The organism is Arthrobacter sp. 18067 (genome assembly GCF_902706295.1).
Lineage (GTDB): Bacteria > Actinomycetota > Actinomycetes > Actinomycetales > Micrococcaceae > Arthrobacter.
Map to the genome: position 1 here is coordinate 1 of NZ_CACSJJ010000003.1, position 230073 is coordinate 230073.

At 62.5% G+C, this 230073-nt stretch carries 221 protein-coding genes, 4 tRNA genes and 5 pseudogenes (1 of these 230 only partly in view); 126 read left to right on the forward strand and 104 right to left on the reverse strand.

The window, feature by feature from the left end; all coding sequences use genetic code 11:
- Positions 1-346: 346 nt before the first annotated feature.
- From GVL04_RS04055 to dacB, 16 genes are all read right to left on the reverse strand, one after another.
- Positions 347-1834 (reverse strand): DHA2 family efflux MFS transporter permease subunit, encoded by a 1488-nt coding sequence (locus GVL04_RS04055; RefSeq protein ID WP_159699972.1) that lies wholly within the window; start codon positions 1832-1834, stop codon positions 347-349.
- Between the two features lie 105 nt (positions 1835-1939).
- Entirely contained in the window at positions 1940-2842 is a 903-nt protein-coding gene (panC, locus tag GVL04_RS04060; protein WP_159699975.1) for a pantoate--beta-alanine ligase, read from the reverse strand.
- Positions 2843-2847: 5 nt separating this feature from the next.
- The gene (locus tag GVL04_RS04065) at positions 2848-3756 is read right to left on the reverse strand and encodes a Rossmann-like and DUF2520 domain-containing protein (protein ID WP_159699978.1); all 909 of its coding nucleotides are present in this window, start codon (positions 3754-3756) and stop codon (positions 2848-2850) included.
- Positions 3749-5350 (reverse strand): PH domain-containing protein, encoded by a 1602-nt coding sequence (locus tag GVL04_RS04070; protein WP_159699981.1) that lies wholly within the window; start codon positions 5348-5350, stop codon positions 3749-3751. The genes GVL04_RS04065 and GVL04_RS04070 overlap by 8 nt, the downstream gene beginning before the upstream one ends.
- Positions 5347-5859 carry a PH domain-containing protein gene (locus GVL04_RS04075; RefSeq protein WP_159699984.1) on the reverse strand — a complete coding sequence of 171 codons (513 nt, stop codon included), beginning with the start codon at positions 5857-5859 and terminating at the stop codon, positions 5347-5349. The genes GVL04_RS04070 and GVL04_RS04075 overlap by 4 nt, the downstream gene beginning before the upstream one ends.
- Entirely contained in the window at positions 5840-6361 is a 522-nt protein-coding gene (locus GVL04_RS04080; protein WP_159699987.1) for a DUF3180 domain-containing protein, read from the reverse strand. The genes GVL04_RS04075 and GVL04_RS04080 overlap by 20 nt, the downstream gene beginning before the upstream one ends.
- Before the next feature lie 2 nt (positions 6362-6363).
- On the reverse strand, positions 6364-6903 hold the full coding sequence (gene folK / locus GVL04_RS04085; protein WP_159699990.1) for a 2-amino-4-hydroxy-6-hydroxymethyldihydropteridine diphosphokinase: 540 nt from the start codon (positions 6901-6903) through the stop codon (positions 6364-6366).
- The gene (folB, locus tag GVL04_RS04090; RefSeq protein WP_159699993.1) at positions 6900-7259 is read right to left on the reverse strand and encodes a dihydroneopterin aldolase; all 360 of its coding nucleotides are present in this window, start codon (positions 7257-7259) and stop codon (positions 6900-6902) included. Before folB ends, folK begins: the two co-directional genes overlap by 4 nt.
- Positions 7260-7270: 11 nt before the next feature.
- Positions 7271-8176, reverse strand: a complete 906-nt coding sequence (gene folP, locus GVL04_RS04095) for a dihydropteroate synthase (protein WP_159699996.1) — start codon at positions 8174-8176, stop codon at positions 7271-7273.
- A gap of 6 nt (positions 8177-8182) precedes the next feature.
- The gene (gene folE, locus GVL04_RS04100) at positions 8183-8818 is read right to left on the reverse strand and encodes a GTP cyclohydrolase I FolE (protein WP_026005412.1); all 636 of its coding nucleotides are present in this window, start codon (positions 8816-8818) and stop codon (positions 8183-8185) included.
- A gap of 10 nt (positions 8819-8828) precedes the next feature.
- A complete protein-coding gene (gene ftsH, locus GVL04_RS04105) occupies positions 8829-10898 on the reverse strand; it encodes an ATP-dependent zinc metalloprotease FtsH (RefSeq protein WP_159699999.1) in 2070 nt (689 codons plus the stop codon).
- A 196-nt stretch (positions 10899-11094) separates the two neighbouring features.
- Entirely contained in the window at positions 11095-11907 is an 813-nt protein-coding gene (locus tag GVL04_RS04110) for a hypothetical protein (RefSeq protein WP_159700002.1), read from the reverse strand.
- A 132-nt stretch (positions 11908-12039) separates the two neighbouring features.
- Entirely contained in the window at positions 12040-12591 is a 552-nt protein-coding gene (gene hpt, locus GVL04_RS04115) for a hypoxanthine phosphoribosyltransferase (protein WP_026540856.1), read from the reverse strand.
- A 31-nt stretch (positions 12592-12622) separates the two neighbouring features.
- Entirely contained in the window at positions 12623-13693 is a 1071-nt protein-coding gene (gene tilS / locus GVL04_RS04120; protein ID WP_159700602.1) for a tRNA lysidine(34) synthetase TilS, read from the reverse strand.
- Between the two features lie 92 nt (positions 13694-13785).
- On the reverse strand, positions 13786-14907 hold the full coding sequence (locus GVL04_RS04125; RefSeq protein ID WP_159700605.1) for a zinc-dependent metalloprotease: 1122 nt from the start codon (positions 14905-14907) through the stop codon (positions 13786-13788).
- Positions 14908-14968: 61 nt separating this feature from the next.
- Positions 14969-16417, reverse strand: a complete 1449-nt coding sequence (gene dacB, locus GVL04_RS04130) for a D-alanyl-D-alanine carboxypeptidase/D-alanyl-D-alanine-endopeptidase (RefSeq protein ID WP_159700005.1) — start codon at positions 16415-16417, stop codon at positions 14969-14971.
- A 208-nt stretch (positions 16418-16625) separates the two neighbouring features.
- Between dacB and GVL04_RS04135 the strand changes: the two genes are divergently transcribed.
- From GVL04_RS04135 to GVL04_RS04165, 7 genes are all read left to right on the forward strand, one after another.
- Positions 16626-17114, forward strand: a complete 489-nt coding sequence (locus GVL04_RS04135) for an inorganic diphosphatase (RefSeq protein WP_024818962.1) — start codon at positions 16626-16628, stop codon at positions 17112-17114.
- 211 nt (positions 17115-17325) lie between these two features.
- Positions 17326-18306 (forward strand): hypothetical protein, encoded by a 981-nt coding sequence (locus GVL04_RS04140; protein WP_159700008.1) that lies wholly within the window; start codon positions 17326-17328, stop codon positions 18304-18306.
- The gene (locus GVL04_RS04145; protein WP_159700011.1) at positions 18303-19079 is read left to right on the forward strand and encodes a hypothetical protein; all 777 of its coding nucleotides are present in this window, start codon (positions 18303-18305) and stop codon (positions 19077-19079) included. The genes GVL04_RS04140 and GVL04_RS04145 overlap by 4 nt, the downstream gene beginning before the upstream one ends.
- A gap of 46 nt (positions 19080-19125) precedes the next feature.
- On the forward strand, positions 19126-19761 hold the full coding sequence (locus GVL04_RS04150; protein WP_159700014.1) for an RDD family protein: 636 nt from the start codon (positions 19126-19128) through the stop codon (positions 19759-19761).
- Positions 19748-20383: a hypothetical protein gene (locus GVL04_RS04155; protein ID WP_159700017.1), complete on the forward strand. Its 636-nt coding sequence runs from the start codon at positions 19748-19750 to the stop codon at positions 20381-20383. Before GVL04_RS04150 ends, GVL04_RS04155 begins: the two co-directional genes overlap by 14 nt.
- Before the next feature lie 71 nt (positions 20384-20454).
- A complete protein-coding gene (locus GVL04_RS04160; RefSeq protein WP_159700020.1) occupies positions 20455-21054 on the forward strand; it encodes a hypothetical protein in 600 nt (199 codons plus the stop codon).
- A 39-nt stretch (positions 21055-21093) separates the two neighbouring features.
- A complete protein-coding gene (locus GVL04_RS04165) occupies positions 21094-21564 on the forward strand; it encodes a phage tail protein (RefSeq protein ID WP_159700023.1) in 471 nt (156 codons plus the stop codon).
- A 66-nt stretch (positions 21565-21630) separates the two neighbouring features.
- Here the strand turns inward: GVL04_RS04165 and GVL04_RS04170 are convergent, their stop codons facing one another.
- The 3 genes from GVL04_RS04170 to GVL04_RS04180 are packed head-to-tail and all read right to left on the reverse strand — an operon-like array spanning position 21631 to position 23566.
- Positions 21631-22227 (reverse strand): DUF3618 domain-containing protein, encoded by a 597-nt coding sequence (locus GVL04_RS04170; RefSeq protein WP_159700026.1) that lies wholly within the window; start codon positions 22225-22227, stop codon positions 21631-21633.
- Positions 22224-22655: a phage holin family protein gene (locus tag GVL04_RS04175; RefSeq protein WP_159700029.1), complete on the reverse strand. Its 432-nt coding sequence runs from the start codon at positions 22653-22655 to the stop codon at positions 22224-22226. Before GVL04_RS04175 ends, GVL04_RS04170 begins: the two co-directional genes overlap by 4 nt.
- Entirely contained in the window at positions 22652-23566 is a 915-nt protein-coding gene (locus GVL04_RS04180; protein WP_200846741.1) for a hypothetical protein, read from the reverse strand. Before GVL04_RS04180 ends, GVL04_RS04175 begins: the two co-directional genes overlap by 4 nt.
- A 184-nt stretch (positions 23567-23750) precedes the next feature.
- Between GVL04_RS04180 and GVL04_RS04185 the strand changes: the two genes are divergently transcribed.
- A complete protein-coding gene (locus tag GVL04_RS04185) occupies positions 23751-24833 on the forward strand; it encodes an aromatic acid exporter family protein (protein WP_235036151.1) in 1083 nt (360 codons plus the stop codon).
- Between the two features lie 5 nt (positions 24834-24838).
- On the opposite strand, the gene GVL04_RS04190 is transcribed toward GVL04_RS04185, so the two are convergent.
- The gene (locus GVL04_RS04190; RefSeq protein ID WP_159700035.1) at positions 24839-25633 is read right to left on the reverse strand and encodes a sigma-70 family RNA polymerase sigma factor; all 795 of its coding nucleotides are present in this window, start codon (positions 25631-25633) and stop codon (positions 24839-24841) included.
- A 136-nt stretch (positions 25634-25769) separates the two neighbouring features.
- On the opposite strand from GVL04_RS04190, the gene GVL04_RS04195 reads away from it, so the two are divergent.
- Positions 25770-26510 carry a GAF and ANTAR domain-containing protein gene (locus GVL04_RS04195; RefSeq protein WP_159700038.1) on the forward strand — a complete coding sequence of 247 codons (741 nt, stop codon included), beginning with the start codon at positions 25770-25772 and terminating at the stop codon, positions 26508-26510.
- 16 nt (positions 26511-26526) lie between these two features.
- Here GVL04_RS04195 and GVL04_RS04200 read toward each other — a convergent pair whose 3' ends face one another.
- The 4 genes from GVL04_RS04200 to helR all read right to left on the reverse strand — a co-directional run bounded on the left by GVL04_RS04200 (position 26527) and on the right by helR (position 31049).
- Positions 26527-26922 (reverse strand): DUF1761 domain-containing protein, encoded by a 396-nt coding sequence (locus GVL04_RS04200; RefSeq protein ID WP_159700041.1) that lies wholly within the window; start codon positions 26920-26922, stop codon positions 26527-26529.
- Positions 26923-27002: 80 nt separating this feature from the next.
- Positions 27003-27860 (reverse strand): AraC family transcriptional regulator, encoded by an 858-nt coding sequence (locus tag GVL04_RS04205; protein WP_159700044.1) that lies wholly within the window; start codon positions 27858-27860, stop codon positions 27003-27005.
- A 50-nt stretch (positions 27861-27910) separates the two neighbouring features.
- Positions 27911-28756 (reverse strand): HAD family hydrolase, encoded by an 846-nt coding sequence (locus GVL04_RS04210; protein ID WP_159700047.1) that lies wholly within the window; start codon positions 28754-28756, stop codon positions 27911-27913.
- A 79-nt stretch (positions 28757-28835) separates the two neighbouring features.
- Entirely contained in the window at positions 28836-31049 is a 2214-nt protein-coding gene (gene helR / locus GVL04_RS04215; RefSeq protein ID WP_159700050.1) for an RNA polymerase recycling motor ATPase HelR, read from the reverse strand.
- 196 nt (positions 31050-31245) lie between these two features.
- On the opposite strand from helR, the gene GVL04_RS04220 reads away from it, so the two are divergent.
- On the forward strand, positions 31246-31974 hold the full coding sequence (locus GVL04_RS04220; protein WP_235036152.1) for a class I SAM-dependent methyltransferase: 729 nt from the start codon (positions 31246-31248) through the stop codon (positions 31972-31974).
- On the opposite strand, the gene serS is transcribed toward GVL04_RS04220, so the two are convergent.
- Positions 31971-33251, reverse strand: coding sequence for a serine--tRNA ligase (serS, locus tag GVL04_RS04225; protein ID WP_159700056.1), 1281 nt, complete (start codon positions 33249-33251; stop codon positions 31971-31973). The two genes, GVL04_RS04220 and serS, sit on opposite strands and share 4 nt — an antisense overlap.
- 112 nt (positions 33252-33363) lie before the next feature.
- On the opposite strand from serS, the gene GVL04_RS04230 reads away from it, so the two are divergent.
- Positions 33364-34425, forward strand: coding sequence for a diacylglycerol kinase family protein (locus GVL04_RS04230; protein ID WP_159700059.1), 1062 nt, complete (start codon positions 33364-33366; stop codon positions 34423-34425).
- Here GVL04_RS04230 and GVL04_RS04235 read toward each other — a convergent pair.
- From GVL04_RS04235 to GVL04_RS04245, 3 genes are all read right to left on the reverse strand, one after another.
- Entirely contained in the window at positions 34422-34652 is a 231-nt protein-coding gene (locus GVL04_RS04235; protein WP_159700062.1) for a hypothetical protein, read from the reverse strand. The two genes, GVL04_RS04230 and GVL04_RS04235, sit on opposite strands and share 4 nt — an antisense overlap.
- A gap of 104 nt (positions 34653-34756) precedes the next feature.
- On the reverse strand, positions 34757-35689 hold the full coding sequence (gene pheA / locus GVL04_RS04240) for a prephenate dehydratase (protein WP_159700065.1): 933 nt from the start codon (positions 35687-35689) through the stop codon (positions 34757-34759).
- A gap of 30 nt (positions 35690-35719) precedes the next feature.
- Positions 35720-36046, reverse strand: coding sequence for a rhodanese-like domain-containing protein (locus GVL04_RS04245; RefSeq protein WP_159700068.1), 327 nt, complete (start codon positions 36044-36046; stop codon positions 35720-35722).
- Positions 36047-36188: 142 nt separating this feature from the next.
- Between GVL04_RS04245 and GVL04_RS04250 the strand changes: the two genes are divergently transcribed.
- From GVL04_RS04250 to GVL04_RS04260, 3 genes are read left to right on the forward strand one after another with little or no spacing between them, the layout of a single operon-like run.
- Positions 36189-36932, forward strand: a complete 744-nt coding sequence (locus GVL04_RS04250; RefSeq protein ID WP_159700071.1) for a peptidase E — start codon at positions 36189-36191, stop codon at positions 36930-36932.
- Complete coding sequence (locus tag GVL04_RS04255) at positions 36925-38361, forward strand: amidase (protein WP_159700074.1); 1437 nt, start codon at positions 36925-36927, stop codon at positions 38359-38361. Before GVL04_RS04250 ends, GVL04_RS04255 begins: the two co-directional genes overlap by 8 nt.
- Positions 38362-38415: 54 nt before the next feature.
- Positions 38416-39915: a peptide MFS transporter gene (locus GVL04_RS04260; RefSeq protein WP_159700077.1), complete on the forward strand. Its 1500-nt coding sequence runs from the start codon at positions 38416-38418 to the stop codon at positions 39913-39915.
- Positions 39916-40022: 107 nt separating this feature from the next.
- On the opposite strand, the gene GVL04_RS04265 is transcribed toward GVL04_RS04260, so the two are convergent.
- Positions 40023-40691 (reverse strand): DUF4190 domain-containing protein, encoded by a 669-nt coding sequence (locus GVL04_RS04265; protein ID WP_159700080.1) that lies wholly within the window; start codon positions 40689-40691, stop codon positions 40023-40025.
- 218 nt (positions 40692-40909) lie between these two features.
- On the opposite strand from GVL04_RS04265, the gene GVL04_RS04270 reads away from it, so the two are divergent.
- Complete coding sequence (locus GVL04_RS04270) at positions 40910-41665, forward strand: SDR family NAD(P)-dependent oxidoreductase (protein ID WP_159700083.1); 756 nt, start codon at positions 40910-40912, stop codon at positions 41663-41665.
- A 202-nt stretch (positions 41666-41867) separates the two neighbouring features.
- On the forward strand, positions 41868-43541 hold the full coding sequence (pgm, locus tag GVL04_RS04275; protein WP_235036153.1) for a phosphoglucomutase (alpha-D-glucose-1,6-bisphosphate-dependent): 1674 nt from the start codon (positions 41868-41870) through the stop codon (positions 43539-43541).
- Positions 43542-43546: 5 nt separating this feature from the next.
- Here pgm and GVL04_RS04280 read toward each other — a convergent pair whose 3' ends face one another.
- Both GVL04_RS04280 and GVL04_RS04285 read right to left on the reverse strand, forming a co-directional pair.
- On the reverse strand, positions 43547-44047 hold the full coding sequence (locus GVL04_RS04280; RefSeq protein WP_159700611.1) for a 2'-5' RNA ligase family protein: 501 nt from the start codon (positions 44045-44047) through the stop codon (positions 43547-43549).
- A 405-nt stretch (positions 44048-44452) separates the two neighbouring features.
- The gene (locus tag GVL04_RS04285) at positions 44453-45109 is read right to left on the reverse strand and encodes a TetR/AcrR family transcriptional regulator (RefSeq protein ID WP_200846742.1); all 657 of its coding nucleotides are present in this window, start codon (positions 45107-45109) and stop codon (positions 44453-44455) included.
- 105 nt (positions 45110-45214) lie between these two features.
- Between GVL04_RS04285 and GVL04_RS04290 the strand changes: the two genes are divergently transcribed.
- On the forward strand, positions 45215-46687 hold the full coding sequence (locus GVL04_RS04290) for an MFS transporter (protein ID WP_159700089.1): 1473 nt from the start codon (positions 45215-45217) through the stop codon (positions 46685-46687).
- A 58-nt stretch (positions 46688-46745) separates the two neighbouring features.
- On the opposite strand, the gene GVL04_RS04295 is transcribed toward GVL04_RS04290, so the two are convergent.
- Positions 46746-47351, reverse strand: a complete 606-nt coding sequence (locus tag GVL04_RS04295) for a malonic semialdehyde reductase (protein ID WP_159700092.1) — start codon at positions 47349-47351, stop codon at positions 46746-46748.
- A 255-nt stretch (positions 47352-47606) separates the two neighbouring features.
- On the opposite strand from GVL04_RS04295, the gene GVL04_RS04300 reads away from it, so the two are divergent.
- Positions 47607-48962 carry a uracil-xanthine permease family protein gene (locus GVL04_RS04300; protein ID WP_159700095.1) on the forward strand — a complete coding sequence of 452 codons (1356 nt, stop codon included), beginning with the start codon at positions 47607-47609 and terminating at the stop codon, positions 48960-48962.
- Positions 48963-48971: 9 nt separating this feature from the next.
- Positions 48972-49280 (forward strand): hypothetical protein, encoded by a 309-nt coding sequence (locus GVL04_RS04305; RefSeq protein WP_159700098.1) that lies wholly within the window; start codon positions 48972-48974, stop codon positions 49278-49280.
- A 20-nt stretch (positions 49281-49300) separates the two neighbouring features.
- Here the strand turns inward: GVL04_RS04305 and GVL04_RS04310 are convergent, their stop codons facing one another.
- Positions 49301-49888 carry a recombinase family protein gene (locus tag GVL04_RS04310; RefSeq protein WP_327785611.1) on the reverse strand — a complete coding sequence of 196 codons (588 nt, stop codon included), beginning with the start codon at positions 49886-49888 and terminating at the stop codon, positions 49301-49303.
- Positions 49889-50189: 301 nt separating this feature from the next.
- Between GVL04_RS04310 and GVL04_RS04315 the strand changes: the two genes are divergently transcribed.
- The 10 genes from GVL04_RS04315 (at position 50190) to GVL04_RS04360 (ending at position 58826) form a co-directional block, all read left to right on the forward strand.
- Positions 50190-50321, forward strand: coding sequence for a lasso RiPP family leader peptide-containing protein (locus GVL04_RS04315; RefSeq protein ID WP_235036171.1), 132 nt, complete (start codon positions 50190-50192; stop codon positions 50319-50321).
- 102 nt (positions 50322-50423) lie between these two features.
- Entirely contained in the window at positions 50424-52088 is a 1665-nt protein-coding gene (locus GVL04_RS04320; RefSeq protein ID WP_159700101.1) for an asparagine synthase-related protein, read from the forward strand.
- Positions 52085-52387, forward strand: a complete 303-nt coding sequence (locus GVL04_RS04325) for a PqqD family protein (RefSeq protein WP_159700104.1) — start codon at positions 52085-52087, stop codon at positions 52385-52387. The genes GVL04_RS04320 and GVL04_RS04325 overlap by 4 nt, the downstream gene beginning before the upstream one ends.
- A gap of 29 nt (positions 52388-52416) precedes the next feature.
- Entirely contained in the window at positions 52417-52815 is a 399-nt protein-coding gene (locus GVL04_RS24920) for a lasso peptide biosynthesis B2 protein (RefSeq protein ID WP_369122335.1), read from the forward strand.
- A complete protein-coding gene (locus GVL04_RS04335; RefSeq protein ID WP_159700110.1) occupies positions 52812-54632 on the forward strand; it encodes an ABC transporter ATP-binding protein in 1821 nt (606 codons plus the stop codon). The genes GVL04_RS24920 and GVL04_RS04335 overlap by 4 nt, the downstream gene beginning before the upstream one ends.
- Entirely contained in the window at positions 54595-55749 is a 1155-nt protein-coding gene (locus GVL04_RS04340; protein ID WP_159700113.1) for a sensor histidine kinase, read from the forward strand. The genes GVL04_RS04335 and GVL04_RS04340 overlap by 38 nt, the downstream gene beginning before the upstream one ends.
- Entirely contained in the window at positions 55746-56399 is a 654-nt protein-coding gene (locus GVL04_RS04345; protein ID WP_159700116.1) for a response regulator transcription factor, read from the forward strand. Before GVL04_RS04340 ends, GVL04_RS04345 begins: the two co-directional genes overlap by 4 nt.
- A 65-nt stretch (positions 56400-56464) precedes the next feature.
- Positions 56465-57286 carry a hypothetical protein gene (locus tag GVL04_RS04350; protein ID WP_159700119.1) on the forward strand — a complete coding sequence of 274 codons (822 nt, stop codon included), beginning with the start codon at positions 56465-56467 and terminating at the stop codon, positions 57284-57286.
- A gap of 29 nt (positions 57287-57315) precedes the next feature.
- Positions 57316-58032, forward strand: a complete 717-nt coding sequence (locus GVL04_RS04355) for an ABC transporter ATP-binding protein (RefSeq protein ID WP_159700122.1) — start codon at positions 57316-57318, stop codon at positions 58030-58032.
- Positions 58029-58826 (forward strand): hypothetical protein, encoded by a 798-nt coding sequence (locus GVL04_RS04360; protein WP_159700125.1) that lies wholly within the window; start codon positions 58029-58031, stop codon positions 58824-58826. Before GVL04_RS04355 ends, GVL04_RS04360 begins: the two co-directional genes overlap by 4 nt.
- A 166-nt stretch (positions 58827-58992) precedes the next feature.
- Here the strand turns inward: GVL04_RS04360 and GVL04_RS04365 are convergent, their stop codons facing one another.
- The 7 genes and pseudogenes from GVL04_RS04365 to GVL04_RS04390 form a co-directional block, all read right to left on the reverse strand.
- Complete coding sequence (locus GVL04_RS04365) at positions 58993-59151, reverse strand: hypothetical protein (RefSeq protein ID WP_159700128.1); 159 nt, start codon at positions 59149-59151, stop codon at positions 58993-58995.
- A gap of 62 nt (positions 59152-59213) precedes the next feature.
- A complete protein-coding gene (locus tag GVL04_RS04370) occupies positions 59214-59588 on the reverse strand; it encodes a hypothetical protein (RefSeq protein WP_159700131.1) in 375 nt (124 codons plus the stop codon).
- Positions 59588-60199, reverse strand: coding sequence for a nucleotidyltransferase domain-containing protein (locus GVL04_RS04375; RefSeq protein WP_159700133.1), 612 nt, complete (start codon positions 60197-60199; stop codon positions 59588-59590). The genes GVL04_RS04370 and GVL04_RS04375 overlap by 1 nt, the downstream gene beginning before the upstream one ends.
- Before the next feature lie 83 nt (positions 60200-60282).
- Positions 60283-60855, reverse strand: a pseudogene (locus GVL04_RS24615) (lysozyme); the annotation flags it as partial.
- A gap of 78 nt (positions 60856-60933) precedes the next feature.
- Positions 60934-61761: pseudogene (locus tag GVL04_RS24620) on the reverse strand (lysozyme); the annotation flags it as partial.
- Positions 61762-61774: 13 nt separating this feature from the next.
- Entirely contained in the window at positions 61775-61987 is a 213-nt protein-coding gene (locus tag GVL04_RS04385) for a helix-turn-helix transcriptional regulator (protein WP_159700136.1), read from the reverse strand.
- Positions 61987-62478 (reverse strand): DUF2975 domain-containing protein, encoded by a 492-nt coding sequence (locus tag GVL04_RS04390; protein WP_159700139.1) that lies wholly within the window; start codon positions 62476-62478, stop codon positions 61987-61989. The genes GVL04_RS04385 and GVL04_RS04390 overlap by 1 nt, the downstream gene beginning before the upstream one ends.
- 193 nt (positions 62479-62671) lie before the next feature.
- Between GVL04_RS04390 and GVL04_RS04395 the strand changes: the two genes are divergently transcribed.
- The 8 genes from GVL04_RS04395 to GVL04_RS04430 all read left to right on the forward strand — a co-directional run bounded on the left by GVL04_RS04395 (position 62672) and on the right by GVL04_RS04430 (position 70966).
- Entirely contained in the window at positions 62672-63238 is a 567-nt protein-coding gene (locus tag GVL04_RS04395; RefSeq protein ID WP_159700142.1) for a type 1 glutamine amidotransferase domain-containing protein, read from the forward strand.
- A 153-nt stretch (positions 63239-63391) separates the two neighbouring features.
- Positions 63392-63712, forward strand: a complete 321-nt coding sequence (locus tag GVL04_RS04400; RefSeq protein WP_159700145.1) for a hypothetical protein — start codon at positions 63392-63394, stop codon at positions 63710-63712.
- A gap of 11 nt (positions 63713-63723) precedes the next feature.
- A complete protein-coding gene (locus tag GVL04_RS04405) occupies positions 63724-64275 on the forward strand; it encodes a dihydrofolate reductase family protein (RefSeq protein ID WP_159700148.1) in 552 nt (183 codons plus the stop codon).
- Positions 64276-64639: 364 nt separating this feature from the next.
- On the forward strand, positions 64640-65089 hold the full coding sequence (locus tag GVL04_RS04410; protein WP_159700151.1) for a VanZ family protein: 450 nt from the start codon (positions 64640-64642) through the stop codon (positions 65087-65089).
- Positions 65090-65268: 179 nt separating this feature from the next.
- Positions 65269-66612 (forward strand): cytosine permease, encoded by a 1344-nt coding sequence (locus GVL04_RS04415; RefSeq protein WP_159700154.1) that lies wholly within the window; start codon positions 65269-65271, stop codon positions 66610-66612.
- A 5-nt stretch (positions 66613-66617) separates the two neighbouring features.
- Positions 66618-68165, forward strand: a complete 1548-nt coding sequence (locus tag GVL04_RS04420) for a hydantoinase/oxoprolinase N-terminal domain-containing protein (RefSeq protein ID WP_159700620.1) — start codon at positions 66618-66620, stop codon at positions 68163-68165.
- A gap of 1 nt (position 68166) precedes the next feature.
- Positions 68167-69309 (forward strand): DUF917 domain-containing protein, encoded by a 1143-nt coding sequence (locus GVL04_RS04425; protein ID WP_159700157.1) that lies wholly within the window; start codon positions 68167-68169, stop codon positions 69307-69309.
- A 103-nt stretch (positions 69310-69412) separates the two neighbouring features.
- The gene (locus GVL04_RS04430) at positions 69413-70966 is read left to right on the forward strand and encodes a CdaR family transcriptional regulator (RefSeq protein ID WP_159700160.1); all 1554 of its coding nucleotides are present in this window, start codon (positions 69413-69415) and stop codon (positions 70964-70966) included.
- Positions 70967-70983: 17 nt separating this feature from the next.
- Here the strand turns inward: GVL04_RS04430 and GVL04_RS04435 are convergent, their stop codons facing one another.
- Positions 70984-71427: a YdeI/OmpD-associated family protein gene (locus tag GVL04_RS04435; RefSeq protein WP_159700163.1), complete on the reverse strand. Its 444-nt coding sequence runs from the start codon at positions 71425-71427 to the stop codon at positions 70984-70986.
- A gap of 91 nt (positions 71428-71518) precedes the next feature.
- Between GVL04_RS04435 and GVL04_RS04440 the strand changes: the two genes are divergently transcribed.
- The gene (locus GVL04_RS04440; protein WP_159700165.1) at positions 71519-71755 is read left to right on the forward strand and encodes a DUF2630 family protein; all 237 of its coding nucleotides are present in this window, start codon (positions 71519-71521) and stop codon (positions 71753-71755) included.
- On the opposite strand, the gene GVL04_RS04445 is transcribed toward GVL04_RS04440, so the two are convergent.
- Positions 71756-72898, reverse strand: a complete 1143-nt coding sequence (locus GVL04_RS04445; protein ID WP_159700168.1) for a glycerate kinase — start codon at positions 72896-72898, stop codon at positions 71756-71758. It lies immediately after the preceding gene.
- Positions 72899-72958: 60 nt separating this feature from the next.
- On the reverse strand, positions 72959-73921 hold the full coding sequence (locus tag GVL04_RS04450; RefSeq protein ID WP_235036156.1) for a D-2-hydroxyacid dehydrogenase family protein: 963 nt from the start codon (positions 73919-73921) through the stop codon (positions 72959-72961).
- A gap of 74 nt (positions 73922-73995) precedes the next feature.
- Between GVL04_RS04450 and GVL04_RS04455 the strand changes: the two genes are divergently transcribed.
- A complete protein-coding gene (locus tag GVL04_RS04455) occupies positions 73996-75822 on the forward strand; it encodes a glycoside hydrolase family 2 protein (protein ID WP_159700623.1) in 1827 nt (608 codons plus the stop codon).
- 49 nt (positions 75823-75871) lie between these two features.
- On the opposite strand, the gene GVL04_RS04460 is transcribed toward GVL04_RS04455, so the two are convergent.
- Both GVL04_RS04460 and GVL04_RS04465 read right to left on the reverse strand, forming a co-directional pair.
- Positions 75872-76669 (reverse strand): glycerophosphodiester phosphodiesterase, encoded by a 798-nt coding sequence (locus GVL04_RS04460; RefSeq protein ID WP_159700174.1) that lies wholly within the window; start codon positions 76667-76669, stop codon positions 75872-75874.
- Positions 76670-76682: 13 nt separating this feature from the next.
- Positions 76683-76952, reverse strand: coding sequence for a hypothetical protein (locus tag GVL04_RS04465; protein WP_159700177.1), 270 nt, complete (start codon positions 76950-76952; stop codon positions 76683-76685).
- A gap of 86 nt (positions 76953-77038) precedes the next feature.
- Here GVL04_RS04465 and GVL04_RS04470 point away from each other — a divergent pair, with 86 nt between their 5' ends.
- Entirely contained in the window at positions 77039-77953 is a 915-nt protein-coding gene (locus GVL04_RS04470) for an NAD-dependent epimerase/dehydratase family protein (RefSeq protein WP_159700626.1), read from the forward strand.
- Positions 77954-78021: 68 nt separating this feature from the next.
- On the forward strand, positions 78022-78873 hold the full coding sequence (locus tag GVL04_RS04475; protein WP_159700180.1) for an isoprenylcysteine carboxylmethyltransferase family protein: 852 nt from the start codon (positions 78022-78024) through the stop codon (positions 78871-78873).
- Positions 78874-78906: 33 nt separating this feature from the next.
- On the opposite strand, the gene GVL04_RS04480 is transcribed toward GVL04_RS04475, so the two are convergent.
- Together GVL04_RS04480 and GVL04_RS04485 are read right to left on the reverse strand one after the other, a co-directional pair.
- Positions 78907-79776: an isocitrate lyase/phosphoenolpyruvate mutase family protein gene (locus GVL04_RS04480; RefSeq protein ID WP_235036158.1), complete on the reverse strand. Its 870-nt coding sequence runs from the start codon at positions 79774-79776 to the stop codon at positions 78907-78909.
- 8 nt (positions 79777-79784) lie between these two features.
- A complete protein-coding gene (locus tag GVL04_RS04485) occupies positions 79785-80594 on the reverse strand; it encodes an HAD family hydrolase (protein ID WP_200846753.1) in 810 nt (269 codons plus the stop codon).
- A gap of 97 nt (positions 80595-80691) precedes the next feature.
- On the opposite strand from GVL04_RS04485, the gene GVL04_RS04490 reads away from it, so the two are divergent.
- The gene (locus GVL04_RS04490; RefSeq protein WP_159700185.1) at positions 80692-81750 is read left to right on the forward strand and encodes a glutathione S-transferase family protein; all 1059 of its coding nucleotides are present in this window, start codon (positions 80692-80694) and stop codon (positions 81748-81750) included.
- A gap of 10 nt (positions 81751-81760) precedes the next feature.
- Here the strand turns inward: GVL04_RS04490 and GVL04_RS04495 are convergent, their stop codons facing one another.
- Complete coding sequence (locus GVL04_RS04495) at positions 81761-82696, reverse strand: carbohydrate kinase (RefSeq protein WP_159700187.1); 936 nt, start codon at positions 82694-82696, stop codon at positions 81761-81763.
- 39 nt (positions 82697-82735) lie between these two features.
- Positions 82736-83557 carry an alpha/beta hydrolase gene (locus tag GVL04_RS04500; RefSeq protein WP_159700190.1) on the reverse strand — a complete coding sequence of 274 codons (822 nt, stop codon included), beginning with the start codon at positions 83555-83557 and terminating at the stop codon, positions 82736-82738.
- 110 nt (positions 83558-83667) lie between these two features.
- Here GVL04_RS04500 and GVL04_RS04505 point away from each other — a divergent pair, with 110 nt between their 5' ends.
- The 3 genes from GVL04_RS04505 (at position 83668) to GVL04_RS04515 (ending at position 87434) form a co-directional block, all read left to right on the forward strand.
- The gene (locus GVL04_RS04505) at positions 83668-84774 is read left to right on the forward strand and encodes a GTP pyrophosphokinase family protein (protein WP_159700193.1); all 1107 of its coding nucleotides are present in this window, start codon (positions 83668-83670) and stop codon (positions 84772-84774) included.
- Between the two features lie 6 nt (positions 84775-84780).
- A complete protein-coding gene (locus GVL04_RS04510) occupies positions 84781-86277 on the forward strand; it encodes a SulP family inorganic anion transporter (protein WP_159700196.1) in 1497 nt (498 codons plus the stop codon).
- 161 nt (positions 86278-86438) lie between these two features.
- A complete protein-coding gene (locus GVL04_RS04515; protein ID WP_159700199.1) occupies positions 86439-87434 on the forward strand; it encodes a bile acid:sodium symporter family protein in 996 nt (331 codons plus the stop codon).
- A 3-nt stretch (positions 87435-87437) separates the two neighbouring features.
- Here GVL04_RS04515 and GVL04_RS04520 read toward each other — a convergent pair whose 3' ends face one another.
- Entirely contained in the window at positions 87438-88442 is a 1005-nt protein-coding gene (locus GVL04_RS04520) for a LacI family DNA-binding transcriptional regulator (RefSeq protein ID WP_159700202.1), read from the reverse strand.
- Between the two features lie 129 nt (positions 88443-88571).
- Here GVL04_RS04520 and GVL04_RS04525 point away from each other — a divergent pair, with 129 nt between their 5' ends.
- Positions 88572-89819 (forward strand): D-arabinono-1,4-lactone oxidase, encoded by a 1248-nt coding sequence (locus GVL04_RS04525; RefSeq protein ID WP_159700205.1) that lies wholly within the window; start codon positions 88572-88574, stop codon positions 89817-89819.
- A gap of 3 nt (positions 89820-89822) precedes the next feature.
- Here the strand turns inward: GVL04_RS04525 and GVL04_RS04530 are convergent, their stop codons facing one another.
- The 4 genes from GVL04_RS04530 to GVL04_RS04545 are packed head-to-tail and all read right to left on the reverse strand — an operon-like array spanning position 89823 to position 95414.
- Positions 89823-91580 (reverse strand): biotin carboxylase N-terminal domain-containing protein, encoded by a 1758-nt coding sequence (locus tag GVL04_RS04530; RefSeq protein WP_159700208.1) that lies wholly within the window; start codon positions 91578-91580, stop codon positions 89823-89825.
- A 7-nt stretch (positions 91581-91587) separates the two neighbouring features.
- Positions 91588-93252 (reverse strand): 5-oxoprolinase/urea amidolyase family protein, encoded by a 1665-nt coding sequence (locus GVL04_RS04535; RefSeq protein ID WP_159700211.1) that lies wholly within the window; start codon positions 93250-93252, stop codon positions 91588-91590.
- A gap of 6 nt (positions 93253-93258) precedes the next feature.
- On the reverse strand, positions 93259-94608 hold the full coding sequence (locus tag GVL04_RS04540; RefSeq protein ID WP_159700214.1) for an MFS transporter: 1350 nt from the start codon (positions 94606-94608) through the stop codon (positions 93259-93261).
- A gap of 47 nt (positions 94609-94655) precedes the next feature.
- Positions 94656-95414: a LamB/YcsF family protein gene (locus tag GVL04_RS04545; protein ID WP_159700217.1), complete on the reverse strand. Its 759-nt coding sequence runs from the start codon at positions 95412-95414 to the stop codon at positions 94656-94658.
- A gap of 109 nt (positions 95415-95523) precedes the next feature.
- On the opposite strand from GVL04_RS04545, the gene GVL04_RS04550 reads away from it, so the two are divergent.
- Complete coding sequence (locus tag GVL04_RS04550) at positions 95524-96222, forward strand: GntR family transcriptional regulator (RefSeq protein WP_159700220.1); 699 nt, start codon at positions 95524-95526, stop codon at positions 96220-96222.
- 14 nt (positions 96223-96236) lie between these two features.
- On the opposite strand, the gene GVL04_RS04555 is transcribed toward GVL04_RS04550, so the two are convergent.
- A complete protein-coding gene (locus tag GVL04_RS04555) occupies positions 96237-96851 on the reverse strand; it encodes a LysR family transcriptional regulator substrate-binding protein (RefSeq protein WP_235036159.1) in 615 nt (204 codons plus the stop codon).
- 144 nt (positions 96852-96995) lie between these two features.
- Between GVL04_RS04555 and GVL04_RS04560 the strand changes: the two genes are divergently transcribed.
- Positions 96996-97445 carry a DUF5997 family protein gene (locus GVL04_RS04560; protein ID WP_159700226.1) on the forward strand — a complete coding sequence of 150 codons (450 nt, stop codon included), beginning with the start codon at positions 96996-96998 and terminating at the stop codon, positions 97443-97445.
- Positions 97446-97494: 49 nt separating this feature from the next.
- On the opposite strand, the gene GVL04_RS04565 is transcribed toward GVL04_RS04560, so the two are convergent.
- Positions 97495-97878 (reverse strand): VOC family protein, encoded by a 384-nt coding sequence (locus tag GVL04_RS04565; protein ID WP_159700229.1) that lies wholly within the window; start codon positions 97876-97878, stop codon positions 97495-97497.
- A gap of 106 nt (positions 97879-97984) precedes the next feature.
- On the opposite strand from GVL04_RS04565, the gene GVL04_RS04570 reads away from it, so the two are divergent.
- On the forward strand, positions 97985-98539 hold the full coding sequence (locus GVL04_RS04570; protein WP_159700232.1) for a hypothetical protein: 555 nt from the start codon (positions 97985-97987) through the stop codon (positions 98537-98539).
- A 65-nt stretch (positions 98540-98604) separates the two neighbouring features.
- Here GVL04_RS04570 and GVL04_RS04575 read toward each other — a convergent pair whose 3' ends face one another.
- From GVL04_RS04575 to GVL04_RS04585, 3 genes are all read right to left on the reverse strand, one after another.
- Positions 98605-100116, reverse strand: coding sequence for an APC family permease (locus tag GVL04_RS04575; RefSeq protein WP_159700235.1), 1512 nt, complete (start codon positions 100114-100116; stop codon positions 98605-98607).
- A gap of 22 nt (positions 100117-100138) precedes the next feature.
- Positions 100139-101017: a universal stress protein gene (locus GVL04_RS04580; RefSeq protein ID WP_159700238.1), complete on the reverse strand. Its 879-nt coding sequence runs from the start codon at positions 101015-101017 to the stop codon at positions 100139-100141.
- A 106-nt stretch (positions 101018-101123) separates the two neighbouring features.
- Positions 101124-102542 carry an NAD(P)/FAD-dependent oxidoreductase gene (locus GVL04_RS04585; RefSeq protein WP_268825361.1) on the reverse strand — a complete coding sequence of 473 codons (1419 nt, stop codon included), beginning with the start codon at positions 102540-102542 and terminating at the stop codon, positions 101124-101126.
- A 64-nt stretch (positions 102543-102606) separates the two neighbouring features.
- On the opposite strand from GVL04_RS04585, the gene GVL04_RS04590 reads away from it, so the two are divergent.
- The 13 genes from GVL04_RS04590 to GVL04_RS04650 all read left to right on the forward strand — a co-directional run bounded on the left by GVL04_RS04590 (position 102607) and on the right by GVL04_RS04650 (position 117702).
- Positions 102607-103323, forward strand: a complete 717-nt coding sequence (locus GVL04_RS04590) for a TetR/AcrR family transcriptional regulator (protein ID WP_159700244.1) — start codon at positions 102607-102609, stop codon at positions 103321-103323.
- A 64-nt stretch (positions 103324-103387) separates the two neighbouring features.
- Positions 103388-104239, forward strand: a complete 852-nt coding sequence (locus GVL04_RS04595; RefSeq protein WP_200846743.1) for an AraC family transcriptional regulator — start codon at positions 103388-103390, stop codon at positions 104237-104239.
- Positions 104240-104362: 123 nt separating this feature from the next.
- Positions 104363-105433: an ABC transporter substrate-binding protein gene (locus tag GVL04_RS04600; RefSeq protein ID WP_159700247.1), complete on the forward strand. Its 1071-nt coding sequence runs from the start codon at positions 104363-104365 to the stop codon at positions 105431-105433.
- A gap of 24 nt (positions 105434-105457) precedes the next feature.
- Positions 105458-106531, forward strand: a complete 1074-nt coding sequence (locus tag GVL04_RS04605) for an iron chelate uptake ABC transporter family permease subunit (protein ID WP_235036160.1) — start codon at positions 105458-105460, stop codon at positions 106529-106531.
- A complete protein-coding gene (locus GVL04_RS04610; RefSeq protein WP_200846744.1) occupies positions 106528-107604 on the forward strand; it encodes an iron chelate uptake ABC transporter family permease subunit in 1077 nt (358 codons plus the stop codon). Before GVL04_RS04605 ends, GVL04_RS04610 begins: the two co-directional genes overlap by 4 nt.
- Positions 107605-107673: 69 nt before the next feature.
- Positions 107674-108801, forward strand: a complete 1128-nt coding sequence (locus tag GVL04_RS04615; protein WP_159700250.1) for a mandelate racemase/muconate lactonizing enzyme family protein — start codon at positions 107674-107676, stop codon at positions 108799-108801.
- Between the two features lie 10 nt (positions 108802-108811).
- Entirely contained in the window at positions 108812-109510 is a 699-nt protein-coding gene (locus GVL04_RS04620; RefSeq protein ID WP_159700253.1) for a FadR/GntR family transcriptional regulator, read from the forward strand.
- A 347-nt stretch (positions 109511-109857) separates the two neighbouring features.
- On the forward strand, positions 109858-111267 hold the full coding sequence (locus tag GVL04_RS04625) for an FAD-binding oxidoreductase (RefSeq protein ID WP_159700256.1): 1410 nt from the start codon (positions 109858-109860) through the stop codon (positions 111265-111267).
- A 65-nt stretch (positions 111268-111332) separates the two neighbouring features.
- Positions 111333-112985, forward strand: a complete 1653-nt coding sequence (locus GVL04_RS04630) for an ABC transporter substrate-binding protein (protein ID WP_159700259.1) — start codon at positions 111333-111335, stop codon at positions 112983-112985.
- Positions 112982-113950 carry an ABC transporter permease gene (locus tag GVL04_RS04635; RefSeq protein ID WP_159700262.1) on the forward strand — a complete coding sequence of 323 codons (969 nt, stop codon included), beginning with the start codon at positions 112982-112984 and terminating at the stop codon, positions 113948-113950. Before GVL04_RS04630 ends, GVL04_RS04635 begins: the two co-directional genes overlap by 4 nt.
- A complete protein-coding gene (locus GVL04_RS04640; protein ID WP_159700265.1) occupies positions 113947-114801 on the forward strand; it encodes an ABC transporter permease in 855 nt (284 codons plus the stop codon). The genes GVL04_RS04635 and GVL04_RS04640 overlap by 4 nt, the downstream gene beginning before the upstream one ends.
- Position 114802: 1 nt before the next feature.
- Complete coding sequence (locus GVL04_RS04645) at positions 114803-116506, forward strand: ABC transporter ATP-binding protein (protein ID WP_159700268.1); 1704 nt, start codon at positions 114803-114805, stop codon at positions 116504-116506.
- Positions 116503-117702: a PLP-dependent aminotransferase family protein gene (locus GVL04_RS04650; protein ID WP_159700271.1), complete on the forward strand. Its 1200-nt coding sequence runs from the start codon at positions 116503-116505 to the stop codon at positions 117700-117702. The genes GVL04_RS04645 and GVL04_RS04650 overlap by 4 nt, the downstream gene beginning before the upstream one ends.
- A 130-nt stretch (positions 117703-117832) precedes the next feature.
- Here GVL04_RS04650 and GVL04_RS04655 read toward each other — a convergent pair.
- Positions 117833-117915 (reverse strand) — tRNA-Leu (locus GVL04_RS04655).
- A gap of 385 nt (positions 117916-118300) precedes the next feature.
- Between GVL04_RS04655 and GVL04_RS04660 the strand changes: the two genes are divergently transcribed.
- Genes GVL04_RS04660 through pknB form a run of 7 tightly spaced genes read left to right on the forward strand, consistent with a single transcriptional unit; the run spans position 118301 to position 127849 of the window.
- Positions 118301-119050 (forward strand): DUF3662 and FHA domain-containing protein, encoded by a 750-nt coding sequence (locus GVL04_RS04660; protein ID WP_159700274.1) that lies wholly within the window; start codon positions 118301-118303, stop codon positions 119048-119050.
- Between the two features lie 5 nt (positions 119051-119055).
- Positions 119056-119535, forward strand: coding sequence for an FHA domain-containing protein (locus GVL04_RS04665; RefSeq protein WP_090822625.1), 480 nt, complete (start codon positions 119056-119058; stop codon positions 119533-119535).
- A 3-nt stretch (positions 119536-119538) separates the two neighbouring features.
- Entirely contained in the window at positions 119539-121230 is a 1692-nt protein-coding gene (locus tag GVL04_RS04670; RefSeq protein WP_159700277.1) for a PP2C family serine/threonine-protein phosphatase, read from the forward strand.
- Positions 121227-122657 carry an FtsW/RodA/SpoVE family cell cycle protein gene (locus tag GVL04_RS04675; protein WP_159700280.1) on the forward strand — a complete coding sequence of 477 codons (1431 nt, stop codon included), beginning with the start codon at positions 121227-121229 and terminating at the stop codon, positions 122655-122657. The genes GVL04_RS04670 and GVL04_RS04675 overlap by 4 nt, the downstream gene beginning before the upstream one ends.
- Complete coding sequence (locus tag GVL04_RS04680) at positions 122654-124111, forward strand: penicillin-binding transpeptidase domain-containing protein (protein WP_159700283.1); 1458 nt, start codon at positions 122654-122656, stop codon at positions 124109-124111. The genes GVL04_RS04675 and GVL04_RS04680 overlap by 4 nt, the downstream gene beginning before the upstream one ends.
- The gene (locus tag GVL04_RS04685) at positions 124108-125943 is read left to right on the forward strand and encodes a protein kinase (RefSeq protein ID WP_159700286.1); all 1836 of its coding nucleotides are present in this window, start codon (positions 124108-124110) and stop codon (positions 125941-125943) included. Before GVL04_RS04680 ends, GVL04_RS04685 begins: the two co-directional genes overlap by 4 nt.
- 10 nt (positions 125944-125953) lie before the next feature.
- Positions 125954-127849, forward strand: coding sequence for a Stk1 family PASTA domain-containing Ser/Thr kinase (gene pknB, locus GVL04_RS04690; protein WP_159700289.1), 1896 nt, complete (start codon positions 125954-125956; stop codon positions 127847-127849).
- Positions 127850-127873: 24 nt separating this feature from the next.
- On the opposite strand, the gene GVL04_RS04695 is transcribed toward pknB, so the two are convergent.
- Positions 127874-128515 carry an aminodeoxychorismate/anthranilate synthase component II gene (locus GVL04_RS04695; protein ID WP_159700292.1) on the reverse strand — a complete coding sequence of 214 codons (642 nt, stop codon included), beginning with the start codon at positions 128513-128515 and terminating at the stop codon, positions 127874-127876.
- 170 nt (positions 128516-128685) lie between these two features.
- The gene (locus GVL04_RS04700; RefSeq protein WP_159700641.1) at positions 128686-129513 is read right to left on the reverse strand and encodes a class E sortase; all 828 of its coding nucleotides are present in this window, start codon (positions 129511-129513) and stop codon (positions 128686-128688) included.
- 158 nt (positions 129514-129671) lie between these two features.
- Here GVL04_RS04700 and GVL04_RS04705 point away from each other — a divergent pair, with 158 nt between their 5' ends.
- From GVL04_RS04705 to GVL04_RS04735, 7 genes are all read left to right on the forward strand, one after another.
- Positions 129672-129926: a cell division protein CrgA gene (locus tag GVL04_RS04705; protein WP_159700295.1), complete on the forward strand. Its 255-nt coding sequence runs from the start codon at positions 129672-129674 to the stop codon at positions 129924-129926.
- Positions 129927-129970: 44 nt separating this feature from the next.
- On the forward strand, positions 129971-130480 hold the full coding sequence (locus tag GVL04_RS04710) for a methylated-DNA--[protein]-cysteine S-methyltransferase (RefSeq protein WP_159700298.1): 510 nt from the start codon (positions 129971-129973) through the stop codon (positions 130478-130480).
- Positions 130480-131010, forward strand: coding sequence for an RNA polymerase sigma factor (locus GVL04_RS04715; protein WP_159700301.1), 531 nt, complete (start codon positions 130480-130482; stop codon positions 131008-131010). The genes GVL04_RS04710 and GVL04_RS04715 overlap by 1 nt, the downstream gene beginning before the upstream one ends.
- Positions 131007-131636, forward strand: a complete 630-nt coding sequence (locus GVL04_RS04720) for a methylated-DNA--[protein]-cysteine S-methyltransferase (RefSeq protein WP_159700304.1) — start codon at positions 131007-131009, stop codon at positions 131634-131636. The genes GVL04_RS04715 and GVL04_RS04720 overlap by 4 nt, the downstream gene beginning before the upstream one ends.
- Positions 131633-132349 carry an alpha-ketoglutarate-dependent dioxygenase AlkB gene (locus GVL04_RS04725; protein WP_159700307.1) on the forward strand — a complete coding sequence of 239 codons (717 nt, stop codon included), beginning with the start codon at positions 131633-131635 and terminating at the stop codon, positions 132347-132349. Before GVL04_RS04720 ends, GVL04_RS04725 begins: the two co-directional genes overlap by 4 nt.
- Positions 132350-132485: 136 nt before the next feature.
- Positions 132486-133085 (forward strand): DNA-3-methyladenine glycosylase I, encoded by a 600-nt coding sequence (locus tag GVL04_RS04730; RefSeq protein WP_159700309.1) that lies wholly within the window; start codon positions 132486-132488, stop codon positions 133083-133085.
- 810 nt (positions 133086-133895) lie between these two features.
- Positions 133896-134513 carry a GyrI-like domain-containing protein gene (locus GVL04_RS04735; protein WP_159700312.1) on the forward strand — a complete coding sequence of 206 codons (618 nt, stop codon included), beginning with the start codon at positions 133896-133898 and terminating at the stop codon, positions 134511-134513.
- Positions 134514-134559: 46 nt separating this feature from the next.
- Here GVL04_RS04735 and GVL04_RS04740 read toward each other — a convergent pair whose 3' ends face one another.
- Together GVL04_RS04740 and GVL04_RS04745 are read right to left on the reverse strand one after the other, a co-directional pair.
- Positions 134560-135414, reverse strand: coding sequence for a rhomboid family intramembrane serine protease (locus tag GVL04_RS04740; protein ID WP_159700315.1), 855 nt, complete (start codon positions 135412-135414; stop codon positions 134560-134562).
- A gap of 21 nt (positions 135415-135435) precedes the next feature.
- On the reverse strand, positions 135436-135978 hold the full coding sequence (locus GVL04_RS04745) for a peptidylprolyl isomerase (RefSeq protein WP_159700318.1): 543 nt from the start codon (positions 135976-135978) through the stop codon (positions 135436-135438).
- A gap of 153 nt (positions 135979-136131) precedes the next feature.
- On the opposite strand from GVL04_RS04745, the gene GVL04_RS04750 reads away from it, so the two are divergent.
- Both GVL04_RS04750 and GVL04_RS04755 read left to right on the forward strand, forming a co-directional pair.
- Entirely contained in the window at positions 136132-137076 is a 945-nt protein-coding gene (locus GVL04_RS04750; RefSeq protein ID WP_159700321.1) for a hypothetical protein, read from the forward strand.
- A 140-nt stretch (positions 137077-137216) separates the two neighbouring features.
- A complete protein-coding gene (locus tag GVL04_RS04755) occupies positions 137217-138092 on the forward strand; it encodes a glycosyltransferase family 2 protein (RefSeq protein ID WP_159700324.1) in 876 nt (291 codons plus the stop codon).
- A 39-nt stretch (positions 138093-138131) separates the two neighbouring features.
- Here GVL04_RS04755 and GVL04_RS04760 read toward each other — a convergent pair whose 3' ends face one another.
- A complete protein-coding gene (locus GVL04_RS04760) occupies positions 138132-139040 on the reverse strand; it encodes a DMT family transporter (protein WP_159700327.1) in 909 nt (302 codons plus the stop codon).
- A gap of 118 nt (positions 139041-139158) precedes the next feature.
- On the opposite strand from GVL04_RS04760, the gene GVL04_RS04765 reads away from it, so the two are divergent.
- Entirely contained in the window at positions 139159-141153 is a 1995-nt protein-coding gene (locus tag GVL04_RS04765; RefSeq protein WP_159700330.1) for a beta-N-acetylglucosaminidase domain-containing protein, read from the forward strand.
- Between the two features lie 156 nt (positions 141154-141309).
- Here the strand turns inward: GVL04_RS04765 and GVL04_RS04770 are convergent.
- From GVL04_RS04770 to dnaA, 11 genes and pseudogenes are all read right to left on the reverse strand, one after another.
- Positions 141310-141385, reverse strand: a tRNA-Ala gene (locus tag GVL04_RS04770).
- A 70-nt stretch (positions 141386-141455) separates the two neighbouring features.
- Positions 141456-141575, reverse strand: a complete 120-nt coding sequence (locus tag GVL04_RS24625) for a DLW-39 family protein (protein WP_235036161.1) — start codon at positions 141573-141575, stop codon at positions 141456-141458.
- A gap of 47 nt (positions 141576-141622) precedes the next feature.
- A tRNA-Ile gene (locus tag GVL04_RS04775) sits at positions 141623-141696 on the reverse strand.
- 113 nt (positions 141697-141809) lie between these two features.
- Positions 141810-142514, reverse strand: a complete 705-nt coding sequence (locus GVL04_RS04780; RefSeq protein WP_159700333.1) for a DUF3566 domain-containing protein — start codon at positions 142512-142514, stop codon at positions 141810-141812.
- Positions 142511-145180, reverse strand: coding sequence for a DNA gyrase subunit A (gene gyrA, locus GVL04_RS04785; RefSeq protein WP_159700336.1), 2670 nt, complete (start codon positions 145178-145180; stop codon positions 142511-142513). The genes GVL04_RS04780 and gyrA overlap by 4 nt, the downstream gene beginning before the upstream one ends.
- Before the next feature lie 63 nt (positions 145181-145243).
- Positions 145244-147322 (reverse strand): DNA topoisomerase (ATP-hydrolyzing) subunit B, encoded by a 2079-nt coding sequence (gene gyrB / locus GVL04_RS04790; RefSeq protein WP_159700339.1) that lies wholly within the window; start codon positions 147320-147322, stop codon positions 145244-145246.
- 338 nt (positions 147323-147660) lie between these two features.
- Complete coding sequence (locus tag GVL04_RS04795; protein ID WP_159700342.1) at positions 147661-148215, reverse strand: DUF721 domain-containing protein; 555 nt, start codon at positions 148213-148215, stop codon at positions 147661-147663.
- Positions 148202-149395: a DNA replication/repair protein RecF gene (recF, locus tag GVL04_RS04800; protein WP_159700345.1), complete on the reverse strand. Its 1194-nt coding sequence runs from the start codon at positions 149393-149395 to the stop codon at positions 148202-148204. Before recF ends, GVL04_RS04795 begins: the two co-directional genes overlap by 14 nt.
- Before the next feature lie 23 nt (positions 149396-149418).
- Positions 149419-150333: pseudogene (gene gnd / locus GVL04_RS04805) on the reverse strand (phosphogluconate dehydrogenase (NAD(+)-dependent, decarboxylating)); the annotation flags it as partial.
- Between the two features lie 11 nt (positions 150334-150344).
- Positions 150345-151469 (reverse strand): DNA polymerase III subunit beta, encoded by a 1125-nt coding sequence (gene dnaN, locus GVL04_RS04810; RefSeq protein WP_159700351.1) that lies wholly within the window; start codon positions 151467-151469, stop codon positions 150345-150347.
- Between the two features lie 574 nt (positions 151470-152043).
- On the reverse strand, positions 152044-153462 hold the full coding sequence (gene dnaA, locus GVL04_RS04815) for a chromosomal replication initiator protein DnaA (RefSeq protein WP_026541014.1): 1419 nt from the start codon (positions 153460-153462) through the stop codon (positions 152044-152046).
- Between the two features lie 464 nt (positions 153463-153926).
- On the opposite strand from dnaA, the gene rpmH reads away from it, so the two are divergent.
- The 8 genes from rpmH to GVL04_RS04855 all read left to right on the forward strand — a co-directional run bounded on the left by rpmH (position 153927) and on the right by GVL04_RS04855 (position 159570).
- A complete protein-coding gene (gene rpmH, locus GVL04_RS04820) occupies positions 153927-154064 on the forward strand; it encodes a 50S ribosomal protein L34 (RefSeq protein ID WP_011776797.1) in 138 nt (45 codons plus the stop codon).
- Positions 154065-154105: 41 nt separating this feature from the next.
- Positions 154106-154516, forward strand: a complete 411-nt coding sequence (gene rnpA / locus GVL04_RS04825; RefSeq protein ID WP_159700354.1) for a ribonuclease P protein component — start codon at positions 154106-154108, stop codon at positions 154514-154516.
- A gap of 61 nt (positions 154517-154577) precedes the next feature.
- Positions 154578-154931 carry a membrane protein insertion efficiency factor YidD gene (gene yidD, locus GVL04_RS04830; protein WP_235036173.1) on the forward strand — a complete coding sequence of 118 codons (354 nt, stop codon included), beginning with the start codon at positions 154578-154580 and terminating at the stop codon, positions 154929-154931.
- Between the two features lie 16 nt (positions 154932-154947).
- Positions 154948-155925, forward strand: coding sequence for a membrane protein insertase YidC (yidC, locus tag GVL04_RS04835; protein WP_159700360.1), 978 nt, complete (start codon positions 154948-154950; stop codon positions 155923-155925).
- Positions 155925-156476 carry a R3H domain-containing nucleic acid-binding protein gene (locus GVL04_RS04840; RefSeq protein ID WP_159700363.1) on the forward strand — a complete coding sequence of 184 codons (552 nt, stop codon included), beginning with the start codon at positions 155925-155927 and terminating at the stop codon, positions 156474-156476. The genes yidC and GVL04_RS04840 overlap by 1 nt, the downstream gene beginning before the upstream one ends.
- A 6-nt stretch (positions 156477-156482) precedes the next feature.
- Positions 156483-157133: a 16S rRNA (guanine(527)-N(7))-methyltransferase RsmG gene (gene rsmG / locus GVL04_RS04845; protein ID WP_159700366.1), complete on the forward strand. Its 651-nt coding sequence runs from the start codon at positions 156483-156485 to the stop codon at positions 157131-157133.
- A gap of 87 nt (positions 157134-157220) precedes the next feature.
- Positions 157221-158276 carry a ParA family protein gene (locus GVL04_RS04850; protein WP_235036162.1) on the forward strand — a complete coding sequence of 352 codons (1056 nt, stop codon included), beginning with the start codon at positions 157221-157223 and terminating at the stop codon, positions 158274-158276.
- A gap of 67 nt (positions 158277-158343) precedes the next feature.
- Positions 158344-159570, forward strand: coding sequence for a ParB/RepB/Spo0J family partition protein (locus GVL04_RS04855; RefSeq protein ID WP_159700372.1), 1227 nt, complete (start codon positions 158344-158346; stop codon positions 159568-159570).
- 6183 nt (positions 159571-165753) lie between these two features.
- Here the strand turns inward: GVL04_RS04855 and trxA are convergent.
- The 5 genes from trxA to GVL04_RS04880 all read right to left on the reverse strand — a co-directional run bounded on the left by trxA (position 165754) and on the right by GVL04_RS04880 (position 171648).
- The gene (gene trxA, locus GVL04_RS04860; RefSeq protein ID WP_159700375.1) at positions 165754-166080 is read right to left on the reverse strand and encodes a thioredoxin; all 327 of its coding nucleotides are present in this window, start codon (positions 166078-166080) and stop codon (positions 165754-165756) included.
- A gap of 34 nt (positions 166081-166114) precedes the next feature.
- Entirely contained in the window at positions 166115-167071 is a 957-nt protein-coding gene (gene trxB / locus GVL04_RS04865; protein ID WP_159700378.1) for a thioredoxin-disulfide reductase, read from the reverse strand.
- A gap of 201 nt (positions 167072-167272) precedes the next feature.
- A complete protein-coding gene (locus tag GVL04_RS04870) occupies positions 167273-168964 on the reverse strand; it encodes an ABC transporter substrate-binding protein (RefSeq protein WP_159700381.1) in 1692 nt (563 codons plus the stop codon).
- A 141-nt stretch (positions 168965-169105) separates the two neighbouring features.
- Positions 169106-171118, reverse strand: a complete 2013-nt coding sequence (gene murJ / locus GVL04_RS04875; protein ID WP_159700384.1) for a murein biosynthesis integral membrane protein MurJ — start codon at positions 171116-171118, stop codon at positions 169106-169108.
- Between the two features lie 26 nt (positions 171119-171144).
- Positions 171145-171648, reverse strand: a complete 504-nt coding sequence (locus GVL04_RS04880) for an NUDIX hydrolase (protein WP_026541026.1) — start codon at positions 171646-171648, stop codon at positions 171145-171147.
- Between the two features lie 196 nt (positions 171649-171844).
- On the opposite strand from GVL04_RS04880, the gene GVL04_RS04885 reads away from it, so the two are divergent.
- The 5 genes from GVL04_RS04885 to GVL04_RS04900 all read left to right on the forward strand — a co-directional run bounded on the left by GVL04_RS04885 (position 171845) and on the right by GVL04_RS04900 (position 177788).
- Positions 171845-173314: a CCA tRNA nucleotidyltransferase gene (locus GVL04_RS04885; RefSeq protein WP_159700387.1), complete on the forward strand. Its 1470-nt coding sequence runs from the start codon at positions 171845-171847 to the stop codon at positions 173312-173314.
- A complete protein-coding gene (locus GVL04_RS04890; protein WP_159700390.1) occupies positions 173311-173892 on the forward strand; it encodes a histidine phosphatase family protein in 582 nt (193 codons plus the stop codon). Before GVL04_RS04885 ends, GVL04_RS04890 begins: the two co-directional genes overlap by 4 nt.
- Before the next feature lie 613 nt (positions 173893-174505).
- Complete coding sequence (locus tag GVL04_RS24475; protein ID WP_200846745.1) at positions 174506-174646, forward strand: hypothetical protein; 141 nt, start codon at positions 174506-174508, stop codon at positions 174644-174646.
- A gap of 187 nt (positions 174647-174833) precedes the next feature.
- Complete coding sequence (locus GVL04_RS04895; RefSeq protein WP_159700393.1) at positions 174834-176336, forward strand: glycosyltransferase family 87 protein; 1503 nt, start codon at positions 174834-174836, stop codon at positions 176334-176336.
- A gap of 6 nt (positions 176337-176342) precedes the next feature.
- A complete protein-coding gene (locus GVL04_RS04900; protein WP_159700396.1) occupies positions 176343-177788 on the forward strand; it encodes an NAD(P)/FAD-dependent oxidoreductase in 1446 nt (481 codons plus the stop codon).
- Between the two features lie 6 nt (positions 177789-177794).
- On the opposite strand, the gene GVL04_RS04905 is transcribed toward GVL04_RS04900, so the two are convergent.
- Complete coding sequence (locus GVL04_RS04905; RefSeq protein WP_159700399.1) at positions 177795-178400, reverse strand: NAD(P)-dependent oxidoreductase; 606 nt, start codon at positions 178398-178400, stop codon at positions 177795-177797.
- A 94-nt stretch (positions 178401-178494) separates the two neighbouring features.
- Between GVL04_RS04905 and GVL04_RS04910 the strand changes: the two genes are divergently transcribed.
- Positions 178495-178893 (forward strand): helix-turn-helix domain-containing protein, encoded by a 399-nt coding sequence (locus GVL04_RS04910; RefSeq protein WP_159700402.1) that lies wholly within the window; start codon positions 178495-178497, stop codon positions 178891-178893.
- On the opposite strand, the gene GVL04_RS04915 is transcribed toward GVL04_RS04910, so the two are convergent.
- The gene (locus GVL04_RS04915; protein WP_159700405.1) at positions 178890-179642 is read right to left on the reverse strand and encodes an ABC transporter ATP-binding protein; all 753 of its coding nucleotides are present in this window, start codon (positions 179640-179642) and stop codon (positions 178890-178892) included. The genes GVL04_RS04910 and GVL04_RS04915 overlap by 4 nt on opposite strands.
- A gap of 24 nt (positions 179643-179666) precedes the next feature.
- A complete protein-coding gene (locus tag GVL04_RS04920) occupies positions 179667-180746 on the reverse strand; it encodes an ABC transporter permease (RefSeq protein WP_200846746.1) in 1080 nt (359 codons plus the stop codon).
- Positions 180747-180941: 195 nt separating this feature from the next.
- Here GVL04_RS04920 and GVL04_RS04925 point away from each other — a divergent pair, with 195 nt between their 5' ends.
- From GVL04_RS04925 to GVL04_RS04960, 8 genes are all read left to right on the forward strand, one after another.
- Positions 180942-182219 carry a sensor histidine kinase gene (locus GVL04_RS04925; RefSeq protein ID WP_159700411.1) on the forward strand — a complete coding sequence of 426 codons (1278 nt, stop codon included), beginning with the start codon at positions 180942-180944 and terminating at the stop codon, positions 182217-182219.
- On the forward strand, positions 182216-182872 hold the full coding sequence (locus tag GVL04_RS04930) for a response regulator transcription factor (RefSeq protein ID WP_159700414.1): 657 nt from the start codon (positions 182216-182218) through the stop codon (positions 182870-182872). The genes GVL04_RS04925 and GVL04_RS04930 overlap by 4 nt, the downstream gene beginning before the upstream one ends.
- 203 nt (positions 182873-183075) lie before the next feature.
- The gene (locus GVL04_RS04935; RefSeq protein WP_159700417.1) at positions 183076-186924 is read left to right on the forward strand and encodes an NPCBM/NEW2 domain-containing protein; all 3849 of its coding nucleotides are present in this window, start codon (positions 183076-183078) and stop codon (positions 186922-186924) included.
- A gap of 129 nt (positions 186925-187053) precedes the next feature.
- Positions 187054-189018, forward strand: a complete 1965-nt coding sequence (locus GVL04_RS04940) for a penicillin-binding transpeptidase domain-containing protein (protein ID WP_235036163.1) — start codon at positions 187054-187056, stop codon at positions 189016-189018.
- Between the two features lie 14 nt (positions 189019-189032).
- A complete protein-coding gene (locus GVL04_RS04945) occupies positions 189033-190289 on the forward strand; it encodes an FAD-dependent oxidoreductase (protein WP_159700421.1) in 1257 nt (418 codons plus the stop codon).
- A gap of 49 nt (positions 190290-190338) precedes the next feature.
- Positions 190339-192021 (forward strand): ABC-F family ATP-binding cassette domain-containing protein, encoded by a 1683-nt coding sequence (locus GVL04_RS04950; protein ID WP_159700423.1) that lies wholly within the window; start codon positions 190339-190341, stop codon positions 192019-192021.
- A 155-nt stretch (positions 192022-192176) separates the two neighbouring features.
- Positions 192177-192944: a DeoR/GlpR family DNA-binding transcription regulator gene (locus GVL04_RS04955; RefSeq protein ID WP_159700425.1), complete on the forward strand. Its 768-nt coding sequence runs from the start codon at positions 192177-192179 to the stop codon at positions 192942-192944.
- Positions 192941-194128, forward strand: coding sequence for an MFS transporter (locus GVL04_RS04960; protein WP_159700427.1), 1188 nt, complete (start codon positions 192941-192943; stop codon positions 194126-194128). Before GVL04_RS04955 ends, GVL04_RS04960 begins: the two co-directional genes overlap by 4 nt.
- Here the strand turns inward: GVL04_RS04960 and GVL04_RS04965 are convergent.
- Positions 194073-194768 carry a phosphatase PAP2 family protein gene (locus GVL04_RS04965; RefSeq protein ID WP_159700429.1) on the reverse strand — a complete coding sequence of 232 codons (696 nt, stop codon included), beginning with the start codon at positions 194766-194768 and terminating at the stop codon, positions 194073-194075. The genes GVL04_RS04960 and GVL04_RS04965 overlap by 56 nt on opposite strands.
- Positions 194769-194859: 91 nt before the next feature.
- Between GVL04_RS04965 and GVL04_RS04970 the strand changes: the two genes are divergently transcribed.
- The 8 genes from GVL04_RS04970 to GVL04_RS05005 all read left to right on the forward strand — a co-directional run bounded on the left by GVL04_RS04970 (position 194860) and on the right by GVL04_RS05005 (position 204307).
- Positions 194860-196362 carry a bifunctional phosphatase PAP2/diacylglycerol kinase family protein gene (locus tag GVL04_RS04970; protein ID WP_159700431.1) on the forward strand — a complete coding sequence of 501 codons (1503 nt, stop codon included), beginning with the start codon at positions 194860-194862 and terminating at the stop codon, positions 196360-196362.
- 157 nt (positions 196363-196519) lie between these two features.
- On the forward strand, positions 196520-197464 hold the full coding sequence (locus tag GVL04_RS04975; RefSeq protein WP_159700433.1) for an ABC transporter ATP-binding protein: 945 nt from the start codon (positions 196520-196522) through the stop codon (positions 197462-197464).
- 2 nt (positions 197465-197466) lie between these two features.
- Positions 197467-198318 (forward strand): ABC transporter permease, encoded by an 852-nt coding sequence (locus tag GVL04_RS04980; protein WP_159700435.1) that lies wholly within the window; start codon positions 197467-197469, stop codon positions 198316-198318.
- Between the two features lie 26 nt (positions 198319-198344).
- Entirely contained in the window at positions 198345-199634 is a 1290-nt protein-coding gene (locus GVL04_RS04985) for a sensor histidine kinase (RefSeq protein WP_159700437.1), read from the forward strand.
- Positions 199631-200323: a response regulator transcription factor gene (locus GVL04_RS04990; RefSeq protein ID WP_159700439.1), complete on the forward strand. Its 693-nt coding sequence runs from the start codon at positions 199631-199633 to the stop codon at positions 200321-200323. Before GVL04_RS04985 ends, GVL04_RS04990 begins: the two co-directional genes overlap by 4 nt.
- Positions 200324-200408: 85 nt before the next feature.
- Entirely contained in the window at positions 200409-201332 is a 924-nt protein-coding gene (locus tag GVL04_RS04995) for an intradiol ring-cleavage dioxygenase (RefSeq protein WP_159700441.1), read from the forward strand.
- Positions 201333-201359: 27 nt separating this feature from the next.
- Positions 201360-202667: a M18 family aminopeptidase gene (locus GVL04_RS05000; RefSeq protein ID WP_159700443.1), complete on the forward strand. Its 1308-nt coding sequence runs from the start codon at positions 201360-201362 to the stop codon at positions 202665-202667.
- 224 nt (positions 202668-202891) lie between these two features.
- Complete coding sequence (locus GVL04_RS05005) at positions 202892-204307, forward strand: amino acid permease (RefSeq protein ID WP_159700445.1); 1416 nt, start codon at positions 202892-202894, stop codon at positions 204305-204307.
- 78 nt (positions 204308-204385) lie between these two features.
- Here the strand turns inward: GVL04_RS05005 and GVL04_RS05010 are convergent, their stop codons facing one another.
- Positions 204386-205045, reverse strand: coding sequence for a DUF1345 domain-containing protein (locus GVL04_RS05010; protein WP_235036164.1), 660 nt, complete (start codon positions 205043-205045; stop codon positions 204386-204388).
- 9 nt (positions 205046-205054) lie between these two features.
- Positions 205055-205216, reverse strand: a complete 162-nt coding sequence (locus GVL04_RS24480) for a hypothetical protein (protein WP_200846748.1) — start codon at positions 205214-205216, stop codon at positions 205055-205057.
- A gap of 119 nt (positions 205217-205335) precedes the next feature.
- Between GVL04_RS24480 and GVL04_RS05015 the strand changes: the two genes are divergently transcribed.
- Positions 205336-205418: transfer RNA gene (locus GVL04_RS05015), tRNA-Leu, on the forward strand.
- Between the two features lie 69 nt (positions 205419-205487).
- Here GVL04_RS05015 and GVL04_RS05020 read toward each other — a convergent pair.
- Positions 205488-205826, reverse strand: a complete 339-nt coding sequence (locus GVL04_RS05020; RefSeq protein ID WP_159700447.1) for a YnfA family protein — start codon at positions 205824-205826, stop codon at positions 205488-205490.
- Positions 205827-206057: 231 nt separating this feature from the next.
- Here GVL04_RS05020 and rpsF point away from each other — a divergent pair, with 231 nt between their 5' ends.
- The 4 genes from rpsF (at position 206058) to rplI (ending at position 207834) form a co-directional block, all read left to right on the forward strand.
- Positions 206058-206363, forward strand: coding sequence for a 30S ribosomal protein S6 (gene rpsF / locus GVL04_RS05025; protein ID WP_011776755.1), 306 nt, complete (start codon positions 206058-206060; stop codon positions 206361-206363).
- Between the two features lie 50 nt (positions 206364-206413).
- Positions 206414-206995, forward strand: a complete 582-nt coding sequence (locus tag GVL04_RS05030; protein ID WP_011776754.1) for a single-stranded DNA-binding protein — start codon at positions 206414-206416, stop codon at positions 206993-206995.
- Between the two features lie 128 nt (positions 206996-207123).
- On the forward strand, positions 207124-207363 hold the full coding sequence (gene rpsR / locus GVL04_RS05035) for a 30S ribosomal protein S18 (protein ID WP_003800144.1): 240 nt from the start codon (positions 207124-207126) through the stop codon (positions 207361-207363).
- Positions 207364-207381: 18 nt separating this feature from the next.
- The gene (gene rplI / locus GVL04_RS05040) at positions 207382-207834 is read left to right on the forward strand and encodes a 50S ribosomal protein L9 (protein ID WP_011776753.1); all 453 of its coding nucleotides are present in this window, start codon (positions 207382-207384) and stop codon (positions 207832-207834) included.
- Positions 207835-207903: 69 nt separating this feature from the next.
- Here the strand turns inward: rplI and GVL04_RS05045 are convergent, their stop codons facing one another.
- Positions 207904-208326 carry a DUF1801 domain-containing protein gene (locus GVL04_RS05045; RefSeq protein WP_159700449.1) on the reverse strand — a complete coding sequence of 141 codons (423 nt, stop codon included), beginning with the start codon at positions 208324-208326 and terminating at the stop codon, positions 207904-207906.
- A 58-nt stretch (positions 208327-208384) separates the two neighbouring features.
- Here GVL04_RS05045 and GVL04_RS05050 point away from each other — a divergent pair, with 58 nt between their 5' ends.
- Positions 208385-209236 carry a PhzF family phenazine biosynthesis protein gene (locus tag GVL04_RS05050; RefSeq protein WP_159700452.1) on the forward strand — a complete coding sequence of 284 codons (852 nt, stop codon included), beginning with the start codon at positions 208385-208387 and terminating at the stop codon, positions 209234-209236.
- A gap of 5 nt (positions 209237-209241) precedes the next feature.
- On the opposite strand, the gene GVL04_RS05055 is transcribed toward GVL04_RS05050, so the two are convergent.
- A complete protein-coding gene (locus tag GVL04_RS05055; RefSeq protein ID WP_159700455.1) occupies positions 209242-210789 on the reverse strand; it encodes a DUF6297 family protein in 1548 nt (515 codons plus the stop codon).
- On the reverse strand, positions 210776-211453 hold the full coding sequence (locus GVL04_RS05060; protein ID WP_159700458.1) for an ABC transporter ATP-binding protein: 678 nt from the start codon (positions 211451-211453) through the stop codon (positions 210776-210778). Before GVL04_RS05060 ends, GVL04_RS05055 begins: the two co-directional genes overlap by 14 nt.
- A gap of 58 nt (positions 211454-211511) precedes the next feature.
- On the opposite strand from GVL04_RS05060, the gene GVL04_RS05065 reads away from it, so the two are divergent.
- Together GVL04_RS05065 and GVL04_RS05070 are read left to right on the forward strand one after the other, a co-directional pair.
- Positions 211512-212303, forward strand: a complete 792-nt coding sequence (locus tag GVL04_RS05065) for an IclR family transcriptional regulator (protein WP_159700461.1) — start codon at positions 211512-211514, stop codon at positions 212301-212303.
- 20 nt (positions 212304-212323) lie between these two features.
- Entirely contained in the window at positions 212324-213073 is a 750-nt protein-coding gene (locus GVL04_RS05070) for a class I SAM-dependent methyltransferase (RefSeq protein WP_159700464.1), read from the forward strand.
- 25 nt (positions 213074-213098) lie between these two features.
- Here the strand turns inward: GVL04_RS05070 and GVL04_RS05075 are convergent, their stop codons facing one another.
- Positions 213099-213308, reverse strand: coding sequence for a hypothetical protein (locus tag GVL04_RS05075; RefSeq protein WP_159700467.1), 210 nt, complete (start codon positions 213306-213308; stop codon positions 213099-213101).
- Positions 213309-213502: 194 nt separating this feature from the next.
- Here GVL04_RS05075 and GVL04_RS05080 point away from each other — a divergent pair, with 194 nt between their 5' ends.
- The gene (locus GVL04_RS05080) at positions 213503-214402 is read left to right on the forward strand and encodes a diacylglycerol kinase family protein (protein ID WP_159700647.1); all 900 of its coding nucleotides are present in this window, start codon (positions 213503-213505) and stop codon (positions 214400-214402) included.
- A gap of 6 nt (positions 214403-214408) precedes the next feature.
- Here GVL04_RS05080 and GVL04_RS05085 read toward each other — a convergent pair whose 3' ends face one another.
- Together GVL04_RS05085 and GVL04_RS05090 are read right to left on the reverse strand one after the other, a co-directional pair.
- Complete coding sequence (locus tag GVL04_RS05085; RefSeq protein ID WP_235036174.1) at positions 214409-215239, reverse strand: hypothetical protein; 831 nt, start codon at positions 215237-215239, stop codon at positions 214409-214411.
- A 138-nt stretch (positions 215240-215377) separates the two neighbouring features.
- Entirely contained in the window at positions 215378-215779 is a 402-nt protein-coding gene (locus GVL04_RS05090) for a hypothetical protein (RefSeq protein WP_235036166.1), read from the reverse strand.
- Between the two features lie 118 nt (positions 215780-215897).
- Between GVL04_RS05090 and GVL04_RS05095 the strand changes: the two genes are divergently transcribed.
- Together GVL04_RS05095 and GVL04_RS05100 are read left to right on the forward strand one after the other, a co-directional pair.
- Positions 215898-216191, forward strand: a complete 294-nt coding sequence (locus GVL04_RS05095; protein ID WP_159700470.1) for a DUF4287 domain-containing protein — start codon at positions 215898-215900, stop codon at positions 216189-216191.
- 85 nt (positions 216192-216276) lie between these two features.
- Positions 216277-216723, forward strand: a complete 447-nt coding sequence (locus GVL04_RS05100) for an SRPBCC family protein (RefSeq protein ID WP_159700473.1) — start codon at positions 216277-216279, stop codon at positions 216721-216723.
- On the opposite strand, the gene GVL04_RS05105 is transcribed toward GVL04_RS05100, so the two are convergent.
- From GVL04_RS05105 to GVL04_RS05125, 5 genes are read right to left on the reverse strand one after another with little or no spacing between them, the layout of a single operon-like run.
- On the reverse strand, positions 216720-217691 hold the full coding sequence (locus GVL04_RS05105; RefSeq protein WP_159700476.1) for a glycerate kinase: 972 nt from the start codon (positions 217689-217691) through the stop codon (positions 216720-216722). The genes GVL04_RS05100 and GVL04_RS05105 overlap by 4 nt on opposite strands.
- Positions 217688-218677 carry a D-glycerate dehydrogenase gene (locus tag GVL04_RS05110; protein ID WP_159700479.1) on the reverse strand — a complete coding sequence of 330 codons (990 nt, stop codon included), beginning with the start codon at positions 218675-218677 and terminating at the stop codon, positions 217688-217690. Before GVL04_RS05110 ends, GVL04_RS05105 begins: the two co-directional genes overlap by 4 nt.
- A 2-nt stretch (positions 218678-218679) precedes the next feature.
- Entirely contained in the window at positions 218680-219663 is a 984-nt protein-coding gene (locus tag GVL04_RS05115; protein ID WP_159700482.1) for a hydroxymethylglutaryl-CoA lyase, read from the reverse strand.
- On the reverse strand, positions 219660-220910 hold the full coding sequence (locus tag GVL04_RS05120) for a CaiB/BaiF CoA-transferase family protein (protein ID WP_159700485.1): 1251 nt from the start codon (positions 220908-220910) through the stop codon (positions 219660-219662). The genes GVL04_RS05115 and GVL04_RS05120 overlap by 4 nt, the downstream gene beginning before the upstream one ends.
- A 43-nt stretch (positions 220911-220953) precedes the next feature.
- Complete coding sequence (locus GVL04_RS05125) at positions 220954-222396, reverse strand: GntP family permease (RefSeq protein WP_159700488.1); 1443 nt, start codon at positions 222394-222396, stop codon at positions 220954-220956.
- 135 nt (positions 222397-222531) lie between these two features.
- On the opposite strand from GVL04_RS05125, the gene GVL04_RS05130 reads away from it, so the two are divergent.
- The 4 genes from GVL04_RS05130 (at position 222532) to GVL04_RS05145 (ending at position 225928) form a co-directional block, all read left to right on the forward strand.
- Positions 222532-223044 (forward strand): GNAT family N-acetyltransferase, encoded by a 513-nt coding sequence (locus GVL04_RS05130; protein ID WP_159700491.1) that lies wholly within the window; start codon positions 222532-222534, stop codon positions 223042-223044.
- A gap of 66 nt (positions 223045-223110) precedes the next feature.
- Positions 223111-224193 carry an alpha/beta hydrolase gene (locus GVL04_RS05135; protein ID WP_159700494.1) on the forward strand — a complete coding sequence of 361 codons (1083 nt, stop codon included), beginning with the start codon at positions 223111-223113 and terminating at the stop codon, positions 224191-224193.
- Positions 224194-224253: 60 nt separating this feature from the next.
- On the forward strand, positions 224254-225210 hold the full coding sequence (locus tag GVL04_RS05140) for an alpha/beta hydrolase (RefSeq protein WP_159700497.1): 957 nt from the start codon (positions 224254-224256) through the stop codon (positions 225208-225210).
- A 91-nt stretch (positions 225211-225301) separates the two neighbouring features.
- The gene (locus GVL04_RS05145; RefSeq protein WP_159700656.1) at positions 225302-225928 is read left to right on the forward strand and encodes an FMN reductase; all 627 of its coding nucleotides are present in this window, start codon (positions 225302-225304) and stop codon (positions 225926-225928) included.
- Here GVL04_RS05145 and GVL04_RS05150 read toward each other — a convergent pair.
- On the reverse strand, positions 225914-226483 hold the full coding sequence (locus GVL04_RS05150; protein WP_159700500.1) for a MepB family protein: 570 nt from the start codon (positions 226481-226483) through the stop codon (positions 225914-225916). The genes GVL04_RS05145 and GVL04_RS05150 overlap by 15 nt on opposite strands.
- Positions 226484-226493: 10 nt before the next feature.
- Here GVL04_RS05150 and GVL04_RS05155 point away from each other — a divergent pair, with 10 nt between their 5' ends.
- A complete protein-coding gene (locus GVL04_RS05155; RefSeq protein ID WP_231341474.1) occupies positions 226494-226850 on the forward strand; it encodes a zf-TFIIB domain-containing protein in 357 nt (118 codons plus the stop codon).
- A gap of 6 nt (positions 226851-226856) precedes the next feature.
- On the opposite strand, the gene GVL04_RS05160 is transcribed toward GVL04_RS05155, so the two are convergent.
- Positions 226857-227432, reverse strand: coding sequence for a hypothetical protein (locus GVL04_RS05160; RefSeq protein WP_159700506.1), 576 nt, complete (start codon positions 227430-227432; stop codon positions 226857-226859).
- Positions 227433-227439: 7 nt separating this feature from the next.
- The gene (locus GVL04_RS05165) at positions 227440-227913 is read right to left on the reverse strand and encodes a hypothetical protein (protein WP_159700659.1); all 474 of its coding nucleotides are present in this window, start codon (positions 227911-227913) and stop codon (positions 227440-227442) included.
- A gap of 596 nt (positions 227914-228509) precedes the next feature.
- Here GVL04_RS05165 and dnaB point away from each other — a divergent pair.
- Positions 228510-229898: a replicative DNA helicase gene (dnaB, locus tag GVL04_RS05170; protein WP_026541078.1), complete on the forward strand. Its 1389-nt coding sequence runs from the start codon at positions 228510-228512 to the stop codon at positions 229896-229898.
- Here the strand turns inward: dnaB and GVL04_RS24485 are convergent.
- Positions 229895-230008 (reverse strand): annotated as a pseudogene (locus GVL04_RS24485) (D-erythrulose-4-phosphate isomerase 1); the annotation flags it as partial. The gene dnaB and the pseudogene GVL04_RS24485 overlap by 4 nt on opposite strands.
- Positions 230003-230073: pseudogene (locus tag GVL04_RS05175) on the reverse strand (dihydroxyacetone kinase subunit DhaK) (its annotated part continues 142 nt past the right edge of the window); the annotation flags it as partial. The pseudogenes GVL04_RS05175 and GVL04_RS24485, both read right to left, overlap by 6 nt.

Here is a 230073-nt window from a genome sequence, read left to right on the forward strand (position 1 = left end):
ACACCAAATCCACCCCAACACCACCCCAAAACCCCGCAAACACACGGAAAACACGCCCAAAAAGGCATCAACCACCCCAAAACGCGCCAAGTGAAGCCCATCACACCTGCGAACCCCGGCCAACGCCCCCAAATCCAAGCCCAACCCCAAACGCCAACCACCGCCGTCGAGCCCTCAACCGAACTATGCAGCCGACACTCAACCCTTAAAAGCAACAACGCTCCCCCAGCAAAGTGAGAGAGCGTTGTTCAAATCCAGCGGATAGGCGAGAGAGCGAGGCCCGAAAACGACGAAAAGATGAGAGAGCGTCGGCAGGAGGAGGCGGGGGCTCCACCCAAACAGAAGGTCAGTGACCCCCGTGGCCTCCGGCGCCTTCGGTCTTGCGCATCATGGCGCCAAGGACTACCGCAGCAACGGCAATGACAGTCGCGGCCAGAAATGCTGCCTGCATGCCGGCCACCAGGCCGGACGAAGCAGAGACTACTGCGTAGATGGACACGAGCAGCGCGGTGCCGGCTGCGCCTGAAACCTGCTGCGCGGTGCTGATGATCGCCGATCCATGGGAGTAGAGGTGCGGCGGCAGCGGGTTCAGGCCCGTTGTGAAGGCGGGGGTAAACAGCAGTGCCAGTCCGAGGCTCAGAGTGACGTGAAGTGCAATTACCCAGCCGAGCGCGCTGCCCTCGTCAAGCCGGGAGAACTGCCAGAGGGTCAGGACCATCAGCACCGAGCCGGACACGGTCAGCGGCAAGGGACCCACCTTGTCGAAGATCCTGCCGATAACCGGACCCAACAGACCCATGGCCAAGCCACCGGGCAGCAACGCCAATCCGGTCTCCAAAGGCTCCAGGTGCAATGTGTTCTGCAGGTACAGCGGCAGCAGGATCACGCCGCCGAACAAAGCCATCATGGCGACGACCATCAGCAGCGTGGAGACCGTGAACATTCGGAACTTGAAGGCGCGCAGGTCCAGCAGCGGGGAGTCGGACTTCTGGAGCTTGAGCTGCCGGAAGACAAACAGGGCCAGGCAAAGGACCCCAACAATCAGGGCGATGACCGGAACAACTCCGGCGTCGGCCCCACCGATCTGGCTCAGGCCGTAAACCAAGCCACCGAAGGCCGGCACGGTGAGGATCACGGATGCGACGTCAAGGGTGGTCTTCTCGCGCTCCCCCACGTTGGTCAGGTACTTCGCACCAATCGCGAAGGCCGCCAAGGCTACCGGGAGGACGAACACGAACATGAAGCGCCATGAGAAGTTGTCCAGGATGATGCCGGAAACGGTGGGTCCCATGGCAGGTGCAACGGAAATTGCAATGCTGACGTTGCCCATGACGGCACCGCGCTTGGACATCGGCACCAACGTGAGGATGGTGGTCATCAGCAGTGGCAGCATGATGGCCGTACCACCAGCTTGGACGATGCGTGCCAGCAGCAGCACCAGGAACCCTGGCGCCAGTGCGGCCAGCAACGTTCCTCCGCTGAAAAGTCCCATGGCAAGCATGAATGCCCCGCGCGTGCTCATCCTCTGCAGGATGAAACCGGTGGTGGGGATGACGACGGCCATGGTCAGCATGAATCCGGTGGCCAACCACTGAACAGTGGAAGCACTCACCTGAAGATCCGTCATGAGGCGCTGCAGGGCGACGTTCATGATGGTCTCGTTAAGGATCACCACGAACGTAGCCACCAGCAACGTGACAATGACAGTCACGGATTCGCGTGACATTTTCCCCGACACCGGCGCCTGCGAGTGCGCTGTCTCTACGGAGGTAACGGCACCGGAAGCGCCGGATTCGGGCTTGCCGTTGGCGTCGGACGTGACGTCGGTAGACATGAGGGTTCCCCAAGGTTTGGTTTTGGTGTCCGGCGATCGATGCCGGTGAAGACTAGAACAGTCTAAGCGCCTATCCAATTCCCGTCAGCAGGAAAATTCCAAACGTTAGGAGAACAACGGAACGTTGTCGATGAGGCGCACGGGACCCACCTTGGCTGCGATGATCGCCAGGCCTTCGCCGCGGAACGGCGTCTCCTTGCAGTTTTCTGCGAGAGGCTCCAGGGTGAGGGGATCCACGACGTCGAAATAGTCCAGTTCCACCAGCGGCTGGGATTCGACCAGCGCGACGGCGGAATCAAGGTCGAGCGGTTCGTTCGCGTTTGCACGGTCCTCAAGAAGGCGCAAAGCCCGCGACAGCACCAACGCGGCTTCGCGCTCCCCATCTGAAAGGAACCGGTTGCGGCTCGAGAGCGCCAAGCCGTCCTCACTGCGAACGATGGGCACGGGAACAATCTCCACGGGGAAGTTCAGGTCCGCGACCATCCGCTTCACCAAGGCCAACTGCTGCGCATCCTTCTGGCCAAAGTAGGCCCGGTAGGCCGCCGTCGTGCCGTCCGCTGCAGCACCTCCGGGGAGTCCGTAGTGCAGCAGCTTGGCCACTACGGTGAGGGCGCCGTCGAAGTGCCCAGGACGCGAGGCGCCTTCCCACTTCTCCCCCAGCGGGCCGGATGTCACCCGCACCAAGGGCTGGCCGCCGGGATATACCTCTTCCACGGACGGGGCGAAGACCAAGTCAACACCTTCGGCATCAAGCAAGGCCATGTCCGCGTCGAGTGTTCGCGGGTAGCGGTCGAGGTCCACGGCTTCGCCGAACTGCAGCGGGTTCACGAAGATGGTGGCCACAACGACGTCGTTCTCCGCCACAGCGGTGCGCGCCAACGCAGCGTGGCCCGAGTGCAAAGCACCCATCGTGGGCACCAGCCCCTGTGAGTTTCCGCCCTTGGCAGCGAGGAGTCGGGCACTCTCGGCGCGCAGTTCCGCCGTAGTGGTCACGAGTTTGATGGCCATGCTGTTCAGTTTCCTTCCGGCGCCTTGGGTTCGGCGCCCAAAGCCTCGTCAATCTCATTCAGTTGTTCCGGGCGCAGCAGTCCGCGGTTCACTGCCCGGCGGGCGGTAGCCTGCGCCATAGCCTGGTAGGCCGCGAGGACGTCGCCGCCTGCACCGCCGTCGTATTCCTTCAGCGCTTGCGCGTGCGCCGAAACGGTACCCACATCCCCGCGCGCAACGGGACCAGTCAGCGCCGCCTCGCCGGAGGCGAGGGCGTTTTCAAGCGTCGCGCGAAGCAGCGGACCGAGCATGGACTCCGGGGCTTCGACGCCGATCTCCCGCAGCATCTGCGACGCCTGCGCCACCAAGGTCACCATGTGGTTCGAGCTGTGCGCGAGGGACGCGTGATAAAGCGTGCGGTCGGCTTCGGCAATAGCCACCGGTTCGGCACCCATCTCCACAACCAACGCTTGGGCGATCGGCAGCATGGCCGCATCCGCGGTGACACCGAAGGTGCAGTCCATGAGCCGGGTCAGGTCCAGGCTCATGCCGGTGAAAGTCATGGCCGGGTGCAGTGCCAGCGGGATCGCCCCGGCCGCGCGGACCGGATTGAGGATTCCGACGCCGAACCGTCCTGACGTATGCGCCACCAATTGGCCGGGCTGCCAGGCGCCCAGCTTGGCCAGTCCCGCCACGAGCTCGCCAAGAGCGTCGTCAGGAACTGCCAAGAGCACCAGTTCCGACCGCTCCACGATGTCCTGGATTTCAAGGATGGGAACACCAGGCAGCAGGGTCTCGGCCCGCTCGCGGCTCGCCTCGGACACGGCAGAAACCCCGACGACGGCGTGCTCGGCCGCGCGCAATGCGGCACCCAGCACGGCACCCACCTTGCCGGCGCCGATGATCCCGACTCCGAGTCGTCCTGGCCTAGCCATCGTGGCGGTCCTCCTGTTGCGGTGAAGTTTGGGGTTGTTCCGGCCGTTCCAGCGGGGCCGGTTCTTCCGGCAGGGACCCGTCTTTGGGCCTGGCCGCGGCCGCGACTTCCGGCGCCTGCGGGGCTACCTGTGCCAGCCATTGCTCGCTGGTCTGCCGCTTCCTTGCCTCCCGGGCACGGGCTGCCTGCTGGTCGAAGAGCTCCACTGCCTGCTCCACTCCCGCCTGGAACACCCGGGGCGAAACCGGTCCGGCCGTGGTGTGAAGGACCAGATCAGCCACGCCGAAACGCCGGGCCAACGGGCCCTGATGGAGTGCCATTGATTGCGTCCGCTGGTGTGGAACGAGGACCAGGGTATGCCACCACCGACCGGATCGGATCAGCAAAGCAGTGCGGGTGGCGAAGAATCCGTTGCGCCGCCGGCCAAGCGGCGCCAGAAGGCGTGCCCGGCGCGGGGTGGTGATGAAACCATCGTTCGGGGCGGATTCAGGCCCGGCCGGCGCCAACCCGTCCAGCCCCGCCGTGAATACCCGTTCCGGATCCTCAATTCCCGGATCGGGCAGCACCAATGACATCATCCGCATGACATCAGACTTCAATCCAACAGGGAGAAGCATGGTGCGGGCAGCACCCTCAGAGCTGGCAGAAACCCCGTAGCCTGCGACGTTGACGTGCATCCGGTACCAGCCGAAGATCCTCCAAATGGGCGGCTGGGTGACCATGAGCGCCTGGATACGTCCCGGCGGCACCGTCTGGGCCTGGGTATCCAGGAGGCCATAGCGAAGGCGGATGCCATCCGGAGAGATTGCAGCGGTGAAGTTGTAGCCCTTGTTGAACGAACTCCAATAAGCGGCACCTATACCCAGGATGCCGGGAATCAGGGCCAGGAAGATGGCATTGTTTTCGAAGATGACCGAGGTGGCGATGACTACTGCAGCACCGATCAGAATTCCGATGGTTTGCTCGCTCAGCAGCAGCGAACCGATGAGCCGCGCCGGAGGCACGGACAGCACCACATGCTCGGGAGCCTCGGGAATTTCTTCCGTCGTCCCGGACTCGATGACCACGCCGGCAGCCCGCGCCAGGATGGTGGCCCGCAACTGCTTGGCTTGGTCGAGCGGGAGGTAAGCCAACCGCACTGCCGACTCGCCGGCGTCGGCCACTTCAAACTTGAGTTCAGCAAGCCCGAAAATCCGGGCCAAAAGCGGCTGCACAATGTCGATGGCCTGAACGCGGTCCAAGCGTGCCTGCCGTTGCTGCTTGAACAGGAAGCCGGTGTTGACCCGGACATACCCCCCAGCAACCTGGTAGCGAGTGAAGTACCAGCTGAGGATGAACCCGCCAACCGTCAGCAGCAGCACCACGGCGCCGCCGGCCAAAAGCCACGGCACCCGGCCGTTAAGGTTGGGGTCCAGGAAATCCCTGCCCTGCAGCATCCGCTCGAAGGCGTCGCGGCCAAAGAAGAATCCGACGGCGGCAAGCGCCACCCAGCCGCGAACGAACGGTGACGCTGGATGGACACGCTTCCAGTCGTTTTCGACCGTTGCTTCGGGTTTGTCCGGGAGGCTCACGGCCGCACTGTCCGCCGGGCTCACAGCCCGGCCAGCCTGGCTTCTCCACGGGCCGAAAGCTGTTCGCGCAACCGTGCGCCTTCCTCGGCGGGGAGTCCAGGCAGGTGCGCGTTGGTTCCGGCGGACGCCGTGTGCAGCTTCAAGGTGCAAAGTCCCAGTCCACGCTCAACGGGCCCAACAGCAACGTCCACGTACTGCATGCGGCCGTACGGAACCACCATGGTGCGCTGGAAGAAGATGCCGCGGCGGATGAGGAGGTCGTCGTTGCGTTCCGCGTATCCGATGGCGCGTACCTGCCGCGGGATCAGCACCAGCCGCCACAACGCCAGCACCAGCATCACGGCGGGAACTGTGATGGCAAGCCACAACGGCGGCCAACGCCACCAGCCCAGAAGCACGAAAATGAGCGGCAAACTGAGAACCGCCAGCATCAAGACGTTGCCGATTGCCCACTCCACCAAGCGAACCGTGACGTACTTCGGGGAAACCCGCAGCCACTGAACGCCGGGAGGATCAATCGCCTCGGTACGCATATTCGCCTTCACCTTTAGTTTCGCCACGGCGGGTTTCCGGTCCGGCGGTGCCACCTTCAAGATCTTCGGGAGGGATCCGGCAGAAGCGTTCCACCACGAGCCCGACGACCACCATCACCACGCCACCGCCGCCCATCAGCACGGCATTCCACAGGATTCCTTCGCCACCGCGCAAACCCCCGATCCGGAGAAGATCCACCGCGATCCCCGCATGCCAGCCGAGGAGCAGCGTCCCCGCATAGGCGCAGGCCTGGGCCAGGATCAGTGTCCTGGCTGCCAGAATCGGGTTGAGCATGTTCTTCTTCTTGCCGTTGCGCCAGCGCAGGACACGGACGCCCATAATGAGCGTCAGCCCGACGATGACGCCCATGGTCACCAGTGCAGACACCGGCAGAACAGGCGTGGGCATGCTGAAGCGGTTGGTGGTGGCAGTGGCCAACCACCCGATGACGGCAGCGATGACTGCGATGAGCACCAGAACCACGGGGCGCATTGCTTTCATGGCTACTCCACCGCTCCCGTCGCGGGCACTCCGGCGACGTCGCCATAGCCATCGAAACGCCGGATGTCCGGCATATCAGCGGCGACGGCAGCCAGATCGGCAACGCTCTGCCCGTTCAACTGCGCGTGGGGTTCCAGCAGGGACCACGGGTAAAGCACAAAAGCGCGCTCAGCAGCCCGGGGGTGCGGAATAGTGAGGATGGGGTCGTCACTGACGGTGTCGCCAAACACAATAATGTCAACGTCCAGCGTCCTCGGCCCCCAGCGCACCTCACGGGTGCGGTGGTGCTGCTGCTCAACCTCGTGGCAGTGCTTCAAGAGCTCCAACGGCGACAACGTGGTTTCGATGGCCATAATCATGTTCAGGAAGTCCGGCTGTCCTTCCGGACCGCCGACTGCCTTGGTCTGCACCACAGGAGAAACGCCCAGGAGCCGTACCTCGGGAGGGTCCACCAGGGCCGCCACAGCCGTGGAAAGGGTGTCGTTGCGTTCGCCCAGGTTGCTGCCAAGCGCCAGGATGGCCTTGGTATAGCCGGACGTCATGATCGCTCCCGATGGACGCTGACCGTGACGTCGCCGAAGGGCACCTCGATGGGAGCCTTGGGCTTATGGATGGTGACATCGACGGCGGCCACGCTGTAGTTTGCCAGGATGCCCTCAGCAATCCTGACAGCCAAGGCCTCGATCAGGTTCAGGGGCTCACCCTCGATGTGCTTGGTGATCAGTTCAGCAACTTCGCCGTAATGGGCTGTGTACTGCAGGTCATCAGTCTCGGCAGCCTTGGTGAAGTCAGTGTGCAGCACGGCGTCCACAACAAAAGGCTGGCCGTCACGGCGCTCGAAATCGAACACTCCGTGATAACCGACGGCGGTGACGCCGGTCAGCGTGATCCTGTCCACAGCGTTTCCTATCAGCGGGCGATACGGGCGGCGACCTTGACGGCGTCAAGGCTGGGGCCGACGTCGTGGACGCGGACAGCCCAGGCGCCCTTGGTGGCGCTCAGAGTGGTGATGGCTGCAGTAGCGGCATCGCGTTCCAAAGGCGCGGCCGACTTCCCGGACACAGTCAGGAGCGAGCCGAGGAACCGCTTGCGGGAAGCAGCCACCATCACCTTGTGGCCCAGCGTGAAAAGCCGGTCCAGGTTCTTGAGGATCTCCCAGTTCTGGTCCTCGTTCTTGGAGAACCCTACGCCGGGATCGATGATGATCTGCTCAGGGGCCACGCCCGCTGCGTAGAGCTTGTCGCGGACTCCACTGAGCTCAGCCACGACATCCTCGGTGACGTTGTTGTAGTCCGTGAGGCTGTCCATGGTCAGGGCGTCCCCGCGGCGGTGCGTGAGGATGTACGGAACCTTGGTGCGGGCTACGAGCTCGGGCATGTCCGGCTCGATGGTCAGGCCGGACACATCATTGATGATGGCGGCTCCGGCCTCTACCGCTGCGGCGGCAGTGGACGTGTGCATCGTGTCGATGCTGACCAGCGCACCGGCTTTGACCAATGCCTGGATCACCGGAATGACCCGGCGCTGTTCTTCCTCGGGGGAAACCGGTTCTGCGCCTGAGCGCGTGGATTCGCCTCCGACGTCGATGATGTCCGCGCCGGCGTAGAACATACGCAGGCCAAGAGCGATGGCTGTGTCCGGCGTCCGGTGGGTGCCGCCGTCGCTGAAGGAATCCGGGGTGACGTTGAGGATTCCCATGACCAGCGTGCGGTCCGTTGGCAGGTCCTCGAACCTGGCCGCGGGCCGCGGCTTGCGGAGAACCGGCAGCGGGCTTGTGGCCGGGCCGGTTCCGGGTGCTGCAGCGAGGGAGTCCATAAATGCTTACCTTCCGAGTATGAGGCTCATGGCCTCGGCGCGGGTGGCCGGGTCATGGAGTTGACCGCGCACCGCACTGGTGACGGTCTTCGCGCCGGGCTTGCGGATGCCACGCATGGACATACACATGTGTTCGCATTCGACGACGACAATCGCACCACGCGGGTTGAGGTGCTTCACGAGCGCCTCCACGATCTGGGTAGTGAGGCGTTCCTGCACCTGGGGCCGCCGCGCATAGATGTCCACCAACCTGGCCAGCTTGCTGAGCCCGGTCACCTTGCCGTCATGTGACGGAATATAACCGACATGCGCGACGCCGTGGAACGGAACCAAATGGTGTTCGCACGTTGAGTAGAAGGGGATGTCCTTCACAAGGACAAGCTCTTCATGATCGAGGTCAAACGTAGTGGACAGGACATCTGCCGGGTGCTGGTGGAGCCCGGCAAAAACTTCGGCGTAGGCCTTGGCCACGCGCTTGGGCGTGTCCAGGAGGCCGCCGCGGTCAGGGTCTTCACCAATGGCAAGAAGAATCTCGCGGACAGCCGCTTCAATTCGCGGGCGGTCTACTTTATGGCCGTGCTTGGAGCCCGCGGCGGAACCGTGGGCGGCGGCGAGGTCGTCGTCGTCGTCGAAATGAGTCACGGCAGATAGCTTAGCCGTGATGCGTGGAGTCGTTGCCGCCGTCGGGTCGCGGGGCCTGGAACGAATCCTGGCTGCTTACTCCTTGGGCATGCGGAGCAACGACGTCCAGCGGCTCGTCCAAGCGGGCCTTCTTGGCCTCCTCCTGGGCTTGGCGCTCAGCCTTTTCGGCGCGGCTTTCCACCGGCGGGATCGACTGGACCGGACGCGATTCCTTGGACAGCCAGATCTCGCGGAAATCGCGCTTCCGGATGTCGTGGAAGATTTCCGCGATCTCCTGCTGGTTCAGGGTTTCCCGTTCCAGCAGTTCCAGTGCCAGACGGTCCAAAACGTCCCGGTTCTCGGTGAGGATGGCGTACGCCTCATCGTGAGCCTGGTCAATCAGACGACGCACTTCCTCGTCCACGACGTACGCGATCTGGTCCGAAAAGTTGCGCTCCTGCGCGGCGTCGCGGCCGAGGAACGGCTCGCCGCCACCCTGGCCCAGCTTCACAGCGCCGACGCGTTCGCTCATGCCGTACTGCGTGACCATCTTCCGGGCTGTGGAAGTGGCTTTTTCGATGTCGTTGGAGGCTCCCGTAGAGGGATCGTGGAACACGATTTCCTCCGCAACGCGCCCGCCCATGGCGTAGGCCATCTGGTCCAGCAGTTCGTTGCGGGTGATCGAGTACTTGTCATCCTCAGGGATCACCATGGTGTAGCCGAGAGCACGCCCGCGGGGAAGGATGGTGATCTTGGTGACCGGGGCGGAGTTACGCAGTGCGGCAGCAACGAGTGCGTGGCCGCCTTCGTGGTACGCGGTGATCTTGCGCTCAAGTTCCTTCATGACGCGGCTGCGCTTCTGCGGGCCGGCCATGACGCGGTCGATTGCCTCGTCCAGCGCGCGGTCGTCAATAAGGTTGGCGTTGGAACGCGCGGTCAGCAGTGCGGCCTCATTCAGGACGTTGGCCAGGTCAGCACCGGTGTAGCCGGGGGTCTTCTTGGCTACGGCCTTGAGGTCGATGCCCTGAGCCATGGGCTTGCCCTTGGCGTGGACGTTGAGGATTTGTTCGCGGCCGATCATGTCCGGGGCTTCCACGGTGATCTGGCGGTCGAAACGTCCCGGGCGCAGCAATGCGGGATCCAGGACGTCCGGGCGGTTGGTTGCGGCGATGAGGATGACGTTGGTCTTGACGTCGAAGCCATCCATCTCCACGAGGAGCTGGTTCAAAGTCTGCTCGCGCTCATCGTTACCGCCGCCGATACCGGCGCCACGGTGACGGCCCACGGCGTCGATTTCGTCCACGAAGATGATGGCCGGGGAACTTGCCTTGGCCTGTTCGAAAAGGTCGCGGACACGGGAAGCACCAACACCGACGAACATTTCAACGAAGTCCGAGCCGGAAATGGAGAAGAAGGGAACTCCGGCTTCGCCGGCAACGGCACGGGCAAGCAGCGTCTTACCGGTACCTGGAGGGCCATAAAGGAGCACGCCCTTGGGGATCTTGGCGCCCACGGCTTGGAACTTTGCGGGTTCCTGGAGGAATTCCTTGATTTCCTGGAGTTCCTCTACAGCTTCGTCCGCACCTGCGACATCAGAGAAGGTCACCTGCGGCATGTCCTTATTGACCAGCTTGGCCTTGGACTTGCCGAACTGCATCACCTTGGAACCGCCGCCCTGCATGCGGGAAAGCAGGAACCAGAACAGGACACCGAGCAGCAGCACTGGGATGAGAAGCGAGAACAGGCCGGAGAACCAGTTGTTCTCGACCGGCTGGTCAGTGAAGCCCTTGTCCGGGTTGGAGTTGGTGACAGCTTTCACCACATCCGGACCGCGGTCCGTGACGTAGAAGAACTGAACGTTCTTGCCTTTGTCCTGGCCGTCCAGGTTCAGGTTGTCCTTGAGCACCAAGTCAACGCGATTCTCGGCGTCGAAAATCTTGGCCTGCTCAACCTTCCCGCTTTGGGAAAGGAGTTCGAGGCCATCTTTGGTGTCAATGCGCGTGGAACCGCCCGGAGCCAGTGTTGCGAATGCCACCAGGAGCAAGCCAACGACGACAACAATCCAGATGCCCGGGCCCTTGAAGAAACTCTTAGCTTTCATCTGATCGGGGTTTTGCCCCGTCCCTCCTGGTAGTGCTGCAAGGCGCAACTTCTGCGCGCGAGTGGTGCTGCTTCAGTTTCAAGCTATACACCGTTCCCAGTAATTCACGCACCGGAAAGTCCAAAAGTTCCCTCTGGGCGTACACAGGATACTCGCGTCGGGAGCGCTGGAACAGGGTTTTTGCTGTTGCGATGCGTCAGGCCGCCACTGGGAGCACCAGGAGATAGCCCGTAGGCAGGTCGGTGCTCCAGCGCCGCGGCTCACGGACCACGAACTGTGTAGCCAACTGCTCCGGGGTGAGGAGGCTGTTGGGCGCCGGGGATGGACCCCATTGTCCGCTGCCGTAGGGGTAGAGCGGATCAAGAACGTGGACTCCGGTGACTTGGAATTCGGGGAACAGGGCGGGATCACCCATCGACTCAAAGCCGCTCATGACCCAGGCATGGCGGCCACTCCACATGACCAGCCCCACCGGCCGGCCGGTCTCGGCCAGAGCGCGCGCCGCAGTCTGCAGCGTGTCCTCGTAGCTGGCGATACTGACTACCGTGTAGGGGCCCATACCCACTTCGATCAACACCTGGGCCCAACCGCGGGGGTTTGCACCGTTGAAGGCGTTGGACGATCGCGCCCGGGCCATGTCCCACAGCTCGCCCTGTTGCGCCGACCCGGCCCAGGAAGCGCCTCCTGTGTCGTCGACGAGATTGTGTGCCATCTGGATGCTTGCTGCCACGCACCAGTCGAAGGTGTACTGCGGCACGAAGTCGCCCTCTTGATAAAGGTTGAGCGTATATGCCTCGGGCACAGGCGGTGGCGCCGGTGCTGGAGGCGGTGGCGCAGCCTCGGCGGTTTGCGAGGGAGCCAGCGACGGGGCCGCGGTTGGCAGGGTGGTAGAAACCGCGCTCGGTTGGCCGGTAGCAGTCTGGCTGGGATCGGCCACAGGTGTGCAGGCCGTGAGGAGGCTCGCCAAGACGGCGAAACCCGCCAGTAGACGGGCAGGGGCACCGGTCATGGTTCAGTCTAGCTCCGGGCCCTTCGGCAGGGCACCCCTTAAAACGCCAACGCCGCACCCGTTCCCGACACCGCACCAGGGGCTTACAGGTACGGACGGCGAAAAGTATGCGGCGTAGAAGCGGAAGGGCGCTTACTCGTAGACGTGCGGGGCCAGGGTGCCCACGAAGTCCAGGTTGCGGTACTTCTCGGCGTAGTCGAGGCCGTAGCCAACCACGAATTCGTTGGGGATGTCATAACCGACGTACTTGACGTCGATTTCCACCTTGGCAGCGGTCGGCTTGCGGAAAGCCGTGCAGATCTCGACGCTGGCCGTGCCGCGGGACTCGAGGTTGGACTTCAGCCAGGAAAGGGTCAGCCCGGAATCGATGATGTCCTCAACAATGAGCACATCTTTGCCCATGAGGTCGGTATCGAGGTCCTTGAGGATCCGGACAACGCCGGAGGACTGGGTGCCCGAGCCGTAGGACGAGACAGCCATCCAGTCCATGCTCACGTGGCTGTGCAGCGCACGGGCAAGGTCCGCCATGACCATGACGGCGCCCTTGAGGACGCCGACGACCAAGATATCGCGGCCCTCGTAGTCCTTGTCGATCTGCGCCGCGAGTTCCGCGATACGCGTTTGGATCTGCTCTTTGGTGTAAAGAACGTGCTTGAGATCTGCCTGGACGTCGTTTGAATCCACCAATGGCTCCTGTTTTGATGCTCGGGTGCGGCTACTGTTGGGACGGTTTCTGATGCCGGAATACTAGCTTCCCACAGCGCGCGGCTTCGCGGGGACCGGCGTCGGCAGGGTCACCCGCTGCACCGGTGGTCGAAGCACGTGTGGGAACAGCCCGTTCCTGCTCCAAATCGCTAAGGGACAAACGGTACACACTGACGTGACCGGGAAGCTCCACGGGTCCGGCCGAACCCTGGCGGCGGAGCAACGCTTCCGCGGCTTGGAGGCGCCCGTAGCCGGGTTGTTGACCCCCGACGTCGGCCGCTGCCTTCGCGATCACGCGAAACCTGAGCGCTGCAGGCAACTCACGGACGGCATCTTCCGGGAGCCAGGCATCGCCGTCTTCCCTCTGGACAAGTGAGAGATAGGTCTCGTTGGCCAGGTCCTCAAGGAAATCGGCGTCCTGTTGCAGGATTGCGGCGGTTCGGGCGAGCGACTCAGCCACACCCGGGCCGAGTTTATCTTCCAGGACGGGCATGACTTCCACTCGGGTCCGGGATCTCGCGAAGACAGGATCGGCGTTGCTGGGGTCGTGCCAAGGATCCAGCTCCTCCACCTCGCAGATTTCGAGGGTCTCGTCGCGGCGCAGGCCCAGGAAAGGGCGGAGCAGGCGTCCGCGGGCGGGCCTCATTCCAGCCAGGGACCGTGTTCCGGAGCCGCGGGCCAGGCCCAGGAGGACCTGTTCGGCCTGATCGTCCAAGGTGTGTCCCAGCAGGATCGCCTCACATTCGAGGTCATCTGCAGCGGACTCCAATGCGGAATGACGGGCGTCCCTTGCAGCGGCTTCGGGACCAAACCCTGTGGCCGCAACCTCCACGGCGCGCACTTCGACCGGCGACAGTCCGAGCTCACGCAAAACAGCGGCAGTCCCGGATGCTACCTCTGCGGAGCCGGGCTGCAGCTGGTGATCCACCACCACGCCGGCAACGGCTACTGGATGTCCATCAACGTGCCCGCGCCTGCCAAAGTAGGCGGCTATGGCTGCGAGCGCCAAGGAATCCGGCCCCCCACTGCAGGCTACAAGCACACGCTGTGGGTAGCCCGCGGAGGCCAGGGCGTTCTGCAACTGCTTCCGTGCCTTGCCTACGACGGGAGCCAAACGCCCGGGCCGGCGTCGACCCTTACCGGTGGACCCGACGGCGGAACCGGAGGGAACGCTCAAAGCCCCATCCGCTCAAGCCACAGCTTGGAGTTGTGGATCTCTTCTTCGGTGGGGAGGTATTCGGCGGCTTCCCAGACCTTGTTGAAGCCCTCCATGCCCGCTACGGCAACCACTTCGCGCACGAACTTGGCGCCATCGGTGTACTGGCGCATCTTGGCATCCAGGCCCAGGAGGTTGCGGATGAACTTCTCCACCACACCGCGGTCCTTGCCGCGCTCATTGAAGCGCTGGCGGATGGTCTTCACAGACGGAACGATGCTCGAATCCACGGCGTCCATCACCACGTTGGCATGCCCCTCAAGCAGGCTCATGACGGCCGTGATGTGGGAGAGGGACGCTTTCTCCTCGGGGTTCTGCAAGAGATCCAGGATGGCGCCGCGGCCCGGGGCTTTCTCGGAGGGGTTGCGGTCGCGCAGGGACTTGGCCACCGCGCCGGCGCGTTCCACCAAGGAATCCATATTGCCCAGGAGGTTGCCGCTGAGCTTCTCGATTTCGTCCAGCATGTGGTGCCTGAGCCAGGGCGCGGCCGCGAACTGCACCCGGTGCGTTTGCTCATGCAGGCAGACCCAGAGGCGGAAGTCGTCCGGGTGGACATTGAGCTCGCGTTCCACGGAAATGATGTTCGGGGCCACGAGCAGCAGCCTGCCGCCCGGTGGAACGTTGGAGTCAGGGGCCAGGGCAGCAAAGGGGTCGTACTGGCCAAGGACTTTGCTGGAAAGGAACGCGAGAACGGCACCGAGCTGGGTACCTGTGATGGCACCGCTGGCAGCAGCTGCCGCGGGGGTCATGGCCACGCCGCTGCGGCTTTCCAGCATTTTCTTCAGCGCGGGTTGGAGCATCACGGAGAAACTCTGCGTATTTGCCTTGGACCACGAGGCACGGTCCACCACCAGGACATGCGAATCCCTCAGGTCCCGGGCAGCATCCAGTCCGGTGATGTCGTGGACGTGCGGGACGGAGATATCTGCGTTGAAGCGCAGGTTCTCCACCGCCTTGCCGATCTCCCCGGCGCTAAGCTCCGGACCGGGAGGGGCAAGCCGGGCAGCCGTAGAGGCGGCCAAGTCCCAATTGATCAGGGACGGGGCCCCTGCTGACGAATCGCGGGCAGATGACACCATACGGTCCATCACACCACACCAGACTGGCAGTGGGCCCTTAAGTTCGCTCCACGCGGAGCACCTAGCCCCGGCATCCGCATGAGGCGAGCACCGACGCTGAACGGTCCATTGCCACCTTGTTTGCGGCGGCACCGGGTTCAAGGCCGTTGCCGATGAAGGAGAACACCAGCAGCCGTCCGTCGGCGTCCACAACGTAGCCACTCAATGCGATCACCGTATTGAGCGTCCCGGTCTTGGCACGGACCAGTCCGGCGCCCTCGGCGGTACTGGCGTCCATGTACCTGTCATCCAGGGTGCCGGTCAGCCCGGCTACCGGGAAGCCATCGAGGGCCGTCCGAAGCGCCAGGTCAGGACCGCTGGTGATGGCACGGACCACCTCGGCAAACTGGCGGGCGCTGACCTGGTTTTCCAAGGCCAGCCCGGAGACGTCAGCCAACTGCATCGAATCCGTGGTGATCCCCAACTCTCCCAGCTTCTGCCGCACGGCCGCAGTAGCGCCGTCGTACGTGGCTTTTTGACCGGAAGCCAGTGCGGTCATGCGCCCCAGCGCTTCGGCCAGGAAGTTGTCCGAGGACTCCAGCATGAGGTCCACTTGTTCGCTGACGGTGGCGGACTCAGCAGCTGCCAGCACCTTGGCGGGCGCGCCCTTGCCGCGTTCGACGCCGGGACTCACCGTTACGCCGGCCGCCGCCAACTGCTCGGCGAAGGCCTGCGCCGTAGTGACGCCGGAATCCTGCGGCCTCGGCCCCGTCAGGACGTCGGCGGAATAGCGCCCGGAGTTCAACGCAAGGGAGAACAAAGGAGTGGTCTCGCCGGCGGCGACGTCATCCAGGCTCCACGCCGGGTTGAGGGGCGCACCGGTGAAGAGTGAGTCGTCCACTTGGACGGTAACAGGGCCCTTGACCCCGGCGTCAGCCAAGGCGGCGGCGGTATCGGCGGCCAGGGAAGCCAATCCGGCGCGGCCCATGACTGCAGACGGATCGGACGCGGAAGCGCCCAGCAGGACATCCCCTCCCCCGGTCAGCACCACTGTGGAGGGATTGTCGCCTGCGAGTACCCGGGTGGTGAAGCGGGACTCCGGCCCGAGTGCCTTCAAAGCAGCGACCGCGGTCAGCAACTTCATGTTGGAGGCCGGAATCCGGTTGGCGTTGGCGTCGCGGTCAAAAAGGACCTGGCCGGTGGAAGCGTCCATCACGACACCGCTGATGCTGCCGCCGCCAGCCGGTTGCAGAGTGGCGTCAAGCAACCGGGCAACTTCAGCGGGTACCGGAACAGGGGCGTCGGCGTTCAAGGGAAGCACTCCGCTGGCGTCGGTCAGGCGGTCAGGCTCCTGCTGCCAGGCTGGGACCGAAGGTGAGGGCTTCGGCACGCTGAGCAGGCCCGGCACCATGCCAACCACCACCACTGCACCGAGGCACAGCAGGATCGTGGCCAACAGCACCGGCCATTTCAAGCGCCCCCACGCCGCGGATCCCCTCCAGCGGGCATCCCCGTTTTTAACGCCCTTCATGCAGTCGCTTGGTCCTGTCAGTCCTGAAATGTCCCCGCCGGTTCAAGAAACCCGGGCCTCTCGCTATATCCTCAATAGTAGTCGGCGGCACCGGCTGTCCTTTTGCCTGCCGCCAGCCCCGGGCTTAGCAGCCTGCCTGAGGCACCGTCATCCGTGACGGCCGCTTCGGCGGAGCGACGCCCCACCCACACCCGTCAAGGAGCATTCCATGAAGCACGACGTGACCATCGAGATCCCCAAGGGATCGCGCGTCAAGTACGAAGTTGACCACGAAACCGGCCGTGTCCGCCTGGACCGCGTCCTGTTCACCTCCATGCAGTACCCCACGCACTACGGTTTCTTCGAGAACACCCTGGGCGAAGACGGCGACCCGCTGGACGCACTGGTGCTCCTGCAGGACTTCGATCTGCACCCGGGCGTCATCGTTGAATCCCGCCCCATCGGCGTTTTCAACATGACCGATGACGGCGGCGGAGATGCAAAGGTCCTCTGCGTCCCGGTTGATGCACGTTTCGACCACATCCAGGAAGTCAGCGACGTCAGCGAATTCCTGATCAAGGAAATCGAGCACTTCTTCACTCGCTACAAGGACCTGGAACCGGGCAAGTGGGTCAAGGCTGAAGGCTGGGGCGACCGCGCCGCCGCCGAAGCAGAGCTGGAAGCTTCCATCAAGCGCTACGTTCCGGCAGCACACTAGGGCTTTGCCGTTCGCGTGGGCGCTTTGCGTCGCGCGTCCTGCGCCTGACGCTCGACGGCGGTTGGTGCGGTTCACTACGAACTGCACCGGCCGCCGTCGTACTTTAACGTCCTGATTTTGTGCACATGGGCATGTCTCCCCATCGCGGCGGCTTCCAGCTCCGCCTAGGCTGGGACGAGACTTTTCGACGCATGTACACAGGGGGTTCCACATGGCTGGGTTCTACGGCGCGGACATCGCGCAGCTTCGCAGTCTGGCCGGCGTGATGGGCAAGGCTGCCGACGCCATCAATCTGGAGAGCTCGCAACTGTCCAACGCCATTAATTCCACAACGGCGTGGCAAGGCCGGGACGCCACCGTGTTCAAGGGCGATTGGAATTCACAGCACCGGCAAAGCCTGGTGAAGGCCGCCAACATGCTGCGCGAAAACGCGAGTCAGCTGAAGAAGCACGCCAACCAGCAGGAGTTCGCCAGCCACAATGACGGCTCGGGGACTTCGGTGGGCGTCCTGAAGGATGTCTACGACACCGGAATGGGCGTCAAGGAACTGGGCGCCCAGCTATGGACCGCCTACAAGTACGGCAAGTTGGGCCACGCGGAATGGGTCAAAACCCGCGAAGTGCTGACCAACTGGCGCGCCGGGGGCACAGTGGTCCGCGATGCTCTGACTGCGCTCCGCAACGGCGAGAAGGTCACAGATGTCATCACTGACCTCAAGGCCAACATTCCTTACAGCCAGGCGTTCCAGGATGCCAGCAAGTTCTCCAAGGGACTGCGCATTGCCGGAGCCGTGGCCGCTCCTTTGAACATTGTTGGCGGCATCAGCGACATGATCAACCCCGAGCACGATGGCTGGCGCGGCACCGGCGACCGCGTTGCAGGTGGGCTGTCCGTTGTGGGTGGCGTGGGCAGCATCATGCTCATGACAGCCGGTGGAGCCGCGCTGCTTGGACCCATTGGCGCACCGATCGTGATCGGTGCCGGACTGGTTGCCGGGGCTTGGGCCTTGGGTAACCTTGTGGCCGATAACTGGGACTCCATCAGCAACTTCGCCCGCAATCCGGGCAGCTACATCGCGGACGGGGCCAAGGAAGTGGCAGGGTTCGCCAAGGACGTAGGCAGTAAGGTGGCAGACGGGGTCGGTAATGCCGCCAAGTCAGTAGGAAACTTTGTCGGAGGGATATTCGGATGACCACCAGCACTATGAAATGGACCCAGCGGGACATTGAGGCCGCGGCCAAGGTCCTGGCCTCAGCCGGCACAACGGGAGCCTCGCTGCCCACGCTGACGGACGAAGAAGTAGTGGCCTTGGACGGCGTCCAGCACGAACAGTTGGTGGCCCTGCCCTGGCTTTCGGCCCAGGATGCCAGCAAGGAACTGATGTGCGCCATCGCCTTGCGCGGACTACTCGCTAAAGAACTGGTGTATCCGGTGGTTTTCGAGGGTGAAACTGAACCGTCCAGACTGCACGCCACCGAAGAAATCACCGGTGCCCTCACCCTGCGTCGCAGCGGAAGCAGCGTTGTTTCCGTGGAACGCACCGTCTCCACCGGCAAGCGCTGGCTTTACGGCTACGTCCACGATGACGGTGTTCTGTTGGAGGAAGTGGATGAAGGCGGCCTGCACGGCTTCACCGTTGTGACCCGGGATCAGCTGGTTCCGCGCCTGGCCGACTTCGTAGATCCTGAGAAGGCTGCCGCCAAGGACACCGACCCTGCCGTGTACACAGAGGCCCAGTTCGAGGCACACGCCGCCACCGCGTTGGCCGATACCCAGGCAGCCAGCAACGTTGTGGCCTTCAATTCCGATACCGATGAATTTCCCACGGTCACCGTTTACACCGGCCCTTCCGGTGTTAACGTGCTGACCCCCAAAGTAGCTGGCGAATCCGTTTCGTTTGAGCTGCAGGAAACCTCCGCAGCTTCCCTGGCCCGGATTCTGGGCGGCCTGGCCGGGCTGGCCTGACCTCCCGATCCCAAGCCGCCCACCGCAGTCAAGCTGAAAGCCCCTCATGAGCACTTCTAAATCCACAACCTCCACCGGCTTGGTCGATCCGCTCACCGGACGCGCCGTTCGCCGCCATACGGACACCGGAGCGTACTTCGTCAAGGCGTCCGGAACCGCCCACTTCTGGGGCCGCGTATTGGACGCAGTGGTGTTCCTGGTGGGTTACGTGATCCTGGTTGCGATCGCCGCAGTGGTGCGTGAATCGATGATGACCAACGGATCTCTCCTGGGATACAACGACGGATTCTGGCTGACTCTCTACGTTGTCCTGTGGTTCGTGGGCCTCCTGGTGTACGGCATGATCTGGGGCACCGCCGGCAGCGTTGGAGACGCGGCCGCGGGCATGCGCTCCGTACGGATAAAGGACGGCACGACGGCGGGAGCCTGGCTGGGCGGGTGGCGCGCCATCTGCTGGTCCTTCTTCCCGTTCTTCGTGGTGATGGTCATCGCTTCGGCGCTCAGCGGCGGGGGCGACGACACCTGGGACCCGAAGTTCGCTGCCATTGATCGTCGCTCAGGCATTGCCCGCGGCCAGCAGCCGGTTCCCGACCCCAAGGTTGTGGCAGCTGAACACGCCGCGGCCGAGGAGCGTCAGAACCTGCCCAACCTCTATGGCCGGCGTCCGGATGCGCGGCCGTAATTGGCTGGTTCGGCGCGTTGAGCGCGAATTGGGGCCGGAGCTGGGTCAGCTCCGCTACATAGCATCTTCCCGGCGCATCTCCTGGAACGTCCTGGTCCCCTGCTTGCTGGTCGGTTTCGTCTTCGGGACTATCGCTGAGTTCGTCAGCCCCATCCGTTCCACCAGGGAAGCCGGGCACTTCAACGATCCCGCTTTCTTTGTGGTCACCAGCATGCTCACGGGCTTGGTGCTGTGGTCCATGACCTTTCTGGGCAGCTTCCGGAAGCTCTTGGTCCTCGACGGCGGGATCGTGGCCAAGTACTCGCAGAAACACACCCGCCTGGTGATCCCCTGGGCCGAGATTGTCCCCGGGACCATCAAAGCCGTGACTACTGCCGACGGAACCGATCCCGAGCGCCGGCTGGTGGCACGTCGAAAGGTTTCTTTGGGTGCCGGAGGCAGGAGTGCCGTGGTTTTCCAAGCCCGCGACACGTTCTGGATATTCGCTTCGAACCAGGATCCCGGCCCTTTGGTCACAGCCATGCATGGAGCAATGAACGACGCCGGAACACCAGGCGCCGCACGGGCAGCGGCAGGTGCGCTGCCCGCCGTCGTACTGACCGGGCGAATGACGCTCGACTGAACAGCTTTATCCAACATAGGGCAAATTTGGCCCTTGCAGACCGTCTACCAGCCGGTAGCATGTGATCCACTATGTTCACTCTCACCATCAACCAACGCGACAGTCGCCGCGACGGCGATCTTGTGCCGCAGCTGCTCAAGGACCTGCGGCACATTCCTGCCCGGCTCGACTTTGACCGCTCCGTTGAGGATGAGGTGCAGGGAATCGTGGAGTCCGGCCACCAGGCCGTGGAGACTGCGTTGATCGCCCTCCGGTCCAGCCAGTGGTACGTGGGCATCGGCGTGGGACCCATCAATGAGCCGCTGCCCAACCTGGTCAAGGATGCCTCGGGCCACGGCTTGGTGTATGCGCGAAGGGCTGTTGACCGGTTGCGGAACGGAAAAGAGCGTATCCCCGTAGCAGTGGACGGACCCCTCACGGCTTTGGCGTCCGAAGCAGAGGCTGTGCTGCGCCTCCTAGGGCACATCGTGCAGCACCGCAGCGCGGCGGAATGGCGCGTACTCGACCTGCTCACACCCGGTGTCCGGGGCCAGCAAAAGACGGTGGCGCAGGAGCTCGGCATCACCACCCAAGCCGTCAGCAAGGCGTTGGCACGTGCGCAGTGGGCGGAGGAACACGCCGCCCGTCCGGCCGCAGCGCGTCTCCTGCAGTTGATCCTCGAAGTGCGCTGAATCATTTCCGCGCCTGACCGCACCCCACCAGGAGGGCTTATGCCGTACACCGTTGACTTCGAAACCGTCTCGACCGTCGGATTGGAATCGTCCCCCGTGGCCGAGGCTGCCGCAGGACTGCGCGCCAACGAAGCCCGCTATTTCCGGAACAAGTACAAGCACGTCTTCACGGTGAGCCCGGCAGAAGAAGTCCCCGCGGTGGTGGAGCGAGTGAGCCGGATCCTTCGGGAAGAACGCGACATCGTGATTGAGTCCCGTCCACTGGAAGCCACCGCCTTCCAGGTTGACGACCTGCACATGGCTTACGTGTTCTACGAATCAGGGCTGTCCATCAACGTGATGTACAGCCTCGACGACGGGAAAAGAGCTGTCGGCTTGAAGCTGGCCGACGGAATGGATGTCCCCGCTGAGCTGGAAGCTAAGTTCAAGTTTGCCCGGCAGAAATCCAAGCTGGCCGGGGTAATCCGCGGCTCCTTCTTCCTGATAAAGGGCGAGTACCCGCCCAACTGAGTCGCAGTTAACGCCGTTTTGAGGGCTCAAAAGGGCATCTGCTGCGACTCAGTTGGGTCAGCGGGACTACTGGTTGCTGACGTTGTCCTTGGCCGTCTGCGCGCGGTCCTGGACATCGGCGGCTGCTGACTGGCCCTCGTCCTTGACGTTGGCTGCCGCTTCCGTGGCGCTGTCCTTGACGTTCTGCATCGCATCCTGCGCGGGCTCGCGCAGGTGCTCGGCAACTTCCTGGGCAGCGTGGCTCAGCTCATCAGTCAGCGGCTGCGCTGCTTCCTTAACTGCTTGGGCAGCTTCCCGTTCCTTCTCTGAGGCCGGGAACAGGGAGGCCACCAGCAACCCTGCGCCAAAGGCGATGAGACCTGCGGCAACCGGGCTGCCCTGGGCCTTGCGGGTCAACACCGGGGGTGCATCGCCAAGATCCGAAACGGCGCCTGAAACATTGCCCGCGACGCCGGAAACGGCCTCACCAGCCCTGTGCGCGGCGTTACCAGCAGCATCGCTGGCGCCATCGCGGGCGCCGAAGACCGCAGTCTTGACCTTGTCCACACGGCGGTTGACGATGTGCGACGGAGTGACCTTGTCAGCCACCGCATCAACATTGGTGCTCAGCCGCCGGCGTGTTTCTTCGATGTCGGCGCGCAGGGCGTCCGGGTTCTGCGTCATCGTGACTCCTCAGTGTTCGGTTTCAAAGCCGGGGGTATTTCCTTGACCGTCTCAGCGGTCCGGGGCATGCCCTTGATGGTGTTCAGTTCCTTGCGGCCCAGCGTGGCCAGGACCGCAGCGATGATTCCCCAGATGACCGCAACAATGACGGCGGACCACCCAAGGCCAACAAGCTGGCCCAAGGCCCACCAAAGGGCGATGGACAGGAACAACACCGTGATGTGGCCGGCGTAAGCCGCTCCGCCCAGCATTCCTGCGCCCTTGCCTGCTTTGGTGGCGGACTCCTTGAGTTCCACCTTGGCCAGCTCCACTTCCTGGCGCATCAACGTTGAAACGTCCCGCGTCAGGTCGCCCAACAGCTCGCCGAGGGGAAGGGTTTCCGCCTTCACATGGGCCTCTGTGGGTGGCAGATTGGCGTGACTGCTCATCGGTGCGCTCCGTACTGGGGGTCGTCCGGATCAAGCGGTCCTGTTAGCGGGTCGCCCTGGGCTTTCATTCCACCGGCCCCGGCATCCCGGTAAGGGAGCGTGGATCCTTCGTAGCCGCCGGTCGTGCCGGCATCGTATCCGGTGGTGGCGGCCGCACCGTATCCGGCAGTGGTGACCGCCGGTCCCGGGAGGTCCACGGCCGGAGGAGTTACCGCGCCTCCGGCGCTGGGGTTGTAGGTGGTGTGAGGCGTCCGTGCGGTATCAGCTGAACCTGCGGATCCGGCATCGGATGCGTTCCCTGCCATGCCCCGCCCCAGACGTCCTGCAAGGACACCGGCACCGGCAGCGAGCAACAGGAATGTTCCCGGCTTGCGGCGGGCGAAGCCCTTGACTTCGTCCAGCAGCGAGCCGGGATCCCGGCCCTCAAGCCACTGGGCAACCGATGAAGAACGCTGGGCGGCCTGCTGGACCAAGTCCGTTGCGACGCCGCCGTCCTCCGTTGAGTTGGCCATCGTGGACAGCTCGTCAGAGATTGACCGCAAACCCTCGGCAACCCTTTGCTGCTGGGCTTGGGCTTGATCGGACAGCTCGCCTTTGGTTTGAGTGAGCAGCTGGCGGGCGTTCACCTTGACCTCGTGGGCCACGTGACCAGCCTCAGACCTGGCAGTGTCCACGACACCGCTGGCGGCGTCGCCAACGGCACCGGCAACTCCTGCGGCTTCTTGCTTGGCGGTCTCGACGGTTTCGGAATCAGCAGGACCGGTCGCTGCGCCGGTGGTGGTAATTCCCGACGTTTCAGTTTCAACGTCCGGCGAGTCCAGGTAGCTTCCGGTGAAGGGTTGGGTCCCGGTGTGGGCCCCACCCCTTGGCGTTGCGAAGCTTCCGTCCTGCGGAGATTGGCTCTCAGTCATTGTCGCTCTCTTTCCACAGTTGGCAGGCTGCGGACAGCAGCCGCGATAGTAAGTATCGTTACTATCAATGGGTGTGTACCCGCTTGCCGGGGATCTAATCACCCAGGCGAGCTAAATGATGTCCCCGCTCACGTTCAGGCCCATTCGCTCGACAGCCGGGCCCATACCTGCGAACGTTGGGGTGATGAGCCAACTGCCCAACAGGCGACGGCTGATCCCCGCGCTTCGAAAAACCGTCACCCGCCACCGCCTCCTCTTCGCGGCCAAAACAGCCGTTGCAGCCGGACTCGCCTGGTACCTCGCACCCTTCATGCCAGGGTCCGCGGCCGCCTATCCGTACTACGCCCCGCTGGGAGCCTTGGTCAGCATGCACCCCACCGTGGCGGACTCCGCCAAGCATGGGCTGCAAAGCCTGGTGGGACTGGTCCTGGGCATCGGCATGGCTTTTGCCATCACCACTGTGGCAGCACCAACGGCCCTGGCTGTTGCTTTGGTGGTGGGACTTGGCGTGCTGATCGGTGGTCTTCCCCGGCTGGGCACTGCGTCCGAATGGATTCCCATGGCAGCCCTGTTCGTGCTGGTGTTGGGAGACTCAAACGCCGAAGGCTTCTCCTTTGCGTACGTCCTCCAGATGGCACTGGGCGTTGCCGTGGGCTTCGCCGTGAACTGGCTGGTTTTCCCGCCTTTGCACCTCGACGACATCGACCCCGCAATCGCCGGCCACCAAGGCGCGTTGTCCCGCCAACTCAAGGACATGGCCAAGGCAATGCAGGAGTCGTGGCCGCCCAACCACGAGGCATGGGCCAGCCGAAGCGACGAGCTGTCCCTCACGGCCGCAGCCGTGCGGACTGCGGTGCACCAGGCTGAGCTGAGCGCCAAAGCGAACCCCAGGTCCCGCCGTCGAGCCACCCGCCTTCCGGGCGATTTGGCTGAACTACGGACGCTTGAACGGCTCACGTTCCACGTCCAGGACATCACCGACGTCCTTGCGAGCGCCATCTGGGAGGAAGGCGCCGGGACAGTCGTCCCCGATGCCGTGGTGGGCAATCTGGCCGAGTCCCTGAGTGCTGTTGCGGCCGTCATTGATCACTGGCGGGATGCGGAATCCGGCGAATTGGCCAGCCGCTTGGCAGAGGCCAAGGACGGCATCACCGCCCTCAGCGATGCCGTGGCCGAGGCCGCTGCAAATCAGTCCCCTGTCAACGCACCTGCGTCAGTGGCCATGAGCCTGCGCCGGATCCTTACGGTTGTCTTGTCCGTGGACTAACGCCGTCACCGAGGTTCGAGCGCCGGGGAGGAATCCCGGCCCTCTCCGGCACCCATCCCGTCCAGCAACCGGGCCTGGAGATCCTCGAGGATTCTCGAGAGCCTGCGTGAGACCTGCATTTGCGACATCCCGAGGGCTCCCGCGATGGTGGACTGCGTTTCCTCGCGATAGTAGCGCCGATAGAGCAGGTGCCTGTCCTCTGCGCTCAATTCCCGGATGGAATTTCGTAGTGCCAACACATCCTCAAGCCGGTCAGTTGGGCACCCAAGGGTCGAAAGAGTGCCCTGAAGGCCATCACGCCCCTCGGATGCCGGGGCGTCGAGGGAGTCGGGCCGCTTGCTGGTTCCAGCCATCAGGGCTTCACGAACCTGGCCGGGATCCAGCCGCAAGTCTGCCGCAACTTCGTCCGGCGTCGGAGTCCGCTGGAGAGTCTGCGTCAGCTCTTCGGTCCGCGCCAGCACTTGGCGCCTAACGTCCTGGATGGTCCGTGGCGGGCGTACTACCCAGCAGTGATCACGAAGGTATCTTTTGACCTCACCTGCGATAGTGGGCGCCGCGTAAGCAGGGAAACTGGCACCCTTTGACTCGTCGTAGCCGCGGGAGGCCTTAATGAGCCCCATGTACGCAACCTGCCTGACGTCGTCGAGGTCGTGCGTATGGGCGGAATACCGGGCGGCGATCGACTTCGCGAGATTAAGGTGCTCCAGAATCAGGCTGTCCTGGGAGCTATGGCGAATGTAGGCGCCGGGCACTACGGCGGAGGGCCGTGGTGGGGCGTCAAAGGACGGGATTTGTCGCATGGGGCTTCAATCCTCGGACCAGCTGGAAAGGGTGAGCCCACGGCAAGACTCCATCAAAAGGAAAGCACACTTACTATTGGCATACAACCGGGTTAGGCTCAAAAGGTAGCCACGTCCACCCGGATCGGAGATCCCTATGGAAGACCCTCAGCTCGCAGAGCCGACTACGGTGCTGTCCGATATTCAGGACCTGCTGCTCAGCACTCCGGATGTCGAAGCGTTTCTTGAAGAGCTGGCCCGCCACTCCGCCACCATGTTCAGCAGCCCTGACTCAGAGGTTTATTGCGGAATCACGCTGATGCGCCACCGCACAGCCGGCACCGTCGCGAGCAGCAGCGAACGTGCACGGCAATTGGACGAGGTCCAATACGCCTACCCGGACGGCCCTTGCCTCCATGCCTGCCGCGAAGGCACCCAGGTCCACATCCCCGACTTTGAAAAAGACAACACGTGGCCGGACTACAACGAGGCCATCACAGGCCATGGGCTCCGTACCGTGTTGGCTGTTCCTTTCCCGCTCCCGGACAACGCATCCATGGCTGGCCTCAATCTGTATTCAGACCGCCCCAATACCTTCGACCAAGCCGCCGTGCAGCGGGCCAACGATTACGTTGAACAGGCGTCCAAGGGTATGCGCCTGGCGGTCCTGATTGCCCAGCACAGCCAAACCGCCGCCAATCTGCGGGCTGCTATGGAATCACGGACCGTGATCGACGTTGCCACCGGAATCATCATCGCCCAGAACCGCTGCACCCAGGAGGAGGCCATCGAACTTATCAAAAGGGCCTCCAGCAACCGCAACGTCAAGCTGCGGGTGGTGGCTCAGGCCATCGTTGAGTCGGCCGGCGGAGGGCCGATCCAGACAGTGTTCAAGTAGGTGATGCTGCGGGGCTTTAGCCCTGCATCGCGCCGATGATGGCGCCCATCGCCGTGAAAGTGACCACGTTGTAGCTGCCATTGATGGCAAACAGCGTCAAGCTGCGGCGCTCGAACAGGTAGTTCACACCCAGGGCTGTTGCCACCCACCCCAGCCCGGCGGCAAGACCGGCGAAGGTCCCGAACGCGAAACCCGTGCGTCCTATGAACGCTGCCAGGAAAATGGCCATCACCACTGCAAGAAGGAACGAAACCACAAAGACCCTGGCCGTTCCCGACTTCAGCTGCTCATCCGTCACCCCGGCCGCCTTCTGCCAGGGTTTGGCGAACAGCAGTGAATACCAGAGCCCGCCCACTACGAACGTCGCCAACGCGGCCAACAGCACCGCCAGCCAATTGATCTGGATGTCCATGGGTGTCCTCTCAGTACCTGGCAGTTCCTGACTGGACAGTACGCCCGGATACGGCCGTGGTCTTGTAAAAACCCCGCAGGTTATCCGGCCACTTCCTCCAGGGGAACGAAGGTGGCGTACTCCGCACCATAACTCTGCACAACCTGCAGGTACTCGGACGGCGTGAAACCACTGAAGCGGCGGAACGACCTGATCAAATGCGGCTGGTCGTAGAAATCGGCCAAGTGCAGGAGTTCACTGCCCGGTACCGCGCCTGTGGGCAGCGCGGCCGCCTGGCTTACCAACCTGTTGAACCGGCACACGTCCGAGTAAGCCTTGGCCGTGGTCCCGCAGTCCCGCATCATGATTCGCTCCACAGTGGAGGTGCTGATGCCCAGTCCTGCCGCCAGCACGCTGATTTCGACGTCCTGCTTGGCAAGAGTTTCCACGACTTGCACCGTCCTGGGATCTGCCCGGTAACCCGGGCGGAGCCGCTCCTGCAGGAAGGCTCCCAGGGCGGCGAATGCCTGCCTTGGGTCGGCGCTGATGAGTTGCGAGCGGAGTTCCGAAAAGCCGGGGAAGATGCTTTCGGCGTCCACCACCCGGTTCTGGAAGTCCGACGGCGGCTGGCTGGTGAACGCTGCGAGGCCGTAGGGAGTAAGGCGGGCACCCACGTTGAAGATCTGGTCAGGGTTCTCACTGATGACGTAGCTGCGTTGCAGACCCGCGTAGAAGCCGGTGGAGACTTCTGTTGCGTTGGATCCGGGCGGCGTGATTCCTGATGTGCCGTTTTCCGGCGGGCTGATCAGGCGATACGGACCCGACAGGTTCAGAATCAGATGTGCCGATGGCCCAGGGAGGATCTTCTCGTAACGGGCCTGCGGCTGTGCGCGGACGAACCACAGCTGGGTGACGAACGGCTGCAGCCCGGGCGGTGCCGGACACTCTTCGTAGAACACAGCCCCAGTCTAGGTAGCTCCGCGACAAATCCCGCTGAGGCCAGCGACTGTTACAGCAGGCTGCGCAAGACCTGCGCCGCGCCGTCGTCGAGCACTGACGCGGTGACCTCATCCGCAACGGCGAGTACCTCGTCCGGAGCTTGGCCCATGGCGACACCGCGGCCCGCCCACGTGAGCATCTCGATGTCATTGCGGCCATCGCCTACTGCCACCGTGTTGGCGCGTTCCGTGCCAAGCTTCCGGCGCAGGGCCTCCAGGGCGCTGGCCTTGGTGACTCCCTCAGCGGCAATGTCCAGCCATGCCGTCCAGCCCACCGAGTAGGTCACGCCGGACAGGCCGATGTGCTTGATGGCCTCATTGAATTCATCCGAGGTGTTCTCGCTGCTGAAGACGACCACGCGGACGGCGGTAGCATCCAACATGGTCTGGAAATCGACACCGATGGACTCCACACCAAAGCTGGCGTCCTGGAAGCGCTCGGTGGAGAGGAAGTTTCCGTCCTCGTCCTCCAGCGCGTACTTGGCATTGGGCAGCCGCTCGCGCAAGGCCCGCAGGGCTGGAGCGGGATCGAAAGTGGCCTTGTGGATGATCTCGTACCCGGTCTCCAATGCGGGATCCAGGCGAAGAGTCACACCGCCATTGCAGCAGACTGCGTAGCCTCGCTCAAGGCCGATCTGCTCGATGATCGGGAGCGTCGCATTGAGTGAACGGCCGGTAGCGATCATGACGTCGTGTCCGCTGGCAACCACCGCCTGGGCAGCGGAGCGAACGCCCGGTGACATGTGGCCGTCGTGGTCAACAAGCGTGCCGTCAACATCCAAGGCGATCATGAGGTTGTTGTTGTTATTTGGCTGGTCATCGATGCCAGCAACTGGAGTATCAGTCAAAATAGTCATGCTTACAGTAGAGCAGACACCTCCGACGCTGAACTAGGACCGGCGCCACAGCGGGGGATTAACTGACGGTGAACAGTCGTCATGTGGATGGTTGCCCGCCGCTCCGGAGAATGACAAGTTGCTGGGTGGCCCGGGTCATGGCGACATAGCGGTCCACGGCGCCTTCCATACCGGCACCTTCGAAGCCATCCCCGAATTCCTCAGGGTCCAGCAGGACCACGAGGTCGAACTCCAGGCCCTTGGACAACTCCGGGGTGAGCCAGCTGACGCGGTCCAATGTCGCCTTGGTTGCCATGGCGTCCCGCCGGCTGATGACACAGGCCGTGCCCTCCGGGCTTTTAGCGAGCCAGGTCTCCAGGATGGAGCTGAGCTCCTGCGTTGTTCCGTGGACCACAGGAATGCCGCTGCTGCGGACCGACGTGGGTACGTTGGCGTCCGGGAGGGCTGCCCTGATGACCGGCTCCGCTTCCGCCATGACCTCTGCGGGCGTGCGGTAGTTGATGCCCAGGCTGGCCAGCGTCACGTTGCCCAAACCCACGCGTTCCAGGCGTTCCTCCCATGACTCGCTGAAACCGTGCCTGGCCTGGGCGCGGTCGCCCACCACCGTGAAGCTTCGCGACGGGCAGCGAAGGAGCAGCATCCGCCACTCGGCGTCCGTCAGTTCCTGTGCCTCATCCACAACGATGTGCGCGAACGGTCCTGCCAGGACATCTGGATCCGGTGTGGGCAGGGCGTCAAGGTCCACCAGCTTCTCCCGCATGTCATCGCCACGCAGCATGTACATCTCCATGTTTTCGGAGTCGTCAGCGGCTATCAAGTCATCCACCACCCGATCCATGAGCTCCCGTTCAGCCGCCAGCGTTGCCTCCTGGCTTCTCCTTCGCTGCGAGGCTTCCGGGTCGCCGAGCCGTTGCCGGGCTGCGTCCAGGAGCGGCAGGTCCTCCGCCGTCCATGCCTCGGGGTATTCACGCTGAAGCGTGGCTGTTTCATCAGGCTGCAGCCATGGTGCACACAGGCGCAGGTACGCCGGCACACGCCACAGGTCGGCCACCAGCCCTTTATAATCGAGCAGCGGCCACGCCCGGTTGAAATTCGTGTGCAGCTCAGCGTTGTGCGTGAACGCCTTGCGGAGCAAGCTCTCCGGAACATCCTGTCCTGCCAGCTTGTCCATGAGGATTTCCAGCAGCGCCTCCCACACGTCATCGCGGGCTTCGTTGTGCGGGGTTCCTGGTTCTGCTGCGTCGAAGGCCTCCGCCCAGTCCTCGCTGCTGAGCCAGACCTCGGCGTAGGGGGTCTCGACCTCCATACCCTTGGCGGGCACCTCCTCGTAGAACTTCACGGCACGCTCAATCGCTTTGACCATGTCCACGGACGACTTGAGCCGTGCCACGTCGGGATTACTTTCGACGCCGGCCGTGGCGCCTTCGGGGACAAGGTCACTCAATGTGCAGGTCTGCACACCCTCCACCCCAAGGCTGGGAAGAACATCCGCGACGTAGGCGAGGTAGGGCTGGTGCGGGCCGACGAACAGGACGTCGCTCTTTCGGTGGCTGCCCCGATGGCTCAGGCGGGGGTCCGAGTAGAGCAGGTAGGCGGGCCGGTGCAAGGCGACGACAGTCTTTCCCGTACCCGGGCCGCCGTCGACCACCAAAGCACCCCGTGAGCCCGCCCGGATGATCCGGTCCTGGTCCGCTTGAATGGTCCCGAGCACATCCCGCATTCGAGCCGAGCGGCTGCTGCCAAGGCTGGCGATGAACGCAGACTGGTCATCCAGCGCAGCGTTGTTTTGCAACCCGTCGGCGGTGAACACTTCGTCCCAATAGTCGCTGATCCGGCCCCGGGTCCAGCGGTACCGGCGACGACTCGCCAGACCCATCGGGTTCGCGTGGGTTGCTCCAAAGAAGGGCTCGGCGGCAGGTGAACGCCAGTCGACCAGGAGCCTTCGCCCTTGGCTGTCATTGAGCCCCAGCCGGCCAACGTACACGGGATCCGGACTGTCCGCGCCAACCATCCGCCCCAAGCAAAGGTCCAGGCCGAAGCGGCGGAGAGCCCGCAGACGCGCCGTGATTCGGTGGATCTCCTGGTCCCGATCCAAGGCCGCCTGACCCCGGCCGCCCGGCTGCTTTCGAGTGGCATCAAGACGGTTGGACAACTCCGCGATTGATTCGGCGAGACTCGCGGCGATGGCTTCGAAGTGCTGCTCATCGCTGCCGATCAGCTTCGGCTCCGCTTTGCGGGCAAGGTGCTCCGGCAGAGCGAATGCGCTGGTTTTCAGCGGGCTGGTTTCGGGCATGGCGCGACTCCCTTTTCCGTGGGCGATGGGGTTCGTGGATCAATTGTTCGGCATGCAGGGGGCCTTGCCGCAAGCCCCCTGTGCGTTATAAATTGAATATGGAAGGGATAATTCCCTTCCTTTTTTGTGCCCATTTCCCGCAGAATTTCCCGCTGAACGCTGCCCGGAACTGTAGGGTAATCGGGTGCCCTCACGAATGACTGGATCCCAGCTGGCAGCGCTCTATGACGCCGGGAATCAATGGTCCGCGGATGACGACTTTTTCCTCGCGTTCGTCAATGAGCGGCCGTCCAGTCGCGTGCTGGATCTGGGCTGCGGCACGGGTCGAATGACCATTGCGGTTGCCGCTGATGGTCACACCGTTGTTGGCATCGACCCAAACGCCCCCTCCCTTGCGGCCGCTCGTGGGAAGCACGGTGCTGTGGACGTGACGTGGATCGACGGTACGTCAGCGGCGATCCCGCAAGAGATCAAATTCGACGTGGCCATCATGACGGCACATGTGGCTCAAGCAATAAACGACGACGGCGACTGGCACCGAACGCTTGCCGACGTCAACCGCGCGCTGGCACCCGGCGGGCGATTGGCGTTCGATACCCGCGACCCGGCCGCCAGGGCATGGGAAAGCTGGAATCCGGCGACGACGCGACGCACGCACACTCTTTCCGACGGATCCACCGTGGAAACCTGGCTCGAAAGCACTCCGGAAATCGACGGGCTGGTTACCTTGACCGAGCACCGTGTCTTTAACGGGAGCAGCGGTGAAAAAGGGATCTCGGTCCTGGCGTTCCGCACCGAAGACCAACTGCGCCACGACCTGAACCTCGCGGGCTTCGAGGTGGACCACATTCTGGGCGGCTGGGCCGGCGAGGACGTGGGCAGCGGGCAAGGCGAACTGATCGCCCTTGCCCGCAAGCCACGCTAGATAACCGGCAGAACCTCAAGCCCGCCAAGGTACTTCTGAAGCGCCTTGGGAACGTTGACGGAGCCGTCCGGGTTCTGGTGGTGCTCAAGGATGGCAACGATCCAGCGCGTGGTGGCCAGGGTGCCGTTCAGAGTCGCAACAGCACGCGTGCCCTTGGCAACGCCTTCCTCATTGATCACCCGTTCGCGGATGTTGAGGCGGCGCGCCTGGAACGTGGTGCAGTTGGACGTCGAAGTGAGCTCGCGGTACGCGTTCTGCGTGGGGACCCAGGCTTCGCAGTCGAACTTGCGGGCCGCGGACATGCCGAGGTCTCCTGCTGCGGTGTCGATTACGCGGTAGGGAAGCTCGCACTTGGCCAGCATTTCCTCTTCCCAGGCCAGCAGTCGCTCGTGTTCGGCAGCGGCCTCTTCAACGGTGGTGTAAATGAACATCTCCACCTTGTTGAACTGGTGCACGCGGATGATGCCACGGGTGTCCTTGCCGTGCGAACCGGCCTCGCGGCGGTAGCAGGAGCTCTGGCCGGCGTACCGGATGGGGCCCGCGGAGAGGTCCAGGATCTCATCTGCGTGGTAGCCGGCGAGGGCCACCTCCGAGGTTCCCACAAGGTAAAGGTCGTCTTCAGCGAGACGGTAGATCTCGGCGTCGTGCTTTACGTCAAAACCGGTGCCCTGCATGGTCTCGGGACGAACCAAAGTGGGGGTGATCATCGGGACGAAACCGGCATCGATGGCTTGCTCCATAGCCATCTGCAGCAGCGCCATTTCCAAGCGGGCACCAACGCCGCGAAGGAAATAGAAGCGCGAGCCGGAAACCTTGGCACCGCGCTCCATGTCGATCGCGCCGATCAATTCGCCGATTTCCAGGTGGTCTTTCGGTTCGAAATCGTTGAATTCCCGGGGGGTACCCACGGTCTTGACCACAACGAAGTCGTCCTCGCCGCCCTCAGGGACACCATCCACAACGAGGTTGGGGATGACGCGGAGCAGTTCCTCCTGCTTCGCTTGAGCGACAGAGGCTTCAGCAGCGGCGGCCTTGACCGAGTTGGCCAGTTCCTTGACCTCGGCCAAAAGGGCCTGCTTTTCCTCGCCCTTTGCCTGCGCCACCTTCTTGCCGAAAGCGTTCTGCTCTGCGCGGAGGGTTTCATGGCGGATCAGCGCGGCGCGGCGATCGGAGTCAGCGGAGATGATCGCGTCCACAACGGACTCGTCGGCGCCACGGGCGCGCTGGCTGGCACGGAACTTGTCCGGATTTTCGCTGAGGTCTTTTACGTCGATCACCAGACAAGAGTATCGAATCTGCCGCGGATTTCCGGCCCGTGGCGGGCGAAGGCCGGCCGTCCCGGGAGCGAGGCAAAGAGAGGAGTGCCCAGGAGGATAGTGTTGGAGCACCATGAGCGACTGGATCCTGTACGTGATTCTCGCTGGGGGCGTGGCGTTTGCCGTCTCCAGTTGGTGGGGTGTGCGCCGATTGAAAGCCCGGCACACCAGGAGCGCGGTTCGGGAGGACGCCCACAAGCCCGGCCCCGGGGACCAACGTGTTGCCGTCATCCTTAATCCCGTAAAGAACAACGCGGCCGTAGCCCGTGAGGCCATTATCGACGCCTGTGACCTCGCCGGATGGGACGCACCCAAATTCTTTGAAACCACCCCCGAGGACCCCGGTTACGGGCAGTCGCGCCAGGCGCTGGCCTACGGAGCCGACGTCATTCTGGCGTGCGGTGGCGACGGTACCGTGCGCGTAGTGGCTGAGTCGCTGGCGCACAAGAATGTGGCTATGGGCCTCATTCCTTTGGGCACCGGAAACCTGCTGGCACGAAACGTGGACCTGGACGTCACGGACCTCAGTGGCTGCATCCAGACCGCCCTGTTCGGCCATCAGCGCTTCATCGATACCGCCACCATGGGGATCGACAACGAAATTACCGGTGAGTCCGCCGAACATACCTTCCTGGTTATCGCCGGCATGGGCTTGGATGCCGAGGTTGTTGGCGACACCAAGGACAACCTCAAAAAGAGCGTCGGCTGGCTCGCGTATACCGAGGCCGGCGTCCGCCACCTGCCTGGCCGCCGCAAACGGGTCACCATCACCATGGATGACCAGCCCGAACAGGCGCGTAAAATCCGCAGCGTACTTTTTGCCAACTGTGGATTGATACCCGGCGGTATTGACTTCATCCCGCAGGCCATGATCGACGACGGCATGCTGGACATCGTGGTGATGAGCCCGCGCAGCGCCTTCGGCTGGCTGGCCATGTACACAAAGGTCCTGTTCAAGCACAACGCGAACCTGCCGATGATGAGCTTCTACCGTTCCGGGAAAGTCACTATCCGCAGTCAGGAACCGATGGCAACACAGCTCGACGGCGACCCCTCGGGCGAAGCGACAACGGTCACCGTCCAGGTGGCACCAGGGTCCTTGCTGGTGCGCGTGCCGAAAGCCAAGACCGTTTAGACGGCGCCCTTTTCGGGCTGGGCTGTGTTTCTTTCGGCCTCTTCAGCCGCGGCCTTGGCAGCAGCCCGCGCCTCGGACTGCTCCTTGATCATGGCTTGCTCTTCTTCAAAACGCAGACGATCCGCCCTATCAGCATCGTCGCCGTCCCAGTCATCTTTGTTATCGGTAGACGGCTTGGGATTGACGATCATGCCCTGGCCGTCTTTGTCATCGCTGTGGACAGTCATGACCGCTCCCTTCGTTTGGCATTCATCCATCGTTTATGGATCAGGCAAGCATACGCACAGAAGTATGACTGCGAAAGGGGAATGGTATGCCCTGTGGACAGCGACTAGGAGCCCGCCAGGAGCGAATCAACCCACGCGTGCGCCGAGGCAAAAGCAGCGTCCGAAGTATGGGGGGCCACCACGGCCGGCTGCTTGTCAGCCCGTGCGTAGGAGCCCAGGAACCGGGTTGCCGGGCTGATCCGATGGAGGCCGGCAAGGGCATCGGCCACCCGTGAATCGGTGGCGTGGCCATCGGCGTCGATGCTGAAGAAATAGTGGCCCAGGTACTGTCCGGTGGGGCGTGATTCGATGCGGCTCAGGTTCACTCCGCGGGAGGCGAACTGATCCAGGATCTCCATCAGCGCACCGGGGTGGTCCTCAGGCAGCGGGACTACCACGGTGGTTTTGTCGGCACCTGTGCGCTCCGGCAAGGGTCCGGGCCGGCTCACCAGGATGAACCGCGTAACGGCGTCCGGGTTGTCGCCAATATTCTCGGCCAGTATGTTGAGGCCGGGTTGCTCGGAAGCGATCAGCGGCGCACAAATGGCCGCTTCATAAGGAGCATCCTCCTCGAGCAGGCCCATGGCGGAGGCAGCCGTGGAGGACCCGGGAACGTAGTCCGCGTCCGGAAGGTGTTCATCCACCCAGAGGCGGCATTGCGCCCACGCGTGGCCGTGGGTCGAGATCCGCTTGATGTCGGAAAGTTCGACGCCGGGCCTCGCCACGAGCACGAAGGTAATGGGAACAAGGGCCTCACGGATAATCCGAAGCTCCTGGCCTGTGGCGATTGCGTCCAGCGTCGCAGTAACCCCGCCCTCCACCGAATTCTCGATGGGAACCATGGCAGCATCAGCGTCGCCGGTCCGGACGCGGTCCAGGGCGGAATTGACGTTGGTGCAGGGAATTCGCTTGGCGTCAGCAGCACCCGGAACCTGCATGAGGGCGGCCTCGGTGAAGGTACCCTCAGGGCCCAGGAACGTGTAGGTGAGCGCTGACATCGAATATTCCTTGCTGGTTATATGCGCGGGTTAGAGAACTACCGGCTTGAGGCCGTTGTCCGAGACCATCGGCTTCCCGGCCTCGAACCACATGTCCATGCCACCCGCCACATTCACTGCCGAGTACCCCTGACCAACCAGCCACTGAACCACACGGAAGGAACGGCCACCGGTACGGCAGATGACAAAGAGGTCGTCGTCGGGATCCAGCTCGTCCAGGCGTGCCGGCAGCTGGTCCATGGGGATGTGCCTTGCACCTTCTGCGTGCCCGGCCACCCATTCGTAGTCTTCGCGGACGTCCAGGATGCTGGCGTCGGCCGGCATATCGCCCACAGGCACGGTATCGAAGTCGCTCATAGCGGTCCCTTCCCATCGATTAGTCCAGCATCCAGCCTAGTCGCCGCGGCGTGCGGCTGAAACGTTCGCTTGCATCACGAGGTCCGGGCGCTAAGACTGGGACCCAAGCCCTCCCCGAATATTGGCCCGTTAGGAGTACCCAATGGCTGCTGGGCAACCCACCATTTTGGCGACATCCGGTGGCTACAAACCGGGCGAACGCACCAGGATCGAGTTCAACCACCTGATGCACTACGCCGTGGAACTCTCCGGGGTGAGCGGCCGCGCGCCCCGCGTAACCCATATCGGCACGGCATCCGGTGACCAGCGATGGTGGGCAGCGGAAATGGACCAGGCCGCGCGCATTGCGGGGTTCGACGTCAGCCACCTCACCCTCTTCCCCATGCCCAACCTTGAGGACCCCGAAGCCCACCTCCTGGAGCAGGATGTGGTGTGGGTCAACGGTGGTTCGGTGGTGAACCTCCTGGCCGTGTGGCGTGCGCACGGGCTGGACCGGATCCTGCGCAAGGCATGGGAGGGCGGAGTGGTGCTTGCCGGCGTCTCAGCCGGTTCCATCTGCTGGTACCAAGGCGGCGTCACCGATTCGTTCGGCCCCGAGCTCAAGCCCGTCACCAACGCGCTCGGCTTCCTTCCCTACGCCAGCGGCGTCCACTATGACTCCGAACCCCGCCGCGCACCCGCGATCCACAAGCTGGTCGCCAACGGGACGCTCGGCGAGACGCACTGCACGGACGACGGCGTGGGGCTGGTTTACCGGGGAACGGAACTTGTGGAGGTGGTGTCCGAAGTGAAGAACAAGGCCGCCTTCCGGGTCACCGCCGGCGCCGGCGAAAGTGTGGATGCCGTAGCTGTGGAGGAACGGTTGGAGTCGCGTTTCCTTGGTTGATCCTTCGTTGCACGACCTTTCACGACTGACCGCTGTTGAGCTCCGTAATGCCCTGGCTTCCGGTGACCTCTCCGCACGGGAGGCAACCGCCCACTTTCTCTCGGCGATCGAATCCCGGAACAAGCAACTGGGTGCGTTTGTCACAGTCACTGCGGATCGCGCCATGGCCGAGGCGCACAACGCTGATCAGCTTCACGCCCGACGGGTGCGCGATGGCCGTCGCGATGAGCTGCCCCTCCTGCACGGCATGCCCACGGCCTTCAAGGACCTCACCGACGTCTCCGGGGTACAGACGACCCACGGCAGCGCTGCCTTGGAGCACAAACCCGCGCCCGAGGACGGCGCCCTCGCAGCAACCCTGAAGGGTCAAGGCGTCATCTCGCTGGGCAAGACGCAGGTTCCAGAATTCGGACTGACGGCGTACAGCGAAAACCGCATCGCACCGCCGTCGCGCAACCCGCATGCCTTGGGGCGAAGCTCGGGCGGCTCGTCAGGCGGCAGCGCGGCAGCCGTGGCAGCTGGCCTGGTTCCATTCGCGCCGGGAACCGACGGAGGCGGGTCCATTCGGATTCCCGCCGGCGCCTGCGGACTGGTGGGCTTGAAGCCTGGGCGCGGCGTGGTGCCGTCAGGTGCGAGCGCCGGCGATTCTGCCAAGTTGGTGGTCGCCGGACCCCTCGCCCGGACCGCTGCGGACGCGGCACTGCTGATGGACGCGCTGGTCCCCGTGGGTGAAGCGCCCGACGGCGGTTATCTTGCCCATGTTGGCCGGGGGCCGGAGCCCCTCAAGATCGGCGTGAGCCTGGACAGCCCGTGGGCAGGTGTCTATCCGTTTGAGATCGAGCAGGAAGCCATGGACGCGTTGGCCCGTGGCACTGAACTGCTCGAGAAGGCTGGCCACAGCGTTGCTGAAGCCGAAATCCGCTTCGACAACCGCTATCCCGAAGCTTTCACCACGGCCTGGACTGCCGGCGTCGGGAGTGCCCGGATAGCACCCCAGCGCGAAGCGCTGCTGACCCCGCTGACCCGGACATTCCGGCGTCGGGCCCAACAACGCAGCGCCTTCAAGGTGAACGAGGCACTCGGTTTCCTGCGGCAATTCGAGCACGACACCATCGCGCAATACGCGGAATGGGATGTCATCCTCATGCCAACTCTCGCGCAGACACCGCGTCCGATCGGCTGGTTCACGGGCGGCGGACATAGCGGTGAGCCATGGCCAAGCGAGTGGGCCGGCGACGCCGATGAGGACTACAAAAGGCAGTGCGAATACGCGCCGTGGTCCTCCATGGTGAACGTGTGCGGACTTCCGGCGATCAGTATTCCGGTGCACGCAACTGCCACTGGCCTGCCGATGGGGATTCAGCTCATTGGCCGCATGGGATCTGAGTTGTTGCTTCTCCAGCTCGCAGCCGCCCTCGAGGCCCGGTAACAGACGCGTCTAACATATGGAAAGTGGTTGCCCAGGGCATATATCGATGTGACAATGCCCGCAGTCAGTGCCAGCATTGAGAAAATGAGCACACCTCAAACCATGGCTGAGTCCGCAAAGCCAGCGGGCGATACGTCATTCTTCGGCCACCCAAAGATGTTGGCCAGCCTCTTCTCCGTGGAAATGTGGGAGCGATTCTCCTTCTACGGCATGCAGGGAATTCTGCTCTACTACATGTACTTCACCGCTGAGCAGGGCGGTCTTTCCATTGACCAGGGCCTCGCCGCTGGTTTGGTGGGTGCATACGGTGGTGGCGTTTACCTGTCGACGATCCTCGGCGCCTGGCTCGCCGACCGTCTCTTCGGCTCCGAAAAGGTCCTGTTCGGCTCGGCCATCATGATCATGGCCGGCCACATCGCGCTGGCCCTTATTCCGGGAATCCCGGGCCTGATCGCCGGTTTGGTATTGGTAGGTATCGGCTCCGGCGGCCTTAAAGCCAACGCCACCGCCCTGGTGGGAACTCTGTACGGCGAGAAGGACGAACGCCGCGACGCAGGCTTCTCCATCTTCTACATGGGCATCAACATCGGCGGACTCATCGGCCCGCTGGTCACAGGCTGGCTGCAGACAAGCTACGGATTCCACATCGGCTTCGGTGCCGCGGCCGTGGGCATGGCGATCGGTTTGGTCATCTACTCGCTGGGCCGCAAGAGGCTCCCCGAGGAAGCGCACCGCGTACCGAACCCGCTGCCGGCGAAGGACCGCACCCGCTACGGCCTGATCTTCCTGGGCATCCTGATTGTCATTGGCGTACTGCTCGGCACGGGCTTCGTCAATGCCAACAACCTGGCCCGCAGCATGGCCTACGCCGCCATCGCCGCCTCCGTGATCTACCTGTTCCTGATCTTCCGCAGCCCCCTCGTCACAGGTGTTGAGCGTAAGCGCGTGGTTGCCTTCATCCCGCTGTACATTGCGTCGGCTGCGTTCTGGGCACTGTTCCAGCAGCAGTTCACGTTCATCGCCGTGTACTCGCAGGAGAAGCTGGACCGCAACCTGTTTGGCTGGGAAATGCCGGCCGCCTGGGTCCAGTCCATCAACCCCGTGTTCATCATCATTTTCGCCGGCGTTATGGCTGCCCTCTGGACCAAGCTCGGTTCCAAGCAGCCGAGTTCGCCGCTGAAGTTCTCGGCCGGCCTGTTCATCATGGGCCTGGCATTCCTGGCGTTCATCCCGCTGGCCGGCGACGGCAAGACCCCGCTGCTGGCGCTGGTGGGCATCCTGTTCATGTTCACCCTGGCTGAACTGTTCCTGTCCCCCATCGGCCTGTCGGTGAGCACCAAGCTTGCCCCGCAGGCCTTCCACACACAGATGGTGGCGTTGTTCTTCCTGTCGGTCTCGCTCGGTACGACCTTGGCGGGCATCCTTGCCGGTCTGTACAACCCCGAGGACGAGCTCCCGTACTTCCTGGGCATCGGCGGCGTGGCTATGGTGCTGGCTATTGGCCTTGCAGCTGCTTCACCCGCGATCAAGAAGCTGATGGGTGGCGTTCGCTAGCTCGGCTGACGCGGCGCACAGCGCCTGACACCACGCAAACAACGACGGCGACCCTTGCGTTCGGTGGGATTCCCACCTGACGCAAGGGTCGCCGTCGTGCGTGTTGCTTAGTAGTTGAACCTCGTGGACGAGGCCCCGATGGCTGCGAAGAAGATGATGCCGAAGATCACCGTCAGCGCAACGCCGATGTATCCCATCACGAGGCCGGCGATCGCCATGCCCTTGCCCGCGGGCTCCCGCTTGAGGGCGAGGTGTCCGAGGATCACGGCAGCGATCTGCGGAAGGATGAAGAACCCGAAGCCAACAAAGATGGCGATACCGCAGCACATGCTGGCGATGCTCAGGCCCTTGGGCTCGGCCTGCATGGCGTAGTACGCGGGCTGGCCATAAGGGTTGGGCTGACCGTACGGCTGCTGGCCATAGGGCTGCTGACCGAGGGTCTGCTGCTGCTGGTACGGGCTGGGCGGCTGTCCATACGGCGACGGCGGCTGCTGGCTGTAGTCGCCCGGGGTGTACGCACTCTGGCTGCTGGGCGGCTGAGGCTGGGTGTAAGCGTCTTGGCCGTACGCGCTCTGCTCGTACGGCGGGAGCGGCTGCGTTGGGTTGGCACCCTGCTCGAACGGCGGCGGCACGGGGGCGCCGGGCTCGGGCGCCCCGGGCTCAGGGGCACTCTGCGCGGCCGACTCGGGTGCGCTGAACTGTGCGGGCGGGACGTACTGCGGCGGTTCGTAGCCCGCGGGTTTGTCCTCGTTGCCCTTGGCTGGCTGATCTGACATGGAAATCCCCCTGAAATTGGTCTTTGATCCCAACACTACCGCCGTCCGGGGTGCCACATAAGGTTGCGCGCGGCTGAAGACATGGGCACAAGGACCCATCCGGAAAGATTCATGCATAAGCATGGAATTTTTCCGAGTCTGACTCGGTTTATGTGAATAGCGACTTAAGCAGCGCTCACCACAGAAATCAGCGGGATCCGTCCCGCGAAGGAGGAAACATGGGTAACTTCGAAGGCAAGACCGCGCTCGTCACCGGCGGCGGTTCAGGGCTCGGGGAAGCGATCAGCAAGGACCTCGCAAAGAACGGCGCCAACGTCGTGGTTGCTGACATCAACCTCGACGCCGCCACCCGCGTCGCCAATGAAATCACGGCCGACGGCGGGACGGCAGTTCCGTTCCAGGGCAACACAGCTGTGGCCGAGGACAGCAGGAAGGCCGTCGACTTCGCCGTGGAGACCTATGGCGCCCTCAACTACGCCGTGAACAACGCGGGCATCGGCGGGGCCAGCGCACCTGTGGGCGACGTCGACATCGAGGACTGGGACCGGGTTATCGCCATCAACTTGAGCGGCGTCCTCTACGGCATGCGCTATCAGATCCCGGCCATCCTTGCCGCCGGTGCTTCCGAAGGTGCCATTGTGAACATGGCCTCGATCCATGGAGCTGTCGCCGCCCCCGGCAACGCCGCCTACACGGCTGCCAAGCACGGCGTGGTGGGCCTGACAAAGAACGCGGCGGCCGAATATGGCGCGCAAGGGCTCCGCGTCAACGCGGTTGGACCCGGCTACATCGATACTCCCCTGCTGGCAGCTGCACCGAAGGAAGTCATCAACGGTCTTGAGGCCAAGCACTCGCTGGGCCGGCTGGGCAAGGCGGAGGAGATCGCGAACGTCACCACGTTCCTCCTCTCCGACAAAGCCAGCTTCGTGACGGGCTCGTACGTCCTGGTCGACGGCGGGTACACCGCCGTTTAGCTTTGGCACCGTTCGTAGTGAATTTCGCTCCGACCCGGTTTTCGACAACCGGGTCGGAGCGTTCTTTTCGCTAGCACCCGTTCCTGAACGTGACGTGAAGCTTTGCCCGTTCATGCCTTGCCCTGCCGCCTTCCAACGTCACAGGGGCCAGATCCCGGACATTTCCTGTCAGCAGGCCGTGTGGTCTGGCATGCTGGATCCCATGGCTAGCCGAGCGGGCACAGTTGCCCTTCCCCAGGACCTTGTTGACATCACAGCCCTGCTGGACGCGTATTTCGACGTAGCTCCGGATTTAGGCGATCCCGCGCAGCGCGTGGCGTTTGGAACGTCGGGACACCGCGGATCCAGCTTGAAAGCGTCGTTCAACGAGCCGCACATCCTTGCGATCACGCAGGCAATTGTTGAATACCGCGGACGCCAGGGCATCACCGGGCCGCTGTTCATCGGACGCGACACCCACGCCCTCAGCGAGCCTGCGCAGAACTCCGCTTTGGAGGTGCTGGCTGCCAACGGCGTGACCGTCCTGGTGGATGCACGCCACGGCTATACCCCGACACCGGCACTGAGCCACGCCATTCTCAAGTACAACCGCGAAGCCGCGCCCGGCACTCCCCAGGCCGACGGCATTGTGGTCACTCCCAGCCACAACCCGCCAGGCGACGGTGGCTTCAAGTACAACCCTCCTCACGGTGGACCGGCCGATACCGATGCCACAGGGTGGATCGCCGACCGCGCCAACCAGCTGCTCGAAAACGGGCTCCGTGGCGTCAAGCGCATCCCTTTGAACGATGCTCTCGCCGCCGACACCACGGGCAAGTTCGACTTCCTCAGCAGCTACGTGGACGACCTCCCATCCGTTCTCAACCTGGACGCGATCCGCAACGCCGGTGTCCGCATCGGCGCCGACCCCATGGGCGGGGCCTCCGTGGACTACTGGGGCGAGATCGGCGAGCGCCACCAGCTCAACCTCACGGTCGTGAACCCCACCGTTGATCCGCAGTGGGCCTTCATGACCCTCGACTGGGACGAGAAGATCCGCATGGATTGCTCGTCGCCGTCGGCAATGGCCTCGCTGATCAAGCGGATGGCCGCGGGCGCCGATGGCACCACTGCTTATGACGTCGCCACGGGCAACGACGCCGACGCCGACCGGCACGGCATCGTGACACCTCTTGTTAATGGGGTGGGTGGGCTGATGAACCCGAACCACTACCTCGCCGTCGCCATCGACTACCTGTACCGGAACCGCAGTGGCTGGAACCCGGAGTCCGTGGTGGGCAAGACCCTGGTTTCCTCCTCCATCATCGACCGCGTTGCCGGCGGCCTGGGCCGGAAGCTGGTTGAGGTTCCCGTTGGCTTCAAGTGGTTCGTGCCCGGGCTGTTGTCCGGCGAGGGCGCATTCGGCGGCGAAGAGTCTGCCGGCGCATCCTTCAACAAGCTGGACGGCAGCGTGTGGACTACGGACAAGGACGGCATCCTGCTGGCACTGCTGGCTTCGGAGATCACCGCCGTCACGGGTCAGTCTCCATCGCAGCTCTACAAGGGCCTGACCGACCAGTTCGGCGCACCCGTTTACGCCCGCATCGACGCCGCCGCCACCCGCGAGCAGAAGTCCAAGCTGGGCAAGCTCTCTGCTGCCGACGTCACCGCTACGTCCTTGGCAGGCGAAGAGATCACGGCCAAGCTCACGGAGGCTCCGGGCAACGGAGCCTCGATCGGTGGCCTGAAGGTTGTCACCGAGAACGCCTGGTTCGCAGCCCGCCCCTCCGGCACCGAGGACGTGTACAAGATCTATGCCGAGTCCTTCAAGGGCGCGGACCACTTGAAGCAGGTGCAGGAAGAGGCCAAGGCGCTGGTAGACGGAGTTATCGCGTAGGTTCCTCAGTGGCTCTGGGCGTGCTGCGTCCAGAGCTTGAGGATGCGCCGGATGGTGTGGTCGCCCTCCGGCGCCATGTCCACCAGCGCTATGTAGTCAAGAACGACGGCGTCTCCGGACTTGGGCCTCTTGCCGTCGTGGTGTGAGATATGTGGCCGATAGTGGTCAAGGATGTAGTTCGGTGTAGCGATCCTTGCTCCGACACCAACCGCCGCCTCCACGATTTCCTCGTGCAGTCCCTGCAATAGCGGATTGTGGTCGATGAGGCTCACCGGGATCGACCCCATATGCCCAAAGCCCGCCTCTTCGCCCACGGTTAATTGCGTTCCGAGGGCTCCCTTGACGGGCGCTTCGGCCAGATCCGCCAAGACACCGGCGACGTCGGCACTCACCTCAGTGCCGACGTCGAACCTTAACAGCGTGATGTGCAACGGCCAGTCGCTGCGCGGAAAAACCAGCCCCGGCGAGACGGGCTCCGTGAACGCCACCCAGATGAGGTTCCGCATAGGCATAGTTTGCCACCCCGGCTTCATCGCTCTCTCACCTCCCGGCCCCAATTCCCGGATCCTCTCCCACCTCCCGCGGCAATATCCCAAACCCTCTCTCACTTCCCTATAGGGTCGGGGCAAGCGCAATCTGAATCTGGGGGGGAAATGATGAGGCTTGAAGGTTGGCACGTCCTGGTAATTCTCGGCCTGCTTGTGGCCGTGGTCGTCGCGATCGCAGTGATCCTGATAGTTGGCCTGGTTATGCGAACTATTGCCAGCCGAAACGACGATCAAGATCCAGGCGCATTCCGCCAATAGGTTTGGCCCTCATGCTTCCGCCCGCATTCACACGCCGGAAGTGATCGAGCGTTTCCGGAAAGGCGCCGATAGGTGAGAGAGCGTCGGGAAAGCACGGATGCTCTCTCACTTACCTCGGGAGTCGAGCAGGACTCGGAGTACTTGCTCGAGGGGCTCCGTGAGTTGGTCGGCGGAGGCTGACGCGAGGGGCTGCACCTCCGTGGCCGTCCGCAGCATTACCAACCCCAGCATCAGTGCAATGGCCATTTGGGCCCGAAGGAGAAGCGGTTGCGAGGCGGGATCATCAGCACTCCAACCTGCTGCTGCGGCGAGTTGTTCCGTGAAGCGCTCCAAGGTTCTGCGCCGGATCGCGTCGGCGTTCTCGTCACCGGATGAACGCAGCAGGAGCAGGAGCTGCAGGGGGTCGTCGGCGTTGGGGGCTTCGACGACGTGCGCCAGGAGCCGGGCGATCACCTCGTCGACGCTGGCCGCGCGAGCCCGGGTTTGGGGATCCAGCTCATCCACCGTCCGGTTCATACACGCTTCGAAGAGGCCCTCTTTGGAGCCGAAATACCGGTTGATGAGGGCTACGTTGACGCCCGCATCCGCTGCGATATGGCGAACAGTGGTGGCGCGATAGCCCTCGGTTGCGAAGCGCCTGCGGGCGGCGCGAACCAGCGCCCGCCGCGTGACGTCCGCGTCCCGACCCGAACGAATCAATTCGTCGTCCGCCAACGCTGCCCCGCCGTCGAGATCTTTTGGTTCCTGTACTTCGTTGCCCACTCCCCCACTCTAGCCCGGCAAACCTGCAAGTAAACGATTGTTGACATAGGTAACTAAATTGACTTACGCTCTAAGTAATCAATCGTTTACATGCCGAGGAGAACCATGTCCAGCACCATTGAGCGCCCGACAAGCGCACCGGCACCGGGTACGGAGGCTCACCGCAAACGCGGCACGGCGATCATCGCCTATCTCTCCCTCGGCGGCCTTTCATTCGCGGTCCTGCAGTCCTTGGTCGCACCCGCCCTGGGCACCATCGGGAAGGACCTTGGCGTAGCAACAAGCGACGCAAGCTGGGTGCTGACGGCTTACCTGCTCTCCGCTTCGGTGCTGACTCCGATCCTTGGGCGCCTCGGCGACATGGTGGGCAAGCGCAAGGTCCTGATCGTCGTGCTCTCCCTTCTTCTGGTCGGCGCGGTACTCGCGGCCATTGCACCCAACCTGACGGTCCTGATCATTGGCCGCGTGCTTCAAGGCGCGGCGGGTGCAGTTATGCCGCTATCCATCGGCATCGTTCGCGATGAACTCCCGAAGGAACGCGTCAGCGTCACCATCGGCCTGCTGTCCGCGATCTTCGGCATCGGCGCCGGTGTTGGAATTGTCGCTGCTGGTCCGATTGTTGAGGCCCTGTCCTGGCACTGGCTGTTCTGGTTACCGGCCGGGCTCGTACTGATCGCCCTCCTCGGAGCTATCTTCGGAATGCCCGAATCTCCCGTCAAAACCCCCGGCAAGCTCGATCTCCTGGGCACCGGCATTCTTTCCGTCGGCCTTGTAGCCGTATTGCTCGCCATCAGCGAAGGCCAGACCTGGGGATGGGGCGACGGCAAGACCATCAGCCTGCTCATCGGCGGCGGCATCGCCCTGATTGTGTTCGTGTTCGTGGAATTGCGCGTGGCAGAACCGCTGATTGACGTGCGACTGTTCCGTAACCGTGGCGTGTGGACCGCGCACATCGTGGCACTGGCCTTTGGCTTCGCAATGTTTGGAACCTTCGTCCTGGTTCCCACAATTCTCCAGCTACCCACCGTCCTTGGCTACGGATTCGGCAAGACCGTCAGCGAAGCCGGTATCTACCTGCTGCCGACCGTCGTCGCAATGGTGATCTCCGGCGTCATTGCCGGCGCCCTCATCCGCAAGGTGGGGCCCAAGATTCCGATGATCCTCGGAGCTGTGGCCGTCACCATCGCCTTCGTGATTCCGGCATTGGGACACGGTGAAGAGTGGCAGATCGTGGTCTCGGGCATCCTCACCGGCATCGGCATAGGCATGGCACTGGCCGCGACATCCAACGCGATTGTCGAGAGTGTTCCTGCGACCCAGACCGGCGAGGCCATCAGTGCCAACACCGTGCTGCGCACCATCGGCAGCAGCATTGGTACGGCTGTCATTGCCGCGCTCATCTCCTCAAACATCACCCCGCAGGGCGCGCCTTCGGACGATGCGTTCACCATCGGCTTCTGGGTATCCGCCGGGGTTGGCGTGCTGGCGCTCCTTGCTGCGCTCGTTGTTCCGTCCCGTGTGCAACGGCGCCGGAATGCGGAAGCTGCGGGGATCGACGACTTCGACGAAGCTGCCTGACCTCGAGAACGCAAAACGCCCGCTCACATACGTGTGAGCGGGCGTTTTTTGTCAGGTCTTAGACGGTGCGAACGACGTCGTCGTAAGCGAACTTCGGCTTTGCTTCACCCCAGGCATCGGGGCCAGGCTGGCCGATGTTGACCACCAGGAAGCTCTTCTGGTCACCGGCAGGGAAGAACTCCGCGTCGATGGCGGAGAAGTCAGCGCCGGTCATCGGGCCAGCAGCGAAACCGAGTGAACGCACCGCAAGGATGAAGTAGCCGGCCTGAAGGTGGGCGTTGTTGTTGCCCGTAGCAGCGGCGAAAGCGGGATCGGCGTCGTACATTGCCTTCGGTGCGCCGTAGGCGGGCAGGAACTTGTCCCACTGACCCTGCCAGTCAGTGTCGTAAGAGAGGACGGCGACCAGCGGCGCGGAGGCGGTCTTGGCCTTATTGCCGTTGGAGAGAGTGTCCACCAGCTTGGCGCGGGCATCGTCCGAGCGGACGTAGGTCACGCGGAGCGGCTGGGAGTTGAAGGCGGTGGGGCCGAACTTGGTGAGCTCGTAGATGGCGCGGGCCTGCTCGTCGGTGACCTCACCGGCGAAGCTGTTGGCGGTACGGGCTTCGGCAAAAATGGCGTCGACTGCTGCGGCGTCAATGACTGCTTCTTCGTGGGCGATCGTCATTCGTAAACCTTTCGCTGGGCCCTGGCCTTACGGGCGGCCGGGCACTTCTGCTTTCCATGGTTGCAACTTCAACTTCCGTTGTCCTCTTCCCGTGACGGCCCGTGACGTTGGGCACACAGGGTGACTCCGCGTGTCGTTTCCTTGCGTTGTGAGGCCCGTTTTGCGCTGAATTCAGCGCGCGAGGCGCGTAGAGCGGGCCTCGCAATGGCGGTAATGTTGCACCGAATCCCAACACTTTTCTGAGGAAGGCCCGCCATGAGCATGCTCGGCATGAAATGGAAGCTCCACGGCAACGGCAAGTCCATTCGCCCCGGCCACGTGGTGGCACCCGACGAGCGGCTCGCCTGGCCTTTGACCATCGGCATCGGCATGCAGCACGTGGTGGCCATGTTCGGCGCCACCTTCCTGGTCCCCATCATCACGGGCATGCCGCCGGCCACCACCCTCCTCTTCTCTGGCATCGGCACCCTGCTGTTCCTCGTCATCACCAAGGGCCGCGTGCCCAGCTACCTGGGGTCGAGCTTCGCGTTCATCGCCCCGATCATGGCCTCCCAGCAGCAGTACGGCGTCAGTGGCGCCTTGGGCGGCGTGGTGCTTGCCGGCGTCGTACTGGCGCTTATTGGTGCGGTGGTCCAGAAGTTTGGCGCCGAATGGATCAACCGGCTCATGCCGCCGATTGTCACCGGTGCCATCGTGGCACTGATCGGCCTGAACCTGGCGCCGGCTGCCAAGTCGAACTTCGATGCCGCTCCCGTCACCGCGCTGATCACGCTGGTCACGATCATTCTGGTCTCTGTTCTGTTCAGGGGGATCCTGGGACGCTTGAGCATTCTGGTGGGTGTTGTGGTGGGGTACCTCGTGGCGATGATGCGTGGCGAGGTTTCTTACGAAAAGATGGACGCCGCCGCGTGGGTTGGCCTGCCGCTCTTCCAGACGCCCGAGTTCCATATCGGCGTGGTGGGATTGTTCGTGCCGGTGGTGCTGGTGCTCGTCGCTGAGAACGTGGGGCACGTGAAGTCTGTGGCCGCGATGACCGGCCAGAACCTCGACGGCGTCTCCGGCCGCGCGCTGATGGCCGACGGCGCCGCGACGGTACTTGCCGGGTTCGGCGGCGGTTCCGGAACCACGACCTACGCGGAAAACATCGGCGTCATGGCCGCCACCAAGGTCTACTCGACGGCGGCCTACTGGGTGGCCGGTATTTTCGCCATTTTGCTGAGCTTCTCGCCGAAATTCGGCGAACTGATCGCGACCGTCCCGCCCGGCGTCCTGGGCGGTGCCGCGACCATGCTCTACGGCATGATCGGCGTGCTCGGCGTGAAAATCTGGGTGCAGAACAAGGTCAACTTCTCCAACCCGATCAACCTGACGACGGCCGCTGTGGCTCTGATTATCGGCATCGCGGACTACACGTGGACCATTGGCGAGCTGAAGTTCACGGGCATTGCACTCGGTTCCGCTGCTGCCCTGGTGATCTACCACGGCATGAAGGGTCTGGCGCGCTGGCGCGGGACCGTCGCTGAGCCGGAGACCGAGACGGCGGGGCTGCCGCCTGCGGTGAAGTCGGCGATGAATGCTGCGGCTAAGCGGGGCGGCAAGAAGGGGAAGTAGGGGGATTATTTGCTCCAGCTTAGGAGCCAGGGCGTCGTGGTGGTCTTCGCTCCGGGGCGAGTAACTGTCGACGTCGAAGTCGTCCTCAAGCACGCCCGCTCAGTAGGTGCGTCCACAGTTCCACTGACGGACGAGCCGGATTCGGATGCCCACGATCTCTCCGACGCCGTCACTCTCGCCCCACACACGCCAACGGGCAGGACCACGGAAGCGCTGCCATCGATCGTGCTGAGCCACGTTCTGGTCTCCGTGGATCACGAGCAGGCAGTGGAGTCGTCGCACCAACTCACGTCGTTGCGCGAGCAACTGGGGTACTAAGCCTGCCAATCCGCAGCGGCCTAGAGGGGACCGCTCAGTGCTCTTGCGACTGTGGACGTACTGACTCCCAAGGTGTCAGCAATCTCGCTGAGAGTCATCTTCTTGCTCCTGAGGTTCCGCGCCGCTTCCAGTTTGTGGGGGGTCATCGCCGGTGGCCGCCCGCCAAGGCGCCCACGGGCCCGGGCTGCCGCGAGCCCCACCGTGGTTCGCTCGGACAACCTGCTGCGTTCATACTTCGCTATGGATTCGAACAACCCAAGGATCACACGACCGTGCTGGCCTCCGGTATCCAACCACGGTTCCGCCACTACCCGGAAGCTCACGCTCCGCTCGGCCAGCAGCGCAATGATGCCCACCAAGTCCGAGGTACTGCGCCCCAGCCGCGTCAAGTCACTCACGAGCAGCGAGTCCCCCGGCTTGAGCGCCTCGAAGCAGGCCTCCCACTGCCCCCTGAGTTCAGTGGCCCCGGTTGCACGCTCCTCATAGACATCCACTGCTCCGGCTGCCTTGAGCACTTGGACCTGATCAGCAAGGGACGGCCCAAACGTGCTTTCCCTGGCGTAACCAATAGAAATATTGAGTCTATCCAATTTCCCAAAAACCCCCATTTTTGAGTTGAAATTATTTGAATACCGTATTGAGTTTTGACGCATAACTATCTGCAAATAGGCTCAGCAGGTATACAGCGTTCACAAGTGCCAGATAATGACTTTTGGGAAGCGCATCAGCAATCTTGCCATGGCTGGGACCACAGCATCCGCCCCGCCAGTATGACATAACAGAATTAGAAACTAAAACAACTTTAAGAAAGCTTTTGATGGCTCTTGTCACGTTCTCGACCAGAAGTGATACTCGAGTTACAACCGGCAAAGTAGCCGTGTAATTATCACCTAGGGAGGAGGGATGATGATGAAAAGCAACTATTCTGCTCCGCGTGTAGCGCGGGTGGGTTCGTTCCGTGAAGTGACAAACGGTGTTTGGTTCGGGCGCTGGCGCGACATCTTCGGCGGTCGGGCATTCGTTAAGGTCGACATCGGCTGATAGCAGCACAGAGGTACGAGCGGGAGCCTCGTCATCGTGACGAGGCTCCCGCTCTGCATCAGGCTTTCATTCGCTCCATCACACGTCAGGTGCCAGGACTCAATGCCACAACTTTTCTTAGCCAACAGGGGCAGTGCCTCGGGATTGGTCGACGGATCAACGGCGTTGCCGTCCAGCGCCGATGTCACCATCCTCGATTCCAGGCTCAGTGAACGTCAAGTGAGCGATTCCGCTGTCTCCAACCATCATTTCCGTGATGACCATGGCGCAAGCCCGGGCTACGCACGCGCGACCACCGGATCAATCTCAACTGCAGAGGCGCTGTACTGGACCGACGTCAGCGGAGTGCCGATTGCCTCGACGTCCCAGGGAGCACTGCGGCAGATTGCCCACAGCAAGCTCGATGACAGCAGGGTCCGCCTGGCACTCTGCACAAATTTGCCTGGCTTCCTGCGCCACCTTCCGTTCTGGGAAGGAATCAATGCAGTGAAACCAGGCTCCACGCTGACCTATGACAATGGGCGTCCCAAGGTGCTGGATCAGGCAGTTGCGGCGGACCACCCCCACCTGGATATATCCGAGGCGGCTAAACTGCTGCTGGCTGAGCTGACGCGGTCCATGGAACGCCGAATCCAGTCCTACGGGAATCTGAGCGCTGATGTATCCGGCGGCATGGATTCCACCAGCCTGGCCTACATTCTGGATTCACTTCAGGAAGAAAGCATCTACTACCATGCGGGCACGGACGATCCCCATAACCGGGATAGCCAGTTCGCGCGTCGAGCAGCATCGGAATTACGCGGGCAATTCACCGAACTGGAGTCACTGACCGCCACGTCGGGCGCGTTCAGCGAATTCGATCAGAACATCCAGGGCCTCGATGACGGTCCACTGGCATGGGCCGGGAATTCCAAGCACCTTGGATTACTGCTCACTGACGCCTCCCGACGTGGGGTCAAGGCTCACCTGACGGGCGTTGGCGGCGACGAATTGTTTGATCCACTTCCCGCCACAGCCCTCGATCTCCTCAGGGGTTCATCGTGGAAAGCCGGTCTCCGGATAATTCGCCGCTTAGGCAAAATGCAGCGGTGGTCGACGCTGGCCGTAGCCCGAGCGGTCGGATCCAACGCCAACTTTGAAACCGAGATGCTACGGCGTATTGACACCCCAGCGGGGAACATCGTGGGGCCCGCGGAGGCCTTCTCCTGGGCTCCCGGATTCGGCCTCTCCAAATTTGCCACAGCAGAAACCCGGGAGGTAGTCGTGCAGAAAGTGAAGGATGCTCTCAAACAGGGAGTCCGGCCACACCATAAGGACCGCTTCAGGCATCAGATGACCGAGGCAATCATGTTTCAAGGCGAAGTTGTGCGGCAAGTGGGCCATGCCTACGAACACCTCGGCGTCGCTTGGGAGGCGCCCTACTTGGATGATGCGGTAGTCCGTCTCATTCTGAGTCTGCCTACAGACATCCTCATTGGAACCCGCGACAACAAACCACTCCTGGCGCGGGCGACGGAGCCTGTTGTCCCCCGATGGTTGTTTACCCGCGAAGACAAGGGTGAATACAGTTCCGACCTGTTCACCGAGTACAAGAAGCGTCGACACGACCTGTCCCGCCTTTTCGACGAAAGCTATTTGGTCGACATGGGTCATATCAACGCAGACGCTGTGCGCGACGCCTTGAGCATGCCGGCAGTCAGCACGGACGAACTCTTTGAAATCGAACAACTCGCCGGTGTCGAGAGATGGGTAAGGGCCATTCAATGAGGAAGAAGACAACCCGCACCATCGAAGCTACAGACATATTCCAACCTTCACGGAAAATTACCTTCAACGTTGATGATGACGGAGTAACAGTCTTCGACGCCCGTGGCGGCGCTTACTGGCGTGGAAACGCCACAGCAGCCGACGTCATGGCCGCAATCGAGCAAAAACTCGATGTGGGTGACGTCGTTGACAAAATCTCTGAATCCTACGGAGTTGACCACCACCGTGTGCGTCAGGACGTCCACGCATTGATTGGTGAGCTACAGAAGTCCGGAATTATCCGGAGAGTCAGCCCATGAGCCTCCCCATTAGTCCACAGCCGACCGTTATGCCACAGGGGCTGTTTCGGTTGCGGACACACGCGGTAGTCGGCGTCGCCTGGGTCATGACCTTGCTGCCGCCGACGCTTCTTCAGTCAGTTCTCCAGGGCATCGCACATTCACATCGTTCCACCAGGGCCCATCAAGCGCGCCTTATGAGGGCAGCCGTATGCGCCGTTAGCGCCCGCTGCGCCGGCGAGGGGTGCCTGCAGCGGTCGATCGCAGCCTTCATGCTGTGCCGGATGGAAGGTCACTCTCCGGGATGGAAAACGGGATACCAACTTGAGCCATTCGCTGCCCATGCATGGATTGAAGTGGACGGGGTGCCGATCGACGAGCCCCATCGCATCCGCAGCTACGTCCCCGTCCTCACCGTGGCTCAGCCCGGAGAAGCGAGTAACAAATGAAGACCACAGCCAATACCTCTCGACGCGCCGGGCTTACTGAACTGTTCCGCCACGTAGCCTTTCAACGCCGACTCGTTGTCCTCATCGTGCTCCTCAGCCTTCTGGGATCTGCGCTTTCCTTGGCACAACCTTTGCTGGTCCGTGAAGTGATCGACCGAGTCAGCGCTTCCAAGCCCTTGGAACTCCTGCCGTGGCTTGTTGGCGGGCTCATCCTTGTGGGGGGAGTTCTTGGTGGCATCAGGCAGTACCTGATCCAGCGCACCGCCGAGACGGCCATTAGGATGTCACGCCACAACCTCATCGACCACATTCTTCACCTTCCGGTTCCCACATTGGACCAGCGCCGCGTAGGCGATCTCGTCGCACGTGTCACGACAGACACCACAGTGATCCGCAACATGCTCAGCCAAGGCTTTGTGGAATCCTTCGCAGGTGTTTTCACCATCATCGGCGCCCTCGTGGCAATGCTCTTCCTGGACCCCGTTCTGGTGATCATTGCCCTTGGAGCCGCCCTGGCCTCGGTCGCAGCAGTCGTTTGGGTCACCTCCTACATCGAACGCGCCAGCCTCGGCGTACAAACTGCCCTGGGGAAACTCTCATCCTCCATGGACCGCGCCATCCGAGCGACACGAACTGTGCGAGCAGCCAACGCAAGTACACGTGAATCCCAACGCGTTAAGGAAGACGCGAACGGCGTCTGGACCATAGGATTACGCGTTGCGGCCATCACAGCCTTGGTTTCCCCGATTTCCTCCATCGCTATGCAAGTGACCTTCCTCGCCGTTATCGGAGTCGGCGGGCTCAGAGTGGCATCGGGCGAATTGACTGTGGCGGACCTCGTTTCGTTCATTCTCTTCCTGTTCCTCCTTATCATGCCCCTCGGACAACTGTTCGGAACCGTGAGTGCGATAGGGGAAGCTCTCGGAGGCGTGGCGCGCATTAACGAGATCCTGCAGCTCCCCACCGAACAAGACGCACCTGTCGTTGTGGGCAACGTGGTCCCCACCATCAGAGATTCCAGTCTGGTTTTCCGTGGTGTGAGCTTTGAGTACGACCATCCTTCCGAGGAGACAGAAGGGTCAAGTCGGCGGTCAACGTTGAGCGATGTCTCATTCCAGATCAAATCCCGACAGCGGGTTGCAATCGTCGGCCCATCCGGGGCAGGCAAGAGCACCATCCTGAATCTTATCGCCCGCTTTTACGATGCTTCCGATGGGCAAATCCTGTTTGGCGGAACCGACGTTGACCAAGTAGCCAGGTCGGCGGTCCGGGCCAACATCGCCTATGTCGAGCAGGACGCACCCGCTGTTGCCGGGACCCTCCGGGACAACCTGAACATAGGGAGTCCGGATGCCTCCGACGAGGACATGATGGCCATTCTTGAACGGCTGAATCTCACAGCTGTCCTTCAGAGGTCAGAACTTGGCCTCGACGCGGAAGTCGGTGAAGGAGCTGTGCTCCTCTCCGGAGGAGAACGGCAGCGAATTGCTGTGGCCCGAGCCCTGCTCGCAAACCCTTCAATGCTTCTTCTGGACGAATCAACCTCCAACCTGGACGGGGTCAGTGAGGAAAAGGTGAGGGAGCTCATCGCCGACGTAACCTCGGGGTGCACTTTGGTCATCGTTGCCCACCGCCTCGCCACCGTGCAAAGCTCGGACTTGATCCTGGTGCTCGATGAAGGCAAGGTCGTGGCAAGCGGTACCCACACAGAATTGATGCAGACCTCGTCTCTTTATCGGGAACTCGCTCAGAACCAATTCCTGACAAATGAGATGGCCTATGAAGCAACGACACCCGAGCACGACGCAAAGCGCTGATCCAGAAAACGTTCGCCCCTCCGTGGTCCGCGAATCGCTCATTCCCGTTCTGCTGAACGGTCTGGTCGGCCTCATCGTGGTTGCGGGGCTTTGGATCACCGTGGTTCCACCGGAATCACCAGGCAGGCTGTTCCAACTGGCTCTGGGGGGCCTCGTTGTCCTCGGACTCTGCCTTCGGTCAAGGTTTCCCTCGCTTGCTGCCGCGTGGACCGGAGTTGTGACGGCGGTGGGCTGGAGCTTGGGAATGACAGAGGATCCTTTCCTGGTGACAGGGCTCTGCCTCTATGTTGCCGCAGAGCGATTCGGGACGCGCCTCTTTCCTGCATGGCTGATCGGGCTGGAAATTCTTCTGTTCACGTCCTTGCTTCTGGTCTCCGCCGAGGGTGCCGAAGCCCGCATCCGGGGAATCATCCTGGGCGCTGTCATCATCGGGGCAGCGTGGGTCCTGGGCATCCGCACCCAACGCATGCGCTATGAAACCGAGCGCAATGCCCGGGCGCAGGAAAGGCTTCGCCTCGCCCGGGACGTCCACGACGTTCTGTCCCACACCCTGGGAGGTATTGGCGTGAGGGCCGGCGTCGTCGCCCATGTAAAGTCGTCCACCACCGACGATCTTCGATCTGCGCTGCAGGGCATCGAGTCAGACGCTCGTGATGCCTTGGGCCAACTGCAGGTCTTGATGCGCGAGGAACGTAGTGAAACGGCTGATGACGCTCCTCCGGGAAGCCTTCCGGAACTGGTGCAGGAGCTGTCACAGTCGGCCATACGGGCCGGCATATCTGTCGTGATCGACGCCGACGAAAGTGCCCACGACCTTCCGGCCGCGCAACGAACCACCGCGTATCGAATCATTCAGGAAGCCCTGACAAACGTGATCCGTCATTCCGGAGCAGGAATCTGCCAGATCACCATCAGGACTGAGGGCGGCGGCCTGAAAATCAGCGTCCTCGACGACGGTCCAGGGGCGGCTTTGGCTTCCAAAAACGGTCACGGACTCACAGGAATGCGTGAACGGGCTCAGCTTTTGGGCGGAACCCTTGAGGCAGGACGGGATACCCGTGGATACCGCGTGGCTGTGTCACTGCCGGGAACTGCAGGGAGGGTGCAGACCCGATGAATGAGATCAGTGTCCTCATCGCAGACGACGATGCTCACATCAGGACATCGCTGCGCCTCTTGATCGACGATGAGCCGGACATGGCGGTGTCTGCCGTGGCTGTGGACGGCGCAGATGCCGTGGAGTCCATACTGGAGCACCAACCCGATGTGGCGCTCATGGATGTTCGAATGCCACGAATGACGGGCCTTGAAGCTGCAGGCATTCTGGCCTCCCGAAAGTCCCGCACCCGGCTGGTCATGCTGACCACCTTCGATATGGACGACTACGTCTACCAAGCACTCCGCCAGGGCGCCTCCGGCTTTCTCCTCAAGAATGCGCCGCTGCCCGACATCCTCAAGGCAATCCGTACCGCCCATGAAGGAAACGCCCTCCTCGCCCCGGAGATCACCCGCCGCCTCATAGACCGCTTCACCCTTCGCCCGGCCGTACACGACCGCATCAGCGAACTGACCGTCCGCGAACGCGAGACCTTGACGCTCATCGGACAAGGCGCCTCCAACAACGAGATAGCAGCCGCCCTGTTTCTCACGCGAACCACTGTGCGGACTTACGTGAGTCGAATACTTACGAAACTGGACGCACGGGACAGAGCCCAGCTCGTTGTCATCGCGTACGAAGGCGGCCTGGTGGGCCTTTCGACGATCTAAGCGGGTGCCACGACTGTCGACACCTGCAGACAGACAAGCGGTGCTGGGCCGGATTGACTTGAGTCATGCCAGTATCTTCCAAAGCGACCTTCGACGTGCACCCGGGATCGCGAACCACCATGATCCGCGCCGTCAGGGCCGAAACAACCAAGCTGCTGACACTGCGTCTTTGCCTCAACACCATGGCAGGAACGGTGCTGCTCACGGTGCTTCTTTCCTGGATACTGACCAACCTGATCGACGCTGCCCATAAGGCAGGGAGACCGGAAGAGGCAGCTGGCCTTGAGGGAGGCACCGCCTTTCTGGTCATCCTTCACTATGGGCAAATAGGGGTAATCCTTCTTGCGGCATGGTCGATGCACCAGGAATCGGACAGCGGGTCCCTTCGGAGCACCTTGATCAGCCTCCCGCAGCGAACTGTCGTGTTGGCGGCCAAAGCAATCGTGATCGTCGCTGCCGTTTTCATCACGGCTGTTCTGAGTGTGTTTGGGTCGGCTGGGATGCGTTGCGTAGTCATCGACTGCACTGCCGAAAGCAGCCAGATAGCAGCGACTCCGCAAGCGGCATCAGGAATCCTTTGGGGCGTGGTCCTTTACTGGATACTCATCGCCCTGTTCACCTACGCCTTGTCGGTGGTACTGCGCAGCGGATTGGCGGCCATGGGCACGGTCTTGGCGATGGCCCTCATTGTCTCCACCTACTTGGTGAACATCACCCCCCTCGCCAGGTTTCTGCCGGATCAGGCGGGCGCCCAGCTCTATCAACTGCCACCTCCTACGCCAGGCGACTTGGGACCTGCCACGGGCGGATTGGTCGTCGCGGTTTGGGTGGTCGCGGCGCTGATCGCTGCTCATATTCTGTTTCGTCGCCAACCAGTTCGCCGCTAAGTGACATCGACTACCAAGGAGATCAGGCAATGATCGAGATCAAGAATTTGAGCAAGAAATACGGGCAGTCGGACGGAATCATCGACGTCTCGCTGACAGCCGAGCCCGGGAAGGTCACCGCCTTCCTCGGTCCGAACGGCGCCGGCAAGTCAACAACTTTTCGGCTGCTTCTAGGCCTCGATCGGGCGGACAGGGGTTCCGCTCTCATCGAAGGAAAACCCTACCGGGACCTCACCGCCCCTCTCTGGACGGTGGGAGCTCAGTTCGATGGCTCTGGAGCCCACAAGGGCCGGACGGGCAAGGCCCATCTCACTTGGATGGCTCAATCCAACGGCATTCCGCACTCGAGGATCGGTGAAGTTCTGGAGCTCGTCGGACTTTCGGACGCCGCCCGGAAGCGCGTGGGAGCATACTCCCTGGGTATGGGTCAGAGACTCGGAATTGCCGCGGCACTCCTGGGCGATCCGCGCATTATTGTTCTCGATGAGCCGACCAACGGATTGGATCCCGAAGGTATCCGCTGGATCCGAGGGCTCCTGAGGACCCTCGCCGCCAACGGCAAGACTGTCCTTATTTCCAGCCATCTCATCAATGAGGTCCAGCACGTCGCTGACCACATCGTCGTCATTTCCGGTGGCCGCATTGTTCAGTCCGGAAACGTCAATGAGCTGGTTGCCGGTCACGATGACCTCGAGGCCGCCTATTTCGATTGGACCGGCAACGCGGCTAAAGGAAACGCCGCATGAGCTCACTCGTGGCCACCGCCAGTAAAGCCAGCCTGTTCCGTGCCGAACTCACGAAACTCATCACTCTAAGATCCCTGTGGATCACCGGGGCCCTGACGTGGCTCATCGTGGTTCTCGTCGGGTGGTCCCAGGCGAGGCCGGTTGGGGATGCGCTCCGAACCAATGACCCCGGGCTTGCCCCTGGCGCGAGTCCGGAGACGGTCGGCTTCGACTGGGTTGCCCTGGGGCTGATTGGAATTATTGTTATTGGCGTCATTTCCGCGTCGAGCGAGTACGTGTCGGGCCAACTGCGGACCAGCCTGGTGGCCGTGCCGAACCGCGAGCGCCTGTACCTGGCGAAGTGCACTGCCTTGACAGTGTTCGTCACGCTGCTGGGAGTCGTGACCATCCCGCTGTTGAGCCTGCTTTCCCAATCTGGTCTCGACGAACTTTCCGTCATCAACGGGACCGTTCCGGCAAGCCTTATTCTCCGCTGGGTTGGTGCCATAGCTTTCTGGGATGCCATAGCCCTCATAGGGTTCGCACTGGGTATCTTGCTCAAGCAGACGCTGATACCTCTGTTTGCGCTCATTGTGGTGTCACAACTGTCGTTGATGTTGCTCCTGCTGACTCCGGTTTTTGCCTATCTACCCACCGTGGCCGGGGTCCTGCTGTTCGACCCAGGCTTGGTTACGGGGTCCTACCCGGACGCGGACCTGGGTACTCTCTCCGCTGCGATAGTAACTTTCACCTGGACAGCTGGCCTTGTCGCCTTTGCGGGATTCAGGTTCAGCACCCGGGACGCCCGGGGCTAGCTGAACCACGACGCCGGTCCTCACCTCAGATCCAGTCGAGGACCGCCGTCGGGCTTCCTCAGCGACGTGCCTCTGCGTCGGCCGCCATGAGGCCTTGCCGAATCTTGTCCTGACCCCCCTCGTCCCAGCCGCCCGAACCAGCGAGGGGGACTTCGGTGATGTACTTTCACTCTTCCTTCGGAATCCGGGCAGCAACGAGACCGGGCGTGGACGCAGCAGCGGAGTACAGGTTAGGGCCGGATGGTGGGAGAAGCCACTCCATGACCTGCAGGTCACCTCCCCGCCCACCGGCGACGAGCATGGAGGAAATGCTCAACGTGTCCATGGTTGGGTCGCTGACCGAGGGAGTTCAGGCTGGGGTTTTCATCACGTCAGCCTGAGTCACGGCTACATGTATTTGGCTTCAGCAGCCGACACTAACTTCGAAGCCCACTCGATGCACTTAGTCGACTTGGCCCGCGTAAGGCTCGAAACGTTGTATCCAGCCTTCGTCTTCTCTCCAAGGAGGCGTGCCAGGATGGCATTGTCACCCCCAGCCTCCTTCAAGGTCTTCACGGCGTCCGCGTGGTTTTCAGACTTTGAGTGCCGGCCCAGCTCAAGCATGCAGAACGCATCGGAAGCAGCAATTCCTGCATGGACGGCCAAGGTTGCAATGACATCCGCATAAGGCTCTTCGGCGTTGAGCGTGTTGATCGTTTCTGCCGCTTCGAGGAAGACTCTGGCATCTTCAAGCCTGGCATGCGCATCCGTGCGCGCTGTCACTAGGCTGCTTCCAAACTACGAAGATGGCGCGAAAGCCAGCTACGGTCCCCGGCGACGTGATTCCCTTCGCTCGTGATGGAATCAAAAATTGGGGCGCTCCGAACTTCGGAAGCTTCGTAGATCATCGGCCGAACGTCGTTACCCGTGAGACTGTAAGCGTCAACGGCCAAGTCGCCGATTAATTCGTAGAGCTCGTCGCTGGCTCCGTCAGGGATGACGAATAGCAAGTCGATATCCGAGTCGCTGCGCATCTCCCGCCGGGCGGCTGAACCGAAGAGTGTTACCTGCAGGGGCTGCTCGGGCCAGTCGGATATTGCACGTAACAGGAATTCTATGAATCGTTCAGTCCCTCGAGACGCTTCGGCGACAACTGCGGCAAGCATATGGCGCGGGTTCAGAGCGTACTCGGTCCGGTTGCCCACCCGCAGTGCTATAACAATCCCGTTCGCCTCCAGACGCTCCAAGCAACGCCGGGCACCTGAAACCGAGGCCTGAATCCCCCGCTCACGGATCAATTGGCCAGGCGTGGTCCGCTGACCATCTACCAACGCCATGAGGACATCGGCCTCGAGAGTCGGGCAGATCGCTCTCAAGGGGTTGTGAAGTTGCATGGAAGACCTCCCAATCGCTTCTTATTGTACGCGATTTGGAATCCTTGGGATGGGCGGCGATGACTCCGCCGCCTGGGCCCTCGCTAGCTCCCGAACTTGGTGTCGAAACGGCTCATAAACGCGGCCATCGCATCACGGGCAACCGGCTCAAGCGACCGATACGTCTTGGTCCCATTCGCCTCGGTCCAACCAGTGCTGATGCCGCTGCTCGCAAGCCACGTGATCTGCTTGTAGAAGGGGTTATTCGTGGCAACATCCGCAAACGGCGACTTCGCAGGTGCGGTGAAAGCGGGCGAACCGGCAAGCCGATACATAAACGCGGCCATGGCATCACGGGCTACCGGCTCAAGCGGCCGGTACGTCTTGGTCCCATTGGCCTCGGTCCACCCGGTACTGATGCCCTTGCTCGCGAGCCAGGTGATCTGCTTGTAGAACGGGTTATCCGTGGCAACATCGGCAAACGGCGACTTTGCGGGAGGGGTGAAGGCGGGCGAACCGGCCAAACGGTACATGAACGCGGCCATGGCATCACGAGCAACAGGGGCCAAGGGCCGGTAAGTCCTGGCCCCGTTGGCCTCGGTCCATCCAGTGGAAATGCCACGGGACCCGAGCCAGTTGACTTCGGCAGTGAATTGGCCGCCGGAGATATCAGAGAAGATGGGCCCCGGATTCTTGGCGAAGGCGGTCAACTCGGTGAGCGAGCCCCTGAAGACATTCTGGTCCCCCGGGAACACGCCCGACTCGGCGTGCTGCCACAAGGTGTAGTTTTTCCAACCGGCCGGCAGCGCTCCGGGCGTCGATGCCCACCTCGCGATGTGCAGTGAATGGTTCCCGAAGCCATCGGCCTTACCTGTGCACGCGTTCCACCAGTCGGTGGTGGTGTAGATGGCAGGCAGGCGTCCGGTTCGGGACAGGATGGTGGTGGCGAAGTCGGAAATCCACGAAATCATCTGCCCCGGGGTCATTCCATAGCAGGCGCCGTCGCCCTAGGGGCTGTATTCCAGGTCCAGCAGGGCAGGCAGTGTTTTCCCATCCGGTGTCCACGCTGCGCCACTCTGGAGGAAGTAGTTGGCTTGGGCTGCACCGGACGACGCATTGGGGAGGGCGAAATGATAGGCGCCGTGCAGCATGCCGGCAGAAGCGGCCCCCGAGTATTGCGCCTGGAAATAGGGATTGCGGTAGGCGGTCCCCTCGCTGGCCTTCACGTACGCAAATTTGGCGCCGCTAGCCGCTGCCTTGGTCCAATCCACCACGCCCTGATGGCTGCTGACGTCCATGCCGCGAACGCCGGCCGGCACTGCTAGAGCGGACTCTGTGGACTGAATGGAGAACACCTTCTGGTCTGCGCTTTCATGATCACGAAGTGTCGATCCCATGGCGTGGTCGTTCTGCGCTGCGGGCGGTTCGTCGGACGCGGTGGCCGACACTGCCCCCGACGCGGTGAGAACGATGGTAGCAAGCAGTACAGCTGTGGCCTGAAGTCGCCCTGAGCAGCTGGACATGGAGAATTTCATTCGACGATTCCTTCGGAAATGCGGGAGGAACCGGCGCCCCCACGTCATTCAGCACAGCCTACTATTCCCCTTGAGCCTCCCAGCGCAGCAGGTCGCCGGGTTGGCACTCAAGCACCTCGCACAGCGCTTCCAAGGTAGTAAATCTCACCGCCTTCGCCCGCCCATTCTTAAGCACAGCCAAGTTGGCCGGAGTGATCCCCACGCGTTCGGCAAGCACACCCACGGGCATCTTGCGCTTGGCCAACATGACGTCGATGTCCACGATGATTGGCATCAGATCACCTCGTCGAGCTCGGCCCTGAGACCCGCAGCCTCAACATCGCGCGCTACAGCCTGGGCGAGCAGCGTTCGCAGAACCAGCACAAGCAGCGCCACGCCTCCGATCATCAACGCCGCTCCGCAAACCAGCAGGACAACACCCGGAGCAATGTCACCCGGAGCCAGCAGCGCCGCAATCGCGAACATCAGCATTGCAGCCGCAGATACGGCGCCGAAGATGATGTCCACAAACCGGAACGCCCCATGCGAGAACACAGTCCCGCGCCGCACCATCGTCAGCAAGCGCCAGACGCAGACTGCAACCACCTGTACGCACAGGATCCCCAGAACGATGATCACCAGCAGCGCAATCCGCGGGCCGTCGGGCGCGCCGGCCTCAACAAGATCAGTAGAAAGCAGCGGCACCATCCACACCTGGACGAATAGTGACCCGGCCAGCACCATCGAGATCACAACCCGCAATGCGAGGATCGTCAGTTTACCCATCGGAACTCCTTTATCGAACAACAACCTGATTCTATCGATATTCGATCGTTAAGCAATCGATCCAACGCAGGAGAGAAAATAGTCAGCTTGCTTACTAAAGCGCTCTTACCTAGGCTTGGACAGGTCAGACAAACAACTCTCACAGCGGCGGTTCACGCCCACAAGGCACCCCGCTGCCCAACGAGGAGGAACAATGTCAGAACACAACATCGCAGGCAAGAAGGTCGCATTTCTGCTGACGGACGGCGTGGAGCAAGTTGAGCTGACCAGCCCCTGGCACGCCGTCAAGGAAGCTGGCGGTGAGCCAACACTCGTGGCTCCGTCCAAGGGCAAAGTCCAGGGGTTCAACGGCGTGGAAAAGGGTGACACCTTCGACGTCGACCTCGCGGTCGCCGACGCCAGCGCGTCCGATTTCGACGCACTGGTTCTCCCTGGCGGCGTCGTGAACGCGGACAACCTCCGCGTGGACAAGGACGCGCAGGACTTCACGCGCGCCTTCTTCGAACAACACAAACCCGTGGCCTCAATCTGCCACGGACCGTGGATCTTCATCGATTCCGGCGTGATCAAGGGCCGCAACGTCACCTCGTATCACACGCTCCAATCGGACCTGAAGAACGCAGGAGCCAACTGGACCGACGAGGAAGTAGTGTGCGACCAGGGGCTGGTCACCAGCCGAAACCCGGACGACCTGCCCGCCTTCAACAGCAAGCTCGTGGAGGAAATCTCCGAGGGCCAGCACGCAGGCCAGACCGCTTAGCGGCCACCGCAGCGTCGCGCGAAAAGTCGAGTGCCGCCGTCGTACTTCACATGAAGCACGACGGCGGCACTCGCCTCAGTCACATCGTCGCAATGTTGCGTAGGTCACATCAGGCACATACGCTGGGGGACGCTGCAGCGTGGCAGCAACCTGATGAAAGGCAACACATTGCCCAGCGACAAGCTCTCCGTAGTTGTTCGCGTCGACGTAGACGGCGAACAGATCCAGATCGCAGCGACCGGTCGCGTGACCGCAACGAGCCTTCAAGGCCTCTACCCGGTGGTCCAGAGAACCAAGGGCTTGGGCGGCGGCCTGGACGTCCAGATGGATCTGACGGAAGCGACAGTTGATGCGGATGCACTTCAAGAACTCCAAGTGTTCGCCGAGCTTTACGAAGTACCCGTCCGCCTCGGCACCAATAACGTGACCGCACTGCCGTCCCGCGATCTCCAAACAACCAGTCGCGCCGCCTAACAGGAGAACCCATGCGCAAAGTCACCGCCGGCCTGTTCCACTCCGTTGATGGCGTGGTCCAAGACCCGTTCAAGTTCCAGTTCGACAGCTTCGACGACGACCTCGGTAAGGGACTCACCAAGATGATCACCACCGTAGACACCGTGGTTTTGGGTCGTGTCAGCTATCAGGAGTGGGCCGGGTATTGGCCGAATGCTTCACAGGATGATGACTTTGCGGCCTTCATCAATCCCGTGGAGAAGTTCGTCGCATCCCGCACTTTGACCGAGCCGCTTGAATGGGAGAACTCGCACCTGATCAAGGGTGACGTGGAGCAATTCGTCACCGAGCTGAAGAACCGCGACGGCGGCGAGATCGCCGTCTGCGGCAGCATCTCCCTGGTCCGGCAACTGCTGTTCGCGGGCGTGCTCGATGAGCTGACCCTCATGACGCACCCTGTGGTGGCCGGCAGCGGTCGGCGGCTCTTCGAGGACGGCGACCCGCAGAATCGGCTCGTGTTGGAGGACCAGTACGCCACCAGCAAGGGCAACGTGGTGAGCACGTACAGCGTGCGAAAAGACTAAACGCACGACGGCGGGACGCGCCTAGTTCGGCTGCCTCACCTTCGTAGGACGCGTCGAATCCAATCCACCAGCGTGGACCGGCTGGCTGGCCCGGAATGTTCGTCCAAGACCGAGCACTCCGGGCATGGCCCATCAGGGAACTCACCCAGTTGCTTCCAGATCCACCCCTCCAGGCAGTGCTCGTTTCGGCACGGCAGGTGTGTCATTGGCTGTCCCCCTAGGCCACGTTTCTCTCCTTAACAAGGTGTCTGCCAGCGCTGAATCATTACGCGAGGTTCCACCCCAGGTAGCAGCACTCCGCGAGCAACATCACCACGCGGACGGAGGAATTGAATCACCCATCCTGAAACCATGGAGAGAACGAGTGAAAGGGAATCATGGGGAATGGGCTTTGGTGGCATACACGCTGCTTCCACTTCCCGACCCCAGTCTGTTGAAGTGCGGTCCCGGCGGAAGCACGTTCCAAGCCATTCCGTTCCAGTTCCTCGACGACATCCAACGTGAAACGTCAGGCCTCGGGGTCACCGGAACGCTGACGAGCCGCGCCACGCTGCAGGTTGTGTTCAACGTGGTGCTGTTCATTCCGTGGGGCATCTACGACTGCGCCTACCGCCTGGCCGACGTCGACGATCTCATCACCAACACCCTCGGCGCCTTGATCGGCGCACTCATCGCACCCCTCGTCCACTCGTTCATGCCGCAACGACGCGAACTCCGCGCAGCCCGCGACCAGAGCCGCCCCGTCCTTCGTGGCGGTCCCGCTCACCAAGTCGCGCGGACTTTCCGGGGTTCTGACTGGTGCGCAGATGGTTGACTCACGCGAAAGCGCACGACGGCGGGTGGCCGGTTCGGCGGCCGAGGCGGACTAGAAGCCGAGCAACCGGCCTCTGTGCACTTCGCATACCCAGAGCCACCCAGCACTGCACATTGCCCAATGACCCTCGAGTGATCCACAGATACTGTGAAGTGAATCACCCGAAAGGAATGTATGTCATGTCCACCTCCGACACAGGGCACGATGACTACCCCATCACCAGGGTTCCCGCAACGAAGCGGAAGCACTGGTTCGGCATCGCAGTCCAACGCTTTGGCCAGACTTCTGACCTGAGCCAGTTTCTTCTCGGGGCAACCTTTGGCTTCGGAATGACCTTCTGGGACGCCTTCTGGGCATTCACAGTAGGCGCATTGATCGTCGAAGCACTCATGATTTTCGTCGGCATCGCCGGCATGCGCCAAGGTCTCACAACATCCATGCTTGCCCGCTGGACCGGCTTCGGCCGCGGCGGAGCATCGGTCCTCGGATTGGCCATCTGCGTCAGCCTCATCGGCTGGTTCGGCATCCAGTCAGGGATTTCAGGGGCTGGCCTGAACCAAATCGTCCCCGAAATTCCCACATGGGCTTGGTCGCTGGTCTTTGGACTTGTGGTCACTCTGATCGTGGTCCGGGGCTTTGAATCAATGCAGTGGTTGGCCAACATCACGGTGCCGCTGTTCATGATCCTGATTGCTTGGGCGGCCTGGGCCGAGCTGAGTAACCACTCCATCAGCCAACTCATCAACGATGCTCCTCCGGGCCCGCACCTTGATTTCGTTACCGCTACCACCATCGTTGCTGGAAGCGCCGTGCTCGGAGCAGTCATTACGCCCGACATGACCAGGTACAACAGGAGCGCCGGCGACGTCGTCAAGCAGACCGTCGTCGGAATGACCCTCGGCAACTACAGCATCGGCATGATCGGCGTCCTGCTGGCCCACGCCGTCAAAACGGCAGACGTCACCCAGATCATCTTCTCCTCCGTGGGCTGGGTGGGCATCTTGATCATTGTCCTGGGCACATCCAAGATCAACGACTGGAACCTCTACAGCGCTGGGCTCGGCGTCGTGTCGTTCTTCAACAGCGCCATGAACAAACGCCTGAACCGTGGGCACGTCACGCTGCTGCTCGGCGTTTTCGGAAGTGTCCTCGCTGCGATCGGCATCCTGGACAAGTTCATCGACATCCTCATGGTGCTGGGCGTCGTCTTCCCGCCGGTAGCCGGCATCATCATGGCCGAGTATTTCGTGGTCAAGAAGTGGCGGCCCCTGTTGGAGGCAAGCCGCGATTCAGGACTCCCACCAGCCAAATCACCCAACTGGATCCCGGCCACGTTCGTCATCTGGGCGATCTCTGCGGCACTGGGATACTTCGTCACCTTCGGACTCCCGGCGTTCACCTCGCTCGCCGCGGCATTCATCCTCTACATCGTCGCCGGCAAGCTGAACCTCCTGAGGTCCTACGGCGACAACCAACCCACAAGCGAAACCACCACAAAGGAAGAATCGGTAACCGCACCATGAGTAGCCTGAGAATCGGCATTGACGTCGGCGGCACCAACACAGACGCCGTGCTGCTGGATGGCGCGCAGGTGCTCGCCTCCACGAAGGTCCCCACCACCAGGGACGTCACCAGCGGCATCACCCAAGTACTCACCGCACTCAAGGAACTGAACGGCTTCAGCCCGGACGATATCCGCGGCGTGATGATCGGGACCACGCACTTCATCAACGCCCTCATTGAAGCTCGGGACCTCTGCCCAACGGCCGCCATCCGACTTGGACTTCCCGCCACCGCTTCCCTGCCACCGTTCACGGATTGGCCAGACACCCTCACCAACGCCGTCAGTGGCCGCGCGTACATGGCCCACGGTGGCCACGAATTCGACGGCCGCCCCATCAGCCCCTTCGACCCGGACGAAATAAGGCGCCACGCGGCCGATATTGCCGCACACGGCATCCGATCAGTGGCGGTGTCCAGCGTCTTCTCGCCCGTCAACGACGAATTCGAGCAGCGCACCCTAGCCATCCTCCGCGAAGAACTGGGCCCGGAGTTTCCCGTATCCCTGTCCCACGAGATCGGCAGGGTGGGCCTCCTTGAACGGGAGAACGCAACCATCGTCAACGCTTCCCTCGCCGAAATGGCGAACCGGATTGTTGATGGCCTCGCCAAGGCTGTGCTGGAGCAGGGCATCACAGCACCGCTGTACGTCAGCCAGAACGACGGCACGCTCATGGACATTGAATACACGCGGCGCTACCCCGTAGCCACGTTCGCTTCAGGTCCCACCAACTCCATGCGTGGGGCGGCTGCGCTCTCCGGATACTCCGACTGCCTGATCGTGGACATCGGCGGCACCACCACCGACGTCGGCGTCCTTGTGAACGGTTTCCCCCGCGAGTCCAGTACCCACGTCCGGCTCGCAGGGCTCCGCACCAACTTCCGGATGCCGGACGTCCTCTCCGCAGGCCTCGGAGGTGGGTCCCGGGTGCGGACCGATCAGGGAACCGTGGGCCCGGACTCGGTGGGCTACCGACTCACCGATGAGTCGCTCGTCTTTGGCGGGTCTGTCCTGACGGCAACGGACATCGCCGTCCGCAGCGGAAGGGCCGACGTCGGAGACGCGTCTTTGGTCCGCCACATCAGTGACGCCGTGGTCCGGTCAGCCCTGGAACAGATCGACAGGACCATCGCGGATATTGCCGACCGGATCCGGACCTCGTCCGCTGAACTTCCGGTGGTCGCCGTCGGGGGTGGATCCATCCTGCTGGCAGACAAACTGGACGGCCTGGGCACCATCCACCGCCCCGGCAATTTCGATGTCGCCAACGCGTACGGAGCCGCCATCGCCCAGATCAGCGGGGAGGTTGACCGCGTGTCCTCCATTGCGGACGGGGATCAGAAGCGCGCCATGGAATCCGCGCGGCAGGAGGCCGTTGACCGCGCCGTTGCCGCCGGTGCCAACCCGGACACAGTGTCGATAGTTGAGCAGGAAGCCATTCCCATCCCCTACCTTCCCGGAAACGCCATGCGCGTTCGGGTCAAGGCAGCCGGCAACCTCACGTTAGGAAAATGAGATGACCCTGGAAGTGACACACAGCCGCAAGCTGAAGAAGATCACCGTGGACGATATTGATTCCCTGGCGCGCGGGGCAGCCATCCTTGGCACGGGCGGCGGCGGTGATCCCTATATTGGGGCCCTCCTGGCGAAACAGGCCATCGAGGAGTTCGGCCCCGTGGAACTCGTTTCCGTTGAGGACCTGGCAGACGATGCCTTCATCGTTCCCATTGCGGCGATCGGCGCCCCCACAGTAGCCGTGGAGAAGCTCGACACCGTGGAAAACCTGCACCTGACCATCCAGAAGCTGGCGGCGTCCTTGAACCGGACCGCCACCCACACCGCATGCCTGGAGATCGGCGGTTCAAACTCCCTGCTGCCAATCGTGGCGGCAGCGCAGCTGGGGATTCCCCTGATCGATGGTGACCTGATCGGACGGGCCTTCCCTGAAATACAAATGGGAATGGCGCCGCTGTACGGCATCCATGCCACTCCCATGGCCCTGGCTGATGAGAAGGGCAACACGCTCGTCATCGAGGCGATCGACTCGTTCTGGGCTGAGCGCTTTGCCCGGCAGGCTTCCATCGAAATGGGATGCAACGCCTTCAACAGCACCTATGCCATGACCGGCGAACAGGCCCGTGAGAGCTTCGTGGCCGGCTCCATGTCCTTCGCCATCGCCATCGGAGACGCCGTTGCCAACGCCCAACACAACAACCTCAACCCCTGCGATGTGTTGGCGGAAACGCTGAGGGGGCGCATTGTTCATCTGGGCAAGGTCACGGACCTGCAGCGTCAGACGACCGGCGGGTTCGCCAAGGGCCAGGCCATGATCGAGGGCATGGGCGCGGACACCGGCTCCGTTCTCTCGCTGCATTTCCAGAACGAACACTTGCTCGCCACCAAGGACGGAACCGTGGTGACAACGACGCCGGACCTCATCATCGTGGTGGACGCAGAATCCGCCGAACCGGTGACAACAGAGAACCTGCGCTATGGGCAGCGGTTGTGCATCCTGACTGCGCCCAGCGACCCTCGCTGGCACACCACCGAGGGCCTGGCATTGGCCGGACCGGAGTACTTCGGGTACGGCGTCCCTTCCCACAGATGGGACGGGACGCGCGAAGAGCACACCGAGTCCATCGAGCGTTATCGCAGCTGACCGCCGTCGAACGTTCGCCCCGCCGCCGCGTCCCCAACGACAGTTGGCGGCGCGGCGGTGGCATTATGGGAAGGTAACCAACGAGGAGAACCGGAGAAGCTGAATGACCCCTCCGATCCCCCTGTGGTCCGTCACGAATCACCTCCCGGCCGGCGTGATGGAGAGCATCGGGGAACCTGGTATCGCAACTGTTTCGTCGCTGGTGGCCTTGACGGGGACCCTGGCCGAGGTCAATCGCCAGGTCCGCGAACAGCGGAACCTCGACGGCGACCCCCTCACCCTCCGCGGCTGCATCCTGTTACCCCTTGAGCCGTTGCCGTCGGGTGTCTCTTGGGACGTGGAGGCGCTGTTGGCACTGGCGTCCGCGGCCGGCGTCGTGGCCCTTGCGGTAAAACTGCAGAACGACGACGGCGCGTTGCCGCCCAACGTGACAAGGCTCGCCAAACGCTTGGGGCTGGTGGTGTTGGCCGTCCACAACACCTGGCAGTTCGGGATGGCTGCACAGGAGTTGCTGTCCGGCGCCGCACATCGTCAGGGGCAGCTGATCTCCCGCGTGGCGGCTGAGTGTCGGCTCCCGTTCGGATCTCTGGGCCATTTGCTGCAGCGACTCGGAGTGGCGATCGGGCATGAGGTGACCCTGGTGGATCCGTCCGGGAAGCTGATTTCCGCTGAGTCGCCGGGCCCTGGGCCTGCACCGGAGCCTACTGAACCACTGATTGCGTCGGTGGAAATCCTGGCGTCGGTCCACAGGGAGCAGGAGAACAGTCCACGGCTCAGGGTCCTCCCCGGCCCCTCACTGGATCAGGAGCGGTCCGCCATCCTCGCAGCCTTGGAAGTAGCGGCGATCGCCGTTTCAGAGCTGCTGTCCCGTCAACGCCTGGAGAGGGAGCGCGACGCCCGACACCGTATTGCCCTCCTGGGTCAGCTCATCGACAACGCCGGAGATGTCACCCCGTCTTTCAGGGCGCGGGCGTTGGAGTTGGGATGGACTCTGGACGGCTTTCACATAGCTTTCCGGGTGATCACCCGCCAGCCGGTGGACCTGGTAGCCCGAAAGCCGGATCTGGACCGCGCCTTGTTGCGCGAAAAGATCGAGGCTTCAACGGTTGAACAGTCAGACGGCTGGTCCGGGTGGATCAGCTACCCGTCCAAGCCAGGGCCAGCGGAAGTCAGCAGCGTCAGCAGCGCGCTGCGCCGCGCCCAGCGGGAGCTCGCAGCTACGATAGCCACCCAATTCGGCGTAGGCCGCCTGCAAGCGCAGCCGGAAGGGATCGTCAGCTCGCTGGAGGAAGCCAACGACGCCGCCCGCATCGCCGGGGCAAGGGAGAACTCCGGCTACTTTGTCCATGTGGACCGATTGGATATGGCCCAGCTGCTGCTGATCTGGACCCGCACCGACACGTTCCGTCCCGCCGCCCGGGAGCTCCTGGCACCACTCCTCAAAGCCGGGCCAGAACTCCTGCAGACCCTCACCACGTTCCTGGACTGTGAGTCTTCGCTGACCGAAACCGCTGCGATCCTCAATGTGCACCGCAACACGGTCAGTGATCGAATCAGGCGAATTCAGTCGCTCATTGCCATCAATCTGGAGGATCCGGAAGCGCGGCTGGCGTTGCAGCTTGCGTGCCGGAGTGTGCTGACGGATAAACCTGAGTAGGGCTTCCTTGCAGGATTCTATTTCTTGCCCGCTTTCAGGTCGGCAACCACTTTCGCGATCCGCCGGGCACGCGTTTCCTCCGTCTTGGCGTCCGCGATCGGCTCCACGTACCGCCGCTGGCTGCTGTAGTTCAGGGTCCCGTAGAAGGCCTTTGCCTCAGGTTCGGCATCCAGCGCGGCGGCCAAGTCCTCGGGCACCTCAATAACGCGCGGCTGGGTGTCCACTTCAAGCCCCACCTCGACGGTGTCGCCTGCAGCAGCGCCCGTAAGTTCGCGGTTGGCCGAGCTGACGCCCACCATGTACTTGCCGCCCATGACGGCGATGCTGCTGCGGTAGCTCTGACCGTTGATGGTCACCACCACAGGGGGCCGTTTGCCGGCTCCAAGCCCGTCAACGATCTCGTCGGGAACTTCGATGCCGGCCTTGTTGCCATCGCCAACGATGGTGGTTGTAAATTTCATGTCCCAAGTATGCCGTTGGCCATTGGTAGACGCACTGCACCGACAGGACTACTTTCGAAATAACCGCAATCCCCCACCAAAGGAGACACCCATGGACAACCAGGATCTCTTGGAACGCATCCAATCGCTGGTCGAAGAGGAGCACCGCTTGCGCGACTCCGCCAACTCAGGAACGGGGGATGACACAGGACGCCTGGCCCAACTGGAAGCCCAGCTCGACCAATGCTGGGACCTGCTGCGCCAACGCCGTGCCAAGAAGGACGCCGGCGGGAACCCGGACGACGCCTCAGCCCGAAGCGTCAACGAAGTTGAGGGCTACCGGCAGTAACTACGCCCCCTCAAGCACCTGACTCGTCGCCCACGCAAGGTATTTGGCGGCGTTCGCGACGGCGTCGGACACGTCCGGGACGCCATCCTTGCGCTGAGCAACGTCCAGCAACTGGGCAGCAGCGACAATGCCGTGCTTCGCGAGGTCTTCAGGGGTCACCGTGATGCGTCCAGCGACAGCGATCACGGGAATTCCGTGCAAGCTCGCGGCATCAGCCAGGGCGATCGGCGCCTTGCCAGTAAGTGACTGCTCGTCCATGGAGCCCTCGCCGGTGATCACCAGATCTGCCTCACCCAGGTGCTGAGCCAGGCCTGTGAGTCCGGCCACCAGCGCGAAGCCACCTTCCAGCGCAGCGTCGGTGAAAGCCAGGAACGACGCCGGGAACCCGCCTGCCGCCCCAGCCCCCGGAACGTTCACATCCCGGCCCGTGGCTTCCCGAAGGAGCGAAGCCCAGTTGCGGAGAGCGGCGTCGAGCTTCTCAACGGCGTCCTCATCGGCACCCTTTTGCGGACCGAAAACATGCGCGGCACCCTCCGGACCGTACAGCGGGTTCTGGACGTCGACGGCGATCCGGAACTTCACGGACGACAGCCGCGGATCCAGCTCGGAGACATCCAACGCGACGACATCGGTGAGGGAACCTCCACCGAGCGGCACCACATTTCCGGTCGCATCAAGGGGCTTGAGCCCGAGGGCACGCAAGGCGCCGCTACCGGCGTCGGACATTGCCGAGCCACCCAAGCCGAGCACAATCTCGGTGGCCCCGGCATCGAGGGCGGCGGCGATCAGCTGGCCGCAGCCGTAGCTGTGGGCGCGGAGGGAATTCTCGGGGGTGGGTTCCATGTGGGCAAGGCCGGAAGCCATGGCCGTCTCAATGACGGCGCTGGCTCCACCAAAGGCATCTTTGCGGATCGCCCAGGAGGCTCCGACAGGCTTGAGGATCGGGCCGACAACGGCGTTGTTCCGCTCTTCGTAACCCGCGGCGATCGCGGCATCCAGGGTTCCTTCGCCACCGTCGGCAACCGGGAACTGGGTGGTCACTGCATCCGGGTAGACACGGAGGGCGCCTTCGGCCATGGCTGACGCGGCTTCGGCGGCGGTCAGGGATCCCTTGAACTTGTCAGGGGCGATGAGGATACGCATGGACCCATCTTGCCAGCTTCGCTCGGAAAGCGCTTGCCCGAACGTAATGTAGCGGTTGGTTTACGTGCTGAGCACCCGAACAGGAGCCCCGCCCAGCCACTCCTTCACGTCCTCGAACGCTCCACCATAGAACTGCCGGTAACTCTCATGCGTCACGTACCCGATATGCGGCGAGAGCGCTGTCCTCGAAGAATGCAGCAACGCGTGCCCGGCCGGTAGGGGTTCGTCGTCGAACACATCCAGCGCGGCGCCGCGGATCCATCCCTCTTCCAAAGCCTGGATCAGCGCGGCCTCGTCCACCAAAGGTCCACGTGCGGTGTTGACCAGCACGCCCTCCGGGCCCAGAAGACGCAACTCTTTTGCACCGACGATCCCCTCCGTCCGCTCGGACAAGCGGAGGTGCAGGGTCACGACGTCGGACTCACGGAACAACTCCTCTTTGCTGACCTTCCGGACGCCGGCTGCCTTGGCGTCGTCGGCAGTGAGATTTTGGCTCCAGGCCAGGACGTCCATACCGAAAGCCTTGGCATAGCCCGCGATTCGCTTGCCGATCTTGCCCAGGCCAACGATTCCCAGTGTCTTGCCTTCCAGTTCAAACCCGACGCCGGTCTGCCAGTCGCCCGCTCGAAGCGAGTTCTCCTCCACAACCAGATTCCTTGCGAACGCCAGCAGGAGCGCCCACGTCAGCTCCGGTGCCGCAGCCGGCGAACCACTGGTCCCGCACACCACAATCCCCCGCTCGGAGGCGGCCTCAAGGTCAATGGCTGCGTTGGCCATGCCGGTGGTCACCAACAACTTCAGGTTGGGCAACGACTCAAGGACGTCCTGTGGAAAACGCGTGCGTTCGCGCATCGCCACGATGATGTCGAACGGCTCCAAGGCGGCCACCGCTTGCTCTTCCGAAACGAAAGCCGCGCTGAAAACGCTCACTTTCACGCCGTCGTCGAGCAATGAATCCCACGGCGCGTAGTCGCCGGAGACCTGCTGGTAATCGTCCAGGATGGCTAAACGGAATCGGGTCACGTCCCCTATCCTCGCGCGGCGGCTGGTGGTACTCAACCCCATCTCACGTTAGGTTTTTGAGTGTGAGCCAAAATGTGACCTCCGCCATGCCCAAGCCCGAGCACCCCCGCCCACAACTGATCCGCGAGAAGTGGATGAACCTCAACGGAACCTGGGGATTTGAGATCGACGCCGGTGATTCCGGTGTGGAGCGCGGCCTCACCACCCGCGAACTCACCGGCGAGATTCTGGTTCCGTTCGCGCCGGAATCGACGCTTTCCGGGATTGAACACGTGGATTTCATGGAAGCCGTTTGGTATCGCCGAACCTTGAGCATTCCCCAGGAATGGGCGGGCAACAGCGTCCTGCTGCACTTCGGCGCCGTGGACCACGACGCCACGGTGTGGGTAAACGGGGTTGAAGTTGCCCGGCACCGGGGTGGGTTCACGCCATTTACCGCGGACTTGGGCGGTGTGGTGGAGGCCGGTGCCGACGCGGTGATCGTGGTGCGTGCCCGGGATTCCCGGCACGAGATGCAGGCCCGCGGCAAGCAGGCCACCTGGTACAACAACACCCACTGCCAGTACACCCGGACTACTGGAATTTGGCAGACGGTGTGGCTGGAGGCCGTGCCCGAGGTCTACATCAAACGACTCCGCATGACTCCCAACCTGGCGGACTCAAGCATCACTGTGGAGGTGCCTATCAGCCGGAACCGGACGGGACACACGGTTTCTGCGGTGCTCACTGACTGCTCGGGGACTCGAATTGAGGCGTCTGCGCGGGCAGATCTGGACCTCACCCCCTCACTTCGGCTGAGCATCCCTGTCGAGGCCCTGCGCCCCTGGTCCATTGAGGATCCGTTCCTTTACGACCTTGAAGTCAGCGTGCGGGACGGGTCCGGCGGGATAGTTGATCAGGTCAGCAGCTATGCGGCAGTCCGGTCCATTGCCTTGGACCGCAGAGTGGTCCGCATCAACGGCAAGCCGGTTTTCCAGCGGCTGGTCCTGGACCAGGGCTACTGGCCGGAATCGCTCATGACCTCCCCGGACGAATCAGCACTGATCAAGGACATCGAACTGTCCATGGCTGCGGGATTCAACGGTGCCCGTCTGCATCAGAAGGTGTTCGAGGAGCGCTTCCTCTATCACGCAGACCGGCTCGGGTACTTAGTGTGGGGCGAGTTCGGCGACTGGGGCGTCTCCGGCGGCGGCACCATCGGCCACAACCAGAAGCCGACCGCGAGCTTCGTAGCCCAGTGGCTCGAAGTGCTCAAGCGCGACTTCAACCACCCATCCATCATCGGCTGGTGCCCCCTCAACGAGACACACCAGATTCTGCACGATCGCCTGACGGTCTTGGACGACGTCACGGAGGCCATGTTCCTCGCCACCAAACTTGCCGATCCAACCCGGCCAGTCATCGATGCTTCCGGCTACGCGCACCGGATCCGGGAGACGGACATCTACGATTCCCATTCCTACGAGCAGGACCCGGACCGCTTCGCCATCGAGCAGCAAGGCCTGGCCGACGGGAAGCCTTACATCAACCGCAAGGCAGATGGCGAGGAATACTCGGTCCCTTACGCAGGCCAGCCCTACTTCGTCTCGGAGTTCGGCGGCATCTGGTGGAACGAGGCCGAAGCCCGTCAGGCCGTGGAAGGGACCGACGTCGCCTCCTCGTGGGGCTATGGCCAGCGCGTCAGTTCGGAGGAAGAGTTCTACACCCGCTTCGACGGGCTCTGCTCAGTCCTGCTGGATAACCCGGACATGTTCGGCTACTGCTACACCCAACTGACGGACGTCTTCCAAGAGAAGAACGGCATCTTCACCTTTGAACGCGGCACAAAGTTTGACCTCGACAGGATCCGCGCGAGCCAAGTCCGTCCGGCAGCCATCGAGACCCGCCGAGATGGCAGTTAATCCCAATGTTGCAGCCTGGGACTGTCATTAAATGGCATGTCGGCGGGGTTTAGACCCACTGGCCCCGGCGGACCAGGACTTCCTTGAGGAGGTCCACGCGGTCCGACACGACTCCGTCGATGCCGAGGTCCAGCAGCCGGTCCATCTCTGCGGGATCGTTGATGGTCCACACATGCACCTGCCTGCCCAAGCGATGAGCGCGGCGGATGAATCCCGGCGTCACCACCGGCAGCCGGCCGTAACGGACCGGAACCTGGAAAACGTCGACGCCGGCAAGCAGCTTGCGTGCCAAACGTGCCGGCAGCACGGGGCCAAGGAGGACGAAGATCGCCGTCAGTGAGCTTCCGGCTGAGGAAGCAACGCGGCGGGAGAGTCGCGACAGGACCGCCCGGCGTCGCCTGTCCGAGAAGCTCGTGACCAAGACGAGATCATGGATTCCGTGTTTCTCGATGGCCTCCGCCATGGGGCCCACGGAGTTCCAATCCTTGACGTCCAGGTTCAGCCGGGCACCGGGCAGCGCTGAAACCAGTTCATCAAACGTTGGCACCGGCTCCACGCCGCCAATCCGCGCCAGTGCGACTTCCGAGGCAGTCAAAGATGCGATATCTCCCACCGAATCAGTGACTCGGTCCAGCGATGAATCGTGGAAGACCAGGAGCACGCCATCCGAGGTGGTGTGGACATCCGTTTCAAGGTGCACGGTCCCGAGTTCAACTGCAGCTTTGAACGCGGCCATGGAATTCTCCAGCCCATCCAGGGAGAAACCCCTGTGGGCGAAGGGCAAAGGGCCTACTGAACCGTCCTTGCGGAGGAAATACGGCAGCGTCACACCCGTAGCGTAGCCCATTGCCAAGGTGCGGCTAGGACTCCTGCGGGAGGGCCGCCGTCGGCTGTGGAACGACCGCCACGCCGTCACTGACGTGCACCAGCGTTCGGCCGCGACCGCCGTCGAGCTCCACCCAAACCGCGGTGGCATCGCCGGTAACGGCGTCCACCACACCGGCCGATTCGTAGCCCGGCGTCAACGTGACGTTGACGCGATCGCCCTGGCGAAGTGAACGCCAGTGGTGATCCGGCTCAATCCGCCGCAATGGCGCGGTATTGACGTTGTTGATCCTGCGCTTGGCCATATTTCCCCCTGCAAATCCGACTGGTAGACACGATGCGAACGGGTCCTTGGCTGGAAGCCTACGGTCGCAACGTGAACGCCGGTTGTATGGAGGCTGGGAAGTCGGTGACAGCCTGGTACTGCGAGACTAGGGACATGACTGTGTTGATTGCCGGGTGCGGCGACCTTGGAACAGAAGCCGGGCTCCGCTTCGCAGCAGCTGGCCACGAAGTTGTGGGCCTGCGTCGGTCCCCCGGGAAGCTGCCTCCGAAGATCCGCGGGATCTACGCGGACCTCTCCACTGAGCTGCCGGAACTGCCCGCAGACGTGGACATCGTCGTGGTGGCTGTTGCGGCCGATTCCTCCACCGAAGAGGCCTATCGCGCTGCGTACGTGAACGGCGTGAAGAACGTCGTGGACGCATTGGAACGCCAGTCCATCGAGCCGCGGCGGATACTGTTCGTCTCCTCAACGGCCGTATACAAGGATTCCGGCGGAGCCGTGGTGGACGAGTCGACGCCCACGGAACCCACGCGCTTCAGCGGCCAGGTCCTGGTGGAGGCAGAGGATTTGCTGTTCGCACGAACGCGCGGAACCGGGACCCAGCCCATTTCGCTGCGGCTCGGCGGGATCTACGGGCCGGGCCGTACCCGACTGATCGACCAAGTCCGTAGCGGCCAGGCGGTCATTCCTGCCCACCCCCGGCACACGAATCGCGTCCACAGGGACGACGCCGCGGCCATGATCGTCCACCTCACCACCATGGTCCAGGACCCGGATCCCGTCTACGTCGGCGTTGATGACCACGCGGCGGAAATGGGTGAAGTCCTACGGTTCCTAGCGGCGGAACTTGAGTGCCCGGAACCCCCGACGGCGGCACCTGGCGGCGCGTCCGACGCCGGCCCCGGCGACAAGCGCTGCTCCAACGCACGCCTCCGAGCGACGGGATTCGAGCCCAGCTATCCCACGTTCAAGGAAGGCTATCGGGCGCTGTTGGCCGGCGAGGGTGTTCGGCACCCGTGAAACTGGCGGCTTCTCCTGTCAGAACCAACCTGCAGAGGTGGGGACGGGCCTACTTCGCGGTGCAGGCTATGGCTGGGGTCGCGTGGTGGATTGCGGTTTTCCTTTCACCCGCCGTGCGCACAGCCACCCTCGGAAGCTTGGACCCCATCGCCGTGGCAGTCTTCGACGTTCCCCTGTTCGTCGTCGGCTCGGCCGTCGCCGCATTTGGCGTCAGGGCAGCAGCCCTCGTGACGGCCGGCTGGACTGGAGTCGTTGCCGTGGCCTTGGCCGGCTACGCAACAATCACTACCGAGGCAGGCTGGGGTGTCCTGATCATGCTTGCCGCCACAGCCTGTTCGGGCGTAGCGGTCTGCTTAGTCATGCTGGGACGTGTCCCTACCGAGTTGATCGTGAGGGGACCGTTCGCGTTCCGTCCGGCATCGGCTCGCCGCACCACTGCAGCTCATGTAGGTGCAACATTGGGTCAGATGGCGCTCTTTTGGGGCTTCTTCCTTGGACTGCTTCCCCTTGCCCTGGTTTGGCTCGAACAGCGCTGGGGGGTTTCCTTGGCGTTCCCCTCTATGGCTGTGCCTGCTGGCCTCACCATTCTGCTGCTTGCCAGCGCTCTTGGGGTCGCTTCCGCCGTAACCATGTCATCCCGCGGGAGTGGCACGCCGCTGCCGTCTGCAATGCCCAACCGCCTTGTCATCGCCGGCCCGTATCGCTGGGTCCGCAATCCGATGGCGGTCGCCGGCATATCTCAAGGGGTCGCCGTGGGCTTGCTGCTGGGGTCATGGCTCGTCGTCGCCTACGCGGTTCTCGGCTCGCTCCTGTGGAATTACGCAGTCCGGCCGCTGGAGGAAGCGGACCTGGAAGACCGGTTTGGTGCCGAATTCCGGCAGTACCGCGATGCAGTGCGCTGCTGGATTCCACGCTGGTGAGGGACCTCCTCGACGGCCGGAGGCCCCTCAGGTTCAGTTCGAGGTGGCGAACAGCCCGTTGAGGGAGCCGTAGTCGATGGCTTCACTCACGGCGTCGTACGTGCCGGCGGTGTTCAGCTCTTCAGCGGCGCGATGGGCCACGGCATAGGCGGCTTGGGCAATGCTGGAGCCGAGGCTGACCCTGGAGACGCCGAGCCTTCCGAGGTCGCTGACGCTGAGCGAGCCCGGACCCACCATGATGTTGACCGGAACAGCTATCCCAGCGGTCAAAGCGGCAACGGTGTCTGCGTCGGATGCTCCCGGAACGAAAATCCCGTCGGCGCCCGCTTCCACGTACTTTTCCGCCCGCGCAAGAACCTCAGCGATTTGCTGATCCAACGTTCCAACGCCGGCCAGGAACACATCGGTGCGTGCGTTGATGAACAAGTCCCGGCCCGCATTGCCGGCGGCTTGCCGCGCAGCTGAGATCCGTGCGCAGAAGTCCGCGGGTTCACGGGAGCCATCTTCCATGTTGATCCCGACAGCACCGGCCTCAAGAACTTCGACGACTGTCTTGGCAATTCCATCCAACGTCTCCGAGTAACCACCCTCTATGTCAGCCGTCACGGGCACGTTGACCGCGTTAACGATGCTGGCGATGACGGCCACGGCACGCTCCCTGTCCAGCCGATCCCCGTCGGGAAGACCCAGCGACCAGGCAACTCCTGCGCTCGTGGTGGCTACAGCGGGTGCGCCTGCCGCCTCCGTGATGACGGCGCTGGCGACGTCCCAGGCGTTGCTGAGCGCCAGGGGCTTTTGGCTGGTGTGGAGGGACCTGAAGTGGGCTGCGGTTCGGTTCTGTTCCGGGTTCATGGAGTCCATTCCACCAGCCACCGTGGTGGATGTCTGGCAGAAATCGGACATGACCGAAACTAGACCCGCTGCTCCGTCAGCTTTGCCTCGAGAATCTGGGCCACGCCGTCGTCGTCGAAGTGCGGTGCCTGCTGGCCGGCCGCCAGAATGGCCTCCGGGTGACCGCTGGCCATCGCATATCCATGTCCTGCCCAGCGGAGCATCTCGATGTCGTTCGGCATGTCCCCGAACGCCACAACATCAGCGGCGTCGATCCCCAGCGACCCGGCGTACTTAGCGAGCGTGACGGCCTTGTTGATGCCCGGAACGGACATTTCCAGCATCGCAGTCCGGGGTGCTGAGTGCGTTGTGGACACGAGGTGGGCGACGGCCGGCTGCACTTCGGCCAGGAATTCGTCCGGCGTACCTTTGCGGGTAATCGCCAGGAACTTAACGACGGCGTCATCCGCCGTGAGCGTGTCCGCCAGCGGTGCGGGGGTGAACTCGGCGAGAAGCTCGCTGGTTTCGTTCTCGATGAAGCCCGGTTCAAGCTGGAAACCCGTGAGGGTCTCAACAGCGAAAAGGGCGTCAGGCCTGAGCGATTTGATGATCCGACGGGCTTCAAAGACGGACTCAGCGTCCAGGACACACGAGGAAACGGCCTTCTCGGTCTCGAGATCCCACACCACAGCCCCGTTGGAACAGATCACGATTCCGCTGTGTCCCAACTGCTCCTGCAGCGGGTACAGCCAGCGCGGCGGGCGTCCCGTGACGAAGACGAGTTCGACTCCTGCGTCGCGGCACGCTTGGAATGCCTTGATGGTCCGGTCACTGATTTTGCCGTCGTGACCGAGGATGGTGCCGTCAATATCGCTTGCTACGAGCCGCATCATGACAGTCTACGTGGGCGCGTCGAGGCGCATTCCCTTTTGATCGAGCGCGATTGAAACCCCATGAAACGCCACCCCCGGAGCATAGGCTGAAGAAATGAGTGAGAAGGCCACAGGAGAAGAACACAGCACACGCGGCGCGTACGTCACCGGCGGCGAGTTCACCCGGGACACGAATTACATCGAGGACCGCATCACCCGTCATGGCACTCCTGGACCCAACGGTGAACCAGGCTGGCCCGTGGAGCCCGGGCGGTACCGGCTGATAGCGGCTCGGGCTTGCCCGTGGGCAAACCGAACTGTCATCGTCCGCAGGCTGCTCGGACTGGAGGACGTCATCAGCCTCGGTCAACCCGGTCCCACGCACGACGCCCGGTCCTGGAGCTTTGATCTGGACCCGGATGGCAAAGACCCCATACTGGGCATCGAACGGCTGCAGGAAGCATTCTTCCAACGATTTCCGAAGTACCCGCGCGGCATCACGGTTCCGGCCCTCGTGGACGTCCGCAGCGGCGAAGTGGTGACCAACAACTTCCCCCAGATCACGCTGGACTTCTCCACGGAATGGACGGAGTTCCACCGTCCGGGTGCGCCTCAGCTGTATCCGGAGCACCTGCGTGAGGAGATCGACCTCGTCAACAAACGCGTGTTCACCGAGGTCAACAACGGCGTCTACAGGTGCGGCTTCGCTGGATCGCAGGAAGCCTATGATGCCGCCTATACCCGGCTCTGGAACGCGTTGGACTGGCTCGAGGAGCGGCTGACCGGGCAGAGATACCTCGTGGGTGACTCCATCACCGAGGCTGACGTCCGGCTCTTCACCACCTTGGCGCGCTTTGACGCCGTCTACCACGGGCACTTCAAGTGCAACCGGAACAAGCTCAGCGAAATGCCGGCACTATGGGCCTACGCCCGGGACTTGTTCCAGACGCCCGGCTTCGGGGACACCATCGACTTCGTGCAGATCAAACAGCACTACTACATCGTCCACGAGGACATCAATCCCACGCAGATCGTCCCGGCAGGGCCGGATCTTTCCGGGTGGCTGACGGCCCATGGACGGGAATCCCTCGGCGGAAGTCCGTTTGGAAACGGCACTCCGCCAGGGCCGGTGAAGGCAGGCGAGGAAGTGGCCGCTGGTCACGGGGCCTCCTAGCCGACTCCGCTCAAGCTGCCCCGTGGTTGATCTCGGCCCGCGTGGGCGGGTTTGCTCCCGCCCGCGAGACCGTGACAGCGGCCGCACGGGCAGCGTGATCCATGATCGACGCCAGGGTTTCCGCCGGCATGGCCCTCAGGGCGCCGCGGTTCTGTGCTCCATCCAGCCCATGGTCCACAATTGCGGACAACAGCCCTGCCATAAACGAATCTCCCGCACCTACCGTGTCCACGACGTTCACCGAAGGCGCCGGAATCTGTGTTTCGCCTGCCCTCGTGACGCCCCACGGACCATGTGAACCGCGGGTCACCACCACCACTGCAGGGCCTTCTTCGCCACCCAAGGAGAGCCAACGACGCGCAGACTCCGTCGGATCAACATCGGGATACAGCCATTCAAGATCCTCATCGGAGGCCTTCACGACGTCGGACAGCACCACGAAGCGCTCGGCCTGCGCCCGCGCGTACTCAACGTCCGTGATGATGCTGGGACGGCAGTTGGGATCGAAGCTGATGGTGCTGCTCGGGTGGGCGTGCTCGACGGCGGCAAGCACGTCTGCGGCGCCCGGCTCCAAAGCGGTGGCAATGGAACCTGTGTGAAGCAAAGTGGCGCCCTGCAGCATCAGCGGCAAACGTGCGGCGAGGTCGGGCAGTTCCCAGGCGAGGTCGAACACGTAGGTGGCGGCGCCGTCGTCGTCGATCTGCGCGGTGGCCACACTGGTGGGCTTCTCGTCCGGCGGAAGCGGCACCATCACTGAGCTTGAGCGCAGGTGGGCGGCCACGGAATCACCGTAGGCGTCGCGGCCATAGCGACCGATGAACTGCACCGGGTGGTCCAACCGCGCCAATCCGACGGCAACGTTGAGCGGGCTCCCACCAACGTGCGCCTCGATTCCCGAAGGGCGTTGAACGACGTCGACCAGGGCCTCACCAATGACTGTCAGCATGGGACAACTCTGCCAGAGCCGGCCCTCGCGAACCACAGATTACGAGAGCAGTCGCTGCACCAGTTCGCGGCACTTCTTGTAAGCGACGGCCTTGGGATCGATCAGGTCAAAATGGTCCCCAGGGACACGCAAGAGCTGGGCAGCACTTCCGGCCGCCGTAGCCGCGGCTACGTATGCCTCCGACTGGCTGGCGGGGACGTCTTCGTCGTCCGTGGCGTGGACGGCATATATCGGGACGTCGAGCGGCAGGGAACTCATGGGGTCCGCATATTTATGCCGTTTGGGGAATCTATGGGAATCCCCGCCCATGAGGTTGCAGACGGCGCCGTTGCTCAGGTTCAGCTTCTCCGCAGCGGCGAGATTCAGGAGGCCGGACTGGCTGACAACGCCGGTCAGGTGCACGGCGTTATCCTCCGGGCTGCGTTGGAGCTGGCGGTCGGCGTCGGGCGTTCCAATATCCGATAGCCTTTGCCGGCCCGCGGCCCAGACAGCCAGGTGGCCGCCGGCTGAGTGACCCAGGGCTACGACTTTGCCGAGCTGGAGATCGTGATCGCCGGCAATGGTGGACAAATGGTCGATTCCGGCCAGGATGTCCTCGAAAGTATGCGGCCAACCACCCCCGTTGCCGGCCCGCCGGTACTCGAGGTTCCAGGCGGTAATGCCGTGGGCTGCGAGGTCCCGCGCAAGAGGCTCGCCGAGCTCCGCGCCGTACTGTGAGCGCCAGTAGCCGCCATGGATCACAACAGCGATTCCACCGGCCAGCGCAGACGCGCCGCGATGGTTTCCGTTGGACGGTTCAGGTATGAAGAGTTCGCCCCATTGGCTGGGGTGTTCGCCGTAGCTGTACTTGTGCCGCAACATTGCGCCCTCCTTTGTACTGAGCCTATCGTGACGATTCGGAAGTTTGGCTAGAGGCACCCCGACGGCGAGTGGCTCGGTTCAGTGTCGGACCCGCCCCGTAAGCTGGGGGCATGGCAAGCAATTGGGACAGCCTGGACCAGGATCAGCGCGACGCAGTAGACGCGAACGTGGCGCTCTATGAGCGTGTCCGCCCTGCCCTGAAGCGGGTCACGCGTGATGTCCTGCTGACCTTGAGGGACATGCTGAATGACGCCGAGGTCACTCCCTTGTTCGTCACGGGACGGACCAAAACGGTGGAGTCTTTCCGGGAAAAGATTTCCCGCACTGATGATCCGCTGGAGCCCGGCGGTCCCCGGGTACTGAAGTTCCCGGACCCCTTCCGCACGTTGAACGACATGGTGGGCATCCGCGTCATCACCAAACTCCCGGCGGAAAACGCGGCCGTTGCCAACATCATCAAGCGCCAGCGCCAGCTCTTCGATTGCCGTGGCGACCGCGAGAAGGACATTGGCTCCATCGAGTCGGGCACGTACGGGTACTCCAGCCGGCATCTCATTCTGCGCACTATCCAAAACGAGGCTGTCAAGGAATACCAGCAGGCGTTCAACCCGGACATGCCTGCCAACGGCAGTTACTTCTTCGAATGCCAGATCCGTACTGTATTTGCCCACGCCTGGAGCGAGATCGAGCACGACATCCGCTTCAAGGCCGAAGATCCTCGTGCTTGGACGCCGCACTTTGACCGCCAGTTCACTGCAACAGCGGCCATGCTGGAGACCGTGGAGAGCGCTTTCGCCGACCTTCACGAGCGGTACGAGGAAGTCCGCAGCTATTGGGACCTGGAGGGCGAGGGCGGCTCACCGCTGACGCCCAACCGGGTTCGTGACGTCTGGCGTACGCTGCTGCCGCACGTTGACCGTAAAGTTGATGACGACTGGGGATGGGCTGCCGAGCTGCTCGCCGCCCACGGACTCACCAAGACCGTGGAGCTTGCCGGGTTGCTCAGCGCCAACCGGATCACCGAGGTCCGCAAGGCCCTGGACCACCGATACTCCCCCGGTCCCGACCGCCTCCTGGATGACCTCCTGCTGTGGCAGTACGGAACCGAACACGTTGATCTCACCGCTGAGGCGCCCGACGTCGTTCCGCACCCGCGGCGCGACAGCCTCCAGCGGCGTCTTAAGCAGATTGAGCGATACCGCCAGACTGCACTCTAAGGACCCATGACTCCCGAGCAACTCATGTCACTGCGGGCGACTTTCCGCTCACCCCGCCGCCTTCTGACGGAATCCCTCGCGGGACTAGTAGTGGCTTTGGCGCTCATCCCGGAGGCCATCGCATTCTCGGTGATTGCCGGGGTGGACCCGCGGATAGGCCTCTTCGCTTCCTTCACCATGGGAGTAGTCACTGCCTTGGTTGGCGGCCGGCCAGCCATGATCTCCGCGGCCACGGGTGCTGTCGCGTTGGTGATCGCTCCCGTGATGAAAGAGCACGGACTCGACTACCTGATCGCCACGATCATCCTGGCGGGCGTCTTCCAGATCATCCTGGCCGTCCTTGGCGTCACCAAACTGATGCGGTTTATCCCGCGGTCCGTGATGATCGGCTTCGTGAACGCGCTGGCCATCCTGGTGTTCATGTCCCAGATGCCCGAGCTCTTCAACGTGCCGTGGATGGTGTATCCGATTGTCATTGTTGGTCTTGTCATCGTTTTCGGGCTGCCCCGTCTGACCACCGCCATCCCCGCACCCTTGGTGGCGATCGTGGCCATCACGTTGGTGACTGCGCTGGGTGGCATCGACGTTCCGACCGTCAGCGACAAGGGTGAACTCCCGGACAGCCTGCCCGGCTTCTTCCTGCCAAACGTTCCCCTGAACCTGGAGACGTTCCAGATCATCGCGCCCTTCGCGTTGTCGATGGCGCTGGTGGGCCTGCTGGAGTCCCTCATGACCGCCAAACTGGTGGACGACATCACGGATACCCGTTCCAACAAGACGCGCGTGTCCTGGGGCCAAGGTGCTGCCAACATCGTCACCGGTTTCCTGGGCGGTTTGGGTGGTTGCGCGGTAATTGGTCAAACCATGATCAACGTGAAGGGCTCAGGTGCGCGGAGCCGGCTCTCGACGTTCCTTGCCGGGGTGTTCCTGCTCATCCTGGTGGTGGTTCTGGGAGACGTTGTGGGCATGATCCCCATGGCCGCCCTGGTAGCCGTGATGATCTTCGTTTCCCTGATCACCTTTGACTGGCACTCCATCCGGCCTTCCACGCTCAAGCGCCTGCCGAAGTCTGAGACGGCTGTCATGCTGATTACTGTCGCCGCAGTGGTGGCAACGCACAATCTGGCGGTGGGTGTCGGCGTCGGCGTCGTGACCGCTATGGTGCTGTTTGCGCGCCGGGTGGCGCACTTCGCGACCGTCGAGCGGACAGAGCTGGAACTCAATGGACAGAACGTGGCCACGTACACCGTTGACGGTGAACTCTTCTTTGCTTCGTCCAACGACCTCTATACCCAGTTCGACTATGCGAAGGATTCCTCAGAAGGCATAGATCGGGTGATCATCGACCTGCACGGCTCCCATATCTGGGACGCATCCACTGTCGCCGTACTCGATTCAGTCACGGAGAAGTACCGGAATCACGGGCGCGAAGTGGAGTTCATCGGGCTCAACGAAGCCAGCGTCCGAATGCGCGAGCGACTGGCCGGCAAGCTCAACTCCTGACCTCGCCCTACCCAACTGAGTCGCAGTTAACGTCGTTCTGAGCGCTCAAGACGGCGTTAACTGCGACTCAGTTGGGTGCCAAACAGCGGTCATCTGACATATACGCTCCCCTGCAAGTAAAGAATTCGTTCGCGTCGCGGGCGAGGTGTGAGCATGGATGAATGCTTGAGGCAACCAATACACCGTCGAAAACCGAAGAATCTGCTGCGCCAGTGAATGCCGCGCTTGCCGCTGAAGCCAAGATTGCGCGCATTGCCGTCACGGTCTTCCCGCTTCTGGTGGTTGCTGCCGGCGTCCTGGGATTCCTGGTTCCGGATCTGTTCAAACCGATGGGCGTTGCAGTCCCGTACCTGCTCGGCATCATCATGTTCTGCATGGGCCTTACGCTCACCCCGCCTGACTTCGCCTCGGTGGCCCGCCGCCCGTGGGCCGTAGCTCTGGGCATCGTGGCTCACTACGTCATCATGCCCGGCGCAGGGTGGCTCATTGCCGTACTCCTGCAGTTGCCTCCGGAACTGGCTGTCGGGCTCATCCTTGTGGGTTGCGCACCGTCCGGCACTGCATCGAACGTGATGGCATTCCTGGCCAAGGGCGACGTAGCCCTGTCCGTTGCCGTTGCCTCGGTTTCCACGCTGATCGCACCCATCGTGACCCCCGCATTGACACTCTTCCTGGCTGGTTCCTTCCTGCACATCGATGCCGGCGCCATGGTGATGGACATCGTGAAGACAGTGTTGCTTCCGGTGATCGCCGGCTTGCTGGCGCGGCTGTTCCTTTCGAAACTCGTCGCGAAGGTTCTTCCGGCACTTCCGTGGGCATCCGCCGTCGTAATTTCGCTGATCGTGGCCATTGTTGTGGCCGGCAGCGCCAGCAAGATCGTGGCCGCTGGTGCCATCGTGTTCCTGGCAGTGGTCCTCCACAACGGCTTCGGCCTGGGCCTGGGCTACCTGGCCGGCAAACTCGGCCGCCTGGACGACAAGGCGCGCCGTGCCCTCGCGTTCGAAGTTGGCATGCAGAACTCCGGTCTCGCTGCGACGCTGGCCACGGCGCACTTCAGTCCCCTGGCAGCCCTGCCGTCCGCCGTGTTCTCGTTGTGGCACAACATCTCGGGTGCCATCGTTGCGGCCTGGCTTGCTCGCCGCCCGCTCAAGGACTAACGCCTAGCGCTGCGTGGTTCCCCGGTGGTGCAACTTCCACGGCGATGCAATCCGGATGCCCTCCGTCGGAGTGGTCCCCGCCAGGCGATCGAGCAGCATACGGACTACCTGCTCAAAGATCGGGACCGGGCCCACTGTTGTCAGCGCAGGATCGTAGTCCTGGCCCTCGGTAGAGTTCCCGACGCCGACAATCTGGACGTCCTCGGGTACACGAAGGCCCAGGCGATAGGCCGCGCGAATGGCCTGCAACGCCTCCATGTCGTCCGTGCAAAGGATGGCTGTGGGCCGGTCCGGTAGCTGGAGCAACTCCATCGCTGACTGATAGGCGGTGGCCGGTCGGTGCTCCGACGTTCTGACCAATGACTCATCGAGCGGGATGCCTGCCTTCTGCAGGCCGGCTGCGTAGGCGGCGAAGCGGCTCTTGGGACGGCCGGCCGGGTCTGCCCTCCGGATGCAGGCGATCCTGCGATGGGACGCGGTGAGGAAGTCCATGCACTCCTTGAGCCCGGCGTCAGCCTCCGGCGCCAGTACATCGAAGCCAGCAGGCTTCATGGTTCCCGAGATCACCACTTGGGCAACGCCGCGGCGGGCGAGCTCCGTGACGGTTTCATCCTCGGACTTTGCCTCCGGGAAGTAGCCGATTATGACGCCGTCGGCGCCCCCGGACATCATGAACGTCCGCCAGTCATCACCAAGCAGGATCACCGGCTGATACCCGTGCTCAGGGAGGATCCGGGCCGCCGCAGTGGCGAGGGCCCTGTCCCATGGCCAGTCGAGGTTTCCGATGGCAACGGCCACCACGTCCGTCTTGCCCCGGCGCATCCCCCGGGCCGCCTGATTGGGTACATAGCCCAGTTCCTTCACCGCAGCCAGGACGCGGTCCTGCGTGGGCTGGCTGATCCGAGTGGTTCCACCGTGCCGACCGGAAAGCACGTAGGAGACGGTGGTCAGCGAGACCTCAGCCGCCTTCGCTACGTCCCGGATGGTGGGCTTGGATCCCTTGCTCACGTGGCACTCCTGATAGACAGCGGGTTTCTTGAACTCTAGCCGCAATGGCGTGGACACCCCTTGACGGAATTAGTTGTGAACCTTAACAATTACGGGAGCCACTAAGTATCCGAGCGGGAAGATCATTCGATGAAGAACTGGGCAGGAAACCTTGAGTACTCGTCCGCGGAAGTCCACCGCCCAACGTCGGTAGCGGAGTTGCAGGAGCTGGTAGCAAGCGCAACGCGGGTCAAGGCGCTCGGTTCCCGGCACTCCTTCAACACTGTGGCCGACACCGATGGCATCCACATCCTCCTCGACGCCCTGCCGCAGTCGCTTGTAGTGGACGCCGCTAAGGGCACAGTCAAGGTCAGCGGCGGCATCAGTTACGGAGCCCTGGGCCGCGCCCTCGATGAACAGGGCTTCGCCATCCACAACCTCGCTTCACTCCCCCACATCTCAGTCGCTGGTGCCATTCAAACCGGCACGCACGGCAGTGGAGTCAACAATCCCTCCTTGGCAGCCGCCGTCGTGGGTATTGACCTGGTGCGCGCCTCCGGCGAGCTGGTGACGCTCACAGCGGACGACGACGAATTCCTCGCCAGCGTGGTGGGCGTGGGAGCCCTGGGCATCGTGACGGGGCTGGAGCTGGCGGTCCGGCCGAGCTTCGAGGTCCGGCAGCGCGTGCTCACGGGTTTGTCGTGGGAGAGTGCTTTGACGAACTTCCAGGGCATCGCTTCCAGTGCTTACAGCGTCAGCTTCTTCACCGACTACACTGGCGACACCATCCCGCAGGTCTGGCTCAAGGCACTGGATACCGAGGCTCCCTTGCCGGACCTTTTTGGGGCGACAGCTGCGACGACTGCGATGCACCCCTTGCCGGATATGTCTGCAGAGAACTGCACCGAGCAGCTGGACGTCGCTGGAAAGTGGCTGGACCGTTTGCCGCACTTCCGCCACGAATTTACGCCGAGCAACGGCGAGGAGCTGCAGAGCGAGTTCCTCTTGCCCCTGGATCAGGCGCCCGCAGCATTGCAGGCAGTTCGCGGACTCTCCGAGAAGCTGGCGCCGCTGCTGTTCATCTCCGAAATCCGCACGATAGCCGCCGACGAATTCTGGCTCAGCCCTTTCTACGAGCAGCAAAGTGTCGCCCTCCACTTCACGTGGAAACCGTTGCAGCCTGAGGTTGAAGCGGTACTCCCCGAACTTGAGGAAGCCCTGCGGCCGTTCGGAGCCCGCCCGCACTGGGGAAAGCTCTTCACACCCGGCCAGTATGACTTCGCCGCGCTCTACCCACGATTCGAGGACTTCCGGGCGCTGGTCCAGGCCAACGACCCCTCGGGTAAGTTCCGCAACAGCTTGTTGGACAGCGTGCTGGGCGTTGCCGTTACGTCGTAGCGGCTACTCGATGTGAGCCAGCACGGCGCCGGCCGTGACAACCCCGCCCGGCGCCGACAGGACCTCGGAGAGCGTTCCGGTACGGTGCGCTGACACTTGGGTTTCCATCTTCATGGCTTCCAGGACCACCAAAGGATCCCCGGCGGCCACGTCAGTGCCAGGTTCGACGAGCCACTTGACCACGGTGCCGGACATGCTCGAGACGAGTGCCGATTCTGCGGGAGAGTCGCCCGTACCGGAGTCCGGCAGGCCCGTCACGTCGGAGGCAGCGGGGATGCCCTGCCCGGAGCGTGCCCAGCCGTCCAGCAGGTCTGCTGGAAGGCCAACAGCCAGCCGTTTGCCGTCGACGTCGATGGTGATGGTTCGCCGTTCTCCCTCCGGGGCCACCACGTTGTACTCGGGGTCCACAGGGATCTGGTCGGCGAAGTCGGTTTCGATCCATCGCGTGTGAACGTTCAGGCCGGCAACGGAGGTGAAATCCTCGGACTCCAGGACCGCCCGGTGGAATGGCAAGACTGTGGGCAAACCCGTGATGTTGATTTCGGCGAGGGCACGGCGCGCACGGCGGAGTGCCTGCTGTCGGTCCGCTCCAGTGACGATGAGCTTGGCCAGCAGGGAGTCGAACTGCGGGGCGACGAACGAACCCGAACGCACGCCGGTGTCCAAGCGGATGCCCGGACCGGTGGGTGATTCGAAGGAAGCCACGGTTCCCGGTGAGGGCAGGAATCCGCGGCCTACGTCTTCGGCGTTGATACGGAATTCGAAGGAGTGCCCACGTGGGGTGGGATCCTCGGTGATGCTCAGCGGCAACCCGGCCGCGATCCGGAACTGCTCCTGCACAAGGTCGATTCCGGCGGTTTCCTCCGTGATGGGGTGCTCAACCTGGAGGCGTGTGTTGACCTCCAGGAAGGCCACGGCGCCATCCGCTGAGACCAGGAACTCCACCGTTCCAGCGCCGTAGTATCCGGCTTCGCGGACGATTGCCTTGGAGCCGTCATAGACCTGCTGGCGCTGGGAGTCGCTCAGGAAGGGCGCGGGAGCCTCTTCTACGAGTTTTTGGTGTCGACGCTGCAGGGAACAGTCACGCGTTCCCACTACAACCACGTTGCCATGGACATCCGCGATGATCTGGGCTTCTACGTGCCGGGGCCGGTCCAGGTACTGTTCGACGAAGCACTCGCCTCGACCGAATGCGGCCACAGCCTCACGAACTGCCGAGTCGAAAGCTTCCTCTACCTCGGCGAGTTCGCGGACCACCTTCAGACCGCGACCACCACCGCCGAAGGCAGCCTTGATGGCCATGGGGAGGCCGTGTTCCTCGGCAAAGGCCCGTGCTTCTGCGGCCGAGGAAACAGGTCCGTCGCTACCGGCAACGAGAGGCGCTCCGGCGCGGACGGCGATCTCGCGGGCGGTGATCTTGTTTCCCAACTGACGGATCGACTCCGGCGAGGGACCGATCCACTCAAGTCCGGCGTCGAGCACTGCCTGCGCGAACTCGGCATTCTCCGACAGGAAGCCGTATCCGGGGTGGACGGCGTCCGCACCGGACTGCGCAGCAACGGCGAGCAGCTTCCCGATGTTCAAGTACGTGTCAGCGGGCGAGTTTCCGTCCAGGCTGTAGGCTTCGTCGGCAGCGCCAACATGCATGGCATCGGCGTCAATGTCGGCGTAAACGGCCACCGAGGCAATGCCGGCGTCGTCGCAGGCTCGGGCGACGCGGACTGCGATTTCGCCGCGGTTCGCGATCAGGACCTTGCGCATCAAATACTCACTTCTCTGGGGTCTTGGTGAAGGGTGTGGTGACGTCCGGTGAATCCGGTACGAACCGGAAGCGGATACGCCCGCCAATGGGGACTTGGGCGGCACGGTCCAGGTGTTCATCGCGAACCACTCCGATTACCGGATAGCCGCCAGTGATGGGGTGGTCCGCAAGGAACAACACGGGCAGCCCCGCCGGCGGGATCTGGAGTGCACCGGCCATGGTCCCTTCGCTGGGGAGCTCACCTTCGCGGGTTCTATGAAGCGGTGCGCCGTCCAAGCGCATGCCCACCCTGTTCGACTGCGGCGTGACCAACCATTCCTGGCTGCACAACGAATCCAGGGCTTCCTGGTCGAACCAGTCGGCACGTGGCCCTGGAACTACGTCCAATACCGTGACTCCGGCGCCGGGGAAATCCGGTTGCAGTTCGGGGCTGCCAACTGCGGTGGATACCGTGGCCTCGCCGATAGGGAGCTCCTGCCCGAGGGCAAGTGGAGCCGGTCCAATCCCTGACATCGTGTCCGCCGAGCGGCTGCCCAGAACCTCAGGAACGTCCACTCCGCCACGGACTGCCACGTAGTTTCGGAATCCGGACTCGGGAGCACCCAAGGTGAGCACTTCTCCGTCGAGCAGCGCGAAAGCTGTAGCCATCGGAACGGTCCGCTGCGCGCCCGGCTTGGAGTCGTCGTCGGACTCTTCGGACTCAGTCAACGACGGCGACTGCACGGTCAGGGTGGTCGGCGCACCTGCCACGGCAATCACCTGGTCGCCGATGGCCTCAACCGTGAGCCCGCCATTGACGGTCTCAATGGCGGCCACCGAGGAGTTATTGCCAACCAACCGGTTTGCCCGTCGCAGCGACGCCCGGTCCAGGGCACCAGCGGCAGAGACACCCAACGGACCAAAGCCTCGACGGCCGAGGTCCTGGATGAGGCTCTGTGCACCCGGGTTGAGAATCCTCAGTCCGGACTCAGGGTGGTGCTCCGTTTCGGGTTCGCGCGCCACCGAGGCTCCAGTGGTCACAACGTCGCGGACGGCCCGGTACTGAACCCGGTCGCCGGGGCGAACCAAGGCTGGCTGCGCGCGGTCCAGATCCCACATCCGTGCGCCCGTTCGGCCTATCAGCTGCCAACCGCCCGGTGAACGGCGAGGGTAAACGGCTGAGTACTGACCACCTAGAGCAACGGATCCGGCGGGAACGGCTGTGCGCGGGGAAGAACGGCGAGGAACTGTGAGGGCTTCGTTTTCGCCCACCATGTAGCCGAAACCGGGCGCGAAGCCAGCGAAAGCAACGGTCCAGATCTGGCCCGTGTGCGCGGCGACTACGCCGTCCACGCCCAGTCCGGTCAGCTCCGCGACATCGGCGAGGTCGTCGCCGTCGTACACGGTGTCGATGACCACCAAACCGGAGTCGGTGACTTCCGGGGCAATGAGCTCCAGCTCCAGGAGCCGCAAACCTATGGCCCGGGTCGCGGCGGCGGATTCACCCACCACCATGACCGTTTCCGCGGCGGCGAGAACATCAACCTGGCCGGGAAGCGGGGACTTGTAGAGCATGTCCTGCAGGGCGAGCACGTCCTGCAGGCCGTCCAACTCAGCCAGAACGGCACGGGTTCCGACGGGCCGAACGGAGCGAACCCTGTTAGCGGTGGAGGTCTGCATCACGGTTTCCATCTTCAGCTACGCCGCCGGCTGAGCGTGCGTTCCCTGCATCAACCGGATGTCTTCCTCCGGCTCGGGGTCGCGGCCGAGGAGCATGCCGACGATCGTGACAACAGCCGCGACGAGGATATACACGGCGATCAGGTACCAGCCACCGCCAGCGGCGCCGTAGAGGGCCGTGAAGATGATGGGGGCAACGGCACCACCGATCACACCGGCCAGGGTGTAGGCCAGGGAGCTGCCCGCGTAGCGGAGCCGGGCCGGGAACTGCTCGGTGATAAAGGCTGCCTGAGGGCCGTACATGAAGGCGTGGAGTGCCAGGCCGATCACGGTGCCGATGGTCAGCATGGCAACGGACTTGCCCTGGATCATCAGGAAGAACAACGGGATGTACGCGGCAGTAGCGGCTGCGGCGATGCCGTAGACCCAGCGACGGTTGAAACGGTCAGTAAGGGCACCGGCCAGCGGGATCAGGAACAGCTGGAACGCTGAGCCGATCAGGATGGCGGACAAGACATTGCCCGTGGTCATGCCCAGTTGCTTGGTGGCATAAACGGCTACGAACACGGTGAACAGTGCGTAGAGGATGTCGGGGCAAACGCGGGAGAGAGCGGCGGCCACCAACGCCTTGGGTTGCGTGGTGAAGACTTCCTTGATGGGAGCCTTGGGACGATCGCCCTTGGCCTGGATGGCCTTGAACACCGGGGTTTCTTCCAGCCTCAGGCGGATGACCAGGCCGAAGACCACCAGGAGAGCGGAAGCGAGGAAGGCTACGCGCCAGCCCCAGGAGAGGAATGCTTCGTCGCTGAGGGAAGCGGCAAGAATGGCAAGGACGCCGTTAGCCATGAGGTTGCCCGCCGGCGGGCCGATCTGGGCCGCCGAGGACCAGAAGCCGCGCTTGTTGGGGTCACCGAATTCGCTGGACAGCAAGACTGCACCGCCCCATTCGCCGCCAACACCGATCCCCTGCGCCAGCCGCAGCAGGACAAGAATGGTGGGTGCCGCGACACCGATCACGGAGTAGTCGGGCAATGCACCGATGAGCACCGTTGCCACACCGATGAGGACAAGAGTGAAGACCAGGACGTACTTGCGGCCGATCTTGTCACCCAGGCGACCAAAGATGACGCCACCGATCGGACGGGCAAGGTAGCCAACCGCGAAAGCTGAGAACGAAAGAAGCAGTGCAACGAATTCGTCATTGCCCGGGAAGAAGATCTTGGGGAACACGAGGGCCGAGGCCACCGAGTAGATGGCGAAGTCGTAGTATTCCAGCGAGGTGCCGGTGAGGCTTGCGACGTACGCCTTGAGCGCGCCGGGCGGTGGCTTCCTTGTCACTGCCTTGGCTGCTTTGTTGGTGCTGGTCATGATGTCCTCCGGGGGGATGAGGGATGGTGCGGGGCGCCCAGGGTGGGCTAGAGGAACGAGCCGACAGTTACGCCGGCAGCGCCCAGAGCGGACTGCACTGCGGTAGCCATCGCAACGGCTCCGGGCGAGTCACCATGCACGCAGATGCTTTCCGCGTGGATATTCAGGATGGAACCGTCAATGGTCCTGACGGACTGTTCGGTGGCCATCCGCAGGACGTGCTCCGCCACTTCAGCAGGATCGTGAAGCACGGCACCTGGTTGTGAGCGGGAGACAAGCGTTCCATCAGGGTTGTAGGCGCGGTCAGCGAATGCTTCGGCAACGCCCCTAAGACCGGCTTCTTCAGCGAGACGCAGGACTTCGGAACCCGGGAGGCCGAGGATCGGAAGGCTGGGGTCAACCGATTTCACAGCATCGACGACGGCACGGGCCTGTGCGGTGTGCTTGACGATCGCGTTGTAGAGGCCGCCGTGGGGCTTCACGTACTGGACGCGGGCTCCTGTGGTGGCCGCCAGCGCCTGCAGCGCACCAATCTGGTACACGACATCGTCAGCCAGTTCTGTCGGATCGATATCCATGAAGCGGCGGCCGAATCCCGCGAGATCGCGGTAACCAACATGGGCACCAATCACGACGCCGGCCTGAACCGCCTTTTCGCAGGTGCTGCGGATGACGCTGGGATCGCCGGCGTGGAATCCACACGCAACGTTTGCGCTGGAGACTGACTCAAACATGGCAGCGTCATCGCCGAGCGTCCAGCGTCCGAATGACTCTCCGACGTCGCTGTTCAAATCGATGATTGCCATGATGTGATCCCTGCCTCGTGATGTGCGTTACATCCAGCATGCACTATTTCGCTGGATTGTTCAACGATCCAGCGATCCCAGTTTCCGGCAATCGTGTACTTTTGGTGTCATGGCCAGTGCAGATCAGGAAAAAAGCGAACACCCTGGCTTTGATGGCGCAAGGGCACGGGTCCGCCTGAGAGTCCCTTCGGTTGCCGAGAGGGTTGCCGAGGAACTGCGCTACCAACTGGCCGAGGGATTCCTGGTTCCCGGCGCCAAACTGACCGAGGCCACCATCGCCGAGGATCTGGGCGTCTCCCGGAACACCGTCCGGGAGGCCTTCGCAGAGCTGGCCGGAGAACGGCTCCTCATCCGTCAGCCCAACAAGGGTGTCTACGTGGCCACCCTTGAAGCCGGCGACATCCACGACGTCTACACAGTCCGCCGGGCAATAGAGGTCAGTTCCATCCGCGCAGGAGGTTCACCCGAGCGCATCGCCGCCGTCAGGGCCGCCGTCGAAGAGGGGAAACGCGCAGCAGCCGCCGACGACAACGAAGGACTGGGCAGCGCCAACCAGCATTTCCACGGAGCAATCGTTGCCCTGGCCGAGAGCAACAGGCTGGACACGATCATGGCGCAGGTCCTGGCCGAGATGCGGCTGTACTTCCACAAGGCCACCATGAACGCGCACTTTTACAGCGACTGGCTCACGGAAAACGAGCAGATCTGCTCAGCGCTGGAAGCCGGCAAACTTGAACGCGCCGGGGACCTGCTCCTGGCCTACCTCAACCGTTCCGAGCAGCAGCAGACCGCCATCCACGGCGCGTAAGCCTGGACCAGCGGCTAACGCTTGCCCTTCTTGCGAGAGCCCTTCCCGCGGCCCTTGTCCGGGTTCGGGGCGTAGCGCTGCGCGACTGCAGGCTTCTTGGGGCCACCGCCGCGACGATCAGGCTTGGGTTCCTTCTTGGGCTTCTCCTGCTGGGCTGAGGGCTGACGCGAACTCTGCGCCGTCCTCCCCCGCACAATCCCGATGAATTCTTCGACCACCGCACTGTCCGTGCCAACGAGCCACGCAAGGCCGATCTGAGTCGTAGGAGCGCCGGTCAGGCGCCGCATGACGGTGTCTTTGGCATTCAGGTGCCGCGCGACGGACATAGGCAGAATCGCCAAGCCGGCACCGGAGGCGACCACTTGCAGGGCCATGTCCGGCCCGCCCATTTCGTCGATGTCGAGGAAGTTTTCTTCGGACAGATCCTCCAGGGCCACCTCTTCAAACACCGAGATCTCATGGCCCTTGGGAGCAACCACCACGGGCTGCTCTTCGTAGAGGGGGATGACGTTCAAGCCTTCGCGGTCCACGGGCAACCGAACAAAGCTGAGGTCAGCGGTACCGTCACGCAACACCGTAAGCTGCGCATCGTCGTCGGACATGAACGCGTGTAACGGATAGTCGGGCATCCGCTCTTCCCACCGCCGGATCCATTTCCCAGGAGTCACACCCGCAACATAGGCGAAGCGGAGGCCGGGTAAGGGCTCTGTTGTTTCGGTGGATTCTTCAGCGGCTGGCACACACTCACAGTACCGGCCAGATACCCTTGAAGCATGACGTCCTCGAACTCCCAGTCCATGAAGCCGGCAACAGTTGCCAAGAAACTCGGCATCTACCTGCCCGCGACACCCCAGGAGTTCCAGGATTCGTCCATCTCCCGCGACGAATTCGCCGAACTCCAGGCCAACCCGCCGGAGTGGCTCGCCGAACTGCGCCGCAACGGCCCTCACCCCCGCCCCGTGGTCGCACAGAAACTCAACGTCTCCATCAGCGGCCTCGCCCGCGGCGGAGTTGAGGAAGCGCTCACGACGGCGGAAATCACCGAGCTGCTGCAGGCTCCCCCGCAGTGGTTGGTCACCGAGCGCGCCACGCACGCAGCCGTCCGCTCCGAAGCCCAGCGCGTCAAGGACGAAGCCGCCAAGAAGGCCGCCACCAAGGAAGCCAAGGACAACGCAGCTGCCAAGCGCGACGCTCCTAAGATCTCCAAGCGCGACCACGCGTAGCTTTCACTGAGCTGTGGCCCGGACCTTCGTCCCGGCCACAGCTGTTTAACTAGTCCTGGTGGAGCTGGATGAAGTTGCCGCAACCGTCGTCGAAGACTGCGCTGACGCCGGAGGGATCCTCGGAGGGTTCACCTTGGAACGTCACACCGGCGGCAAGCAAGCGCTCATATTCGGCCTGCACATCAGGTACGCCGAAGGTGATGGCTGCCAGGCCGGACTCATGCAGCGCGTTCATGTAGTTCGAGGCTATGGGGTTGTCGCTGGGTTCCAGCAACAGCCCTGGCGAAGTGCTGTTGTCCGCCCCGGGATCCTTGATGATGAACAAGTTGTACTCAGGCATGGCCATCAGGGTCTCGAAACCAAGGGTCTCCGTGTAGAAGATGTGGGCGGCCGCGGGGTCCTTAACGTGGATGCTGCACATTTTCAGTCTCATGATGCCTAGGCTACGCCCGGGGTGTGACAGGCTGACCCCTCGCGCGCACGCAGGCACTGGCGCATACTGAATTCAAAGCAGCGTGATGTCGCCTGGAGGTGGTCCGATGCCCGCCATGATGCTCCTGTGGGGTGTAGCTCTGGTTCTCGCAACCGCAGCTACTACGTATGTCCTGCACAGGAAAATGACCTACGGCCGCGGCCCCGAGCCGGACGGCGTCTTCTGGGATTTGTTCGGCGGTTTGGTGGTGATTGCGCCCGCCATCTTGGTCCCAACAGTGCAATGGCCTCCGGCCGGGCTCATCATGGTTTTCGTGGGCATCGCTACCGCGGCAGGAACCTTGGCAAGTATCCGCAAAGTGGAGCGGATCCACGCAGCCGAGCCCCGACGTCGTGCAGGTTTTGCGGACGATGCTGCCCGCCACGAAAGTGTCCTGGAACAATGGCGTCGCTACGAACTGGATCCGGCGCAGACCATCGACTTCCCTGCCATGACCGACGTCAGGTCGGCGGAGACAGCTGCACTCACCCGGGCCATGCGTGAGGCCGAATACTGCAAGGTGACAGCCGGAACCGACTACCGTGCCGCCGTCGAGCGCCTTGCCCATGCCCTGACGGACGCCGAGCGCGCAGCGGGAGTCCCCACATCCGCCCCGAGATGACACTTAATACCAATCCCAGCCAACAACATTGTCATCAAGTGCCACCTCGGCGGAGGCGGCACTGGCTACGCCCGGGTCAGCACCTTGCCCTTGAAGAACTCCGGGCGCACCCGGTACATCACCAGCATGACCACCACACCCAGCAGGATCACGCCCATGCCCAGGACGAACACCAGGCCCACACCACCCACGGATGAGCCCGAGCCGTACTCCGGGTCCATGGAATCAAGAGCTGTCTTCACGAACATGACCAGCAGGATCACGCCGCCCACCAGGGGTGCAAGGAACTTGAAGAAGAACGCCCGAGCACCGCGGAATGCCTCGGCCCGGAAGAACCAGACACAGGCCAGCGCTGTGATGCCGTAGTAGAAGCAGATCATCATGCCCAGGGCGGTGATGGTGTCCCACAGCGCATTCTCGGAGACGGTCCGGGTGATCACATAGAAGGCGGCCGCAGCAATCGCGGCGGCGATCGTGGCGAAGCTGGGCGACTTGTAGGTAGGGCTGATCTTGCCGAATTTGGGCGAGATGGCGCGGTAGTGGCCCATTGCCAGCATGGTGCGGGCCGGGGAAACGAACGTCGACTGCAACGATGCAGCCGAGCTGCTGAGGATGGCCAGCGACATGAGAATCGCGAACGGGCCCATCACCGGACCTGCCAGCACGGCGAAGATACTGGACTGGTTCTCCGGGTTGCCGGCACCCAATCCGGTCTCCCCAACGCCTGCGAAGGATAGGGTGGCCAGCGCAACGGTCATGTAGATGGTCACGATGACCAGCACGGTGATGGTCGCAGCCCGGCCCGGGGTCTTCTCGGGATTCTTGGTTTCCTCGTTCATGGTCAGGGTGACGTCCCAGCCCCAGTAAATGAAGATCGAGAGCGAAACACCTGCGGCGAATTGTGAGAACGAATCCACCGCGAAGGGGTTGAACCAGTCGGGCGAGATGGCGGTGGCATCGAATGCCGTGCCATTTGCCACGTGCGCGAACGCGGAGACCGCGAACCAGCCCAGGACCAGCAGTTGGAAGGCCACCAGCACGTACTGGACGCCCTTGGTTGTTTCCATGCCGCGGTACGAAATCCAACAGGCCAGGGCGATGAACACCAGCGTGGTGGCGATGTTCAACGGCAGGATCTTACTGAGCTCACCCAACTCCGGGTTGCTGAAAATCTGGGCGAGCATCAGGTAGAAGAAGTCCACCGCCACGGCCGCCAGGTTGGAGAGCACAATGATCGTGGCCGCGATCAGCCCCCAGCCACCCATCCAACCGATCCACGGACCAAAGGCGCGCGTCGCCCACGTGAAGGAGGTACCGGCGTCGGGCATTGCGTTGTTCAGTTCGCGGTAGCCAAGCGCCACCAGCAACATCGGGATGAAACCCACCAGGAAGATGGCGGGCAAGTGCACGCCAACCTCGGACACGGTGGGGCCAAGGGCCGCGGTAAGGGTATAGGCGGGTGCGATGCAGGAAACGCCGATCACGACGGCGCCGATCAGGCCCACCGATCCAGCTTTCAGTCCCTTTTCACTTAGGGACGATTCTTTCGACTGGACCGTCTTTGGTGCAGTTGACATGGTTTTGCCTCTCAGGCGATTGCTAGGAGCTTTGTCGCGTGTAGTCGCGGGGGACCACGATCATGGGAACGGGAAGGGCACGCAGGATCCGGTTGGCGGTGGTGCCCAGGAAGGTGGCCCGCTGTTGGGCCAAACGGCTGGAACCGATCAGCAGGATTTCGCCGTCTTCCCAGTCGAGTCGGTCAACGGCTTCTTCGATGGTGCGGCCCTGCGCGACGACAATCTCCGGCTCAGGCACACCGGCAGCGGAGTCGTCCGCCTCAACGGAACTTCCGACGGCGGCAAGCCGGTCGGCGGCATGCACCCAGGCGGCGTCGGCCAACCCAGGCGAGTTGCCGCCGTCGAGCGCCAACAGGGAGACGAGCCGCAGCGGGAGGGCCCGGTCGCGGGCGGACTCGACCGCGACGTCGAGCAGTTCGTCAGCGCCCGGGCGCGTCCCGAAACCGCAGCTCAAGCGGGTGATCGGCTCGGTGCGGTGGTAGCCCTGGGGCGCCAAAGCGACCGGAACGGGCGACGAATGGAGCAGCGAACCCGCCACGGAACCGATCGTGAAGCGCTTGAACAGGCCGCTGTTGGTGGCGCCGATGACCAGGGCCGCAGCGTCGAATTCCACGGCGGCATCGATCAAGGTCTGCGCCTCGGAATCACCGCGGCGGATGTGCGCGCGTGCGGTGACGTCGTCCGGAACCAGGGCTAGGCCTTCGTCCAGCCAACGCTGTGCTTGCTCGTTGAGGATGTCGTTGTAGCCAGCCTCAGGCGGGTACACGGCGTTGAATGGGGAGTCTTCCGGGATCACCAGGACCAAGTCCAGGCTGACATCGTGGTTCCGGGCCAGCGCGACGGCAAGGTGAACGGCGTCGTGCCCCCTCGCGTTGGCGGTGTAGCCCACTACGTAGCGCATGGTGGTCCTTTCCTGGTGGTGCTGAAACCGGCTTGGTGCTTAAACAGTGGAGCCGGCAGGCCGGGGTTGGAGCTCCCCCGGCCTGCCGGTTTTGGTGCGAAATGCCTTAGGCGACGGGCAATGCGCTCAGCTTGTTGGCCTCAACAATGCGGGCGGCGGTTGCCTGGCCCATACGGACCGCGCCATCCACGTGCTGGTAGCCCTCGGCTGCGAGGTCGGACGAGGACCAGTAGATCGGTCCGACGTTCGCGTGCTGGTCCTTGCCGTATCGGTGCAGTCCGCCGAGGTCGTAGCTGGATGCGTAGGCGCCGCGGGTCCATTCTTCGGAGCCCCAGTCGGACTCGTAGTAGACCTCGGGCGTGAGGGCCTTGTCACCCAGGAAGCCGGCGATGGACTCGAGGATGGCCTTTTTGCGGTCTTCGGCGCTGAGCTCGAACACGGCGTCGGCCTTTTCGTCGGACACGAAGCCCACCAAGGTGCCGCGGGAATCGCCGTGGTTGGTGTTGTCGTAGACCTCCTGGACCAGCGCACCTGCGCTGAAGCCCGTGCCGGAGAGGCCATCTTCGCGCCAGAACGGCGTGTCGTAAACAGCATGGACCTTGATGACCAAGCCCAGGGACTGGTGCTGGTGCATCTGGTGCTGGCGGCGCGGCAGCGGCGGTTCGAAGGAGACGCGGGAGTACAGGTTCGGCGGGACGGCCATGATCACGAAGCGCGCGTTGACGGTTGCCTGCTCGGACACGACAGTCACGTTGTTGTCGTCCCATTTGATGGTGCGGACCGGGCTGTTAAGGACGACGTCGTCGCCCAGCTCAGCTGCCTGAAGCAATGAAACCTGCTGCATACCGCCGATGACGCGCTTGTCCAGGATGAAATCTTCGTCGGTCAGGTGGCTGAAGGATCCAGCCGAAGCGGCCATGAGCACTGCCTGCAGTGCGGAGAAGGCATGCGCAGGCTTGGTGAGCATGCCACCGGCGATGAAGAGGCCAATGTTGTTGCAGGCTTCCTCGTCGTTGGAGTTCTGGCGGAGCCAGTGGTGGAAGGAGATGGTGTCCAGCTCCCGGGCCTTGGGGTGTGCCCAGGGCTCGGTGGGTCCGATCTCTGCGGCGAGGCCGTCCAGGATGGCGACGAGCTTGTCCATCTCGGCTTTGGTGGTCTCGTTCACCGGGAAAGTGTCACCGGTGTACTGCGTGCGCTTGCCGTCTTCTCCGATGTAGACGGATTCACCGTCGCGGTAGCGCGAGTACATTTTCAGTCCGAGCTCGTCCAGCAGCTCCATGAGGACCGTCTGGTCCGGAGAAACCCACTGGCCGCCGATTTCCAGCATTGCACCGTCGATGGTGTCGGTCCAGGTGCGGCCGCCCACGCGGTCACGTGCTTCGAGCACTGCAATGCTGAGTCCGGCCTTTTTCAATTCACGTGCCGCCGTCAACCCTGACGGCCCGGCACCGACGATCACAACGTCGCGATCAAGATTCTGCATGATGTCCTCTCCGTGGCCGTCCGTGGTGGCTGACCAGTAAATGAATGGCGTTCATTTATATCCATACTAGCGTTGGAGTCGGCCGGTGTGAAGGCCCGGTGGAATAATGCTGGGGACACAGGCAGCAGAAAGGCCTCCGATGCCCGCACCGACCCCCGCCCCTTCGGCCACCTCCGCCGGCCCGGTACGCCGCCGCGCCGGCAGGCCGACAGCGGCGATTCTTGACCAGGACGGCATCACGACGGCGGCGCTTGAGTTGATCAGCAGCAAGGGTTACGACGGACTCACCATGGCCGCCCTGGCCCGCTCCCTCGGCGTCGCGCCTTCCGCCCTTTACAACCATGTGGCCTCCAAGGATGACGTCCTGCTGCTGGTGGAGGACCACTTGGCAGCAATGGTGGATGTGACTGCTTTCGGGGTGGAGCCGTGGGATGCCGCTGTACGTCGCTGGGCTTGGTCCTACCGCGACGTTTTCTCGGAGCATACGCCGCTCATCCCCGTCATTGCAGTACTTCCAGTGGCAAATGCGCCCAAGACTTTGGCGATGTACGAGGCTGTGACTGCCGGCTTCCGCGACGCCGGGTTCCCGGAAGAGAAAATCATCTCGGCAATCGTCGCTTTGGAGGCATTTGTTTTCGGGGCGGCCTACGACGTCACCGCGCCGGATGACATCTTCGACGCCGGCAGCCTGGCCGATCGGGTCCCCAACTTCACGGCCGCCGTGGACAGGCTGGCTCTGGAGCGGCATGCGCGCCCGACTGACGTCGCGTTCAGCTTGGGACTTGAGGCGCTGATTACGGGGTTCGGGGCGCTGCGGGGGTAGGGTTTCCGCGGCCAACGCTGCGTGAAGTAAGGTAACCCTAACAAGACTCTTGGAAGGTTGTGCCGTGGCATCCCTGCTAGCACCCGCCGCTGCGCCACGGGAGGTGCACCCGCCGGCCAAAAACATCACATCCGCGGCACGCTCACCCCGGACTGTCCCAGATTCATTCCTGCTCACAACAGGAATGATCGAACAGGACGAGTCCTATCAATGGCCACCCCACAGCCATGAAGAACACGAACTGATCTGGGCCGCCCGCGGCGTGGTGACGATTTTCGTGGACGGTCGGATGTGGACCGTTCTCCCAGGAGCCGGCCTCTGGATACCCAGCGGCGTGGTGCACGAAGGGCGCGTGGCAGGCGGAGTCGCCTTCCGGGTGACACTCTTCGCTCCGGAGGCGTGGTCCCGAAGCTGGAACCAGACCATGGCAGTGAGGGTCAACGAGGCGGCACAACAGTTGCTGGTCCATCTTGCCCAAACGGGAATGCCCAGTGAGGAACGGCTGCGGGCACAGCAGGTGTGCATCGACATGCTGGAAGCTCTCGAGCCCAGCAACATCACCGTGCCAATCCCCCGCGATCCAAGGATCGGGGAATTAGTTAACGGCGTACTGAAGGACCCGGCTGATGACCGTTCACTTGAGCAGTGGGCACGAAGGCTAAACCTCAGCTCGCGCACCATCACGCGGACATTCAAGGCAGAGGTGGCCATGAGCTTTGCGCAGTGGCGCCGACTTGTCCGAATGCGTTCGGCACACATACTGCTTGTGGACGGCCTGAGCGTCACAGCAGTCGGGCGAAAGGTAGGGTACGGCACCACCAGTGCATTCGTGGCCGCCTTCCGGAAGGTCGTTGGGCGCACTCCGGGCGAACTGTTGGCAGACGAACAGGACGCCCCGAGGGTGCGCCCATTCTGAGTCCGAAATGCGATACTCGCTGTCCGCATAGTGACGGAGCCGCACTTTAAGCTTGGTTGTTAGGTTAGCCTTCCCTATGGTGCGGCTACTCCAACACAGCCAAACTTCGAACACAGGATCTTCATGTCCAGCACTTCCGCATCCGCTGCGGCCAAATCAACCCGAAAAAGGGGCCTGGCCGCCTTCGCTCTCATCGCCGTTCTCGCGCTCAGCGCCTGCTCCCAAGGTGGTACCGATTCCGGCACAGCGGCACCTGCCGGCCAAGCCGAGGCCGCCGCTTTCCCCGTCTCCGTAAAGCACGCGTTGGGAGAGGTGACCATCGAAAAGGAGCCGCAACGCATCGCTGTCATCGGATGGACGACTCCCGATATCGTGGCTGCCTTGGGACGGGTTCCCGTTGCTGTCGGGAAGAACAGCTACGGTGCCGATGATGCCGGGTACTTCCCATGGTTCCGTGAGGAGGTCCAGAAACTCGGCGGTCAGTTGCCACTCGCACTCCCGAGCCTCGAACGAGGCGAGATCGACTTCGAAGAACTCTTGGCCACGGATCCCGATCTGATTCTTGCGACCTACTCCGGCATTACAGCGGAGGACTACACCCGGCTCACCTCGATCGCTCCAACCGTCGCGTATCCGGAAAAAGCATGGGCGACTCCGCTCGAGGACAACATCGACATCGTCGGCAAGGCGCTGGGCGTTCCGGAACGCGCTGAGAAACTGCAGGCATCCCTCAACGAGACAATCAATTCTGCGGCGAAGGAACATCCCGAGTTCAAGGGCGTGACCTTTGCCTACGGAACGGTGCCCTCAGATGACGGAACGGTACTGTTCAACGGACCTTCCGACACCCGGGTGCAACTTCTGGAGCAACTAGGTCTGGTTCTTGCCCCCGGGGTCTCCGAACTTTCCGCGGCCAACGGAGACTCGTCCAGTTTCAACGTGAGCCTGGAAGAAATGTCGGACCTCACGCCGGAGCTATTCGTGACGAACGTCGAGGACGATGCTGAATGGCAGCAGGCACTGAGTACAAGCAGCATCTTTGCCAAGTGGGGTCCCATTGATCGTGGAGCCACGGTGGTAACCACCGATCATGCACAGACCATGTCCTTGTCCTCACCGAGCCCACTCAGCATTCCGTGGGGTCTGTCCAACTTCGTCGGGCCGCTCTCGGATGCCGTTGGCAAACTCAAGTAGTCAACAATAGGACCGGTTCAAGCGGTGAACAGTACAACTCAGCTGATCGGTGAGGGCCCGCCGCCCCAGCCACGCACGCCAGTGCGCCACGGGGCGGCACCCACCCGCACCCTGCGAACGTTCGGGTTGCTGGTGTCCGTCGGTGTGCTGATGGTGGTCACGCTTGCGAGCATCATGGTGGGCGCCCGCGACCTGACTGTAGGCAGCGTCCTCGCCGCCCTGTTCAATCCGGACGGTTCCGCCGAGGCGCTGATCATCTGGGAACTGCGCGTTCCCCGAACCGTGGTGGGCCTGGTGGTTGGCCCGGCGCTCGGACTTGCCGGCGCCCTCATTCAGGCCTTCACCCGGAACCCCCTGGCCGACCCTGGCATTCTGGGCGTCAACGCCGGCGCCGGCTTTTTTGTTACCCTCGCCGTCGGAGTCCTGGGATTCACCGATCCCCGCGGCTACGTATGGTTCGCCCTGCTGGGCGCCGGGGTGGTGACGGTGTTGGTATACCTGATCGGATCGATCGGCATGGGGGCTGCAAACCCCGTGCAGATGACGCTCGCCGGCGTCGCCCTCAGCGCCGTCCTGGGAGGAATTGCCTCGGGCATCAGCCTGAAGAACCCCCAAGCGTTCGACACCTTGCGGTTTTGGGGCGCCGGAACCATAGGCGGCCGGTCCTTGGACATCATTGCGGCGATCGCGCCGCTCATTTTCGTCGGAGTCGTACTGGCCCTTCTCGTGGCGAGGCCGCTCAACGCCTTGGCCATGGGTGACGACGTTGGAAAATCCCTTGGCGTCAGCGTTGCAGGCACACGAATCGTTGTGGTTGCTGCCGTCACGGTGCTGGCTGGCGGGGCCACGGCCCTGGCCGGTCCCATCGGATTTGTCGGATTAATGGTGCCGCACATGGTCCGCTGGCTCGTGGGCCCGGACCAACGGTGGATCCTGGCGTACACGTTGGTGGTCTCGCCGATTCTCTTGCTCGTCGCCGACATTCTGGCGCGGGTCATCCTGCCCAGCGGTGAGTTGCGCGTGGGGTTGGTGACCGCCGTCGTTGGTGCGCCCATCCTGATCCTGCTGGCCCGACGCAAGAAGGTGAGTGGCCTGTGACGCGCGGACAAACCGTACCCACTCTGGGGGCACCGCAGGGGGACGGCCGCCCACAGTGGCTGCTGCGTTCGTCTCGACCGCAAATATCCCTGAAGTTCGATCGCCGGGCATTCGTGGTCGGCTTGATTATTATTGCGCTGGTCCTCGTGATCGGCGCGTATACGTTGACCGCAGGCGCTTCGCGTACATCGCTGACTGATGTCGCCTCGGCCTTTCTGGGGCAGGCGAACCGGCGCACAGAGATGCTGGTCATGGAGTGGCGGCTACCGCGTCTATTGTTCGCAATCTTCTGTGGCGTGGCGCTGGGGATGAGTGGCGCGCTATTTCAGTCGCTGACCCGCAACCCTCTCGGCAGCCCAGACGTTATTGGTTTCGCAGCTGGTTCCTACACCGGGGCGCTGCTGGTGATGCTCGTGGCGGGCAGTACCGGCTACTACGTCGTTGCTGCGGGGTCACTCATCGGTGGGATTGCGACGGCGGCTCTGGTCTATCTGTTGGCTTACCGCCGTGGCGTGGAAGGATTCCGCCTCATCATCATGGGCATCGGGGTCAGCGCGGTCCTCGGTTCGGTCAATTCCTATCTGATGTTGCAGGCCGATTTGGAGGACGCAATGTCCGCAGCAGCCTGGGGTTCAGGTTCGCTGAACGGGCTCGGCTTCGACCAGTTCTGGCCCATGATCGTTCTTCTGGTGGTGCTGGTCCCCATCACCCTTGCTCTCGGCCCGGGCATGCGCCAACTGGAGATGGGGGACGACGCCGCCAAGGCCTTGGGCTTGCGCACTGAGAGGCTTCGCCTGGGCGTCGTCGTGGTCGGAGTCGCCTTGACCGCGCTGGTGACTGCGGCCGCAGGGCCAATCTCCTTCATTGCACTCGCCGCGCCGCAGATCGCACGCCGGCTCACCGGCGCCTCCGGGATCGGAATGATCCCCGCGGCGTTGGTTGGTGCACTGTTGCTGACTGGAGCCGACGTCGTTGCAAATTCCATCCAGCTTCCGGTCGGCATCATCACCGTCTCCATTGGCGGTACCTACCTGGTGTGGCTTCTGGTGCGTGAATATCGGCGGAGAAGATAGCCTTGTAGTACAAGTTTAAAACTTGTATCCTAAGTGGCAGGCAAGGATGCCGCACCCACAAGGAGAACCATGAGCACCGTAGATCTCATTCGCCACGTCAAGCTGTCCACGGCACGTTTGCCCCTCACCGTACCCATCAGCGATGCGAAAGTCTTCACGGGCAGGCAGAAGCCCATGACCGAAGTGGTGTTCCTGTTCGCCGAGATCACCACCGAACAGGGCCACAGCGGCATCGGCTTCAGCTACTCCAAGCGCGCTGGCGGCCCCGCACAGTATGCCCACGCCAAGGAGGTCGCGGAGGGCATCATCGGCGAGGACCCCAACGACATCGGCAAGATCTACACCAAACTCCTCTGGGCCGGCGCCTCCGTGGGCCGCTCAGGAGTGGCAACTCAGGCCCTGGCGGCCATCGACATCGCGCTCTACGACCTCAAAGCCAAGCGCGCCGGATTGCCCCTGGCCAAGCTGCTGGGCTCCTACCGCGACTCGGTCCAGACATACAACACCTCCGGCGGCTTCCTCAACGCCACCCTGGATGAGGTCAAGGAACGCGCCACGCAATCCATCAACGATGGCATCGGCGGCGTCAAGATCAAGGTTGGCCTGCCCGACTCCAAGGAGGACCTGCGCCGCGTGGCCGGAGTCCGCGAGCACATCGGTTGGGACGTCCCCCTCATGGTGGACGCCAACCAGCAGTGGGACCGGGCCACCGCGCTGCGCATGGGCCGCCAACTGGAGGAATTCAACCTCATCTGGATAGAAGAGCCGTTGGATGCCTACGACTTCGAGGGCCACGCGCACTTGGCCCAAGTCCTGGATACACCCATCGCCACCGGTGAGATGCTCGCCTCCGTTGCGGAACACAAGGGCCTCATCAACGCCAACAGCTGCGACATTATCCAGCCAGATGCTCCGCGCGTTGGCGGCATCACCCAGTTCCTGCGGCTCGCGGCGTTGGCGGATGAACGTGGCCTCGGCCTGGCACCGCACTTCGCCATGGAAATCCACCTCCACTTGGCTGCCGCTTACCCGCGTGAGCCCTGGGTGGAGCACTTCGACTGGCTGGACCCGCTGTTCGAGGAGCGCCTGGAGACCAAGAACGGCCGCATGATCGTTCCGGACCGCCCCGGACTGGGCGTCACCCTCAGCGGGCAGGCCCGCGCCTGGACCACCGAATCCGTGGAGTTCGGCGCGTAATCTTGAACCCATGAGCCGAAACCTGACCGCGGATCTCGCCGCCGACCTTCGCAACCGCATCGTCGACGGCGCCATCCAACCAGGTGAGAAGCTCCCCAGCGAAAACACCCTCATCAGCGAGTTCGGGGTGAGCCGGACGGTAGTCCGCTCCGCCCTGACCCGTTTGCAAGCGGAGGGATTGGTTGAAACCGAACGTGGGCGGGGCAGCTTCGCGCTGACGCCGCCCGCGGAAGGTCCCGCCGCAGCGCCCGGAACCCGCCCCGTTTCCAGCATGGAAGACCGGCTGCAGATGCTCGATTTCAGGATCGGCGTCGAGACCGAAGCCGCCGCTTTGGCCGCGCGCAACCACACCGAACACCAACTCAAGGCAGTGCATGGCGCGCTGGAGCAGTTCACAGCGAGTTCAGGCCACCCCGCCCACTCCATGAAAGCGGACTTCGAGTTCCACCGGGCCGTTGCTGCGGCGTCCGGCAACCCCTTCTATACGGACTGCATCTCCGCCCTGGGCCAAACCATGATCACCATGCCCCGCCCACGCCTCGTCGCCAGCGAAGACCAGGACTCCCCCGAGCGCTTTGCGCAGGTGGTCCACGAACACTCCTCTATATACGCAGCAATCGCGGAGGGCGACCAAGTGGCTGCCGCGGCAGCGATGCGCCTGCACCTGAGCAACTCACGACGCCGGTTCACGGGTTCTGCGCGCGGCTGACGGTCGCGTACGCCCATCTAAGTCGCAGTTGGGGCCGTTCCCAGCGCTCAGAACGCGCTCAGCTGCGACCTAGTTGGGCCGGCCGAGCAGGCGGTTCGACACGTTACGTCGCGGCGCTTTTTACTGGGACATAATTCGTCTCTCAGCGACCCCCTTTAACGAAATCGGAATCCCCACGACGCCCCATTGAGAACTATTGATCGACATTTCAGAAAACTGGCGCGTAAATTCCGAGTCCCGCTAACTTTTGAAGAACCCGTCATTTTGTGACCGGGAAATCCATCAAAAGCCTTTGGGTGCTTCACGCAGGAATGCCTTGTCATGCACCCGGACAGAGAGACGCCGGCATGACAACACAGCTCACCGAAGAACACATCTCAATCCAGGGCTACGTCCGTGAACTCACGCGCCGGGTTGAAGGCATCGAGATCCTTGAGCCCAGTGCCGGGACCACCCGCTACAGCCACGACGCAGCCACGGCCAAGACCGCAGCCGCCAACGGAAAGCCGGGACCCGCCGTCGTGCTTCCAACAACGGCAGCCGAGGTTCAGGCGGCGGTGAAGCTGGCCACGGAGCTTGGCGTGACGGTGGTGCCACGTGGCGCCGGAACCGGCCTATCGGGTGGCGCAACCGCACAACCAGATCAGGTGGTCATATCCACGGAAAAACTGACCGCCATTATCGAGGTTTCCCCTCTGGATGAGGTGGCGGTGGTAGAACCCGGTGTCATCAATGCAGATCTGAATAAGCACCTCGAACCATTCGGGCTTTTCTACGCGCCAGATCCGGCAAGCTTCGACATTTCATCAATTGGTGGAAATATCGCCACAAATGCGGGCGGTCTCCGTTGCGCCAAGTATGGGGTAACGCGGGAGTCCGTCCTGTCGCTGGACGTCGTCCTGGCTGACGGCAGCCTGATCACAGTGGGCCACCGCTCCATCAAGGGCGTCACGGGGCTGGATCTGACCTCGTTGTTTGTTGGCTCAGAAGGCATCCTGGGCATCGTCACCAGAGCCACGGTCCGTCTCCGCCCCATCCCCGTGGCCCGCAAGACGGTCAGCGCGTTCTTTAACAGCACCGCCGAGGGCACCAACGGGCTGGCGGCCATCACCCTGTCGCCCGTCCGGCCCGCAGCGATCGAGTTCTTCGACACTCCAAGCCTGGCCAACATCGACGCCCATTCCGGAACCGCACTGCGGGAAAGGGGTGCCGCGCTGATCCTCATCGAGATCGACGGCTACGGCATCGGAGACCAGGCCGCCGACCTCGCCACCGCGCTCAGTGCCGTTGGTGGCCGTGTCACGGTGGAGTCCGACGACGACGGCGTGAGGCTGTGGGAACTGCGCCGCAGCGGCCGCGGCCTCCCGCAGGACAAGTGGTACATCGGCGAGGACATCGCCGTTCCCAAGTCCCAGCTACCCAAGGTTTACGCCGCTTTCCCTGCCCTGGAGGCGCGCTTCGGCGTGGATATCTCGGCGGTATCGCACGCGGGCGACGGGAACCTTCACCCGCTCATCACCAAGGACAAGACGCCCGACGACGGCGCGAACCCGCCTGCCTCCCTCCTGGAAGCTGCCACTGAACTGGTGAAGGTGGCGCTTTCGCTCGGCGGGACCGTCACCGGCGAGCACGGTGTGGGAACCATCAAGCGCGAATGGGCCGCATTGGAACTCTCGGAGCGGAGCCGCGAGGTGCAGCACGCCATCAAGGCGGCCATCGACCCCCAACAGACCCTCAATCCCGGCAAGGCAATCTAAGCGCCCTGCCCGCAGCACCACCCCCAACGCAATCCCGCAACACACACGTCTCCAGGAGCAACCCCATGATTACCTTCAACACCCCCGAATTCCGCAGAAGGGCCTTCCTTACGGGCCTGGGCGCACTCTCCACCGCTGCCCTCGTCACCGCTTGCGGCGGCACAACGGCCACCACCGGTGCCGGCTCCACAACTCCGGTGGACGGCGGCAACATCACCTTCCTGATCCAGGGCTACGACACCGGCTGGGTCTCCAGTAAAACGTCCATCTCCAGCTACGAGGGCAACCTTTGGGGCCAGATCACGGACAAGCTGGTGTACGTCAATGAGAAGGGCGAGCTGAGCCCGTGGGTCGCTGAAAGCTGGGAAGAACTCAACGGCGCCAAGGACTTCGTCATCCACCTGAAGAAGGGCGTGACGTTCTCCGACGGAACCCCGTTGGACGCGGCGGCTGTCGTGGCAAACCTCAATGCCTGGGCCAAGGGGGACTCCACCCGCGGTGTCAGCAAGGTGGGTCTCTTCCCATCCAGCAACTTCGTGTCAGCAGAAGCCACCGACGCGGAAACCGTGAAGGTGTCCTTCTCGTCCCCCGCTCTGGGCTTCATCGCAACACTCGCTTACCACGGCTGCATTCTGCTCTCCCCGAAGACCTTGGCTTTGCCGGTGGAAGCCCAGGCCGACCTCAGCCAGGAAATCGGCAGCGGCCCGTTCGTGGTCAAGTCCTGGAAGCAGGGCGACAGCTACGTCCTGGAGAAGCGGAAGGACTACAACTGGGGTCCGGCAGCGCTCGGGCACACGGGTCCTGCCCGCCTGGACACCATCACGTACAAAGTCATCAAGGACACCTCGGTGCGGACCTCCACGGTTGTTTCCGGCCAGGCCGATGTTGCCTTCAACGTTGAGCCCCAGGAAATCGAGTCGCTCAAAGCCCAGGGCTTCACGGTGGGTACGCCCCGCTACCTGGGCTTCGTGGACGGATTCCAGGTCAACACGCAGGCCTTCCCCACCAACGATCCCGCCGTCCGGAAGGCTATCCAGCACGGCATCGACCGCGAAGAGATCCTCAAGACCGTCTACACAAGCGACTGGAACGCCGCCACCACATTCATCCAGGGCAACGTCCCGGAAGCAGGCGAGTTCAGCGACTCCTTCGCGTTCGACGCCGACAAAGCCAACAAGCTCCTGGACGACGCCGGTTGGACCAAGGGTTCTGACGAGTACCGCACCAAGGACGGCAAGACCCTCGAGTTCACCCTGACGCCAAACCCCTACGTACCGTCCACCAAGGCCGAGGACGAGCTCATCGCCCAGCAGCTCAAGAAGGTGGGCATCAAGGTCAACCTCAAGGTAGTGGACGTGGCCGGCTACGCGGCTGTCCAGGCAAGCAAGCCGCCGCTGTTCCAGACCTCACGCAGCTTCGTCGACGTCGGAACGGTCGCCGGAGTCCTGACCAGCCAGAACAAGGGCGAAGACTGGTTCAGCCTGGGCACCAGCGACCAGAAGCTCAACGACCTCTCCACAGCGATAGCCACTGCCTCGGACCGGGAATCCCGCGGGAAGGTTGCCGACGAACTCCAGCAGTACGTCCTGGAGCAGGGCTACTTCATCCCTCTTAACCAGCTCGTCCAGCGCCTGTACCTGATCAACCCGAAGATCAAGGATGTCCAGTACAACGGCTTGGCCTACGCCAACTTCTACACCGCCTGGATCTCGCAGTGACCAGCGATTACAAACGCTTTGCCCTGACCCGCGCCGGGCAGGCGATCGTCGTCGTTCTTCTCGCCTATGTCCTGACGTTCCTGGTAATCAGCGTCCTCCCGGGTGACGCCATCACCAACACGCTCCGGGATCCGCAGCACGGACTGAGCGAGGAGGACATTCAGCGGATCGTGGCCTTCTATGGCCTGGACCAGCCCGTGATCGTGCAATTGCTGCTCTCCTTGGGGCGGTTCCTGACGGGTGAACTGGGTTTTTCCCTCCAGTCCAACCTGCCTGTATCCCAGATTGTGGGAGACGCTTTGCCGTCCACGCTCACCCTGGCCACCAGCGCGCTGCTCATCGCCATTGTTTTCGCCGTGGTCATCGCGTACGGCGCCCAGTATTTGCCGGGCAGGTGGGCGGCAATTGTCCGCTCCATTCCATCGTTCTTCCTGTCGGTGCCCAACTTCGTGATTGGCCTGGTACTGATCGAGCTGTTTGCCTTCCGCCTCCACTCGTTCACCACCACGGATCCCAACAGCGCGGCAGCAACACTGTTCGCAGCCATCACCTTGGCCATTCCGGTATCAGCGCCGCTGGCTGAGGTACTGATTGCCGGCCTGGACCACGAATCCCGGCAGGAGTACGCCCTTGTGGCCCGCTCGCGCGGCCTTACCGAGGCCAAGCTCTTCGCCAAGCACCTGGTGAAACCGTCGGCCCTGCCGTCCGTGGCCATGGTGGCGCTCATCGTGGGCGAACTTCTGGGTGGCTCCGTTATTACGGAGACGATCTTCGGCCGTGACGGCATCGGCACCGTCGTCCAAAAAGCCGTGACGGGAGAAGACCAACCCGTGCTCCAAGCGGTGGTGTCCCTCTCAGCCGTGGTGTTCGTGGCCGTCAATCTGGTGGCCGACCTCGCGTCGCCTCTGCTCGATCCCCGCGTCAAACTGCGGGAGTCCAAACTCCGGGAGAAGGTGGGTCCATGACTGCCACACTTGGCTACACCCAACTGCGTAATGTTGGCACGGCATCCAGGAAGCTCACCTCAGGCTTGCCTCCAGTCACGGTCATCCTGTCCTTCGCTGTGGTGCTCTTGGTCATCCTCTGGTCCCTTGTTCCAAGTCTCTTCACATCGTTCAGTCCTGTCACGGGAGACACCGCGAGCAAGCTTGCGGCCCCGAGCGCCGCACACTGGTTCGGCACGGATTACCTCGGCCGCGATCAATACGCACGTGTTGTGTACGGCACGGCGTCGTCGGTTACCAGCGCCTTGGTGGCTGTGCTCATCGGATTGGTGGTGGGCAGCATCATCGGCCTCGCCAGTGGATTCCGCGGCGGCTGGCTCGATTCCGTCCTGGGCCGTTTTGTGGACGTTCTCCTTGCCATCCCAGGGTTCCTCCTGGCCGTGGTCATTGTGAGCTCGCTGGGTTTCCAAACCATCAACGCGGCCATCGCCACCGGAGTGTCCGCCGTCGCGGTCTTTGCCCGGTTGATGCGCGCGGAGGTGATGCGGGTCCGCAGCGCCACCTACGTGGAGGCGTCGTACCTGCAAGGCGGCAACCGGCTCCACGCACTACTCGGCCATATCCTTCCCAACGCCTACAGGTCCGTTCTGGTACTGGCGGTGCTCCAGTTCGGCACGTCCATCCTGGTCATCGCCTCGCTGGCCTTCCTGGGCTACGGCGATCCACCCCCGGCCTCCGACTGGGGTCTCCTGGTGGCCTCGGGCAAGACCTACGTGACGGCCCCATGGCTGGTGTACGCGCCGGCCTTGGTCATCGTGGGCACCGTCCTGTCCGTCAACCGCATCAGCCGCTGGCTGCGAAAGGCCAAGTGACATGACCCTGAATCCCAAGGACACCGCCGTGTCCGCAGACCTATTAACAGTGCAAGGCTTGTCGATCGCGTATGGTCCCACGGCGGTCGTCCATGACGTCGCGTTTTCGGTAGCCAAAGGCGAGAGCCTGGCGCTCATTGGCGAGTCCGGTTCGGGCAAGTCGACCATCGCCAAGGCCATCCTGCGTTTGCTTCCCCACAGTGAAGCAACGGCCACCGGACGCGTGGCGCTCAATGGTCGGGACGTCCTGACGCTGCCGGAGAAGCAGTTCCGGCCCCTGCGCGGCCGGGAGTTGGGCTTCATCCCCCAGGACCCGGCGTCGGCCTTGAACCCCGTGCGGACCATCGGCGCCCAGGCTCACGAGGCCGCGGCGTTGCTCGGCGAAACCGATCCCGCCGTCCGCCGCGCGAAGATCCTGGACATGCTGGAGCAAGTGGGTCTGCCGGACCCGCTCCGGGTGTACGACTCCTACCCGCACCAACTTTCGGGCGGCATGCTCCAACGAGTGTTGATCGCCCTCACGGTGCTGCCACGTCCGTCGTTGATCGTTGCTGATGAGCCCACCTCCGCCTTGGACGTGACGGTTCAGAAGCTGATCCTGGACATGCTGACCGATCTTCGCCGCGAACTGGACATCAGCCTGCTCCTGATCACCCACGACCTCGCGATCGCAGCCGAGCGTGCCGATTCCCTGGTGGTCTTAAAGGACGGTGCTGTTCAGGAAAGCGGAGCGTCCCGGGACGTCTTTGCTTCGCCCGCAACCGACTACGCGCGGAGCCTGCAGGCCGACGTTCCCGCTTTGCACCCGGACCGGTACCGGAGCCAGCGCGTCCCGTTTAAGGGAGCGCACGACGGCGACTCCCGCACTCGGGCCGGCGCCTCGCCAACTGCTGGATTTCAGATTGATGTTCGGGGCGTCACCAAACGCTTCCCGGCCGGCGGAAAGGACGTCCTTGCCTGCGACGGAGTGTCCTTCTCCGTGGAACGCGGGCGAACACACGCACTCGTTGGCGAGTCCGGGTCCGGCAAGACCACCGCGGTGCGGTTGCTCCTGGGTCTTGAACAGCCGGACGGTGGGGACATTGAGGTAGCCGGCCAATCGACGTCGGGCCGTTCCCGGGCCGACGTACGGGAGATCCGACGCCACCTTCAACTGGTCTACCAGAACCCGTTCACGTCCCTCGATCCAACGTGGCGGGTGGGCAGGCTTGTCCGTGAGCCACTGGACCAGTTCGGCGTGGGTACCAAGGCGGAGCGTGCCCAGAGTGTGCGTGAAGCCTTGGAAGCTGTTGGGCTGCCCTCCGATGTCGCGTCCAGGCGGGCTGCGCATCTGTCCGGTGGCCAGCGGCAACGCGTGGCGATCGCCCGCGCCTTGGTGGTGAGGCCCGACGTCGTGGTTTTGGACGAACCTACGTCAGCGCTGGACGTAAGTGTCCAGGCGGGAATCCTCGAGCTGCTGTCCAAACTCCAACGCGAACTGGGCTTGACGTATTTGTTCGTCTCGCACGACCTGGCGCTGGTGAGGCAAGTAGCCGACACCGTTTCCGTATTGCGGCGCGGCCAGGTGGTGGAAGACGGGCCTGTCGAGGAGATCTTCCATAGGCCGCAGCATCCATACACCCGCGCCCTCCTTGAGGCGATTCCGCTGGCAACTGTGCCCGCCGGGGATCAGGCCAGCAAACAACTAGCGAAGGCAACAGCATGACCGTGAACGTGATTTCCACCCGACGGCCCGCCCTTATTGAGGCCTTTACCGCGCCGAAGGGCTTTGGCGACCAGACGCTTCGCGACCGGCGAGCCGATGCCATCGAGCTTCTTGGTGGCATCCCGGACCCCAGCGTCCTCCCCACGGAAGAACTGGCCGCCGCCACTGCACGTGTGCTGGCCAAGCCCGGCGTCCCTGCGCTCCAATATTCACGGACAGAGGGCATTTCGCCGCTGCGGGAGTGGATCGCAGAACGCGAAGGAGTCCCGGTGGACCGGATCCTGATCACCAACGGCGGCTTCCATGGCCTGTCGTTGGCGATCCAGTCCGTGGTGGAACGCGGCGACCTGGTGGCTGTGGACAACCCGATCTTCCCGCTGTTCCTCCGGGGGCTGCAGTTGTCCGACGCCAGGACACTGCCCATCTTTGTGGGACCGCAAGGCCTCGATGTTGATCATCTATCCGACCAGCTCCGCGCAGGCGCCCGTCCGTCCGCCCTATATACAGTGCCCGACTTCCACAATCCGTCCCAGGGCACCCTGTCCGGGGACGCCCGGAAAGAACTGGTACGGCTGGCGGAACACTACGGATTCGTGGTTCTTGCGGACAACCCATACCGCGAACTCCGTTTTACCGGTGAGCAAGAGAGCGTGGAGGAATTCAACACCTCGGATCACGTCCTCCACATCAACACGTTCACCAAAACGCTGGGTCCCGGGCTTCGCCTCGGCTGGACCGTTGCACCGGAACGGTTGGCCCGTGATCTGGTGGCGTTGCGCAGTCGCCAGGATTCGCACAGTTCCACGCTGGTCCAGGCAATCATCGGGGAATTGGTGACATCCGACCCCGGGATCTTCGACGCAACCCTTGACCGGGCCCGCGCCCTGTACCGAAACCGGGCCGAAACCCTGGTTTCTGCTTTGCACCGGGAAGCTCCGGGAGCTTTTGAGACTGTTCTTCCCGACGGCGGACTGTTCCTCTGGCCCAAACTGGCAGACGACTCCGTCGACCCGGATCAGCTGGCCGCCGATGCCAGTGCCGAGGGCGTGGAGTACCAGCGCGGTTCGTTCTTCCCATCAGGACCGGGAACGGATGCTGACCGACACCTGCGCCTGGCCTACGGGGATGTCCCTGCGTCCAAGCTGGAAGAGGCGGCCGCCCGGCTGGGGCGTGCGCTGAAGCGGCAAGCTCCGTAGCCCCTCACCCGACCAGGTAACAGCAACTGCTCTTGTGAAGCGTCAGTGGAGCGGTAGCTGTCACCTGGTTGGGATCCCGTAGGAAAAACAAAAGAGCCCCGATCCTAAGACCGGGGCTCTTTCGATTGCGTGCGCGAGGGGGGATTTGAACCCCCACACCCTTTCGGATACTGGCACCTGAAGCCAGCGCGTCTGCCGTTCCGCCACTCGCGCGCAACTTCTTTTTCTGGACTTCTGCCGGTTTCCCAGCTTCGTTTCCTTCAAAAGCAGCGAGATCAAGCATAACGGACATTCCCGGCAAAACACCAATCGGGAGGACCGGGCACCATCCGACACGCGACGGAGTCCCCAAAAAGTCGCCCAACAACGGCCGAACTCCACGAAAATTTCATGCCCCGACTCCCGCGCCAGCAAGGGCCGGGAGCGAACTTTTCCGGGTCGCAAGGCGTTGTGGATTAAGGCCATTCCCAGTCAGTCCCAGTAGTATCGGGAAGTGGAAGGGCCGTCAGGCGCGTACTTCGCTGTGTGCGCAGACGGACCAAACGATGGACTATCGGACCAGGCGCAACGGGTGCCGCGGCAAGGAAAGGAGAAGGACATGGGTTTGCTGGACAAAGTCGAGCGCGGCATTGAAAAAGCCGTTCGCAACGTCTTCTCCACGGGGTCGCGGGCACGTGTAGAGCCGGTGGAGATTGCAAGCAAGCTGAGGCGCGAGTTGGACAACAAGTCCATCACCATCGCTGCCGGCCGCACGCTCGCTCCCAATGTTTTCGATGTCCTGCTTAGCGACGAGGATTTCGCCAGGGCCCAGGAATGGGGAACGCCCCTTGCCGAGGAACTGTGCGACGTCGTCATCCAGCACGTCCGCAGCCAGGGCTACACCCTTCAGGGCGCGGTCCGGATCTCGTTCCGTCGGAATGACGAAGAACGGGCAGGGCACTTTGAGATCACGTCCCGGACCGAGAAATCTTCCGACGACGCTGCCGCCGCTCCCCAAGCCCCGCGGGCTCATGTTCCGGCAGCCCCGGTACGGCAGCCCACCCGCCTCCAGCCCGTTCTGGACATCGGCGGCCAACGATATTCCCTCAACGCCCGTTCCGTAGTGCTGGGCCGCTCCTCGGAAGCCGACATCCTTGTGGATGACACCGGTGTCTCCCGGAAGCACCTTGAAGTACGCACGGAGAACGGCAGCACGTGGGCTGTTGACCTTGGCTCCACCAACGGAAGCTACGTCAACGGCCATAAAGTGAACGGCAGCGTGGAGCTCACAGACGGCTCAACCATCACGATGGGACGTACCAAGATCATTTTCCGCCTCCTCCCCCAAAACCAGGGTGGCAACGCGTGAACGACATCAGCGAACTGACCATCACAGCGCTTCGCTTCGGTTTCCTCCTGCTGCTGTGGGTCCTGATCTTCAGCATTGTCACCACCATGCGCCGTGATCTCCAGATCGGCCGCAAGGCCGTCACCGGAGCGCCCACGGCCCGCGAAGTGCGCAAGCATCCGGAACTGGCCGCGTCACCGCCGCCAGCCATCCAGCATGCGCGCACGCTGGTGGTCACAGAGGGCCCCCTCAAGGGCACCACGGTCCCCCTCGCTGCCAGCCCCATCCTGCTTGGCCGTGCCCAGGAAGCCACCCTTGTCCTGGAGGACGATTACGCTTCCGGCCGGCACGCCCGGCTGTTCCCGCAAGGCAGCCGTTGGTTCATCGAGGACCTCGGCTCCACCAACGGCACCTACTTGGCCGATCAACAGCTCACCCGCGCATTGCCGGTTGAGCTTGGCGTCCCCGTGAGAATCGGCAAGACGGTCATTGAATTGAGGCCATAGTCCATGGCCTCCCCCGAGACCCCCGAAGGCAAGGAGAAGCCCGCGGAGCGCCCACTCATCATGCGCTACGCGGCCCGCTCCGACGTCGGACGGATCCGCTCCAAGAATGACGACTCCGCATATGTGGGCCGCCATCTTGCAGTCGTGGCCGACGGCATGGGCGGTCACGCCGGCGGCGATGTCGCCTCAGCATCAACGGTGCTGGACATGATCCACCTGGACCATGACGACTATCCGGACGGCGCGGAGACAGTCCTTGCGGACGAGATCCAGACCGCCAACTCCCTTCTTTCCGAGCTTGTGCACCAGAACCCAAAGCTTTCCGGCATGGGTACCACGGTGACCGCCCTTCTCCTTGAAGACCGCAAGCTCCACTTCGCGCACATCGGCGACTCCCGTGCCTACCGGCTGCGTAACAAGAAGTTCGAGCAAATCAGCATCGACCACACGTTCGTGCAGCGGCTCATTGACGAGGGACGCCTCCGTCCCGAGGAAGCCGAAACGCATCCCCACAAGAACGTCCTGATGCGTGTCCTCGGAGACGTTGATGCCAGTCCCGAGCTGGATCTGGACATCCTGGACGTCGAACCCGGCGAACGCTGGCTGCTCTGCTCCGACGGCCTCAACTACGTTGCGGGACACGTCGTTGAGCGCATGGTGCGCGAGACCAAGGACCTGCGCGAATGTGCGGAAATACTGGTGGATCTCACGCTGGAAGCCGGCGCACCGGACAACGTCACCGTGGTGATGCTGGAGATTGCGGAAGAGACCGACGACGACGTCAACACGGCCGCCGTCGACGTCGTTCCGGCCGCAGCGCTTGCCGCGTTGGACGAACCTGAAGCAGTCACGGCATCCAAGTCGCCCGAGGGTCCTTCCGCGACCAAACCTGCTGAGGATGCTAAGTCCGGGTCCAAGGCAAAAGCCGCACTGGAGGCTGACGCGGGATCGTCGTTCAGCGCAGGTGACCCGACCAGTGACGCGGACGAATCCGTTGAGGCGTCCAAATCCCCGGACGAGTCCAAGGAACCGCCCACCACCACCGACCCGCACCTCGGCGAGCACCTCTCCGCAGAGGTTCTGCGCGAAGAATTGGCCAGCCGTCCCCACGAACTGGTTGGCGCAGCGGCCACGGCTGCCGAGACGGGATCCATACCAACTGTTGCCGGCAGGACAGTCGCCCGCAGGGCTGCCACTGTCCTCACTCACAAGGCCGAGCAGGACCGGCTGGATGTCGAGGAACCCGCCCGGCGCCGCATCCGCTGGTTGATGCCCGCCGTCGCAGCTGTTGTTGTGGTTGGCGTCGTGGTTGGACTGTGGCTTGGCTACGCCTGGACCCAGACTCGCTATTACGTGGGCGAATACGATCAGCGCGTTGCCATCTTCAACGGAATTTCGCAGCGGCTCGGCCCCATTCAGCTTTCCCGGCTTGAAGCCGTAACCGATATCAGGGTGGATTCATTGCCGGAATACGGCCAGCAGAGCGTACGCCAGACAGTTCCGGCGGGTGACCTCGACGATGCCCAGAGCATTGTGGAGAACCTGAAGAACACCGGCAGCGCTTCAGCCAACTGCCCCACAACTTCGGCGACATCGACGCCGACACCATCGCCAACCACCACCGTGCCCGTACCGAGTACCGCGGCAGTTGCCACGCCTTCCCCCGTCCCGACTCCCTGTGAGGCGGCCAAGTGATCCAGACTGATACTTCTCCCAAACCGCGCCGGAACGTTGAGCTTGTCCTCATCGTGCTGGCCCTTGCCGTCGGCGTCGGCGCGAGTGCCCTGGTGAGCATCAACTCCGATGTCGGGCTGGACAGGGACTTCTGGTTCCAGTCGAGCTTGCTCGCAGTTGCCGCCTTCGCCTTCCACATGGTCCTCAGGCTCCGTGCCAAATATGCCGATCCGGTAATACTTCCTATCGTCGTCGCGTTGAACGGCTTGGGTTTGGCGCTGATCCACAGAATGGACGGCCCCGGCGACGATACCGGCAACAACCAGCTCCGGTGGACGCTGATCGCCATGGCAGTTTCCATCGCCGTAATCTGGTTCCTCAAAGACCACCGGATCCTTCGCCGCTTCACCTACATTTCCTTGGCCGTCAGTGCGTTCCTGCTGCTCCTGCCCTTGATTCCTGGCATTTCGGCCGGCGAAATCCTCGGTGCCCGCGTGTGGATCCGAGTGGGACCCATGACGTTCCAACCCGGTGAAATCGCCAAAATCACGCTGGCAATATTCTTCGCCGGGTACCTTTCCTCCAACCGGGATCTCATCCTCCTGGCCGGGCGGAAGATCGGCCCCATGCAGTTCCCGCGGTTCAAGGACCTCGGGCCCATGATCACTGCCTGGCTGGTGAGCATCGGCGTCCTGGTCTTCCAGCGCGACCTCGGATCCTCCATCCTCTTCTTCGGCCTGTTCATCGTGATGATCTACGTTGCCACCAGCCGTATCTCCTGGGTTGTCATTGGCCTGCTGCTGATTCTTGGTGGCGGCTTCATCGCCTCGCAGATCTTCTCCCACGTAGCGTTCCGAATCGACAGCTGGATCAACGCGTTCACACCGGAGGTCTTCGGAAGGTCACCCGGTGGCAGCGGACAGATCGTCGAGGGCTTGTTCGGAATGGCCGACGGCGGGCTGGTAGGCACCGGCTTGGGCCAGGGCCGGCCGGACCTGGTTCCCTTCGCCAACAGCGACATGATCGTGGCCCTCATCGGCGAGGAGCTCGGCCTGATCGGCCTCTTTGCCGTCGTGATGCTCTACTTGCTTCTGTTTACCCGCGGCTTCCGCGCTGCCTTGGGAACCCGCGACGCCTTCGGCAAGCTGCTGGCTTGCGGCTTGTCCTTTGCGATTGCCCTGCAGTGCTTCGTGGTCATCGGCGGCGTCACCCGGCTCATACCGCTGACGGGCCTGACTACACCGTTCCTGGCGGCCGGCGGCTCGTCGCTCCTGGCCAACTGGATAATCGTCGGCCTGCTGCTCATGATCTCCAACACGGCCCGCGGGCCCGTGGACACAACACCCATGGTCGGCAAACCTCCGGCCAGCAGCAGCACGCCCGGTACTCGAAAACCGGCCACAGGACAGACACCAAGCGCACCAACAGAGGCGGTGAAGCAACAATGAACCAGGCTATTCGCAGCTCCTGGATGGCCGCAGTGGCCCTGTTTGCGTTGATCTTCGGCGCCATCAGCTACGTCCAGGTCATTGGCGCTGACGACCTCAACGACAACCCCTGGAACCAACGGGCCGTCCTGGCGTCGTTCTGCAACGAGCGCGGCTCAATCATCGTGGGCGGTAAACCAGTCGCGGAGTCCGTCCCCGGAACCGAGTCCTGCGCCTTCCAGCGCAAGTACAACCAACCCGAGCTGTACGCGGGCGTCACCGGCTATTTCTCCAAGTTCTTTGGGTCGACAGGTTTGGAACAGTCCATGGGAGAGACCCTTGCGGGCAACTCCGACCAGCTCTTCCTGGATCGAATGAGCCAGATGTTCCTGGGCAATGAGCCCAAGGGTGCTTCGGTGGAACTGACCCTGGATCCGGAAATCCAGAAGTTGGCGTTCGACCTCATCCCGGATGGCCAGCGTGGCTCCATCGTGGTCACGAATCCCAGGACCGGCGCTATTCTGGCAATGGTCTCCAAGCCCTCCTACGATCCCAATCTGATCGCCACCCATGACCGTGCCGCCGCAGATGCCAACTACAACGAACTGAACCAGGTTCCGGGCATCAACCTGAACCAGAACGTCAGCGGCCCAACAGGCAACCTGCTGTCGCCTGGCTCGGTCTTCAAGCTCATCGACACCGCTGCCGCACTGAATTCAGGCAAGTACAACAAGGACAGTGAGTTGCCGAATCCCAGCAGCCTGCCGTTGCCCGGATCCAGTGCCAGCCTGCCAAACTACGCCGGCGGCAATTGCAACGTCCGTGAAACGGCAACCTTCGTCTTTGCCCTGGAGCAGTCGTGCAACACTCCGTTCGCCAGCATTGCACTGGACCTTGGACAGGATGCCATCCGTGATCAGGCACAGAAGTTCGGCTTCGGCGAGACCTTCGGCGATCAGCTCAAGCTCCAGCAGGCAAAAAGCATCTTCCCCGAGGACCTGGACCAGGCCCAGTTGGCCCAGTCTTCCGTAGGTCAGCGGGACGTCAAGGCCACTCCGCTGCAGATCAACATGATGACGGCGGCCATTGCCAACGGCGGTGTGCAGATGAAGCCGAATTTGGTGGAGACCGTCCGTGCTCCTGACCTCCGCGTCATCAGCGAGCTCAGGCCCGAAGCCCTCCGCACCAGCACCACCCAGCCCATCGCAGCGCAAATCACCGAGTGGATGACCAGCGCCGTGGACAACGGCATTGCCAAGGGCGCAGCCGTTTCCGGCGTCAAGGTGGCAGGCAAGACCGGTACAGCGGAACTCGGCGATTCAGGTTTGAACAACTCATGGTTTACCGGGTTCGCCCCGGCAAACGACCCGCAAGTAGCCGTCACCATCGTCATGGAAGGTGTGGATGTGCTCAGCGGTGCCCAGCTAACCAGTCCGAACGCAAAGAAGATTTTTGAGGCGGTGTTGAATAAGTGAGGCCTACTTCGGGAATCACACTCGGCGGCAGGTTCCAGCTGACCAGTCGCATTGCGATTGGCGGCATGGGCGAGGTCTGGAAGGCCAAGGACCAGATCCTCGGCCGGATCGTTGCCATCAAGGTGCTCAAGGAGGAATACACGGGGGACCCCGGCTTCCTCCAGAGGTTCCGTGCCGAGGCACGGCACACCGCCCTCCTCAACCACGTGGGCATCGCCAACGTCTTCGATTACGGCGAGGAAGCCGGCTCGGCATACTTGGTCATGGAGCTCGTTCCGGGACACCCATTGAGCGGAATCCTTGAGCGCGAGCAGGTGCTGTCCCCGGACATGACGCTTTCGATCATCGCGCAGACTGCCCGGGCCCTTGCCGTGGCACACGCACAGGGCCTGGTCCACCGCGACATCAAGCCGGGCAACCTGCTGATCACGCCGGACAACCGCGTCAAGGTCACCGACTTCGGCATCGCCCGTTTGGCGGACCAGGTTCCGCTGACACAGACAGGCCAGGTCATGGGCACCGCCCAGTACTTGGCTCCTGAGCAGGCGACCGGCCAGACGGCCACTGGTTCCTCGGACATCTACTCGCTGGGTGTCATCGGCTACGAGTGCCTCACCGGCCACCGTCCCTTCTCCGGTGAATCGCAGATTGCCATCGCCCTGGCGCAGGTCAATGACGCACCGCCGCCCTTGCCGGAAACCCTTCCCACACCCGTGCGTGCCCTCTTGATGTCCATGCTGGCCAAGGACCCCAAGAACCGTCCTGCCAACGCCATCAAGCTGGCCGAAGCCGCCGATGCCATTCGCAACGGAGACATCGCCACGGCCCACGCCGCCGTACCCGGCATGTTGCTGTTCGAATCCACTACCGGCCCCATCACGGCACCGGTGGACACCGCAACGGCACCCACCGGCGTCGTCACCTCGCCTTACGGAAAAGAGCAGTCGTCGACGGCGACCTCCGCACTTCCGGTGCTGGGTGCCGGTGCAGCCGGGGCTGCTGTTGGAGCGGCTGCAGCCGCGTCCGACAACCCCTTGTCGCGCGCGAATGCCCTGGAAGCAGAGCGCCAGCTGAACGACGAAGAGGAAGTTGCCTACAGCGACGACGAGAACTTTGACGATCGCGAGCCGGAACGCAAGAAGCGCAGCCCCTGGACTTGGCCGATGGTTGCCTTGATCCTGTTGGTGCTGTTCGCACTGGTTGGTTTCCTGATCACCCAGTCCGGCTTCTTCTCGCCGAGCCCCAGCCCGAGCCAGTCCACCACTGCCAGCACCAGCCGCTCGGCAAGCCCGACATCCACCTCGGCCACGCCAACGCCATCGCAGACTTCTGAGGCGCCGTCCCCGACGCCGACGCAGTCAACGCCGCAGAAGATCAACGTGATCCCCGAGCAGTACCTGGGTCAGCAGTTCGAGGCCGTGAGTGCTGAACTCCGCGCTTTGGGTCTTGGTGTTGACGGCCAGGAAGTCTTCAACTCAGCGGTTCCCGGAACAGTGGTGAACCTTAACCCCACTGGACCTGTTGATCCGGGACAAACCATCACGGTTCAGTACTCCAAGGGACCTGAAGCCGTCGCCGTACCCACTATCGGTGTCGGAGCCAATGAAGCACAGGTTCGTGCGGCCATTGAAGGCGCCGGACTGCGGTGGGTAGCCGGGGATCCCGTGAACGGAGCCGTAGGCCAGCAGGCCGGCACGTTCGTGAGGTCTTCGCCTGCCGCTGGAGCCGAGGTTCCCGCAGGTTCTACAGTGACCTACTTCCTTTCCAGGGCCGTTGTACCCACCAACCCCGGTTCCTCGAGCGCCAGCCCCAGCGGCAGCCCGAGTAACTAACTGATCCGCCATGTCTACGCCACGCCACGGTCCCGCGCATCGAGAGGAGAGCACACCTGTGTCTTCACAGCGCATCCTCAACGCCCGCTACGAGCTCGGTGAGCTGATCGGTCGTGGCGGCATGGCGGACGTATACCGCGGAACGGATACTTTGCTGGGGCGGACCATCGCTGTCAAGGTCCTGCGTGCGGACCTTGCCCGCGATCCCCAGTTCCAGGCCCGGTTCAAACGTGAGGCCCAAGCCGTTGCGGCGTTGAACCATCCGTCCATCGTGGCGATCTTCGATACCGGCGAATACTCCGTACCCGGGGGTCCCGGTGAGGATGTCCGCGTGCCGTACATCGTCATGGAATACGTCGCCGGCCGTACCCTGCGGGACATGATCAAGGCGAACGAACTGGGTGTGGAGAATTCCATCGGCTTCACCCTGGGTGTCCTTGCCGCACTGGAGTACAGTCACCGGGCAGGTATTGTCCACCGCGATATCAAGCCGGCCAACGTCATGGTTTGCGCCGACACCGGGGACGTTAAAGTCATGGACTTTGGCATCGCACGTGCCATGGCCGATTCCGCTGCCACCATGACCCAAACACAGGCCGTCGTAGGCACAGCACAGTACCTTTCACCGGAGCAGGCCCGCGGCGAAACCGTGGATGCGCGCAGCGATCTCTACTCGGCCGGTTGCCTCCTTTATGAACTGCTGACCAGCCGGCCGCCCTTTGTGGGAGACAGCCCGGTCTCGGTGGCCTACCAGCACGTCCGCGAAATTCCGGACATGCCCAGCGCCCACAACCCCGATGTTTCCGAAGCCCTCGATTCTGTCCTTGCCAAAGCCCTGCAGAAGAGCCGGACAGACCGTTTCCAGGACGCTGCGTCCTTCCGACGCGCACTGCGCGCGGCAAGCAACGGGATTCCTGTCCCCGCAATGCCCGCCAGCGAGGCACCCACCGATCCGAACGACCTCGTGGACCAGGATGACCCGGCCACCCAGCTCCTGAGCTCTACGGCCGTGGGATTCCTGGCCGCCGATCAGTTCCGGGACGACGCTGACCAGCCCCAGGAAGAACCCCTTCCCTTGGGCCTCCCACCGGAACGCGAGCGGACCGCAGGCCAGAACAAACGCCGTCGTACGTGGATAGCAACCTTGGTGATCTTCACGCTGATCGTGCTGGCCGGTGGCGGGTTCTGGCTCTACAGCCTCATGAACCTGCAGCCACCGCCCCCCGCAAAGATCGCCGTGCCAGTGGTGGCCAACATGTCCGAATCCCAGGCCATCCAGGAACTGTATTCGGCCAAGCTGGTGCCCAAATCCGTGCGCGAGGCCAGCGATACTGTGGCCAAGGACATGACCATCGGCACCTCTCCGACCGCTGGCTCCATGCTGGATCAAGACGCCGAGGTGGTCCTGAAAATCTCCAGCGGGCCCAACTCGGTGACCATTCCTGCCGACATCGTAGGCCGGACGGAAGCGGACGCGAGGGACGCCTTACGCAGGCTGGGCATCACCGGCGACATCGTGACCGTCCGGACCCACAGCGCTACCGTTCCCATCGGCCTTGTGATCAACACTGGACCGGTCCCGGGCGGCGCAATCGCCATCAGCACCAAAGTTGAGCTGCAGGTCTCCTCGGGCAAGGTTCTCATGCCCCAGCTGATCGGGCTGCCCCTTGCGGAGGCCGAGGCCTCACTGAAGACCAACGGCTTGCCCATGGTGGTTGTGGAGCAGGAAAACTCGGAGGTCGCCGCAGGCACCGTGACGGCCCAGAGCGAGACGTTCAACACCGAAGTGGATCAGGGCAAGTCGGTCACCATCACGGTGGCAAAAGCCCCCGCGGTTCCTACGCCCACTCCCACGCCCACGGAGACGGACAAACCGACTCCGAAGCCGACGGCCACCAAGAAGTAACTTCCGGGCTGCCGGCCCCCGCACCTACTGCTTGATCAGCGGGCTCAGCTTGGATGCGCGTTCGGCCGCTCCGGTCATGCCCAGGGACTCCAACCAGTTGCCGAGCATCTGGTAGCCGCCCTCAGTGAGGACGGATTCCGGGTGGAACTGGACCCCGCAGAGAGGTGCGGTCTTGTGCTGCAGGCCCATCACCACGCCGTTGGTGGTCTCGGCGGTGATCTCCAGGACGTCCGGGATGGACTCACGAACCGCTGCGAGTGAGTGGTAGCGGGTGGCAGTGACAGGCGAAGGGAGGCCGGCGAAGACGCTCTTGCCTTCGTGCCGGACAGGGGACGTCTTGCCGTGCATGAGTTCGGGCGCATGGGTGACCACGCCGCCGTACGCCTCAGCGAGGGCCTGGTGCCCCAGGCAGACGCCGAACATGGGTTTGCTGTTGTCGCCGCACCACTTGATGAGCTCAATGCACACGCCGGCTTCAGCAGGGGTTCCAGGGCCGGGCGAAACGAGGACCCCGTCGCGGGTCGCTGCGAGCTCGGTAGCCTCGGCAAGAGTCACGTCGTCGTTGCGGACCACGGTTGTTTCGGCGCCGAGTTCCTGGAGGTATCCCACCAAGGTGTAAACGAAGCTGTCGTAGTTATCTACTACAAGAATTTTTGTTGTGCTCATGGCTGCTGCACTAAACCAATCGTTGAGTCAGTCAAAGTGGTGAATTGGGAGAACCAAGGAAAGAGGAACTGGACCATCAGTACCAGTGCCACCGCTACCAGCACCAAACACGTCAGGATACGAACCCACACAGGTCCCGGCAGGTTCCGGAAAATCCACGAGTACATCCGCTACCCCTTTCCTTGTGCCTTGGCTACTTGGGCGGCGATTTCCGACGGCGGTCCGGCTGAGGCTGGTTGCCAGCTTTCCATCACGGAGTAGGCAATGATCCGTTCCTGGGACCCGAACCGAGGGTTGCAACTTGTCATGGTCAGAATGCTTTCCTTCGGGACGATGCCCGGTTGTGTGGGCACTGGCATGAGCACGTCGGTGCGGTTGGGAAGCACTATTTGGTTGTTACGGAAGACGTAGGTGTAATAGCCGTCCGCTGTCTGAACATAGATTTTGTCCCCGGGAACCAGCGTGTGGATGCTGTCCAGGACCGCTCCGTGCGTCTGCCTGTGGCCCGCAACGGCAAAGTTACCGGTGGCTCCGGGCATGCTGGTGCTCCCGTAGTGGCCAAGACCCAGAGTGTCCAGTACATCCGCGCCGGTGCCCTCGATGATGGGCCGTGTGTAGTCTGCACCGAAGCGGGGGATGTACATGATCCCGATCGTTTCCCCGTTTGCAGGGGCCGTTCCAACCACCGGAGGTCCATAGTCCGTTTGGTTTCCCGGCGCTGCCGGGGTGACCGGCCCGGTGAGATCCTGTGCAAAGCTCTGGACTGCCTCAGTCTGCTTGGCGTTGGCTTCAACGTTGGTCCACCACAGTTCCCAGCCCACAAAGAGCAATAGGACAATCCCTGCGGTAATGAGGAGTTCGCCCAGGATCTGGCTGATCTTGCGGATGACGTCGGAGGCGCGAAGGCGCCTGCGCGGTTCCTGCTCCTGCCCTGGGCGGCCGGACGGCACGGCGGAAGCCGCTGTCGTCTGCTGGTGCGCCACAGGGTCTCCTCGAATCGGGCGCGGGCGCGGGCGGGCGGACCCCGAGTTGCGGCTAGACTTGACAGCTAGAACCAACCCGGAACGCCGCGTGGCCGTTAACCGCTGGAAATTTCCTTCCTGCAGGATACCAAGGCTGGCCGGAACCGGTATTAACCTACAGCCAAGGAGGCTCCGTGCCCGAGTCCAAGCCCCGCAAGCGGCCTGCCCGCCAGGCCCAGCAGACTTCCGCCGCGCAACAGTACAAGCCCAACCCGGTTTGGTACAAGGCTGTCATGTTCGGCCTGATGATCCTCGGCCTGATCTGGATCATCACGTTCTACATCACCGAAGGCCAGTTCCCGGTCCGCGACTGGGCCTCTTGGAACATCGTTGCAGGCTTTGGCATCGCGATTGTCGGCTTCCTGATGACCACCCGCTGGCGCTCCTAGGAACCCACACCTCACATTTCCGTGCCCGTGAACGTCTACAGGATATGAGCATCCGGCACACCACCATGGATTCCCCGTTGGGGCAGTTGACGCTGACTGCCAACGGGGAATTTTTGACGGGCATCTTCTATGAAGGCCACTGGCACATGCCTCCACCCGACTACTTCGGGGTCCCTGCAGGGATCGAGGATCCGGTATTCGCACTGACCAGGGTCGAGCTCGATCAGTATCTGGGCGGACACCGCACCGTTTTCGATGTTCCTTTTGAAGCACGTGGAAATACCTTCCAGGAGAAGGTCTGGTCGCGTCTGCAAGATATTCCATTTGGAGAGACCGTCAGTTACGGCGAATTGGCCGCCGAACTGGGCGATCCGCATCTTGCCCAGGCCGTTGGGTCGGCCGTGGGGCGCAACCCCATCAGCATCATCATCCCGTGCCACCGCGTGGTGGGACGCAAGGGTCAACTGACCGGATACGCCGGCGGGCTTCGGAACAAGCGGTTCCTCTTGGAGCTGGAAGAACCAGCGGCTGTGAGAGAGGGCAAACTTTTCTGATGAAGGCCAGGCAGTCGATCACCAAAAAGCCGTTCGAAGCTGTGGTCCAGGAACATGGCGCCACCGTGCTTCGAGTGTGCCGTGCAGTCCTCGGCGTGCACGATGCCGACGACGCCTGGTCCGATACCTTCCTCGCGGCCCTTCAGTCCTACCCCGACCTCCCTCCGGAGGCCAACGTGCAAGCTTGGCTGGTCACCATCGCACACCGTAAATGCATCGACCATGTGCGTGCCGGAGGTCGTCGTGCCCTCCCCGTGGACTCGCCGCCCGAGCAACCCTCCCGGCTGGGCATTCCCGGTGAGGGGCATGCCGAACTCGTGGACGCCGTAGCGCACCTTCCACCGAAACAAAGACAGGCCGTTGCGTACCACTACTTTGCGGGGCTTCCCTATGTGGACGTGGCTGCGATTCTGGGAGGAACCCCCGAGGCCGCCCGACGAGCCGGATCAGACGGCGTCAAGGCCCTCCGCAGTGCTCTGGTTGAGCTTCCAGCTCTGACACATTCATCTTCGAAAGGAGAGATCCGTTGACCATCGAACACAGCCTGGACCACAGGGACGTTACGTCGCTCCTGGAACCCCTCGATGCTGGACTTGAACTAGCCCTCGCCAGCCTTCGCGCACGTCTGGCCAGCGACGCGCAACTGACCCACACTTTGGACGTTGCATATCGTGTGGTGGACTCACCGGTGGGGAGTCTCCTTCTGGCCGCCACGGACCGTGGAATAGTCCGCGTCGCCTTTGAAGTGGAAGACCACGCCGACGTACTGCAGTTTCTTGCCAACACCATCAGCCCCCGCATCCTCCAGGCACCTGCGCGTTTGGATGATGCTGCGCGACAACTTGACGAGTATTTCAACGGCACCCGGACGGAATTCGATCTCATCCTGGATTTCCGGTTGTCCCGCGGCTTCCGGCTGAATGTCCTGCAGCATTTGCCCCGCATCGCCTATGGCCACACCGAGAGTTATGCGGAGGTCGCCTTGGCTGCCGGCAGTCCCAACGCGGTCCGCGCCGTCGGAAGCGCCTGCGCCACCAACCCACTGCCCGTCATCGTCCCATGCCACCGAGTAGTGAAGTCGGACGGCAGCTTTGGCGGCTACCTCGGCGGAGCGGATGCAAAACGAGCGCTGCTGACCCTGGAGGCAGCTGCTTGAGCGATGACGCACTGTTTCCGCTGCTGTTGGTTCAGCCGGAAAAACACGACGCCGGTCCTCGCCTGATTGCTCCCGGCGCGGTTCACGTGCCCGGCTGGCTGAGCCTGGAGCAGCAACGGTGGATAGTGGAACGGTTTAGCGAGTGGACACACGGACCCGTGCCGCTCCGCGCAGCGACACTTCCCGGTGGGCACAAGATGTCGGTTCGCACGGTGTGCCTCGGCTGGCACTGGCAGCCTTACAAGTACACCCGGGAAGCCACAGACGTCAACGATCGGCCTGTGCTCGATTTCCCTGACTGGATGGTCCGTCTGGGACGCAAGGCCGTTGCGGCAGCCTTTCCGTCCGGAGTCGAATCAGAGGGCGGCTTGGCCCTCTCCGCCAATGACTACACGCCCGACGCCGCCTTGGTGAACTTCTACGACGACGGCGCGGCCATGGGTATGCACCAGGACAAGGATGAGCGCTCCAGCGCCCCAGTAGTGTCCCTCAGCATCGGCGAGACGTGCGTTTTCCGTTTCGGTAACACCAAGACCCGAACCAAGCCGTACACAGATGTTGAACTCCGCTCCGGAGATCTTTTCGTTTTCGGTGGGCCGTCCCGGTTCGCCTATCACGGCATACCCAAGGTCCTCCCGGGAACGGCTCCGGAGGAAAGCGGACTGTCTCACGGACGGATCAACATCACCATGCGGGTCACCGGATTGTCTTGAGTCGGTATGTCCGAGGCCCTAAGCGTCGGAACACCCAGCACCAGAGACATTGAATGTCAGAGGCACCCGGCAGAATATCCCCGGAAGCCAAACAACTGGCCGGAGCCCCTGGAGATCCGGCCGCGGAGGAGCATGAATGACCCCGGACAACGGCACCATCATCGGTGACGACGGCCTTGCCCGTCCCCTGTGGGCTGCTTCGGACCCGCTCATGCAGGCCTACTACGATCACGAATGGGGCATGCCTGTCCGCGATGAGCAGGGCATGTACGAACGCATCAGCCTTGAGGCGTTCCAAGCGGGTCTTTCGTGGGCCACCATCCTCCGGAAACGGGAGGCTTTCAGGAAAGCGTTCCTGGACTTCCACCCGGAAAGCGTTGCCGCCTTCACCGATGACGACGTTGAACGGCTCATGCTCGATGCCGGGATCGTCCGCAACCGCCTCAAAATCCGCGCCGCTATCACCAACGCCAAAGCCACCATCGCCCTGCGCGAAGAAGGTGGCCTGGTTGAGTTCGTATGGTCCTTCCAGCCCTCAACCACGCCGGCGCCCCACACCTTCGCCGACATCCCCACAACGTCCCCTGAGTCAATTGCCTTGTCCAAGGCACTCAGGAAGAAGGGTTTCGCTTTCGTTGGGCCTACCACCATGTATGCCTTGATGGAAGCAATTGGAATCATTGACACCCACCTGATGGACAGCCATCGCCGCGGGTCGTCGGGAGTATGGTCCTGAGCGAAGGTCCCACCCGGGCTGATGCTTTGACACGGTAGTCCCCACCCCTTGTCCACAGAAGTGGGCAACTTTATCCACAGGCGTGGATAAACTCTGTGGACATCCATGCATATCGGCTCAGAATCGGTGCACTCGCAAGGATTTTGACATGCGATGCGTGCAAAGACAGTTATACCCACTGTGTACTGAGCTGTGGATAGTGCTCCAAGCTTCACTCAAAGTTCAACATCACGGGATTGCCGCTTTTGCCTTGAGTCAGTCCGGAGCCACATCGGGGCGACACTTTGTCTGCCGTTGATCCAACGCACCCGGATCAGGCGGGCACCACTGGGATCCTGCGCCCAGGAAGTTACCCACTTAATAACAACCACCTACCCACAAGTTATCCACAGGTGGGGAAAACTTGTGGGTTTCTCAGGGGAAAATCCCCGCCATGCCGGTCCTCCAAGGTCTCTGTATGCAGTGAACTACACGTGTGTAAGTTATTAACAGTGTTGATAAGCCTGTTGATAGAACGTGCTGCGGGGCGTCATTAACAGGGTTGTCCACAAGTGTTGGTATTCGGCCTGATTTGTCCACATAAACGGGTCGAACGGGGACAAAGTTATCCACAGGTGTGGAGAAATTCATGCCATTCGGGGGATATCTGCCGATCTGACAGCCTCCATGAGGGCCTGTGGGGATAACTACACGCTTGTAAGTTACACACAGTGTGGATAAGGGCTGTGGATAACCCCTCGGATAGCCCCTCCTGCAGAGGACGCAGCCGGGTTGATCGATGCGGTCCTACCGTGCGCGTACCGTGGTCCCATGAAGAGCGATTTCAAGAAAGAGATCCGAACCTACAGTGCCAAACACGGTGAATTCTCCGTGGTGACCGTCCCCACCATGCAGTTCCTCATGATCGACGGCCACGGAAATCCAGGCACCGCCCAAGCCTATAAAGACGCCCTGACCACGCTGTATCCAGTGGCTTACAAGCTGAAGTTCTTCAGCAAGAACGAACTCGGCAAGGACTACGGTGTGATGCCCTTGGAGGGCCTCTGGTGGGCTGATGACATGGAGTCCTTCACCAGCGCCCGGGACAAATCACAGTGGGACTGGACCTTGATGAACATGGTCCCGGACTGGATCACCCCTGAGCATTTTGAAGCAGCACTCGAGGCAGTTGCCAGGAAAGGGGAGGCCCCCGCACTGGAGGCACTTCGCCTGGAGCCGCTTGAAGAGGGGTTGAGCGTGCAGACACTCCATATAGGCCCCTACGACGCTGAGGGACCAGTACTGGAGGAGATGCACAGCAGATTCATTCCCGGGAACTCCCTGGCGATGACCGGGAAGCATCATGAAATCTACCTCGGCGACGTGCGCCGCACGGCACCGGAGAAGCTAAAGACCATCCTCCGACAGCCGGTTAAGCCTGCGGTCTGAACAAGATCCTGCGGTGGTCTAAAGAAGGCGGAGCGAGGGAAGCACGCTATCCAGCAGTGACGCGGAACCAGGTGACGACAGCCAACAGGCCGGCTACGAGGATGAGCCCCCCGGCCTGCAGCAGGGCTTGGTTCTTGCCGCGCGGGGCATAGGCGATGGCGGCAGCCGCGAGGCCGCCGGTGATCAAACCTCCCAGGTGGGCCTGCCAGGCGATGCTGGGAACAAAGAACCCGATCGCGCCATTGATGGCGATCAGGACCCAAAGTTGCTTGGTTTCGCCGCCGCGGTGACGTTGGACCACCAGCATGGCGCCGAAGAGACCGAAGATGGCACCGGAGGCACCCACCACGCCAACATTTGAAGCCATCGGAGTCATGAGGAGGAAGCCCACCGAGCCGCCGACGGCAGAGATCAAGTAGAGGGCAAGGAATCGGATGCGCCCGAGCAACGGCTCAAGGGCTTGTCCGAAAATCCACAGCGTGTACATGTTCAGGACGATGTGCAGCAGGAACCCTTGTGAATGCAGGAAGGCTGCCGTAAGCATGCGCCACGGCTCATCGGCCGCAGCTTTGTTCGCGAAGGCGAAGTTCTGAAAGATGAAGTCCCCGGGCACAATCCACTGAAGGATGTAAACCAGCACGCACAGCCCGATGATCGTAAACGTCACCAAAGGCCGGCCCACTGCCAGGGCGCCGCCGTAAGGCGACCGGTATGTCGGCGTCGTACGTTTTTGTTCGTTGACGCAGTCAACGCATTGGAACCCGACGGCGGCCGCCCGCTGGCACTCGGGGCACGCAGGGCGCCCGCAGCGCTGGCACCGCACATAGGAGGGCCTGTCCGGGTGCCTTGGGCACACCGGAATATCAGCGGACGGCTCTGCCGACGGAATTCCGTAACTCATGAGCTCAGGTTCAGAGTGTGACTAGAGCTGTTCGATGTCGATGCTGTTGATGACTACGTCCTCAACGGGGCGGTCGCCCATTCCGGTGCGGACGGCCTCGATCGAGTCCACAACCTTGCGGGATTCCTCGTCAGTGACTTCACCGAAGATGCTGTGCTTGCCGAACAGCCAGTCGGTGTTCACGGTGGTGATGAAGAACTGTGACCCGTTGGTGCCCTTGCCCATCTGGATACCGGCGTTGGCCATGGCCAGCTTGTAGGGAGCGTTGAATGTCAGTTCCGGGTGGATTTCGTCGTCGAACTGGAAGCCCGGTCCGCCAACGCCGCGACCCAGGGGATCGCCACCCTGAATCATGAAGTCCTTGATGATCCGGTGGAAAATGGTGCCGTCATACAGCGGCGTCCCGGTCTTGTCTTCGCCCGTTTCAGGGTGGTTCCAGGACTTTTCGCCCGTGGCCAAGCCAATGAAGTTGGCGACCGTCTTGGGCGCGTGGTTGCCGAAGAGGTCAACCTTGATGTCGCCGAGGGTCGTGTGGATCGTTGCTTTTGCGGTTGCGATGGTCATGGCCCCATTCTTTCATGCAGGGTCAACGCCGGTGCTGTTGTAAAGCCGGTTCCGCGCTCGGTGAAATCCGGGACGAATCCGGCAGATGAATAGCCGGTGTTCCCCAAGCGACGTAGGCTAGCAACAAACGAGCATGTGTATCGGGAGGTAGTTGTGAAGAAATCAGACCGTATTGCCCGCGACCTCGAACAATCCGTTGTGACCAGCGTGGATAACGCCCGCGACTGGGCTGCACCCCGCGTGGAAGCAGCCGTCAACTGGGCTGTTCCGCGTATCCAGCACGGCATTGACACCGCTTCCCCCAAGATCCAAGAGGGGCTGAAGTCCGCTGCGCACAACCTCGCCGACGGCGTTGCAGTTGTTACGCCGCGGATTCAGGATGGACTGGCGCACCTCGCGCCGAAGATCCATGACGCTGTGGAGGACGCAACACCCAGGATCCAGGAGACGCTCAACAAGGCAACTCCAGCGCTTGGCCACGCCCGGGACAAAGTAGTGGACGAATACCTGCCCAAGCTGTCCGAGCAGTTGGGCCAGGCTTCGGTGGCAGTTCACCACGCACTGGAGAACGCACCGGCACAGGTGGACGCAGTCGCGCAGAAGTTGGTTGATTCCGGCGTCGTGCACAGTGTCCAGGAGCAGGCACAGGCCACCGGCAAGCAGATCAAGGCAGTGGCAGAGGATGCGACCAAGGCCGTTTCCTCCAAGCTGGGCAAGGAGCCGAAACCCAAGAAGCGCGGCTGGCTCATCGTCACCGTCATCGCAGCTGCCGCTGCCGCAGGCGTTGCCGCATGGAAGGCTTCCAAGCCGGTTGAGGATCCGTGGAAGACGCCTTCCCCGGTGACACCGACTCCGGCTCCGGTTCCGGCAACGTCAGCAGCTCCGGCCGCAGCCGTGCCCGAACCCGGCACTTCGGACCTCACTCCGGAGGAAGCAGCAGCTGAGGCCGGGCAGGCAACCAAGGACGCCTTCAAGAACGTTGAAGATTCCACAGCCAAGGTGGCAATCGACGCCAAGACTGCCGTCAAGAACATCGCCGCCAGCCTGCACAAGGACACCGAAGGCACGGACTCCGATGCCAAAGGTACACAGAACTAACACCTGACGAACGCCCCCAACAGGGCAGCACGTCAGGCAGTTGAAGGGATCCCGGCCTCGGCCGGGATCCCTTCAGTGTTTGCCGGCTTGTAACCAAAGCCTCCGTCGGACGCGCTCACGCGGGTGTTAGATTTGGAGTGATGTCAGCCGATAGACCCTCTGCGGGTGCCCTTCAGGATGGTCCGGTGCTCCCGGGCGTTTCCATTGTCATCCCGGCGTATAACGAGGAAAGCGTCATTCGCCAGTGCCTCATCGCGGCCATCTACCAGTCCGTGCCTGCCGATGAGATCATCGTGGTCGACAATCTATCCACGGACCGCACGGCCAAAATTGTGCGCCAGATGCAGCAGGAATACCCGGAAAGCCCCATCATCCTCCTGCGGCAGGAAGCCGCGCAGGGCCTGATTCCCACCCGTAATCACGGGCTGAACAACGCCACCGGTGACGTCGTAGGACGCATTGACGCCGACTCCGTCCTGGAACCCGACTGGGTGGAACAGGTCCAAAAGGCGTTCATGGATCCCTCGGTCGCCGCCGCCACAGGTCCAGTGGTCTACTACGACATGCCCATGCGCCGCTTCGGACTCAAGGCCGACGACAAGATGCGCCAACTCATGTTGCGACTGGCCAAGCACCAGTACCACTTCCTTTTCGGTTCCAACATGGCCCTGCGCCGTACCGCATGGGAGACCATCCGCGACGAAACGTGCCTGGACCCCAAGGACGAAATGCACGAGGACATCGATCTTTCGCTGCACCTCTTCGAACATGACCTCAAGGTGCAGTACCTTCCCCAGATGGTGTCCGGCATGTCTGCCCGCCGACTCGAGGACTCACCCCGCGATTACCGCTACTATGTCCAGCGTTTCGACCGGACGTACAAGGCCCACAACGTCAAGAAGATGGCATTGAAGGCGCCTATGGTGGTGTTCTTCTCTGTGTACTTCCCGGCCAAGTTGCTGCGGGCAATCCATACCGCCAACACCGCCCAGGGTGCCCGTCGCGGTGGTATTTAGGCGCCCTGCGCCTCAGGGAAAGCGCACGACGCCGGAACCTCAGTCAGTGCCAAGCTCGGCTTCTTGCCGGTCTGCTTCAGCCCGTCCACGCCGCTGCCCGGCAACGACAACGGCCAGGCCAACAAGAATCAGCGCCAAGCCCGCATAGGTGCCCGCCGGCAAGGTCTCATTCAGGAAAATGGCCGCCAGAATTGCTGCACCCGGGATTTCCAGCAGGATGATCATGGACACCAACAAGGGGCTCATCGTGGCAAGCAAATGGTTGAAGGCAGTGTGCCCCACCAGCTGGGCGCAAACGGTGATGGCGATAATGCCAAGCCAGCCTCCGGCGTCGAACCCTGTCAGTGGCTGCGCGCTGAACAAGGCGAGCACCGCCACGATCGCCGCGCACATGCCGTAGCACAGCGTCGTGTAGGTCCCGGTTCCCATGGACTGGCGGGCTTTCCCTCCCGCGAGGGTATAAAGGCCGGCCAGCGCACCACCGGCAAGTGCCAGCAGGTCGCCGAGCAGGGCCTCCGGGGACGAACCCATGTCGAAGCCCGTGATGGCAACCACGCCGCCAAAAGCGATCCCGAGGCCCAACAACACCGGCCAGCGATGCCGGGTACCCCGGAACATCTGGAACACCGCGATCCACGCCGATTGCAGGCACACCAAGGCCGTAGCCGCCGCAACGGACGTCAGCTGAAGCGCGGTGATGAAGCAGGCGAAATGGAACGCGAGTGCAACAGCGGCCACAGCGGACCAGCCAAACTCACGCCGGGTGATCCTGCCGAATGCTTTTGGCTCGCGGATGGCAACGGGAGCCGCCATCACAACCGCGCCGATCGCATTCCGCCAAAAGGCGATAGCCAACGCCGTAACGGAGGTGGCTCCAAGGGTGCCTGCGATGAGAGGTCCGGAAGAGGCAACACCCAGTACACCAAGGGCAGCAATGAGAAGGGTCACGGATCAACCCTAGTGGGGCGGGGGAGCGCAACAGCCCCTATCTGATGGTCCAACAGTGTGGTTGTCTTGACTCAGCATTCCAGTGAGCCGGTCACGGCGTACCCAAGGGGTTATCTGATTGAACACGGCACCCGTCGGCACCGGCGCCAAGCGCCGGCGCTCTGCTCTGCTGCTGGTCGCGGCCGGTGTTCTTGCGGCCGCCCTCGTTGTTACCGGGTGGTTCGCCGTTTCACGTGACCGCCCAGACGAGCCCGAAGGAAAGCGGGCCGGCGTTCCAAGTATCTTCCCCGCGCCGCAGCACGCCAAGGCCGGAACGGGCGAGCCCGTCCCTTTGAACGGCCACGTGTACGTGGTTGCCCCCGCTGGAACGGATCAAGCCTCCACTGCCGCTGTGCAGGACGTTGTGGCAGGCGCCGGGGGCAGTTCGGAGGTGGTGACAGCGCTTGCCAACCCACGCGAAGGCTCATCTGCCATCTATTTGGGCGTTGACTCAGCCGTAGCTCCGGTTCTCAACGAATTGCAGCTGGACGGCGACTCCACCCTCCGGGACGCTCTTGGACACGCCGAAGGCTATGTGGTTGCCACAGGACAGCCTGGCGGGATTCCGACGGCGGTGCTCGCCGGACGGGACAACGACGGCATCTTCCACGCCGTGCAGACCCTACGACAGTTGCTCAAGGACGGTTCCGTGGCTCCGGTCCTGGTGGGTGACTGGCCGCTGATGGAAACCCGCGGTGTCATCGAGGGCTTCTACGGCACCCCGTGGTCACATCAGGCCCGCTTGGATGTCATCGAATTCGCCGGCAGGCAGAAGATGAACACCTACATCTATTCGCCGAAGGACGATCCTCTATTGAGGGAACGGTGGCGGGACCTTTACACGAATCAGGAGCTTGAGGAACTGCGTGAGCTCATCGACACAGCAGCGGCCAACCACATCCGTTTCAGCTACGCACTCTCGCCGGGAATCGACGTTTGCTACTCGCGTGAGTCTGACCTTGAGGACGCAGTGGCCAAGCTTGAATCCCTGTACTCGCTGGGCGTCCGTTCCTTCGTGATTCCCCTCGATGACATCGCCACCAGGGTCCAATGCGCCGACGATCTCCGGGAGTTTGGTTCGGGTCAAGCCAACCTGGCAAAGGCACAGGCATCCTTCCTCAACGATGTGAATGCCAGGTTCATCTCTGCCAAGGACGGCGTCCTTCCACTGGAAACGGTCCCCACCTTCTACAACGGTTCCGCGAGCACTCCCTATAAGCGGGAACTAGGCCGTGCTTTGAATCCCGGAATCGTGGTTCAGTGGACGGGTGAAGATGTGGTTTCGCACCGGATCACCCGTAAATCAGCGGAAACTGCCGCCGAGACCTACGGGAGCCCCGGCAACTCCCGGAGGATCGTCATCTGGGACAACTATCCTGTCAACGACTTTTCCCAAGACCATCTCTTCCTGGCTCCCGTCATCGGGAGGGATGCCGACCTCCATCAGTCGATCCAGGGCATTGTCACCAACCCCATGATTCAGCCCTATCTCTCTTTGCCGGCCATCTTCAATTACGCAGATCTCTCCTGGAACGGTCCAGCGTACGACCCCGCCAAATCCATGAACGCGGCCCTGTCCCTGCTCTCCGGGCCCGACCCCGAAGTCCAAGCCGCAGTGCGGGCTTTCGTGGACCTGAACCAGGACTGGCAGGACGACGACCTCACACCATCAGCGCCCGAGCTGCGACGCGACATTGACCAGTTCTGGGCGGATTACGACGCCGGCAAGTCACCATCGGAGGGGTTGAGGAGTCGCGCTGAGCTGCTTCAGCGGCTTCCCGAACTCCTGCCACGCATGGCGATGCCCGGTTTCGCCCAGGACGGCGCCACGTGGGCCGCCGCGGCTGCTGAGTACGGACGAGGCATGGAGGAGGCCCTGAATATGCTGGAGGCAGCCAGGCGTGGCGATGCCCAGGCCGTTGCAGCCGCCCGCACCAACGTGCAGGGCGCTCTCAAGACGGCCGGGGCAAAGACGCAGCCCACGTTGGAACTTGGCGTTGTGACGCCCGTTCTGGGCAATGGTGAACTGACCCTGTTCCTCGAGCGGGCGCTGCAGGCTGTACCGCCCCAGTAGGAACCGCTGTTCGGGGGAGGCGACCCCAGACGAGAGGCCCAGACAAATATGGGTGTCCTCGGCCATTCTGACCAGCCGAAGTGGCGCCCTACTGTGAGCCGAAATCAGGGCGTTAAATGCAAAAGTCCCGGTCATTTCTGACCGGGACTTTTCTTATGGTGGAGGCACGGGGACTCGAACCCCGAACCCCCTGCTTGCAAAGCAGGTGCGCTACCAATTGCGCCATGCCCCCATAAGAAGCAACCCGTCAATCATACCCCATGTCCGGGCTGGCAATTACCAGTTCGAACCGGGCTCTTTGGCTAGTCGACCTTGTCGGTTGACTTGCTCCAGACATCCTTCCGGGCTTCGGATTCCTGGGCCTTTTTATAGACCAGGACACCTGCGATTGCCGCTGCCACTACTACCAGCAACTTCTTCACAAGTACCTCATTCCGGTTCAGTTTTACCTGAACCTCTTTCGGTTCCGTGGGCGTACCAGGACTTGAACCTGGGACCTCTTCGTTATCAGCGAAGCGCTCTAACCGCCTGAGCTATACGCCCCGATGCCTCATCGGGCCGAGATATGACTGTACAGCACATCCCGGCCCGATCTCAAATCGAGGCTTTTCCACGGAGGTTTTCCGCCGATTTCGGCGTAATTCCGCGGGTTTTTGCTAGTCGTCGGTCAGCGTGACGCCGACGCCACCAACCAACGTTGCGGAAATGTTATACAGAACCGCGGAGAGCATGGACAACGCAGTCAACAAGACCACATTCACCACGGCAATAATGGTGGCGAAGGAAGCAACCTGGCCAAGGGATGCGATCTTCTTCAGCTCGAAGCCACTGCCCTCAGATCCGGCCAAGGTGCCCAGCAGGCTATCCACCTGATTAAAGATGCCCGTGAGATCCAACACGGTCCAGAGCACGATGGCAGCCACCACGGTGACGATGCCCAGCGCAACAGACAGCAGGAACGCCATCTTCAGGACTGACCACGGGTCCACCTTGCTGACCAGGAGGCGTGCGCGGCGAACCTTGGCCTTGGGAGCAGGCTTCACCAACCCGGGAGCACCCTGGGCGGGGCGCTGGGCCGGGGAACCTGCAGGGCGCTGGCCAGGCTGAGCCGGGCGTTGCCCGGGAGCGCCGGCAGGACGCTGCCCTGCCTGCGCGGGTCGCTGTCCGGAAGCACCGGCGGGCCGCTGAGCAGAGTTGGTCCCGCCCGCGGGTCGCGCTCCCGTAGCGCCCGATCCGGTGGACCCGGTTCCGGGACGCTGCTGGGGCCGTGCAGGGGTGCCTGCCTGTGCGCTGCCCGAGGGCTGCCGGAGTCCGCCGGGGACACCTGTGCTCGGCTTGGGATATGAGTCGGAATTACTCACTCGTTACCTCCGGTGTTGTCTTCGTTCAGCTCCGCGCCCGTTTCGATATCCGGGTCTGCGTCGTTTTCCGTTTCGGCCGTCACGGTCGCCTCGGAGGCGCCGTCGTTTGCAGCCAACGTTACGTCATCGTCGAGTCCGTCTTCTGACTCTTCGACTTCCAAACCGCGTTCGCTGTTGCGCGCAACCTCAATAATGCGGTCGTTCTTGTCCGGCTTGGCGAAGATGACGCCCATGGTGTCACGGCCCTTGGCAGGCACTCCGGTTACTGCCGAGCGCACCACCTTGCCGCCCTCCATGACCACCAGGACTTCGTCCTCTTCCTGCACGATCAAGGCGCCCACAAGGTCACCGCGGTCTTCAGCAAGCTTGGCAACCTTGATGCCCAGGCCGCCACGGCCTTGCAAGCGGTATTCGTCCACGGCGGTTCGCTTGGCGTAGCCACCCTCGGTCACGATGAAGACGAAGGAACCGTCCTGGACCACGTCTGCGGCAAGCAATTCGTCGTCTTCACGGAACTTCATACCCGTCACACCGGACGTTGCACGGCCCATGGGCCGCAGTGCGTCATCAGTGGCCGTGAAGCGAATGGACTGGCCCTTGCGTGACACCAGGAGGAGGTCGTCGGTCTCGCTGACCAGCTGGGCGGAAACCAACTCGTCCTCATCGCGCAGGTTGATGGCGATGACACCGGCCGTGCGATTGGTGTCGTAGTCCTCGAGCCTCGTCTTCTTGACCAGGCCGTTCTTGGTGGCGAGCACCAGGTACGGGGCCTGCTGGTAGTCCCGGAGGTCCAGTACCTGGGCGATGTGCTCATCCGGTTGGAAAGCCAGCAGGTTGGCCACGTGCTGGCCCTTGGCGTCACGTCCTGCTTCTGCAAGCTCGTAGGCCTTGGCGCGGTAGACGCGGCCCAGGTTGGTGAAGAACAGCAGCCAGTGGTGGGTGGTGGTGACGAAGAAGTGCTCCACGACGTCGTCGCCACGCAGCTGTGCACCCTTGATGCCCTTGCCGCCGCGCTGCTGGGAACGGTAGTTGTCGCTGCGGGTGCGCTTGACGTAGCCGCCGCGCGTAATGGTGACAACCATTTCCTCTTCGGGGATCAAGTCCTCCATGGACATATCGCCGTCGAAACCCATCAGGATGTGGGTGCGACGGTCGTCGCCGTGCTTGGCCACGATCTCCGCGAGTTCTTCACTGATGATCTGGCGCTGCCGCTCCTCGGAAGCAAGGATCGAGTTGTACTCCTCGATCATCGACTCGAGCTCGGAGTGGCGATCCTGGATCTTCTGGCGTTCCAGGGCGGCCAGACGGCGCAGCTGCATGTCCAGGATGGCGCGGGCCTGGAGTTCGTCGATCTCCAGGAGTTCCATGAGGCCTTCACGGGCAGCCTCTGTGGTGTTGGACGCGCGGATGAGCGCAATGACCTCATCCAGCATGTCCAGTGCCTTGAGGAGTGCGCGCAGGATGTGCGCCTCTTCCTCGGCCTTGCGCAGGCGGTAGCGGGTGCGGCGTGCAATGACGTCCATCTGGTGCGCAACCCAGTGCCGGATGAAGGCATCAAGGCTCAAGGTGCGCGGAACGCCGTCGACAATTGCCAGCATGTTCGCCGAGAAGTTGTCCTGCAACTGCGTGTGCTTGTAGAGGTTGTTCAGTACAACCTTGGCCACGGCGTCGCGCTTGAGCACGATCACCAGTCGCTGGCCGGTACGGCCGGAGGTTTCATCGCGGAGGTCCGCAATGCCCGAAATCTTGCCGTCCTTGACCAGTTCGGCAATCTTGATGGCCAAGTTGTCCGGGTTGGCCTGGTACGGCAATTCGGTGACCACCAGGCAAGTACGGCCCTGGAGTTCCTCGACATTGACCACGGCACGCATCGTGATGGAGCCACGGCCGGTGCGGTAGGCGTCTTCGATGCCCTTGTGGCCAAGGATGGTGGCGCCCGTTGGGAAGTCGGGTCCTTTGATGCGCAGCAACAGTGCTTCGAGAAGCTCCTCGCGCGTGGCGGTGGGGTTGTCAAGCGCCCACTGCACGCCCTCGGCAACCTCGCGCAGGTTGTGCGGCGGAATGTTGGTGGCCATGCCGACGGCGATGCCGGACGAGCCGTTGACCAGCAAGTTGGGGAAACGCGCCGGCAGGATGGTCGGTTCCTGGTTCTTGCCGTCGTAGTTGTCCTGGAAGTCGACGGTTTCTTCGTCGATGTCGCGGACCATTTCCATGGCCAACTGGGCCATCTTGGTTTCGGTGTAACGCGGTGCAGCAGCGCCGTCGTTGCCCGGTGAACCGAAGTTGCCCTGGCCGAGTGCCAGCGGGTACCGCATGGTCCAGTCCTGGATCAGGCGCACCAAAGCATCGTAGATCGCCATGTCACCGTGCGGGTGGTAAGTACCCATGACGTCGCCGACCACGCGGGCGCACTTGTTGAACGAGCGGTCGGGGCGGTAACCGCCGTCGAACATTGCGTACAAAACGCGACGGTGCACCGGCTTGAGGCCATCGCGGACGTCCGGGAGGGCGCGGCCGACGATAACGGCCATCGCATAGTCCAGGTAGGACCGCTGCATTTCTGTTTGCAGGTCAACCTGCTCCACACGGTCGGTCAGCACATCGCCCTCAAGGACGACGTCATCGGCGTTGGATTCCGCCGGGACTTCGGGAGTTTCGTCACTCATAATCTAAGGTTTCCGTTTCAGGTATATGTCAGTTCTGGAATATTCAGATGCCCTTGTGGAGCCCTAGATATCGAGGAACCTGACGTCCTTGGCGTTCTGCTGGATGAAGTTACGGCGCGATTCAACGTCCTCGCCCATCAGGACGGAGAAGGTCTGGTCGGCAGCCAGGGCATCATCCATGGTGACCTGCAGCAGCGTGCGGCGATCCGGGTCCATGGTGGTGTCCCACAGTTCGGTGTAATCCATCTCGCCGAGACCCTTGTAGCGCTGGATGCCGTTGTCCTTGGGGAGCCGCTTGTTCATGGAAGCACCCTTGCGGATGGTTTCATCGCGTTCGCGGTCGCTGTAGACGTAATCGTGGGCCGCGTTGGACCACTTGATCCTGTACAGCGGGGGCTGGGCCAGGTAGACGTAGCCGTTCTCGATGAGCGGACGCATGTAGCGGAACAGCAGCGTCATCAACAAGGTGGTGATGTGCTGGCCGTCAACGTCAGCATCGGCCATGAGGACGATCTTGTGATACCGCAGCTTGGAGATGTCGAAGTCTTCGCCGATACCGGTACCGAAGGCGGTGATCATGGACTGGACTTCGGCGTTGCCGAGGGCCTTGTCCAGGCGGGCACGCTCAACGTTCAGGATCTTGCCACGCAAGGGCAGGATGGCCTGGGTTTCCGGGTTTCGTCCACGCTTGGCCGAACCACCTGCGGAGTCACCCTCCACCAGGTAAACCTCGCAACGCGAAGGATCCTTGGAGGAGCAGTCGGAGAGCTTACCGGGCATACCGAAGGATTCCAGGGGGCTCTTCCGGCGGGCGTTATCGCGGGCCTTGCGGGCCGCCATGCGTGCCTGGGCAGCGGAAATGGCCTTGCGAATCACGTCACGGGCGGGGCCGGGGTTGCGTTCCAGCCAGTCGCCCAGCTGATCCGTGACAACGCGCTGGACGAAGCCCTTCACCTCGGAGTTGCCCAGCTTGGTCTTGGTCTGGCCTTCGAACTGCGGCTCGGAAAGCTTGACGGAAATAACGGCCGTCAGGCCTTCACGGATGTCATCACCGGTGAGGTTGTCTTCCTTTTCCTTGATGATGCTCTTCTCGCGCGCATAGCGGTTGATAAGCGAGGTCATCGCGGCGCGGAAGCCTTCTTCGTGCGTTCCGCCCTCATGGGTGTTGATGGTGTTTGCATAAGTGTGGACGCTTTCGGAGTACGCGGTGGTCCACTGCATGGCGACCTCGACGGCGATGTGCCGCTCGGTGTCTTCGGTTTCGAAGGCGATGACGTCCTCGTGGACGATTTCGACCTTCTTGTTCGAGTTCAGGTGCTTGACGTAGTCCAGCAGTCCGTCCGGGTATTGGTACACCACAGTGCGGTGCTCGGCGGCGACTTCGCCTTCGGTTGCAACGGCGTCGAGATCGAGATCATCATCGCCCTCGCGGTTAACCGGACGCTCGTCCGTCAGCGTGATCCGCAGGCCCTTGTTGAGGAAGGCCATCTGCTGGAAACGGGCACGAAGCGTCTCGAAATCGAACTCGGTGGACTCGAAGATGGTGCCGTCCGGGTAGAACGTCTGGGACGTCCCGGTAACGTCAGTGGCTTCACCCTTGACGAGTTCGCCCTGGGGCTTGCCGCCGTCGGCGAAGGTCATCCGCCATACGTGGCCCTGCCGGCGGACTTCAGTATCCACGCGGCGGGACAAAGCGTTCACCACGGAGATACCCACACCGTGGAGGCCGCCGGAAACAGCGTAGCCGCCGCCTCCGAACTTACCGCCGGCGTGAAGTATGGTCATGACCACTTCAACCGTTGGCTTGCCTTCGGTCGGGTGAATGTCTACGGGAATGCCGCGGCCATCATCAACAACGCGGACGCCGCCATCGGCGCGGAGAGTGATTTCGATGTGGCTGCAGTAACCAGCCAGTGCCTCATCAACAGAGTTGTCCACCACTTCATAGACCAGGTGGTGCAAACCGCGGGGACCAGTGGATCCGATATACATACCGGGGCGTTTGCGCACCGCTTCGAGGCCCTCCAGCACCGTGATGTCGCTGGCACCGTACTCCCTGGGCGCCTCCGCGGGCGTGTCAGGCTTGGTAACAGTCTCCTCTTCGGGCTCTACTGCCAAGGTCTCTGCATTGTCGTTAGCCACAGGCGCTTTCGACTCCTCTGTACTCGATGTCGGCCGTTCCCGGTGGTGTCCGCGGCGAACCGCAGCCGTCAACGGGCACGTGACTGATTGCGCCGACTACTCCGACGAAGGGGGTCCATAGTGCCACAAGAGTGGATCCCGGACCCCAACGACGTTTCACCGGCGCTCAGTGATCTACGCCAATTCTATCGTGGAAACCCACGAATCCTTGCAAATACAGGGGCAGTCGAGAGCTGAATATGGCCATAGGAGGCCGCTGGCCCTATCTGCAATGGCCCTACGGAGGTCCCGATGGGGGCCTATACGACTCATGGGCGTTGAATCGCCCTGCACGCCGTTTAGCCGTAAGTATCCCTCGGGCCCCGACCGTTGACGCTGCGCCCGCCTTTTCGCCAACTTGGAGCCGACGGGCCAAGCACCTGGATGCTGGTGACCACACCTTCTCCAAGCTCATTGCGGAACATCTCCAGGAGGCTCGTGCTCAGCAGACGCAGTTGGGTGGCCCAGGCTGTTGAATCGCAGCGGACATGGAGGGTGGTGTCCGTGAAACTCTCCGGAGTGCAGTGAGCAGAGATGTCCGCACCGACCAAGGTTTCCCATTCCGCCATGACGGAGCCGACGGCCACAGGCGATGTCCACCCGCGTTCGGCCACCAGCCGGCCAACTACGTTTCCCAAGCCCAAAGGATCCCGACCGCTTCCGTGGAACTTGGCAAAACCCCTGGTATCGCGCAGGCCCTTGCGTTTTGGGGCAGAGCCTGGCCGTGGAGCCCGTTGTCGCACTTCGCCCCGGGCCGCAGCGGCCTCGCGCATGCGGTTCAACGCCGCCTGTGCAGCATCTATCTCATCCGGATCGCGGCCGGGTTGAAGTCCTTCGCGGCTATCCTTCGCCATCGATGCCTCCCGGAACAACGGTTACGCGCCGTCCGGCCAGCTCCTCGGGGATATCGGCGTCGACGGCGGCAGTCACCAGCACTTGCTCGGCACCGGCCACTATTGCAGCCAGTTTACGCCGCCGCTGGACGTCCAGTTCCGCGAAAACATCGTCCAGAATGAGGATCGGAGCGGTTCCACCCGTACGGGCGTCATCCAACATCACGTAGTAGGAAGCAAGTCGCAAAGACAAGCACATGGACCAGGTTTCACCATGGGACGCATAGCCCTTGGCGGGCGCCTGGCCCAAGGTGAGTTCCAGCTCGTCACGATGCGGGCCCACCAAGGAGATGCCCCGTTCCAGTTCCTTTTTCCGCGATGCTGCGAAGGCTTGGATGTAGCGTTCGGTGAGTTCGTCCACGGACAGCAGCCGGAGGTCATCAACCGACGGCGAAGGCTCTGTTCGATACTCGGCCGGTCCGCCGTCGTCGTCCAGGACGCCCTGGATGGTTGAGCGGTAGACCGCGCCCGCCTCTTTGGACCCGTCGGTGAGCTGCGCGTAGGCGCTGTTGAGGTGGGGACGCAATCTTTCCACCAGTTCGAGCCGGGCGTGGAGTAGTTCTGCGCCGGCGCGGGCCATGTGCTGGTCCCAAACGTCCAGGGTTGCCTCATGGCCTGCCGTGAATTTACCGGCCCGCGACGATTTCAGGAGGGCATTGCGTTGCTTCAGGACGCGATCATAGTCGCTGCGGGTTGCAGCATGCCGCGGAACAAGGCTGACCAACAATTCGTCCAGGAAGCGTCTGCGGTTCGACGGGTCTCCCTTGACGAGCACCAGATCCTCGGGTGCGAACAAGACTGTTTGGCAGATGCCCAAAATATCCCTGGCGCGGACCGGATTGCTCCGGTTGATACGTCCCCGGTTGGCCCGTCCGGCATTGATCTCCAGCTCAAGGACCGTTGATTGTTCCCCACGAACGAGCTTGGCACGGATCATCGCGCGCTCGGCGCCGAAACGGAGCAGGGGCGCGTCCGTGCTCACCCGGTGTGAACTCAGCGTGGCCAAATACCCGATAGCTTCCATCAGGTTGGTCTTGCCGATTCCATTGGATCCGACCAAGACCGTCACTCCCGGGCCGAGCTTCAGGTCAACCTGTGCGTAGCTGCGGAAATCCGTCAGCGAAAGATGTTCGAGGTACACGCCGTTTGCAGGACTCCTGCGGCCTAGTTGGCCGGACGTGTGGCGTGTCCGCCGAACTGGTGGCGCAGGGCAGAGACCATCTTCATGGCCGGAGAATTGTCCTCACGGGACGCAAACCGTGCGAAGAGCGCAGCCGTGATGGCCGGGGCCGGCACTGCGTTGGCGATCGCTTCCTCCACAGTCCAGCGACCCTCGCCGGAATCCTCGACGTAGTCATCAATGGAGGCCAGGCCCGGATCCTCATCAAGTGCCTTGACCATGAGGTCCAAGAGCCAGGAACGGACAACGGTGCCTTTTTGCCACGCCCGGAAAGTCCCCGGAAGGTCCTTCACGATGTCCTTTGCCGCCAGCAGTTCGTAACCCTCTGCGTACGCCTGCATGAGGCCGTATTCGATGCCGTTGTGGACCATCTTCGCGTAGTGACCCGCACCAACACCGCCAACGTGGACGAAGCTGTCTGCGCGTTCGCCTTCAGGGCGGAGGGCGTCGAACACCGGCATGGCAAGTTCGATGTCTTCATCGGCGCCGCCGGCCATCAGGCCGTAACCGTTTTCGAGCCCCCAAACACCACCGGAAACACCACAATCCGCGAAGCGGATGTTCTTTTCGGCAAGTGCTGCAGCGTGCTTCTGGTCTTCGGTGAAACGCGAGTTGCCACCGTCTATCACCAAGTCGCCAGCGCTCAGTTTCTCACCGAGTTCGGTCACCACGGCATCGGTGATGGGGCCCGATGGAACCATGACCCAGACCAGTCGCGGAGTGGGAAGGGCCGCGATGAGTTCATCTACGGTAGCAACATCGGTGACGTCCGGATTACGGTCGAAGCCAGTGACTTCAATGCCGCCGTTCCGCATGCGTTGCCGCATGTTGAAACCCATTTTTCCAAGGCCGATCAGACCGATGTGCACAGTGTGGACTCTTTTCTGCGAAGGTGGCGGGTACGTTCCTGCTAGTTGGGGAGGCGGACCGGCATCACGAGATAGCGGTAGTCGTCCTGGTCGTCGCCGTCCGCTTCAGCCTGGGCCGTGATCATAGCCGGCTTGGGGGCCGTGGTGAACGAGAAACGAACGTACTTGGTTTCGATGACGCTCAAGCCCTCAACGAGGTAATGCGGGTTGAAGGCAACAGTGATGTCGTCACCGGAAAGCTGGGCTTCCAGCTCTTCGGAAGCCTGCGCGTCTTCGCCGGTACCGGCGTCGAGATTCAGCAGTCCTTGGGTGAAAGCGAGACGGACCGGAGTGTTTCGTTCGGCGACAAGCGAAACGCGGCGAACTGCTTCAACCAATTCCTGGGTCTGGACCGTTGCATGGATCGGAGTTGAGTCCGGGAAAAGCGAGCGGATCTTAGGGTAGTCGCCGTCCACCAGGAGTGAGGTGGTGGTGCGTCCGCCACTTTCGAAACCGATGAGCCTGCTGTCGTCGTCCGCGAGAGCAAGGTTGATGTCGCCGCTGCCGCCAAGGGTCTTGGCTACCTCGTTCAACGTCTTGGACTTGACCAGGGCACTCGTCGAAACGCCGGGAGTGACGGGCTTCCACGGTACTTCGCGCATGGCGAGACGGTAACGGTCCGTGGCCAGGAGCGTGATGAGGTCGTCCTCGATCTCCATGCGGACACCGGTGAGGATCGGCAAGGTGTCGTCCTTGCTCGCAGCGATGATCACCTGGGAAACAGCTTGGGCGAAGGCATCTCCGGGCAAGGTGCCGCTGATGGCCGGCAATGCCGGCAACGCCGGGTACTCTCCCTCGGGCATGGTGGCCAGGTGGAAGCTGCTCCGACGGCAGGTAAGCGTGACTTTGCTGCCGTCAGTCTCAACTTCGACGGGAGCGGAGGGGAGGCTTCGGCAGATATCCGCCAATAGGCGTCCCGAAACCAAGATGGTGCCTTCCACGGCGATGTCTGCCGGAATTTCCAAGCGGGCGGAGGTCTCGTAATCGAAGCTTGAGAGGCTGACTGTTCCAGCCTCGGCTTTGAGGAGGAGGCCGGAAAGCACAGGTACAGGCGGCCGCGGAGACAACGACCGCGCGGTCCACGTAACGGCTTCTGCCAGGACGTCGCGGTCGACTCTGAACTTCACGGAGGGGTGCCGCCTTTCATTGCTGCTGCCATGTAGTAGCTGCGGATTCCTGCTTGGAAGCCGCTAAATCTTCGCAGTCCGGCACCGGAACCTGCATGGTCCGCGCTTAGCGAACTACAAACAGACCCAGGGATGGGAGCGCTGCTGACAGCTTAGCCGGAAGATCCGCGATTAACCCATCCCCGACCGGCCGGAGCCCTCCTATGTGGACAGCTGGAAGGTGGCATTGGCCAGGCCGCTGGTCTGTCATCGGGATGGTCGGGTGGGTGGCAGAACGAGATTGTTATTTGAGGGATTTCAATTTTTTGGGATTCGTAGTGTTAATAACTGCTGTGGAAACTGTGGATAACCCGATCCCACCCCGCCGTTTCGGGTTAAGCCCTGTTCACGGATTGTGCGTTAACTGGGTTTTAAACAGGGTGTGGATGGGGACAACTCCCAGGCCGGTTTTTAACGATCCACAGACGGCTTAAGGGTTTTAAGCCCATTAACCGCGCTTGTCCCCTTAAGTATCCACAGGCTTATCCACATGCACCTTTTAATAAGGTATGTAGTGCCGGGCGCGATGTTGAATTCAGGAGTCCCGCTGCTGCTGTTTGATCCGGTTGGTCAGCTCGGTGACCTGGTTGTAAATCACACGACGCTCTGCCATCAGCTCGCGGATTTTGCGGTCAGCGTGGATGACCGTGGTGTGATCGCGTCCGCCGAGCTCCTGTCCGATCTTCGGCAAGGACATATCCGTCAGTTCGCGGCACAGGTACATAGCGATCTGTCGTGCGGTCACCAACGTACGTGTGCGGGACTTGCTGCAGAGCTCTTCCATGCTGAGCTTGAAGTAGTCAGCCGTCTGGTCGAGGATCTGCTTTGCCGTGATTTCCTGGGCACCGTCATCGGTGATGAGGTCCTTGAGGACCATTTCAGCCAGGGCCACGTCCACCGGCTGGCGGTTGAGGCTTGCGAACGCGGTGACGCGGATCAGGGCGCCTTCGAGTTCGCGGATGTTGCTGGAGATCTTTGACGCGATGTATTCCAGGGCGTCGTCCGGTGCCGAGAGACCTTCGCTCAGGCCCTTCTTGCGGAGGATCGCGATGCGGGTTTCAAGTTCCGGCGGCTGGATGTCCGTCAGCAGGCCCCACTCGAAGCGGGACGTCATGCGGTCCTCGAAGCCGGCGAGCATCTTGGGCGGCTGGTCGGAGGTGATGACAACCTGCTTGTTGGCGTTGTGCAGGGCGTTGAACGTGTGGAAGAACTCTTCCTGGGTCCGGTCCTTGCCCGCCAGGAACTGGATGTCATCAATCAGAAGCACGTCCACGTTGCGGTACGTGGTCTTGAAGCTGGTGCCCTCGTCATCGCGGATGGAGTTGATGAAGTCGTTGGTGAACTCTTCGGAGTTCACGTAGCGGACCCGGATGCCGCTGTAGAGCCGGCGGGCATAGTGTCCGATCGCGTGCAGCAGGTGCGTCTTGCCGAGACCCGAGTCACCGTAGATGAACAGCGGGTTGTACGCCTTGGCAGGCGCTTCGGCGACGGCGACGGCGGCCGCGTGCGCAAAACGGTTCGAGGAACCGATAACGAAGGTGTCGAAGATGTACTTCGGATTCAGGCGACCAAACTCATGCGAGGTGCTGGGCGGAGTGGGCTGCGGCTTCGGCTCGGCGAAGTCAGATACTGCGGACAGCTCGACGACGGGTTCCGGCTCTGCGTGGACGGGCACCAGATCGGTGTCTACATCGATGGCGCATCGGATGTCATCCGAGAAGACGCTGCGGAGGGCATCGTCCAGGGCATCCTTGACCTGCGTCTGCAGGACTTCGCGGGTGAGTTCATTGGGAACGGCCACCAGCAAGGTGGAACCGATGAGGCCCTGTGCCTGGGCGAGGATGACGAAACCGCGCTGACGGGGTGAGACCCGGTCGTCTTGTTCCATGAGGCTCAGCACCCTGCGCCAGGAACTTCCGACAGTGTTGGCGTGGTTGGCTTCGTCTACTGTCATCAATCAGTTCCTAAATACTTGCTTGCCGGCGTTGCTGGCAGCCGAAGTGTCTCCGGCGGCGCTGTTCTGGGCGATAATCCACAGAGTTATACACAGCGGGTGGACATTGGGCTACTGAGCCACTCTAGGGGATGGAATCGCTAGAAGATAGCTGGGAAGTTGCCTGTGGATAATTACACCGTTGTGGTTCTGGAATCAGGCCTGTGAGCCACTTCATCCACAGGCTGGGAACGGTAGTTGGGCACAGCTGTGGATAGAGTCGCGGCAGGCTCCCGGTTTGACTGTGGGTGCCTTTTTGCCCTAACGTTGTGAAGTCCTTTGTGTCCGCTTTTGAGATCAGTTGTAAGTCCGTACGTTCACCGTACGGAAGGCAACGGCGGCAGGCACATACAAAACTTAGCGTCGGCCAGTTCTTCCCCTTTTTGATCGGGTGGGCGCACCTTTGATCCACTGGAGTAACTAACGTGAGCAAGCGGACTTTTCAGCCGAATAACCGCCGTCGGGCCAAGAAGCACGGCTTCCGCCTTCGTATGCGCACCCGTGCCGGCCGCGCCATCCTGGCTGCCCGTCGCGGCAAGGGCCGCGTCGAACTGTCGGCGTAAATAACTGACTTGTCGGTCAGGGTCTTTTTGCGGGTTTTACGGTGCTAGCCACCCCTAACCGTCTGCGGACGTCTACCGACTTTTCAACAACTGTACGTTCCGGCGTCCGCAATGGACGCCGGAACTTAGTGTTATATACGGCCTCTATCGGGGCCGGGGAGCCGAGTCGAATCGGCTTCATTGTCTCCAAAGCCGTCGGGAACGCCGTGACCAGGAACCTCGTTAAGAGGAGACTGAGAGAAGCAGGCGCACTTTCCTTGCACACGCATGGAACGGGTCTGGCGGTCGTGGTCCGGGCACTGCCCTCAGCTGCATCTGCCAGCTGGGAGCAATTGCTCTCTGACTACAACGCCGCACTGGCAGTGACGACGAAGCGATTGGGTGGCTCAGTTCCACGCAACGCTTCGACTGAACACAACGGCACCACAACGGAAGGGACACCGCGTGCATGACATAAGCACCGCCGTCGTTCCTTCTTCAAGCGCGCCCTCCGGACAGGTTCCCTCAAGGAATCTGTCCGCTGCGGTGGGCACCTTCCTTTGGGAGTTGCCGCGCAACATTCTTATTCTTTTGCTGAAGGCGTACCGCAAGGTCATCTCGCCCCTGTACGGCCAGGTTTGCCGTTTCTTTCCCTCTTGCTCGGCGTACGCGCTGGAAGCAGTAACGGTGCATGGCGCCGTGAAGGGTAGCTGGCTCGCAGCCAAAAGGCTCGCCAAATGCCACCCTTGGAATGCCGGTGGAGTGGACCATGTCCCCGCCGGCCACCGTCACTGGCCCGAAGGCCGGACGCCCACAATTGTTGTACTGAACAATCCGGACCAGTTCCTGGCTGCTCAGGCTGATGAAGAAGGCCGCTCGGCGGCCTAACGAATAGGGATATCGTATGGACTTCTTTGAAACAATCATGTTTCCGTTCAAGTGGCTGGTGTCAATCATCATGGTTGGCTTCCACGAGGGACTGAGCTTCATTGGCCTGCCCGCCGCTAACGGCTGGACGTGGACTCTGTCCATCATCGGCCTCGTGTTGGTGATCCGTGCCGCCCTGATTCCTGTCTTCGTCAAGCAGATCAAGGCTCAGCGCGGCATGCAGCTGCTGCAGCCGGACCTGAAGAAACTTCAGACCAAGTACAAGGGCAAGACCGATCAGCTCTCCCGCCAGGCCATGGCGCAGGAACAGATGGCGCTGTACAAGAAGCACGGGACCAACCCGTTCTCGGCATGTTTGCCGATGCTGATCCAGATGCCGTTCTTCTTCGCGCTGTTCCAGGTGTTGTCGGGTATCACCGCGGCCCGAAACACCGGCAAGGGCATCGGGGCAATGAGTGCCGACCAGGTTGTCCAGTTCGATGAATCCAGCATCTTTGGCGCTCCGCTCTCTGCATCGCTGCTCCACGGTGGTGCTGGTGGCAACGAGGTCGCAGTCTGGATTCTCTCTATCGTGATGATCGTCGCCATGACGGCATCGCAGTTCATCACCCAGAAGCAGATCATGGCCAAGAACATGTCCGAAGAGGCCATGGCCAGCCCATTCATGCGCCAGCAGAAGATGATGCTCTACATCCTGCCGCTCGTGTTCGGTATCGGTGGTATCAACTTCCCGATCGGTGTCCTTATCTACTGGACCACAACCAACCTCTGGACCATGGGCCAGCAGTTCTTTGTCATCCGCCGTATGCCCACCCCCGGCTCACCTGCTGCGAAGGCACTGGAGGAGCGACGCGCCGCGAAGGGCCTGCCGCCGCTGCTGGGTGGCAAGAAGACCGCGGACGCTGCTGCTGAAGCCGAAGCTGCTGCCGCTGCAGCAGCCGAAATCCGTGCCCAGCGCGTCCAGCCACAACGTAAGAACAGGAAGAAGAAGTAATGTCTGCCGAGAGCACTGAAGAAGTTATTGCCGCTGTGACTGAAGACGAGGAAGTCTCCACGGAAGAGACCCAGTCCAAGACGGCCAGCCGCTTGGAAGAAGAGGGCGACATCGCGGCCGACTACCTCGAAGAACTTCTTGATATTGCCGATATCGATGGCGACATCGACATTGAGGTTCGCAATGGACGCACGTACATCTCCATCGGCGCCGATGAAGAGTCTGCAGCCCTGGACAGCCTCGTAGGACGCGACGGTGAGGTCCTGGAAGCACTGCAGGAGCTGGCCCGCCTGTCTGTTCTTTCTGCCACCGAAAACCGTTCGCGCCTGGTGCTGGACATTAACGGTTACCGCAAGGAGCGCGCCGGCGTTCTTCAGCAGATTGCCGAAGACGCCGTGGCCAAGGTCAAGACCGACGGCGGTACCGTCGCCCTGGAGCCGATGAGCGCTTACGAGCGCAAGATCGTTCATGACGCCGTGGCCGACCTCGGATTTGTTTCCGAGTCCGAAGGCGAAGGCGCTGGCCGCCACATCGTCGTCTCGGCTGACTAGCAGCTCATGGTTGACATCACCGCAGCTGAACTGGAAGCGGCAGAGAAGATTTTTGGGGAGCGCTTGGATCTCGCCAGGCGCTACGTGGAACACCTGGCAACGTCAGGAACCGAGCGCGGCCTGATTGGCCCTCGCGAGATTCCGCGTCTGTGGAGCCGGCACGTTCTCAACTGTGCGGTCATTGAATCCGCCATTGCCATGGACAGCCACGTCGCCGATGTCGGATCCGGGGCAGGCCTGCCGGGCCTTTGCCTGGCGATTGCCCGCCCGGATCTGGAACTGACCCTGATTGAGCCGCTGGAACGTCGTGTCATCTGGCTCCAGGAAGTCGTTGATGACCTCGGCCTGGACAACGTCACCATCATGAGGACGCGTGCTGAGCTCGCTGTCGGAATGGTGGACGCAGATGTTGTTACCGCCCGGGCGGTTTCTGCTCTTTCCAACCTGGCAGGCCTCACGATTCCGCTGTTGAACGGCCGTGGTGAAGTGGTGGCCATCAAGGGTCGCAGTGCCGCCGAGGAGATTGAGAAGGCAAAGAAGGTCATCCGCAAACTTGGCGGCGTGGAAACGTCCGTTGTGGTTTGTGGACAGGAGCTTTTGGAGGAACCCACCACCGTGGTGAGGATTATCGTCAACAAGCCCGGAAAGACAGTCTGAGACCCGCTCGGTTTCCCGCGTGTCGGCGGCTGAGCAGTTAGGCTAGAGAACGGCAGCAAGCGCCGAATGAGAGTGAGAGTGTGACCAGTGGGCAGTAGTGAAACCTCCACGCAGCGAATCCCCCCGTTTATGTCTTTGGGGTCCGCGCGGGCCATGGCTACACCCTCTGCGTCTCTCCAGTCTGCGATAGTGCGCACTGATTCGGTTGATAATGCGGCAGTTTCACGTGAAACCGTAGTTGATGGAGTGCATAACGTGATGGATTCCATTGATGATTCGAGTCCCATCGCCCGTCAATTGGCTAACGAGACCCGTCGGCGCGAACGCTTGATTGGCAGGGAACTGCCCAAGCCGGACAAGACCCGTATCTTCACGGTTTCCAATCAAAAGGGTGGGGTTGGAAAGACCACCACCACGGTGAACATCGCTGCCGCCCTTGCCTCTGCCGGCCTCAACGTGCTGGTGATCGACATTGACCCCCAAGGCAATGCCTCAACAGCTCTGGGCATTGAGCACCATGCCGACGTGGACAGCATCTACGACGTCCTGATCAATGACCTTCCGTTGAAGGACGTTGTGGCTCCGTGCCCCGACATTCCCAATCTGATCTGTGCGCCCGCGACCATTCACCTCGCCGGCGCAGAGATTGAGCTGGTTTCCCTGGTCGCCCGCGAGCAGAGGCTTCGACGCGCCATCGACGTCTATGCCAAGGAGCGCGAGAAGAACGGTGAAGGCCGACTGGACTTCATCTTCATTGACTGCCCACCGAGTCTGGGACTGCTGACAGTCAATGCGTTCTGTGCCGCGAGTGAAGTCCTCATTCCCATCCAGTGCGAGTACTACGCACTCGAAGGCCTGAGCCAGCTCCTCAAGAACATCGAGATGATCCAGAAGCACCTCAACGCTGACCTGGTGGTCTCGACAATTCTCTTGACGATGTACGACGGCCGGACAAACCTGGCTGCGCAGGTGGCGTCCGAGGTCCGCCAGCACTTCCCCGAGCAAGTTTTGGGAGCTGTGGTCCCGCGCTCCGTGCGCATCTCTGAAGCGCCGAGCTACCAGCAAACGGTCATGACCTACGATCCTTCGTCGAGCGGCGCGCTGTCCTACATGGAAGCCGCCGCCGAAATCGCTGAACGCTAGAATTCTTGAAACACTGCAACAGCCTGAGCAGCGCCTTGCTCGGCTATTTCATCGGAGGGATGAATCAATGAGCGAAAAGCGAAGGGGCCTCGGCAGGGGTCTTGGGGCTCTCATTCCTAGCTCGGCCGCGGCCCAGGGAAACGGCGCCGCACCATCCCGCCCAGTGGACCTGTTCTTCCCGGAAGCCAGGAAGACAGAAGATCCGGCAGTGGAAGCTCCGCTTCAGGTCTCAGCTGCCGAGGCAGAGTCAAAACCGGATACGGCAGTGCCGGCCGCTGGTAAGGCTGCAGCGCCCAAGACCAAGAGTGCGGCCGCCAAGGCCCCGGCCAAGCCCTCCACCGCTAAGTCATCGCCAGCCAAGCCTGCCACTAAGCGAACTGCCGCGTCAGCTGATCTGACGGTGGACGATTCGGAATCCGCAGTTGCAGCAACGACGTCGTTCGCTCGCTCCGCCGCGGACGTAGAGTTGGTGGAGGTTCCCGGTGCTCGCTTTGCCGAGATTCCCGTAGGCGACATCCACCCGAACCGCAAACAGCCGCGTTCGGTCTTCGATGAAGATGACATGGCCGAGCTGGTCCACTCTGTCCGGGAAATCGGCGTTCTCCAGCCAATTGTTGTGCGTACTTCAACCGAAAAGGATGGAGAACCGTATGAATTGGTTATGGGAGAGCGTCGCTGGCGTGCAGTGCAGGCCGCGGGACTGGAAACCATCCCTGCAATCGTCCGCGACACTACCGACGACGACCTGCTCCGCGACGCTCTGCTGGAGAACCTGCACCGCAGCCAACTGAATCCCCTGGAAGAGGCCGCAGCCTATCAGCAGCTCCTGGAAGACTTCGGGACCACGCACGAGCAGCTTGCAGACCGCATCGGTCGATCGAGGCCCCAGGTCTCCAACACTCTTCGCCTCCTGAAGCTCCCGCCTTTGGTTCAGCGGCGGGTAGCTGCCAGCGTGCTGTCGGCCGGCCATGCACGGGCTCTCCTTGCACTTCCGGATGCGGCAGCGATGGAGCGCTTGGCACAGAAGATTGTGGCTGAAGGTATGTCCGTGCGGGCTACAGAGGAGGCAGTGGCTCTCTATCAAGATCCCACTACCCCTGCCAAGAGCAGCATCCCGAAGGCCAACGCGCGCCACGAGCGCTTGGACTACTTGGCGTCATCCCTTTCGGATCGTTTGGACACAAACGTGAAGATCACCCTGGGTGCGCGTAAAGGCCGCGTGAGCATTGAGTTTGCCAGCGTCGAGGACCTCAACCGCATCATGGATGTACTTGGACCTGGTGCCGAGGATTAATTGATACGCTTTCAACTGAATGGGGCTTACTCTTCGAGTAGGCCCCATTTTTTGTGCGAAATCTCAGTAAGATTCCTCTATTTGGAACAGGCTGTTCGACCGGCACTGCTTCGCTGTTGATTGTTCGGGCCGGCAGTCTTTGCATCTCTTCGTGTACCTATGGTCGTCATAATGTTTCACGTGAAACTGGGGCTGATAGCCATGAATCCCATCCGACTAGAACCAGCCTGCAAAAACGCGATAAAACGTGGTAACTCGCAGGAATCTCCGGTTGAGGTGAACCATCAAACCGTCCTGTTTGCGCGTAGGATCGCCAGCTGGCTGGTTTGTACCGCGTCCAGGGCCGAGGTGCTGCACTCTGAACCACGTGATGAGAGACATGGGGCCTATGTGTTCGCTTATTCACAAAGCGGACAGGCACGAGAGTACCTTGCGGAATACCCTTGATTCTGGCGTCTTCACCCACGGTGCAGTTGTTGGAGGGAGAGCGCATCGTAGAAGGATTTCCCTTTGCGCGCGAACAGCGCTTTTCTTAACGAAAATGCAATGCGATCCATATCATTGCGCAAGGGTGGTTGGCTTGGGCCATGCAGGGCCCTCTCGCTGGTATCCACTGCGGCGAATGGAGCTGTCCCCCTGATGTTTCACGTGAAACTGTTGCGGGCAATCACTGGTTGCCATAATCTCGTCACCAGATAGCGGTATCGTGATGAGTTCTGGGCCCCAGGTGGGACAAGTACCACCAGCACCACGGTCTCCAATGCTGAACCTCTGGTGGTGGCGGCGGCGGAGTGGGTCCTGGGGAGGGCCACGGTTTTGTACGCTTGTGAGGCTATTGCGCCCATTCCCTAACTGTTCGGCACTACATTTGGGTGAGGTCAAGAAGGCAGGAAGCTCTGTGCTGGGTGGATGCTGCCCAGACGGTCGGGATTGGATGCTTGTTCTGCAAGTACCGGTAGCCGATGTATAGCAATGTCGATACTTCCGCCTCTGAGTACCGTTTTCGTGAGCTCTAGCCGAGTACCTGACTGAGGGTCACCCTGCCTGCGTGCGCCGTATGTGAATGAGGTCGATGTTTCACGTGAAACAGTGCCTCCACTCGTCGCGTAGGTGCCATCACCGGGCGTTATCTAACCCATCACGGAGCGTTGGAGCCTGGAGGGTTTGTGTTCGATCAGAAGAATTTGGTGGAACACGAGGGAGCTTTGTCGTTGATCCTCGGACAGAGCATCGTGGAGCGTCTCAGTGATCGTCCTGACACTTCACGTTTGGGCCTGGTTTGCTCAAGATGTGCCGATGAACTCGGCGTCGTCGATGTTTCACGTGAAACAGGCAGCCGACATGTCTGTGTATGAAACCTTATGAGGGATTCTTGCCTATTCACGGGAATCTGTAATCATCGGTTGGTAGTCGAGGTCCGTAGTGAGACGTACCGGTACTATTTGGGATGGTCAGCTCTGTGCATTGCCACCATGCTGGACCGCTCCCCTGTCTGTTAGGCACGAGGGCCAGTGGGGAGCAGCGCGATCTCGGGTCACCTCAACTCGGGTTGGTTCCGTAGATGAGGTCCCATGTATGGGTTGCCCTCCAGGTTCCGACAGTAGGGCGGCACGGGCTCAAGCGGCGCATCTGGCGGGTCACCGAATATTGCAGAGACTTTACCGCTGTGCCAACCAGCGCGAATTACATCTGTTCGACATTCAACGGACTGACTGCGGTCAGCGCTTCTCGGCTGAATGGCAGTGGATGAAGAAGATGCCCCAACGAAGCCTCCGGGGTCCGACTGTGGCAGCCACATTTGTCGTGTTGCCGGTCTGTGCGCCGACACTAGACGTTGTCCGCTGGTACTGGGCCTGATCGCGATCGCGGCACGCCGTGCGCCCTGCTAAAGGCCTAGTGGAAGCTGTGTCAGGAGAGAGTGGGACGTCGACGCCCGAGTGGGTACACTCCTCGGACCCTCCTGGCTGGGGTGATGCCGTCCTTCCGATGAGGGGCAAGATGGAGATGACTTCAGCTTAGGCTAACCCCTTTGCTGGCCCGGGTTAATCCAGTGGAGGACCACGGACAGATGCCATGGCCCACCTAGCTGTCTTCGGGGACTTCACCACCTGCTGAGGACCCCAGTATGTGTTTGCACTTGAAGGGAGCCACCGCGCATTCGATGTGGCGGCAACAGTATGCCACTTCTGGCGAAGTCGTCAGGGACTGGCTTCGCTGCGTGTTCCGCGCGCCGTGGATGGCTGTCCGTACTTAGTTGTGACGGCCATCTGAGTGACACTGGTTTGGTGACTTTGGGGCGTCACGGCTTTTGGTGTCCTCAAAGGTGGTTGTGACACCACTAGCCCGCCTCAGTCACTGCAGCATGACTCTGGCTACCATACCTAAGACTCGGGGGCATAATAGGCCTCCCTTGCAAGGATGCACACTCGCGGACGAGTAGTCCGTCGGAGCGCAACAGTGACGAACGTTGAGAGATGACAACCCGGCGTCCAACGCTCAGCAACGGGCTTGCCGGTACGCATAGCAGAGGACCGCTCTCAGAATGGTCCGATGTCGTTCGTGCGGGCACAGCTCCCTCTCCTGCTCACTGTGTCTCGCATAAGAGCATGTGCCTCTCTGCGCTAGCAGAGGGAAGATTTGGACTGAGCAGTGTCGTCTCCCTTATGCTCCCAAGTTGCTATATGTTTCACGTGAAACCGACGGCTGCCTAAGCGTCCTGCCAGCAGACCATACGATCGTCACGACTGTGCATATTGCGGTGGATATCCCTGTGGATAACAATGGGGATAACTCTGTGAGTAAGTTGCCGAATTTCTCCGAGCCTGGGAGGGTCATTTGGCCTGTACGACAGTTCTCGCCTCGTTCCTATCCGTTGATGAGGACGCTGTGTATGAGGCGGACCTCGCAGCCCGGGTCTACGGGCCTAAGTGACTGTGTTTAACACCATATTCCTCTGATTTTGAGCTACTTTCAGTCAGGGTCCGCCAAGACGCTACAGCGGTCCCCTGCGGTGCTTCCAGCCGGCAAGTTCGGAAGCGCCATCATCGAATCACCGGTGATGGCCAAGGGCACTGTGAACAACATCATGGGCAGTGGATAAGCCTGTGGATAAGATTGTGCACAACTTTGGTATCGGGGTAGGTGGAACGGTGGACAACCGTGGGCCTAGACACGCGTTTCAGTCGCCACGGCCCCAAGGTCTGGTTCTCTCTGACCTCCTTATCCCGTTTTCGGGAAGTTGGTTTGGTGTTTGGGTTCCGCACGACGATGTGCCTGCGTTGAACTGCTGTGACCACTCTGCCGACCGACTGAGGTCCTAGTGGCAAAGTCAAGGCAAGTAGGCGGTACGGAGTTAGGCGACAGTCCCCATCGAGGACATGCAGTCATCCGATGTCTCGGACAGTTGTCCACGATGGATGACTACACCAGAGACTACCCATCCCGGCGTCCCAGTGGTTTGCCATGGGCACCGTGTGTTGGGGGCATGCACTGTGTCTTGTAGGGCGTTTGCCGCACGCGCTGGCATTGTCAGTGTTGCGCCCTATCTGTGAGGCGTCCTGCAGCTGCGCGCGAAGCGATGTGCTTGCCCATCTCCCCGGGCCGTGGTGGGCGCTGAGGATCGCCCAGTTCAACTCAGCTCGGGGACTGTGACTTTGAGTTGCGGACATGGTTGAACCTTGGAGAGAACGCGGACAATTGATCCTTGGCCGTGAGTTGGATCGCGTACATACCGTCTCCGTCTGCGGGAGGCTTCACAGTGGGTTCGACCTGGGGGCTGCATTGTTTCACGTGAAACGGGGCCGACCCAGATGGATCCGCGTTTCACGTGAAACATCGCAGGTTCAAGTGAACATCGATGCGAATGTCCGGTGGTGTGGGTACTTGGGCGTGGGAGCGGCGATGAGCTCGCCCACGTGGTTGGCCTAGAGATGCCCCACCGCAGACAGTCTAAGCTGCTACCGCCTTTCCTAGGGACAGCTGGGTGGGCTGCATGCATGCGCGCGCTGGCCCTGCCCCCAGTCCTACAGTCCGTGGCGACTTGTACGTCCAGTCCACCTTCTGCGTCGTCACCTGTGGGGTGAGGGGTTCGATTTGGGAAGCGGTGTGGCGCCGATGGTTGGAGGGGCTACGTGCAGCTCAATCGTTTCAGTCCTGGCTGGTCAGCCACGCCCGTCGGATCTTCGTATTTGCGATGGATACGCAACGGGACTCGATGGACCTGACAGTACCAGCATGGTGGACGCTGGCAGCCTCTTAGCTGTGAAGAGGATCGCTTTGTGCTAGCTGACTTCAGCACCCAAATACTGAAGAATCATAAGTGTTTCCTGGGGAGGCCAAATACGAACGCACCTGCCGAGGGAAGGTTAGGAGTGTTTCACGTGAAACACGACTAGTCCCGAACCGGAGAGTTGAATCCGAGTGTCATAGCGAGCTGCAGACAGGGCACGGCGACGAAACAATGACTCCAGAAGGACTCGCACTCGAAAGGTGGGTGGACTCTGGTTTCGAACTTGATCTGCTTGCGGATAAGTCGAAGCCGGCTGGGTGAGCGCAATGCATCGCGCTCGGTCGCAGGAGTGCACACATCGACGTGTGATCTGTTCGGAGTCCGTGGCCTCTATCCCCTATTGCAGCCCCTCACCAATGTCGATCTCACCTTCCCCTTGGCTATCCCGGGCCTCGTGATGGCGCATTGATGGCGTGCGTTGCACCCGGAAGAGCGCGACGAGGCAATCCCAAGGGAATGGGACTGCGCTCGTTTCCTCAAATCTCTGTTCTCAGTGTGGTTTACAGGCCGCCGAGTGTTTGAGTCACATGGGAGCTCGTACAAACATTGACCCTCGGTCCCTTTGATGGCGATGAATGTCGTGGCTCTCAGAAGTCTTCGGGCTGGCCCAATGGCGGACAGAATCGTCTCGCACCTGCAGCCGGCAGCATAAGCATCAGGCCCCTACGAGAGGTTGAAATAGAAGGTGTCCGGCTGAGCTCAGCTTGGTTCCGAGTCTGAGTACGGGCAGCTATTTTGCTCCGCGCAACTGCGTCACTGCAGAAGGTGGTGTGCGCAAACACTCTTGAACTGAGGTGTAGCGCATTCAAAGGTAAGTCGCGGTTGGCCAGGATGAGTGTTTCACGTGAAACACTCACGCATTGGATTCGATTCTCGCCCGGCAATTCAGGTTTCGTGCGGCATCGACCACGCGTAACCGTAGGTTCGCAAACAGTTCCGGGAGCGGTCACCGGGATACGCGACGGGATCCAGAAGTAGTTCCCGGCAACATCAAAGGGGGCGGTCCCCCAAACCTGGCTTTGCAAACAAGAGCCGCCGAATGAGGCGCCTACGGAAATCGGTTTTGAGTAACAAGTTCGCTACAACCCTTTTCGGTCGAGACGGGGATCGAATTCCTCTTACTGCAGCTCATTGATCGACCGTTGCTATTGGTGCTTGGCGTAGCCCTCCGTGCCATTGCACTGCCGTTTTCGCTTGCATCTCTCGGATCGCCATGAACAGAACAGGGCGATTCGGACCTCCGGAGTAGCCTCTACTTTGGCGACTTCTGGCCCCCACAGAACTAAAAGTGGTTCGCCGGGTTTCGTGCGCGAATCTACAGGGCTATGATCGCGTTCCCCTCATCCCCATAAGACCTTGGCCGCTGGCACCACTTCTGCTATCCGGGTCGCATCTGGTATCGATCATTCTAATCAGCAGCCAGTTCCCCCCGAACCAAGGTCACGGATCCGTGGCTGCGCAGAGCCGTACCGGAGTCGACATATTGCATAACGGCTCAGGCGCAGGTGTGTTTGCTCGGATTAGCGGGTCAAATGTTAGACCGCCTGAGAATTACGGCCCTGTCCTTGACCGCACTGCAGACCGACGGAAGTACTCACAACCAGCCCGGAACTTGTGCCTCACATTGCTTGAAGGAAAGGGATGTGAGTGAGGGTTTGGTGGGTGGGCCCGGTTGGTGAGAGAGGGTTTGGTGGGTCGGCGGATTCCGGCCTACCCCAGGTAGGGAGAACTGAAAAGCGCCAAAGTACCGAAAATGAAGCCTTCCACGGCAACTGACCCCGGAAAAGTGACCGTATTAGGTTCACTATGCCGAAAATAACAGAAAACCGGCGGTTCCCGCCCCCGTCAGGAGTGGCAACCGCCGGCTTTCGATAAATCAGGATCAGGAATTGACCCTAGGACAGGACGTCCGCAAATTCCTTCTCGAAGAACTGCTTCGGCTTGGCGCCGATGACAGTGCTCTTAACTTCTCCCCCGCTGAACAGGTACACGGCCGGGATGGACGTGATGCCGTACTCGGCCGCGATGCCGGGGTTGTCGTCGACGTTGAGTTTTACGACGTCAACCTTCTCGCTGTATTCAACGGAAATCTCGTCGAGGATGGGGCCAAGCTTGCGGCAGGGGCCGCACCACTCTGCCCAGAAGTCCACGATGACTGGCTTCTCGGAAGCCAGGACATCCGTGCTGAAGCTTGCGTCAGTTACGTCTTTTGCGTTGCTCATAACTTTTCCCTTCGTATGGTTGCTTGGATGCAGCTTAGGAGTTCAGGTCTGCGAGGTAGTGCTCAACATCGAGGGCAGCCACACAACCGGAGCCCGAAGCCGTGATGGCCTGGCGGTAGGTGGGATCGATGACGTCGCCTGCGGCGAACACACCCTTAATGTTGGTCCGGGAGCTGCGACCCTCCACAGCGATGGTCCCCTCGGGCGTCAGGTCAATCTTGCCCTTGATGAGGTCCGTGCGGGGATCGTTTCCGATCGCCACGAACACGCCGGTGACTGCCAATTCCGACTCGGTACCGTCGACAAGGTTCTTCAGCTTCAGACCGGTGACCTTGTCGCCACCCAAAACGTCCTCAACGGCCGTGTTCCAGACGAAGTTGATCTTCTCGTGTGCCTGGGCGCGGTCGCCCATGATCTTGGAAGCCTTGAGCGTATCGCGGCGGTGGACCACTGTGACAGACTTTGCGAACTTGGTGAGGAACAGTGCTTCCTCCATAGCGGAGTCGCCACCGCCGATGACCGCGATGTCCTGATCTTTGAAGAAGAAACCGTCGCAGGTTGCACACCAGCTAACGCCGTGGCCTGAGAGACGCTTTTCGTTGGCCAAGCCGAGCTCGCGATAGGCCGAACCTGTGGACAGGATGATGGCCTTCGCCTGGAAGGTCTCCCCCGTTCCGATGGTCACAGTCTTGATGTCGCCGTCGAGATCGAGTTCAGTGACGTCCTCGAACTGGATCTCGGTGCCGAATCGCGCGGCCTGCTTTTCGAAGTTCTCCATGAGGTCCGGACCCATGATGCCCTCGGGGAAGCCGGGGTAGTTCTCTACGTCCGTGGTGTTCATCAGTTCGCCACCAGCGGTGACTGAACCGGCAATGAGCAGAGGCTTCATGTTGGCACGGGCGGTGTAAACAGCGGCTGTGTAGCCAGCTGGGCCTGAACCTACGATGATGACGTCACGCACCTGCGATGCGCTGTTTTCTGCAATGCTCACGTGGCGTGAACCTCTTCCTTAGTCGATGCTGCGGCTTTCGGGGCAGCCACCTGACTCAACCCCGGTTACGCCCCAAATATTCCGTTGGAGTTGGGGACCTAAAAGCCACCATCATTCAGGGTACCGTCTGGGGACACGGCAAATCGAAGTGGGGACTCCCGTGACTGGGAGCCCCCACTGTGCGAGACAAAGAGAAACGAACTACTGAACAGTTACCTCAGCCAGGCGCAGGCCGAATCCGAAACGGGTCTTCGGTGCAGCCAGCTTGGGGAGCGTTTTGATATCCACGATGACGTACTGCGTTTGCGTGGGCGCCGCCAGGGGCATGGTCAACTCCGGGGACGTGAAGCTGTTGGTGCCTACCAGCTTGGCACCGTCCATGGCCGGCCTGTCGTTGGTGTAAACATTTATGCTGCCGCCGGATCCACCCAACTGGTTCAACACAACGGACTTGACCTCAGTCTTTTCCTTGAGCTCAATAACCAGCGGCATGTTGGTGACGAGTCCACCCCAGTCGGCCGTGGCAAACTCCATGTCTGACCAGTAGCTTGCTGCGTTGCCGTCAAAAGCCCTTGTGAGGTCCTTGTCATACTCTGCGGCGAAGGGGAAGTCACCAAGACGAGTAATCCCAGCAATGGCAGGCGGTACGGCCGGAGGCGCAGTCTCCGAAGGCGTTGGTTCCTCGGATTGCGTGCTGTTGGTCTGGGGCGCAGACGTGTTCTGCGTGGCTGCGGGCGCACCGCTGGGAAGGAGGCTGCCCAGGTTGGTGACAGCGAGGACAAGTCCCACGATCAACACGGCAGCCAGCAAGCCGCCGACGAGCCAGCGGAGCGAACGGGGCTCCTTCTCTGGAACGTCGTCCTCGTAGACTTCCTCGTCGTCGTAGTCTTCCTGGACAGCGGCAGACGCCGGGAAACTGGTGGGGGCACGGTCGTAAGCGGAGTCTGAGGTACCTCGCGCAGCGGCCGCGGCGCCACCAACAGCGCCACCACCAGCAGCACCGGCAGCACCGGCACCTCCCCCGGCAAAGCCGTAGTCCTCTTCGGACCACAGGGAAACCTTGGGCTCAGCCGGTTCACGTGCCGGTGCCGGCTGTGCAGTGACGGCCTGTGTTGGCGGCTGGGCCGGCGCGACAGGAGCAGACGGAGCCGGCTGGGATGTGACGGCCTGAGTGGGCGGCTGAGCCTGAATACCGGGGGTAGCCGCGCCAGCACTGGACGCAGCAGCACCCGAGCCGGCAGCTGCACCGGCGTCGTGATTCTTGGAAGCCGAGTTCTTCAGCGCGGCGAGTCCGGCTGCTCCGGCACCCGCGGCAGCAGCAAGCTTGCCGGCAATGCCGCTCTTGGACGACGACGGGCTGGAAGAAGGCATGGGAGGCACGTTGCCGGCCTGGGAGCCGGTGGCGTCCTGCTGGGTGTCGTCCTCGGATGGGATGGGGTAGCCGTTTTCGTCGTACTGGATGTACTCGGCGTCGTGCTCATCGTCCTCGTACAGGCCGTCGTACGTTTCGGGCTCGTAGGTGCGAGCCTGGCCGAAGATCTCACTGCCGAGCGTCTCCGTGAAGAAGGGTTCGATGTACGGCGGGTTGGTGGCAACCACCAGATCCAGCAAATCAGGCGCGGTGCTGTGGTTGGTGATGAGGTACGTGGTGTTGTCGCTGACGCCAAGGTCCAGGATTTGGACATGGCCAGGGCGCTCCCCCGTGGCGACTTCACGGGCGCTCTGCGCTACCTGTTCAGCGTTTCCGGGACCGGCGACAAGGATGCTCACGGGACGGTTGAGGACCTGGTCCACGCCGTCGAGCACCTGATCTTGGTCATGCGAGGTCAACACATTGGCCGTGACCTTGTAGCGGCCGCCAAGTACTGATCCGACGTCGATCGGGTGGGACACGTGTTCCTCCTAGGCTGTCCGGGAGCTGCGGGTCCTGCACGCGGCCGGCCCGGCGAGCCGGTTCAACCGCTTTTGCAACTACCTGTATTCGTTTTCTAGCCTAGCCGATTGATGCCCGCCGCCCATGTTGGCGGCACCGGCTCACTTCCGGTGGTTTCCGCGCGTTGGGAAGTAGGGATTGCGTCCGGCGTCCCCTTGATATGTGCGTCGACCCGGCAACGGGACCTGCGGCCTGAACTTGCCGCCCCGGGCCGTGCTGGGCGCGTCCTCTTCCGGCAAGTAGGTTTTCGGCGCGTCCGGAGCCTCCGTACTGGGCACCGGAGCAACGCGTTCGACAGCAGGGCCGGCCCGGTAGGACGTCGCGTCGAACTCGCCCGAGATGCGCGGAATCAAACCGGTGTCGTCCGAGACCGTGGCGCGCGCCGCCGTCGTGGGTTCTGCGACCTCCCCGGAAACCGGCGCCGGTGCACCACGGCCCAAACGCCCCATGAGCGGTCGGAGGAGGTCACGAAGCTCGGTGACGTGGAAGACGCGTAACAGGACCAAATAGGCGAGCAGCATGACGGGCCCGACGACGACGACGGTTACCAGAGCGGCCGGGCGGCTGCTCCACGCGAAGCCGTCGGCGCGGTAGCTGCCAAGGAGCCACAGCGCAGCAGCACCGGCCAACGCGGAACCCAAGCCCGCGTAGCCCATGCGGATGTACGAATTGGCGATGCGGGGGCCGTCCAGGTGACCCAGCATGCGGCGCAGGAACACCACGCTGATCACCACGGAAAGAATGTTTCCCAAGGTGTAGAGGATCGCGATTGCGTAGATGATCTGGCCGACGGGGAGGAATTGGATGAAGAACGCGCCCACCACGTAAATGACGGCCAACCAAAGCTGGACGTACAAGGGCGTGCGGGCGTCCTCGTTGGCGTAAAACACGCGCGACATCATGAAGTTGGCGCTCAGGAACGGCGTGCTGAGGGCCAGGATGGTGAGCGTCTGGGCCAGCATGACGCCATCCTGCTTTTCGCCACCGGAGAAGAACATGCCCAGCGGACCCGCCAGCGCGAACAATGCCAAGGCACCGAAAACCGTGGCAACGGCCATGGTGCGAAGGCCGTGGGACAGGGCATCGCGCAGCTCGCCCTTGTTGCCGTCCTGGGACGCGCGTGTCATGCGATTAAAGAGGACGGTCGCCAGGGACAACGCGATGATCGAGTGCGGCAGCAGGTACAGCTGGCTCGCGACTTCGAGGACGGCGTTACCGGGCAGGACAGCCGCGGCAACAGTATTCCCTGCATTGCTCAGGCGGAGGCGTTCAGCACCGGGAATGGTGGCGATCCTCATGACGTACAGGAACGCCAACTGCCCGACGGCGGCAGTCGCCAGCGTCCAGACACTCAGCTTGGCGGCCTGGCCGAGCCCAACCCCGCGCCAACCGAAGCGCGGACGCAGGCCAAGGCGCAGCCGGAAGACAGGAATAAGGAGGATGGCCGTCTGGGCGATCACGCCGAAGGTAGAGAATCCGGCAATCAGGAATGTCTGTGTGGGCCCCCAGTTGTCCACGGTGTGTGGGTTGGTGATGTTTGCGCCCAGGATCCAGATGAACATACCCAGGCCCGCGATGGCCACCAGGTTGTTCAGGATGGGAGCCCACATGGCCGGGCCGAACGCGCCGTGGGCGTTCAGCACCTGGGTGAGCATGGCGTAGAGCCCGTAGAAGAAGATCTGTGGGAGGCACCAGAAAGCGAACGTTACGGCCAGGGCCTTTTGTTGCTCGGAATAACCCTGGGTGGTGAGGTCAATGACCAGTGGCGCCGCGAGCGTCACCAGGGCTGTCAACGCCAGCAGGACCAGCACGGCCAGGGTCAAGAGTCGGCTGATGTAGTCCGCGCCGCGGTCCGGGGCCTTGCTGGCTTTGATGATTTGGGGAACAAGGACGGCATTGAAAACGCCGCCCGCTACCAACAGGAAGATCAGGTTGGGCAGGTTGTTGGCGTTGATGAACGTGTCATTGACCGTGGAACCCAAGCCAAGGGCGGCGCCGAGCATCCACGTTTTTGCGAAGCCAAGGAACCGGGAAACGAGCGTTCCTGCGGCCATGATGGCGCTGGAACGTGCTTCTCCGGATTGAACGGACTGGGTGGTTTTGGCTTCAGACATCGCCTTTATCGTCCCACGTACCCAGGTCAGAGGTGTTCTGGCAGCACTTCCCGTGCCAGATCGGCGATGCGGCGTTCGTTCGGGAAGGACAATTTGCGGGCCAATTCCTGGATGGGAACCCACGCGGCGTCCACGGCTTCCTGGTCAGGGTCATTCTCGATGGTCAGCTCGCCGCCCGTCGCCTGGAGCAGGAAATGGTGCACGGTTTTATGGACGCGATGGCCGCTCACGGTGAACCAGTAATCGATGCTGCCCAAGGGTGCCAGAATGCTGCCTTCGATGCCGGTTTCCTCGGCGATCTCGCGAACGGCAGCTTCCTCATTGTTCTCTCGACCCTCAGGGTGGCCCTTCGGCAGGCACCATTCAAGCCGGCCACCCCTATTAAGGCGGGCGATGATCGCAACCCGGAGTTCGCCGTCGGACGTGTCTACTACAACGCCGCCGGCCGACACTTCCTCCACTGTGGGAAGCGAGGCCTGGACCGGGTGCTGCTGGGCAGGCGCGACGTGCGCACCGATTGCCGACGGCAACGGTGCGTTTGTCCTCCTGCCAGGAGCGCTCGGGATCGGGTTGGCCATGTGGTCCACTCTAACGACTCTTGCCCCGGAGTGATGACCGGGACATGGCCACAAGATGGACTGCAGGAGACGCTCCGCGGACGCATGCCTGATTTCGCATGGAACAGTGGCCCACTGCTGCGCAAAAATCTGCCAAGCTTAAGGAACTATGGCGCACGTATTGGACAGCTCTTCTGTTAACTTCACCATCGATCCGGTGGTGCTCGACCTCGGGCAGCGCTTTGTCGATGCCGGCTATGAGCTGTCCCTGGTCGGTGGACCCGTGCGCGACCTCTTCTTGGGGAGGACATCCCCGGACCTCGACTTCACCACCGACGCGACACCGGACCAGACCATTGCCGTCATCAAGAAGTGGGCGGACAACTTCTGGGAAATCGGCCGCGCCTTCGGCACGATCGGGATGAAAAAGAGTGGTTTCCAGATCGAGATCACCACCTACCGCGCTGAGGCCTACGACGCCGATTCACGCAAGCCGGTGGTGGCGTTCGGCAACTCACTGACCGACGACCTCCTTCGCCGCGACTTCACCATCAACGCCATGGCGCTGCGGCTGCCCAGCCTGGAGCTGGTGGACCCCTTCGGCGGCGTCCGCGACCTTCACGCCTCCGAGCTCGCCACGCCGGGCGCCCCCGAGTCCTCCTTCTCGGACGATCCCCTGCGCATGATGCGCGCGGCGCGTTTCGCTTCCCAGCTCGGCGTGTCGGTTCACGACGACGTCCGGCTCGCGATGTCGCAGATGGCGGACCGCATCAAGATCATTTCCGCGGAGCGCGTCCGCGAAGAGCTGGTCAAGCTCATTAACGGAGCGCACCCGCGCGTGGGCATAGACCTCCTGGTGGACACGGGGCTCGCTGAGTTCGTCCTGCCCGAAGTCTCCGCCTTGCGCCTGGAAGCTGACGAGCACCACCGCCACAAGGACGTGTACCAGCACTCGCTGCAGGTTCTGGAGCAGGCCGCCGCACTGGAAACAGGCCCTGACGGTCCCGTGCCCGGCCCCGACTTTGTGCTGCGGTTCGCGGCATTGATGCACGACGTCGGCAAGCCGGCTACGCGCCGTTTCGAACCGGGCGGCGCGGTCAGCTTCCGCCACCACGACGTTGTGGGGTCCAAGCTGACGGCAAAACGGATGAAGGCGCTGCGTTTCGACAACGAGTCGATCAAAGCCGTGTCCCGCCTCGTCGAACTGCATATGCGGTTTTATGGCTACGGCGATGCCGGCTGGAGCGATTCGGCGGTCCGCCGCTACGTGACCGACGCCGGTCCCCTGCTCGAACGCCTGCACCGCCTCACCCGATCCGACGTCACCACGCGTAACCAGCGCAAGGCCGACCGTCTGTCCTTCGCCTACGATGACCTTGAGCATCGCATTTCCGCGCTCTTGGAGCAGGAATCGCTGGCGGCCGTCCGGCCTGACCTCGATGGAGCGCAGATCATGGCACTCCTGGGGCTCAAGCCCGGACCCGTAGTTGGCAAGGCCTACAAGTTCCTTCTCGAAGAACGCATGGAACACGGACCACTCTCCCCGGAGGAAGCCGAGCAGAAACTCTTGGCTTGGTGGGAAGCGCAACCCGAGTCCGCCGTCGTCGAGCCTTTGACCGAAACTGAGGAGCCCTCATGAACGCTGCGACTTCCCCACGTCCGCAACTCTGGATCCTTCGCCACGGCGAGACGGAATGGTCCAAGAGCGGCCAGTACACCGGCCTGACGGATCTCCCCCTCACTGTTGAGGGTGAGCAGCAGGCCGTCGAGGCTCGCAAGGTCCTGGAAGGCATCGACTTCGACCTCGTCCTGACCTCGCCGCTGCGCCGCGCCCGCCGCACCGCGGAACTGGCAGGCTACCCGGAGGCCGTCCATGAGCCGCTGGCCGTGGAATGGAACTACGGCGACTACGAGGGCATCAGCTCCGACCTCATCCGCAAGGACAACCCGGATTACCTCATCTGGACCGACGGCGTGCCCAACGGCGAAGCACTGGACGAGGTTGCTGCCCGTGCCGACAAGATCATCGGGCGCGTCCTGGAATCCGGAATGGACAATGTCCTTGTGGTTGCGCACGGTCATTTCTCCCGCATCCTGACCGCCCGCTGGCTGGAAATGGATGCCCGCGAAGGCCGTCATTTCATTCTTGGGACGGCCAAGGTCTGCACGCTTGGTTGGGATAAGCGCACACCGGCAATTGTGCGCTGGGGCCTCTAAAGAACGAATTTAGAAAAACTTTTGGCAAATTAGCGAATTGCACTGGTCAAACTCCATCTTGATGGGGTAGCTTATATCTTGTTCCCAGAGCGACCCGCCGGGAACCAGGCGCGCATTCTCCGGTCAGTCAGCCGGGACAATGCCACAGCAGGCTGTAATGGCCGGAAAAAGGAGGTTGGGAAAATGATTACTTTGACTAGCGGACGGAAGTTGACCGTCACTGCTACCCCGGCCTCTGCTGATGATCGACGCCACTTTTGCTCTCTGACCCACTCCTGAACCATCCGGACCGGCCCTGATGCCGGCGGATTTTCATGGTCGGCCACTCTACGTGGTTGGCCTTCTGAGTAGTCAGTTGTAGGCGCGGACCCACGCAGCATGCCGCGGGTGCGCAGTTTCCCCAAAGTTCGGAACCAGCTTCTTGTTGGGTCGACTGCCGGAAGCACGCGCAATTGTGCACGACGATTCGGGGCTTCCCGATTCGGTCCGCTTAATCCCCTTTATTAGCCTCGGCTTTTTGTGCCCTTTTTAGGTCTTGATTTCTCTTGAATTCAATTGGCTTTAATTGCTGTGCCCAAATTCCGGAGCATACTCTCCCGAAAGGAGGTGAACCATGCTAAAGCGCCCCGAAGAAATGCGCTTCTACAAGAGCAGCGATGCTCCCAAGGACCGCACCCTGTTCAACGGCCAGCTCCTCGACCAACGTCGTGAAGATGTCTACGTTGTCCTGCACCAAATGGGACTCATCCGTTGATGTCCTGAGCGACCCCGAAGGGAGTTCAGATGCAACACATTCATGCTGAACCTCAAGGAGCCCACGCGGCTACGCGTGGGCTCCCCCCATTTAAACGGCTTTAACGGCGCTTCTTACAGGCCTTGATGCGGGCGCTGCACTGCTGCGGGTGATGCTGCACATCAAGGCATGACTGTAAGCTCGATCCATGCAGGAGACGAAGCCGCACCGGCAGCAAAAACGTGCCCGCTTTGTGGTTCCCAGCCGCAGCGACTCCCTGCTTCGGAACTTCACGGAGCTTATCGGCGGCCCCTTGGGGAAGCACTCGTCTCCGGGGACGGTCTCCTCCGGCCCGTTCACTGTTGAACGGGTCCTCATTATCCTCACCGTGATTGCCGCGGTGCTCGCCGTGCTCGCCAAGGATTATTGCCGCGTCAATGGCTGGCAAACTCCTGGCCAGTTCTACGCCACCTGCTACTCCGACTTCCCCGAGCTCTTCAAGAACCGCGGCTTGGGCGACGGCGTGTTCCCCTTCTTCACCCAAGGCAGCCTGTTCGAATACCCCGTCCTGATGGGGATCATCGCGGGCATCACCGCCTTGTTGGTTCCCGGCCAAGGCGTGGGCAATGAAAGGATTCTGGGTTACTTCGACATCAACGCCACGCTGATCGTGGCGGTCTGGATCGTCACGGTCCTTTTGACGGCACGTATCAACAAGCGACGCCCTTGGGACGCCGCCATGGTGGCAGTCGCACCAGGGATCATCCTGGCCGGATTTATCAACTGGGACATGTGGGCCGTTGGCTTGCTTGCCCTGGGGATGTACTTCTTCTCGCGGGACAAGCTGGTCCTTGCCGGCGTGTGCATCGGACTGGGCACGGCGACCAAGCTGTACCCGGTGCTGATACTCGGTGCCGTGCTGGTGCTGGCGCTGCGCAGTGGCAAGCTCCGGGCCTTCTGGATCACCGCCGGCTCAGCCCTGGCTTCCTGGCTGGCAGTGAACCTGCCGATCGCCGCGCTGAATCCCTCTGGCTGGCGGTACTTCTTCGAATTCACCCAGGAACGTCCCGCGGGTTACAGCTCGCCATGGTTCGCCTACAACCTTGTGGCCGACCGGGTTCAGTGGACGCAGATGAATGCTGCGACCATCAACTCGCTGGCCCTGTACCTGTTCATAGTGGCCTGTGCCCTCATTGGTGCCTTGGCGTTGAGTGCCCCCCGGCGGCCCCGGATCGCCCAGCTGGTTTTCCTGATTGTTGCCGCGTTCATCCTCACCAACAAGGTGTACTCACCACAGTTTGTTATTTGGCTCATCCCTCTCCTGGCTCTTTCCCGGCCCAAGTGGCGTGACTTCCTCATCTGGCAGGCCGCCGAGGGGCTGCACTGGGCCGCCATCTGGATGTACTTGGGCCAAGCGACCAGTGGAGGCTCCGTCCAGCACAACATAGATATGTCCTACTACGTCCTGGCAGTTGGTCTGCACATGGTTGCTACCGCCTACCTGATGGCACGAGTCGTCATGGACATTTGGGATCCGGCCCAGGACCCGCTGCGCATTCATGACGAGGATGACCCTCACGGCGGGCCCTTCAACGGAGCAAAGGACTGGCTGAGAATCGACCTCTTCCACCCCGCGCGGTCCGTGTTTCCATGGCAGCCCGGTACTGCTGTGAATACCGACGATTCCAAGCAGCCAATCGAGCGGAGGTAAACAGCGATGGCTGATGTCGCCGTCGTCGGGGCTGGCCCCAACGGTCTGGCTGCCGCAGTAGTCATGGCCCGCGCAGGCCTGGACGTGCATCTCTATGAGGCCGCTGACGTGATCGGCGGCGGTTCGCGCACCAGCGAGCTGATCGAACCGGGCTACGTGTACGACGTCTGTTCGGCCGTTCATCCCATGGCCCTGGCGTCACCGTTCTTCCGTGCATTTGAGCTATCCCGCCGCATAGACCTCCGCCTCCCCGAGGTCCAGCACGGTACTCCCCTGGACTCCGGCGGGGCAGCGTTGGCGTATCAATCCCTGGAGCGGACGGTCCTCGAGTTGGGCGTAGACGGTCCGGCTTACGGACGGCTGCTGGAGCCTTTGCTGGCCCGGGTGAATGGCGTGGTGGACTTTACCTCCAACCAACTGCTGAGGGTCCCGAAAGACCCTTTGGCGGCCATAATGTTCGGACTCGCCACCCTGGACCAAGGCACACCTCTCTGGGGGCGCCGCTTCCGGGAAGATGCCGCTCCGGCGTTGCTGACCGGCGTAATGTCGCACGCCCTTGGTTCGCAGCCGTCGCTGAGCTCAACCGGGGCCGGACTTCTGCTCAGCGTCCTGGCCCATGCAGGCGGCTGGCCAATACCTGTTGGTGGTTCAATGTCCATTGCAGCGGCCATGGCAGATGACCTGACGGCCCACGGCGGAACCATCCACGTAGGAGAACGAGTCGATTCACTGGACCAGGTCCGGCCAGCGAAAGCCATTGTGTTGGATGTCGCTCCGCCTACGCTGGCCAGGCTTGGCGGAACAGAAGTACCCGACCGATACCGGCACGCACTGGAAACATTCCGATTCGGGAATGCAGCGTGCAAAGTGGACTTTATCCTGTCGGGCCCCGTTCCCTGGCTGGACCCTGGCCTGGCGACGGCGGGAACGGTCCATGTGGGCGGGTCGCGGCTTGCCATGGCCGAATCCGAGAACCTGGTGGCCTTGGGCAAGCACCCCTCGGAGCCCTACGTCCTGGTGTCCCAGCCCTCCGTGGTGGACCCGACCCGGGCACCGGAAGGGCGCCATGTCCTGTGGTCCTACTGCCATGTGCCTGCCAATTCCACGGTGGACATGGCAGAAGCCGTTACCGCCCGCATCGAACGGTACGCGCCGGGCTTCCGGGACACTGTGGTTGCTTCACAAACCACGACGGCGGCAGAACTGTCGGCGTACAACGAGAACTACGTTGGGGGCGACTTCAGCGCCGGGATCCTGGATCTGCGTGGGCTGGTACAACGGCCAGTGGTTTCCAACGTGCCGTGGAGGACTCCGATTCCGGGCGTGTATCTCTGTTCGTCGTCGACACCGCCCGGACCCGGTGTGACAGGAATGCCCGGGTACCACGCGGCAAAACATGCCCTCAAGGACATATTCAGGATGCGGGTACCCGGGCTGGGTCTGGGTCTCTAACCTGCGTTAGTTGGTGGCCGTGAAACGGGCGCGACGGTGGGCCGGGCTTTCGATCTCGTCCAGCATGGCTACGGCGTAGTCCTGCGAGGAGATGCTGTTGCCCGCCGGTGAATCCTTGGCGACGTTGTATGCCCCGGTGCGCTCACCCGGCTGGATCACCGGTGCCGGAGCCAGGACGGTCCAGTCGATGTTCTCCGGGGTCTGCTTGACGGCTTCGAAGGCCTTGGCTGCGGTGGTGGCCTCAGCCTTGTACGCCTCCGGGAAGTCCGGAGAATCGAGCAAGCGGACACCATCGATTTCCAGGGTTCCGGCACCGCCGACGATCATGAGGCGGGTTCCTTCGGCGTTGCTGTAAGCGGCAGCCATGGCGTCGAGCCATTCTCCGTGGTCGCCGCCGGTGCGGCTGGGGCCCGTAGCCAACACAACGACGTCGTGATTCTTTGCAATGGAGGCGAACGCCTGGCCATCAGCCAGATCCGCGGCCTGCGCGGCGGCACCCGGCACTTCTGCGCCCTTCCGGGAGATGGCCGTGACCTGGTGGCCGCGGGTGAGGGACTCGTTGACGATCTGGCTGCCGACCATGCCAGTTGCGCCGTAAACTGCGATTTTCATTGCTCTCCTTGGGTTGGTATCCTCGAATAAGTCAAAGGTATCCAATGGATACTGATAGCTTCAAAGGAACCTAGTTACCTCAGGGATACTCACAATGGAACCGAAAGACCTCCCGGCCAACATCCTGGACCCCAACTGCCCGTCCCGCGTGATCTTCCAGCGCATCGGTGACAAATGGGCGTCCCTGGTGATCCAGGTACTCGGCGATGGGCCGGTGCGTTTCTCCGAGCTTCGCAAGATGGTCAGCGTGGTCACTCCTAAAGTCCTGACGCAAACTCTCCGGGCGCTGGAACGCGACGGGCTCATCACCCGGACCGTTCACGCCCAAGTACCGCCGCGGGTGGATTACGAACTGACGGCAGTGGGTGAGTCGTTGCTGCAACCCCTGTCCATGCTTCGCGAGTGGGCGGAGAGCCACGTCCCCACCATCCTTGAGGCCCGCGACGCCTACGACGACGCCCAGGACGAAGCCCTCCTCGGCTCTTCCAACTAGGGACAGCTCTTGCAGTAATGAGGCTCCGTAGCAACGTTTGCTGTCCCCTGGTTGGGCTGGGCGGAGGGGACGAGTGCGCGGCTGATCCGCCCGTCCCGCATGGTCGCGACAGCATCCGTCAGTGGCAGGAATTCGGTGTCGTGCGTGACCATCACCGTGGCCGTGTGGAACTCATCGGTGACGCTGCGCAAAAGCCGGACAATCGACTCGCTCCGTTCGTGATCGAGCGCTGCGGTCGGCTCGTCCACGAGCAGGACAGTGGGGCTGCCCATGAGGGCCCGGGCAATATTCACCCTCTGACGTTGACCGCCGGACAACTGATGGGGTCGCTTGTGCGCGGCCCCGGACAGGCCTACGACCTCCAGCAGCTCAACCGCCTTACGACGCGACTCCTTCAACGGATTGCCGCGCAGATGCTCGCGGATGAGTAGCTGCTCGACGGCGGTCAGCGCAGGCAGCAGGTTCGGTTGCTGGAAGATGATTCCCACCTTGTCCCGGCGCAGCGCCGTTCGTTCGGCCTCCTTGAGCGCGGAGACGTCCTGCCCATCGATAACGACCAGCCCCGCAGTGGCCTTGACGAGGGTGGCGGCAACAGCGAGCAGCGAGGACTTGCCGGATCCGGAAGGGCCTACCAGGGACAGGAACTCCCCTTGCTGCACGGAGAGATCCACGGCGTCCAGGGCCTTGAGGGTGGAGCCGCCGTCGGGATATTCGAGGGATATGTTGACGAGGTTGAGAGCGGTAGTCATTGTGTATGCCTTTCCAGGAAAGTATTAGTTGCCGCCGAGGGCAAGTAGCGGGTCAACCTTGGTGACATTGCGAACGGCGAGGACGGCGCCGGCCAGGCCAAGGATGACGATCCCGATAACCGGCACCAATGTGGTGAGGGGAGTGATCAGGAACGGAGCGGCCTGGGCCGCGAAGAGCCCCCCGGCGAGGCCAATGGCACCACCCACTGCGGCGCCCGCCAGCAGGACCATGGCTGCCTGCGCCAAAGCATCCTTCAATACGTACGCGGAGGACGCACCGAGCGCCTTGAGCACTGCGATGTCGCGCGTCCTCTGCACCGTCCAGACCGTCAAGAAGGCCACGATGACCAGCGCGGAAATTCCGTAGAGAAATGCCTGCATGAGCATGAGTGATCCGTTTTCACTCTTGTAGGAGGCCAACGCCTGGAAGGAACCCACAGGATCCATGCTCACCGTGCCGGCCGCCGCATTGGCGGCATCGAGATCCAAGGAAGTGCCGGCGTCGTGCGTCACGGCCAGGACCGTGGCAGTGCCTGGCGCCGCGTGCGCGATGGATCGCCAGGTGTCCAGCGTGGTCCAGACGACGCCAGTGTGTGAATACCACTGGTCCTCTACAACCGCAGATACGGTCAGATCGGTGCCGCCAACCCGCACTCGGCTGCCGGTATCCAAGGACAGGTCCTTGGCCAGGGACTCGCCGACCACGACGGTCCCGTCCTCCACAGGGGATGGCGCCAAGGACCCGCCAAAGACTGCAACGTTTGCTGTGCCGCTCGGGCTACCGCCGTCGCTTACGGGCTGAAGCCGGGATTGGCTGATTCCCACTGCTTGAGCGGAAGTGACGCCCGGCTGTTCCCGCCACGCCTCGAGCTGCCGGCCGGAGACTTCCGACTCGGTATAGGACGCCTTGGGCTCACCGCCTGCGGGCGCGCCGAACACGATCTGCTGAACGGGCAAGGCGGCAATGGCCGACGTCGACTGGTTGCCCAAGCCTGCCGTCAGCCCGGAAAGCATGACGAGCAGCAAGGTGATCAGGGCGACGACGCTGCCCATGAGCGCGAAGCGACCCTTGGCAAAACGGATATCGCGGATGGCGAGAAACATCAGAGTCCTTTGCTTGATTGCGGGCTTGATCCCGGCTCTTTCCACTCTTCCGGCGATGGGGCGCCGGGACATCGTGAGGTGGATGGATTGGGGCGATCCGAGGGGTTGAGCACGCGATCATCCGAATGGTTGATTCACGCGTCGGGACGCCGAATCCGGGCCTTGCAAGGGAGTACCGGGGATACGCTGGGAGGCATGCAGTCCACCGGTGCCGCCACCATCCTTCGTGTCCTGCGCGTCTGCCTGCACGTGGGTTTCGCAGTTCTCCTGCTGGTTGCGATTGCGCGTTTGCTGACCGGTGTCGGAGCTGCCGGGGCGCCTTCTCCCGTGGCTGTGGTGGCTGGACTGGGCTTGTCCGCCCTGCTGGCCCTCGTTTACCTCGCCGGAACCATCCTGGAGAAGCGACACTCAGGCGATGCCGACCGGTTCGACCCCACTCCGTATGCGCGGTGGTGGCTGGGCGTGGTGATGCTGCTCTGGTTGCTGCTTCTGCTGGTCAGCAGCGACTTCGCGTGGGTGGCCTTTCCCCTGTTCTTCCTGCAGCTTCACCTGCTGCCCCGACGCTTGTCTTTGCCTGCCATTGCGCTCAGCACGGCACTGTTGGTTGGTGCTTTATGGTTCCATAGCCGGGGTTCGGCCGACGGCGGATTGCAGCTCGCGATGGTCCTGGGACCGGTGTTCGGGGCGGGCTTCGCAGTGGTTACCGGGCTGGCGTATCGAGCATTGTTCCTGGAGGCCGAGAATCAACGCGTTGTGGCCGACGATCTCCGGCGTACGCGCGCTGAACTCGCCCAAACCCAGCACGACGCCGGCATGCTGGCTGAGCGTGAACGGCTGGCCCGCGAAATCCACGACACACTGGCGCAAGGGTTCTCCAGCATCATCCTGATGGGCAGGTCCGCGGAGAAGGCCCTGGATGACGGGGACACGCAGGCGGCCAAGGCGCGGCTCCGGATTGTCCAGGACACTGCGTCCGCCAACTTGGCGGAAGCCCGCAGCTTTGTCCGCGGCCTGCGCTCTCCGGATCTTGAGCAGTCCGGGCTTGTGGACACCCTGCGCCGGCTGTGTGAGAAAACGGAGACCGAGGCCGCTGCCCGCGGAACCGCGCTGCGTTGCCGTTTCGAGTTGGTGGGTACGCCTGTAGAGCTGCCCAACACGTACCAGACCACCCTGCTCCGGGCCGCCCAGGCCTCCCTCGCGAACGTGTGGGCGCACGCCCACGCACGTGCCGCCGTCGTGACCTTGTCCTTTCTTGGCGCCGAGGTGACACTGGATGTTTTCGACGACGGCATAGGTTTCGAGCCGTCGACGGCGGTCGGTACAGCCCGTGGCGACGGCACCGGCGTCGGACTTGAGAGTTTGCGCGAGCGGTTGGCCGCGCTGGCGGGCAGCCTGGAGATCGAGTCGGCTCCGGGCGAAGGAACCGTGGTGGCCATTCGGGTACCGCTGCCGGTAGATGAAGGTGTTGCATGAGTGAAATCCGGGTCCTCTTGGTGGACGACCATCCCGTGGTCCGGGCCGGGCTCCGTGCGATGCTGGCCGAATTCCCGGGCGTCACCGTGGTGGCCGAAGCTGCAGATGGTGACGCGGCGTTGCTTGAACTTCGTAAGCTGCACGCACTAGGCGAGCCCGTGGACCTGGTCCTTATGGACCTGCGGATGGGGAGCGGCATGGATGGGGTCACGGCCACCGGGAAGATCAAAGCGGGTGAGGCCGGGACTCCCCCGCCGCCCGTGCTGATTCTGACCACCTACGACACCGACGCCGACATCCTCGCCGCTGTGGAGGCCGGCGCAAGTGGCTACATGTTGAAGGACGCACCCCCGGAGCAGATCCGGCAGGCGGTGCTGTCGGCAGCCGCCGGTCAGACAGCGCTGGCACCTGAGGTTGCGGCACGGCTTATGGGGCGGATCCGCAATCCTGCCCCGGCGTTGAGCGCCCGGGAAGTCCAGTTACTGGAGCTCCTCGCCACAGGCATGAGCAACCGTGCAATGGCCAAGCAACTCTTCATTTCCGAGGCAACGGTGAAGACGCACCTGGTTCACATTTACGCCAAGCTCGGGGTGGACAACCGCACGGCGGCCATCGCCGTTGCGACGCAGCGCAGGATCATCCGCGGGCACTGATTCCCGCCGCTCTGCCTCGCCCCCCTCACCCATCTGAGTCGCATTTGTGCGCGTTACGAGCCCTCAAAACGCACACAAATGCGACCCAGTTGGGTGCCAATTTTGGTTAAACGGTTGACCTTTGGCCTTCCAGCAGTGACGATTAGTGCACGTTTCGCTATGAGTTAGATCACAAAAAGTCACTCGTCGAAAGTTGGCCCCACATGTCCGCACCCTCCTTGGGCCTGTCCGGCGCTGCCCCCAACAGCTCCGGACGCGCCAAAAAAGGTTCGTTAGCCAGAAAGGCCGCGTCACTCGGCCTCGCCTCCCTCCTCCTCGCAGGAGCCATCCCCGCCCTGACCTTCACGGCCGCTGCGAACGCAGCTCCCGGTGATCCCGCTGCCATCAAAACCGTCACCCCCGAAGTGCCTGTTGATGCGGCTGGAGTACCTCTCGGTGCGGTGACCGGATTTACCCAGTCCGGCAACGTCGTCGACCTTTCCACCGAGAAAGGCGCCATCCGGGTGACCTTCCTGGACGACGGCAACTTCCGTTTGGAAGCTGATCCGAGTGGAGAGTTCACGGACCCCGCCAACACGGACCAAGGCGACCCGGCCAGGACCGCAAACATCGTGGTGGGTAAGGACAAGTTCGCCGGGACCACTCCAACCGTCACGGATGGCGACTGGCTGGTCTTGAAAACGGCGAAGATCACCGTTGAGATCAACAAAGCCACCACCCAGCTCCGGGTTGTCAGGGCTGACGGGTCACTGGTCCTGGAAGAGTCCGCTCCCATTACCTTCGGTGCCAACTCCGCCACGCAGCACCTCGCCCAGCAGGATGGCGAGCAGTTCATCGGCGGCGGCATGCAGAACGGCCGCTCCGTGCACACCGGCGCCCTCATCAACATCGCCAAGAACTTCGACTGGGACGACGACGGCTACCCCAACGCCGTGCCCTACTACATGTCCTCCAAGGGATACGGCGTCCTCCGCGACACGTTTGCCCGCGGTTCCTACAACTTCGGCGGCCAGCCCACCACCACCCACGAGGAAAAGCGCTTCGACGCCTACTACTTCGTGGGCGACTACAAGCAGTCCCTGGGCGCTTACACCACGCTGACCGGCAAGCCGATGATGCCTCCGGTCTATGCCTTGGAATACGGCGATGCCGACTGCTATAACCGCTCCAACCCGGGCTATTCGTCCTCCGGCTACGGCGATCCCGACGGCGCCAAGCAGCGCACGCCGGACGCCATCAAGACTGCGCGGAAGTTCGTCGAAAACGACATGCCCGCAGGCTGGATGCTGGTCAACGACGGTTACGGCTGCGAGTACCAGCAACTTCCGGAAACCGTAAGCAACATCGAGGAAGAAACCGACCTCAAGGTTGGTCTGTGGACCCAGCGTTCCCTGACCAACCAGGAGTACGAAGTGGGCGAGGCCGGGGTTCGGCTCCGCAAGCTCGACGTCGCGTGGGTGGGCCAGGGCTACCGCCAGGCCCTCACCGGTTGCGAGGCAGCACACGGCGGCATCGAGCAGTACTCGAATGCCCGCGGCACCTCGCTGATGGTGGAAGGTTGGGCCGGCTCCCAGCGTTGCGGCATGCAGTGGACGGGTGACCATTCAGGAAACCTCGACGCCGTCCGCTGGCAGGTCTCGGCCCTCACCGGCGCCGGCAACTCGGGTTTGGCGTTCACTACTGGTGACGTCGACGGCATCTTCGGCGGATCCGCGGAGTCCTACGTTCGCGACCTCCAGTGGAAGGCCTTCGCTCCGGCCCTGTACTCCATGTCCGGCTGGGCGGCTACTGATAAGCGTCCGTGGCTGTACGGCGACGAAGCTACGGCCATCAACCGTCAGTACCTCCAGCTCCGCCAGCAGCTCATGCCCTTCATCTACACATTGGCCCAGGAATCATCCACCAGCGGTGTTTCGATGATGCGCTCCATGGCCCTGGAATTCCCTGACCAGCAATGGTCCTACGGTGCCGAGGCGAACAACCAGTTCATGCTGGGCTCCGACTTCCTGGTGGCACCGGTCTTTACCCAGACAGATGTCCGCAACGGCATATTCCTTCCCGCCGGCCAACAGTGGGTGGATTACTGGACCGGCAAGCTCTACCAGGGCGGCCAGATCCTCAACGGCTACAACGCACCCCTGGACAAACTGCCGGTGTTCGTTCGTGCCGGAGCGGTGATCCCGCAAGGCATCGTGGCCCGCAACGCCTCCTTGGTTCCGGAAGATTCCATGATCACCTTGGACGTTTACGCCCAGGGCCAGGACACTTTCACGCTCTACGAGGATGACAAGGTCACCCGCGAATTCAAGGACGGAAAGTCCTCGAGCCAGCTGTTCGCGGTGGATGCTCCGGGCAAGGGCAACAGCAGCGTCAAAGTGTCCATCGGTGAGCGGAAGGGCGAGTACACCGGCAAGGCCGCTGCCCGGCCGTATGAACTGAAGGTCCATGCCGGTGCAGCGCCCAAGGACGTCAAGATCGGTGGAACCAAACTCACGCAACACTCCACCCAGGCTGCGTACGCGGCAGCAACCACGGGCTGGTATTTCGATGAGGCCAACAACGGAACCATCTGGGTGAAGACGGGCTCCATCGCCTCCAACCAGTCCGCAACGGTCCAGCTCCAGCAAGCTGGTCCACTGGGCGGGAAGAGCCAGGAAGACACGGCGGCCGAAGTTCGTGTGACCACCGGCCAGCAGGTCTTCCAGGATCAGGAAACCACTGTCACCGCCGCCTTCGTGAACACCGGAACCAAGGCGAAGAACAACGTGGTCCTGACTCCGGTCCTCCCTGAAGGATGGACCGTGGTCTCCTCTTCGGGCGCTACGGCGGCCAAGGTCAACGGTGGCGGTACAACAACGGCGACGTTCGTCATCAAACCCGGCTCCAGCGCGAAGGCGGGACAGCTGACCGTGCGGGTAGCGGCGTCGTACACCGCTTCCGGCTCCGCCCAGTCGGTGACCGGCGGCAACCAGATCTACGTCGCCTATGGTTCCTTGGCCGCGGCCTACAACACCGTTTCAGTCACCACCGTGGCGGGCAAGGCACTCGGAAACTTCGACGGCGGAGGGGCCACCTTCGCGGCCGAGCAGCTGGCTGCCGCCACGGTTCCCGCAGGCGGAGTCCGGCCGGGCAGCACGGTGACGGTGGACGCCGGAAAGCCCACGCAGGTGGACTACACCTGGCCTTCCGTCGGGCCGGACGTAGCCAACTCCGTGGCATTGTCCGCCCAAACGATCGCCGTCAAGGGCAAGGGCACGCACCTGGCGGTCCTCGGATCAGCGGCGGTTGGAAATGGCACCAGTCCTGAGCTGACACTGACATATGCCGATGGAAGCATGGAAAAGCAGTCCATCTTCTTCCCCAACTGGTTGCAACCGTCTGTACTGAACGGGGCCGTCCTGGCAGTGTCCGAGCAAGGTCGCAACAACGCCAACGGTCCGTCGCCGGAGTACACGCAGTACAAGTACCAGGCGTTTTCCAACACTGTCCGCTTGAACCCCACCAAGGAGTTGGCATCCGTGACGCTGCCTACTGATACGCGGGTGAAGTTCTTCGACTGGAAGGTGACCTCCCAGCCACTGCCGAACGTGCCGGTTGGCTCCGTATATGCCTCCGAGACACCCTGGGTCCAGGCGCTCAACGGCTACGGCGTGATCGGCAAGAATGTGGCCAACAAGGACTCGGCCTCGTCCCCGGACAAGCCGCTGGCCGTCAATTACACGGACCCCGCAACCGGGCAGCAGCCCGTGTTCGCCAAGGGCCTCGGTGTCCACGCAGCCTCAAAGATCACGTATTACCTGGGCGGAAAGTGTTCGAAGTTCACCTCACAGGTGGGCCTTGAGAGCGGCTTCGGCGGCAACATCATCTTCAAGGTCAACGCAGACGGCGTGAACAAGTACCAGTCACGCACGTACACGCCCGGGTTCGCTCCGGAATCCGTGTCCGTGGACCTCACGGGCGTGGCATACGTGGAATTGGTGGTGGACCCGTCCGGCTCCGTCAACGGCGCGCATGGTGTCTGGGGTGATGCCAAGTTCACCTGCGCTCCCTAGTTTGATTTCCAGGCAGCCGTCGCTTGCCGCCCCTTCCCGGGGATGGCAGGCGGCGGCTGTCCGCTTCCCGGGCACGACAAGAAACTGTCAGGGGAACGGGGCATAATGTCGCAAATGGGGAAACTGAAAATGCAGCAGGGTTTTGTCCTTGGTCTCGTAACGCTCGTGATGGCCGGTTCACTGACCGCCTGCGATGACGGCCGCGCAGGTGCGGAGGGAGCTGCCAAGGAACTCGCTTCCTCCCTGGCAGCGCTCGACGTCGGTTCGCTCGCTGTTGAGGGCAAGGACGCTGCCGCGGCAAATGATGAGCTTAAAGCCGTTTTTGGGGGCCTGGATGCCAAGCCGGCAGTCGCCTCCGGGGACGTAAAGCTCGACGGCGACACCGCCACTTTCCCGCTTAATTACAGTTGGAACATCGGCTCGGCCAAGTGGGAGTACAGTTCCGAAGCCACCCTGAAGAAGTCCGGTGACAAGTGGGCGGTTCAGTGGAGTCCGTCCTTGCTGGCGCCCGAGCTTTCCGACGGTGAGAAGTTGTCCGTCAAGACCGTTCCTGCCCAGCGCGGCCAGATCCTGGGTGCCGGCGACGCCCCGATTGTTGAGGACCGCCCGGTTTTCCGCGTTGGCATCGACAAGACCAAGGTTCCGGCTGAGCAAGCGGACGCTTCTGCGCGTGCCATGGCAGGGCTTCTGGGACTGGACGCTGAGGAGTACGCCAAACAAGTTGCTGCCTCCGGACCTCAAGCCTTTGTGGAGGGCCTTGTTCTCCGCGCCTATACGGCGGACATCAGTGAAGCGAAGATCAAAGCCATCCCTGGCGGCGTCAGCATCCTGGACTCCATGGCCCTGGCGCCCACACGGACCTTCGCCCGCGCACTGTTGGGAAGCGTTGGGCAAGCCAGTGCCGAGCAGATTGAGAAGTCCAACGGCGCCCTGCGAGCCGGAGACACCACGGGAACCGGCGGACTGCAGCAGAAATACGACTCGTTGCTGCGCGGCAAGGACGGCGTGGAAGTTGTGGCCACCCCGGCTGAAAAGACCGACGGAGAAACCCCTGGCACCAAGGTGTTCTTTTCGTCCCTTCCCGCGCCCGGTACCACCCTCAAAACGACGTTGGATCTTAAGCTTCAGCAGCTGGCCGAGGAAACCTTGGCGGGCATCGACCCCGCGTCCGCCATTGTGGCCCTCAGGCCGTCCACCGGCGCCGTCCTGGCCGCAGCGTCCGGACCGGGCAGCAACGGTTACAACACGGCAATGCTGGGTCAGTACGCGCCCGGTTCCACTTTCAAGATCGTTGATTCTCTGGCAATGTTCCGCAACGGTGCCACGCCGGACTCCAAGGTGGAATGCCCGTCAACGCTGACTGTGGACGGGCGCACCTTCAAGAACGCCGAGGGCTACCCCGAAACCTCGCTGGGCTCCGTGGCGCTGCGGGATGCGTTTGCGCACTCCTGCAACACTGCATTCATCAACGCCCGCGAAACCGTCAGCCAGGACCAACTCGAGTCGGCTGCCCAGGCTTTGGGTGTGGCAGTTGAGGCCCCCAAGCTTGGCGCTGACGCATTCCTTGGCTCGGTTCCCGGCGCCGCAGAAGGCACTGAGCACGCCGCTTCCATGATCGGCCAGGGCAAGGTCCTGTTCTCGCCACTCTCCGCAGCCGTCATGGCCGCTTCCGTAGCCAACGGCGCCCCGGTTTCACCGCAGCTGGTGCTCAACGCCGACGCGGCCCAGAACCCCGGCGATAGTGCGAGCCCCACTGAAAGCGGCTCCGCATCGCCGTCGTCCGCTTCCGCAACGGCAAGCGCTGCCCCGGCATCAACCAAGCCGATCACCAAGGAAGAAGCCGCGGCCCTGGCCGACATGATGCGCGCGGTGGTGACCTCAGGTCACGCAGGCTTCCTGGCCGAGGTGCCCGGGGCACCCGTAGGAGCCAAGACCGGTACCGCGGAATTCGGCAACGACAACCCGCCGAAGACACACGCGTGGATCGTGGCGACCCACGGCGACCTCGCAGTCGCCGTGTTTGTTGAAGACGGCGGGCTTGGTGCCACCACCAGCGGACCGTTGTTGAAGTCGTTCCTTACTGCGGCGGGCTGATCCGGAGGCGAACCATGGAGGCAAATACCCAGTGTGTAGTGGTCGGTGGAGGGCCGGCCGGAATTGTACTGGGGCTGTTGCTTGCCCGCGCCGGCGTGAAGGTCACCGTGCTGGAAAAGCATGCCGACTTCCTGCGTGATTTTCGGGGTGATACCGTCCACGCCTCCACCATTCGGCTCTTGGACGAACTGGGCCTCGGCGAAGGATTCCGTGCCCTTCCCCAGAGCAAACTGGGCAATTTCCGCCTGCCCACCGGGCCAGGCGACTCTGTGGTCCTCGCTGATTTTGCACGCCTCAAGGCCCCCTACAACTACGTGGCCATGGTGCCGCAATGGGACCTTTTGAATCTCCTGGTGGAAGCGGCCCGACAGGAACCTACGTTTACTTTGCTGATGAACACTGAAGCAACGGACTTGCTGCGGGACGACTCGGGAGCGGTTGTTGGGGTGAGGTATCAAACCCGCGATCCGCTCGCTGGTGCTGTTGTGGGAAGTGGAGAACTGTGGGCTTCCTTGACAGTGGCATGCGATGGTCGCGGTTCGGTGCTCCGATCCCAGGCCGGGCTGGTGCCGCATGAATTCCCCGTGCCGTTCGATACGTGGTGGTTCAGGCTGCCGCGTACTGCAGGCGAGGACGAACCAATTGCTTCCATTTCGCCCCGCTTTGGCGCCTCTGACGTACTGCTGAGCCTGACCCGCAAGGACTACCACCAGATCGCGTACTTGGCCGCGAAGGGCTCGGATCCACAGCTGCGGGCTGAAGGAGTGGAGGCCTTTCGGGACAAGGTTGCCAGCCTGCGGCCGGATCTCGCTGACCGAGTAGACACCATCGAATCCTTGGATGACCTCCACCTCCTGGACGTGAAACTCAACCGTCTGTCCCGATGGCATCAGCCGGGGTTATTGCTCATTGGGGATGCCGCCCACGCGATGTCCCCCGCCGGCGGTGTGGGGATCAACCTTGCGGTGCAGGACGCGGTGGCGGCGGCACGCGTGCTCGCGTCGCCCTTGTTGAGTGAAACGCTCGACGACGGACACCTCGCCGCTGTCCAGAAGCGGCGTTGGCTTCCCACCGTCATTGTCCAGACCTTCCAGCGGGTCCTGCACCGAGTGGTGTTCGCGCAAGCCATGGCGGGCAGACAGCCGAAGCCCCCCAAGCCCTTGGTCTTCGTGGTGAGGAACTTCCCTTCCTTCGGGAAGCTGCCGGCGCGAATGATTGCCTTCGGTCCGCGACCAGAACACGCGCCGGAATTTGCCCGGAGGAAACCGTAGCCGATTAACGCCGTCGAGCCTTAATACCTTGCCGTGGGAGGATTGAAACGTGGCCCATATTGACGTTTCCGGCATCGACTACTTCCTCTCCGACGGCACCCAGCTGCTCAACGGCGTGACCTTTAAGGTCCCCGACGGCACTAAGACCGCACTGATCGGACCGAATGGCACCGGTAAGACCACCCTGTTCAAGATCATCTCCGGCGACCTCACGCCGGATGAAGGCGTCGTGGGCCGTTCAGGCAACATGGGCATCATGCGGCAGTTCGTGGGCCAGGTCCGCGACGAATCAACTGTCCGCGACCTTTTGGTTTCCACGGCCCAGGCCGGGCTTGCTGCCGCTGCAAAGGCGGTTGAGGACGCAGAGCTCGCCATGATGGAGCACGACGACGAGCCCACGCAGATGAAGTACGCCCAGGCGATCGTGGACTGGGGCGATGCTGGTGGGTACGACGTCGAGACCGTCTGGGACGAAGTCTGCATGGCCGCGTTGGGGATTTCCTTCGACAAAGCACAGTTCCGCCGCGCCTCCACCCTGTCCGGTGGCGAGCAGAAGCGTTTAGTGCTGGAAGCCCTGTTTGCCGGTCCGGACGAGCTCCTGCTCCTGGACGAACCGGATAACTACCTGGACGTGCCCGGCAAACGTTGGCTGGAGGGCAAGCTCAACGAGTCCAAGAAAACGGTGCTGTTCATCAGTCACGACCGCGAGCTGCTCAACAACGCAGCTGGCCGCATCGTCACGCTCGAGCCTGGCATCAACGGTGCCGGCGCATGGATCCACGGTGGGGGCTTCGGCTCCTACGTCGAGGCCCGCGCTGACCGCAACGCCCGGTTCGAGGAACTCCGCAAGCGCTGGGACGAGGAGCACGTGAAGCTCAAGGAACTCGTCAACATGTACAAGAACAAGGCCGCGTTCCGCTCTGACATGGCCAACAGGTACCAGGCTGCGCAGACCCGCCTGGCCAAGTTCCTGGAGGCAGGACCGCCCGAGGCCTTGCCTATCGAGCAGAACGTCAAGATGCGGCTCAAGGGTGGGCGCACCGCCAAGCGCGCTGTCGTGGCGGAGAAGCTCGAACTGACTGGGCTCATGAAGCCGTTCTCCACGGAGATCTGGTTCGGTGACCGCGTTGGCGTGCTTGGTTCCAACGGATCGGGCAAGAGCCACTTCCTGCGCCTGCTCGCCACCGGCGGCACCGACCCGGAGCGGGAGCACCTGCCGGTGTCCGACGTCGTTATTGCTGAAGTGCCGCACGAAGGGGCCGTGAAGCTTGGTGCCCGCATCAGGCCCGGGTTCTTCGCCCAGACCCATGTGCGTCCTGATCTTCTGGGCCGGACCTTGCTGGAGATCCTGCACCGCGGTGACGAACACCGCTCGGGCCTCCCCCGCGAGGCTGCTGCCGGGGCGCTGGACGCTTACGGGTTGGCCGGCCAGTCCGAGCAGAAGTACGAGTCGTTGTCCGGAGGTCAGCAAGCACGGTTCCAGATTCTGCTGCTTCAGCTCTCGGGGGCCACGCTCCTGCTGCTCGACGAACCCACGGACAACCTGGACCTGCACTCGGGCGAGGCGTTGGAGCGGGCGATCGATGCCTTTGAGGGCACCGTTCTTGCCGTGACCCACGACCGCTGGTTCGCCAAGTCCTTTGACCGTTTCCTGATTTTCGGTTCCGACGGCAAAGTCTACGAATCCGAAGAACCCGTGTGGGACGAGAAACGCGTGGAGCGCGCCCGCTAACCACGGATCCACTCTCACCTACGGACGTCTTTCCGCGAACGCTCTAGCACTGGCTGCGAGAGCGTTCCGCTTTAAGCAACGAGAGGTGAGAGAGCGTCTGTGCGTAAATGATCATCACGCGTGATTAAGTGCGCAGAGATTGTTACGGTTGGAGTATGGGAACTGCTGACCGCCACCGGCTCATAGGCGAGCTGCTGCGCACGCGCGAACAAGCCACTGTGGATGAACTGGTGGATGCCACGGGGGCTTCCGGTGCCACGATCCGCCGGGACCTTGAAATCCTTGCAGCCAACGGGGTGCTGAAGCGCGTCCACGGTGGTGCACGAAGCTTGTTGGCCCGAGGAGAAAACCCAGGCTACGGGCAGCGTGAACTGGAAGACCACGAGGCCAAGATCCGCATAGCGGCGGCCGTTGACGATCTCATCAGGGACCGCGAGCACGTGTGGCTGGACAGCGGCTCAACGGCAACGGAGATCGCTCGCCGGCTGGCCACGCGCGAACTCACGGTCATGCCCATGTCCCTCCACGGCGTCGAGGCATTGACAGGACACACGACTGGCCGGGCACCCGGGCTCATTCTCCCCGGAGGCAGGCTCGTCCAAGGCGAGCAATCGTTCCGGGGACCCATGACGGAAGCCAACATCCGCTCCCTAAGGTTCGACACCGCCGTCGTAACTCCCTGTGCCCTCAACCTCAAAGATGGCCTCCTGGCGCACGACCTGGATGATGCGGCGGTGAAACGCGCCGGCCTCGAATCGGCGGCGCGGGTAATTGTGGCGTCGTCAGGCAGCAAGTGGAATGCCAGCGCGGTAGCCCTGGTTACCGCCATGGAGGCCGTGGACGTCATCGTGACAGACCATGAACCATCCCCAGAAGATCTTGCCCGGCTCAACAAACTCTCCGTGGAAGTTGTGATTGCATGACCACCAACACCAGAAGCACCACCAACGTCAATGCCGCGGCGGTGGCGACGTTCCTGATCTTCGGCATGAACGGTTTGGTTTTCGCCAGCTGGGCGGCCCGCATTCCGGCCGTGACCGAGGCCCTCAGCCTTACGTCAGGCCAGATGGGCACTCTGCTGCTCTGCACAGCGGTCGGGTCCTTGCTTGCGCTGCCATCGGCCGGTTGGGTGGTTGGCAGGATCGGCACGGCGAACACGGTTCGCGTTGCGGGGATCGTTGCGGGTGCCGCCGGCGCAGCCATTGCTTTCTCGCTGATGGCCGCGTCAGTTCCGGCCACGGCGATCGCCTTGTTCTTCTTCGGCATCGGAATCGGTTTGTGGGATGTCTCCCAGAACATCGAGGGAGCTGACGTTGAGCACCGACTCAAGCGCACCATCATGCCCCAGTTCCACGCGGCCTTCTCCGGCGGCGCCTTCCTTGGCGCGCTGATCGGCGCCGGACTGTCCCAGCTCGGAGTTGGTCTGCCAGAGCACCTCCTGGTCATCGCTGCCATTGCCGTCGCCCTCGCGCTGACGGTCCCCAGATACTTCCTGCCGCACGAGGCCGTGGAAACTCACGACGGCGGCGTGCCGGCTGAGAAGGGCCCCACGGCTTGGCGGGATGGCAGGACGCTGCTCATCGGCGTCGTTGTCCTGGGTGCCACCCTCACCGAAGGTGCGGGCAACGACTGGATCGCAAAGGCTGCAGTGGACGGTCTTGGTGCCTCCGAATCCACGGGTGCGTTGCTGTTCGCGCTCTTCGTCCTGGCGATGACGGTCATGCGGTTCCTCGGCGGCAAGGCCATCGACAAGTTCGGCCGCGTGATTGTTCTCCGGGCCAGCATGGCTGCGGCCGCTGTTGGCTTGGCGTTGTTTGTCTTTGCCGGCAATGTGATCCTCGCTGGTATTGGCGCGGCCCTGTGGGGCATCGGCGCGGCCTTGGCCTTCCCGATGGGCATGTCTGCCGCGGCTGATGACCCCAAGCACGCTGCCGCCCGGGTGTCCGTTGTATCCACCATCGGCTACATCGCATTCCTGGCAGGCCCACCGCTTCTGGGCTATCTGGGCGACCACACCGGCATCCACATGGCCTTGCTGGCCATCGGAGCCCCTATTCTGCTCGCTCTCCTGCTTGCAGGCGTCGCGAAGCCTTTGCCGCCCAAATAGTCTCGCCGGCGTTCTCCGTTAGGCATATCTTCCGGAAGCGCCACCACAGGAGCAGGACGACGCCGGCAGCAAGGCAGGCACCGCCGAGGACATCGCTCAGCCAGTGGGCCGAAAGGTAGGTCCTGCTGATCATCATGGCGATGACTCCAAGGGTGGCTATCGCGGTCATCCACCAGCGGGCGATGAGTAACGCCAGCACCATCAGGAACGCGGTGGTAGCCGATACATGCCCTGAAGGGTATGAACCGGTGTCGGTCAAAACTTGGGCACCTTCAGGCCGGCTACGCCCCACAACTGTTTTGGCCAGTTGGGTGAGCGCCAGCGCTGAGATGCCGGAAGCGGCGACGAAGATCGAGGTCATGGGTCGGCGCGCCACAACAAGCGCAACTGCGAGCACCGTCTGCAAAATCAGTGCACCCACATAACCGGCCCAGTTGAGGACTGCGTTAACGGCATCCCAGAAGGGCGAGTGCAAGGTGAAGGAGTAGGCCTGCCACATGGTGTCCACGCCGTTGAAGGCCGGCTCGCCTTGCCCTGCCAGCAACATCCCAGCTGGAACCGCAAAGGCGCACAGCAGGAGCAGACCGGGGGTCACCAACTGCCAGTCGGGCCGTTGACGCCGAAGGATGTCGCGAACCATGACTTCATCGTAGCTATGGCCGCCACCGCAAACCGGCGTTCTCCGGCGGTTGTACGCCACCGGGGCTGGCCACAAGGGTTACTGTGTTGGGATGCGAGGCTTCGTGGGCAAGGGTCCCAAACGGGTTGCACGGTTGGACCATTTACTGGTTCGGGCGGTCTCCCGGCAACCACAAGGTGACCACGACGCCTTCTTCCGCAGGCTCTCTGCCGCTGCTACCAAAGGGAAGCTGTGGTTTGGTGTCGCGGGAGTCATGGCAGCTTTCCCCGGCAAACCACGCAGGGCAGCCCTTCACGGTTTGCTCGCTTTGGGCGTTGCCTCCGGGGTCACCAACGTCATCTTCAAGCGGGCTCTCCCCCGGTCCAGGCCTCTTCCCGAGCACCTTCCGCTGTTCCGATTCGTGAATCCCCAGCCAACGAGTTCCTCCATGCCTTCCGGCCATTCAGCATCTGCAGTTGCCTTCGCTGTAGGCGCCGGAATAGTGTCCCCGGCCATCGGACTTGCGCTGGCACCTGTTGCAGCGGGGGTGGCTTACTCCCGCGTGCACACCGGCGCTCATTGGCCCTCCGATGTGGTGCTGGGTTCGGCTCTCGGTGCCGGCGCAGCGTTGGCAACACGCAACTGGTGGCCCGCCAGGCCGCCGGAGCCAACTCCTCGCCGCACTCCGGTGGAGGCGCCCGCAATTCACGACGGCGAGGGGCTCAGTATTGCGGTCAACGTCATGGGTGGTTCTTATACGCCGGAGACGGGCGAGCTTTTGAAGGCTATATTCCCGAAAGCACATATTCAGGAAATAGCGGAAGGCGAAGACATTGAGGCCACGATGGAAGCCGCAGCAACCCGGCCAGGCACCGTTGCACTGGGCGTGTGGGGCGGAGACGGAACCGTTGGCACTGCGGCTGCTGCCGCCGTCGAACATTCACTCCCGCTCCTGGTGCTGCCGGGCGGAACCCTCAACCACTTCGCCCGTGACGTGGGCACCAGCTCGATCGACGATGCCATCGAAGCGGTCACCAAGGGGCAGGCAGCGTCCGTTGATCTGGGGCACGTCATAGTCCAGCGCGGTTTGCCGGAGACTCCGGAGATCACCGAGCTGGCCATGCTGAACACCGCCAGCGTAGGGGTGTATCCCAATCTGGTCCGCAGGCGTGAGCGGCTCCAGCCGGCACTCGGAAAACCATTGGCAGGACTGGTTGCCTCCCTGCGCACCTTCGGAGTGAACTCGCCCACCACGCTCACCGTGGACGGAGTGAAACACAAGCTGTGGATCCTGTACCTGGGCCGCGGCCGGTACTACCCCCGTGACCACGCGCCGCTTCGCAGGCCCGTGCTGGACGACGGCGTCCTGGACGTTCGCATGATCACAGCGGACGAGCCGTTTGCCCGCATGCGCTTGCTCTGGGCGGTGGTGACAGGCACCGTCGCAGCCTCCAAAGTCACTCATCTGACTGAGGCCACCACCATCACCGTGGAGGCGATCGGGCAGGCTCTGGTCCTGGCCGTGGACGGGGAACCGAAGCCCGGGGTCCGCAGTGCCACCTTCACCGTGAAACCACGCGAGCTCCGCGTTTACTCACCTCTGCCGGCCGACTGACGCGATTGAACGCCTACCGGGTCATCCGCGAGGACTACCCTGACTGAACCCTGAATCATCCCTGAGACCGGCGATTTACCCGCCCTCCGTGAGTAGCGTTGTGAGTACATTCAAAACTCACTTGCACACTCATGTGCTCCGAGGAGGGAACGCTTCCATGATCGAAGCAAAAGGCCTGACCAAGGTCTACGGCGAGAAGACCGCCGTGGGCGGCGTCAGTTTCACTGTCCAAGCCGGACGGGTGACGGGCTTCCTGGGTCCGAACGGTGCCGGCAAGTCCACCACTATGCGCATGATCATGGGGCTGGACTCTCCAACTGCGGGCTCTGTGACTGTGAACGGTGAACCGTTCGCCCAGCACAAGGCACCACTGCGGGAAATCGGCGCCCTCCTGGATGCGAAGGCTGTCCACACGAGCCGCACTGCATACAACCACCTCCTTGCCATGGCGGCCACGCACAGCATCCCCACGAGCCGGGTCCGCGAAGTCATCGAGATGACCGGCCTGAGTGACGTCGCGAAGAAGAAGGTCAAGGGATTCTCGCTCGGAATGGGTCAGCGCCTCGGTATTGCCGCCGCGCTGCTGGGCGACCCGCAGACCATCATCCTGGATGAGCCCGTCAACGGCCTTGATCCCGAAGGCGTGGTGTGGGTCCGCAACCTCGTCAAATACCTGGCCTCCGAAGGCCGCACAGTCTTCCTGTCCAGCCACCTCATGAGCGAGATGGCACTGACGGCAGACCACCTCATCGTGATTGGTCGCGGCAAGATCATCGCTGACGCACCCATCGCGGAAATCATCACGGGCAAGGGCCAGGCGCGCACGCGTGTCCGAACGGACCAGCCGGAACGCCTCATGCAGCTTCTTGCCGGGACCGGCGTCTCCGTTGAAGTCCACGAGCGCGAACTCCTCGAAGTGTCCGGGCTGGATCCCCGGGGCATCGCCAGGACTGCGCTTGAAAACCAGGTCATGGTCTACGAATTGACCCCGCTCCAGGCAAGCCTGGAAGAGGCATACATGGAACTGACCAAGGACGAGGTCGAATACCACTCGCACATCACCACCGGGGCCTCGGTTCCCGCTCAGGCCGGAGGGAAATAGACATGAGCACCACCACTTTGGACCGCAGGTCCATCCGTAACTCCGTTGGTCCGGGACCGGCATTCCATCGCGTGCTGAACTCGGAATTCATCAAGTTCCGCACCCTGATGTCCACGCTGATCCTCCTGGCGTCCACGGCGATCGTCATGGTTGGTTTCGCGGCCCTCGCGGCATGGGGAACAGGAAGTTTTGCAGAGCAGGCCGCACGAGACCCCGAAGCTGCAGCAGCAATCGCAGCGCAGGGCGGGGATCTGGCCGTCAGCATCCCCACATCAGGTATTTCGTTCGCCCAACTCATCCTCGGCTCCTTGGGCGTCCTGCTCATGAGCTCCGAGTTCACCACGGGCATGGCACGCTCAACGTTTGCTGCCGTACCCAAGCGGCTTTCACCGTTCCTGGCCAAGCTCATTGTTGTGGTTGTGAGCGCCTTCCTGCTGACTGCCGTGTCCACCTACATCGCGGGCTTGGTGTCGCTGCCGATCGTGGATAGCTACGATCTCAAGCTGGATCTTGGCAGCTCACAGTCCATCAAACTGCTGCTGGTCAACAGCATCTACGTTGCAGCCGTCGCCGCAATTGGTATGGCACTTGGAACAATCGTCCGCAACTCCGCAGGCGGCATCATGAGCCTGGTGGGCATCTTCTTTGTTTTGCCGATCGCGTTCCAGCTCATCCCGGGCGACTTCTTCAAGGAAGCCAGCAAGTACCTGCCCACCAGCACGCTCAGTCCGCTGACCGCCGTCGAGCATGTCCCGGACACGCTCGAAGCGTGGCAGGCGGCCCTGGTACTCGGTGCCTGGGTGGTTGTGCCGGTAGCGCTGGCCATGATCCTGCTCAAGAAGCGGGACGTCTAGGACGGGTTGCCGTCTAGGCTCAATCCATGACTGAAGCTCCACAGGTGAAGGACATATCGGCCCCCGCGGCGGATACGTCCTTTGCTGAAATTGCCCAGCGTCGCAGGGGCAGGATCCGCCGCTACTTCTACAAGCGGCCCCGTGCGATGGATGCTGTGGTGGTCCTCTGCTACGTGCTGTTGGCCCTGCCCACCATGGTCACCTCCATCATCGACGGCAAGTGGCTCGTCGCGGTGCTGCTTGCGCTGATCGCGGCCGTGCTGATTTTCAGGCGGCGGTTCCCCCTCCAGGTGGTAGCCGCCGTCGGGCTCTTGGAAGTTGCGGCGACCATCCTGAACCCGTGGGGTTCAAACGTTTCCGCCGGCCTGTGGTTTGCGCTGTACGCGTTCGCGTCCATCAAGAAGCGCGGCATCGCCCTGGTTGTTTTCGTTGCAGCGAGCCTGCCCTTGAGCCTCCTGTACTTGTTCATGTGGACAACTCCGAGTCAGATGGGCACCCTGCAGGACGTTCCGGAGAACTTCCACCTCATCAACAACATCGCCACGGCGATCACCATCATGTTGTCCAACCTCCTGGCCACGGGCATCGGCATTTCGGTGCGCCAACGCAGGGAGCATGAGGCCGAGATCGCGGCTTGGGCGGCCCGCACCACCCAACTTGGCAAGGTGACCGAGCGGAACAGGATTGCGCGCGAAATGCACGACGTCGTGGCTCATTCGCTGACGGTGATGATCAGCCTCTCGGACGGCGCCGCTGTGGTGGTCAAGAAGGACCCGGAAAGGGCTGGCGAGGTCCTCAGCGAACTGTCGCGGACCGGCCGTGCTGCCTTGGCAGATATGCGTCGCGTTCTCGGTGTCCTGCGTGACGATTCCGGGAGGCCGGCACCGCTCACGCCGCTCGCATCCGGGCACAACCTGTCGAAGCTCCTGGATGGGTTCCGAACCGCGGGGCTGCCGCTGCATTATGCGCACACTGGACCAGCTTTACCGGCGGACCCGGCCTTCGAACTCACTGTCTACCGAATTGTGCAGGAGTCACTGACAAACGTCCTGCGGTACGGACGCTCGTTGAGCCGTGTGGATGTCCAGGTGGCCCGCGCCGGCGACTTGGTCACCATCGAAGTGCTCGACGACGGCCGCGGAACCCGCGAAGGTGGCAGCGAATCCATGGGCAGCCTGGGGACTGGCCAAGGTATTGCCGGGATGAATGAACGTGCCGGAATCTATGCTGGAATCGTTACTGCCGGTCCAGGAAAAAGGGGAGGCTGGGCGGTCCACGCCGAGCTCCGCTGGAACGGCGACAAGGGGGAATCATGACAGAAGACATCATCAAAGTGCTGCTCGTTGACGATCAGCCGCTGCTTCGGATGGGGTTCCGGCTGATCCTGGAAGGTGAAGACGACCTCCACGTTGTGGGCGAGGCGTCCGATGGCGTCGAGGCCGTTCGCCAGGTGGAAGCCCTGCACCCGGACGTCGTGCTGATGGATGTACGGATGCCCGCCATGGACGGGATCGAGGCGACCCGTCGCATCTCGGATTCCGGTTCGGACGCCCGGGTCATCATCCTCACCACCTTCGATCTTGATGAGTACGCCTTCACCGGTTTGCAGGCCGGGGCCTCAGCGTTCCTGCTCAAGGACGTGGCCCCCTCGGAACTGGTGCATGCCGTGCGTCTGGTAGCCAGCGGCGATGCCGTGGTTGCTCCCCGGGTAACGCAACGGCTCCTGGAAACGTATGTTCGTGGCGGTGTGGTGCCCGGCCACTCGCCCAGCCCGCACCGGGATCCGCTGCTGGACGAGCTCACGCCGCGTGAAACCGAGATCCTCACTACCATCGCCGAGGGTCTGTCCAACGCGGAAATTGCCCATAAGTTCTTCCTGTCCGAGGCCACCGTGAAGACCCACGTGCGCCGGATCCTCAGCAAGCTGCAGTTGCGGGACCGTGTTCAGGTTGTGGTGTACGCGTACGAAACCGGGCTTGTGGTGCCGAGCAACCCGGACTACTGAACCGGAATCAGCGCTGTTCGGGATTCACAGTCCCACCACAGTTTGCCCATGTACAACCCATAGGGCGCACGCGTTTCATGGATGCATGACTTCTCCTCAACAACCGTCCAGGGAACCAGCCGAACAAGGTCAGCCTCACCCCGACCACGACCGCGGCCTTGAGTTCGACCTCTCCACTCTGCTGAGCCGGCGTCGCACCCTGGGGGTTTTCTTCGGAGCGGGAACCGCAGCCGCCCTGGCGGCTTGCACCCCCGGGACGGGAACAGGCAGCAGCGCCACGCCGTCGAGCACCACCAGCGCTACTGCCACCGCGACGGAAAGCACGACGGCGGCCGCCTCACCTTCGGCGACCAGCACTGTGACACGTGCCATCGCAGAATGCGGTGTGGAGATCCCCGAGGAGACACTCGGCCCGTACCCGGGGGACGGTTCCAACGGGCCAAACGTCCTAGAAGCTTCGGGAGTGGTCCGCCGCGACATCAGGTCCAGCTTCGGCACCTCAAGCACCAAAGCTGAAGGGGTGCCACTGACCGTTACCCTGACGCTGCTGGACAACGCGAACGGCTGCTCACCGCTGGCAGGTGCTGCCGTATATGCCTGGCATTGCGACCAAGACGGCAAGTACTCGCTTTACGATTCGGGCGTGGAAAACGAGAACTACCTGCGGGGCGTTCAGGAGGCTGATGCCAATGGACAGCTCACGTTCAGCACGATCTACCCTGGTGCGTACAACGGCCGTTGGCCACATATTCACTTTGAGGTATTCGAATCCATGAGTAACACCAGCGCTGCCGGGCAGGTGCTTGCGGTTTCGCAGATCGCACTCACCGAGGCAGCGTGCAAGGAGGTCTACGCAACAGACGGTTACGAATCGAGTGCCCGGAACTTCCCCAACACCTCGTTGACCTCGGACAACGTATTCGGTGACGACGGTGGTATATATCAGTTGGCGAATATATCCGGGTCTGTTGCGGGAGGCTTTACAGCCGCTCTGAACGTCATCGTCTGAGCCGACAGCGGGGCTAGACTCGGGGGCATGCCTTCGAATGACTCCGCAGCAGTTGACCACATCACGGACCTCGGCGCTTACGTCTCGGCGTCGCCTTCAAGCTTCCACGCGGTCCACGAAGCCGCGCGTCGACTGGACGCGGTTGGATTCACAGGCCTTGATGAACTGCAGCCGTGGGGTGGCGGAGCAGGCAAGTTCTACGTGATCCGCGATGGCGCACTCATCGCTTGGGTGACTCCGGAGAACGCCGGCCCCACCACGGGATTCAACATCCTGGGTGCCCACACTGACTCACCGTCCTTCAAGCTCAAGCCAAAGCCCACCACGGGTAAATTCGGGTGGCTGCAGGCCGGCGTCGAGGTGTACGGCGGGCCGCTCCTGAACTCCTGGCTGGACCGCGAATTGCAGTTGGCCGGGCGCTTGGTACTGCGTGATGGTACCCAGCACCTGACTGCCACCGGCCCCCTCCTTCGCTTCCCGCAGCTGGCCATCCACCTGGACCGTGGGGTCAACGACAACGGTCTTCACTTGTCCAAGCAGCAGCATATGAACCCCATTTTCGGCCAGGGCGATCCGGCCGGGGAGGATCTGCTGGCATTGCTTGCCCACCGCGTTGAAGGCGCCACCGTTGATGCTGCCGAGATTGGCGGGTACGACGTGGTGGTGGCAGACACACAGGCGCCGGCGGTCTTTGGGGCGAACGGTGAGTTTTTCGCTTCAGGGCGCCTGGACAATCTTTCTTCCACTCATGCTGGCCTGGTCGCGTTGATAGCGCATGGCGCCGCCGCACCGGCCGATGGTCCGATCGCGGTCCTTGCTGCCTTTGACCATGAAGAGATCGGCTCCAACTCGCGCTCGGGCGCGTGTGGTCCCATCCTCGAAGACATCCTGGTGCGCATCTCCGACGGTCTTGGCGCCTCGGTGAGCCAGCGGCGGCAGGCGCTGGCGGCGTCGTTCTGTGTATCCGCGGACGCCGGCCACGCAGTCCACCCGAACTATGCGGAGAAGCACGATCCCGCGAACAAGCCGCTGCTGAACGGCGGCCCACTGTTGAAGATCAATGCCAACCAGCGCTATGCCACCGATGCCACAGGCGCCGCACTTTGGGCCCGTTTGTGCGACGAAGCCAATGTGCCTTATCAGGAATACGTTTCTCACAACGATCTCCCGTGTGGCTCCACCATCGGTCCCCTGACCGCAACCCGCCTCGGAATCCGGACGGTGGATGTGGGCATCCCGCTGCTCTCGATGCACTCCGCCCGCGAACTGTGTGGCGTGGAGGATCCGAAGAGGATGGCTGAGGTTTCGGAGTTGTTCTTCCGGACTGCCGCCTGAGGGAAAGCCTCAAGCAGTCATTTCAGGGCCAATTCAAAAGTTTCCTATAGGAAACATTAGATGCCCTGAGGTTTACATTTTGTGCATAGTCCCTGTTTGGGAGAAGGCAAAATGTTCGGTTGCACAGGAACGGCATCGATCCAGCAGGTTAGCGTGAATTAGTCATGTGGCCCGTGGCACACCACTGAGGCCAATCCCCAAAACCTAAAGGACGGCGCCGATCCATGCACGCTGACCAACAGCTTTCCAAGTCCCTGAAGCCACGTCACCTGTCCATGATCGCCATTGCCGGCGTCATCGGAGCAGGTCTGTTCGTAGGCTCCGGCGCTGCCATTCAGCAGGCGGGCCCGGGCATCCTCGTGGCCTACCTGGCTGCAGGGCTTGTGGTCATCCTCGTCATGCGCATGCTTGGTGAGATGGCTGCGGCCAACCCCGAGACCGGCTCGTTCTCCACATACGCTGATAAAGCCCTTGGCCGCTGGGCAGGGTTCAGTATTGGCTGGCTCTATGCGTGGTTCTGGATCATCGTCCTCGGCATCGAGGCAACGGCGGGTGCCGCCATCATGCACCGCTGGGTTCCCGGCGTCGATCAATGGATCTGGGCATTGGTTCTCATGGTCCTCCTGACCCTGACCAACCTGGGCTCCGTGAAGTCCTACGGTGAGTTTGAGTTCTGGTTCGCGTCCATCAAGGTTGCCGCGATCGTCATCTTCCTGCTCGCCGGTATTGCCGCGATCCTCGGCCTGATGCCGGGCGTTTCCGCGCCGGGTGTTGCGAACCTCCTGGATCAGGGCGGCTTCATGCCGAACGGGCCCGGCGCTGTCCTGGCAGGCATCCTCGTGGTGGTCTTCTCGTTCTTCGGCGCCGAAATCGCCACCATTGCCGCCGGTGAATCCGAGAATCCCGTGGACGCCGTCAAGAAGGCAGTGAAGTCCACAGTGTGGCGCATCCTGATCTTCTACATCGGATCCATCGCCATCGTAGTGACGCTTCTGCCGTGGAACGACGCCTCTGTTGCCAAGAGCCCGTACGTTGCTGTCATCGAGCTCTACGGCATCCCGGGCGCCGGCACGATCATGGACATCGTTGTCCTCACCTCGGTGCTGTCCTGCCTCAACTCCGGCCTCTATACCGCCAGCCGCATGCTGTTCTCGCTCTCGCAGCGTGGCGATGCTCCCAAGTCCTGGATGAAGATTTCCAAGCGCGGCGTTCCTGCTGCAGCGGTCCTCGCCTCCACCGTGGTTGGTTTCGTCACGGTTGGCCTGAACTACATCGCCCCGGACACGGTGTTCCTGTTCCTGGTGAATACCTCGGGCGCCATCGCCTTGTTCGTGTGGCTGGTTATCGCAACGTCCCAGCTCATCCTGCGTAAACGCATGGGCGCTGCGGCCAAGGACCTTGATCTCAAAATGTGGCTCTTCCCGTACCTCACGTGGATCGCCATCGGTGCCATCGTGGCGCTGATTATCGGGATGGTCATCATCGAATCCACCCGTGAATCGCTGTTCCTGTCACTTGCGTTGGCAGCAGTCGTCGTAGCCATCGGCGTGTTCCGCTACCGCAAGCGTGGCGCCACCCCAGCCGAGGTGACCACTACGGATGCCGAGCGGGCCGAGGTTGGTTCCGGACCGGCGTCGTAAGCGTCTTTGCGCGGGACAGCCGCCGTCAACGTTCGATGGCGGCTGTCCCGTTTCGCTTTAACGGCACCAAGGCAGCAGCTACTGCGCCAGTCCGATGACCAGGTTGATGGTGACGGCCAGGATGACAGTGCCGAAGAGGTAGGACAGCAGGCTGTGCTTCAGGGCTTCGGCGCGGATCCGATGATTGCCGAGGTTGGTGTCCGATACCTGATAAGTCATGCCCAGGCTTGTGGCGAGGTAGGCAAAGTCCGTGTACTGGGGCGGGCGGTCCTGATTGAAACTGATGCCGCCCACTTCACCGCCGGCGTCGGCCTCCGGGCTGTAGTAGAGCTCCGCGTAACGCAGGGTGAAAAGCGTCTGTACCAGCATCCAGGACAGGGCCACGCAGGCCAGCGCGAGAGCCGCAGAAGACAGGCGTGCGCCTGTTCCTTCGGTGTGCGAATTGACGATCACGGCGGCCACAGCTGCAAGGCTGGCCAAGTTTGCCACGAGTATCAGCAGGTCCGTGACTCCCCTGGACGGGTCCTCGGAGGTGGCGTGTTGCTCAGTCTGGGCCGGATCCAGCCGGGCGATCACCAGCCATACCCAGGCCACGTAGACCAGCGCTGCCACGGCCCAGCCGACTGCAGGAGCATCCACCCAATTGCCGGGGACTCCGGTGGCGATGAAGGCCACGGCGCCGGCTAGAACCATGACGACGAAGCGCAGCCGGCTCCGCCTCACCCTGACCTTGTCCATGCGCTCACCCTAGCCAATGGGAAAGTCTGTTCGGCGTGACGTTTCGCGTTTCTTGTCTGCCTGGAGGATGCCGTCCCGAACGCCCGCACGGATGACGAAGTACAGGGCGTAGAGCCCGATTGCAGCGAAGACAACCGTCAAGACAAGGGCATTCAGGGGAGTGGCATCCATGGCCCCACCCTAGCGGGACGCCATCAAGGGGGCAGGAATCCACGGAATGCCGTTCCTCGTGTTAGTGTCTTTGTCGCTGTCGAGGAGAAAAACGAAACGCTGGTTCTCCTGATCACCTTGCGCGGGTGGCGGAATGGCAGACGCGCTAGCTTGAGGTGCTAGTCCTCGAAAGGGGGTGGGGGTTCAAGTCCCCCTCCGCGCACAAGGAAACCCCCGGAAGGTCATCTTCCGGGGGTTTTGTCGTCTCTGGACCAGGCGCCCGGGTGCTGGCCTAAGCGCCTGACCGTGGTGCAAACATGATGACGCCCACGCCCACGATGCAGATTGCCGCCCCGATCACGTCCCAGCGGTCCGGGCGGAATCCGTCCATCAGCATTCCCCATGCAAGCGAGCCAGCGATGAAAACGCCCCCGTACGCGGCCAGGACCCGGCCGAAATGCGCGTCCGGTTGAAACGCTGCGAAGAATCCGTAGATCCCCAGAGCCACGATTCCGAGCCCGGCCCACCACCATGCTTTCCCCTCGCGCACGGCCTGCCAGATCAGCCAGGCGCCGCCAATCTCTGCGACGGCGGCCAAAACGAAGAGGACGATGGACTTCAGGGCGGTCATGGTCCCAGTATTCCGTGCTCCGGCGCCGGGTTATCCACATACGCAATCTGGCCGGTTCCAGCTCCGGATCCACTCGAATAGCTTTGGGTGCAGGAGATGCACTAAGATATTGAAGTCTGTGTTGCGCCCTCCTTCCGAGTCTTCGGCGGGGGAGCGAGCCACAGCATCGCAAATGAACCTCCTGTTACGGAAATACCGTAACCGCTTAGCCCAAAGGAGGTGGGTTCACATATGCGTCCTTACGAATTGATGGTAATCATCGACCCCGAGGTCGAAGAGCGTACCGTAGAGTCGTCGCTTCAGAAGTTCCTCAATGTCATCACCACCGATGGTGGAACCATCGAAAAGGTAGACATCTGGGGCCGTCGCCGTCTGGCGTACGACATCAAGAAGAAGTCCGAAGGTATCTACGCAGTGGTGAACTTCACCGCAGCACCGGCTACCGCCAAGGAACTTGATCGCCAGCTGTCTCTCAACGAGACGATCATGCGCACCAAGATCATCCGCCCTGAAGACCAGAAGGTCGTTGCTGAGTAATCAGCCCCTTCAAGATCTTTACTACGCAGGAACGAACAAGGAGGCAGTAGATGGCAGGCGAAACCACTATTACGGTCATCGGTAATCTCACCAATGACCCCGAGCTGCGGTTCACCCCGTCTGGCTCAGCAGTAGCGAACTTCACCATCGCTTCTACTCCCCGGACCTTTGACCGCCAGTCCAATGAGTGGAAGGACGGGGAAACCCTGTTCCTCCGCGCATCGGTATGGCGCGAAGCAGCTGAGAACGTGGCCGAGTCCCTCACAAAGGGCATGCGCGTCATCGTTTCCGGTCGTTTGAAGAGCCGTTCCTACGAAACCAAAGAAGGCGAAAAGCGCACCGTAATCGAGCTTGAGGTCGACGAAATCGGCCCCAGCCTGCGTTACGCAAACGCCAAGGTAAACCGTACCCAGCGCTCCGGCGGTGGCCAGGGTGGCTTTGGTGGCGGTAACGCCGGTAACTCCGGTGGCTTTGGAGGTGGCGCTCCTGGTGGAAACCAGGGCGGCGGCAACTCCGGTGGAACCTGGGGTGGCAACCAGCCCGCACAACAGCAGGATGACCCCTGGGCTACGCCCGGTGTCAGCAATGCTGGCGGCTGGGGCAACGGCCCCGATTCCGAACCTCCCTTCTAAACAAAAAATAAAAGTCCGACGCCGGACACTCACCGGAACTGCCGCAAGGCACCATGGTGCCAACCGCCGTCGAACACCACCATCCCGTGGATCAATATCCACGGGCTCCATAGAAAAGGAGCTCCACGATGGCTAAGGCTGAACTCCGTAAGCCCAAACCAAAGTCCAACCCCTTGAAGGCCGCTGACATCACTGTCATCGACTACAAGGACGTAGCACTGCTGCGCAAGTTCATCTCCGACCGCGGAAAGATCCGCGCTCGTCGCGTCACTGGCGTTACCGTTCAGGAACAGCGCAAGATCGCCCAGGCAATCAAGAACGCCCGCGAAGTTGCTCTGCTGCCTTACTCCGGCGCTGGCCGCGGCTAAGGGAAGGGATTAACTAACATGGCAAAGCTCATTCTGACCCACGAAGTAACCGGTCTCGGTGCTGCTGGCGACGTTGTCGAGGTCAAGGACGGTTACGCACGTAACTTCCTGCTGCCCCGCGGCTTCGCTCTGACCTGGACCAAGGGTGGCGAGAAGCAGGTTGAGTCCATCAAGGCTGCCCGCGCCGCTCGTGCGCACGCTTCTGTTGAAGCTGCACAGGCACAGGCCCAGGCTCTGTCCTCCAAGAAGGTCAAGCTCGAGGTGAAGGCCGGCGAGTCCGGTCGTCTCTTCGGCACCGTCAAGCCTGCTGATGTCGCTGCTGCTGTTGAAGCCGCTGGCCTCGGCGCCATCGACAAGCGCAACGTTGAACTGCCGAACCACATCAAGTCTGTCGGTTCGTACACGGCCAACGTTCGCCTGCACGAGGATGTTTCCGCTGTTATCGACCTCGAGGTCGTCGCAGCAAAGTAGTCTCTGACTGCACCTGAAAGCCCCCATCACCGGATTCCGGTGGTGGGGGCTTTCTGTTCGGCGGGAGATCTAGGGTGTGTGGAATTCGTCCATGACGTGTTGGTAGCCCGTGCGGATCATCTCGGCGAGGACGCCGCGGTCCACGTCGTCCAGTTTGTTCACGTAAAGGCATGCGGTGCTGGTTTTGTGCTTGCCGAGTTCGGGAAGCAATCGGTCTGCGTCGGGGCCCTCGGTGACTCCGTACAGGACCAGGTTCGCCTTGCGTGGTGAGAAGCCGACGGCAGCGGCGTCTCCCTCGCGACCGCTGTCGTACTTGTAGTGATAGCTCCCGAAACCGACGATCGTCGGGCCCCACATCACGGCTTCCTGCCCGGTGATGTCCCGCATCATGTCCAGCAACTCGAAACCGTCTTCGCGCCGCTTCGGATGCTCCACGGAGGCCAGGAATTCTTCCACAGACACGTCCGTGGGCTGGGTCTTGTTCTCTGCCATGCTGGTAGTTTCGCAGACGCGGGGCAGGCCCGCCAGCAACCGGTGATAGCCTGCAGCGGTGACTTCAGAAGCCCCGCGCAGCCGCCCTTTCCACCAAGTGGACGTCTTCTCCGACGAGCCTTACCTCGGCAACCCGTTGGCCGTCGTGATCGACGCAGAAGGCCTCAGCAGCGAGAGAATGCAGCACTTCGCCAACTGGACCAACCTCTCCGAGACGACGTTCCTCCTGCCTCCGACTGACCCCCAAGCCGACTACAAAGTTCGGATCTTCACGGGCAGCGAGGAGTTCCCGTTCGCCGGCCACCCCACGTTGGGTTCGGCGCACACGTGGCTCCAGGCCGGGGGAGTGCCCAAGACTGACGGCGTCCTGGTTCAGGAATGCGGTGCGGGTTTGGTTCGGGTGAAGCAGGACGCCGGCAGGCTGGCTTTCGCTGCACCGCCGCTGACACGCTTCGCCCCGGTGGACCGCGGCGTCCGTGCCCAGCTCGCTGCCGGCCTTCGGCTCCCAGAGGCCGCATTGCTGGATGCATCGTGGCTGGTCAATGGCCCGGAGTGGATCGGCGTGCTCCTTGAATCAGCCGAGCAGGTGCTGGCCATCGAGCCGGACCTCGTGGCCATGGGTGACCTCAAGGTCGGGGTAATCGGCCCTCATCAGGCGGGCGCCGCCGTCGACTTCGAAGTCCGTACCTTCATTCCGGGCGATGCCATGGTGGAGGACCCGGTGACGGGCAGTTTCAATGCCGGCGCAGCCCAGTGGTTGATCGGCAGCGGCAGGGCGCCCGAGGAGTATGTGGCGGCTCAGGGCACTGCACTGGGAAGGGCCGGGCGAGTTCACGTCAAAGCCGAGGATGGCGAGATCTGGGTGGGTGGAGCGTCGGCCACCTGCATCGAAGGCACGGTGCTGCTCTAGGCCGGTCAGATCCGCTTTGGCCGTGTCACCACCACCACCAGGAAGACGCCGGCACTGAACAGGGCCTGCACGATCACCACAGACCACGGCACGTAGCCCAGATAGAGTGCCACCAGCAGCGGTATGGTCGCCAGGATGGTCACGTCCAGGCCGCGCATCAACGAACCGAGTTGAGCGCGGGGAACGGGGCCGAACGGAGTTTCAACCGGGGGAGCCGTCCAGTCCGGCGGTGTCTTCGTGGCCGCGCGGAGAGTGCCTGCGCCCATGCCGACACCTGCAAGGGCCCCGACGCCGATGAGCCAGGGATCCGCAGCGCCGAGCAGAACCAGGAGCCCGCTCAGGATCGCCATCCAGAGTGCCATCGCCGCGCAAGGCATGAGCGTCCGGCTGATCCTTACCAGTGCCGGATGCAAGGGCAGCAGTGCGTCGAGTTCAGGAACCAGGGCAGTCTTGCGGGCCACACTCCCCATACCGGAAGCCGTGGCACACCCGGCGATCACGATGACCGCCAACTGGGCGAACTCCGGCAGCCCGCCTTCCACGAGCAACATGGCGATGCAGGCAGCAAGCCACAGAATTGGCGGCATCAGTGGGGGATTGAGCCGAAGGAAGGCAACTACATCGGCACGGATCAGGGCCCTCAGGGGGCCGTCAACAGGCCGGGCGTAGAACCTGGCGGCCCTGCCGCCGTCGACGCTCTTACGGCCGCCGCCCAACGCGCGCAGCACCTCGTTGGAGTCCATCATGAACAGGGACGCTCCGGCGTGACCGGCCACGGCTCCGCCGCGGACCAGTTCTTCGCCCCGCACCTGTCCGGCACGCGGCACGACAAGCGCCAGGAGTCCGACGGCGGCAGCGCCCACCAACGCTGTTGGCCACGGGGACGATGACAGCGCGGGAAGGACCGAACACCCAAGCAGAACTGCCGCCGTCGTTGCTTTACCAATCCGCGGTGGCAGCAAACGAAGCTGTTGCAGGGCTGCCAGAACCAAGGCAATGGCCCCGGCAGCGCCGAAAGACAACGAAGCGAGCAGGTGCTCCACAGGAGCGCGGTCAACGACGGTCACCATGCTGAAGGGTAAGTAGATGATTGCCGAACCAGCCGAGGTGAGTGCGACTTTGCGGAGGAACGGCGGCAGGACCATGGGCCGGCGGTCGATCGGGAGCGTCAACCACCAGCTGCCCTCGGCTCCGTTCACGGTCATCGGTCCGAGCTTGCGGGCCAGGTTGGCGATGACCAGGAGGACCGCGAAGGTCACGGACGTCCACAGCACCTCTTCCGGCAGGACGAGCCACTGTCTCCGGATGATGCTGTTGGCGGTGGAAGCACGGTCACTAATCTCATTGCGCAACGCGAGGACAAACGATGCAGCGATGGTCAGGGAAACACCGATTCCCAGGCCCCAGCTGTAGGCATCGACGAAGCGTTCACCCCATGAGCTCCGGCTGCGCTTGTAGCGCCGCGCGGACTGGCGCGTGAATTTGACGATGCCGGCGGCAAGTTCCCGGCCCTGCGTGGACGGTGAAACGGTGACTGTGTCAGGACCCGGCAATGATCGAGGCCCCCTGCTCCGGATCGAATTCCTGGACTTCGTCGTCAATGACCAAACACGTGGAAGCCGTGGCGAGCAGCAACTGTGGATCGTGGGTCACCAGGACTACTGCGCCACCGTCTTTGGCATGCGCTGCTATGCGTTCGCCGAGCGCCACCCGCATCCTTGGATCGAGCCGTTGTTCGGGCTCGTCAAGGATCAGGAGCGACGACGGGCGGATGAGTCCAGCGGCGAGCAACAGCCTGCGCCGTTGACCGGAAGAGAGGGCATCCGGGATGGCATGGGACCTGCCCAGCAGCCCGAAGAAATCCAACTCTTCCTCCACCCGAGCTTCAGGATCGTCGAGGGAATGCCCGCGGGCAACAAGGAGCAGGTGCTCCCGGACAGTGAGGGAGGGGAAGAAGAGGTCGTCGTCGAATACCGCAGACACCTGCCGGCGGAAAGGTACGGCGTCGGGATCAATGAGGAGCCCATGGACTTTCACGTCCCCTGCCAGGGAAGCCTGCCGTCCCGCGATGGTCCGGGCTACCGTGGACTTCCCGGCGCCGTTCACACCTACGACTCCCAAGACTTCGCCAGCGTCCACGGAGGCAGAAACTTCACCACACACCGGAGCCCCGGCGTACCCCACCAGCAAGCCTTCGGCTTCCAGAACTGTCCCCATGGTGCAACCCTACCGGCGGGATTGGCGCGACTCCGTTGCAGCGTTTAGCGTGAGTCCTATGTCAGCATCCGATGCTTCCGCGAAGGCCAACGGCAACCCTTTGCTCGTACTGGGCAAGATCACGTCCATTTTGGACGCCTTTTCCTTGTCGAACCCAGTGCTGCAGTTGGCCGACATCCGCGAGTTCACCGGCATGCCCACCTCCACGGTGCAGCGGCTGGTCACGAATCTGACATCCCAAGGCTTCCTTGACCGGGAGGGCGATGCTTACCGCATCGGCATGCGCATGGCGTACTGGGCGGCCCCTGCAACCCGGGGGATGGAGGTTGTGGACATCTTGAGTCCGCTGCTCAAGACGCTGCGGGACACCACCGGCGAGACAGCGTGCTTCTTCAAAGCCGAACAGCACTACAGGGTGTGCGTGGCCATGGCTGATACGCATCACGCGCTTCGCCGTGAGATGCACTTGGGCAAGATTGTCCCGCTCCATGCAGGTTCGGCAGGCAGGGTGCTGCTCGCTTGGTCACCTGACCTGAAGGAGGCTGTCCTGCGCGACCCCTTGGAATCGATCACTGACTACACCATCACCAGCTCCGAGGAATTGGAAGCCGCAGTCAAGAAGACCCACGCCGATGGATTCGCGATCACAGTGGGGGAGCGGGAAGATGGCGCCTCCGGGCTATCCGCGCCGGTTTTCGATTCGGCTGCCGGGTTGGTGGGCGCCGTCACCATCAGCGGACCAACCCTCCGGATGCCGTTGGAAACATGCGAGGCCTGGGTGGAGCCACTCCTCGCTACAGCTGAGCACATGACCCGGCTGATCGGCGGGCGGTTCCCCGGCGAGAGCTAGACCGTAGGGAGAAATAACAGATGCGCGATTTTGAGACCTTGGTCCAAGAGGCTGTTGAAGCCGACGTGAACGGCTGGGGATTCAGCTGGTTGGACGGGCGCGCTACCGAAGAACGGCCGCCGTGGGGATTCGCGAAGCTTCTGGCGGGCCGTCTTGACACCGTCCGGAGTGCCCTTGACCTGGACACCGGCGGAGGGGAGGTGCTCTCTGAGGCCGCGAGGTTCCCCGAACGCATTGCTGCAACCGAGGGATGGCCGCCCAACGCCCAGCGGGCCCGGGACCGGCTTGGCCCCCGCGGGGTGGACATCGTTGAGACAACTGAGGGTTCGGGCCTGCCCTTCCCCGACGAATTCTTCGAGCTTGTGAGTGCGCGGCACCCTGTCAGCCCCGACTGGGAGGAAATCCGCAGGGTGCTGATACCTGGCGGCCACTATTTCGCCCAGCACGTTGGCCCGGCGTCGGCCTTCGAGCTGATTGAGCACTTCCTCGGTCCGCTGCCTGAACAGAGGAAGGGCCGTGACTCCGTGGCCGAGGCAGCGGCCGCCGATGCAGCAGGGCTCACTGTCACGGACCTCCGCACCACCCGGTGCCGGATGGAGTTCTTCGACGTGGGCGCTGTGGTGTGGATCCTGCGCAAATGTGTGTGGTGGGTCCCCGATTTCTCAGCAGAACGCTACCTGGGCAAGCTGAGGGAGTTGGACGGGCCGATGCGGGCGGGAAAGCCATTCGTTGCCCACTCAACACGGCACCTGATCGAGGCGCGGCGATAGCCTGCAGCGGCCACGTCGGCAGCAGTCAGAGAATCGAGCGGGCGTCGAGGTCTTCCATGGCCCACTCGAGAATTTTCAGGTCGAAAGGATCACGCTCTTGGATTCCAAAGAGGTAGGCGTCGAGGTCCCAGGGCCTGGCGTTCCCGCCGTTGGCCCAATACCAGGCCCATAAATCATCCAAGGTGATCTCGTGTTCCAGGATCAGCGTTCGTGCCGTCTGGCGTGAGTCTTCCATGGGCTTTCCCCACTGCTGACGCAGTATCGGACCGCATCAGGCTGATTGACGTTGATTTCCGCTTCCGGAAACCCGTTTTCATGTTTCCACGTTCAGTGTTCATCCGAAACCCCCATCGCATTGCGAATACTATGGGAACCTCCGAGGGAAACTACCGCCTGAAAAGGGACCTCGCAATGAATCAGGAGCACACCGTGGATTCTGCCCGGACCTTTGAGTCGATCGTCATTATCTTCAATCCCAACAGCACGGGGGATGCGCCTGAGCTCGCGCAGCAGCTGCATGACCGGCTGCAGGAGCTCCTCACGTACCAGCCCGAAATCACCCTGCAACCCACGGAGCATGCCGGCCACGCCGTCGAACTAGCGCGGGATGCCGCTGCCAAGGGCGGCGATGTCCTTGTGGTCTCGGTGAGCGGCGATGGCGGCTACAACGAGGTGGTCAATGGTGTGATGCAGGCCGAAAACCCGAGGGCCGTCGCGGCAGTACTGGCCGCGGGAAATGCCAACGACCACAGCCGGATTATCGGCACCAAACCCTTGGAAGAGGCCATTGCAGAAGGCCACGTTCACAACATTGACCTTCTCCGTATCCATACCGGCCAAAAAGAGAATGAGCCCTTCGAATATGCGCATTCGTACATAGGATTCGGCCTCACCCCTGTGGTTGCTACTGAACTGGAAAAGGGCAACAAGGGGGCACTGACGGAAATGGTCACCGTGATCCAGACCTTTTCCAAGTTCGAGCCTTTTGCCATCCGGCTGGAGGACGGGAAGCGCCACAAGTTCGACAGTCTTGTCTTCGCCAACATCCCGGAGATGGCTAAGTACGCGACGCTCAGCGAGGCGGCAAACCACCCATCTGATGGGAAATTTGAGGTCATCATCTTCCCGCATATGCCAAAATGGCGCGTTCTCCTGACTGCGCTGAAGGCCACCACGCAGGGCCTGGGTGATCAACCCAGCGTCAGCAGCTACGAATTCACTACGCTCAAGCCAATGCCGTACCAAATGGACGGCGAGGTGAAGAGTGTCGAAGCCGACGTCAAGGTCACGGTGGAATGCGCTCCCCGCGCCCTGGCCACGCTCGGCTAGTCCCGCCTAGCGTGTTGGGGCGCAGGCGGCAGTGACGAAGTCGTAAATGCGGCCGCGCAGCTCAGGTGACGCCGCAATCTTCACCAAGCCCTGCCGTTCTCCCACTTTGACCCTCAAGGGCAGGAGCGTCCCAACTTTGTCCTCGGCAACTGCATGGGGATCGCAGCGGGCAGGTCGGATGCGCAAGGACAAGGCGCGGACGGCGTCCCCGGGCGCAATGGTGACGTTCCGGGGCCAGGGATCGGTGGGTGTCTCTGCCAGCAGCGTGGTTCCGTCGATGGACTCAATCGTGAGGCTTTGGGTGGCACCAACCGGCGTGACGATAAGACGCACGACGGCGGTGCTTCCGTCCGCTGCGATCTCAAGACCAGGGTCCAAGACCATGGTGGCGACGGCGGCGGCTTCCGCAGCGATGCACAGCTCGCCGGCGTTTCTGGTCAGGACGCCGAATGGATCGGACGCGTCGGCGGTCTCCTCCAAGGGCTCTTTGCCTGGTTCGGAGTAATTGAGCTTCGCCTGGATTTTGGCGGAAGCATCTTCTGACGTTCCACAAGCGGCTGCAGGCAAATCTGCGGGAATGCTTTTGGGCTGGTGGGGCGGCAATTCAAGTCCGTCTTTCGATGGCTGCCAGGAGATGCCGCCGTCGAACAAGGACGAATCCACCCGTGCTCCGGTAACCGTGAGGGGTGTGTCCGTGGTGTTGGTGAGCTGTATCAGGATGGCCATCTTGCCGTACTGGTCCCGGGACTGGTTGACCTCAACGGTGATGGGGGCGGCGCTTCCTCTAGTGGGCTGCGAGCCGGAATCGCGGGAGTCGCACGCGGCCAAGAGGGGCATAGCCACAGCCACGGCCATACCCACAGCAAATGAACGCCACCCTCGGCACACCATGCGATCAGTGTAGGGGCTCTTTTCAGCCGTGCGGGGGGCTTGCGGCCGTTTACGCCCTTACATGCAGCAGGCCGGAATCGCCCCTTAATAGTTGGAAAGCAAGAGGGAGTACTTCAGGTAAATGTTGAGCCCCTCACCGCGGGCATTGGCCACCCCGGTGCAGGTCTTTCGCAGCGTCCATAAGTTCATGGGCTCGCAACGTTCCGATGCCAGACCCATCTCGGCGGCAACCGATTCTGCAGTCTGCGGGGGTTTGACCTCCACGACCATTTCCCGCCAACAGCCTCCGGATCCACACTCAGTGGAGATCGCTCCCGCCTTGCTGGGCGGCGGAACAGGCTGGAAGGCGGAGTCGGATGGAACCCCTGCTTCATCTACCGCGGTCCAAAGTGCAGACCCGATCCACGCAATGAAGGCCACCACGAGGACGAGTACCGAAAGACGGACCAGACGCTGACGGGTTTGAGCGTTGCGTGGTCGAACCATAAATTCCCCCCAAATTGAAGACCTCAGGCTACACGGCGGTGGGGCAATGATTCACCAAGCACGGTTACGATATCCGCACGTACTCCGTTCGCGAAACTGACAACGAAAGGCGACACTGATGTCGTTTCAGGCTTACCTCGATGCCATTGAAGACAAGACTGGCCTCACTCCGAGGCAATTGGTCGAAATCGCGGAAACCAAGGGCTTCAATGACCCCTCGGTCAAGGCAGGAATCATTCTTGAATGGCTCAAGGCCGACTATGACCTTGGCCGCGGCCATGGAATGGCGCTGGTGCACGTCATCAAGAACGGCCCCAAGATCGACAGCAAGCACGTTGGATCCGACGGAGTTCATCGGGACGAGTCGGACATGCTCTGGCTGGACGGTAAGGCCAGCAAGCCAAGCCCGTAAGGGGAAGCGGCCTCTGGTGGGCAAACAATAAGCATGCTTAGCTTAACGTCATTGCCGCGGCCACATCTGCGCAGAGAGGATCCACATGTCCACCGTGACGCAGTTGTTCCATTCCCCCTCCGCCGACGTTTGGAAGGTCATCGCCAACGGGTGGCTCTACTCAGGATGGGTTGTCGGCGCCTCGAGGATCCGAGCCGTGGACGAACAGTGGCCGCAGCCCGGCTCCACGTTGCACCATTCCGTAGGATCCTGGCCCTTCCTCATCGACGACAGCACCCGCGTCACGGGCATGGAAGCAGGCCGGACGTTGGAACTCCTGGCGAGGGGTTGGCCCTTGGGCGAAGCCAAGGTTGTGATCACGCTGGAGGACCTCGGAGACCTCCAGTGCAGGGTCACCATCGCCGAAGACGCAGTCCGAGGTCCTGGCAAGGTGGTGCCCAAGGCCCTGCGGGATCCCCTCATCGCTGGCCGTAACCGCGAGACCCTCAAACGCCTGGAACTCATGGCGGCGGGCGGAGCAGGCAGGGCCTAAAGAGATGCGATTGCCCTGCCGGCAGCCCGCATTTCCGCGGTGTCGGTAGCGATCACCACGTGCGCAAAGTTGTCGGCGTAACTGCCCAGATCCTTGTGAACAGAGCCGACCACAGCCACTACGGGGATTGCCCGGCCTGACTGACGTACGCGGTCCAAGATGGCAGAGATGATCTTTCCCTCGCCCGTCTGGGAATCCAAACGCCCCTCGCCTACCACCACTGCCTCGGCATTGAGCAACAGGGAATCGAATCCGGCCGCATCCAGCACAGCGTCGGATCCGGATACCAGGTCGGCGTCAAAATGCGCCCAGAGTCCTCCGGAGAGCCCACCCGCTGCGCCGGTTCGGGGCACGCCGGACGGGTCTCGCGGAAGCGAATCCGCAAGGCGCCGCAAGCGTTCCTCCAACAATACAATCGTGCCTGGATCGGCCCCCTTCTGTGGCCCGAAGACCCGCGCGGCATCCTCGAATGTGGTGGTGACGTCAGATAAAACCGTGAGTCCGGCATCGCCCAAACCGCCATTTTCGGCGATGGCACGGACAGCACCTGCGCCCCCGTCGGTGGTGGCTGAACCACCCGCTGCCACAAGGATCGTCTTGGCCCCGAGGTTTACCGCCGCCGCAATCAGGAGCCCGGTCCCGTACGTGCTGGCCGACATCGCGTCCTGCGGAGTAGTGCGGACGGCGGACAGCCCGCTCGCCTGCGCCACCTCGACGACGGCGGTTCCGTCAGGTGCCAGCCCCAGGATCGCCTGTAGCGGCTCACCCCAGGAATTGACGACGTCGACACTCACCGGAGACGCGCGAAGGCTGCGGCAGAGTGCGTCGAAAGTCCCTTCCCCGCCGTCGGCAACCGGAAGCTGCGTAGCTGCGCCGCCGCCGTCGTGAATCCCCGCTGCAATGGCAGCCGCAACTTCGGCGGCTGAGTAAGTTCCCTTGAAACTGTCCGGGGCCACCAAAATGGTCATGCCCGAACCAGCGCGTTGACAGGGTGGAGCGGCAGGCGGCCTTCGGCGATGGCGATCGCGTTGAGGGCGCTGAGCCTGGCCATTTCGGCGCGGACTGGGACCGTTGCGCTGCCGACATGCGGCAGGAGCACGGTGTTTGGTAGCTCGGCGAGGCCGCGGGCAAGTTGCGGCTCATTCTCGAAGACGTCCAAGCCCGCTCCACCGATCACGCCGTTGCGCAGGGCTTCGACCAACGCCGCCTCATCCACAACCGGTCCACGCGCGGTGTTGACGAGGATGCCACCGGGCTTCATCCGTTGCAAGACGGAAGCATCCACCAGATGCCGGGTTTGCTCGTTGAGTGGAACATGGAGGGACAGGAAGTCGCTGCGCTCCACCAGCGAACCCCACGTCACCTGCTGGACCTTGCCCGCGAATTCTCCGAGTTCCTGGTCGGAGACCAGACGATCACCGGGAGGACGCGGCGCGAAGAGTACTTCCATTCCGAAGCCGAGGGCGCGTCGCGCCACAGCCCGGGCGATCCTGCCGAAACCGGCCAATCCCAGGACGGCACCGGAAACGTCGCGGCCCAGCATGAACTCCGGCTCCCATCCAAGAAACTTTCCTTCGCGCACTATCCGGTCCGCTTCCACCACGCGGCGGGCGGTGCCCAGGATGAGCAGCATGGCGATGTCCGCGGTGGCATCGGTCAGGACGCCGGGCGTATTGCCCACCAGGATGCCGTGCCGGGTTGCGGCGTCGATGTCGATGTTGTTGTAGCCCACCGCGTAGTTGGACACACCCTTCACCCGGGCGCCGGCCAGCAGTGGCTCGTCAATGACGTCGCGCAGTTGGGTCAGGACAACGTCGTAGTCGCCGGAGGCGCACAAGGCGGAGAGCGTCGCGTAATCCGGCGGCTCGGGCAGGACGGTGACCTGACCGGCGTCGGACAGCAGCTGAAGGCCAGGTTCCGGGATAGCCGTGGTGACCAGGAAATGATGACCCATGCTTAGTTGCCGCCCCCAGCGGGGGTCGGCTGAACGGCGGAAGGCATGACCCAGTCGAAGGCTTCGGCCCTGGAACGGGCTCCTTGGGCTGCCTTGGAGCGGTTCGGCTCACCCAGCTCGGCCAGCAATTTCTCAGACAACACCACAAGCTCCCCGAAGACGTCCGGAGTGAGCCACCCGGGACGTGTCGCAAAGAGGATGTCTTCGCTGGAGGTGTTGCCGCTGGCGCCGGGAGCGAACGGGCAGCCTCCCAGACCCCCGAGGGCACCGTCAACCATGGCAGCACCGGCTTGGATCGCGGCGAGTGTGTTCGCCACGCCCAAACCCCAGGTGTCGTGGCCGTGGTAGACGATCCGACGCGCAGGGGACTCTTCCCGCACGCGGGTGATCAGCCGGGCCACCTGCGCGGGAACGGCTTGCCCCAAGGTGTCGCAGATGACGATGTCCGTGGTGCCTTCAGCCCGGGGGTCGTTGGCGATGGCGAGGATGCGTTCCTCAGGAACGTAACCCTCGAAGGGGCAGGTGAAGGAGGTAGCGATACATAGCTGGATGTGGCCATTCACCGCGCGGGCGTATTCGACGGCTTCGGGCAGGGCGGCGAGGCTTTCGTCCGTGGTCCGGCCGATATTGGCCTTATTGTGCGAATCCGAGGCTGACAAGCAGTACTGGAAGTTCCTCGCACCAGCGGCTGCAGCTTTGGCAACGTGACCGGGTGTGGCTACCCAGATCCAGCACTTCTCCAGTTCCTCGGGGGTGAGGGCCTGGACTACTTCCAGCGTGTTGGCCATGGTGGGGACGAGGTCGGCGCGGGCCATGGAGCCCAGCTCGATGGCCGGAACTCCCAGGCGCAGCAGTTCCCGTACGGTTTCGAGCTTCTGCTCGGTGGGCAGGAGTTTGCCGGTGAGCTGGAGTCCGTCACGCAGGGTGACGTCCCGCAGGATGGTGTCGCCCAGGGTCGTGGCCAGCGGGCTGTCAAAGTGGGTCATGGTCGGAGGACCTCCTCGCGGCCTGAAGCCGCATTGATCTGCGTGGCGTCCATATGAAGGAGCCCGCCAAGGATTTCTTGTGTGTTTTCGCCCAGGTCCGGGCCCAGGTTCCGGATGGGCAGGGATTGGTCCCCGATCACGGGAACAATGCCGGGGAAGCCCACTCCTGGAAGGATTTCCTCGCCGGTGGAAACGTCGAACTTTTGGATCATGTTGCGGGCGGCATACTGGCTGTCCGTGCTGATGTCGGCCGCGGTGTAGATGGGACCGGCAGGAACGCCGGCTGCTTCGAGGGCCACAAGGGCTTCAGCACCTGAAAGGGTGGCTGCCCACTCGCCGATGGCCTGATCCAGCTCCTCACGCTTCGCCCACCGCCCGGCATTCGTTTGCAGGAAAGGGTCCTCGGCAAGGTCCGGACGGCCGATGGTCTGCATATACCGCTGATAAATGGAGTCGCCGTTGCCGGCCACCACAATGCTCGCGCCGTCCTTGCACACGTACGCGTTGGAAGGGGCGATGCCTTCCATCCTTCCGCCCACGCGCTGCCGGTCCACGCCGTACGCCTGGTAGTCCGGGATCAGCGATTCCATCATGGAGAACATGGCCTCATTCAGCGCGACGTCGATGATGCGTTCGGTGAGCGGAACAGCCCAAGCCGAGTCCCGGCGTCGTGCTTCACGCTGGTACAGGCTCATCATGGAGCCGAAGGCGGCGTACAGACCCGCGATCGAGTCTCCGATGGAGACGCCCACCCGAACCGGCGCACGGTCCGGGTCGCCCACCAGGTTGCGGAACCCTCCGTAAGCTTCAGCGACGGCGGCAAAACCGGGCCGCTCGGACAGCGGCCCCGTCTGCCCGAAGGCAGAGATGCGGGTGACGATGAGGTCCGGGTTCGCCTCGTTGAGGACCTCGGGGCCCAGGCCCCATTTCTCCAGGGTGCCGGGACGGAAGTTCTCCAGAAGGATGTCGCACTTGGCTACGAGCTCCAGGACGGCCTGCTTTCCAGCCTCCGTACGGAGATCCAGGACCACGGACTTCTTGTTGCGGTTCAGCGTGCGGTACAACATGGACGTGTTGCCCTTGTGCAGGCGCCAGTTGCGCAGTTCGTCGCCTGTGCCGGGCCGTTCAACCTTGATGACCTCTGCGCCGAAGTCGGCCAGCAGCCTGCCAGCTGTGGGAGCAGCGATGTAGTTACCGAGTTCCAGGACCCGGACGCCGTCCAGAGGGGCGATTGTTTGATGTGTCATGGTCTTCTTTCGAGCGTGGTGGGTAGGCGGTTGGCAGGGCCGGTTAGAACAGCAGGCTCATGGGCAGGATCAGCAGGATTGCCACAACGGAGGCTACGGACACTCCCACCGTGACCGATTTGAGTGCACCCCTCACACTCTGGCCCAAAAGTGACTGCAGGAGCCAGAACGTGTTGCTGGTGACGTGAACCATGAAGAGCGAGCCCGCACCGGCAGCCAGTGCCAGCAGGACCGGATCGAGGCCGATGGCCGGCGCGATGGGTGCCAGCAGGCCGGCTGCCGTAATGGCGGACAACGTCACGGATCCGACGGCGATGTGCAGCACCGCGGCGATGGCCCAGACCACGAGCAGCGGGGCTACGGTGCTCGCTGAGAAGAAGCCGCCCAGGATGTCACCCAAGCCGGCAGCGGCTACCGTCGCGGCCAGCGAGCCGCCAACACCCGTGAGGATCAGGATCTGGCCGCTTTCCTTGAAGCCGACCGCGATGGCCTCTTCAACCTTCTTCTGGCCTATCGCCGCGCGCGTCACGAGGCAGGTTCCGATCAGCCCAATGAGGAGGGCGATCACGGGCTCGCCGAGGAGTTGGAGCCAGGGCAGCTCGATCTCGAAAATCTCCAGGATGGCACCGGCTCCGATGAGGAGCAATGACGTCAGTAGCGGGGCGAACAGCAGGATCAGCGGGGCTTCTTTGCGTTCGCGTTCGACGACGGCGACGCTTCCGCCGGACGGTTGGGCGCTGGATGCCGCAGTTCCTCGCTCAGTGTTTGTGGTTGGCTGGCCCTGTGCCTGGCCGCCGTTCTCAGGTTCCTCGCCCTCGCTGTCTTCCTCGGCCACGAACGTGTGGTCCTCGTCCTTGGCCTCATTCCAGAATCCGCGGCGGAAGAGGAACGTCATGATGGCGATGGAGATGATGATCGTGGGGATGACCAGCAGGAGGCCGAACAGGAGCATCTTGCCGAGCGGCACGTTCAGAAGGCCGGCAAGGGCCAGGGAAGCGACGCCGGGAACGGTGAAGACAATGCCGCATTCAAGGGCGATGGCCATTGCAGTGGCCATGCGTGCCGTGCCGAGCTTTCCGATTTTCGGTGCCAGTTTGCGGGCAAGCGGAGCGGAAATGACGAGCAGCACGTCAAGGAATATCGATTGAAGGACCGTGCCGATGGCCAGGCCCATGGTGTAGGGGAGGCGCTTGGGGCCGAACGTTTTGAGGAGGTGCTCCACGAGGCGCCGGATCGCGCCGCTCTGGTTCAGGATGGAGCCCATCAGGACGCCGAAGGCGATGAGCAAGCCGACGTCCACCATGATCTCGCCGAAGCCGCCGGTGATGGTCTCGACGGTCTTTTCGACGCCGAGGCCCACCGCCAAGCCGAGGTACACGGAGGCGAGGATCAGGGAAATCACCGGGTTGACCCGGAACCGGACGATCAACAGCACTGCGGCTAAGACCGCGACAGCTGTGTTGATCAGAACAGCAATGTCTGACATGGGAAATCCGATCGTTGGGCCTTCCACATTGAAGGCTGGAATCTGATGCGCACCGTGAGGCAGGCCACATCACTAATCCCATATTATGAGTTTGAACTCATAATGCAAGCCTTTTCGGCAAATTAGACTGAGCGGATGTCCTTCACTATCCGGCCAGCCCATCCCGTCGACGTGTCGGGCATTGTCGCTGCGGAGATCTCCGCTGGGCGCACTTCCCTTGCTGACGCTGAGCGATTCACCGCGAGCATCAGTGCCGCGGTCGCGGACCCCGCCCGCCTCGTCGTGGTGGCCGAAGCGCAGGATGACGTGAACGCGGACGGCGGGTCCGCCGTCGTGGGTTGGGCCAAGACGCATTATTGGGACTCTGCCGACGGCCTCGCGCTGGCCGGCCAGTACTTGGGTGGCGTCACCGTACGGCCGGATTTCCGACGAAGGGGGCTCGCGGCACAGCTGACTGCCGTCCGGCTCGGCTGGATTTGGGAGCATGCTGAAGAAGCCTGGTATGTGGTTAACGCCCGAAATGAGGCGTCGTTGGCCCTGCATCGGAAGTGGGGATTCCGGGAGGTCGCGCGGGGCGCTGGTTTTCATACCGTAACGTTCGACGGCGGCGAAGGGGTCCTGCTGATGGCGGCGCGGCCGCAGGGCTGACCTCGGGAAACGCCGTGGCGGCCTTAGCATGGGTCCAGGGATGCGCCGACTGGGGGAGTGTATGTGATGGGGCCGTTGGAATCGATCCAAGCCAGCGAGAAACAGGGCCAAGCAGCGGGCGCTGGTTTGAATGGCCGCGTCCGTTCGCCGCGTAAACGGTCTTCACGGCTGAAGAAACTGGACCTGGCGATCCTGCTGGTCCTGGTTGTCCTTCTAGCCCTTTCCGCTACTCCGTGGCCTTCGGCGATGCTGATCCGAAGTGTCTTTGAGCGTGGGGCGCAGGCGACCATCGACGAGATGACGCCGTACGTTCCGGACACCCCGCTGCAGACCCAGACTGGCGTCGTCTACAAACCTGGTTCCACCTTCGACGTTTTCAGCCCTGCCGGGACCACCACTCCGCTGCCGACAGTGGTGTGGATTCACGGTGGAGCGTGGATTTCCGGAGCGCAGCGCGACGTGAACCCGTACCTCCAGATACTCGCCGCCGAGGGATACACCACCATCGGGATGAGCTATCCGATCGCCCCCGAGGCCACGTACCCCACCGCCGTGCGGGACATCAATGAAGCCCTCGCTTACATCAAGGCCCACGCCGCAGAACTGAACGTTGACCCCGGCCGCATCGTCCTGGCCGGCGACTCTGCAGGTGCCCAGCTCGCGAGCCAGATGACCACGCTCACCGTGAACCCTGAATATGCCAACCTGATGGGAATCCAGCCTGCCCTTCAGAAGTCCGATCTTGCGGCCACCATCCTGCACTGCGGTGTGTACGATCTTCGGGCCATGGCGGACCTCAGTGGCATCGTCGCTTGGGGCTTCAAGACGTCCCTCTGGGCCTATACGGGCACCAAGGACTGGTCCGCTACCTATGCCGGAGCCACCATGTCCACCATCGATTTCGTCACTGACGACTTCCCGCCGACATTCATCAGCGGCGGCAACGGCGACGGGCTCACATGGCTCCAGTCCGTGCCCTACAGCAACCGCCTCAAGGATGCCGGCGTTCCGGTGACCGAGCTGTTCTGGCCCGCCACCCATGAGCCGGAGCTGCCGCATGAGTATCAGTTCCACCTGAACTTCGACGAGGCGAGGGAGGCACGGGACAAGACGTTCGCCTTCCTGTCCACCCATGCCCCGAGGCGGTAGTCACAGGACTGCCACTCGAAGTGATTCAAAGTATCTCCATCATGGAACTATTATTGAGGTATGACCTCTTCCCCTGAAGCCCCACCCGTCACGCGCAGGCCGGCGCTCTTCTGGGCCTCTGCCCTGTGTGTTGCCGCCTTGGTCCTGGCGCCCCTGTGGATGGTGCTCGGGAATCCCGCTGTCCTGCGCGGACACCCGTTGCTGCCCGCGCTGTTGGTGACTGCCGTCGTCGTCGGACTTCTCTGGGGAGTTCTGCTGTGGCGCCGCCGCGCGTCCCTCAAGCGTTCGGCGCTCAGGGCTGCAGGCGCGTGGGCTGGGCGGGTAGTCGTGCTGGCGCTGGTGGCCATGCTGGTTTGGCTGAATCCCTTCGCTTACCAGCCGGGTGCCGCCGCGGCCGGATCATCTTCCAAGGCTTCGGTGGTCGAAGAGCCGACGGCGATTGTCATGACGCCCAAAGGCGGGCAGGCCAGCCGGGGCCTCGTCTTCTACCCCGGCGCCCGGGTTGAGGCACGGGCTTACGCGGACATCCTGCGGCCGGCAGTGGATGCCGGGATCCTGGTGGTGATCCTCAAGACGCCCCTGAACCTCAGCTTGTTGGACGGAAACCAGGCCCGTGGCGCCATGGCCACCCATCCGGAGATTTCCTCGTGGGCGGTTGGCGGGCACTCGCTGGGCGGCGTCAGCGCGAGTTCGTTCGCCTTGGGCAACCCGGATGTCGATGGCCTGCTGCTGTACGCCTCCTACCCCTTGGATTCCATGCGGGACCGCGCGGGGCTGAAGGTCCTGTCCATTTCGGGCTCGGAGGACGGCCTCAGCACGCCGGAGAAGATCAATGCCTCCCGCGAGCTGCTGCCCGCGGACGCCACCTTCGTGGAGGTCCAAGGCGGCAACCATGCGTTCTTTGGGAGCTATGGACCACAGCCCGGCGACGGCGAAGCCACCGTGGGCCGCGACGTTGCCCAAGAGCAGATTGGCGCCGCAACAGTGTCGTTCCTGACGCGGCTGGAGGGGAGTTAAGGCCTTCCGGGAATACTTGCGGGCACGCCCCCGTTCATTGATTTAGATGCAAATGCATGTAAGCTGGATGAACGAGCAACAGGAGAATGCCATGGAAACCCGCCGCATCACCGTCCTTTCCGCCGGACTCGGTGTCCCATCGTCGAGCCGCCTGCTGGCCGATCAGCTGGCCGCCTCCGCCGGGCGGCAGTTGCGGGCGGCAGGCTACGACGCGAAGATCGACGTCGTTGAACTGCGCGACCTCGCCGTGGACATCGCCAACAACTTCGTCACCGGCTATGCCGCTCCCCGCCTCGCTGAGGTGATCGCCGGCGTCGACGATTCCGACGCCATCATCGCCGTCAGCCCCGTCTTCAGCGCCTCCTACAGCGGGCTGTTCAAGTCGTTCATCGACGTCCTGGACCCGAAATCGCTGGACGGCAAAGCCGTTCTGCTGGGTGCGACCGGCGGCACCGACCGCCACCAGATGGTCCTCGATTACGCAATGCGCCCCCTGTTCACCTACCTGCGCACCAGGATTGCGGCCACCGGAGTCTTCGCGGGGCCCCAGGACTGGGGAAACACCGACGACGGCGGCTCGCCCCTCTCGGCGCGCGTGGACCGGGCCGCGGGCGAACTGGTGCAGCTGCTCAGCGGCCCCCAACCGAACCGCAAAAACGATGCCCTTGAGTCATTGCCGTTCGAGCAGTTGCTGGCCGGGATCTCAGCTGGCCGGTAATCCGTTTTCAGCGTGGAAATATGGGTTCTGCCATTCCTGGGTCTTCCTTGCCTGACGGTTCGACGTCAAGGACCACGGAGGATAGACCCGGAATCCGCGTTTGCCACCGATGCCGTTGACTGAGCCAATTCCGTGAGTGACGACGGCGGACCGTGGGAACAGGAAGTGACCCGAGTTCCCAGCTTCCCGCACTGAGATGACCAGGAAGTCGGCGTTGTTGGCTGTGGGATGGTCCGCCGGGAAGGGCTCAGTACCCCCAGAGGCCGAACGTCGCCACACTGCAACGAACAGACCCACCTTGCGTGGAGTGACCTTGGCGACGCGGAAACGGATCAGTGCTGTGCCGCTCGTGGCCGTTGCGGCGCCGTAGTCAGCATTGTCCTGCTCGGGAATGGGGCGGGAGCATTGGTTCCCCAGTTGGTTCACGAGCCGGTGTGCTTGGAGGACATCGGGATGAATCATCCGTTCAGTATGCGCGCAGGTCTTGCCCGTTCTGGAATCCCATCCATTGGTCCGTCCGAACTTTTTCCCGGGGCTGATCGTTGGGGCAACCATGAAGTGTCCTGTGGATTCCATTGACCTGGTGATGAGCGAACGAAGCGGCGTAGAGATCGACTACTGCCCGCAATGCAGGGGCGTGTGGCTGGATCGTGGGGAGTTGGACAAGATCATTGATCGCGTCGCGGCCGAAACCGTCCCTGCCCCCGTCCGTCCCGCGGCTGCGCCGTCACAGCCTCCGATCGCGCCGCCGCCCCTCTACAACCCGTTCGAGTCCCGTCCACAGCAGCCCCGCTATGACGACAGGGACAGGCGCGATTATGACCGGCGCGATTACGACCGTCGTGAAGGCAACGATCGCGACGGGTACGGCCGCAAGCGCAAGAAAAAGGAAGGCTTCCTCGGCGACCTGTTCGACTTCTAGTTTTTCCTAGTCGTCCAGCAGCTCGATGAACTCGCGGGCCTGCTTGATCGTGATGTCTGAGTGGCGCGTCAGGGCAACGGCTGCGCCCTCAACGTCACCGCTCTTGGCGAGGGTCCGGATTCGTCCGTAGATCTCGTCGTTGAGCATGTTGCTGCTCACTTCCCGGGTCACGTCGCCCTTGCTGACAATGGCCCGGTACCGATAGGGAAAGCGTTCCGGTTCGTCATCATCGTCCGCCAGCAGATCCTTGCTGGGCGCTTCCGGCGTGAACGGTTGAGGATGCGCAGCCAGGGCACCCACGGCGTCACGTGACGCACGCAGGCCTTCGCCGGTGGCCTGTAGGTAAAGCTTGATCGCTGCCATGCCCTGTCCGCGCGCGATGAGGGAGTAGAGCTGGCGGTGTTGTTCCTGATTGAGCTTGGCCGCCGATTCCCTGGCCAACTCCACGGGATCCTTGGGAGCATTCGACCCTGCCGCGCCCGCCTTGGCTTCAGCGGAGCGTTTGGCGAACGAGCGAATAAGCAGGAGCACGCCCGCAATGACCGCAATGAGGATCAGGAGCGGGATGAGGATGGAATCCATGGCGTTGTCAGAGCCGATCTACGTAGTTCTTGGCGGTGAGCAGGTCTGAGTGGGTAGCTTGGCGCAGGACCTTGATGGCTTCGATCTTCTTCCCACTGCGGACAAGGTTCTGCAGCTCGAAAGCAAGCTGCGGGTTCAGTTGCCCATTGGGAAGTACAGCCGGCTGATGACCCGTTTGGCCGGCCGCGTGCGACCGTGCAGCTTGGGCCGCGATTGCCGTCCTGGTGTTCTCCGCCTGCTCCCTGTGGCTGGCCTCGTTCTGGCTCGGCTTGGTGGTGGCTTCGATCCGGGCGCGCAGGGCCAGCGCCTCCTGCACCTGGGACGCTTGGTGCGCAGCAGAACGGGCCGCGAGTTCGCGCTGATATCTCTCGGCGTCCGAGACGCCGGTATCCCGCGGTTTGAAGGCCGCCGTGAGCGCCCACAGCAGGCCAACGAGGACTAGAAGTGGAAGGGCAATCGTCAGCACGTCACCAAAGTTGATCCCCATGCCTAGAGCTTATGCCAGAAGTTGGTTATCCACAGCACATTCCACTTCCGGCATAGGCTTCTGAGAGGTCAGTGTCAAATTAAGGCACTCTTTGTTAGATGCATCACATTTGCGGCATGTTTGGGGTGCTTTTGACTCGTTGCGGGGCCAGTTGTGAGGCTATGGCTGTGGATGAATTTCCCTGAAGTCCTTCTTTAGTCCACAGCTTGTGAAGTACGTTTCCGCAGTTCAGAGCCTAGTTTCCTCTAAAAGAATTTCTCTATCCACAGGGTAACGCACAGTCTGTGCACAACGTGGGGCTGGTATTCCACAGCTTTTCCACAGGGGGTGTCGGGCACCTGCTGTAACGTGTCTGGAGTGTCCATTTTGGATGCGAATATCCCCTCGTTGTGTTTCCCGGAGCCTGTCATAACCACCACCGACAGCGGGCCCGGGAAATCGACTGTGGATAACTTGTGGATACGGACTGTTATTTTGTCTGCCCTCCCTGACATCGTCAGAGGTACCAGGCGGACTCCGTAGCCGCACACTGCGCTTTACGGGCCGCCAGGGAGTAAATCTCTGCAGTGGTACACAAATGGAGGACGGCTTTGTCAGTTACGCACTTGGACTCAATCGAGGGCACACGCGCTTCGGACTCGAGCCGGAAACCTCCCCAGGACATCCCCGCTGAACAGTCGGTACTTGGCGGCATGATGCTGTCCAAGGACGCAATCGCCGACGTCGTCGAAATCGTCCGTGGACACGACTTCTACCGTCCCGCCCACGAAACCATCTACGAGTCCATCATTGACCTCTACGGTCGTGGCGAACCCGCGGACGCCGTCACCGTCTCGGATGAGCTGACCAAGCGTGGCGAGATCAACAGGATCGGCGGGCCCGCCTACCTTCACGAGCTCATTCAGACCGTCCCTACCGCGGCCAATGCCGGATACTACGCCGAGATCGTCGCCGAGCGGGCAGTGCTCCGCCGCCTCGTTAACGCAGGCACCAAGATCGTCCAGATGGGCTACGGCCAGGACGGCGAAGTGGAAGACCTGGTCAACCAGGCACAGGCAGAGGTCTACGCGGTCGCTGAAAAGCGCACGGCAGAGGATTACGTGGCGTTGAAGGACGTCATGGAATCCACCGTGGACGAGATCGAGGCGTCGGGCCACCGTGGCGAAGGTATGACCGGTGTTCCCACCGGTTTCTACGAGCTGGACGAACTGACGCACGGCCTCCACCCCGGCCAGATGATTGTTATCGCGGCCCGTCCGGCCGTGGGTAAGTCCACGTTCGCGCTGGACTTCGCCCGTTCCGCAGCCATCAAGAACAACCTGGCCACGGTCATGTTCTCCTTGGAAATGGGCCGGAACGAGATCGCCATGCGTCTTCTCTCAGCAGAAGCCACCATTGGCTTGCAGGACCTCCGCAAGGGCACCATCAAGGACGAGCAATGGTCCAAGATCGCCACCACCATGGGTCGCATGAACGATGCTCCGCTGTTCATCGATGACAGCCCCAACATGTCGCTCATGGAGATCCGGGCCAAGTGCCGCCGCCTGAAGCAGCAGCACGACCTCAAGCTCGTGATCCTCGACTACCTCCAGCTCATGAGCTCGGGTAAAAAGGTGGAGTCCCGCCAGCAGGAAGTCTCTGAGTTCTCGCGTGCCCTCAAGCTGCTCGCCAAGGAACTCCAGGTTCCCGTCATCGCGCTGTCTCAGCTGAACCGTGGTTCCGAGCAGCGCCAGGATAAGCGCCCCATGGTGTCCGACCTCCGTGAATCAGGCTCCATCGAGCAGGACGCCGACATGGTTATCCTGCTGCACCGTGAAGACGTCTACGACAAAGAGTCACCCCGCGCCGGTGAAGCAGACATCCTCATCGCCAAGCACCGTAACGGCCCCACCAAGGACATCGTGGTCGCGTTCCAGGGCCACTACTCGCGCTTTGCCAACATGGCGGGCGATTCAGGTGCTGGTGGCGGCGGGTTCTAGCAGTCTGCTAAGTCGCTCAGCACTTTCACCTTCGCCGCTGACCCGGGCGAAGGGTCGAATGCGTAGCCGATCCACTCCTTGGCCAACCTGCGGGCCAACTCCACGCCCACCTCGTGCATGACCAGGGTGTAGCCGGCCTCGCGCAGCAGGGGAGCCACAGTGCGCCACAGGACGA

Coding starts and splice junctions, on each gene's coding strand:
- GVL04_RS04055 (WP_159699972.1), bottom strand. CDS start 1,834: ATGTCTACCGACGTCACGTCCGACGCCAACGGCAAGCCCGAATCCGGC.
- panC (WP_159699975.1), bottom strand. CDS start 2,842: ATGGCCATCAAACTCGTGACCACTACGGCGGAACTGCGCGCCGAGAGT.
- GVL04_RS04065 (WP_159699978.1), bottom strand. CDS start 3,756: ATGGCTAGGCCAGGACGACTCGGAGTCGGGATCATCGGCGCCGGCAAG.
- GVL04_RS04075 (WP_159699984.1), bottom strand. CDS start 5,859: ATGCGTACCGAGGCGATTGATCCTCCCGGCGTTCAGTGGCTGCGGGTT.
- GVL04_RS04080 (WP_159699987.1), bottom strand. CDS start 6,361: ATGAAAGCAATGCGCCCCGTGGTTCTGGTGCTCATCGCAGTCATCGCT.
- folK (WP_159699990.1), bottom strand. CDS start 6,903: ATGACGTCCGGCTATACCAAGGCCATCCTGGCGCTTGGCAGCAACCTG.
- folP (WP_159699996.1), bottom strand. CDS start 8,176: ATGGACTCCCTCGCTGCAGCACCCGGAACCGGCCCGGCCACAAGCCCG.
- ftsH (WP_159699999.1), bottom strand. CDS start 10,898: ATGAAAGCTAAGAGTTTCTTCAAGGGCCCGGGCATCTGGATTGTTGTC.
- GVL04_RS04110 (WP_159700002.1), bottom strand. CDS start 11,907: ATGACCGGTGCCCCTGCCCGTCTACTGGCGGGTTTCGCCGTCTTGGCG.
- GVL04_RS04125 (WP_159700605.1), bottom strand. CDS start 14,907: ATGGTGTCATCTGCCCGCGATTCGTCAGCAGGGGCCCCGTCCCTGATC.
- dacB (WP_159700005.1), bottom strand. CDS start 16,417: ATGAAGGGCGTTAAAAACGGGGATGCCCGCTGGAGGGGATCCGCGGCG.
- GVL04_RS04135 (WP_024818962.1), top strand. CDS start 16,626: ATGAAGCACGACGTGACCATCGAGATCCCCAAGGGATCGCGCGTCAAG.
- GVL04_RS04140 (WP_159700008.1), top strand. CDS start 17,326: ATGGCTGGGTTCTACGGCGCGGACATCGCGCAGCTTCGCAGTCTGGCC.
- GVL04_RS04145 (WP_159700011.1), top strand. CDS start 18,303: ATGACCACCAGCACTATGAAATGGACCCAGCGGGACATTGAGGCCGCG.
- GVL04_RS04150 (WP_159700014.1), top strand. CDS start 19,126: ATGAGCACTTCTAAATCCACAACCTCCACCGGCTTGGTCGATCCGCTC.
- GVL04_RS04155 (WP_159700017.1), top strand. CDS start 19,748: ATGCGCGGCCGTAATTGGCTGGTTCGGCGCGTTGAGCGCGAATTGGGG.
- GVL04_RS04160 (WP_159700020.1), top strand. CDS start 20,455: ATGTTCACTCTCACCATCAACCAACGCGACAGTCGCCGCGACGGCGAT.
- GVL04_RS04165 (WP_159700023.1), top strand. CDS start 21,094: ATGCCGTACACCGTTGACTTCGAAACCGTCTCGACCGTCGGATTGGAA.
- GVL04_RS04170 (WP_159700026.1), bottom strand. CDS start 22,227: ATGACGCAGAACCCGGACGCCCTGCGCGCCGACATCGAAGAAACACGC.
- GVL04_RS04175 (WP_159700029.1), bottom strand. CDS start 22,655: ATGAGCAGTCACGCCAATCTGCCACCCACAGAGGCCCATGTGAAGGCG.
- GVL04_RS04180 (WP_200846741.1), bottom strand. CDS start 23,566: ATGACTGAGAGCCAATCTCCGCAGGACGGAAGCTTCGCAACGCCAAGG.
- GVL04_RS04185 (WP_235036151.1), top strand. CDS start 23,751: ATGAGCCAACTGCCCAACAGGCGACGGCTGATCCCCGCGCTTCGAAAA.
- GVL04_RS04190 (WP_159700035.1), bottom strand. CDS start 25,633: ATGCGACAAATCCCGTCCTTTGACGCCCCACCACGGCCCTCCGCCGTA.
- GVL04_RS04195 (WP_159700038.1), top strand. CDS start 25,770: ATGGAAGACCCTCAGCTCGCAGAGCCGACTACGGTGCTGTCCGATATT.
- GVL04_RS04200 (WP_159700041.1), bottom strand. CDS start 26,922: ATGGACATCCAGATCAATTGGCTGGCGGTGCTGTTGGCCGCGTTGGCG.
- GVL04_RS04210 (WP_159700047.1), bottom strand. CDS start 28,756: ATGACTATTTTGACTGATACTCCAGTTGCTGGCATCGATGACCAGCCA.
- helR (WP_159700050.1), bottom strand. CDS start 31,049: ATGCCCGAAACCAGCCCGCTGAAAACCAGCGCATTCGCTCTGCCGGAG.
- GVL04_RS04220 (WP_235036152.1), top strand. CDS start 31,246: ATGACTGGATCCCAGCTGGCAGCGCTCTATGACGCCGGGAATCAATGG.
- GVL04_RS04230 (WP_159700059.1), top strand. CDS start 33,364: ATGAGCGACTGGATCCTGTACGTGATTCTCGCTGGGGGCGTGGCGTTT.
- GVL04_RS04235 (WP_159700062.1), bottom strand. CDS start 34,652: ATGACTGTCCACAGCGATGACAAAGACGGCCAGGGCATGATCGTCAAT.
- pheA (WP_159700065.1), bottom strand. CDS start 35,689: ATGTCAGCGCTCACCTACACGTTCCTGGGCCCTGAGGGTACCTTCACC.
- GVL04_RS04245 (WP_159700068.1), bottom strand. CDS start 36,046: ATGAGCGACTTCGATACCGTGCCTGTGGGCGATATGCCGGCCGACGCC.
- GVL04_RS04250 (WP_159700071.1), top strand. CDS start 36,189: ATGGCTGCTGGGCAACCCACCATTTTGGCGACATCCGGTGGCTACAAA.
- GVL04_RS04260 (WP_159700077.1), top strand. CDS start 38,416: ATGCCCGCAGTCAGTGCCAGCATTGAGAAAATGAGCACACCTCAAACC.
- GVL04_RS04265 (WP_159700080.1), bottom strand. CDS start 40,691: ATGTCAGATCAGCCAGCCAAGGGCAACGAGGACAAACCCGCGGGCTAC.
- GVL04_RS04270 (WP_159700083.1), top strand. CDS start 40,910: ATGGGTAACTTCGAAGGCAAGACCGCGCTCGTCACCGGCGGCGGTTCA.
- pgm (WP_235036153.1), top strand. CDS start 41,868: ATGGCTAGCCGAGCGGGCACAGTTGCCCTTCCCCAGGACCTTGTTGAC.
- GVL04_RS04280 (WP_159700611.1), bottom strand. CDS start 44,047: ATGCGGAACCTCATCTGGGTGGCGTTCACGGAGCCCGTCTCGCCGGGG.
- GVL04_RS04290 (WP_159700089.1), top strand. CDS start 45,215: ATGTCCAGCACCATTGAGCGCCCGACAAGCGCACCGGCACCGGGTACG.
- GVL04_RS04295 (WP_159700092.1), bottom strand. CDS start 47,351: ATGACGATCGCCCACGAAGAAGCAGTCATTGACGCCGCAGCAGTCGAC.
- GVL04_RS04300 (WP_159700095.1), top strand. CDS start 47,607: ATGAGCATGCTCGGCATGAAATGGAAGCTCCACGGCAACGGCAAGTCC.
- GVL04_RS04310 (WP_327785611.1), bottom strand. CDS start 49,888: ATGGGGGTTTTTGGGAAATTGGATAGACTCAATATTTCTATTGGTTAC.
- GVL04_RS04315 (WP_235036171.1), top strand. CDS start 50,190: ATGAAAAGCAACTATTCTGCTCCGCGTGTAGCGCGGGTGGGTTCGTTC.
- GVL04_RS04320 (WP_159700101.1), top strand. CDS start 50,424: ATGCCACAACTTTTCTTAGCCAACAGGGGCAGTGCCTCGGGATTGGTC.
- GVL04_RS04325 (WP_159700104.1), top strand. CDS start 52,085: ATGAGGAAGAAGACAACCCGCACCATCGAAGCTACAGACATATTCCAA.
- GVL04_RS24920 (WP_369122335.1), top strand. CDS start 52,417: ATGCCACAGGGGCTGTTTCGGTTGCGGACACACGCGGTAGTCGGCGTC.
- GVL04_RS04335 (WP_159700110.1), top strand. CDS start 52,812: ATGAAGACCACAGCCAATACCTCTCGACGCGCCGGGCTTACTGAACTG.
- GVL04_RS04340 (WP_159700113.1), top strand. CDS start 54,595: ATGAAGCAACGACACCCGAGCACGACGCAAAGCGCTGATCCAGAAAAC.
- GVL04_RS04345 (WP_159700116.1), top strand. CDS start 55,746: ATGAATGAGATCAGTGTCCTCATCGCAGACGACGATGCTCACATCAGG.
- GVL04_RS04350 (WP_159700119.1), top strand. CDS start 56,465: ATGCCAGTATCTTCCAAAGCGACCTTCGACGTGCACCCGGGATCGCGA.
- GVL04_RS04355 (WP_159700122.1), top strand. CDS start 57,316: ATGATCGAGATCAAGAATTTGAGCAAGAAATACGGGCAGTCGGACGGA.
- GVL04_RS04360 (WP_159700125.1), top strand. CDS start 58,029: ATGAGCTCACTCGTGGCCACCGCCAGTAAAGCCAGCCTGTTCCGTGCC.
- GVL04_RS04365 (WP_159700128.1), bottom strand. CDS start 59,151: ATGGACACGTTGAGCATTTCCTCCATGCTCGTCGCCGGTGGGCGGGGA.
- GVL04_RS04375 (WP_159700133.1), bottom strand. CDS start 60,199: ATGCAACTTCACAACCCCTTGAGAGCGATCTGCCCGACTCTCGAGGCC.
- GVL04_RS04385 (WP_159700136.1), bottom strand. CDS start 61,987: ATGCCAATCATCGTGGACATCGACGTCATGTTGGCCAAGCGCAAGATG.
- GVL04_RS04390 (WP_159700139.1), bottom strand. CDS start 62,478: ATGGGTAAACTGACGATCCTCGCATTGCGGGTTGTGATCTCGATGGTG.
- GVL04_RS04395 (WP_159700142.1), top strand. CDS start 62,672: ATGTCAGAACACAACATCGCAGGCAAGAAGGTCGCATTTCTGCTGACG.
- GVL04_RS04400 (WP_159700145.1), top strand. CDS start 63,392: ATGAAAGGCAACACATTGCCCAGCGACAAGCTCTCCGTAGTTGTTCGC.
- GVL04_RS04405 (WP_159700148.1), top strand. CDS start 63,724: ATGCGCAAAGTCACCGCCGGCCTGTTCCACTCCGTTGATGGCGTGGTC.
- GVL04_RS04415 (WP_159700154.1), top strand. CDS start 65,269: ATGTCCACCTCCGACACAGGGCACGATGACTACCCCATCACCAGGGTT.
- GVL04_RS04425 (WP_159700157.1), top strand. CDS start 68,167: ATGACCCTGGAAGTGACACACAGCCGCAAGCTGAAGAAGATCACCGTG.
- GVL04_RS04430 (WP_159700160.1), top strand. CDS start 69,413: ATGACCCCTCCGATCCCCCTGTGGTCCGTCACGAATCACCTCCCGGCC.
- GVL04_RS04435 (WP_159700163.1), bottom strand. CDS start 71,427: ATGAAATTTACAACCACCATCGTTGGCGATGGCAACAAGGCCGGCATC.
- GVL04_RS04440 (WP_159700165.1), top strand. CDS start 71,519: ATGGACAACCAGGATCTCTTGGAACGCATCCAATCGCTGGTCGAAGAG.
- GVL04_RS04445 (WP_159700168.1), bottom strand. CDS start 72,898: ATGCGTATCCTCATCGCCCCTGACAAGTTCAAGGGATCCCTGACCGCC.
- GVL04_RS04460 (WP_159700174.1), bottom strand. CDS start 76,669: ATGGGCTACGCTACGGGTGTGACGCTGCCGTATTTCCTCCGCAAGGAC.
- GVL04_RS04465 (WP_159700177.1), bottom strand. CDS start 76,952: ATGGCCAAGCGCAGGATCAACAACGTCAATACCGCGCCATTGCGGCGG.
- GVL04_RS04470 (WP_159700626.1), top strand. CDS start 77,039: ATGGAGGCTGGGAAGTCGGTGACAGCCTGGTACTGCGAGACTAGGGAC.
- GVL04_RS04475 (WP_159700180.1), top strand. CDS start 78,022: ATGGCTGGGGTCGCGTGGTGGATTGCGGTTTTCCTTTCACCCGCCGTG.
- GVL04_RS04480 (WP_235036158.1), bottom strand. CDS start 79,776: ATGTCCGATTTCTGCCAGACATCCACCACGGTGGCTGGTGGAATGGAC.
- GVL04_RS04485 (WP_200846753.1), bottom strand. CDS start 80,594: ATGCGGCTCGTAGCAAGCGATATTGACGGCACCATCCTCGGTCACGAC.
- GVL04_RS04490 (WP_159700185.1), top strand. CDS start 80,692: ATGAGTGAGAAGGCCACAGGAGAAGAACACAGCACACGCGGCGCGTAC.
- GVL04_RS04495 (WP_159700187.1), bottom strand. CDS start 82,696: ATGCTGACAGTCATTGGTGAGGCCCTGGTCGACGTCGTTCAACGCCCT.
- GVL04_RS04500 (WP_159700190.1), bottom strand. CDS start 83,557: ATGTTGCGGCACAAGTACAGCTACGGCGAACACCCCAGCCAATGGGGC.
- GVL04_RS04505 (WP_159700193.1), top strand. CDS start 83,668: ATGGCAAGCAATTGGGACAGCCTGGACCAGGATCAGCGCGACGCAGTA.
- GVL04_RS04510 (WP_159700196.1), top strand. CDS start 84,781: ATGACTCCCGAGCAACTCATGTCACTGCGGGCGACTTTCCGCTCACCC.
- GVL04_RS04515 (WP_159700199.1), top strand. CDS start 86,439: ATGCTTGAGGCAACCAATACACCGTCGAAAACCGAAGAATCTGCTGCG.
- GVL04_RS04525 (WP_159700205.1), top strand. CDS start 88,572: ATGAAGAACTGGGCAGGAAACCTTGAGTACTCGTCCGCGGAAGTCCAC.
- GVL04_RS04530 (WP_159700208.1), bottom strand. CDS start 91,580: ATGCGCAAGGTCCTGATCGCGAACCGCGGCGAAATCGCAGTCCGCGTC.
- GVL04_RS04535 (WP_159700211.1), bottom strand. CDS start 93,252: ATGGAAACCGTGATGCAGACCTCCACCGCTAACAGGGTTCGCTCCGTT.
- GVL04_RS04540 (WP_159700214.1), bottom strand. CDS start 94,608: ATGACCAGCACCAACAAAGCAGCCAAGGCAGTGACAAGGAAGCCACCG.
- GVL04_RS04545 (WP_159700217.1), bottom strand. CDS start 95,414: ATGGCAATCATCGATTTGAACAGCGACGTCGGAGAGTCATTCGGACGC.
- GVL04_RS04550 (WP_159700220.1), top strand. CDS start 95,524: ATGGCCAGTGCAGATCAGGAAAAAAGCGAACACCCTGGCTTTGATGGC.
- GVL04_RS04555 (WP_235036159.1), bottom strand. CDS start 96,851: ATGCCCGACTATCCGTTACACGCGTTCATGTCCGACGACGATGCGCAG.
- GVL04_RS04560 (WP_159700226.1), top strand. CDS start 96,996: ATGACGTCCTCGAACTCCCAGTCCATGAAGCCGGCAACAGTTGCCAAG.
- GVL04_RS04565 (WP_159700229.1), bottom strand. CDS start 97,878: ATGAGACTGAAAATGTGCAGCATCCACGTTAAGGACCCCGCGGCCGCC.
- GVL04_RS04570 (WP_159700232.1), top strand. CDS start 97,985: ATGCCCGCCATGATGCTCCTGTGGGGTGTAGCTCTGGTTCTCGCAACC.
- GVL04_RS04575 (WP_159700235.1), bottom strand. CDS start 100,116: ATGTCAACTGCACCAAAGACGGTCCAGTCGAAAGAATCGTCCCTAAGT.
- GVL04_RS04580 (WP_159700238.1), bottom strand. CDS start 101,017: ATGCGCTACGTAGTGGGCTACACCGCCAACGCGAGGGGGCACGACGCC.
- GVL04_RS04590 (WP_159700244.1), top strand. CDS start 102,607: ATGCTGGGGACACAGGCAGCAGAAAGGCCTCCGATGCCCGCACCGACC.
- GVL04_RS04600 (WP_159700247.1), top strand. CDS start 104,363: ATGTCCAGCACTTCCGCATCCGCTGCGGCCAAATCAACCCGAAAAAGG.
- GVL04_RS04615 (WP_159700250.1), top strand. CDS start 107,674: ATGAGCACCGTAGATCTCATTCGCCACGTCAAGCTGTCCACGGCACGT.
- GVL04_RS04620 (WP_159700253.1), top strand. CDS start 108,812: ATGAGCCGAAACCTGACCGCGGATCTCGCCGCCGACCTTCGCAACCGC.
- GVL04_RS04625 (WP_159700256.1), top strand. CDS start 109,858: ATGACAACACAGCTCACCGAAGAACACATCTCAATCCAGGGCTACGTC.
- GVL04_RS04630 (WP_159700259.1), top strand. CDS start 111,333: ATGATTACCTTCAACACCCCCGAATTCCGCAGAAGGGCCTTCCTTACG.
- GVL04_RS04640 (WP_159700265.1), top strand. CDS start 113,947: ATGACTGCCACACTTGGCTACACCCAACTGCGTAATGTTGGCACGGCA.
- GVL04_RS04645 (WP_159700268.1), top strand. CDS start 114,803: ATGACCCTGAATCCCAAGGACACCGCCGTGTCCGCAGACCTATTAACA.
- GVL04_RS04650 (WP_159700271.1), top strand. CDS start 116,503: ATGACCGTGAACGTGATTTCCACCCGACGGCCCGCCCTTATTGAGGCC.
- GVL04_RS04660 (WP_159700274.1), top strand. CDS start 118,301: ATGGGTTTGCTGGACAAAGTCGAGCGCGGCATTGAAAAAGCCGTTCGC.
- GVL04_RS04670 (WP_159700277.1), top strand. CDS start 119,539: ATGGCCTCCCCCGAGACCCCCGAAGGCAAGGAGAAGCCCGCGGAGCGC.
- GVL04_RS04680 (WP_159700283.1), top strand. CDS start 122,654: ATGAACCAGGCTATTCGCAGCTCCTGGATGGCCGCAGTGGCCCTGTTT.
- pknB (WP_159700289.1), top strand. CDS start 125,954: ATGTCTACGCCACGCCACGGTCCCGCGCATCGAGAGGAGAGCACACCT.
- GVL04_RS04695 (WP_159700292.1), bottom strand. CDS start 128,515: ATGAGCACAACAAAAATTCTTGTAGTAGATAACTACGACAGCTTCGTT.
- GVL04_RS04710 (WP_159700298.1), top strand. CDS start 129,971: ATGAGCATCCGGCACACCACCATGGATTCCCCGTTGGGGCAGTTGACG.
- GVL04_RS04715 (WP_159700301.1), top strand. CDS start 130,480: ATGAAGGCCAGGCAGTCGATCACCAAAAAGCCGTTCGAAGCTGTGGTC.
- GVL04_RS04730 (WP_159700309.1), top strand. CDS start 132,486: ATGACCCCGGACAACGGCACCATCATCGGTGACGACGGCCTTGCCCGT.
- GVL04_RS04735 (WP_159700312.1), top strand. CDS start 133,896: ATGAAGAGCGATTTCAAGAAAGAGATCCGAACCTACAGTGCCAAACAC.
- GVL04_RS04740 (WP_159700315.1), bottom strand. CDS start 135,414: ATGAGTTACGGAATTCCGTCGGCAGAGCCGTCCGCTGATATTCCGGTG.
- GVL04_RS04745 (WP_159700318.1), bottom strand. CDS start 135,978: ATGACCATCGCAACCGCAAAAGCAACGATCCACACGACCCTCGGCGAC.
- GVL04_RS04755 (WP_159700324.1), top strand. CDS start 137,217: ATGTCAGCCGATAGACCCTCTGCGGGTGCCCTTCAGGATGGTCCGGTG.
- gyrA (WP_159700336.1), bottom strand. CDS start 145,180: ATGAGTGACGAAACTCCCGAAGTCCCGGCGGAATCCAACGCCGATGAC.
- GVL04_RS04795 (WP_159700342.1), bottom strand. CDS start 148,215: ATGGCGAAGGATAGCCGCGAAGGACTTCAACCCGGCCGCGATCCGGAT.
- dnaA (WP_026541014.1), bottom strand. CDS start 153,462: ATGACAGTAGACGAAGCCAACCACGCCAACACTGTCGGAAGTTCCTGG.
- yidC (WP_159700360.1), top strand. CDS start 154,948: ATGGACTTCTTTGAAACAATCATGTTTCCGTTCAAGTGGCTGGTGTCA.
- GVL04_RS04840 (WP_159700363.1), top strand. CDS start 155,925: ATGTCTGCCGAGAGCACTGAAGAAGTTATTGCCGCTGTGACTGAAGAC.
- rsmG (WP_159700366.1), top strand. CDS start 156,483: ATGGTTGACATCACCGCAGCTGAACTGGAAGCGGCAGAGAAGATTTTT.
- GVL04_RS04855 (WP_159700372.1), top strand. CDS start 158,344: ATGAGCGAAAAGCGAAGGGGCCTCGGCAGGGGTCTTGGGGCTCTCATT.
- trxA (WP_159700375.1), bottom strand. CDS start 166,080: ATGAGCAACGCAAAAGACGTAACTGACGCAAGCTTCAGCACGGATGTC.
- murJ (WP_159700384.1), bottom strand. CDS start 171,118: ATGTCTGAAGCCAAAACCACCCAGTCCGTTCAATCCGGAGAAGCACGT.
- GVL04_RS04885 (WP_159700387.1), top strand. CDS start 171,845: ATGGCGCACGTATTGGACAGCTCTTCTGTTAACTTCACCATCGATCCG.
- GVL04_RS04890 (WP_159700390.1), top strand. CDS start 173,311: ATGAACGCTGCGACTTCCCCACGTCCGCAACTCTGGATCCTTCGCCAC.
- GVL04_RS24475 (WP_200846745.1), top strand. CDS start 174,506: ATGCTAAAGCGCCCCGAAGAAATGCGCTTCTACAAGAGCAGCGATGCT.
- GVL04_RS04895 (WP_159700393.1), top strand. CDS start 174,834: ATGCAGGAGACGAAGCCGCACCGGCAGCAAAAACGTGCCCGCTTTGTG.
- GVL04_RS04900 (WP_159700396.1), top strand. CDS start 176,343: ATGGCTGATGTCGCCGTCGTCGGGGCTGGCCCCAACGGTCTGGCTGCC.
- GVL04_RS04905 (WP_159700399.1), bottom strand. CDS start 178,400: ATGAAAATCGCAGTTTACGGCGCAACTGGCATGGTCGGCAGCCAGATC.
- GVL04_RS04910 (WP_159700402.1), top strand. CDS start 178,495: ATGGAACCGAAAGACCTCCCGGCCAACATCCTGGACCCCAACTGCCCG.
- GVL04_RS04915 (WP_159700405.1), bottom strand. CDS start 179,642: ATGACTACCGCTCTCAACCTCGTCAACATATCCCTCGAATATCCCGAC.
- GVL04_RS04920 (WP_200846746.1), bottom strand. CDS start 180,746: ATGTTTCTCGCCATCCGCGATATCCGTTTTGCCAAGGGTCGCTTCGCG.
- GVL04_RS04925 (WP_159700411.1), top strand. CDS start 180,942: ATGCAGTCCACCGGTGCCGCCACCATCCTTCGTGTCCTGCGCGTCTGC.
- GVL04_RS04930 (WP_159700414.1), top strand. CDS start 182,216: ATGAGTGAAATCCGGGTCCTCTTGGTGGACGACCATCCCGTGGTCCGG.
- GVL04_RS04935 (WP_159700417.1), top strand. CDS start 183,076: ATGTCCGCACCCTCCTTGGGCCTGTCCGGCGCTGCCCCCAACAGCTCC.
- GVL04_RS04940 (WP_235036163.1), top strand. CDS start 187,054: ATGCAGCAGGGTTTTGTCCTTGGTCTCGTAACGCTCGTGATGGCCGGT.
- GVL04_RS04945 (WP_159700421.1), top strand. CDS start 189,033: ATGGAGGCAAATACCCAGTGTGTAGTGGTCGGTGGAGGGCCGGCCGGA.
- GVL04_RS04955 (WP_159700425.1), top strand. CDS start 192,177: ATGGGAACTGCTGACCGCCACCGGCTCATAGGCGAGCTGCTGCGCACG.
- GVL04_RS04960 (WP_159700427.1), top strand. CDS start 192,941: ATGACCACCAACACCAGAAGCACCACCAACGTCAATGCCGCGGCGGTG.
- GVL04_RS04965 (WP_159700429.1), bottom strand. CDS start 194,768: ATGGTTCGCGACATCCTTCGGCGTCAACGGCCCGACTGGCAGTTGGTG.
- GVL04_RS04970 (WP_159700431.1), top strand. CDS start 194,860: ATGCGAGGCTTCGTGGGCAAGGGTCCCAAACGGGTTGCACGGTTGGAC.
- GVL04_RS04975 (WP_159700433.1), top strand. CDS start 196,520: ATGATCGAAGCAAAAGGCCTGACCAAGGTCTACGGCGAGAAGACCGCC.
- GVL04_RS04980 (WP_159700435.1), top strand. CDS start 197,467: ATGAGCACCACCACTTTGGACCGCAGGTCCATCCGTAACTCCGTTGGT.
- GVL04_RS04985 (WP_159700437.1), top strand. CDS start 198,345: ATGACTGAAGCTCCACAGGTGAAGGACATATCGGCCCCCGCGGCGGAT.
- GVL04_RS04990 (WP_159700439.1), top strand. CDS start 199,631: ATGACAGAAGACATCATCAAAGTGCTGCTCGTTGACGATCAGCCGCTG.
- GVL04_RS04995 (WP_159700441.1), top strand. CDS start 200,409: ATGACTTCTCCTCAACAACCGTCCAGGGAACCAGCCGAACAAGGTCAG.
- GVL04_RS05000 (WP_159700443.1), top strand. CDS start 201,360: ATGCCTTCGAATGACTCCGCAGCAGTTGACCACATCACGGACCTCGGC.
- GVL04_RS05005 (WP_159700445.1), top strand. CDS start 202,892: ATGCACGCTGACCAACAGCTTTCCAAGTCCCTGAAGCCACGTCACCTG.
- GVL04_RS05010 (WP_235036164.1), bottom strand. CDS start 205,045: ATGGACAAGGTCAGGGTGAGGCGGAGCCGGCTGCGCTTCGTCGTCATG.
- GVL04_RS24480 (WP_200846748.1), bottom strand. CDS start 205,216: ATGGATGCCACTCCCCTGAATGCCCTTGTCTTGACGGTTGTCTTCGCT.
- GVL04_RS05020 (WP_159700447.1), bottom strand. CDS start 205,826: ATGACCGCCCTGAAGTCCATCGTCCTCTTCGTTTTGGCCGCCGTCGCA.
- rpsF (WP_011776755.1), top strand. CDS start 206,058: ATGCGTCCTTACGAATTGATGGTAATCATCGACCCCGAGGTCGAAGAG.
- GVL04_RS05030 (WP_011776754.1), top strand. CDS start 206,414: ATGGCAGGCGAAACCACTATTACGGTCATCGGTAATCTCACCAATGAC.
- rpsR (WP_003800144.1), top strand. CDS start 207,124: ATGGCTAAGGCTGAACTCCGTAAGCCCAAACCAAAGTCCAACCCCTTG.
- rplI (WP_011776753.1), top strand. CDS start 207,382: ATGGCAAAGCTCATTCTGACCCACGAAGTAACCGGTCTCGGTGCTGCT.
- GVL04_RS05045 (WP_159700449.1), bottom strand. CDS start 208,326: ATGGCAGAGAACAAGACCCAGCCCACGGACGTGTCTGTGGAAGAATTC.
- GVL04_RS05060 (WP_159700458.1), bottom strand. CDS start 211,453: ATGGGGACAGTTCTGGAAGCCGAAGGCTTGCTGGTGGGGTACGCCGGG.
- GVL04_RS05065 (WP_159700461.1), top strand. CDS start 211,512: ATGTCAGCATCCGATGCTTCCGCGAAGGCCAACGGCAACCCTTTGCTC.
- GVL04_RS05070 (WP_159700464.1), top strand. CDS start 212,324: ATGCGCGATTTTGAGACCTTGGTCCAAGAGGCTGTTGAAGCCGACGTG.
- GVL04_RS05075 (WP_159700467.1), bottom strand. CDS start 213,308: ATGGAAGACTCACGCCAGACGGCACGAACGCTGATCCTGGAACACGAG.
- GVL04_RS05085 (WP_235036174.1), bottom strand. CDS start 215,239: ATGCCCCTCTTGGCCGCGTGCGACTCCCGCGATTCCGGCTCGCAGCCC.
- GVL04_RS05090 (WP_235036166.1), bottom strand. CDS start 215,779: ATGGTTCGACCACGCAACGCTCAAACCCGTCAGCGTCTGGTCCGTCTT.
- GVL04_RS05095 (WP_159700470.1), top strand. CDS start 215,898: ATGTCGTTTCAGGCTTACCTCGATGCCATTGAAGACAAGACTGGCCTC.
- GVL04_RS05100 (WP_159700473.1), top strand. CDS start 216,277: ATGTCCACCGTGACGCAGTTGTTCCATTCCCCCTCCGCCGACGTTTGG.
- GVL04_RS05105 (WP_159700476.1), bottom strand. CDS start 217,691: ATGACCATTTTGGTGGCCCCGGACAGTTTCAAGGGAACTTACTCAGCC.
- GVL04_RS05110 (WP_159700479.1), bottom strand. CDS start 218,677: ATGGGTCATCATTTCCTGGTCACCACGGCTATCCCGGAACCTGGCCTT.
- GVL04_RS05115 (WP_159700482.1), bottom strand. CDS start 219,663: ATGACCCACTTTGACAGCCCGCTGGCCACGACCCTGGGCGACACCATC.
- GVL04_RS05120 (WP_159700485.1), bottom strand. CDS start 220,910: ATGACACATCAAACAATCGCCCCTCTGGACGGCGTCCGGGTCCTGGAA.
- GVL04_RS05125 (WP_159700488.1), bottom strand. CDS start 222,396: ATGTCAGACATTGCTGTTCTGATCAACACAGCTGTCGCGGTCTTAGCC.
- GVL04_RS05130 (WP_159700491.1), top strand. CDS start 222,532: ATGTCCTTCACTATCCGGCCAGCCCATCCCGTCGACGTGTCGGGCATT.
- GVL04_RS05135 (WP_159700494.1), top strand. CDS start 223,111: ATGGGGCCGTTGGAATCGATCCAAGCCAGCGAGAAACAGGGCCAAGCA.
- GVL04_RS05140 (WP_159700497.1), top strand. CDS start 224,254: ATGACCTCTTCCCCTGAAGCCCCACCCGTCACGCGCAGGCCGGCGCTC.
- GVL04_RS05145 (WP_159700656.1), top strand. CDS start 225,302: ATGGAAACCCGCCGCATCACCGTCCTTTCCGCCGGACTCGGTGTCCCA.
- GVL04_RS05150 (WP_159700500.1), bottom strand. CDS start 226,483: ATGGTTGCCCCAACGATCAGCCCCGGGAAAAAGTTCGGACGGACCAAT.
- GVL04_RS05160 (WP_159700506.1), bottom strand. CDS start 227,432: ATGGATTCCATCCTCATCCCGCTCCTGATCCTCATTGCGGTCATTGCG.